Below are 230,686 nucleotides of genomic sequence, written 5' to 3' on the forward strand. Positions count from 1 at the left end.
AGCAAGGAGGTAAAGACGCGGAAGGGATTACGCCGCAGCGCACTGTCGCTGACAGGACGAAAAGCCGTAGAGTGAACCGGCACACCCGCCTGGGACAGATCGTAATACCCCACCGGTTCCATACCCATTACAGCAAACATCTGCCGTAGCATACTGAGTTCAGCAGCCGTTCCCACACGAATCGCACCATGGCGTTCAACGCTTAGACGGGTCAGTTCATCGGCGGCTGCCAGGCGGTTTTTTAAGGCGGGATTGGCTTCCAGCGTGCGTTCATTCACGGCGGTGACCAGTTGCGTCAGCGTGCCATACTGAGGCACTTCTTGCTGATACATACTGGACATGGCCTGGGAGAACAGCGTGCGAATGGCATCGCTGGTGAGAAAGTTTTCCATGGTCATCACCTCGGGCTAAAGGATTGTTGCTAATGTAGATCAACCCTTTAACGCCGTGGGAGAATTTCGTCGAACTGTGATCGCCCTGTCACTCAAGCCGCTCGGCCTGGTCACCAAAACGACACTTCAACGCCAGCATGATGGTGGTCAAAACGGCCGGGATTGCCAGCAACAGGAAAATCTGGCTGAAGGACCAGCCGAGAGAAAGCAACTCTGCGCCTACAAACGCGCTCATAATTGCCCCCACGCGCCCAACGCCGTGCATCCAACTGGACCCGGTGGCACGTGCATGCGTAGGATAATAGCTGGCGGATAAGGCATTCATGCCGGTATTGGCCCCGTTGAAACAGAAGCCACTGAAGAAGGCAATCGCGCTCATTAAGCCCACCTCAGCCGGTGAGAAGCCCAGCGCGACTATCGCAATACCCCCACAGAAATAGATCACTGCCAGAGCGATATTGGCATTGATGCGGTCCATCAGCCAACCGGCAAACAGCGAACCCACGGTACCGCCCGCCTGATACATGGCGGTGACAATAGCCGCTTCCGTGACGGACATGCCCAAAGTATTAATGAGTGATGGCATCCAACTGCCGATCAGATACACCAGGAACAAGCCCATAAAGTAGCCGCCCCACAGCATCAGGCTGCCAAACAAGTAGCGCGATGACACCACCGTGGCCACCGCACCTCGACGCACGGCGACATGTTCACTGGATTGATAATGGCTTTCAGGCTGGACCGCGCCAGGCAACATACGTTCAAGAATGGCGTGGATGCGTGCAGCAGGCGCACGGCGACTGATGAGAAACCGCACCGACTCAGGTAAACCGCGCAACAAGAATGGCAGCACAACCAAGGGCAACACGCCGCCCATCAGCATCACCGAATGCCAGTCATAGCGAGGTAGCAACCAGGAGGCGGCAAATCCACCGGAGGCAGCACCAAAGGTAAAGCCACAAAACACCACGGTAATGATGAAAGAGCGGCGGCGCTCAGGTGCATATTCCGCCACCAGCGTCCCGACATTCGGCATCGCCGCGCCCAGCCCCAGGCCGGTAAGAAAACGGAACAGCATCATCTGTTCCACGTTTTGCGCCATGGCAGTTGCCAGCGTCCACAAACCAAAGAAGCCGACGCTGAGTAATATCATGACCCGACGACCATAGCGATCGGCTAAGGGCCCGGCGACCATTGCGCCTAACGCCAGCCCGATCAGCGCTGCACTGATCACCATGCCGAGTTGATGGTTGGTTACGCCCCAACTGACTTTCAATGTCGGGGCAATAAAGCCCATCAGCGCAATGTCCATACCATCCAATGCCACAACGATGAAGCACAGTGCAATCAGGCGCTTTTGCCAGCGACTGAGCGCACTCTGATTAATGAGCTGGCGAACATCTACGGCTTCAACGCTGGTCACGGATTAACTCCTGCACTTTCATCGTCTGTACCCGTCATACTTCGAACCGCAGTTGCGTTGGCTGCGCGTGCTCACCCTACTCACTTAAGATGTAAGCAACCGGGGATTCACCCACTTGCCGCGTGATTCGGCCTGCGGGCCAGCGCAAGCGCTTTTGTGCTGAAATTCGAATTATTTAGGGTATATCATCAGTTTTGGTAAAAAAAACGGCGCTAATGATAGCTCATCGTTAACAATAACGGGCAGGATTTTTGAGTGTAACTGAGAATTATTCAAATTTTGCGAGATTAAGCAGTTGATATTACAACAGGTGATAGTTTTGCCCTGAAATGCGTTTTCAATTTATCAAATGATTACAATGCGTTAGTCAAACCGGTACGGATTGCCGATTTTGTTAATATAATTTTGCAGTGAAGTTAACATAATTCCCCTTTTTCAGTTGCCGCCACCCGCTAAAACTCATTATGTTGAGGGTTATGGACAAAAATATCCTTTTCAATCAGCGCATTCGCTTGCGCCATTTACACACCTTTGTGGCTGTCGCACAACAAGGGACCTTGGGGCGCGCGGCTGAAACCCTGAATCTCAGCCAACCTGCGCTTTCCAAAACGCTCAACGAGCTGGAAGAGCTGGCAGGAGCACGGCTGTTTGAACGCGGTCGCCTCGGCGCGCAACTCACCACGCTGGGCGAGCAATTTCTGGTCCATGCGGTGAAAGTGCTGGATGCACTCAATCATGCGGGCCAAAGTTTCAACGCCCCTCAGCCCGGTCGTCCTGTGGTGATCCGCTTGGGTGCCCTGACCACCGCGGCGATGGGGATGCTGCCGCAGATTCTTGACCGGTTCCATGAGCAACAGCCCAATACCACAGTGCAGGTTGCAACCTTGCACAACAACGTGCTGCTGGCGGGTCTGCGTGCCGGAGAATTTGATATCGGCATCGGTCGTATGGCGGACAGTGAAATGATGGCAGGACTCACTTATGAGTTGCTGTTCCTGGAGTCACTTAAGCTGGTTGTACGACCTGAACACCCTCTTTTAAGTGACAACGTCACGCTGTCGCGCGCCATGCAATGGCCGGTGGTGATTTCGCCAGAAGGCACCGCGCCGCGCCGTATCGCGCAGCATATGCTGGACGAACAGGGTTGTTCTCTTCCCGCCAACTGCGTGGAAACGTCATCGACTTCCCTCGCCCGTCAACTGGCACTGCGCTATGACTATGTATGGTTTGTGCCTTCTGGTGCCATTAAAGAAGATTTGAGCCATCAGGCCGTCGCGGCACTTCCGATTAACTCACCGGGACCGGGAGAACCGGTCGGGATCATTACGCGAAGCGCGAGTAGCCTTAGCCTCAGTGCCGAAGTGCTGATGGCGACCATTCGTAAATTCCACACCTGACTAACGGCTGCGCTTGGCGTGGCGCTCACGGTTATCCTGGCGTGCCTGTTCGGTTTTACGTAAGCCGACGTAGAGTGCGCCACCACCACCATGCTGCGGCTGAGCGATGCAAAAACTTTGCACCTCTTCGAATTCAGGTAGCCAGCGCGCCAGATAGCTACGCACGATATTGGCATGTGATTCATCGTCACGGCCTTTGCCATGGATAATCAGCAGATTACGCAACCCTTGTTTCTGAGCTTGTCGCATAAAACTAAACAACGACTGACGGCAAGTTTCCACTGGCTGCCGCAGCAGATTCAGACTGGCATCCAGCGGGTATTTCCCCTGTCGCATTTTATCCAGTACGCCCTGCTGAACCCCTTCTGTTTTATATTCCAGCGGCGTCGTCAGTGGAATAATGTCGAGAAAGCCTCGGGTCAGGAAATTTTCATCTTCATCACTCAATTGCGCAGCGCGCGGTTCTTTGGTCGAGGGTGCGCGCAGCCATTGGGTGTTAGCGCAATCTTTCAGTGGTGTCACATCGCCCATGGCATCCCGGAAAAGGTCTTCATCGTCAAGGTTCATGGTTTCGTCTCACGCCTGGTGGTTTGCTGAACGCAACATGCCGCTCAAAAGCAAAATAGTAGCAAAGGATTTTTAGCATCACATCTGTCACGTTTTGTCTGATGACAAGCTGTGAACAGATGTAAACATGGAAAGAAAACGTGCCAGATCAATAAATGCGTTGGCATCCAGGTTGCGTAAATGCAGGAATACCCGCCTTTAGTGGGGTTTTTAGGATTATTACTGCTCGGATGAGTTCCCTTAACCAATAAAAATGTTAAAATTGACGGCAGTCAATAATCACCGAGCGAACCTATATGATCCAGGAAAAACGCAGCATTCGACGTATTCAGTCAGGCGGTTGTGCCATCCATTGTCAGGATTGCAGCATTAGCCAATTGTGTATTCCCTTCACGCTGAACGAACACGAACTTGATCAGCTGGATAATATCATCGAACGCAAAAAGCCGATTCAGAAAGGCCAGACGCTGTTCAAAGCCGGTGATGAACTGAAATCGCTTTACGCTATCCGCTCCGGAACCATTAAAAGCTACACCATTACTGAACAGGGTGACGAACAAATTACTGGTTTCCATCTTGCCGGAGATCTGGTCGGCTTTGATGCCATTGTCGGCGCGCATCACCCCAGCTTCGCCCAAGCGCTTGAAACGGCTATGGTGTGTGAAATTCCTTTTGAAACCCTCGACGACCTTTCCGGTAAAATGCCCGCACTGCGCCAGCAGATGATGCGTCTGATGAGTGGCGAGATTAAAGGCGATCAGGACATGATCCTGTTGCTATCGAAAAAGAATGCGGAAGAGCGCCTGGCTGCTTTTGTCTGGAACCTGTCGCGCCGTTTCGGTCAGCGTGGTTTCTCACAGCGTGAGTTCCGTTTGACCATGACACGCGGCGACATTGGTAACTATCTGGGACTAACGGTAGAAACCATCAGCCGTTTGCTGGGCCGCTTCCAGAAAAGCGGTATGCTGGCAGTAAAAGGCAAATACATCACCATTGAAAATCATGCATTGTTAGCAGAACTGGCTGGACAGACTGAACAAGCCGCCTGATTCTGTGCCGGGTCGATAAATGTTATTTTATTGATCCGGCAACAACTTTTCCCCTTCTGCCCTGCGCCAACTTAGGCTATCTTTAATCCAACTTGCTTTGGTTTGAGGAGATTGCCTTATGTCCCGGTACCAAAATATTCTGGTTGTGATTGACGCCCAGCAGGATGACCAACCCGCGCTGCGCCGTGCGGTGTATCTCAATCAACGTATCGGCGGAAAAATCAAAGCTTTCCTGCCTATCTACGACTTTTCCTATGAAATGACCACCTTGTTGTCGCCTGATGAGCGGTCCAACATGCGTAAAGGGGTGATCAGCCAACGTACCGAGTGGATTCGCCAACAGGCCCATGCCTATCTGGATGCTGGCGTTGACATCGAAATCGCCGTGGTGTGGCACAACCGACCTTACGAAGCGATTATTCAGGAAGTGATGGCGCATCAGCATGACTTAGTGCTGAAAATGGCCCACCAGCATGATCGCTTGGAAGCGGTGATTTTTACCCCTACCGACTGGCATCTGTTGCGTAAATGCCCTTGCCCAGTGTGGATGGTAAAAGATCAGCCCTGGCCGGAAGGCGGTAAAGCAGTGGTGGCGGTCAATTTGGCGAGCGAAGAACCCCATCATGATGAGCTTAATCAGAAATTGATCCGCGAAACCGCGCTGTTGGCCGACATGGTCAACCACACGGAAGTTCACCTGGTCGGCGCCTATCCGATCACCCCTATCAACATCGCTATCGAGTTGCCAGACTTCGACCCTAGCGTTTATAACGACGCGATCCGCGGCCAGCATCTGGTGGCCATGAAAGCCTTACGGCAGAAATTCTCCATCGGGGAAGAATTTACCCACGTGGCGAAAGGTTTACCCGAGGAAGTCATTCCGGATATCGCTTCACATCTGGAGGCCGGGATTGTGGTGCTGGGCACCATTGGGCGTACCGGCTTATCCGCAGCGTTTTTGGGAAATACCGCGGAACAGGTGATTGACCACCTGCGCTGTGATTTGTTGGCGATCAAACCTGACGATTTTAAATCGCCGATTGATTACGACGACGAAGAAGACGAAGACGATTAAAACAACAAGGGCGACCCTCGGGTCGCCCTTCTTCTTACTACTCGGTTTACAACGCGCGCAAAATACCTTCTACGCTGGCTTTGGCATCGCCAAACAGCATCTGGGTATTGTCTTTGAAGAACAGTGGATTCTGCACACCCGCGTAGCCGGTGTTCATCGAGCGCTTGAACACAATCACGTTCTGCGCTTTCCACACTTCCAGCACCGGCATGCCCGCGATAGGACTACGCGGATCTTCCTGCGCTGCCGGGTTAACAGTGTCATTGGCACCGATGACCAGTACGGTGTCGGTGTCGCTGAAGTCATCGTTAATCTCGTCCATTTCCAGCACCACGTCATATGGTACCTTCGCTTCCGCCAACAACACGTTCATGTGGCCTGGCAAACGACCGGCAACCGGGTGGATACCGAAACGCACTTTGATTCCGCGCGCACGCAGTTTATCGGTGATTTCCGCCACCGGATACTGTGCCTGCGCCACCGCCATGCCGTAGCCAGGGGTGATGATCACCGATGAAGAGCCTTTCAGCAGCTCTGCGGTCTCTTCGGCCGTGATTTCACGATGCTCACCCTCTTCTTCGCTTTCCCCACCGACACTCACGTCCGTGCCAAAACCGCCGGCAATCACGCTAATGAACGAGCGGTTCATCGCTTTACACATAATGTAAGAGAGGATGGCACCGGAAGAACCGACCAGCGCACCGGTCACGATCAGCAGGTCGTTGCTCAACATGAAACCTGCAGCCGCTGCGGCCCAACCGGAGTAGGAGTTCAGCATTGAGACCACCACGGGCATATCCGCACCGCCAATCGAGGCCACCAAATGCCAACCGAACACCAGCGCAATCACGGTCATCAACAGCACCGCAACCACTTGCGAAGCGGTGCTGTCCGTCTGAACAAACCACAGCATCAGCAGGAAGGAAACCACCAGCGCCGCCAGATTCATTTTATGGCGATGCGGCAGCATCAACGCTTTTGAGGAGATCTTGCCGCGCAGTTTGCCAAATGCCACCAGGGAACCAGTGAAGGTTACTGCACCAATAAAGATGCCGAGGAACACTTCCGTCAGATGGATATTCTCCATCACCGGTGCCAGACCCGGTGCATGGTCCAGGTAGCTGTTGAAGCCCACCAGTACCGCAGCCAGACCCACGAAGCTGTGCAGAATCGCCACCAGCTCTGGCATTTCTGTCATTTCGACTTTCTTCGCCAGACGCACGCCTATTGCACCACCGATCACCATCGCCAAGAGGATCCACGCAACGTTACCGCTGTTAGGACCGAAGATGGTGGCCAGCAGGGCAATCGCCATGCCGCTCATACCAAAAATATTACCCTGCTTGGAGGTCTCATGCTTTGAGAGACCCGCAAGGCTGAAAATAAACAGAATTGCGGCAACAATGTATGCTGCAGTCACTAATCCGCCAGACATATTGTTACCCCTTAATTCTTACGAAACATTTTCAGCATGCGCTGGGTGACGGTGAAACCACCGAAGATATTGATGCTGGCAATCAGTACGGCAACGAAAGCCAGGAACGTCACCCAGCCACCGTGACCCATCTGCAATACCGCACCCACGACAATGATGCCGGATATGGCGTTAGTGACAGACATCAGCGGGGTATGCAAAGCATGACTGACGTTCCAGACCACGTAATAACCGACTACGCAGGCGAGCGCAAAGACGGTGAAGTGAGACAGGAACTCTGCCGGTGCCACGTTGGCCAGACAGGCGAACAGCACAATCGCCAAGGCCAGCAGCAAATACTTGCGCCAAGGCGAAACCGGTTTAGCTTCCAATTTAGCTTTCGGCTCAACGGCGGCTTGCGCAGCTTTAGGTGCGGCTGAAACCTGAATTGGCGGTGCAGGCCAGGTCACTTCGCCTTCGCGGACTACAGTGACGCCACGGACCACGACGTCTTCGAAGTCGACGGTGATTTCGCCGTTCTTCTCTTTACACAGCAGTTTCAGCAGGTTGACCAGGTTGGTGCCATACAGCTGAGAAGACTGCGTCGCCAGACGGCTTGGCAGATCGGTATAACCAATGATCTTCACGCCGTTGCTGGTCAGGGTAACCTGATCGGCGACGGTGAGATCACAGTTACCACCGGTGGCAGCCGCTAAATCGACGATCACACTGCCAGGCTTCATGCTGGCAACCATTTCTGCAGTGATCAGTTTCGGGGCCGGTTTACCAGGAATCAGGGCGGTAGTCACGATGATGTCGACTTCTTTCGCCTGGGCGGCAAACAGTTCCATCTCTGCCTTAATAAAGGCTTCGGACATCACTTTTGCATAGCCATCGCCACTACCGGCTTCTTCTTCGAAGTCCAGCTCCAGGAACTCGGCGCCCATACTCTGCACCTGCTCTTTAACTTCTGGACGGGTGTCGAAGGCACGGACAATCGCCCCCAGGCTCCCTGCTGCACCGATAGCAGCCAGACCCGCAACGCCCGCACCGATGATCATCACTTTCGCTGGCGGCACTTTGCCTGCTGCGGTGATTTGTCCGGTGAAGAAGCGTCCGAACTCGTGAGCAGCTTCGACGATCGCACGATAACCGGCGATATTCGCCATGGAACTCAGTGCATCCAGAGCCTGCGCGCGTGAAATACGCGGCACAGAATCCATCGCCATCACGGTGACCTGACGGGCAGCCAGTTTCTCCAGCAATGCCGGATTTTGTGCTGGCCAGATAAAACTCACCAGCGTGCTGCCGGCACGCGTCAGCTCAATTTCTTGATCATCAGGCGCGTTCACTTTTAACACAATGTCAGACTGCCAGACATCAGCGGTACTGCTGACAGTGGCACCAGCGGCGATAAAGCTTTCATCGTCGAAGCTGGCACGCATTCCCGCGCCCTGTTCGACAGTTACGCTGAATCCCAGCTTGATCAGTTGCTCAACGGTCTTAGGCGTCGCGGCGACGCGTGACTCGTTGGCTAACCTTTCTTTGGGTATCCCAATTAACATACTGTTTCCTTTCAACAATTAAAGGATGAGGTTCTGTAAGTGGCACAAGCCCATAAGGCTGAAACAGCGTTTCAGCTTTTTATGAGCAAAATGCGCAATGTAACAAAGTCTTTATAACCTACTGAAAATGTGAAAAGTGATCCACAGCGATAACGCACACTTATGACATTCACTCAAATATTCAGATGCAAAGATTGAATGCCACGTTTTGCCACTAGTTTTAAGACGTAATAAAAAATAATCTGCTGCGCAAAATCGTGTCATGTCGAATTAAGTGTTTTTAAAAACCTTTATTTAACAATACTTTAACCATTATGGCACTATGCGTTACCAGAATTAGTGGTAACCTGGTTAAAAAAAAGCCATAGCATAGGCAAATGACATGTCGATGAATAATTTGCGGTGATTGTCAATCTTATGCGCATAAATTGGCTGAGACAGGCTGATTATTACATGCAATAATCAGCGGCTAATCTGTTATACATCAAGAGTCCAGCACGTTTTCGTACTCATTTTGCGTAAGGCGAAGGATCATTTTTATGAAGCTGAAGAACACCATTCTGGCGTCCACCTTGTTATCTCTGCTGGCAGCAAATGCATTTGCTGCCAAAGAGTTGACGCCAGAACAAGCGGCCGCGTTGAAGCCATTCGAACGTATTAATATCAACGGCCGTTTTAATGCCATCGGTGATGCCACTGATGCCATCTCTAAAGCCGCCGATGAGAAAGGCGCTGACTCTTTCTATGTGCAAGGTATCAACGACACCAATGGCAACGGCGGCAACTGGCGTGTTACGGCAGACCTTTACAAAGCCAACGCACCCAAAGCGGACCAGTCAACAAAGTATCGTATGTTTAATGGCGTGAAGGAGTTACCAAAAGCAGAAGCGTATCGTTTAGAGCCATTCGATACCGTTTCCGTCAGTGGTTTCTTCTCCAGCCAGCCGGACGTAAATGAAGCTATTGCTAAACAAGCGAAAGATAAAGGCGCAGCCTCTTTCTTTATTGTGCGTCAGGTTGATGCAAACAACGGCGGCAACCAGTACGTGACTGCTTACGTCTATAAAGCTGATGCAGCTGAGCGTAAGGTACAGAGCGTCTCTGACTCTATCCCTGCCGATTCCGAGGCCGGTAAAGCAGCGCTGGCAGCAGGCGGCGCAGAAGCCAAAAAAGTCGCCATTCCAGGCGTGGCATCTTCCGATTCCCCAAGCCGCAGTGTAGGACGTTTCTTCGAAACCCAGAGTTCTACCGGTGAGCGCTATACTGTGAAGCTGGCTGATGGCCGCAGCGTGCAGGAAGTGAATGCCATCACTGCAGCGCAAATGCAGCCGTTTGATACCATTACTTTCTCAGATCATTTCGGTACACCGACAGAAATCTCTGAAGCTGTGGCTAAACGTGCCGCCGATAAGGGCGCGAAGTATTATCACGTCACCCGCCAGTGGTCGAATCAAAGCGGCGGTAACCTGACGGTGACTGCCGATCTGTTCAAGTAATACCGATGCAGGGCGGCAATTGTCGCCCTGCGTTTCTGTTTGCATAGTCTGTGCGCAAATTTGCATAATCCTGCATTGCCTTCCCCATTCGCTCTCCGTAAAATCCTTCGCCTGTTTTTAGGTTATTCCGTTTCAATCCCGGCTGATTGCCACGTTACTCTCCGGCGGAATAGTCACTACCCAGCATACTCTGCTGCTCAGGAATGGCGTTTTGGATAAAAAATTAGGTCTTGGTGCACTCACCGCGCTGGTACTCAGTTCAATGTTGGGCGCAGGGGTGTTTAGCCTGCCGCAAAATATGGCCGCCGTAGCGGGACCCGCCGCCTTGCTGATTGGTTGGTTGATTACGGGCGTGGGGATCATTTTTCTTGCGCTGGCCATGCTGTTGCTGACACGTCTGAAACCCGAGCTGGATGGCGGAATCTTTGCTTACGCACGCGCAGGTTTTGGCGAGCTAATGGGCTTTTGCTCCGCGTGGGGCTACTGGTTATGCGCGGTGATCGCGAACGTCTCCTATCTGGTCATCGTCTTCTCAGCACTGAGTTTCTTCACCGACACACCGGATCACGTAGTCTTGGGTGATGGCAATACCTGGCAAGCGATGCTGGGTGCCTCGGTGTTGCTGTGGTTGGTGCATTTCCTGGTATTGCGCGGCGTACAAACCGCAGCCAGCATTAATTTGCTGGCCACCTTGGGCAAACTGGTGCCGTTGCTGTTGTTTGTGGTGCTGGCGCTGTTGGCCTTCAACTACGATCGTTTCAGCGTGGATTTCAGTGGGCTGACGCTCGGGCAGCCGCTGTGGCAGCAGGTCAAACAAACCATGCTGATCACGCTTTGGGTCTTTATCGGCGTTGAAGGCGCCGTGGTGGTCTCTGCACGCGCGCGTTATAAGAAAGATGTTGGACGCGCTACCATGCTCGCAGTGATCGCAGCGCTGCTGGTTTATCTTCTGGTGACGCTACTGTCATTAGGTGTGGTACCGCGCGCTGAATTGGCACAGATGCGTAACCCTTCCATGGCAGGATTAATGCAGCAATTAATGGGGCATTGGGGTAATGCGGTGATCGCCGTAGGCTTGATCATTTCCGTGTGCGGTGCGTATCTGAGCTGGACCATTATGGCAGCCGAAGTGCCCTTCCTCGCCGCGCAGCAAGGCGCTTTTCCGCGTATTATTGCACGCCAGAACCGCCACAACTCGCCCGCCGCCTCATTATGGCTCACTAATGGCAGCGTGCAGCTGTGTCTGATCCTGATCGCCATCACCGGTGCCGACTACAACACCTTGCTGACCATTGCTTCAGAGATGATTCTGGTGCCCTATCTGCTGGTCGGGTTATATCTGATTAAAGTGGTGCGCGGGCAGAACAAACCGTTGGCGATGATCACCGGCATCGGTGCCAGCGCCTATGGGGTGTGGTTGCTGTATGCTTCTGGCCCGCTGCATCTGCTACTTTCCGTGGTGTTGTATGCGCCGGGATTACTGCTGTTCCTCTATGCGCGACGCGGCGGTCGCAGTGACAAGGTGTTATCACAACTGGAGCGCATTGCGATTGTCTTGCTGATGGCGGCTTCACTGCCTGCGGTATGGCAGCTCACGCAGTAATTAGTGGGGTTGTACCGGAATAGAAACACACAGCAGGTCATCCTGCTGTGTCAGATTGAGCGCTTTACGGTATTCCTGATGGATAGCGTCAAGCTGCTCCGCTGACAAAGGATAAGGTAACTGGATATCGAAACGACTGATGTGTTGCTGTTCAGCTAAGGTGATGAGTCGAGCGATGTTTATCTCGTCACTGACCTGGGTTGAAATGATTTGTAATGCTAATTCTTTGAGGTGATCGTCACTGGCCGCTAAGCCATGCGCAGATTTACGCGTCACCATGCCAAAGATGGGCATCACGCCGTAAATGGCATCGACAAAACTCCAGCGTTTTTTGCAGGAAGCGGAGAGAAAATCACTGTAATTGAAGCAGATGCGGTCACTGTATCCGGCTGAAGCCAGCTCTTTATCAGACACCCTCGCACTCCTCCTGGTTTTTATTGCGGTTCCGAACCTTGCGCTACAACGCGCCGCTAATAATGGCACATTTCCCTGGGAACATACCAGTCAGAGAGGGATATTTCGTGCGATAGCGTAGAGCTCAGGACCAGGAAAAGTTATGCTGCTGTCATTCTCATCACGCGCAGAGAAATATGAACAGAATTGTCTATGTGGAAGATGAGCCAGAAGTGGGCGAACTGATCGCCGCTTACCTTGGCCGCCACGATATTGAAGTCACGGTTGAAACCCGCGGTGACCGTGCAGAAGCCACCATTCTTGAGGTCGACCCCGATCTGGTTTTGCTGGATATTATGCTTCCCGGCAAAGATGGCATGACGGTGTGCCGCGATCTTCGCGCCCACTGGCAAGGCCCGATCGTGTTATTGACCTCACTCGATAGCGATATGAACCACATCCTCGCTTTGGAAATGGGTGCCAACGATTACATTCTGAAAACCACGCCGCCTGCCGTACTGCTGGCGCGTCTGCGTTTGCACCTGCGCCAGGCGCAAGGTGTGCAGCCGGAAGTGGCGCCCGCCGTGCAGAGCTCACAGCGCGTGCTGCGCTTTGGTTCATTGACGATAGATTCACTGAATCGTCAGGTGACGCTGTTCGAGGAAAATATCACACTGTCTACAGCTGATTTCGATTTGCTGTGGGAGCTGGCAACCCATGCTGGGCAGATATTGAATCGTGATGCCCTGCTGAAAACGTTACGTGGCGTGACCTATGACGGCATGGATCGCAGTATTGATGTGGCGATCTCGCGCCTGCGTAAGAAGCTTTATGACAGCGCCACCGAACCGTTCCGCATCAAAACTATCCGTAATAAAGGTTATCTGTTCGCACCACAGGCCTGGGATACTCGCTCCGCATGAGAAAGCTCTTCATTCAGTTCTATTTGCTGCTGTTTGTCTGTTTTCTGGTGATGACGCTGCTGGTCGGTCTGGTGTACAAGTTCACCGCCGAACGCGCCGGTCGTCAGTCGATGAACGACTTGATGGCCAGCTCGCTGTTTTTGATGCGCAGCGAACTGCGCGAGATCCCGCCGCGTGACTGGAATAAAACCATCCGCAATCTCGATCTCGATCTGTCGTTTGAGCTACATATCGAACCGATGAGCAAGTATCAGCTGGATGAAGCCGACATGCGTCGTCTGCGCGCAGGTGAGATTGTCGCGCAGGACGATCAGTACACCTTCCTGCAGCATATTCCGCGCAGCCATTATGTGCTCTCTGTCGGCCCGATTCCGTACCTGTTCTATCTGCACCAAATGCGCATCCTCGATATCGCCTTACTGGCCTTTATCGGAATGTCACTGGCGCTGCCGGTGTTTATCTGGCTGCGGCCGCACTGGCAGGAGATGCAACGCCTGGAGAAAGCGGCACAACGCTTTGGTCGCGGTGAACTGGATGTGCGTACCCATTTTGAAAGCACATCCAGCCTGCACAGCCTGGGCGTCGCGTTTAACCAAATGGCGGATAACATCAATACGCTGGTCGCCAGTAAGAAACAGTTGATTGATGGCATCGCGCACGAGCTGCGTACGCCGTTGGTGCGATTACGTTATCGCTTAGAAATGAGCGATAACCTGAGTGAAGCGGAGTCCGCCGCGCTAAACCGCGATGTGGGCCAGTTAGAGAGCCTGATCGAAGAATTACTCACCTACGCTCGCCTGGATCGCCCGCGTGTTGACCTCAATTTGCAGTCATTCGACCTTGCCCAATGGTTGCGGCTGCATATCGAAGATGTGCAAACCATGAATCCGCAGGCGCAGATCGCGCTGGATATCCCGCAACTGGAAAATGTCGGTGCAGCGGATACTCGCCTGATGGAACGCGTGCTGGATAATCTGGTCAATAATGCCCTGCGCTATGCCCAACAGCGATTGCGCGTCAGCCTGTGGTTTGACGGCGCGATGGCTAATTTACAGGTAGAAGATGATGGTCCCGGCATTCCTCTGGAAGAGCGTGCACGCGTGTTTGAACCGTTCGTGCGTCTTGATCCCAGTCGCGACCGCGCCACGGGCGGCTGTGGTTTAGGCCTGGCGATTGTTCACTCTATCGCGCAAGCGCTGCAGGGACAGGTCAGTATTGAGAGCAGCCCGTTAGGCGGTGCCTGCGTTCGCTTCTGCTGGCCGATTGATCTACCCTTTCGAGACATTCCGCCCCGTTTACCGTCATAAGGAGCTTCAACTGTGACATCCGCTTATCAGCAACTTAGCCGTACATTCCAGCGCTTATCGCGCTTCGGTCACCTGGGCGCTATCGCTGGCGTCGATATGCAAACCACCATGCCACCGGGCGGCAGTCAGGCACGTGGCGAAGCCATGGCCGAATTGAGTGTCTTCATGCATGAACTGTTGACCGATAAGCGTCTCGGCGGTTTGTTCGATGCTGCACAGCAGGAATCTCTGAACGACGTTGAGCAGGCCAACCTCAGTGAAATGCAACGTGCGTGGCAGCAGGCGACAATCCTGCCCGCAGCGCTGGTGGAAGCGAAATCGCTGGCGGGCTCACGTTGTGAGCATGCATGGCGTCAGCAGCGCCCGGCCAATGACTGGGCTGGCTTCTCTGCCAACTTAAAAGAAGTGGTCAAACTCAGCCGTGAAGAAGCCCAGTTGCGTGCAGATGCATCCGGTGTTTCCCGCTATGATGCCTTGCTGGATGTGTTCGAGCCCGGCATGACCAGCGCCCAACTCGATAGCACCTTTGGCGAGTTAAAAAGCTGGTTGCCAGACCTGCTGCAAAAAGCCGTAGCAAAACAGCAGAAAACCCCTATCGCGGCTCCTGTTGGTCCTTTTGCCATTGAAGCGCAGAAACAACTGGGTCTCAGTGTGATGAAAACGCTCGGCTTCGACTTCAATCATGGTCGTCTTGACGTCAGCGCCCACCCCTTCTGCGGCGGCGTGCCAGAAGATGTGCGCATTACCACGCGTTACAATGAGAACGATTTTCTCAGTGCCATGATGGGCGTGATCCATGAAACGGGCCACGCTCGCTACGAGCAGAACTTGCCGCAGCAGTGGCGGGGACAGCCAGTCGCTCATGCGCGCTCCACGGCGATGCACGAGTCACAAAGCCTGTTTATGGAGATGCAGTTGGGGCGCAGCAACGGCTTCCTGCAACACATTCACCCGCAGGTGGTGGCTTTGATGGGGGATCAGCCCGCACTGGAAGTCAGCAACTTCATTCGCCAGACCCAGCGTGTCAAACCCGGTTTTATTCGCGTTGATGCAGATGAACTGAGTTATCCGGCGCATGTGATCCTGCGTTACGAGATTGAACGCGCGCTGATTGAAGGTGACATTGAGGTTGAAGATATCCCTGCGCTGTGGGACGAAAAGATGCAGCAATCGCTCGGCATTGACACCCGTGGCAATTACCGTGACGGCTGTATGCAGGATATTCACTGGACCGACGGTGCCTTTGGTTACTTCCCGACATATACCTTGGGCGCCATGTATGCCGCTCAGCTGTTCCAGGCGGTGAAGCGGGCGATTCCGCAGGTGGATGAACTGATCCTCGACGGCGAGTTGCAGCCAGTCTTTGACTGGTTACAGCAGAACATCTGGCAACACGGCAGCCGCTTCCCTACGCAGCAGTTGCTGATCAATGCGACAGGGGAAGCGCTGAATCCGCACTATTTCCGCCAGCACCTTGAACAACGCTACCTCTCTGAGTAAACTGCGCGGCGGCCAGTCAGGCCGCCCTTTTCACATCCTTTACCCAGCTTTGTACATTCCGTTACACGCCGATACCAATGCCTCACGGAAAGACCGAATTGTTTTTCATATAGTTCTTTCACCGGCCCCGCAGTGGGCTACACATGAAAAAATAGTTCGAGGATTTTGCGATGAAAAAATTAGTTGCACTGGTGATCGCCGCTGCTATGGGTATGTCTTCTGTTGCTTTCGCTGCTGAGACAACTGCTGCTCCGGCTGCCGCCGCTACTACTACCGCAGCACCGGTTAAGCATAAAGCTGTTCACCATAAAAAAGTTGCCCAGAAAGCGCAGGCAGCTAAGAAACACAAAAAAGTAGCTAAGAAAGCCCCAGCTGCACAGAAAGCTCAGGCTGCTAAAAAGCACCACAAAAAAGCAACCAAGCCAGCTGCACAGAAAGCTCAGGCTGCTAAAAAGCACCACAAGAAAGCAACCAAGCCAGCTGCACAGAAAGCCCAGGCTGCTAAAAAGCACCACAAAAAAGCAACCAAGCCAGCTGCACAGAAAGCTCAGGCTGCTAAAAAGCACCACAAAAAAGTAACTAAACCAGCTCAGAAAGCTCAGGCTGCTAAAAAGCATCACAAAGTGAAAAAAGCGGCTAAATAAGTTCGGCTCTTAGCGCCAACACCGCATTAATATTTAAAAAACACCCGGTTATGCCGGGTGTTTATTTACTGGAGTAGCGAAAAATGGTGCGTCGCTATCGCTTCGAAATTATCCTGATTGTGATGATACTGTGTGGCATCGTTGCAGCCAGTTTTTTTATCTAGTCGTTGTAGCGTGCTGATTACTCCAATATTTCTCCCTTTTTTCCCGCTCTCCGACTATAGTTACCGCTCACGCGTGATGACAATAACCTCTTTTTATTCTCGCCATTGAGAGAACTATGCGCCTGGCTATCCTGTTTCTAGTTGGTATTTTCAGTTTCAACCTCGCAGCACATGCCGATGATGAAGATGGGCCAAGCCCGGAAGACATCAAGACACTCTTTTTTGGCAAAGATCACCGCAAAGCGATCACCGATGTTAGCGCCGCACCCTGGGACGCCATTGGTCAGTTAGAGACCGAAAGCGGCAACCTGTGCACCGCCACCCTGATTTCTGCACATCTGGCTTTAACCGCAGGACACTGCCTGTTGGCCCCGCCAGGAAAATTCGATAAGCCAGTCGCGCTGCGTTTTATGGCGGGATCTAAGGGCTGGCGTTACGAGATTCATGATATTGACGCGCGCGTCGAGCCCTCTTTAGCCCGTAAATTACAGGCAGATGGTGAAGGCTGGATCGTGCCGCCGGGTGCCGCCCCTTACGACTATGGATTGGTGATACTGCATAACCCGCCATCGGGCATTGTACCGATTCCGCTGTTTGACGGTTCACGCAGTGATTTGACCGATGCGCTCAAAACCACCGAGCGCAAAGTGACGCAGGCTGGCTATCCGGCGGATCACCTGGATACGCTCTATTCGCACAGTGATTGTTTGATTACCGGTTGGGCACAGCGCGCGGTGCTGTCGCACCAGTGTGATACCCTGCCGGGCGACAGCGGATCGCCGCTGCTGTTGAAAACCGCTGATGGCTGGCAGTTGATTGCCGTGCAAAGTTCGGCACCAGCGCCCGCTGACCGCTACCGCGCGGATAACCGAGCGATTGCAGTGACCTCGTTTAAAGACCGCCTCGAAGAGTTAGCCAAATAACCGCCTGACGGTCGCCATAAATGGCGACCCTACAAAAATCGATGCCGTATTTTGTAGGGTGCGCATTTATGCGCACCGGCATACGTATTAACCTATCTGCTCCATCGCCTGCAAAATACGTTTTTCGGAGATCGGGAACGGTGTACCCAACTGCTGCGCGAAATGGCTCACCCTCAACTCTTCAATCATCCAGCGAATAGCCTGTACATCGGCATCATCCTGACGTTGCGGCGGTAACTTGTTACGCCATGTCTGCCACGCTTGTTCCACCGCCTGCACTTTCAGCATCCGCGCACGATCGCTGTGCGGGTCAACCGGCAGTTTCTCCAGACGGCGCTCAATACCCTGCAGGTAACGCAACGTATCAGCTAGTCGTTGATAGCCATTGCCCGTCACAAAGCCGCGATACACCAAGCCACTCATTTGCGTTTTGATATCAGACAGCGCCAAAGCCAGTGACATATCCACGCGGCCTTTGAGGAACTTATTGATATTAAACACCGACGTCAGGATCTGCTCGACCTGTTTGGCGATGGTCACCACCGTCTCATTGAGTTCTGCACGCACTTTGTCACGCAGTTGTTCGAAGTTTTCTTGTTGCCACGCCGGACCGCCCGCCGCCGCCATCAGCTTGTCGACGCCACAGGCGATACAATCATCGATCAGATCCAGCACTTTGCCGTAGGGATTGAAGTACAATCCGAGTTTGGCTTTATTCGGTAGCTTCTCGTGCAGATACTTGATTGGCGACGGAATATTCAACAGCAACAGGCGACGCTGTCCGCGCCACATCATTTTTTGCTGCTCTAACTCATTATCGAACAGACGAATAGCGACACTGTCTTTCTCATCGACCAGCGCCGGCCAGGCTTTTACCTGATAGCTGCCGCGCTTCTGTTCATAGCTTTGTGGCAAAGTGCCAAAGCTCCAGATATGCAGCCCGCTCTGCTCAAGTCCGTCGTCGGCCACTTTTGACAACGTCTCCTGCACTTTACCCTTCAGCACTTGTTTAAGCTGATGCAGATCTTTGCCTTCCTGCAACTTGCGGTTGTGCTCATCAACAATACGGAAGGTCATTTTGAGGTGATCGGGCACCTGATCCCATTGCCAGGCTTCACGGTCGATGGTGACGCCGGTAATGCGGCGGAATTCGCGCTCCAGTGCATCTAACAGCGGCAGTTCCATAGCTTTAACCCGCCCCAGAAACGCTTCTGCATAGTTGGGTGCTGGCACCAGATTACGACGTGTTGGTTTGGGCAGTGATTTGATCAGGGCGATCACCAATTCTCGGCGCACACCGGGAATTTGCCATTCAAAACCGCTCTCTTCGACCTGGTTTAATAACGGTAATGGGATATGCACGGTGACCCCATCCGCATCACCGCCCGGCTCAAACTGGTAGCTCAGTTTGAGCTTCAGGTTGCCCTGCTGCCAGAAGTTCGGATAATCAAGCTGGCTGACTTTATCGGCACCCTCTTTGATCAGCATCTGCTTATCAAAGCTGAGCAAATCGGGATTCGCTTTGCTCGCTTGTTTCCACCAGCTATCAAAATGACGCGCTGAGACCACTTCGCTGCCGATGCGTCGATCGTAGAAGGCAAACAGTGTTTCGTCGTCAACGAGGATGTCGCGACGGCGCGATTTGTGTTCCAAATCTTCAACTTCACTGCGCAATTTAAGGTTGTTGCGCAGGAATGCGTGACGCGTTTGCCAGTCTCCTTCCACCAGGGCATGACGGATAAACAGTTCGCGGCTGAGTTGCGGATCGATACGGCTATAGTTGACCTTGCGCGCCTGCACAATTGCCAGTCCGTACAGGGTAACTTTTTCCGTTGCCATCACCGCGCCCTGGGCTTTTTCCCAGTGCGGTTCGCTGTAGCTGCGTTTAATCAGGTGTTGTGCCAGCGGCTCAATCCATTCCGGATCGATACGCGCCGCCACACGTCCCCACAGGCGGCTGGTTTCCACCAGCTCTGCCACCATGGTCCACTTCGGTGGCTTCTTAAACAGGCCCGAACCGGGGAAGATGGAGAAACGCGCATTACGCGCCCCGGTAAACTCCTGCTTCTCGTTATCTTTTTGCCCGATATGCGACAGCAATCCAGTCAGCAACGCGCAGTGCACTTCACGATAGGGTGTCGGTTCGCTGTTGACTGGCATGCCCTGTTCACGCACCACCTGGCGCAATTGGGTGTAAATATCCTGCCATTCACGGACGCGTAAATAGTTGAGGAAATCAGCCTTACACTGGCGGCGGAAATGATTGCCAGACAGCGCTTTTTGCTGCTCTTGCAGGTAATTCCACAGATTCACAAAGCTGAGGAAATCAGACTCTTTATCGGCAAAACGACGATGTTTCTCATCAGATGCCTGCTGTTTTTCACTGGGACGCTCACGCGGGTCTTGAATGGATAACGCCGCCGTGATGATCATCGCTTCACGCACACAACCAAATTTCTGCGCTTCCAGTACCATACGCGCCAGACGCGGATCGACCGGCAACTGCGCCAACTGGCGGCCTGACGAGGTTAACTTATAGGTTTCATCTTCGCTCAACGTAATCGCGCCCAACTCTTCCAGCAGACGTACACCGTCCTGGATGTTGCGCTTGTCTGGCGCTTCGACGAACGGGAATGCACCGATATCGCCGAGGCCCAGTGCCGTCATCTGCAGAATGACCGATGCCAGGTTGGTGCGCAGAATTTCTGGGTCGGTAAACGCCGGGCGGCTGAGGAAATCGTCTTCTGAGTAGAGACGAATACAGATCCCTTCCGATACGCGACCGCAACGCCCCTTACGCTGATTGGCAGAGGCTTGCGAAACCGGTTCAATCGGCAGGCGCTGCACCTTGGTGCGATAGCTATAGCGGCTGATACGTGCCGTACCGGGATCGATAACGTATTTAATGCCCGGCACCGTCAGGGAGGTTTCCGCCACGTTGGTCGCCAGCACGATACGGCGTCCACTGTGTGACTGGAACACGCGGTTCTGTTCGGCGTTGGAGAGACGCGCATAAAGCGGCAGGATTTCCGTGTGTGGAATCTCCCGCTTCATCAGCGCATCGGCGGTATCACGGATCTCGCGTTCACCGCTCATAAAGATCAGGATGTCGCCACGGCTCTCGTGCCCCAACTCATCCACCGCATCAAAAATCGCCTGAAGCTGGTCACGGTCAGTGTCGTCAGCATCTTCCACTATCGGGCGATAACGCACCTCCACCGGATAGGTGCGACCAGAGACTTCAATCACCGGTGCGTTGTTAAAATGACGCGAGAAACGCTGTGGATCGATGGTAGCCGAGGTGATGATGACTTTCAGGTCGGGACGACGCGGCAACAGTTCGCGCAAATATCCCAGCAGGAAATCGATGTTCAGACTGCGCTCGTGCGCCTCATCGATAATGATGGTGTCGTATTGCAACAGTTGACGGTCCTGCTGGATTTCCGCCAGCAAAATACCGTCGGTCATCAGCTTCACCTGGGTGGTGTCACTGACCTGATCGTTAAAACGCACTTTATAACCAATGGTGCCACCCAGTGAGATTTCCAGCTCATCGGCAATACGGTTCGCCACGGTGCGTGCTGCCAGACGACGCGGCTGAGTATGACCAATCAGCCCCTTCACGCCCCTTCCGAGCGCCAGACAGATTTTGGGTAACTGCGTGGTTTTCCCTGAGCCGGTCTCACCTGCCACGATCACGACCTGATGGTCGCGGATGGCTTCGGCAATTTCCTGCTGTTTCTGACTGACCGGCAGGTTTTCCGGGAAGGTAATGCGCGGAGTGGCAGCGGTACGCTGGGCAATGCGCTGTTCAGCCGCAGCAAATTCAGGCTCCAGTTCAGCAGCAATGCCCTGCTGTGCCGCAGGATTTTTCACCTTCGCCGCGCCATGCAGACGGCGCTGCAAACGCTGGCGATCGCGCAGCATGAGATTATCGAGCCGCGTCCAAAGTGGGGCCAAAGGGGAAGTGACGGTTGATGACATAGTGATGTGTTACCTGTTGTCGCGGCGAGCCTGACAAAGTGCGCTCGTTGCCGGCAAAAATACCCGGCGGATTCAATCAATTATTGCCCGGCATAATAGCACACTCTGGACAACCTCACCTGACCGGACATGCGACCTTATTCAATAATTTCGAACATAGGTCTCGAAATATTGCGCTTTTACCTCGCGGAGGAACTCCGTAGAGTGTAACGCATTGAGCGGTAAGCCAACCGCGTAACGCACAGGAAAATACCATGAGCAAAGTTTTAGTTCTGAAATCAAGCATCCTCGCTGGTTACTCTCAGTCAAACCAACTGGCTGACTTCTACGCTGAAGAAGCGCGCGCAAAAGGTAACGAAGTTACCGTACGCGATTTGGCTGCACAGCCGATTCCAGTCCTGGATGGTGAGCTGGTTGGCGCACTGCGTCCTTCTGATGCTCCACTGTCTCCACGTCAGCAGGAAGCACTGGCGCTGTCCGACGAATTGATTGCTGAACTGCAAGCGCATGACACTGTGGTTATTGCTGCACCCATGTACAACTTCAACATCCCCACTCAGCTGAAGAACTACTTCGATCTGATTGCTCGCGCTGGCGTGACCTTCCGCTACACCGAAGCAGGCCCAGAAGGTCTGGTAACCGGTAAACGCGCAGTGATCCTGTCCAGCCGTGGCGGTATCCACAAAGATACCCCAACCGATCTGCTGACCCCATACGTGAAATTGTTCCTGGGCTTCATCGGCATCACCGACGTGAACTTCGTGTTCGCAGAAGGTATTGCTTATGGTCCAGAAGTCGCGACCAAAGCGGCTAACGACGCTAAAGACGCTATCAAACAAATTGTTGCTGCGTAATCATTGAGAACGTGATGAATACCCGAGAATAATGGGTATGATGCCATCTTTGCCGGGCCTGAGTGCCCGGCTTTTTTGTGCCTGTTGTTAGCCATAAATGGCATATATGTGTCAGTTGAGCGATTTTCGGTCGTCATAAATGGCCACCCTACGACGATCGGGCGTGGTTATCGTAGGGTGCGCATTTATGCGCACATGAACTTTAAGACACTTATTTACGTAACCACTGCCCGTTGATTCCGCGCACATACTCACCGCTGCCCGCGCGGTTCACCAGCTTCTCGCCAGCGATGCGCGCCACTTCGCTGGTGGTCAGATTATTCTGCTGCGCCACACGCTGATATTGCTGGGTGCGACCATCGTTGATGCGCTTCACCAGCGCCAGGGTCTCATCATCCTGCTGGCGTGCCGCGATAAAACCGCTCAGCGTCTCGCCCACGCGCCCCTGTTGCCGCGCCTCATCAAGCGTTAACGCCCACGCGGAAGGGATCATCAGTAGCGCCAGAAACAGCGCGGCCCATTTGCGTTTCATCATGCCGCTCCTTAAAACAGACCGCTTTGATTTTTCAACAACGCTTCCACGTCTTTATCGACCTTAATATGGATCTCATGCTCGATCTTGACGTTCATATTGATGGTGATGGGCTCTTTCGGTGCCGCGACTTCAATGCGCGGTACGCATCCCATTAGTGGCAGCCCAGCGGCTAAAACCAGTAGTGCCCTCAGGCTCATGGTTGGGGATCCTTTTTCGATGGCAGGGTGGCGTTTTGCTCCACCCAGGATTGCAAATTATCGCCAAAGCGCAGACTGCGCCACAGCTGGAACAGATTTTCCTGATGCCGGTAGTTAAGATTGATCGACTGGCGGCGATTACTGAACTGGCTGGTGCCTTTGACTTCCGACTGCATGGTGAGATTGCCGAAATTATCCAGATCCAGCGTCGCCCACGAACGGGAGATCTCCATATAGCGCAACCAGTCCATGGCCGCCCCCGCCGCAAAGTTATTGCTGACGATGGCATCGGCCATATCTTTATCCATGCGGAACGTCAGCGGGCCGCTATTGGCAATCCATCCTTTCTCAATCAGCCATTGCGGATTATTGACCCACAGCGGTAACTCGCCGTTGACCTTACCCGACATGGCGAACTGCTTGGGCTTGATGGCGGTAATCAGCTTGCTGAGATTGATTTCCCGCAGTGAGACGCGCGCGGGTTGATGCTGCGGCATGCGCAGTTCAGGCATGCTGACATGACCACCCAGCAGATCGAGATTCACATTGCTGAGTGTCAACGGCTGGCGCTCCTGCCATGGGTAGTGACCCTGTAAATCGGCGGTAATGTTCTGCAGGGCGAACTGATTTTTCACCTCGGCAATGCGCAGCGAAACCGGCCCACGGCGGCCAAGCTGCCACTGATGATCTTTCAGACGGAACGGCAGCGTGAAGTCGATGCCATTAATCTCACTGTCTGGCATCCACACGCTGCCATTTTTCACCGCCCAGTGACCGCCGGCTTCAAACCCTTGGTCATTCGCGGCGGAGAAAGCGATTTGGGCGCGTAACTCACCCGATTGAATGCGCATCTTCAAATCGCTGCTGAGCAATGGCTGAAACACCGTCAGCGATTGGGCTGGCCACCAGGCTTCACCGCGTAAACGTTCACCGTCCCAACGCCCATGCACGCGCACAGGGCCAATATCTTCCGCGGTGAGCTGTCCACGCCAGACAAACCGGCTGGGATCGCTGCCCTTGGCTTCAAAATTTAATTCAGACGGCGGCAGCCAGCCACCATAGCTGAACTGCGTCTGGCCGGATTTCAGCGTGAACCCGCCGTTAAACGCAGGATGATTGATGTCACGTTGCCAACGCACGGGTGCTGTGAGGGTTAAGCGCGGTTTGTCGACCTGCACCATGCCATAGGAGAGTTGGTCAAAACCGGTATTAAGCGTGTCGAGACTGATCAACGTATCTTGCCAACTGCCCGTGCCCTTCACGTCCCATTTGGCATTAAGCGGTGCCATCTCGCCATCGCCCCAGTAACGCCAGTTCCAGCGCCCGCTGTCAGGCCAGAAATCACTGGCTCGTCCATCAAGGTGCAGGGTAAAACGGCCAAAACTGGGATCGTGCGCTTTCAGGATCGCTTGCAGGCGTCCATTGATACCGCGAGAAGCGACGGTGACCCCGGCCAGCGGCCAACGTGCTTCATCCACTTCTAACGTCGAGAGTATACGACCGCGCAAACGTAGCAACGATCCTTGTTTCAGGCTGATTTGCGGATCGGTAAGCATGCCGTGCAACACGCCAGGCATAGTGCCGAAGAGTTGCAAGTCGGCAAACTTGCTCTCTCCCGTTAACTGGAATGGCAAGTGGCTATCGGTGAGACTTAAGTTGCCGGGTCCAACACTCAGCACCAGGTTGCCTTTCCCCCCGCGCCCTTGTGTTAACAGATTAAAGCGGCCGCTGATCAGCGTATTCTCTAATCCCTGCTGCCAGTTTTCCAGCGTCAACGCCATGCCGCCTGACAACGGTTGGTCAGCTTGTGGCCAGCGCCACTGGCCCTGGGAGATGCGGATTTGTTGCGCGTCAACTTGCCACGGCAGCTGCAACAATGGCTGATCGTCACCCTGCTGATTAACGGTCAATGTGCCTTGCTGTTGCTGCCAGTTGAGCGCCACTGACAGCGGTTGCGGCCACTGAGCCAGATTGACATCGCCGTTCAACTCGCCCGCCACGGGTAAGCCATCAGCGAATGCAGGCAGGGTCAGATCACCGTGCAGATCGAGCGGTTTGGGTAACAGCGGATGGGTGAACTGGAGTTGTGTGATATGCAGTTGCTGCCCTTGCAGATTTGCATCCACGCTGAGGTTATCGCCTTGGTAATGCAGCTGTTGCGCGTTCTTATCTAATGTCAGGTCAAAGCGACCGGCATATTGTTGCCACGGCAGAATACTCAGCTGTTCAAGATGAATATCGGCACCCGGCAACATCTGCTGCCATTCGGCCAGGCTTCGCGGCGCAGCGCTGTTGCTGCCCTGCGGCAATGCTTGTAGACAATCGGTGTTAAGCTGGACGCTGTGTGCATTCAGCTGCCAGCGCTGGCTGTGCCGACCCAGCGCCACGTCTTCGACCTTCGCCAGTTCGCAATCTCCCGCCAGGTAACGTACTTCAGGAAAATGCAGACCGCCCTGATGCCAGCGCGGTGCACCGTTTAGTTCAACACGGGTATTTTCTGGCAGCCAGATGCCCGCCAGCCGGGGTAACCATTGCGTTAACGTCAGCAATAACCCCAACAGCAGCAGTATCAGCGCCAGCAGCGCAGCAAGTGTTCGACGAAGGCCCCGCGTCATGGCAGTTAACTTTCCTGTTCTTTACGCAATCCTGACAGTGATGATGTCATGTTATGCCCGGCAAATGAAGGTGTTAGCTTAATAGCCTGGCTGAAGAACAGCAAAGTGACGCGGAAAACGTTATCCTGTTGTGATACCGACAGTGCATTTTTCAGGAGCGAAACAATGAAAGTTGCGGTTTACAGCACCAAACACTACGACCAGAAATACCTTGAACACGTCAATGCTCGCTATGGATTTGAGCTGGAGTTTTTCGATTTCCTGCTCAGCGAGGCGACGGCAAAAAACGCAGCGGGCTGCGATGCGGTGTGCATTTTTGTCAATGATGATGGCAGTAAAGCGGTGCTGGAAGAGCTGGCCGCATTGGGCGTGAAATATATCGCGCTGCGCTGTGCGGGTTTCAATAACGTCGATCTTGCAGTGGCGGCTGCGCTGGGTCTTCAGGTGGTTCGCGTGCCAGCCTATTCCCCGGAAGCGGTAGCAGAACATGCTGTCGGGCTGATGATGACGCTCAACCGACGTATCCATCGCGCTTATCAACGCACGCGTGATGCCAACTTCTCACTGGATGGTTTAACCGGTTTCAATATGCATGGCAAAACCGCAGGAGTAGTAGGCACCGGCAAAATCGGTGTGGCGGCCATGCGCATATTGAAAGGGTTTGGTATGCGGCTGCTGGCGTTCGATCCCTATCCCAGCGACACTGCCCTGGAGTTGGGTGCGGAGTATGTGGATTTGAAAACGCTGTTTGCGCAATCCGATGTGATTACGCTGCACTGCCCACTGACACCCGAGAATCATCATCTGCTCAATGCGCAGGCATTCAGTCAAATGAAAGATGGCGTGATGATCATCAATACCAGCCGCGGCGGCCTGATTGACTCCCAAGCGGCTATTGATGCATTGAAACAGCAAAAGATCGGTTCACTCGGGATGGATGTGTATGAAAACGAGCGCGACTTGTTCTTTGAGGACAAGTCGAATGATGTGATTCAGGACGACATCTTCCGCCGTTTGTCAGCCTGTCATAACGTGTTATTCACCGGGCATCAGGCGTTCCTGACCGCCGAAGCGTTGACGGCAATTTCAGAAACCACGCTCAGCAATCTGCAACAGCTTGAACGCGGTGAGACCAGCCCGAATCAAGTTAAAGCTTAATCGTCTTGCGCCTGCGTTAGCGGGCGCAACGTCCACCCATCAGCGCCTGTTCGTCGCAGCGACGCCCATTCGCCAGTTGGCACATACCAATACGCGAACCATCTAACTGACGTGAGAAGGCCAGCGATCCCCCGGCATTACTGCAATTCACTTCAGCCAGAGAAGCCATGACCACATGGGATGGCACGTGTGCAGCGGTCGCCTGTTGCGGTGGTTCGTTATCACTGTTGCTGCTACAGGCAGAAAGTAACAGCGCTGCACCGGCCAGCAGTAAGGTAGCGGCTTTCATCGGTCGGGCTCCGGGGAGTTGGGCGTAAAAGAGCCACCAGCATATGTCAGGTCCCATCAGGGGTCGATAGGCGACACAGCTTTTTACAAAATTTTTTATCACCCTTTGCAAGCAGAATTATCCTGATTGAACGCAATTATCCTTTTCGCGACAAAAGATCGCGATTTATCAACAGCCAGGAGGAACCATGTTAACGGACATGCTTATCCGTATCGCCCTCGCCGGGATTCTCGGTGGGTTGATTGGCCTGGAGCGCCAGATGCGCGCCAAAGAAGCCGGGCTGCGCACCCATATTCTGGTCGGTATTGGCAGCGCGATGTTTATGCTGGTCTCCAAATACGGCTTCTCTGACATGCTCAACAGCGACCATGTGGCACTCGATCCCAGCCGTATTGCCGCGCAGGTGGTGAGCGGGATGGGCTTCCTCGGTGCAGGTACCATCATCATCCAAAAACAGATCGTCAAAGGTTTAACCACTGCCGCCGGATTATGGGTCACCGCCGCGATTGGCCTGGTGATTGGTAGCGGAATGTACGAAATCGGTATCTACGGCACGGTGCTGGCGCTGGTGGTGCTAGAAACCTTCCGCCGCATCAGTCACTGGTTGATTGGCCGCCATCACACGCTGTTGGTTCACCTTAAACCGAAAAGTGTGCCACTGGTGCTGCTGGTGATGCAGCGCGAAAACCTGCGCTATGGCCATATCGCGGTGGTCAATCGGGATGAAGAGAACGGTCTCTGTGAACTGAGCGTCGAGGTGACATTGTCACGCAATGCACCGATCCATACCATTTATGACAAAGTGATGGAAATCAAAGGCGTTCAGTCACTTGAAATGATGTAAAAAACAGCAACCTTAGGTGTCTGTGCGTTCATCCTCAGACACCACACAGATGAAAAAGTCCCGCCCCTGCGCTTTGCTAAACTGAATCATTACCCCCGTAAATTTTATGGGTTTCCAGGCTCAGCAAAGGACGTTTTATGATTACCGTCGACGGCAATGGCGCAGTGGCTTCGGTCGCTTTCCGCACCAGTGAAGTGATCGCCATCTATCCCATCACCCCCAGTTCCACCATGGCGGAACTGGCAGACAGCTGGTCAGGCGAAGGGCGCCGCAACATCTGGGGCGATGTCCCGCGCGTGGTCGAGATGCAATCCGAAGGTGGCGCAATTGCTACCGTCCATGGTGCCTTACAAACCGGCGCACTCTCCACCACCTTTACCTCCTCGCAAGGTTTGCTGTTGATGATCCCCACACTGTACAAGCTGGCGGGTCAACTGACGCCGTTTGTCTTGCACGTGGCGGCGCGTACTGTGGCCACCCACGCACTCTCTATTTTTGGCGATCACTCTGATGTGATGGCAGTACGCCAGACCGGTTGTGCCCAACTGTGCGCTTCCAGCGTGCAGGAAGCGCAAGACTTCGCGCTGATTTCCCAGATGGCGTCGCTCAATAGCCGCGTGCCCTTTATTCACTTCTTTGACGGTTTCCGTACCTCGCACGAGATCAACAAAATTGTCCCGATCAGCGATGAAACCCTACAAGCGCTGATGCCTGCCGAAGCGATTGCTGGCCACCGTGCGCGTGCGTTAACGCCCGACCATCCTTCAATACGCGGTACCTCCGCGAATCCGGATACCTATTTCCAGTCTCGCGAAGCCACCAACCGCTGGTATGACGCCTGTACCGGCCATGTTGAAACAGCAATGGTCGCCTTTGGCGCGGAAACCGGCCGCCACTATCAGCCTTTCGAGTACTACGGTCACCCACAAGCTGACCGCGTGATCGTGATGATGGGCTCTGGCTGCGGCACTGCCGAAGAAGCGATTGATACCCTTCTGCAACGCGGTGACAAGGTGGGTCTGGTGAAGGTTCGCCTCTATCGCCCATTCTCTGCTGCGCATCTAATCAAAACCTTGCCTGCTTCAGTTCAGCGCCTGGCTGTACTGGACCGAACCAAGGAGCCTGGCGCCCTCGGTGAGCCGCTGTTTCTCGATGTGATGACAGCGTTGGCAGAAGCCTTCAGTTGTGGCGAGCGCCCGACGCTGCCCAAAGTGATTGGTGGGCGTTATGGGTTGTCGTCAAAAGAATTTGCGCCTGATGCAGTGCTAGCCGTGTTCCGCGCCCTGCAGCGCGATAAGCCGCCATCCCGTTTTACCGTCGGGATTTACGATGATGTCACCCATCTTTCTTTACCGATGGAAAGCAACATCGTGCCCAACCGCGCGCGGCTGCAGGCCCTCTTCTATGGGTTAGGTAGCGATGGCAGCGTCAGCGCCAGTAAAAATAACCTGAAGATCATCGGCAACGCGACGCCATGGCATGTTCAGGGCTATTTCGTCTACGATTCGAAAAAAGCCGGCGGTCTGACGGTTTCGCATTTACGCGTCAGTGAACACCCGATTCAGTCAGCTTATCTGGTGCAGCAGGCTGATTTCATCGGCTGTCATCAGCTGCAATTTATCGATAAGTATTCGATGCTCGATCAGCTCAAACCCGGCGGGATTTTCCTGCTCAACACGCCTTATGCCGCGGATGAAGTCTGGTCACGTTTGCCGCAAGAGGTGCAAAGCCAGCTCAATGAAAAACAGGCGCGCTTGTATGTGATCAATGCCGCCCGCATTGCGCGTGAATGCCAGTTAGGCGCGCGCATCAATACCGTGATGCAAATGGCCTTCTTCCAGCTGACCCAAATTCTGCCCGGCGACAGCGCGCTGACCGAACTGCAAAATGCCATCGCACGCAGTTACAGCAGCAAAGGCGAAGCGTTAGTACAACGCAACTGGCAGGCACTGGCGATGGCACAACAAGCGCTGGAGGCCGTGCCGCTGCAGCCCGTCGACAGCCGCAGCCCGCATCGTCCACCGGTGGTTTCCGACAGCGCGCCCGATTTCGTCAAAACGGTCACCGCCGCCATGCTGGCTGGCCTGGGTGACAAGCTGCCGGTGTCGGCCCTGCCGCCAGACGGCACCTGGCCGGTGGGCACCACGCAATGGGAAAAGCGCAATATCGCGGAAGCGATTCCCATCTGGCAGCCCGATCTCTGCACTCAATGTAACCATTGCGTGGCCGCCTGCCCGCATTCGGCGATCCGTGCCAAAGTGGTGGTACCAGAAGCGTTAGCGTCAACGCCAGACACACTCGCCTCACTGGATGTGAAATCACGCGATATGCGCGGGCAAAAATATGTCCTGCAGGTCGCGCCTGAAGATTGTACCGGCTGCAACCTGTGTGTGGAGGTGTGTCCCGCCAGCGACCGACAGCATCCCGAAATCAAAGCCATCAATATGCAGTCGCGTCTTGAGCATGTCGAAGTCGAGAAAGTGAATTACGATGCGTTTCTCGCCTTGCCGGAGATCACCGCTGAGCAGCTGGAGCGCATTGATATCCGCACCTCGCAGTTGATCACGCCTTTGTTCGAGTATTCCGGAGCCTGTTCCGGTTGCGGAGAAACGCCCTATATTAAGTTGCTGACCCAGCTGTATGGCGATCGCTTACTGATCGCCAACGCCACTGGCTGTTCATCCATTTATGGCGGAAATCTGCCTTCAACGCCTTATACCACGAATGCCGAAGGGCGCGGTCCAGCGTGGGCAAATTCGCTGTTTGAAGATAACGCTGAGTTCGGCCTCGGCTTCCGCCTGAGTGTGGATCAACAAAAACAACGCGCGCTGCGCCTGCTGGAACAGTGCGTACCGCAATTATCTGCGCCTCTGGTGGAGGAGTTAAAAGGTGACAATGTCACGACATCTGTGCGCCGTGAACAGATTGACCAGCTGCGAGCACAGCTGAAACTTTTGCCCTCACCTGAAGCGGGCGAATTGCGAGAGATTGCGGATGCCTTGGTTGAGAAATCGGTGTGGTTAATTGGAGGCGATGGCTGGGCGTATGACATCGGCTTTGGCGGGCTGGATCATGTGATGAGCCTGAATGAGAACGTCAATGTTTTGGTGCTCGATACGCAGTGCTACTCCAACACTGGTGGGCAAGCATCCAAAGCCACGCCGCTCGGTGCCGTCACCAAGTTTGGTGAGCAAGGTAAACGCAAAGCGCGCAAAGACCTGGGGATGTCTACGCTGTTGTACGGGCATGTGTATGTGGCGCAGATTTCACTCGGTGCGCAGCTCAACCAAACGGTGAAAGCGATTCAGGAAGCGGAAGCCTGGCCAGGCCCTTCCTTGATCATCGCCTACAGTCCCTGTGAGGAGCACGGCTACGATCTGGCTTACAGTCATGAACAGATGCGTCTGTTGACCACCAGCGGATTCTGGCCACTGTATCGTTACGATCCTCGGCGCGCCGAACAAGGAAAAGCCGCACTGTCGCTGGATTCGCGTCCACCGACATCGGAACTGGAGCAGGCGCTGATGAATGAACAGCGCTTCCGTCAGTTGCAAACCCGAGATCCCGAAGCCGCCACGCAGCTGTGGCATGATGCCACCGAAGCCGCCAGTCAGCGTTATCAACGACTGGCGGAAATGGCCGGTAAAGCGGAGAAAAGTGAGTAGCTAAAGCCATTGACCAAAGGGGCGTGCCTTAGCTCGCCCCCCACACATCAACACGGATTCAGTTGGATAATCGCCATCTCTACTGCGCGATTAGGTGAACCGGTCAACTCACGGTAGCGCAGTTGCAGGTTACGCAACTCGGTCGCTACCACCTCTTTTTCTGTTGCGGATCCGCGCTGAGCCAGCTCCAGATAGCACTGCCCGACTAACCGGCACGCTTCTTCAAATACCATGTCGTACGTTTGCATTTGCCTCTCCTCACCTTTAGAAACTAAAAAAACTCTGCATCCATCCTGTCAGGCGCGAAGGTGTCTAATCTTTACCCAGATCAATAAATGGGCAGATTGTTCTGGCAAAGTGTGCGCTTTTATCGCAAGCATCAGATGCGGCGGCGTAAAAAGAGATCACATCAGATCTGGCATTCGCGCCCGCAATCCGTACCATACGCACTCATGTTAGAGGGGTTTATTGCCGCTGAAGCTTTTTCAGCCGCTAACGGCCCTTACCTTCACTCTCAAGCGTGAAAATAATGTCAGAAAATCAAGAAGTAACCAAAAAAGAACAATACAACCTGAACAAGCTTCAGAAGCGCCTGCGTCGTAACGTGGGTGAAGCCATTGCCGATTTCAACATGATTGAAGAAGGCGATCGCATCATGGTTTGCCTGTCTGGTGGGAAAGACAGCTACACCATGCTGGAAATTCTGCGTAATTTGCAGCAGAGCGCACCGGTGAACTTTTCACTGGTGGCGGTGAATCTCGATCAGAAACAGCCCGGCTTCCCGGCGCACATTCTGCCCGCGTATCTGGATGAGTTAGGCGTTGAGTACCAGATCGTTAACGAAGACACCTACTCCATCGTTAAAGAGAAGATTCCAGAAGGCAAAACCACCTGTTCACTCTGCTCACGTCTACGTCGCGGTATTCTTTACCGCACCGCTACCGAGCTGGGTTGTACCAAGATAGCGCTCGGCCATCATCGCGACGATATTTTGCAGACGCTGTTCCTGAACATGTTCTACGGCGGAAAAATGAAAGGCATGCCGCCGAAGCTGATGAGCGATGATGGCAAGCATATTGTGATCCGCCCGCTGGCGTACTGCCGCGAGAAAGACATCATCCGCTTTGCCGAAGCGCGCCAGTATCCGATTATCCCGTGCAACCTGTGTGGTTCACAGCCTAACCTGCAACGTCAGGTAGTGGCCGATATGCTGCGTGACTGGGATAAGCGTTATCCTGGCCGTATTGAGACCATGTTTAGCGCGATGCAGAACATCGTGCCTTCGCATATGGCCGACATCAATCTGTTCGACTTCAAAGGCATTAAACACGGTGATGAAGTGGTGAACGGCGGCGATATTGGTTTTGACCGGGAAACCCTGCCAACACAACCGACTGGCTGGCAGCCAGATGACGAAGACTCTGCCGAACTCAGCGTACGACTGGATGTATTAGAGATTAAGTAACCGTATTCCGGTCATGAAAAGGCGCAGCGCTCTGGCTCTGCGCCTTTTTTATTAACGATGGGGAGGCGGATCGATAATCGGTGGAAACTCAGGGTCGTACGGCGGATCCGGTTGCGGAATCGGCTGGGGATGAGGGATCGGTTCGGGAATCGGCGGTGGATCGGTTGGGATAGGTTCGCTGGCAATCAGTTCTCGCATGCCCTGCTCCTTGTCGCGGAATGAATTTAAAGCTTAGGAAAGGAAACGCAGAGAAGCCAAGCGGCAAAAAAAAAGCCGGCGGATAGCCGGCGTCGTACGAATTATATGTGCTATGCAATAATTCAAAAAAGGAAGTAAGACAATATGGAGCGCAACGCCCATCGCTTGACGTTGCATTCACCTGCGAGAGAGAGTTTGCCCCTGTTAGGTGATCCCGTTATTGATTTCGATCAGGTTTTCTTCGCTTTCTGAATTGGGCTGGCTTATTTAACAATGAGTTACCCTGAGGCAACTCAATATTAACATCACAGCCATTTGCGACGTTTGAGCCAAACCGCCACGCCCACCACCATCACCAGCAGTAATACACAAAATGCGGTGAAGCCTAACGGCCAACTTCCGCCCGGAATACCGCCGAGGTTGACACCAAACAGGCCGGTCAGGAATGTTGCGGGCAGAAAAATCATTGCCATCAGTGACATGGTGTAGGTACGGCGGTTCATCGATTCCGCCAGTAACGATGCCACTTCATCGGCCAGAATGCCGGTACGCGCCACGCCTGCATTAAGATCGTCTAAACCGCGCCCCAGACGATCGGCTACGTCCTGCATGCGACGGCGATCGTCATCGTTCATCCACGGCAACTTCTCACTGGCCAGACGCGCATACACATCTCGCTGCGGCGCCATATAACGCCGCATCACGATCAATTGCTTGCGCAGCAGCGCTAGCTCACCGCGAGCCGGCACCTGCTGATCCATCAAGGCATCTTCCAGCTCAATGATTTTATCGTGCATCTCCTCGATAAATTCACTGGCGTGATCGGTCAGCGCGTCACACACATCCACTAACCAACTGCCACCGTCCACCGGACCGTTACCATGTTGCAGATCGCTGAGAACCGTATCGATGGCGTAAACCTTGCGACGGCGTGTAGAGACAATCAGTTTGTCATTGATAAATACCCGCATCGCGACGAGCTGATCAGGGCGAGAATCGGCGTTATGGTTGACGCTGCGCAGCACGATCATAAAGCCATCGCCCAGTCGTGTGACGCGCGGACGCATACTGTCGCCAGCCAGTGCATCGCGTACTGAATCGGGGATCAATGGGGTATTTTGCAGCCATTCGGCGCTTTGGCGCTGAGTGTAGTTCAGGTGCAGCCAGCAATGACGCTCACAGTTGATGACATCTTTGTCTTCGATGGCAATCACGCCACCTTTGCCATCAAGCTGGCAAGAGATGATGGCATCCGAAACTTTTAACGCTTTTCCTTCAATGACGTTCACGTACTCGCCTCACTATCAAAATCAATACGATACAGTCTAGCGTGGCGCAGACGAGTTGCAATCATCAGGCTGTGAGCAAAGATGACAGGCGGGAAAGAACAATCAATCCTGGTGCGCAAAAATGCGCACCCTACAAAAAAACCACATCCATTCTTGTAGGGTCGCCAATCATGGCGACCGTCTGGCGCTTAACAGACAAGCATTAACCCATTCATGGCGGCCCGCACTTTAATGCTTCTCAATCCACAGTTCGCGGCTGTAGGCCACGTCTTCTGGATTGGTGATGGGATAACCCTTCACCCAGGGTTTGATCAATCGCCCATTCGTGTATTGATAGATCGGGGCGATCGGTGCCTGATCGGCGATGATCTGCTCGGCTTTGTTGTAATCGGTGTTGCGCGCTACCACGCTGGTTTCCATGCTGGCTTTGGTCAGCGCGGCATCATAGTCTGCACTGTGGAAACGCGCGATATTGCCGCTGTGGGTCGAGGTCAACAGGCTCAGGAAGGTTGAAGGTTCGTTGTAATCCCCCACCCAAGAGGCGCGGATCACATCAAAACTTCCGCTATTACGGCTGTCGATGTAGGTTTTCCACTCCTGGTTCTGCAACGTAACATCCACGCCGAGGTTCTTTTTCCACATTGAGGCCACCGCAATAGCAATCTTCTGATGACTCTCAGAGGTGTTGTACAACAGCGTCAGGTGCAATGGTTTGCCAGGGCCGTAACCCGCTGCGGTTAACAACGCCTTCGCTTGAGCGTTTAACTCTTGCTGGCTGTGCTGTTGCAAATAGCTTTGTTGCGGGGTAAAGCCTGCGGTGACGTCTGGCGTGAAATGCCAGGCCGGTTTTTCACCCGTGCCCAGCACTTTCTCAGCGATGATGCGGCGATCAATGCTCCAGGAAAGCGCTTTGCGAACCCGCACGTCGGCGGTTGGCCCTTTCTCGGTATTGAACGCGTAGTAGTAAGTACCCAACTGATCCGGCGTGTAAACCTGGCCAGGCAACTCTTTTTTCAGCAGCGCGTACATATTTTTCGGGAAGGATTCGGTGATATCAATGTCACCGGCACGATAGCGCTTGGTGGCGCTCGACTCTTCATTGATCGGGATAAAGGTCACTTTGGTCAGCACGGAGTGGCTGTCATCCCAGTAATGCGGATTGCGCACCAGCACAATCTTCTCGTTCACAACTCTATCCTGCAGCTGATAGGCACCATTCCCGACCAGTTTACCAGGTGACGTCCAGCCATCACCGTTTTGCTCAATCACTTTTTGTGGCACCGGATACATCGCCGCATTGGCCACCATGCTGGGGAACCACGGCACTGGTCGTGACAATGTCACTTTAAGATGTGTGGCATCCGTTGCTGTCACGCCCAGTTTATCGGCGCTCATCTGCCCTTTGGTAATGGCCTCCGCATTTTCTATGCCGCTAAGCGCGGCAAACCAGGCAAACGGCGAACTGTTTTTGGGATCCACTAAACGTTGCCAGCTATAGACAAAATCCTGCGCGGTAACCGGATCGCCATTCGACCAGCGTGCATCTTTGCGCAAGGTGAAAATCCAGGTTTTGTTGTCGTTGCTGCTCCAGCTCAACGCCACACCCGGCACAATTTTACCGTGAGCATCCTGGTTGGTGAGCCCTTCAAACAGATCGCGCATCACCTGGATTTCCGGCAGGCCCACGGCCTTCATTGGATCGAGCGAGGCGGGTTCATCTTTAATATGGCGGACAATTTCCTGCGTGCCGGCCAACTGTGCGCCCGGCGGCACGTCAGCAGCAAAAACGGGTGTGAATGCGCCAGCAATCAAAACAGCAGCCAGCGTCTTGCGGAAAGTCAGTTTCATCACCACTCCTTAACCCAAAAAATGGCGACCGCGAAGAAGTTTGTGTCGCCAGCAACTTTTGGCACTTTATCGCAAATCGCTGATTGATATATAGCTATTTCCCCGCGCGCTGATTACCGTTATGTTGAGGCTGATTTCCCGGTCACACTTTTCATCTTGAACGCCAGCCACATCCAGGCTGCATTGCACGTTTTCAGAGAGGAATGTCATGTCGTCACACCATCCCCGTCCGCTGCGCGGCAAGCTCGATGCCGCATGGCAACAATATGGTCAGTCGGTGCTGGGTGCACCGCTGTTGTGGTTTCCTGCTCCCGCGGCGGATGCTGAGAGTGGATTAATTATTGCCGGCACGCACGGCGATGAGAATGCCGCCGTAGCAACCCTTTCAGGCGCGATGCGCACCTTGCCGGAAGCGTTGCGTCGCCATCATGTGGTGCTGGCGGTCAATCCGGATGGATGCCAGCTTGGGCTACGTGCTAATGCTAATGGCGTGGATCTGAATCGCAACTTCCCGGCGGCAAACTGGCAAACTGGCGACACCGTGTATCGCTGGAACAGCGCTGCCGATGAGCGCGATGTGGTGCTCTCCACCGGAAGCCGCCCGGCCTCGGAACCGGAAACCCAGGCGCTGTGCCAGTTGATTCACCAGATTAAACCGAGCTGGGTGGTCACCTGGCACGAACCGCTGGCTTGTATCGATGATCCACATCACAGCACTTTAGCGCAGTGGCTGGCGGAACAAACGCAGTTGCCGGTGGTGAGCAGCGTGGGTTACGCCACGCCAGGCTCATTTGGCAGTTGGTGCGACGATCTCGGCTTATTGTGCATTACTGCCGAGATGCCGCCGATTTCGGTCGATGAAGCCACCGAAGTCTATCTGGAAGCGATGATTAATCTGCTGCGTTGGCAACTGCGAGATTAAGCACACCCTGTGAGAAGTGCAGTGACGGCTCAACATCGGCGGCCAGCCAGGTTGGGCCGTCAAGATCGGCGAATTTTGCTATTGGCGTTAACGGCAGTGCCGCCCGAATGGCGCGCGAGGTACAGAGCATACAACCCAGCATCACCGCAAAGCCCTGCTGCCGGGCTTCTTTCGCCAGCGCCAGTGCCTCTGTTAACCCCCCGGTTTTATCCAGCTTGATGTTGATCATTTGGTAGCGACCCTGCAGTTGTGCCAGTTGTTCACGCGTATGGCAGCTTTCGTCGGCACAAATCGGTAAAGGGTGAATAAAGTTGGCCAGCGCGGCGTCTTCAGCGGCAGGCAGCGGTTGTTCCAGCATGGCAACGTTCAAATCCGCCAGCAACTGGCAACGCGCCGCCAGCCCTTCAGCATGCCAGGATTCGTTAGCATCAACGATTAACGTGGCTTCCGGCACCGCCGTGCGAATCGCCACCAGCCGTTCACTGATCAGGTGATTATCGAGTTTGATCTTCAACAGTCGCGCACCATGCTGCCACAGCGCCAGCGCGCTGCTGGCCATCGCCTCGGGCGTGTCTATGCTGACGGTATGCGCGGTATCTACGCTATCGGCCAGTTGGACTTCACACAGTGCTTGTAGCGTTTTACCCTGCTGCTGACGCTCAAGATCCCATAAGGCACAGTCAAGGGCGTTACGGGCAGCCCCTGCAGGCAATGCCTGTTGCAGCGCTGCACGCGTCATGCCGTTTTGTATCGCAGGCAGCTGCGAGGCAATTTGTTGCAGCACCGACTCTTCACTCTCGCCATAACGCGCATAAGGCGTAGCTTCACCGATACCTTTTATGCCGTCCTGTTCGATTTCCACCACCACCACATGCGCTTCTGTCCGGCTTTCGCGTGAAATCACAAACGGCGAATGCAACGGCCAGGCTTCCGGATAACTCTTCACTGTTCTCATTCATTCTCCTTAAATCTGCCACTTAATTGCGAACCGGCTCGGTCTTCACCACGAAATGCACTCGTAAACCCTTCAAAATTATGTCATAAACAAACGCTATATCTGCTCTGGTAGGTTAATGCCAGATTAATTCTTCGTTTAAAAGGAAATCGTATGTCTCAGAATGTTCACTTCCAGGGTAACCCAGTCCCCGTTGCAGGTCACTTCCCGCAGGCAGGCGAACAAGCTAAACCTTTCAGCCTGGTGGCTAAAGATCTTAGTGACGTATCCCTTTCTAAGTATGCAGGTAAACGCAAAGTTCTGAACATTTTCCCAAGTATTGATACCGGCGTGTGCGCCACTTCAGTGCGCAAGTTTAATGAACGTTCTGCTGAAGCGGACAATACCGTGGTGGTGTGCATTTCAGCAGACCTGCCGTTTGCTCAGTCTCGCTTCTGCGGCGCGGAAAACATCAGCAATGTCGTGACGCTGTCAGCACTGCGTGGTGCCGAGTTCAAAGAAGATTACGGTGTGGCGATTGCTGATGGCCCACTGAAAGGTTTGACTGCACGTGCCGTTGTCGTACTGGATGAGAACGATAAAGTGGTTTACAGCGAACTGGTGAACGAAATCACCGAAGAGCCAAACTACGATGCTGCGCTGGCATCACTGAAGTAATTATACCGGACTGAAATACCGCCGTTGAGGCGAAACAGAAAGCACCGAATGATTAATTTTTCGGTGCTTTTTTTTATGGCGATGGCTGCACAGACCTTTTTTAAGCTATTGATTAATCTTGATACGCAGCATTCCCCCCGCCACGTTGTGCTTTTCCTGTTATTCTTGTTACCCGTATCACATTAATAAAAAAACATAAATCCCGTAACAAATCCCGCAATTGTTTGCATCCCCTTCGCTACCTATAACTAACCGTCAATTGCCCTTCAGCGATTCAAAGACAGGCGGGAGTCTTCATGCAAGCAAGCTTATCCTTTAAAGAAAAAATCAGTTACGGTCTTGGCGACATGGCTAGCCATATCGCCATTGATAACGTCATCATCTTTCTCACCTTTTATTACACCGATGTGGTGGGCCTACCCGCGATTTTTGTCGGCACGCTTTTTCTGCTGGCGCGCGTCGCCGATGCGGTTATCGATCCGGCGATGGGGATGGTCGCTGACCGAACTCGTTCCCGCTGGGGAAAATTCCGCCCTTGGCTATTGATGCTGGCGGTGCCATTTGGCGCCAGTTGTATGCTGATATATGCGGTGCCAGAAAGCCTGTCGCTCACCGGAAAAATGATATACGCCGCTGTGACCTACAGCCTGATGATGCTGATGTACACCGCCATCAATATTCCTTACTGCTCAATGGGCGCGATTATCACCGCCGATGATAATCAGCGTATCTCCCTGCAATCATGGCGCTTTTTCCTGGCTACGCTGGGTGGCGCGATGTCCACTTTCCTGATGATCCCGCTCGCAACCTGGCTCGGCGGCGGTAACAAACTGGAGGGTTACTTCGCAGCCATGTCGATTATGGCAACGGTGGCAACCCTGCTGTTTTTTATCTGCTTTCTTAACACCCGCGAACGTATCAATGCTCCCGCTAACCACGGCAACTTTCTTGCCGATCTTCGCGATTTGCTGCGTAACGATCAGTGGCGTGTGGTCGCGTTGTTGGTGTTCTGCAATATCTCGTTCGGTGTGGTGCGGCTTGGCGCGATGATGTACTACGTCACCTATTTTCTGGGAAATGCCAGTCTCTTCATGTGGCTACTGGCCGCGCATATTGTCGGGAAAAGCGTGGGTAGCGTGCTGGCTAAACTGCTGACGCGTCGCCTGAACAAAATCACCGCCTTTACACTCAGCGCCATCACTGCTGGCGTGTTAAGTATCAGTATCGTGTTCCTGCCCGGATCGCTGGCGCTACTGGTCGGCATGACGTTCATCGTCTCCAGCTTCTATCAGGTTACCACCACGTTGATGTGGGTGATGATGGCCGACGTGGTGGATTACGGTGAATATCGTCAGGGTAAGCGTCTTGATGGCACCGTCTTCTCCACTCTGCTCGCTGTATTGAAAATGGGCATGGCCATTAGCGGCGCGATTGTTGGCTGGACGCTAGGCCTGAGCGGTTATGTTGCACAGGCACCGCATCAGCAGCCCGCCGCCATGATGGCCATCGTGGCGCTGTTTTCAGTAGTTCCCGGCCTGCTCTCACTGTTAAGCGCATTCGCAATGCGCGGCTACAAACTTAACGATGCCACCATGCGCACCATCAATCAGAACAAAGTGTCAGCCCAACCGGCTGCAACTGCTTCCCCCCTTTTACAATCACAGGAGTTGTCATGAGCGAGTTACGCGCCGAATCCCAGCGTATTATCTGGACATTTGACCGTCAGACACTAGTTATCGAACCCTGGGGTGCGCATAGCCTGCGAGTTCGAGCCACCTGTCAGCCAGAACTGATCGACCATGACTGGGCGTTGTTATCACCTGCTGCTTGTGAGGTGGAAATCCAGCGCGAGCACGAATCTCTGAGCCTGCGTAACGGCAATATCACCGTCACGCTGAATATTCGCGGCCAGCTGGCATTTTACAATAAGCACGGAGAACTGCTTCTGGAAGAGTTCTGGCGTCAGCGCAGCACCGTAGGCATTGGAGCCAGCGAGAAGAGCCAGGACAAATACATTAGCGCCCTGAAACTGGATGCGCGCACCTTTAGACCGATTCCAGGAGGGAAATATCAACTGAGCGTGCGCTTTGAAGCCCGTGCGGAAGAGAAAATCTATGGCATGGGTCAGTATCAGCAAGATTGCCTCGACCTGAAAGGCTGCACGCTGGAGCTGGCACAGCGCAACTCACAGGCCAGCGTGCCGTTTATGGTGTCGAGTTTGGGCTATGGCTTACTGTGGCATAACCCGGCCATCGGTGAAGTGACCTTTGGTAAAAACGGCACGCGCTGGCAGGCCGAAGTGACGGATCAAATGGATTACTGGATCACCGCAGGTGACACACCGGCTGAGATCGTGCGCCAATATGGCCGCGCCACCGGAACAGCACCGATGATGCCCAGCTTCGCTACCGGTTTCTGGCAATGCAAATTGCGTTATCGCACCCAGCAGGAAGTGCTGGAGGTCGCGCGTGAATATCGTCGCCTGCAGCTACCGCTCTCAGTCATAGTCATCGACTTTTTCCACTGGCCAAATCAGGGAACCTGGTGTTTCGATGCGCGCGATTGGCCTGACCCGCGTGCCATGGTTCAAGAACTGAAAACGATGGGCATTGAAACGATGGTGTCGGTATGGCCCACAGTTGACAGCCGCAGTGATAACTATCGTCTGATGAAATCCAAAGGCTGGCTGGTAAACAGTGAACGCGGCGTATCCGTTAACCTCGATTTTATGGGCAACACCACCTTTTTTGACGCCACGCATCCTGCCGCACGGGATTTCGTCTGGCAGGAGGTTAAGCGTAACTACTATGATCATGGCATCCGCACCTTCTGGCTCGATGAAGCGGAGCCGGAGTACCGAGCCTACGATTTTGATAACTACCGCTATCATCTTGGTCCGGTACAGGAAGTGGGCAACATTTATCCGCAGCTGTTTGCCCGCGGATTTTACGAAGGACTGCAACAACAGGGAGAGAGCGAGATTGTCAACCTGGTGCGCTGCGCGTGGGCGGGCAGTCAGCGCTATGGCGTGCTTGCGTGGTCTGGCGACGTTCACTCCTCGTTCCATGCGCTACGCAACCAGTTTACAGCCGGTTTAAACATGGCGATGGCGGGTATTCCGTGGTGGACCACCGACATCGGTGGCTTCCAGGGCGGGAACATTGATGACCCGGCGTTTCATGAGCTGTTAATCCGATGGTTCCAGTGGGCGGTATTCTGTCCGGTGATGCGTTTGCACGGTTATCGCGAGCCACAAATTGCCCCTGATGATGCCTGGCGCGACGGAATTGCACAATGCAACAGCGGCTCACCCAATGAGGTTTGGAGTTACGGCGAGGAGAATTATGCGCTGATGAAGAGCTGCCTGCTGCAACGTGAGCAGATTCGCTCCTACATAGATGGCCTAATGCGCGAAGCTCATGAACTCGGTGATCCGGTGATGCGCCCGCTGTTCTATCACTACCCGCAGCAGCCTGAGAGCTGGCAAGTGGAAGATCAGTATCTGCTGGGCAGCGACCTTCTGGTCGCGCCAGTGCTGTACGCCGGGCAGCGAGAACGTGATGTATGGCTGCCTGCAGGCGAGCAATGGGTTGCCCGTAACGGTGAGTGCTATTATGGCGGTCAATGCATTTGCGTCTCCGCGCCGTTGAGTGAGATTCCGGTATTTATGAGGAAAGGAAGTCAGGTAGACATCCGAACACCTGAGTAGATTAACATTGTCGAACCAGGTCGCCATGAATGGCGACCTGGCATAGCGAAATCTACGCGCCCGATTAGTCGCTTTCGTTACGCTTCTGCCCTAACCCATATTCACGCAGTTTATTGGCAATCGCGGTATGGGAAACCCCAAGGCGCTTCGCCAGTTTACGTGTGCTGGGATAGGACAGATAAAGACGCGTCAACACTGAACGCTCAAAGCGGCTGGTGATCTCATCCAGCGACCCTTCCATCGCTTCTTCTCCCAGTGAGACATCCAGTGCCTGTTCAGGCAACACAATATCTTGTGGACGAAGTTCATAGCCTTCCAACTGGGTCAACGCACGGTACAGCGCGTTTTTTAACTGACGTACGTTACCCGGCCAGTTGTAGCGGGTCAGGAACGGTGCCAGCTGCGGTGACAAACGTGGGCGAGGTAAACCCTGCTCATCGGCGAAACGGGCGACAAACATCTCCGTCAGCGGCAGGATATCCAGTGGACGTTCGCGCAGCGGCGGCAGGTTGAGCGTCAGGACATTAAGCCGATAGAACAGATCTTCACGGAACTCACCCCGTTGTACCAGCTCAATCAAGTTCTTCTGTGTCGCACAAATCACGCGCACATCAACATGCACTTCATGCTCTTCACCGACACGGCGGAAGGTACCATCGTTGAGGAATCGCAGCAGTTTGGTCTGCATACGCGGTGACATCTCGCCGATTTCATCCAGCAACACCGAGCCACCGTTGGCCTGCTCAAAGAACCCTTTTTTGCCTTCCAGCGCGTTCGGGTATGCGCCCGCGGCATGGCCAAACAGTTCGCTCTCTGCCACATCATCCGGCAGCGATGCGCAGTTCAGCGCCAGGAACGGTTTTTTACCGCGCGCACTGCGAAGATGACACGCGCGCGCCAGCATATCTTTACCGGTGCCGGTATCCCCCACAATCAGTAACGGGGCATCGTGCATCGCCAGTTTACGCGCCTGATCGATGACCTGGCGCATCTTCGGCGTCACGGCAACAATATGGTCAAACTCGGACTCATCGTTTACGGTGAGATTCTGCAACTGGCGGCCCATGCGCGCGGTGGATTTCAGGGTAATCATCGCGCCCACCGGCTGGTCGCTCTGCCCCTCTTCCTCAGCCATGTAAATCGGTCGGGCTTCCATCAGGAAATCACGCCCCTGAATCACCACATGCTGTGCCTGGGCTTCAACGCGCTCGTTTTCAATCCAACGCTGGAAGTTAAAGCCAGTAATCAGCGTGGCCGCATTTTGATTGCGCAACTTTTGCTCGTCGAGGTTAAACAGGCTCTGCGCCGCCGGGTTGGCCAGCTCTACCTTGCATTTGAGGTCGATAGAGAACACCGGTTCCGGCATCGCAATCAACAATGCGCTCAAGGCACGATGCTCGCGTTCCGAAGGCATGTAGCTGACGGTGCGCACATCTGTCACGCCAGGTGTACGGCGGATTTCCGCCATCAGATTGCTGAACGGCTCAAATTCCAGTGCGGAAAAATTGAGGTAGATGCGACCAAATGGCGCAATTTCGATACCGCGCAAGTCGATGTTGCGCGCAACCAGCAGGTCGAGTAGCTCGCGCGCCAGACCGATGCGGTCCTGGCAGAAAACTTCCAAACGCATTGCGATGAGCCTTAGTCAGGTTTTGATTTTAGAGATAATACGCTAACTTGCAGCGCCTCAGAAGGGGGCTGTCATGAAAAGTTGACAGTTCGAGGCAGGTGACGCGAAGAAGTGTAGCGGAACGCCCAGCATTAATCCCGCCGAATATCACATTTAACACAGATAATTTCACCTTTCACACCTTTCGCAGCGTGAAAGGTGAGCGAAGAGTGATTATTTAGCAGGCTTATCTGCTTTATCCCCACCTTTTACCAGGGATTCTTTTAACTGCCCCAGCAGTTCGCGGCGGAAGTCACCCAGTCGCGGTTTATCGTCCTCTAACCAGGGTAACGGACGGCATAATTCCATCGCTTTAATGCCGAGGCGCGCAGTCAGCAAGCCAGCTCCAATGCCCTGTGCTGCGCGCGCTGAGAGCCGAGCCGCAATATCCTGCGACATCCAGTCCATGCCCACTTCACGTACCAACTCAGATGCCCCCGCGAACGCCATATTCAGCAGCACCAAACGAAAAAGCCGGATACGGCTGAAATAACCCAGTTCAATGCCATATATCGCGGCAATGCGGTTCACCAGACGCAGGTTGCGCCAGGCGATAAACGCCATATCCACTAATGCCAACGGGCTTACTGCGATCATCAAGGTGGATTCCGCGGCATGGCGGCTGATTTCACGATGTGCCTGACGGTCTAACACCGGTTGCACCAGTTGCGCGTACAGCATCACGATTTCGCGGTCATTGTGGGTTTCATGCAGTGCCGCATGCCAACGCTGTAACGCGGGATGCGCCTGATCGAGTTGCGCCTGCTGCGCCAGCTTCTCGCAAAACGCACGTCCCTTGCCAATGCCGTGGCTATTCAGCAGTTCACGCCCAACATCGCGCTCTTCTGCACGCTGGCGTAAGCGATAGAGACGTCGCCATTCGCCGATCACTGCGCCTGCGCCCGCCACCACAATCAGACCACCCGCAACACCGGTGCCAAGAGAGAACCAGTCACGCGTGATCCAGGCATCATGCAACCACTGTACGCCCTGAGCGACCACGCTCACGCCAAATATCGTCAGCCCCGCGCCAACCATTTTGCGCCACAAACTGCGTTTTGGCCGCAGCGCTGCTTCGACCACCTTTTCGCCTGCGCCCTCTTCCAGCACCTCTGTTTCGGTGGTGGCAAGAAAGGCACTTTCAGCGTCTGCGCTAAACGTTTGTGCCGCGCGCAAGGGTTTCTCCGCTTCCGCTTCCAGCGGTCGGGCAAAATCAATGCGCGGTTTTAAAGGGGTTTCGTCGCTCATCGCAATTTATCTCCTAAAAGAAATTCCAGCGCGGCATCCATGCGAATGTGCGGTAGCGGCCGATCGACATCGAGCTGCTGCGGCCGGAACTGTTCAAACTGAAAGCCCTGTTGTTGCCAGAACTGATGCCCCGGCAAGCGCGGCGGAACTTCGCCAGGGTAGAAGGTCAAGGCTTCCCCATCATTGAGACGATGACCTCGCAAGGCAGGTAACTTTTCGCCACGATGATCCACCAGTCCACTCTCGGTAGCCTGCACCGATGCCAGCCCAAGGCAATCCATACTGATGCCTTCAAACGCCGCATTTTGCCAGGCATCCTGCACCAATTGCTGTAACAGCGACACCATATTGGCATGCTGATCGGCGGTGACATGGTCAGCCTTGGTAGCGGCAAACAACAGTTTATCGATCACCGGTGAAAACAGCCGACGGAACAAGGTGCGTTGACCGTAATGAAAACTCTGCATCAGTTGGGTCAGCGCCAGACGCATGTCATTGAACGCTTGCGGACCGCTATTGAGGGGTTGCAGGCAATCCACCAGCACGATCTGACGATCAAAGCGCAGGAAATGGTTTTTGTAGAAGCCTTTAACCACATGCTGGCAGTAGTAATTAAAGCGTTGCTGCAGCATGGCAAAATGACTGCCTGCAGGTGCCTGTAACAGCTTGCTGGCGTGCATCTCATCCACCTGCGGCCACGGGAAGAATTGCAATGCAGGTGCGCCGGCCATATCCCCCGGCAACACGAACCGTCCGGGTTGGATAAAGTGCAGCCCTTCGCTTTTGCACTGGTGCAGATAGTCGGTCCAGGCTGCTGCAATCGCAGCCAGACGGTTTTCATCGGCGGGAGCAAAGGGATCGAGATCCTCGCACAAGCTTCTCCAGCGCGCGGCCCACTGCTGCCTATCCCCCTGTAACAGCCCCATCATCTGCCGCGACCAGCTCAGGTAATCCTGTGCCAGCATGGGTAAATCCAACAGCCATTCACCGGGGTAATCAACGATTTCGAGATAGAGAGTTGCGGTATCTTTGAAGTGGCGCAGCAGCGACTGCTCGGGGCGATAACGCAGCGCGAGCCGCATTTCGCTCACACCGCGTGTCGGCGTGGGCCAGACGGGCGGTGTGCCATACAGCTGCGCTAACCCTTCGTCATAGGTAAAACGCGGCGTGCCGAGTTCGCGTTGGGGTACGCGCTTAACGCCCAACAGGCGCTCTTCGCGCACCACCGAGAACAGCGGCAAACGTGCACCACTGTGTACATTAAGCAGTTGGTTAACCAGCGAAGTGATAAATGCCGTTTTGCCGCTACGGCTTAAACCGGTTACCGCAAGACGCAGATGGCGGTCAACACCGCGGTTCATCAACGCCGCGAATTCATTTTGCAGTCTTTTCATCGTTCTCCCTGACGAAACGCGCTGACAGGCGATTGAACACCTTACTCAGCAACGGTTCCAGGGCGGCCGCCAGTAACAGGCGCAACGGGCGACGCGCCACCGATTTTACTGCCCAGCCAGCCAGGCCGCCGGGCGCATAGGTTACTGCACTGATGATGATGAATTTCCCCGCCGACTTCAACGCAGGCGTTGCGCGACGGCGCAGAGCAGTAAAACGCTGATTGTGCATGTCCACCTCTTAAGGATAAACCGGAAAGCGGACCCGCTGCCGGGCCCGGGGAAGAAAATCAGATTTGACGGAAACGACTGCGCACACTGAAGGTTTCAGAGGTGACGTAGCGTTCAATATCCCGCACGTTGCGCTCGTCACGGTGTAAGCTGGTCTCTAATTCATCCAGCATGTCACGCGCCGTGGGCGTACGTTGGTCGGGCGCATCCTCCGGCTTCTCATCCAGGACAAAGCCAAGAATGAAATAGGCCACCACCGTGAACATGAACAGCCCGAAAAACAGCGACAACACCACAATCACGCGCAGCAGACGCACCGGAATATCGAGATACTCCGCCAGCCCCGCGCACACACCGCGGATTTTTCCCTGCTGCGGGATGCGCCACAGCTTGCGGCCATTCATCATGGTTGCCTCCAGTTCGGATGCTCTGCATCGAGAATCGCTTCCAGGGCTTCAACACGTTCGCGCATACGGCGCGCATCTTGCGTCAGCTGTTGCAGACGCTGCATATCGCCAGATGACAGTTCCGCGCCACCGTTGCGTTTGTTGCTGTAATGCAGCCATAACCAGATCGGTGCCACAAACAGCACGAAGATCGTTAAGGGGATGGCCAGGAATAGTGCGCTCATTGATTTTCCTTTTTCAGGTACACCTTTATCCACGGGCCCGCTAACAGGCCCGTCTTGATCACTCGCTGCGGTTCATTTTGGCTTTCAGCGCAGCCAACTGCTGGCTGATCTCATCATCCGCTTTCAGCTCGGCGAATTCCTGATCCAAGCCTTTAGGCTTGCCGAAACGCTGGCTTTCCGCCTCTGCTTCCATGTGATCGATACGGCGTTCAAACGATTCGAAGCGAGCCATGGCATCATCCAGCTTGCCGCTGTCGAGCTGACGACGTACGTCACGCGATGAAGAAGCCGCCTGATGACGCAGCGTCAATGCCTGCTGACGGGCACGGGTTTCAGTGAGTTTTTTCTCCAGCTCACCGATTTCACCCTTCATGCGTTCGAGAGTTTCTTCAACCTGAACGGCTTCCTGCTGCAATGAGGCAATCAGGTCGGTCAGTTTCTGTTTTTCGATCAAGGCAGCACGCGCGAGATCTTCTTTGCCTTTATTGATGGCCAGTTCGGCTTTTTCCTGCCATTCAGCCTGCTGAATTTCAGCCTGCTCAATGCGACGTGAAAGCTGTTTCTTTTCTGCCAGCGCGCGTGCAGAGGTGGAGCGAACTTCCACCAGCGTGTCTTCCATTTCCTGAATCATCAGGCGTACCAGTTTCTGCGGATCTTCGGCGCGCTCCAGCAGGGAATTGATGTTGGCGTTCACGATGTCGGCGAAACGAGAAAAAATACCCATAATGATGTTCCTCAATGTGTCGTGTGATTGTTTCGTACAGGGTTTCCTAATACAAAGTGCGTGCCAACTTTTAACTTATTGATTTAACGTAGTTTGCATATTTTACATCTGTCTGGTCATCGATTAAGGTAGTGAAATTGATTAACGTGTGGCGAAATTCATCATGGCAAATGGCAACGATAACCTGTTGGGCGAATCAAACAATTTTCTGGAAGTGCTTGAGCAGGTCTCTCGTTTGGCACCGCTGGAAAAACCGGTGCTGGTGATTGGCGAACGCGGCACCGGTAAAGAGCTGATTGCCAGCCGTCTGCACTACCTTTCCGATCGCTGGCAAGGCCCGTTCATCTCTCTTAACTGCGCCGCCTTGAATGAAAATCTGTTGGATTCCGAACTGTTTGGGCATGAGGCGGGCGCGTTTACCGGGGCACAAAAACGGCATTTGGGCCGCTTTGAACGTGCCGATGCGGGTACCCTGTTTCTCGATGAGCTCGCCACCGCCCCGATGCTGGTGCAAGAGAAGCTATTGCGCGTGATCGAATACGGGCAGCTGGAACGCGTCGGCGGGAATCAATCCTTGCAGGTGAATGTGCGTCTGGTGTGCGCCACCAACGAAGATTTGCCCGCGCTGGCCGCTGCCGGAAAATTCCGTGCTGACCTGCTGGACCGTTTGGCTTTTGACGTGGTGCAGCTACCGCCCTTACGCGAACGCCGTAGCGATATATTGGTGATGGCCGAGCATTTTGCCATTCAGATGTGCCGGGAACTTGGCCTGCCGCTGTTCCCCGGATTCAGCGAAGCCGCGCAGCAGACGCTGCTTAATCACAGTTGGCCAGGTAATGTGCGTGAGTTAAAGAATGTGGTCGAGCGTTCGGTGTATCGCCATCACAGCGTTGATGAGCAGTTGGATAACATCATCATTAACCCCTTTGCCCCACGCAGCGCGCCGCCGGAAAGCATTGCAGTCCCGGTTGCCAGCACATTACCCGCCCTGCCACTCGATTTACGTCAATGGCAAAACCAGCAGGAGCGTGAGTTAGTGGAAGCCAGTTTGCAGCAGGCGAAATTCAACCAGCGCCGCGCCGCCGAGCTATTACGGGTGACCTATCATCAGTTGCGCGCCATGATGAAGAAGCATGGGATTCAGGCCAGAGATGAGGTTTAAAAGCAAAAGCGCGCGATTATGTGGTAGGAGCACGCCCGGCGACGGGCGGCCTGAACACCAAACCCACAAGCCACAAGCCACAAACCACAAGCCACAAGCCACAAGCCACAAGCCACAAATTAAGGTTTAACCAACCGCACAGGTGTGTGGCGTTTTTCCCTATAGCTTTTATGCGGATGCAAGGCGGCAAGTGCGCCAATCCCCAGGAGCATACACCAGTATGTGACTGGGGTTGGCGTGCGCAGCCAACGCAGCAGCCGAATAAAAGATGACGGGAAAAACGTCACACAAAAAAAAGCCCGCACTATAAAGTACGGGCAACTTAATACTGGAAGCAATGTGAGCAATGTCGTGCTCTTCTTCGGTAGAGCCACCGTCGAAGCGCAGAAGAATAATAATCATTCTTATTATCATCTGTAAAGCCCTAATTGAGAATTTTTCTCATTTCCACACTAACGGTGTGATTATCTCGTGCTCATCTTGGCGAAAAAGAGCGCAGTTGCATCGTGAATTTGGGGAGTGCGTGACGTTTGCGATACACTCACGCTATTGCCTCAGAATCGTTGAGTTCTATGCCAAAATTATTGTCTTCGCTGCTGCTCAGTCTCAGCGTAATGAGTGCGTCTGCGCTGGCTGCGCCAACCGATAACATCCGCAACAGCGGCTTTGTTTATTGCGTTAACGGCACCGTGAATACCTTTAATCCGCAGATGGTCAGCAGTGGCCTGGTGGTCGATACGCTGGCTGCCCAACTCTATGATCGGCTGCTGGATGTTGATCCCTACACCTATCGCTTAATTCCCGACCTGGCGCAGAGCTGGGAAGTGCGCGATAACGGCGCGACCTACCGTTTCCACCTGCGTAAAGACGTGTCATTCCAGCACACCAACTGGTTTAAACCCACGCGTAAAATGAATGCCGACGATGTGGTGTTCAGTTTTGCACGCATGTTCGATCGCCAGCACCCGTGGCACAACGTTAACGGCGGCAGCTATCCCTATTTCGACAGTTTGCAGTTTTCCGACTCGGTGCAGAGTGTGAAAAAGCTGGATAACGATACCGTTGAAATCCGATTAAACAGCCCTGATGCCTCTTTCCTGTGGCACATCGCGACGCATTACGCCCCGATATTGTCACAAGAGTATGCTGACAAACTCACGGCCAAAGGCCAGCAGGAGCAGTTGGATCGTGAACCGGTCGGCACCGGCCCGTTCCAGTTAAGCGAATATCGTACCGGGCAATACTTGCGGCTGGCGCGTAATCCACAGTACTGGAAAGGCGTCCCGCGCTTGCAGCAAGTGGTAATCGATCTGGGCGTTGGTGGCACCGGACGTCTGTCGAAACTGTTAACCGGTGAATGCGACGTGCTGGCTTATCCCGCCGCCAGCCAGCTGTCGATTTTGCGCGACGATCCGCGTTTGCGCATGACCTTACGCCCCGGTATGAACATTGCTTATCTGGCGTTTAACACCCGTAAACCGCCACTGGATCGCCCCGAAGTGCGTCACGCGCTGGCGTTGGCCATCAACAATGAACGTTTGATGGAATCGATCTATTACGGCACGGCAGAAACCGCCGCATCGATTTTACCGCGTGCTTCCTGGGCCTATGACAACGATGCACGCGTTACCGAGTACAATCCCGCCAAAGCCCGTGAAGAGCTGAAGGCCCTTGGCTTGGAAGATCTGCATTTGCGCTTAGTGGTGCCCACCACCTCGCAATCCTGGAACCCCAGCCCGCTGAAAACGGCTGAACTGCTTCAGGCGGATTTGGCGCAGGTTGGCGTGCGAGTCACCATTGCGCCCGTCGAGGGTCGCTTCCAGGAGGCGCAGTTGATGGCGATGAACCATGACTTAACCCTGACCGGCTGGGCCACCGACAGTAACGATCCGGACAGCTTCTTCCGCCCGCTGTTGAGCTGTGCAGCCATCCGTTCACAAACAAACTATGCACACTGGTGCTCACCCGCCTTTGATGAGGCGCTGCAACATGCGTTGTTATCGCAACAGCTCTCCGCGCGTATTGACAGTTACGACCAGGCGCAACAGATTCTCGCGCAGGAGTTACCGGTCTTGCCGCTGGCGTCATCGCTGCGCTTACAAGCCTATCGCCACGACATTAAGGGGTTAGTGCTGAGTCCATTTGGTAACGCCTCCTTTGCTGGGGTTTACCGTGATGAGAGCAGCGAGGAGTAAGCATGATTATCTACGTATTGCGTCGTTTACTGTTGCTGCTGATAACGCTATTTCTGCTGTCGCTGGTGAGCTTTAGCCTGAGCTATTTCACCCCCAATGCCCCGCTGGAGGGCGCATCGCTATTTGATGCCTGGTGGTTCTGGTTTAAAGGATTGCTGCAATTCGATTTCGGCGTCTCCAGCACCAACGGTCAGCCGATTGATGTGCAATTGCGCGAAGTCTTCCCTGCGACGCTGGAGCTGTGCGTGCTGGCCTTTATGCTGGCGTTGCTGGTGGGCATTCCCCTTGGCATTTGCGCCGGGGTGATGCGTAAAAAATGGCAGGACAAAGCCATCAGCGCATTAGCCCTGCTCGGTTTTTCCATGCCGATTTTCTGGCTGGCGCTGCTGTTTACCCTGTTCTTCTCCCTGACGCTGGGTTGGCTGCCGGTTTCCGGGCGCTTTGACCTGCTCTATCCGGTGCAGAACATCACCGGCTTTGCGCTGATCGATGCCTGGTTAAGCCCGTCGCCATGGCGCCATGAAATGTTGATGAGTGCCTTAACGCACATGATTTTGCCCGTCATCGTGCTGGCAGTTGCACCCACCACCGAAGTTATTCGACTGCTGCGCAGCAGTACCAGTGAAGTGATGGATAAAAACTATGTGAAAGCAGCAGCGACGCGAGGACTTTCGCGCTTCACGGTGATCCGCCGACATGTGCTGCACAATGCGCTGCCGCCGGTGATCCCGCGTCTCGGTTTGCAGTTCTCCACCATGTTGACGCTGGCGATGATTACCGAAGTGGTATTCAACTGGCCGGGTATTGGCCGCTGGTTGATTAACGCGATTCGCCAGCAAGATTATGCCGCTATTTCGGCCGGGGTGATGGTGGTCGGCGGTTTAGTGATTCTGGTTAGCGTCCTGTCCGATATTCTCGGTGCGGCACTCAATCCGTTGAAACACAAGGAATGGTATGCCCTTAGATAACATCTACGCTGAAGAGCGCCTGCCCAGCCCATTCCGTCTTTTCTGGCAGCACTTATACCGCGACACCAGCGGCATGATCGGGCTATACGGTTTCGGTATCCTGCTGTTCCTGTGCCTGTTTGGTGGCTTACTGGCACCTTATGGCATCGACCAGCAGTTCCTTGGTTATCAGCTGCTGCCGCCCTCTTGGTCACGCTACGGCGATGTGTCTTTCTTCCTTGGCACCGATGACCTGGGTCGTGATGTGCTGAGCCGCTTGTTAAGCGGCGTCGCGCCAACCGTCGGCTCCGCCATTTTAGTGACGGTGCTGGCTGCGGTATGTGCGCTGGTATTGGGTGTGCTGGCCGGTATTACGCACGGCCTGCGCTCGGCGGTAATGAACCACGTGCTGGATACCCTGCTCTCGATTCCTTCTCTGCTGCTGGCGATTATCGTGGTGGCCTTTCTTGGGCCCCGCCTGGAACACGCGATGCTGGCGGTGTTTCTGGCGATTATCCCGCGTCTGGTGCGCGAGATTTACACTGCCGTCCATAATGAAATGGAGAAAGAGTATGTGGTGGCACTGCGTCTTGATGGCGCGCGTAATCTGAATATTCTGTGGAACGCAGTGCTGCCGAATGTGTTACCGCTGCTGGTCAGCGAATTTACCCGTTCGCTGTCGATGGCGATTTTGGATATCGCAGCGCTCGGTTTTCTCGATCTGGGTGCACAACTGCCCTCGCCCGAATGGGGCGCGATGTTGGGTGACGCCCTGGAGCTGATTTATGTCGCCCCCTGGACAGTGATGCTGCCCGGTGTAGCGCTGATGGTCAGTGTATTAATCGTTAACCTGCTGGGCGATGGCGTCCGTCGTGCCGTAGAAGCGGGAGCTGAATAATGCCGTTACTTGATATTCGTAACCTCACCATCGAATTCATGACCTCCGAAGGCCCGGTGAAAGCGGTGGATCGCATCAATCTCACGCTCAGCGAGGGGGAAGTCCGCGGGCTGGTGGGTGAGTCGGGTTCGGGCAAGAGTCTGATTGCGAAAGCCATTTGCGGCGTGACCAAAGATAACTGGCGCGTCACTGCAGACCGCATGGTGTTTGACGATATCGACTTGCTGCGATTATCGCCACGCGAACGTCGCCGCATTGTCGGGCACAACGTGTCGATGATTTTTCAGGAGCCGCAGTCTTGTCTGGATCCTTCAGAGAGCATTGGTCGTCAGTTAATGCAGGCAATACCGCGCTGGACCTTCAAAGGCCATTGGTATCAGCGTTTGTGGTTCTGGCGCAAAGCGCGTGCTATCGAACTGCTGCATCGCGTGGGGATCAAAGATCACAAAGACATCATGCGCAGTTTCCCGTACGAACTGACCGAAGGCGAATGCCAGAAGGTAATGATCGCTATCGCGCTGGCCAATCAGCCTCGCTTGTTGATCGCCGATGAACCGACCAATGCCATGGAGCCGACCACGCAAGCACAAATTTTCCGCTTGCTGAGCCGCCTGAATCAGAACAACAACACCACCATTTTGCTGATCAGCCACGATCTGCGCACCATGAGCCAATGGGCAGATCGCATTAATGTGATGTATTGCGGTCAGACCGTGGAAACCGCGCAAAGCGAAGACTTAATGGATACACCACACCATCCTTACACCCAGGCGCTGATCCGCGCGATGCCCGATTTTGGCAGCGCCTTACCGCATAAAAGTCGACTTAATACGCTGTCCGGCGCCATTCCGTCACTGGAACACTTGCCGATTGGCTGCCGTCTTGGTCCGCGCTGCCCCTATGCGCAGCGCAAATGTATCGAGACACCGCGCCTGAGCGGCAATAAAGCGCATCTGTTCGCTTGCCACTTCCCGTTAAATATCGAGGGTCAGTAAGTATGGAAACCCTGCTGGAAGTGCGTAACCTGAGCAAAACCTATCGCTACCGTACCGGGCTGTTTCGTCGCCAACATGTTGAAGCGGTAAAAGGGGTGAGTTTTACCCTGCGTGAGAAGCAGACGCTGGCGGTGATTGGCGAGAATGGCTCGGGCAAATCTACGCTGGCTAAGATGCTGAGCGGCATGATCGAACCCACGGATGGCGAGATGCTGATCGACGACCATCCGCTGGAGTACGGTGATTACGGCTATCGCAGCCAACGCATCCGCATGATTTTTCAGGACCCGTCTACGTCACTGAATCCGCGTCAGCGCGTCAGCCAGATCCTCGATTTCCCGCTGCGCCTCAACACCGAGTTAGATGATGAGGAGCGCGAAAAACGCATTATCGCCACGTTACGTCAGGTGGGTTTGTTGCGCGATCATGCCGGTTACTATCCGCACATGCTGGCCCCCGGTCAGAAACAGCGTCTGGCACTGGCGCGTGCGTTGATTTTACAGCCGAAAGTCATCGTGGCGGATGAGGCCCTCGCCTCGCTGGATATGACCATGCGATCACAACTGGTGAATCTGATGCTGGAACTGCAGGAGAAGCATGGCATCGCCTATATTTATGTGACGCAGCATCTCGGCATGATGAAGCACATCAGCGATCAGGTGCTGGTGATGCATCAGGGTGAAGTGGTGGAACGTGGCGGCACGGCCGATGTGTTGGCTTCCCCGTTGCACGACCTCACCAAACGTCTTATTACCAGCCATTTTGGTGAAGCACTGACCGCTGAAGCCTGGCGCAAAGTACGCTGATTGTTCAGCGCATCGCGGAAAACGCGGTGCGGTTTACCGCAATTGACAGAGACGTGCTAGAATCCGCACGTCGATTAACGTCGGTCGCCCACCTTTTAACCATTGCGACCGCCAACAACAATGACCATAAGGATTACAGCTATGGGTTTTCTTTCCGGTAAGCGCATTCTGATTACTGGCGTTGCCAGTAAACTCTCCATCGCCTACGGTATTGCACAGGCGATGCACAAACAGGGCGCAGAACTGGCTTTCACCTACCAGAACGACAAATTGAAAAGTCGTGTGGAAGAGTTCGCTAAAGATTTGGGTTCTGACATTGTTTTGCCATGCGATGTGGCAGAAGACGAGAGCATCACTGCGCTGTTCACCGAACTGGCAAAAACCTGGCCAAAATTTGACGGTTTCGTTCACTCAATTGGTTTCGCCCCTGGCGACCAGTTAGATGGTGACTACGTGAACGCCGTGACCCGTGAAGGCTTCAAAATCGCTCACGACATCTCTGCCTACAGCTTTGTTGCGATGGCGAAAGAGTGCCGTGCGATGCTGAACCCGAATTCAGCCCTGCTGACCCTGTCTTACCTGGGTGCAGAGCGCGCTATCCCGAACTACAACGTAATGGGTCTGGCGAAAGCGTCTCTGGAGGCAAACGTGCGCTACATGGCGAACGCAATGGGTCCTGAAGGTACGCGTGTCAACGCCGTGTCTGCGGGTCCAATCCGTACCCTAGCAGCCTCTGGCATCAAAGATTTCCGTAAGATGCTGGCTCACTGTGAAGCGGTTACGCCAATTCGCCGTACTGTCACCATCGAAGACGTGGGTAACTCTGCGGCCTTCCTGTGTTCAGACCTGGCGGGTGGTATCACCGGTGAAGTGGTACACGTTGATGGCGGCTTCAGCATTGCCGCAATGAACGAGCTGGAACTGAAATAATGTAGAAGCCCACGACTGTGGGCTTTTGGGCGGCCTGATGGTCGCCCCTGCAACCCTCTCCTTATATCAAGCCGCTATTTGTTATTCCCCTTCATTCTTTTGCCACAGACAGTGCTTCAGCGACGATAAGCTAGCCCTTTGGTGGCGATGCGCTTTTCAGAATTGCTCGTCGTTAACCAAGTCCGTTTTTTGCGCAAGGAATGACCATGGAACAACGCCGTTCTCCCGGCCATGACCACTGGTTTTATGAAAGCCAGACTCGCCCACCATCCCACGCCACTGCGCCCCTGGTGCCCGAGGCCGCTTACATCGAGGATCGTTTTTTATTGGGGCTGCAGCAAGAAGCCAGCGCGTTACAGCCGCTGCTGAGCCGCTTCCAGCCTGCCTTACTGGCCGCGCGCGATCTCAGCCAAATTCTGTTTCCTGACACCCTGAACACCTCGCTGACGCACACCCTAACGCTTTACGATCGTCTCAGCACCGCGCTAACCGTAGCGCAGGTGGCAGGCGTGCAGCGGCTATGCAATCACTACTCGGCACGCTTGAATCCCTTACCCGGCCCCGACTCCTCACGGGAGAGCAATAATCGCCTGACGCAGATAACCCAGTACGCGCGCCAACTGGCGATGCAACCGGCCTTGATTAATGCCAATAGCATCAGCGCTCTGGATGCGGTCGGGTTGACCGAGCCGGACATTGTCACGCTCAATCAGTTGGTCGGATTTGTCAGCTATCAGGCGCGCGTGGTGGCCGCCTTGCAGGCAATGATGGGATTGCCAGTGCGCTGGATCCCTGGCGTTTCACCGCCGCCTGATGCCGACCCTGTGCTGTTTTCTTCTTCTTCGACGTGGCAACACGCGTTGAAACCGGTCGAACTGCGTTACGCCAGTGCGGAACAGTTAGCTGCTGTCACCTTCTGTCAGGGCATAGCGGATTTAGAGGATGCCGTCTGGTTGTTGGTACAGGATGCGCAGGTTCTGTACGGCTGGGCCACCCTGCAACAGCGCCTGGGCGACCATTTTGGCGAAGAGGCGTCTCTGGCGCAGGCGGTGAGTGCACGTGTCCTCGGGTGCCGTCGTTTGTTTGCACAACGAGTCCACCATCACCGCGATCTGCTGTTACAGGACGTCGATAAAGCGGGAGAAACGACCCCACTGATTCACGTCAGTGCGCAGTTGGTCCGTTTGCCAGAGCGCTTCAGTGCCGCGCATCTGCAGCCCTTGTTGAATGCTGGATGGGGCAGCGAACGCATTTTTACCCTGCTGCTGGCGGTGGCCTTCGCCAGTTGGCAAGATCGTGTATTTATGGCGCTGGGTGAAGTACGTTAATCTGGCAGATGTCGACGCGCTTCATCAAAGAAATGCTGGGCCAGCGGCGATGCCCTGCCCGGCTCGGCAATCACCAATGCGGCCTGGCGTCCCATGGGAGCCATTTCAATCGGGCGGCGCGCCAGATTCTGCAACATCTCCGGCAATAAGTGATCGCACGGCGACACCATCACGCCCAGCCCCACCTGCGCACTCTGCAGCAACTGCATAATCGAGGCACTCTCGACAATCACACGCGGTAAGATCCCGGTTTCTCGCAGCTGTCCATCCAGGTAGCGGCGAAAATAGCGCGTGGGTTCGGCAAGGCACAGAGGTTGCGCCGCCAGTGTCTTCAGTGAAAGGGTCTGCTGTTCCAGCAGCGTCGGGAAATGCTCAGGGTTAAAAATCGCTTCGACGCCGCGATCCTTCAACAGTGCGGTCTGGAAATGCAGTTCACGCAGTGACGTCAGTTCAAAGAATCCGATACCGCCATCGACGGTGTGACTGTTTAATGCCTCCAGTAGTTGGTCGGCACTCATCGCCGCCACGCGATAATCCAGCTGCGGATAACGCGCCTCGACGGCTTTTAACAGTGCGGGCAGTGCCACACTGCACTGCGGCATCACACCCAGACGCAGCGTACCGTTAACACCGTGCTTCAGTGATTCCACTTCCAGTTTCAGGCCCTGATACACCGACACAATCTCGCGCGCCCAAGTCAGCACCCGTTCGCCTTCCGGCGTGAAACCGTCGAAATTATTGCTGCGATTGATCAGCGACAGGCCCAGCTCGCGCTCAAGATTTTTTAGCCGCATCGATAACGTCGGTTGGCTGACAAAACTGGCTTCTGCCGCGCGGCCAAAATGGCGTTCACGCTCTAAATTACAGAGGTAAATCAATTGCTTGATGTCGATTTTTTCATCCACCCTGAAGACACGATCGCGCTATGGTAGCAAACTCAGGCGCTAAAAAGCACAAAGGCCGCCGGGAGGCAGCCTTGGAATAAATTATTGCCCCACCCGGCGCTTATCTCCGGCACTCGCAATGGCTTAGCTCTTGAAGGGGCGAAGCCATTTTCGCAAATTTCCGCCATAGAGATTTAACAATGATTGCGAATTTTATTATTAGCGTGGTAACTAAATATTTATGCCACGCCTAAGGCACTTTTTACCTCGCTGGCAATCTTTTCCACCTGCGGGCCATAGATCACCTGCACATCATGTTCGCTCACGCGATTAACGCCGTTAGCCCCGGTAGTCAGCAGCGTCTGATCAACCACTTCATTCATCTGCTTTACCCGCACACGCAATCGGGTAAAGCAGCAATCGACGTCCTCTATATTGCCCTGCCCGCCTAACCCACTGATGATCACTTTAGTGCGCTCATCTGCCGTGACCTGAGCGGTTTGTGGCTCTTCATCCGACTCACGCCCCGGCGTTTCCACTCGCATCTTTGTAATGACAAAACGGAAACCGTAGTAATAGATCGGCGCATAAATCACACCCAATACCACCGTCCACCACCAGTGCGTTTTGCTACCGCCCAGCATGCCAAATACCACCAAATCGATGGCACCGCCCTGCACGTTGCCAATCATCAGATGCAGCATCGACATCAACATAAATGATAAGCCGGTGAGCAGTGCGTGCAGGATGTAAAGCACAGGGGAAACGAAGATAAAGCAGAACTCCAGCGGCTCGGTGATCCCGGTGGTAAATGATGTCAGCGCGCCTGCCAACACCAGCGCTTTGACGCGCTGTTTATGTTCTGGCCGCGCCGTGTGGTAAATCGCCAGGGCTGCGGCGGGCAAGCCAAACATCATCACCGGAATTTTACCCTGTGCAAGAAACTGGGTGGCACTGCGGACAGTGTCATCGGGGATGGCGCCAGGATGGGTTAAGGAACTATTGAAGATATTGAGCGCACCCACAATGGTTTGCCCGTCCACCGTTGCCATGCCGCCAATCGGCGTGAAGCGCACGGTTTCATTGAGGATATGGTGCAACCCCGTGGGGATCAGCAGTCGCTCACCGGTGCCCAACAGAAATGCACCGTACTGGCCACTCTTGCCAATCATCTGCCCTACCCACGCAATCCCAGCGCCAAGGGTGGGCCAGATCAGCGCCAGTAACACGCCAATCAGCGGTAACACGATAATGGTGACGATGGGCACAAACCGCCTCCCGCCAAAAAAGCTGATCGCGGTAGGCAGTTGCTGAGTATAGAAACGGTTATGCAACAGCACGGTGATCAGCCCGGCAATCACGCCGCCCAGCACGCTCATGTTATAGGTGAATATCCCCAGCATGTCGATGTACTCGGCGGAAGTCATCATGGCCGTGGTCTGGTCCATACCCGCTTGCTGCAGCGCTTCCGGTGTGGTGGTGGCGGCAGTCAACCCTTTAGCGGCCAGTGTGGCATTGATACCCACATTCATCGCGATATAGCCAATCACGCTGGCAAAGGCCGCCGTGGGTTTTTCTGCTTTGGCTAAGCCAATCGCGCTGGCGACGGCAAAGAAAACCGGCAGATTGGCAAACAACGCAGCGGCCACTTTACGAATAAAGCCGATGATCAACTGAGGTACATGCAAGTTTGCAAACGCATCGCCGGTGACAACCGGGTTTTGCATGGCGGCTGCCAGCCCGAGAAAGATCCCTGCGGCGGCAATAACGGAAATCGGCATCATTAAGGCTTTACCGAAGGCATGGATTTGGCTGGCCAGATTCTTCATGGTGCGCGCCCTTTCTTCGATTGAAAGAGCAATTATTAGTCAGTTATCAATATTTCACGTCACAGCGGCCGGCTGTCAGCCTGAAGAATTTGAACTGCATCACGCTTTAATGCCTGGTAACGCGATAAACCGCCTCTATCGCACCATTAAACCAATCAATTAGACAACTTTTGCTGTCAGTCGCACACTTCTTTCCAACAGAAGTCATATTCTGATAACAATTCATAAACAATAAGCCTGCGACGACCATGAAATTTAAACGTAAAATTCAGCCTTATCGTGCCGCTGCTGGCGGTTGGGGCTCTTTGGAAGCAACCACTCGTTTTGTCCTTGATAGTAAAGCTGCCCTGAAAAACATGCGTAACCTGATGCGCATGAACAAAGCGCGTGGCTTTGACTGCCCAGGTTGTGCATGGGGCGACGACAACAAAAGCACCTTTAGCTTTTGTGAAAACGGGGCCAAAGCGGTCACATGGGAAGCCACGCGTCGCGTGGTGGAGCCCGAATTTTTTGCTCAGCACAGTGTCAGCACCCTGTACCAGCAAAGCGACTACTTCCTTGAGTATCAGGGCCGCCTCACTCACCCAATGCGCTATAACAGCGAAACCGATCACTATGAACCGATCGGTTGGGATGATGCGTTCGCGTTGATTGCCAAACACCTCAACGCGATGGATCACCCCGATCAGATGGAGCTGTACACCTCTGGTCGCGCCAGCAATGAAGCCTCATGGCTCTATCAACTGTTCGGCCGCGTGATGGGCACCAACAACTTCCCGGACTGCTCAAACATGTGCCACGAAGCGAGCGGCACCGGCCTGAAGCGCAGTATTGGCGTGGGTAAAGGCACCATCCGCCTGGACGATTTTGATCACGCTAATGCGATTTTTGTCTTCGGGCAGAACCCGGGCACTAACCATCCGCGTATGTTGCACAGCCTGCGTCATGCGGCCGATCACGGTGCCAAAATCGTCACCTTTAACACTCTGCGTGAGCGTGGACTGGAGCGTTTTGCCGATCCGCAAAAGCCACTGGAAGTGGTCACCTCAATGGCAGGCACGATTAGTTCTGCCTATTACCAGCCCAATCTGGGTGGTGACATGGCGGCGATTCGCGGCATGGTGAAAACGCTGCTGGAAGTACAACGTGAGCGCCTGGCGGCAGGTGAGCCGGGTATCTTTGATCAGGCCTTTATTGATGCCAATACCCACGGCATTGAGCATTATCTTGCGGCGGTGGATAACACGCGCTGGGATGACATTGTGCGTCAATCTGGCCTGAGTGAAGCGCAGATCCGCGAAGCAGCGGCGATTTATCAGAGTGCTGAACGCGTGATCATCACCTGGGCGATGGGCATCACCCAGCATAAACACTCGGTGGATACAGTACGCGAAATTACCAACCTGCAACTGCTGTTTGGTCAGTTGGGCAAAAAAGGCGCCGGTCTGTGCCCGGTTCGTGGTCACAGTAATGTGCAGGGTAACCGCACCATGGGCATCGATGAGAAGCCCAACAAACCTTTCCTTGATGCATTGGGCGCACATTTCGATTTCGAACCCCCACGTGAACACGGCCACAACACCGTTGAAGCCCTGAACGCGATGCTGCGTGATGAAGTCAAAGTGCTGATTGCACTGGGCGGTAATCTTGCTGCGGCGGCGCCGGACTCTCCGGTGACAGAAGAAGCGCTACAGCATTGCGGCCTGACCGTGCACATCAGCACCAAACTGAACCGAAGCCATTTAGTACCGGGCCACGAAGGTTTGATTCTGCCGACGCTGGGCCGTACTGAACGCGATCGTCAGGCCAGCGGCAACCAGTTTATTACCGTTGAAGACTCCTTCAGCATGGTGCATGCATCTGAGGGTGTCGGGATTCCACTGGCCGATACACAGCGTTCTGAAACCGCGATTGTGGCCGGCATTGCACATGCCACGCTGGGCAGCGACAAGATTGACTGGTTAGGCATGGCGGATAACTATGATGTGATCCGCGACCATATCGGTGCCACCATTCCGGGCTTCGCGGATTTCAATAACAAGTGTGATATTCCGGGTGGTTTCTATCTGGGAAGCGCCGCGGCTGAGATGCGATTCAACACGCCAACTAAGCTGGCAGAGTTTAGCGCGGCAGCCCTACCGACCTCGTTGTTCCCGCAATTGGGCAACGATGTGGAAGTCCCGTTCACGCTGCAAACACTGCGCTCGCATGACCAGTACAACACCACCATTTACGGCCTGGATGACCGTTATCGTGGGGTGTACGGTCAACGTGAAGTGGTGTTTATCCATCCGGACGATATGGCGTCCCTGGGCTTCAGCGAAGGTCAGTTGGTGGACATTGAAACCCTGTGGAACGATGGCCTGACACGCCGGGTGAGCGGCTTCAAGCTGGTGCCGTATAACATTCCGCGTGGCAACCTGGCGGCCTATTATCCGGAAACCAATCCGCTGGTGCCCCTTTCCAGCTATGGTGACGGCAGCGGTACACCGACCTCCAAATCGGTGCCGGTGAAACTGGCGTTAACGGCCGCTGTACCTACGCAGCGTATCGCCTGAGTCATCAGCGTTATCAGAAGGTAAAAAGCCGCGCAAAGCGGCTTTTTAGCCTGTTTTGGCCTTGCCGCGCGCCCCTGATTCGCGTAAAACTGTCCACCGCTCTTAGGCCACGAAACTAAATACATTATGTTCCAGGATAACCCGCTGCTCGCGCAGCTGAAAGAGAAGCTTCACGCGCAAACTCCGCGCGCCGAAGGTGTTGTGAAAGGCACGGAAAAAGGGTTTGGCTTCCTTGAAGTCGATGCCCAAAAAAGCTACTTCATTCCTCCTCCGCAGATGAAAAAAGTGATGCACGGTGACCGTATTTCAGCGGTGATCCACACTGATAAAGATCGCGAGAGTGCCGAGCCGGAAACCCTGATCGAGCCGTTCCTGTCCCGCTTTGTCGGTCGCGTCCAGAAGAAGGATGACCGCCTGTCGATTGTCCCTGACCATCCTCTGTTGAAAGATGCGATTCAATGCCGCGCGGCGCGCGATGTCACGCATGAATTCCAGAACGGTGACTGGGCTGTGGCAGAAATGCGTCGCCACCCGCTGAAAGGCGATCGCGGTTTTTATGCTGAACTGACTGAATTCATTGTCACTGCGGACGATCACCTTGCGCCGTGGTGGGTCACCCTGTCGCGCCATAATCTGGAGCGCGAAGCGCCGAAAGTGGCCTTCGGTGAGATGCTCGACGAACATTTACAGCGTGAAGATCTGACCGCACTGAACTTCGTGACCATCGACAGCGCCAGCACCGAAGATATGGATGATGCGCTGTATGTCGAAACCACCGCCGACGGCAACGTGTCACTGACCATCGCCATCGCCGATCCTACTGCCTATGTGGCAGAAGGCAGTGAGCTGGATAAACTCGCGTCTAAGCGTGCCTTTACCAACTACTTGCCGGGCTTCAACATCCCAATGCTGCCGCGTGAACTGTCTGACAATGTCTGTTCACTGCGTCCTGACGTGCGTCGCCCAGCGTTGGCCTGCCGAGTCACCGTGCTGCCAGACGGCAGCCTGGCTGACGATGTGCACTTCTTCGCGGCCTGGATCGAATCTAAAGCCAAACTGGTTTATGACGAAGTCTCCGACTGGCTGGAAAATACCGGCAGCTGGCAGCCTGAAAATGACGCCATTGCTGAGCAGATCCGTCTGCTGCATCGTGTGTGCCTGGCCCGCAGCGAGTGGCGTCAAACCCATGCGCTGGTGTTCAAAGATCGCCCTGACTACCGCTTCGTGCTGGGTGAGAAAGGCGAAGTGCTGGATATCATCTCTGAGCCACGTCGCATCGCTAACCGCATTGTAGAAGAGGCGATGATTCTGGCTAACGTCTGTGCAGCAAAAACGCTGCAAGAGAAGTTGGGCTTCGGTATTTACAACCTGCACACCGGTTTTGACCTGGCGAATGCCGAGCAAGCCGCTGGCGTGTTGGCCGGTCACGGTATTACCGTTGACCCTCAGGCGATCACTACGCTGGACGGTTTCCGCCAGCTGCGCCGTGAACTGGATGCACAGCCAACGCAATACCTCGACAGCCGTATCCGTCGTTTCCAGAGCTTTGCCGAAGTCGGCACCGAGCCGGGCCCACACTTTGGCCTTGGCCTCGAAGCCTACGCGACCTGGACTTCGCCAATTCGTAAGTACGGCGACATGATCAACCATCGCCTGCTAAAAGCTATCGTACGTGGCGAGAGCATTGCGCGTCCTAACGATGACGTCACCACCATTATGAGTGAGCGTCGTCGTCTGAACCGCATGGCTGAGCGTGATGTCGGTGACTGGCTGTATGCGCGTTTCCTTGCGCCGTCTGCTGGCACTGACCGCAAGTTCAGCGCGGAGATTATCGACGTTTCTCGTGGTGGCATGCGTGTGCGTCTGCTGGAAAATGGTGCCGTTGCCTTTATCCCTGCCCCGTTCATTCACGCGGTGCGTGATGAGCTGGTGTGCTCGCAAGAGAGTGGCACCGTGCAGATCAAAGGCGAAGTGGCCTACCGCGTGACCGACATTATCGATGTGACCATCGCCGAAGTGCGTATGGAAACCCGCAGTGTCGTGGCGCGTCCAGCTGCCTAAACCCAAAATAATTCGAATTACAGCAATGCTGGCGGGATAACATCTGCTATCCCGCATTTTCCTTCCTCCGTTTTATCTGAAGTTAAATTTGCCTCCCGCTTCACACTTCTGATTCGACTACCTTTCGTTAACAATTCATTACATTACTTTTAACTTGTTGTATCCGATCGCTTATTTTCCCGGTCCCTACAAGGAGTTAACACATGAACAACGTCAAAACCGGATTGATCTGGTTAGCGGTGGCGTTAATTGGTGCTGGTGCGTTTGCCATGCTGGCACTCAGCCGCGGCGAGCACGTCAATGCCGTCTGGCTGGTTATTGCCTCCGTGGCCTGCTACAGCATTGCCTATCGCTTTTACAGCCTGTTTATTGCTGAACGTATTTTCGAACTGGATGACCGTCGCCGCACCCCTGCGGAGCGCCTGAATGACGGCCTCGACTATGTGCCCACCAACAAATGGGTGCTGTTTGGTCACCACTTCGCGGCGATCGCCGGTGCTGGCCCGCTGGTTGGCCCGATCCTCGCGGCGCAAATGGGGTTCTTGCCTGGCACAATCTGGATTCTGGTCGGTGTGATGCTGGCCGGTGCGGTGCAAGACTTCCTGATTCTGTTTATCTCTACCCGCCGTGATGGCCGTTCATTAGGTGAAATGGCGCGTCAGGAACTGGGATCTTTTGCTGGTGTAGTCACCATGCTGGGGGCGCTCGGCGTGATGATTATCATCCTGTCCGCGCTGGCGCTGGTGGTGGTGAAAGCGCTGGCCAACAGCCCATGGGGACTGTTTACCATCGCAGCAACCATTCCGATTGCCCTGTTTATGGGCGTCTATATGCGTTATCTGCGCCCTGGCAAAATCGCTGAAGTCTCGATCATTGGCTTTGTGCTGATGATGGCAGCGATCATTTACGGTGGTGATGTGGCGGCCGATCCCTACTGGGGACCGCTGTTCACCCTGAAAGGGACCGAACTGACGTGGGTGCTGGTGATCTACGGCTTCGTCGCCTCTTCCCTGCCGGTGTGGCTGCTGCTGGCACCGCGTGACTACCTCTCGACCTTCCTGAAAATCGGCGTGATCATTGGTCTGGCTGTGGGCATTTTGTTTGCCATGCCAGAACTGAAAATGCCGGCGGTAACCAAATTTATTGATGGCAGCGGCCCGGTGTTCTCTGGCGCGCTGTTCCCGTTCCTGTTTATCACCATCGCCTGTGGAGCCATCTCCGGCTTCCATGCGCTGGTCTCCAGCGGCACGACACCGAAACTGGTGGAACGCGAAAGTCATATCCGTTTTATCGGCTATGGCGCGATGCTGATGGAGTCGTTCGTAGCCATTATGGCGTTGATTTGCGCCTCAGTGCTCGATCCAGGCGTTTACTTCGCCATGAACGCCCCTGCCGCGCTGATTGGCACCACCGTGGAGAGTGCTTCTCAGGTGATTAACGGCTGGGGCTTTGTGGTGACACCTGAAATGCTGAGTGGTATTGCCCGTGATGTTGGGGAATCCACCGTGTTGTCCCGTGCAGGTGGCGCACCCACCTTTGCCGTAGGCATGGCGCACATCATCACCGAAGTTTTTAACAGCCGCGTGATGATGGCCTTCTGGTATCACTTCGCCATCCTGTTTGAGGCGCTGTTTATCCTGACGGCGGTGGATGCCGGCACGCGTGCCTGCCGCTTTATGGTGCAGGATCTGGTGGGTACCGTGGTGCCTTCTATGGCTAACAACCGCTCCTGGCTGGGTAATATGGCGGGCACCACCGTTGCCGTGGCGGGCTGGGGTTTCTTTGTTTATCAGGGTGTGGTCGATCCGCTGGGCGGCATCAACACGCTGTGGCCACTGTTTGGCATTGGCAACCAGATGCTGGCCTCGATGGCATTGATTCTGGGTACAGTGGTGCTGTTCAAAATGAAGAAACAGCGTTACGCGTGGGTGACGATTCTGCCAACCGCGTGGCTGTTTGTGACCTCAATGACGGCAGGCTGGCAGAAGATCTTCCATGAGAAGCCGTCCATTGGTTTCCTTGCCCAAGCCAACAAGTTCCGTAAGGGCATTGATGAAGGTGTGATCATCGCGCCGGCAAAAACCGTGGCCGACATGCAAACCATCGTGTTTAGTAATCAGATTAACGCGGCCCTGTGCGGGTTCTTTATGCTGGTGGCCGTCACCATGCTAATTGCCGCCTTCTTTGTCATCCGCCGGGCGTTGCGCAGCCACCTGCCTACCACCCACGAATCTGAAATCTCACTGCGTAAAGAGGTGCGAAATGTCTGAGTCCATTTTTCGCTGGAGAAAACCGGTCGGTGTCTGGCATATCAAGCACTGCTTACCGATCGCAACCGAGACGGCTGGGCAAACTCTTAATCGCTGGCAACGGATCTGGCAGGGACTACAACAAAGTTTTCGCTTAATGGTTGGCGTTCATGACTATCAAACTTATCTGAAGCATATGCGCCAACATCATCCTGGGCAGACGCCAATGGATGAACGCGCCTTCCATCGCTATTGCCTTGAGGCGCGTTTTCCCAGCCAGGCTGGCAAGCTGGGCAAGTGTCCTTGCTGACAAATCTGAGCCCCGATTTTCGGGGCTTTTTCGTGCCATTCTTTAGTGAAAACAAAAATATATTTGGTTTGCATCTTGTGCTGATGCTGGAGGTTGAATACTGTTGCTAAAATAATGAGATACCGACCGCTGAGCATTTCCCCGGAGGAAGTTTCCATGACCGATGAACAAGGGCAAACGCTGCTATACACCTTGTTTGGCACAACCAGCCCTCATTGGCGTTTAACTTCAGATAGCGATGCTCTGCATTTTGCCGAAGACGAGAACGCGCGCACCAATCTGGCGATTGCCCTGACGCCTGCACAGGCAAGCCTGTTACGCGCGATGACGGTTATCACCTCCAGTATCAACCTCACGCTCTCTTTGCATGGATCGCCCGTGCCAATGCACTTTGTGGGGCGCAAAGTGAATCAATCCACCTGGGCCGGCACCTCTTCCGCCTGGGGAGACACCTCTTCCGTGGCCCGTGATTTAACGCTGGGCTTATCTTTCGCTGAGCAAGTGGTTTCTGAAGCTAACTCGGTAATTGTGATCCTTGATCAACGCGGTAATATCCAGCGTTTCAACCGCTTAAGCGAAGAGTATACCGGTCTGAAAGAGCAGGAAGTGATCGGCCGCAACGTGTTTCAGCTATTTATGACTAAGCAGGAAGCACAGGCTTCGCGTCGTAACATCGCCGGCTTCTTCCGCGATGGTAATTCTTACGAAGTAGAACGCTGGATTAAAACCAAAAAGGGTCAACGACTGTTTCTGTTTCGTAATAAGTTCGTTCACAGTGGTAGCGGGAAAAATGAAATTTTCCTCATCTGTTCTGGAACCGACATCACAGAAGAGCGACGTGCCCAGGAACGCCTGCGCGTGCTCGCCAATACCGATACCGTGACCGGTTTGCCGAACCGTAATGCCATCCATCAACAGATAAGTCTGGCACTGGAACTGGCTAACGGCAGTCAAACCGGCGTGGTTTACCTCGATTTAGACAATTTTAAGAAGGTTAACGACGCTTACGGCCATATGTTTGGCGACCAGCTCCTGCAGGCCGTGTCGTTAGCCATTCTGAGCTGCCTTGGCAAAGATCAGACTCTCGCGCGCCTGGGCGGTGATGAGTTTGTGGTGCTGGCCGAACACACCAGCCAGGCGGCGCTGGAAGCGATGGCATCGCGCATTCTTGAGCGCCTGCGCCAGCCGTTCCGCGTCGGCCTGATTGAGGTCTACAGCGGCTGCTCAATTGGTATCGCCCTCGCCCCTTTGCATGGCGAAGATCGCGAAAGCCTGATTCGCAACGCCGATACCGCGATGTATCACGCGAAAGAGAATGGTCGCGGCAAGTTCTGCGTGTTCGCCAACGAGATGAACCAGCGTGTTTTCGAGTATTTATGGCTTGATACCAACCTGCGTAAAGCGCTGGAGCTGGAGCATTTGGTGGTTTACTACCAGCCTAAACTGGACCGCGATGGCGAAGTGCGCAGCGCTGAAGCGCTGGTGCGCTGGAACTCGCCTGAACGCGGTTTGGTGCCGCCTGGAGATTTCATCTCCTATGCCGAAGAGTCCGGCCTGATTGTGCCACTTGGCCGCTGGGTGATGCTTAACGTGTTGCAACAAATCATTCAGTGGCGCAGTGAAGGCATCTACTTAAGAGTTGCGGTTAATGTTTCAGCTAAGCAACTGATTGATCAAAGTATTTACAGCGATTTGAAGCAGGCTTTGAGTGAGGCGGGCCTCAACGATTGTCCGATTGATATCGAATTGACCGAAAGCTGCCTGATCGAAAATGAAGCGGGCGCGCTGTCGTTGATGAAACAGTTTCAGGAGCTGGGTGCTCAGGTTCATCTCGATGATTTTGGTACTGGCTACTCCTCGCTTTCACAGCTGGCTCGCGTACCCATTGATGCGATTAAGCTTGATCAAAGCTTTGTGCGGAACATCAATAAACAGCCGGTTGCGCAGTCGCTGGTACGCGCCATTGTTGCTGTGGCTAAAGCCCTTGAGCTGCAGGTGATCGCTGAAGGTATTGAAACTAAAGCCGAAGAAAAGTTCGTGTTAACCAACGGTGTCGATGGACGTCAGGGCTATTATTATGCAAAACCAATGCCCGCAGAACAGCTCGGGCATTGGCTGGCTAAGCATCCTGCCCGCGTTTAACGCTGGTCTTGGTTATCCGGCTTTGCGCAGGGATGCGCTATGACGGTTCTGTAGCTGTACCAGTCGTTCCATGTAAGCAATGTCTTTTGGCTCCAGTGTAAAAGCATAATCCACCCAATCTTCCGTGATATCCATTAACTCCGCTCGCGAGAGTTGCAGCACGCGCTGACGCGCTTTCAGCATCGCACGTACACCATTGAGTTTCGGACGTAAGGTATCGATAAAGGTGCGCGTAGTGCGGTATGCGTCGCCTGGCTGGAACACTTTATCCACCAGACCTCGCGTTTCGTACCACTCTGCACTGTGCGATTCCCCTTCACATATCAGCTCTTCGGCCAGCTTCATGCCAGAACGACGCGCCACTAATGAATACCCGCCCATGCCTGGGAACAGGTTGAAAGCAATCTCTGGGAAGCCCATTCTTGCGCTGTTCTGCGCCAGAATGAAGTGATGCGCCAGTGCGGCTTCAAAACCACCACCTAACGCGCTGCCTTCGATCATCGCCAGCGTCACCGCGCCCGTATCAAACCCACGCGCGGCTGAATGGATGCAATCCACACAGGCACGTGCATAAGCCCTGAGCGCTTCACGACGGTTATTACGAATGCACTCCACAAAGAAACGCAAATCTCCCCCGGCATTGAACATCTGTGGCACTAATGAGCCCGTTACCCAGAAATCAATGGGCAGGCCAGAACGCTGGGCGGCATAGCTCAGGTTCATGATCTCCTCAATTAATTCGTGGTTGAAACTGGGGCGCGGTTGCGCACGCAGCATCATCCACATGGTGTGTCGCCCCTCTTCATAGTAGGCCGCCAGTTGGGTGGTTTGTCCGACTTCGGTAAACAATCTGCAAGTTGGTTGGTTAATTACTGTCATAGTCTCATCCTCTAGTTATGTGATGCGTTAAACGCCACATCAGCGTAATCCAGAGTGAGGCCAGACCAAATGAGAGATTGATTTATAAAGTAAAATCCAGAGATATCCCCGACCGAGGGGCCGGGGAAAGATTAGTATGCTTACTTGATGGCGGCACGCTGCCCGACGGCAACATGAGATTGCTTAACGCGTCGTGAATAGACGGCGGTGATGATCGGCACTAATACAGAAGTCACGATAACCGATGTGGCCACCAGTGCAGTGGCAGCTGGCGCGACCGGTTTAAACTGCGGTAGCATCTCGGCGATGAGTACCGGAGTTGCCACCGCTGCGCCTGCGGTACTCGACGCCGCAATGCCCGCCGTACCATCGCCTCCGCCAATAAGTCGGTCAGCCAGAATCAGCGGGATGCCCGTCACAATGATAACCGCAACGCCCAGTAACACGCCGAGCAGGCCGGTTTGCGCGATGACCGCCAGATCAATGGTATTGCCTAGCGCAAAGGCAAAGAAGGGAATCAGTGTGTGTACGGCTTTGCCAAAGAACTCGCGTAATTCTGGGTCGAGATTACCCAGTGCAAAGCCCACCAGGAAGGGCAATACCGCGCCGACGAAGACATGAGGCTCAAAGGATGCGATTCCCGCTGTGCCCAGAATCACCATGGTCATCAACGGGCCCGATTCCAGTGACATCAGCACAAAGGCCCCCGCCTCCTCCTTTGAACCGTATTGCTGCATGATAGAGGCATACAACCCGCCGTTGGTCATATCCATCGCTGCGACCAGCGCCAGCGTCGACAATCCGGCAAACATACCGACTTCGACCCCGTTTTCAGGCATAACACGCGAAGCAATCGCAGCCACGACCCACGCCACCGCGATTTTAGTCAACACAAGAGTGCCTGATTTGCGCAGTACTGTGCCGGTGGCACTGAGTTTGATTGACGCACCCATACAGAAGAACCACACCGCCAAAATCGGTACCGTGCCGGTCATTAATCCGTTGGAAAAAGATCCCAAATACTTACCTGCGCCAGGGGAAAACGTGTGGCAAAGTGCGCCCAGAAACAGCGGAATCAGCATCATGCCGCCTGGAATTTTATCGATTGCACGTTTGATATGCATAATTGTGTCACCTTAACTGAGCCAGAAGGAGGTGCGTTATGATTTGCCGGATGGCATGGCAGGCAACATAACCTTTGGCCAGGGAGAAAAAAGTGATCGCAAGTCTATTTATGAAACGTTGTTTTATTTTTAATGAATGATCATTTTATTTTATGACGCGCATCGCCATACTAGTTTAAGCAGGGAAAAAATTAAGGCGCCCACAGGCGCCTTAAAGAGGTAATGAAGGTTACTCCTGCCCGTACCATGCGTTTTTACCGTGCTTACGCAAATAGTGCAGGTCTAGCAAGTTTTGCGATATGGGCGAGATTTCCTCACGTAATCGCTCTGTGTGCATCGCCATATAGGCGACTTCTTCTAGCACGACCGCACTGTGCACCGCCGCATGCGCGTCTTTACCCCACGCAAAAGGACCGTGTGAATTGATCAACGCGGCAGGGACATCCTGAGGCTGGATACGACGCTGCGCAAATGTCTCAATGATCACTTGCCCGGTGTTCCACTCATACTCTTGCTGAATCTCCTCACGCTTCATCGCACGCGTACAGGGAATGGTGCCGTAAAAGTCATCTGCATGGGTAGTGCCCAGCGCAATGATATCGCGCCCAGCCTGAGCCCAGATGGTGGCATGCCGCGAATGGGTATGAACAATCCCCCCAATCTGTGGCCAGGCAAGATAGAGTGCACGATGGGTGGCAGTATCGGATGAGGGACGCAGTGCCCCTTCCACCACTTTTCCGCTCTCTAAGTCGATAACAACCATATCCTCTTGCTTCATGTTTTCGTACTTCACGCCCGATGGCTTGATCACCAGTAGCCCTCGCTCGCGGTCTACCGCGCTGACGTTGCCCCAGGTAAAGGTGACGAGGTTATAACGTGGTAAATCGAGATTGGCTTCCAGCACCTGCTGCTTGAGGGATTCCAGCATGATTTTTCTCCTGCGAACGGTAATCGCTAAATTGTGCTGATCGACCAGAGAAAATGTTATGGAGCGGATCGCTGTAAAAGCAGCGGAAAGTCGCTGAGCAGACAAAAGTGTGGCTCAGGGCTCCAGGATTAAGACCATTTGACACTGCAGGATGAAGTGCTTTGTTGCGCAACATCTATACTTATGAGGTTGCCTCTGTGCAAACAACAAAGGAGAAAGTCATGACAATAACAATGAAACGTTTCACCGCAGCTGTACTGGCGACCACGTTGGTCATCGGATTGAGCGGTTGTTCAAATTGGTCTAAACGCGACCGTAACACCGCGATTGGTGCTGGTGCTGGCGCCATTGGTGGTTCGGTACTGACCAACGGCAGTGCATTAGGAACCGTAGGTGGCGCAGCCGTGGGCGGCATCATCGGCCATCAGGTTTCTAAATAAAAAAGAATGCTTCAGGCTACGCAGCGCATCTACTTAATCACGGGCCACATCCAATGTGGCCCGCTCTTATCTTAGCCACCGGCTAATTTGACTTTCATGCCTTTGGCTTCGAGCAGGGTTTTGAGCAAATCACGTTTATCCCCTTGAATCTCGATCACGCCATCTTTTAATGCGCCGCCACAGCCGCATTTTTTCTTCAACTCTGCGGCCAGTTTGTTCAAGGCGTCATCGTCGAGATCGATACCGGTGATCAGGCACACGCCTTTACCCTTGCGGCCGCTGGTCTGGCGCTGAATGCGCACGATACCATCCCCTTTTGGACGCGGTGCCTTTGCTTCTTCTAGCGTGATTCTCCCGGTTTCCGTGGAGTAAACCAGGCGGTTATCGTCAGCCATTAGGCCTCCTGTAAACTTTGCAGGATCGCGTGCAGTGTGGCGGCGGGATCGTTGGATTGGGTGATCGGACGTCCAATCACCATATAATCCACACCCGCCTGCTTAGCCTGTTGCGGCGTCATGATACGTCGTTGATCGCCCGCATCGCTGCCTTCAGGACGAATACCCGGCGTTACCAGCGCGAAATCCTGGCCAATCACTTGCTTGAAGTGTGCAGCTTCCTGCGCGGAGCAGACCACACCATGCAGGCCGCAATCGCGGGTCAAACGCGCCAGGCGCTCTGCCTGTTCTGCCGGTGAAAGCGTAATGCCGAGCCCTTTAAGATCCTCTGCATCCATGCTCGTTAGTACGGTGACGGCAATCAGTAACGGCGCATCTTTACCAAATGGCACCAAGGCCTCGCGTGCGGCATTCATCATGCGCGCCCCACCGCTGGCGTGGACGTTCACCATCCATACCCCGAGATCGGCTGCGGCTGCCACGGCATGCGCCGTAGTATTCGGGATGTCATGAAACTTTAAGTCGAGAAAAACGTCGAATCCACGTTCCTGCAATGTTTTGACCAGCGAAGGACCAAACAGCGTGAACATCTCTTTGCCCACTTTCAAACGGCACTGGCTCGGGTCGATGCGGTCAACAAATTGCAGTGCACTGTTGAGATCATGATAGTCGAGTGCCACCAGAATCGGTGAAGGGGTAACAGGCATAACGTTTCCTCAGAAGCGGGCACCCGCAGGCGCGATGGACAAACGGCAAGCATTCTACCCGCGCACACCGGACAGGACAATCGCACGGCGAAGATTAGACGTTGATTAACGGAAATGGGCACAATGTCTAAGTTGTAATTGGCAGTCTTGAGTTTGTAGTATGTTGTAACTACATCGCGCTTAAACAAGTCAATAAAGCGCGGCCATTACTGGCCGTCGAGCCCGCGGATCGGTTTCACCGAAGACCACGCACGGCATGATGGGCAGTGCCAGTAAAGCGCATGCGCGGTGAAGCCGCACTTCTGGCAGCGATAGCGCGGCTTAGTACGAATTTGCTCACCTACCATGTCGCGCAGCACCATCAGGCTCTCTTTAGCACGCCCGTCCTCTGCTTCATGCAGGTGGAAGTCCATTAAACGATGGAACACACGCATGGTGGGATGGCGTTGCAACTGACGATTGATATATAGCTGTGCCGCTTCCGGGCCCTGCTGCTGTTCCAGGATATCCGCTGCATATAGCTCCGCAGCGGCGCCGGTATTCTCTTCAACACAGCGTTGCAGAAAATGTGCCCAGCCTTCTGGCTGATTCAGACGTTGGTAGCAGGTCTCCAGCATCGGTAAGGTTTCGCTCACCAATTCCTTATCCTGCTCCAGCACGCGCTCCAGATGCACTACGGCTTTTGCATACTCGCCCTTTTCCATAAAGATGCGCCCCATCATGATGGAAACGCGGGCACTTTGATGATCGGCGGATTCACCCTTCTTCAGCAAGTTCATGGCGCGATCAAGGTCATCGCTGCTCATCGCCTGGAGTGCAAGCTCACAGTAAAAGTGGGCGATTTCGCCCTTCTGCTTATCTTTGCCGAGCTTCACCAGTCTTTCGGCGACTTCAATCGCTTTCTGCCAGTCACTGGTGGCCTGATGAATCAGCAACAACTGTTGCAACGCACCGATACGGAAATCCGTTTCATCAATCAACTGGCCGAACATGTCTTCAGCGCGGTCGTACAGCCCTGCCGCCATGTAATCACGGCCCAGTTGCTGAATCGCTAATAAACGTTGTTCATAGCTGAGTGATGCGCTTTCCATTAAGGACTGGTGAATGCGAATTGCGCGGTCAACTTCTCCGCGTGAGCGGAACAGGTTACCGAGCGTCAGGTGTGCTTCGACGGTACCGCTATCCTCTTTTAACATATCCAGAAAGAGGTCTACGGCTTTGTCCTGTTGGTTAGATAGCAGGAAGTTGACGCCAGCAACGTATTCACGCGACAGGCGGTTAGCTTCCTGTTGCTTATCCTGATAGGCACTGCGGCGGCCCATGTACCAGCCATACGCCGCAGCAACAGGAAGAAGCAAAAACAGCAATTCAAGCATCGAAACTTAATCCCGACGACCAGCAGTAGAAGAGGTTGTCACAGCCGTTGATTGTTCGATCTGTGCCTGCATACGTTTCAGCTTGCGCTGCGCATTGGCCAGAGACACACGAATCCGTAACCAGAAAAGACCGCAAATAGCCCATCCGAGCAGGAATCCAGCGCCAAACAGGCAAGCCAGTAAAGTGGAGATGCGGAATTCGCCCTGCGCCAGCAGATAATTAAAGGTGACGATTTGATCATTGTGCGCTCCGAGGGTGACGGAGATGATAAAAATGACCAATACCACGAGAAAAATCAGCAAATATTTCACATTGCGTCCTGTCGAGAGGTTATCCGTTAGAAGTATGCCAAAAAAGCGGCGCTGATGCTGCTTATCCGCGCATCAGTTAGCGCATTTTCTGTAAGGTTGATCGATCATATGGGGGCGCGATCAGAAATTACAATACATCATCACGTTGCGCGATCTCTTGCTGCTCTTCGTGCGGTAACGTGAGTGGTCCACAGAAGCGCTGTGCCAGCCAGGTGGCCAGTGTCACCAACAACCAAGAGATGATAGTGGCCACCACAAGATCGCGCGGCCAGTGCATCCCCAACAGCAAACGGCTGCCCATCACCAGGGTTGCCCAGGCAAACACCACCACCACGGTGACTCTGTAACGACGTGGCCACAGCAAGCCAATCACCATCAACGACCAACTGGCGGCAAACATGGTGTGTCCAGAGGGAAACGCAAACCCGGTTTCAAACGCCCAGTGCTGCTTTAGCCATTGCGGCAATTGGGTGTCATTTGCCAACAAGTTCGAAACCATCTGGCTGCGGCCCTGTCGATTGAGCTGGTAAAATTCTGCTTCATTAATGCCGTGGCTTTTTTCCAGCCACACCACATAGGGGCGCGGCTCCTGCACCTGTTCCTTGATAAAGGATTTCGTGTACTGACCGGCAAGAATGGCACCATTCATGATCAGTATTAACAGGATGGCGGGTTTAAGCCGAAAGCGCAGGCACCATAATGCCCAGGCACTGAGGATGAGACTGGTCAGCGTGCCCCACGGGCTCGTAACCGTTTCTGTTACCCAAAATAATACGCGCAAAAACAGCCCACTTTCACCGGGCTGCCACTTCCAGCCGGATAGCCAGACGCCAAGCGGCATGATCAATAACAGCAACATTCCAAGGGTGGTTCGTTGAGCGATTTTTAACATCCTGTTCCTTTTCGATCCGCCTGATTTAGCAGGCCGTGCATAACTTTAGCTGAAAAAAGAATAACATACCCGTTGCAGCTTGGATAATTGTGCTTTATCACTACAATCACTCTGACTGATTAACGGCTAAAGTTCATGTTGTGGCACAATATTGTCAGTTTTGTCGGGCCAATCGGGCCCGTGCGTTATCATGATGATAGCGCATCCTCTGAAGGTTCTGGAGAGTCACATGCAGCTTAAACGGGTAGCAGAAGCCAAACTGCCCACGCCATGGGGAGATTTCCTGATGGTTGGTTTTGAAGAACTGGCAACCGGCCAGGATCATGTCGCGCTGGTTTACGGTGATGTTAGCGATCACAATCCGGTGCTGGCGCGCGTCCACTCTGAGTGTCTGACTGGCGATGCGCTGTTCAGCCTGCGCTGCGACTGCGGTTTTCAGCTTGAAGCCGCGCTGAACGCCATCGCTGAAGAAGGTCGTGGTGTGCTGTTATATCACCGCCAGGAAGGTCGTAACATTGGTTTGCTGAACAAAATTCGCGCCTATGCCCTGCAGGATAAAGGCTACGATACAGTGGAAGCTAACCATCAACTGGGCTTTGCAGCGGATGAGCGTGATTTCACGCTGTGTGCGGATATGTTCAAACTTCTTGGCGTGAATGAGGTCCGTCTGCTGACCAATAACCCGCGTAAAGTCGAAATCCTCAGCGAAGCAGGCATCAACATTGTTGAGCGCGTACCTCTGGTGGTAGGGCGTAACCCTAAGAACGCGCACTATCTGGATACAAAAGCGGAAAAAATGGGGCATTTGCTGCCTAAGTCTTAAAGCAGAAAGGAAAAGCCGGGAAATATCCCGGCTTTCTTTTAGTTAAGCATGTTACGAATCACGTAGTGCAAAATGCCATCGTTTTGGTAATAAGTCAGTTCATTACCGGTATCGATTCGGCAGCGTGTTTCGAGGGTTTCCTTGGTGCCATCGGCACGCGTCAGCGTCACTTTCACCGTACAACCAGGTTTAAGCTGGGCAAGGTCGGCCACATCAATAAACTCCTCACCGGTCAACCCCAAGGTTTTGCGCGTCACCCCTGCCGGAAACTCCAGCGGCAGAATGCCCATACCAATCAGGTTAGAGCGATGTATACGTTCAAACGATTCGGAGATAACCACGCGAACACCTTGTAAACGAGGCCCTTTCGCGGCCCAGTCACGACTTGAGCCGGATCCGTATTCTTTCCCGGCGATGACCGCCAAGGGCACGCCCTCTTCCTGATACTTCATCGCCGCATCATAGATAGCCAGTTGCTCATTGCTCGGGAAGTGTTTGGTATAGCCCCCTTCAACGCCAGGCACCATTTCATTGCGAATACGGATATTGGCGAACGTACCGCGCATCATCACTTCATGGTTACCACGACGTGAACCGTAGGAGTTAAAGTCGGTACGCTCTACCCCATGCGACAACAAATAGCGCCCTGCGGGACTTTCCGCTTTGATATTCCCCGCCGGGGAAATGTGGTCAGTGGTGACTGAATCACCCAGCATCGCCAGAATACGCGCCCCCTTGATATCCTGAACCGGTTTCGGCGTTTCCTCCATATCATCAAAGAACGGTGACAGACGAATATAGGTGGACCCTTCATCCCAGTCATAAGTCGCGGCTTCACTGACTTTGATCTGTTGCCACTCTGGCGTGCCATCAAACACTTCCGCGTACTCCTTGTGGAACATGTCACTGGTCACTTTCTGCACCGCAGCGGCAATTTCCTCCGGAGAGGGCCAGATATCCTTGAGGAATACGTCTTTGCCCTGATGATCCTGACCAATGGGGTCACGCTGCAGATTCAGTTTCATGTTACCGGCCAGCGCATAGGCAACCACCAGCGGTGGAGAGGCCAGCCAGTTGGTTTTCACCAGTGGATGAATACGTCCCTCAAAATTGCGGTTACCCGACAACACTGCACCGACCGTCAGATCCCCTTCTTTGATGGCACTTTCAATTACATCCGGTAACGGACCAGAGTTACCGATGCAGGTAGTACAGCCATATCCCACCAGGTTGAAGCCCAGTTCGTCCAGATACGGCGTGAGCTGCGCCACGGCGAGATAATCTGACACCACTTTTGAGCCTGGAGCCAGTGAGGCCTTAACCCAGGGTTTGCGCATTAAGCCACGCTCAACGGCGTTTTTCGCTAAAAGGCCTGCAGCCATTAATACGCTGGGATTGGAGGTATTGGTACAGGACGTAATCGCAGAAATCACCACCGCGCCGTCATCAAGTTGATAACTTTCGCCGGTTTCACTGTCGCGATAGCTGACCGTCTTGTGCGCTTTCTGCGCATGATTCACTTCCAGTTCATTGCTGGCGTCGAATGCGGCGGGAACATCACCCAGCGATACACGATCTTGTGGGCGTTTAGGTCCGGCGAGGCTCGATTCCACTTCGGCCATATCCAGCGCCAGCGTGCTGGTGAACACCGGTTCATCACCAGGGTGACGCCACATGCCCTGCTGTTTCGCATACGCCTCGACCAATGCCACCTGTTCAGGCTCACGGCCGGTGAGCGCCATATAACTCAGGGTGACTTCATCAATCGGGAAGAAACCACAGGTTGCACCATATTCTGGCGCCATATTGGCAATGGTCGCGCGGTCGGCGAGCGGCAAATCAGCTAATCCATCACCGTAAAACTCAACAAATTTCCCCACCACGCCGTGTTTGCGCAGCATCTGCGTGACGGTCAATACCAGGTCAGTGGCGGTTATGCCCGGGCGAAGTTTTCCGGTCAGTTTGAAGCCGACAACATCGGGGATCAGCATGGATACCGGTTGGCCTAACATAGCGGCTTCTGCTTCGATACCGCCCACGCCCCAACCAAGCACGCCAAGCGCGTTTATCATTGTAGTATGGGAGTCGGTACCCACCAGCGTATCGGGGTAGGCCACTTCTTTGCCGTCCTGGGTTTCATGCCAGACCGATTTGCCCAGATACTCCAGATTGACCTGATGGCAAATCCCAGTGCCAGGCGGCACCACGCGGAAACGGTTGAACGCTTTTTGTCCCCAACGTAGAAACACGTAGCGCTCGTGGTTACGCTCCATTTCGAGGCGCACATTCTCTTCGAAGGCTTCATCGTCGCCGAAGTGGTCAACCGTAACAGAATGGTCAATGACAAGGTCGACAGGGGAAAGCGGGTTCACTTTGGCAACATCGCCTCCAAGGCGCTTTACCGCTTCGCGCATGGCGGCTAAATCAACCACCGCCGGTACACCGGTAAAGTCCTGCATCAGTACACGTGCCGGGCGATAGGCAATCTCCCGATCGGCATGAGCATCTTTCTGCCAGTCCACCAGCGCCTGAATATCTTCCGCAGTCACAGAATCGCCATCCTGCCAGCGCAGCAGATTTTCCAGCAGGACTTTCATCGATTTGGGTAAGCGATCAATATTGCCCAGTTGCTGGGCGGCTTTTGGCAGGCTGTAGTAATGATATTTTTCTGCCCGAACGTCCAGCGTATCCTGGCTGTGCTCGCGTAAGGTTAACGACATAACTCCTCCTTTAATGGGCCTTTCTTTAAACCTCAAAAACCGCAAGGTTTAGGTTAAAGATAGACCACATTGTCGTTAACGATTTGATAACAACACGAAATGACACATAAATGCCCAAAGAAAAATGCCCCGACGATTGTCAGGGCATGAATAACGGGACGAATAATTTGAGTTATTGAATTACATCATTGCCCACACGGCAGCTGCCCAAAATGCAAATGAAAAGGCATAAACGCTAAACCATGAAAAAGTTGTTGTATTCATTGAGTCACTCCCTCCCGGATTCCGGGCAAAAAAAGTCCACCGTCTTCAGCGTTGTACTGATGACACCGTTTTTTTTAATGCTGAGTGTTAAAGAGACGGGCTTTTAAAATGCCCACCGGATAATCCGGTAAAATGAGGGACGAACATCTATATAAAGAACAGAACGCAGACTGCGTTATTTCGACTTCGGATCCATGAAAGATTCGATAAAGCTACGCTGTTTCTCACTCAGTTCCCACGACGCAGGAATCGCCGCTGGTTGTTCAGCGCTCTTGACTTCTTTCGCTTTGCACGCTGACGTGTTCGGCTGACGCGCAGAAACCGGAGACTTACGGCTGAGTGTATTTGCCCACATGGCTTAACCCCACATACGCCAAATCATTAAAGCCACCACTACCCAGAACAGTGCTGAAGCAGCGAAGACAGTCAACCAAGCTTTGCGACGGGTGTTGCCAGTGCGCTCAACTTTGGTGCTTTTGGTCCGGAAGTCCGGCTGTACAGTTAATCTAGTATTCATAGTTTTTGATAATCACTCTCAATAAAACGATTGTTGACAACGATTAAGATTTAGGACGAATCCTAAACTTGTTAAGACCGAAAATCCAGTTATTTTTATTGAGCACAACGATTAATGCTATTTATCAAAACTCAAAAAATAGATGAGATAAACTTAATCACGAAGCTAACTATTAATTAAAACATCACATTGTAAATTTGAGTTAAAACTAATTTAGATCCAATCTAAATTAGAGTCTTATTTAAAGAGCCGCTGAAAAAGCCCTTCTTCATCAGCTCTTAACTGGAGTATGGGAATATTCCTGGCGGTCCGCAAAGTAGCAACGTAAAAATTGTGTACTGATTCGCATTTAAGAACTAACAATGAAAAAACATGTGACCTATGTTTCATTTACAAAAAAATAATGAAATTTTTTGAGATTCTTGTGGCGCTAACGGAGGCGGGATTTGCAAGGTGCCAGCAAGACACCTTGACAAAATAATGACTTAAGGAACTATTTGAAAGGTAACTTGATATCGCGGAACATCGCTTCGATGTCCTCATTGGAGCGTAATGCTACCGCTGCATCCACCACATCTCGTGTCAGATGAGGTGCAAAACGTTGAATAAAATCATACATATAGCTACGCAGGAAGGTGCTGCGTCTAAAGCCAATTTTGGTTGTGCTATTGGTAAATATCTCTGAAGCTTCTATCCGCACTAAATCAGGATCTGAAACCGGGTCCACCGCCATGCTGGCAATCACGCCCACGCCAAGCCCTAAGCGCACGTAGGTCTTAATCACGTCTGCATCGGTTGCCGTAAACACAATTCGCGGTGTTAATCCTGCGCGATTAAACGCCGTGTCCAGCTCAGAGCGGCCGGTAAAGCCAAAGGTGTAAGTGACGAGCGGGAAGTCAGCCAACTCTTCAATAGTGACGTTAGATTTGCCCGCCAGTGGATGGTCCGGCGTGACCACAATTGCCCGGTTCCAGTGATAGCATGGCAGCATAATGAGATCGTCATAGAGATGCAGTGCTTCCGTGGCTATAGCAAAGTCTGCATTGCCTTTCGAAACGGCTTCTGCAATTTGTGTAGGCGATCCCTGATGCATATGCAGCGAAACACGAGGATAGCGCTCGATAAAGCCTTTAATCACGCCAGGCAGCGCATAACGCGCTTGTGTATGCGTGGTGGCCACGTACAGAGAACCTTTGTCAGGCCAGGTATGCTCCCCCGCTACCGACTTAATCGCATCCACTTTGGACAACACTTCCCGCGCGATACGGATGATCTCTTCACCGGCTGGCGTCACTTGGGTCAGGTGTTTGCCACTGCGCGCAAATATCTGTACACCGAGTTCATCTTCAAGCATACGAACCTGCTTACTGATGCCGGGTTGTGAGGTGTAAAGCCCTTCGGCGGTCGATGAGACATTTAGATTGTGATTGACCACTTCGACGATGTAGCGCAACTGCTGCAATTTCATAGTTATATCTTCCCGGTAGCGACAGAGGGGCAATCCCAGCAGGCGTGTTTCCGCCCTATGAAGGTATGGCGAGGGAAAGCGAGTCAGCGAAACGAAAAAAGCTATAACTACTATATCAGTTAAAGAAGGAATGTAGAACGATTAGCTATAAGGATGGTGAAAAGGCCAGCAGATGCTGGCCTTGAGGGGAATTACTTCTTCGCTTCCTGCCACTTACCATCGATATAGAACATCGACCAGCCCGTTGCCTTACCTTCTTTTTCCGAGGAGACATACTGCTGTTTGGTTTTACGGCTGAACCGCACCAGGGTTTTATTGCCTTCTGGGTCAGCGGCCGGCGCCTCTGCAAGGTACTTCAGCTTTTCAGGTAAACGGTCAGCAAAACGCTGCAGCTCTTCCACCAGCGGTGCACGAGTCTCACGTGATTTAGGGAATGTGTTAGCCGCCAGGAATACCCCTGCCGCACCGTCACGCAGAACGAAATAGGCATCTGATTTCTCACATGCCAATTCTGGTAACGGAACCGGATCTTCTTTTGGCGGCGCAACGTCGCCATTACGCAGAATCTTACGGGTGTTTTTACATTCGTCGTTGGTACACGCCATGTACTTACCAAAACGCCCCATTTTCAGGTGCATTTCAGAACCACATTTTTCGCATTCAACGATCGGGCCATCATAACCTTTGATGCGGAATTCGCCCTGCTCGATTTCGTAGCCATCACACTCTGGGTTGTTACCACAGACATGCAATTTACGTTGATTATCGATCAGGTAACTGTCCATCGCCGTGCCACATTTCTGGCAACGACGACGCGCACGCAACGCATTGGTTTCGGCATCATCGCCTTCCAGCACGTTAAGCACTTCGTTTTCCGGAATCAGGTTGATGGTTTGTTTGCAGCGCTCTTTCGGCGGCAAAGCATACCCGGAACAGCCCAGGAATACGCCGGTGCTGGCGGTGCGAATGCCCATTTGACGGCTACAAGTCGGACAGTCAATCGAGGTCAGTACCATCTGGTTCGGCTGCATGCCGCCCTCTTCCGGTTCTTTCTCGGCCTGTCCTAACTGCTGGCTAAAATCGCTAAAGAACGAATCCAGCACCGCCTTCCACTGCGCTTCGTTGTTGGCGACCTGGTCAAGGCTGTTTTCCATGCGTGCGGTGAAGTCATAATTCATCAACTCACGGAAGTTCTCTTCCAGGCGGTCAGTCACAATCTCGCCCATTTTTTCAGCGTAGAAGCGGCGGTTCTCTACACGCACGTAACCACGGTCCTGAATAGTCGAGATAATTGATGCGTAGGTCGACGGACGTCCGATACCGCGTTTTTCCAGCTCGCGCACCAGGGACGCTTCACTGAAACGGGCTGGCGGCTTGGTGAAGTGCTGGCTTGGCATCAGCTCTTTGAGATCAAGCATATCGCCGACGTTGACTGGCGGCAGCGTCAGATCGTCATCGTTCTTACGCAGAGCAGGCATCACTTTCGTCCAGCCATCAAAGCGCAGCGTACGGCCTTTGGCCTTCAGTTTGAAGTCTGCCGCGCCTACGGTCAGCGTGGTGGAATCATACTGGGCAGGCACCATCTGGCAGGCGACAAACTGACGCCAGATAAGCTGATAGAGCTTCTGCGCATCAGCTTCCATATCTTTTAACTGTTCCGCAGCGATGTTGACATCAGAAGGACGAATCGCTTCGTGCGCTTCCTGCGAGTTCTCTTTATTGGTGTAGGTAATCGGTGAGTCCGGCAGGTATTTCTTACCGAAGCTCTTCTCAACGTAACCGCGGGCCATCGCCACCGCATCCTGACTCAGGTTGGTGGAGTCGGTACGCATATAGGTGATATGACCGGCCTCGTAGAGACGCTGTGCCATCATCATGGTTTTTTTCACGCCAAAGCCCAGGCGCGTACTCGCTGCCTGTTGCAGCGTTGAGGTAATAAAGGGAGCAGAAGGTTTACTGCTGGTCGGTTTATCTTCACGATCCAGCACTTCAAAACGTGCTTTCTGCAAAATGGCGACAGCGGCTTGTGTTTGCTCGCGGTTAACCGGACGGAAGGCTTTGTCACCCTGATGCGTGACCTGCATGGCCAAATCATCACCCTTCGGCGTGGTGAAATCCGCATCAATATCCCAGTACTCTTCCGGCACAAAGGCTTTGATTTCATGCTCGCGTTCCACCACCAAACGCACGGCAACGGACTGCACACGACCGGCAGAGAGGCCACGGGCGATCTTCTTCCACAGCAGCGGAGAAACCATATAACCCACGACGCGGTCCATAAAGCGGCGCGCTTGCTGCGCATTGACGCGCTCAATATTCAGTTCACCCGGCTTCTCAAACGCCTGACGAATCGCATTCTTGGTAATTTCGTTAAACACCACACGGCTAAAACGCGTGTCATCGCCACCGATCACTTCCCGCAGGTGCCATGCAATGGCCTCCCCTTCGCGGTCAAGGTCCGTTGCGAGATAGATGTGGTCGGCATCAGCAGCAAGATTTTTCAGCTCGGCAACGACTTTCTCTTTGCCTGGCAGGATTTGATAATCCGCTTCCCAGCCATTCCAGGGATCAACACCCATACGGCTAACCAGCGCGACTTTCTCATCTTTCTTAACCTTTTTACCGCTTTTGGCTTTTTCCCCGTCGGCACTTTTACGGGCAGTTGAACCACTGGTCGGCAAATCACGGATATGACCCACGCTGGATTTCACCACGTAGTCATTGCCGAGGTATTTATTGATTGTTTTGGCCTTTGCCGGGGACTCAACGATGACGAGTGACTTACCCATATGTACCTTTACCTAAATTGAAACGTCCTGATAACGGGAGAGGATTCGAAGCCCCAAAACCCAACGGGTTGAATATTGCTGCCAGCTTTTCACTTTTCAAGGCAGCGGGGATAATCTCAGGTCAGATTGCATCGACTTATGCAACTTTATGATTAGAAGCGAGTTTTCCGTCTGACAGTATCACACATCCGGGTGTGATCTCCCTGAAAGCTGAATCGCCCACACTCTACCTGATAAAATCCGTTACGCAACTTAATTAGCATTCTGTTTAATTTTGCGCCAGTTTTGCTTGCCTTTGTTGATTTGCTGAACATGCCAACTCGCAAGTAATATAGAAGGAGAACAATCGCTGTCAAAAAAGGAGAGCAAAATGTCAGCAGAAACGGAATCTATTTCACACCAGGCGTTACTGGAAATTGCCAATCAAATGATCAAACAGCATGACGATTATTTGGCGGGCATGGAAGCCAATGACGTGATTCAGCAAGGTGAAGTTTTAGTGTTTCGCGGCCCCTATTTTCTTGATGACGAGGGCTTGCCCACGGCCAAAACCACCGCAGTTTTTAATGTCTTTAAACACCTCGCTGTGGTGCTCTCCGCGCAATATCATCTGGCATAAAAAAGCCCGGCATTTGCCGGGCTGGTTTATAACAACGGCTTATCGCCACGCTGCCATATTTTCAGAATTAACCGCTCTGCCGCCATGCTGGCGCTATGAGTGAAGCGGTCCATCATTTTCTTCTTACGTGCAAAATGCACCCCGAGCACAGCAAAACGATCCATCTGTTTGATAATTAGCGCATCGCTGGTGCCGATCTCATCGACCAAGCCTAAATCCAGCGCCTGACGACCGTACCAGTGTTCACCCGTTGCCACTTTATCCAGCTCCAGTGACGGACGCATCTGCTGCACAAAGTCTTTGAACAGCTGATGGGTTTCATTGAGGTCTTCCTGAAACTTCTCACGACCCTCATCGGTATTTTCGCCAAACAGGGTCAACGTGCGTTTGTACTGTCCTGCGGTGTGCAGTTCCACATCAATATCATTGCGTTTCAGCAGACGGTTGAAGTTAGGAATCTGCGCGACCACGCCAATGGAACCAATAATAGAGAAAGGCGCAGCCACAATGCGATCGGCGACGCAGGCCATCATATAGCCGCCGCTGGCAGCCACTTTATCCACCACGGCGGTGAGATGCAGACCGGCATCACGCAGGCGCTGCAACTGAGAGGCCGCCAGGCCGTAACCGTGCACCACACCACCCGGACTTTCCAGACGAAGTAATACTTCATCACCGGGCTGCGCAACAGCTAACACAGCGGAGATCTCTTCGCGTAATGAGCTGACTTCACCCGCATCCATACTGCCTTTAAATTCCAGCACGTAGAGCGTGGGTTTCGCGGTTTCACTTACACCGGCTTTCGCGTTACGTTTCTCAGACTTGGCTTTGAGTTTTTCTTCTTTTTTATGCTGTTTGAGCCATACTTTTTGTGCCTGCGGCTTCATCTTCGCTAACTGCAGATCTTCTTTCATCTCACGGTATTCGTCATCGAGATGAGTTAAACGCAGCTGCCCGCCGCTGTGACGTTTACGCAGCGCGGCATTGAGCACAATCAGAACAATAGCTGCGATCGCCACCACCACGGTGACGGCCTTGGCCAGAAATAATCCATAGCTGGAGAGTAAATCCATTCTGCCGCCTTATTAAACAGTGAATTACAAACAGTGGCTGAGTGTACCCGCTTTGCAGGCATTCGTCGCCTGAAATGCCCGCAGGCGGCACAGATTGCGAGGTTCAGCGATTGCACCTTGCGGAAAATTGAGGCATAAAGCCCCAAACCCTCACCTGCCAAAGGACATCGCTGTGCATTATCAACCGAAAAGCGATCTGCTGGAAAATCGTATTATCCTGGTGACCGGCGCTTCAGACGGCATTGGCCGTGAAGCTGCCCTCACCTATGCGCGCTACGGCGCACGCGTTATTTTGCTGGGCCGCAATGCCGAGACGCTGCAGCAAACGGAACTGGCGATTAACCAGTTGAACAAGCAACAAGCCTCTTCACTACTGCTCGATCTGTCAGTGGCTACACCTGAAAGCTGTCACCAACTGGCGCAACAAGTGGCTGATTTGGTACCGCGGCTGGATGGTGTGCTGCATAATGCTGGCATCCTTGGCGAAATCATCCCGCTGGCTGAGCTTAATCCCGCCGTCTGGCGCGAAGTGATGCAAATTAATCTTGATGCCACCTTCTATCTCACCCAAGCGTTGTTGCCACTTCTGCTGAAATCCGATGCGGGCTCACTGGTGTTCACCACATCAAGCGTCGGTCGTACCGGGCGTTCAGGCTGGGGCGCTTATGCCGTATCAAAATTTGCCACCGAAGGCATGATGCAAGTTTTGGCCGATGAGTATAAAAATCGCCATCTCCGGGTTAACTGCATCAATCCAGGCGGAACACGTACCAAAATGCGCGCCAGTGCTTTTCCGGACGAGAACGCCAACCTGCTGAAAACCCCTGCTGATTTGATGCCGCTCTATCTCTACTTGATGGGAGATGACAGTCGCCGCAAAACCGGTATCAGTTTTGATGCGCAACCAGGACGCAAACCAGGGCCGGCCAGCGCATGAGCGATCGTCACCAGCAACGACAACAGCGTTTAAAAGAGCAGGTGGATGCCCGTATTGCCGCCGCAACGGAAACACGCGGCATTTTGATGGTGTTCACCGGCAATGGGAAAGGCAAAACCACCGCCGCTTTTGGTACCGCCCTGCGTGCCTGTGGACATGGTAAGACGGTTGCTGCAGTTCAGTTTATCAAGGGTGAGTGGCCGAACGGTGAGCGTAATCTGCTGGAACAACATGGGGTTGAGTTTCAGGTGATGTCCACCGGCTTTACCTGGGATACGCAAAACCGTGAAACCGACACCCTGGCCTGTCAGCAGGTGTGGCAGCAGGCGCGACGCATGCTGGCGGATCCACAACTCGACTTAGTGATTCTCGATGAAATCACCTACATGGTCAGTATGGATTATCTGGATCTGGAGGAGTTGGTGGTGGCATTAAGCCAGCGTCCGGCGCAGCAAAGCGTGATCATCACGGGTCGCGGCTGCCATCGCACATTGCTGGAAATGGCCGATACAGTGACGGAGATGCGTCCGGTGAAACATGCTTTTGATGCGGGAATTCAGGCACAGCAAGGAATTGACTGGTAAAGCAGTGACGCCGCACACCGCGGCGTCACTATAGCATCAGGCACCGCGTTTTTTGTTGCCGCTGGTACGACTGCTGCTGCTGCCGCCACGACGCGGGTTACCGCTCACATTGCTGTGGCGTTTCACCGCACGACGGATCTGGTTGGCTTTGGTGCGACGGCGATCTTTTTCCACCGCCACTTTGGTGACAGTTTCTTCCGGCATTTGCACCAGCGTGCGCAAATAGTTAACTGCCGACAGTTCCATCTCCATCCAGCCGCCACGTGGCAAACCTTTAGGCAACTGAATATCACCGTAGCGTACACGCATCAGACGGCTCACCTGGACACCCACTGCTTCCCACAAACGACGCACTTCACGGTTACGACCTTCGGTCAGCGTGACATTGTACCACTGGTTAATGCCTTCGCCGCCCGCAAACTTAATGGTTTTGAACGATGCAGGACCATCCTCCAGTTGCACACCTTTACTTAACTGGCGAATTTTATCGTCATCCACTTCGCCGAATACGCGCACAGCATATTCGCGCTCGACTTCATGGCTTGGGTGCATCAGGCGATTCGCCAACTCACCGTCGGTGGTGAATAACATCAGACCGCAAGTGTTAACATCCAGACGGCCGACAGCAATCCAGCGTGAACCCAGCAGACGCGGCAAGCGGTCAAACACCGTTGGACGGCCTTCCGGGTCATTACGGGTGCACAGCTCACCTTCTGGTTTGTAGTAGGCCAGCACGCGGCACACTTCCGTCGCAGATTCAGCAATCGAAACCAGATGGCCATCGATACGGATCTTCAAGGATTTATCACTTTCGATGCGATCGCCCAGCGTCGCCAGTTTGCCATCGACGCTGACGCGTCCGGCTGAAATCATGGTTTCGATTTCGCGGCGCGAACCGTGACCGGCGCGCGCTAATACTTTCTGTAGTTTCTCGCTCATGGAGCTGCCTCGTTGTCGCCTTCCCAGGCGTCGTGGTAAGAAGAGGTAGGATACAGGGATTACCAATTCCCATATCAGAATCTGTTACCGCTGCGCATTGCTGCTGCAATCTCAGGCGGCCCGCGATTCTACACTAACGCAAGTTTCGTTAACACCTTTTACTTTGCTGCCGATAATAAAGGCCAAAGGCTGCGTCGAACGATCAGGACCAATGATTGATATATTTACGTCGCTGATAGATAGACCAGTAAATCGCTTCTGCGCTCTTCGCCAAGTCACTGAATTTTTACTCTTTGCCTGCGTCATCTTCAACCTGGTGATTATTTCCACTTTAGCTGCGTGATACATTAGCGCTTTTCAAGGCTACATAGGTAGCATTGCGAACCGCGCTTAAGGATAATCCCAAACATAAAATCTAAAGCCAAATCGCAAAACAGGATAAAACTCTATTCAACCGGGATAAATAAGGCTCATCATGCCAGTAAATTTAAATTGTTAGTTAATTGGCTCTGCAGGTTGGATTAAGTCTGTATTTTCGCATTATTTGATTCAGATTAAATATGATGAATTGTTCTGATGAGAAATGTGTGTAAAATTTAACTCTGAAATCCAGTGTGCCGTATTAATAAAAACGTAATTTTTACTATTTACACTCGATTACCTAACAAGCCATTAACGATCACAGTGTTGTTTCGTTGATAATATAAACCGGCGCACGCGGAAACGATGCGTTAATTCATTCACGGAATGAATTTAATTTGCATGTCGAAAGTCTTCACCAGGGATTTTACTGACATGCATGAAATGAAGGCAATACAACATGAGAACCTCCCTGCTTTGGCCTGCGCTCGCCGCGCTGGCACTGAGCGGTTGTTCCGTGGGCCACACTGAGTACAGTCGTGCGGCGCTTGAACACGTTGATATGAGCGTGACAGGCATCCCGACGGTACTGGGTTTGGGTATCCTCGGCACCACCATTCCACTGACACCAGAATACAGTCTGACGGCTGCACACGTGGCAACCACGGCTGTCCAGCGTGTGAAGGCTTATCACCCCTATTGTGATGTTGCCATTATCTACCATAAAAATAGCCCTGAAACGCTGGCGAAATTCCGCACCAGTAAAGTAGGCGAGCCCATTAAGATGTACGGTTACAGCTTTATTTCTGCCATGCCAGTGGAATCGAGCGGCGTTAATTTAGCGCGCACCGCGATTACCAATAAATGGAATAAAAAACCGTGCATGGCAATGGCATCAAATGCTGGAGTTGTGCAGGGAATGTCAGGCGGCGCAGTATATAATGCTGACCAGACTATTGGTGGTGTGATTGTGGGTTATAGCCATGAAATATCCAATGTGCGTAGTAAGCAAGTCATCCTGAAAGATGTCTCACTGTATATTCCGTACGGCGATTTCAAACATTGGCTGGAACAAAATATTGGCCAGACGACCTTATCGACGCCTGACCACGCGTGATTAAAGGAACGGACGCGTATCGCCTACCCCTTCACGCACCACGATCGGTGAATCGCTGGTGAGATCGATAACGGTGGTTGGCTGTTGCCCAAGGGTGCCGCCATCAATAATCAGATCCACCAGCTTACCGATGCTGTACTGAATCTCTTCAGGGTCGGATTCGGTAAAGTCATTGCCTGGCAACATCAGTGAAGTCGACATCATCGGCTCATTCAGACGCTCCAGCAGCGCCAATGCTACTGGATTGGACGGCACGCGAAGACCGATGGTTTTGCGTTTATCATTCATCAAACGGCGTGGCACTTCTTTGGTCGCTTTGAGAATGAAGGTGTAGTTACCTGGCGTATTGTTTTTCAGAATACGAAACGCGGTGTTATCCACCTGCGAATAGGTCGACAACTCAGACAGATCACGACACATCAAAGTAAAGTTGTGATTACCGTCCAACTGACGAATGCGGCAGATACGCTCCATGGCATTCTTCTCTTCCAGTCGGCAACCTAACGCGTAACCCGAATCAGTGGGATAGACGATAACGGACCCTTTATTCAGATAATCAACCGCCTGATTAATCAAGCGTGGCTGCGGATTGTCGGGATGAATGTGAAAAAGTTGACTCATAAAAACCTCATATCACCTGTCAGCAACAGCCACTGCGGGCGCCAGCTCAGGAAAGCGTTCCCAAATGGGTACAACACCACCCGGCAACCACAATTTGCGCCCCAGTTCTATCCACGGACAAGGTAAGTGAAAATCTGACCCCTGCGATGCCGCCAGCTTATTATCGCGCGCATATGTCGCAAGCTGGGTGCGTTCGTTGGGTGCCTGCTGACACTGCGCGACTTCCATTGCATCCCCACCCGCTTCTGCGAAATGGGCAATCAGCCTTTTTAGCCATTTGGCAGACAAGCCATAACGACCTGGATGTGCGAGTACGGCAACGCCGCCAGAATGATGAATGGCATCAATAGCTTGTTTAATTGTACACCATTGCGGTGGCACGTAGCCGGTTTTCCCACGCGCAAGATAACTCTTAAACACCTGCGCCATATTGTTCGCTTTGCCGATCTCAACCAGGTAACGCGCAAAATGGCCTCGGGTAATTACCCCGCCCTGTGCCAGACGCTGTGCGCCGGCCAGCGCATCAGGGATGCGCGCCCGCTCCAGTCGCTCAGCAATCTGTAGCGCGCGATCCACACGGCATTGATGCTGTTGGGCAAGAAATTCGCTGAGTACCGGGTGCTGGCAATCGATGTTCAAACCCACAATATGAATTTCGTGGTTCTCCCATAGCGTCGATGCTTCTAACCCCGCCAGGACACGAATGGGCAGATCGTGTTGCAGCACGGCGTCTTGTGCTTCCGCCACACCGGCAACCGTGTCGTGATCGGTAATCGCGAGCACACCAACCTTCATCTCAACGGCACGCTGCACCAGCGCAGTGGGTGTCAGTAAACCATCAGATGCTTGTGTATGGCTGTGTAAATCATATAGAGGAAAACGGGCGATATCCGACAAGGTCACTCCAGCAACTGCATAAACCGGCGGGCATGATAACGATTTTGACCGTGACTGAAAAAGGGTATTGACATTTTTCGCCTGAACCAGTTAACTAGTACACAAGTTCACACGTAACGGGTATTTAATCATGGCATTTTTCGGTACGCATGCAAAAGGTTGGTGGCGCGATGATCCCTTGAATGGGCGACGTCGTCGTGCACAATTTGCGTAACCGCTGTGCAGATACCTGAGCCCGCCACCGAGCGGGCTTTTTTTTGAGCGAAATTCAGAGAATCCAATAATGGCTAATGCGAAACCTACAGTGAAGTTGATTACCGGTACCGCGCCCTACCGCGAAGATCCGGCCGCAGTGTTCCATCAAATTTGCGGCGCACGTCCAGCAACGTTGCTGCTCGAATCCGCCGATATCGACAGCAAACAGAATCTGAAAAGCTTGCTGATTGTCGACAGCGCCCTGCGCATCAGCGCAATGGGCAATATCGTCACGCTGCAAGCCCTGTCCGAAAACGGTCGCGCCATCCTGCCGCTGCTGGATGAGGCACTGCCAGCCGACGTGCGAATTGAAGCGCGCCCAGATGGACGCGAGCTGCACTTCCCGCAACCGCAGGGTTTGCATGATGAAGATTCGCGCCTGAAAGCGTTGTCAGTGTTTGATGCACTCCGCCTGATTCCGCAGCTGGTAAATAGCCCGGCTGAAGAACGCGAAGCGATGTTCCTGGGTGGTCTGTTCGCTTACGACCTGGTCGCGGGCTTCGAAGACCTGCCTGCATTACGTAATGAACAGAGCTGCCCAGACTACTGCTTCTATCTGGCCGAAACTTTACTGGTGATTGACCACCAGACGCGCAGCGCCCGCTTGCAGGCAAGCCTGTTTAGCCCTTCAACCAGTGAATTCCAGCGTCTGCAAAGCCGCATCGAGCAGCTGCGTGGTCAAATGGCGCAACCTGCCACCGCGTTGCCGGTGCAGCGCGTTGAGCACATGACGCTGAGCACGAACCAAAGCGACGAAGAGTATTGCAGCGTTGTGCGTGAGATGCAGGAAGCGATTCGCATCGGTGAAATTTTCCAGGTGGTGCCTTCGCGTCGCTTCTCACTGCCGTGCCCTTCACCACTGGCGGCTTATGACACGCTGAAGCACAGCAACCCCAGCCCATACATGTTCTTTATGCAGGACCAGGATTTCGCGCTGTTTGGTGCTTCACCCGAAAGCTCACTGAAATATGACGCCACCTCGCGTCAGATTGAGATCTACCCGATTGCGGGCACACGTCCACGCGGACGTCATGCTGATGGCTCGCTGGATCGTGACCTCGACAGCCGTATCGAGCTGGAAATGCGCACCGACCACAAAGAGATGGCTGAACACCTGATGCTGGTGGACCTCGCCCGTAACGATCTGGCGCGCATCTGTGTACCGGGCAGCCGCTATGTCGCCGACCTGACGAAAGTAGACCGCTACTCGTTTGTGATGCATCTGGTCTCTCGTGTCGTCGGCTCGCTGCGTAACGACCTTGATGTCCTGCACGCCTACCGCGCCTGCATGAATATGGGCACATTGAGCGGTGCACCTAAGGTACGCGCCATGCAATTGATCGCTGAGAAAGAAGGCACGCGTCGCGGCAGCTACGGCGGTGCAGTGGGTTACTTCACGGCCCACGGCGACCTCGACACCTGCATCGTGATTCGCTCCGCGTGGGTGGAAGACGGTGTAGCAACCGTGCAGGCTGGTGCCGGCGTGGTGCTGGACTCACAACCTCAAGCCGAAGCGGATGAAAGCCGCAATAAAGCGCGCGCGGTATTGCGTGCCATCGCCACTGCCCATCATTGCAAGGAGATTTTCTGATGGCCGACATCCTGCTGCTCGATAATATCGACTCCTTTACTTACAACCTCGTTGATCAGCTGCGCACCTTTGGCCACAACGTGGTGATCTACCGTAATAACGTACCGGCTGAAGTGCTGATTGAGCGCCTGCAGCAGATGGAGAATCCGGTGTTGATGCTGTCGCCGGGCCCGGGTGCACCGAAGGATGCCGGTTGCATGCCGGCGCTACTACAAGCGCTGCGCGGGCGTCTACCCATCATCGGTATTTGCCTCGGCCATCAGGCGATTGTCGAAGCTTACGGCGGCCATGTTGGCCAGGCAGGCGAGATCCTGCACGGTAAAGCCTCTTCGATTAATCACGATGGCGAAGCGATGTTCACCGGCCTGAGCAATCCGTTGCCTGTTGCGCGTTACCACTCGCTGGTGGGCAGCAACACCCCTGCCGAATTAACCGTGAACGCCAGCTACAACGGCATGGTGATGGCCGTGCGCCACGATGCTGACCGTGTATGTGGCTTCCAGTTCCACCCCGAATCCATTCTCACCACCCAGGGTGCGCGTCTGTTAGAGCAAACGCTGGCCTGGGCGCTGGCGAAATAATAGGGAGATTATGATGCAAACTATTCTGGAAAAACTGTATCAGGCAGAGACCCTGAGCCAGGCTGAAAGCCACCAGTTGTTCAGCGCCATTATTAAAGGCCAGCTTGAACCGACCCAACTCGCCGCCGCGCTGATCGCCATGAAAGTCCGTGGCGAGCGTCCGGAAGAGATCGCCGGTGCGGCCACGGCCCTGTTAGAAGACGCGAAACCGTTCCCGCGTCCCGACTACACCTTTGCGGATATCGTCGGCACCGGCGGTGACGGCAGCAACAGCATTAACATCTCAACGGCCAGTGCCTTTGTCGCCGCCACCTGTGGTTTGAAAGTCGCTAAGCATGGCAACCGCAGCGTTTCCAGCAAATCCGGATCTTCCGACTTGCTGGCGGCGTTCGGTATTGACCTGGATATGCCCGCGGAGAAAGCACGCAAGGCGCTGGACGACCTCAACGTTTGCTTCCTGTTTGCACCGCAGTATCACACTGGTTTCCGCCACGCGATGCCGGTTCGCCAGCAGTTGAAAACCCGCACACTGTTCAATGTGTTGGGGCCGCTGATCAACCCCGCTCGCCCACCACTGGCGGTGATTGGGGTGTACAGCCCGGAGCTGGTGTTACCGATTGCACAAACCCTTAAGGTGTTGGGATATCAGCGTGCTGCCGTGGTACATGGTGGCGGCATGGACGAAGTGGCGCTGCACAGCCCAACGCAGGTTGCTGAGCTGCGCGACGGTGAAATTACCGGTTATCAGCTAACGCCGGAAGACTTTGGTTTCAGCTTCCATGATAAAGAAGCGCTGGCAGGCGGCACGCCGGAAGAAAACCGTGACATTCTGGCGCGTTTACTCCAGGGTAAAGGCCAGCCGGCCCATGAGCAGGCCGTTGCGGTCAACGTCGCAATGTTGCTGAAAGTATTCGGAAATGAAGATTTGCGTGACAATGCGCAGCGTGCCATCACTGCAATTCGCAGCGGACAGGCTTACGAACGCGTTGTTGCTCTGGCAGCGAGAGGATGAGATGAGCATTAAGGGCACTGTTTTAGAGAAAATTGTTCAGGACAAAGCCGTTTGGGTAGAAGCACGTAAGGCGCAGCAGCCGCTGGCCACCTTCCAGAGCAGCTTGCAGCCGGCGGGACGTCACTTTTACGATGCCTTGCGCGGCACACGCACAGTATTCATCCTTGAATGCAAAAAGGCGTCTCCGTCAAAGGGTCTGATTCGCGAAGATTTTGATCCTGCAACCATTGCCGGCGTGTATCGCCATTATGCCTCCGCCGTTTCTGTGTTAACGGATGAAAAATATTTCCAGGGCGACTTTGAGTTCCTGCCGATTGTCAGTGCGGCGATTACGCAACCGGTGCTGTGCAAAGACTTTATCATCGATCCTTACCAGATTTACCTCGCTCGCCATTATCAGGCTGACGCCATCCTACTGATGCTGTCGGTGCTGGATGATGAGCAGTATCAGCAACTCGCGGCCGTCGCCCACAGCCTGAAGATGGGCGTGCTGACAGAAGTGAGTAATGAAGAAGAGCTGGAGCGCGCTATTGGGCTGGAAGCGAAAGTGGTGGGCATCAATAACCGCGATCTGCGTGATTTGTCTATCGACCTGAATCGCACCCGCCAACTGGCACCGCGCTTGGGCCACGGTGTGACGGTGATCAGCGAGTCCGGTATTCACAACTACGCCCAGGTGCGTGAGCTGACCCACTTCGCCAACGGCTTCTTGATTGGTTCTGCACTGATGGAAGAAGCCGATCTGAACGCTGGCGTACGCCGTGTTCTGATGGGTGACAACAAAGTGTGCGGTCTGACCCGCCCTGAAGATGCGCGCAGTGCGCACGAAGCCGGTGCCATCTATGGTGGCGTGATCTTTGCTGAAGGTTCGCCGCGCAAAGTCACTACCACACAAGCACAAACTCTGATTGCGGCTGCGCCCCTGAAGTACGTTGGCGTATTCCGCAATAACAGCATCAGTGACATTGTCTCTCAGGCGACGTCACTGCATCTTGCTGCCGTGCAACTTCACGGTGATGAAGATCAAGCGTTTGTCGCAGAGTTGCGCAGCGCACTGCCTGAAGAGGTGAAAATTTGGAAGGCGCTGAGCATCAGCAACAGCCTTCCAGCACGCGATTGGCCGCACGTTGACCGTTACGTGTTTGATAATGGCCAAGGCGGTACAGGACAGCGTTTTGACTGGTCATTGCTGCAGGGTGAAGACCTGAGCAATGTGCTGCTGGCAGGTGGGTTAAGTGCCGACAACTGCGTTGAAGCCGCACAACTCGGCTGCGCCGGTCTGGACTTCAACTCCGGCGTGGAATCCGCGCCAGGCATCAAAGATGCCAGTAAAGTCGCGGCGGTATTCCGCACGCTGCGCGCCTATTAATTTCGCGAGTCCGCCTTTGCGCGGACCGAATAAGGAAGATGAAAAGATGACCACGTTATTGAATCCCTATTTTGGCGAGTTTGGCGGTCAATATGTTCCGCAAATTCTGATGCCAGCTCTGCGTCAGTTAGAAAATGCATTTGTGGAAGCCCAGCGCGATCCTGAGTTCCAGGCGGAATTCACCGACCTGCTGAAAAACTATGCCGGTCGTCCGACCGCACTGACCTTGTGCAGTAACCTGACCAAAGGCACCAAAACCCGCCTCTACCTCAAGCGAGAAGACTTACTGCACGGCGGTGCGCACAAGACCAACCAGGTATTGGGTCAGGCGCTGCTCGCTAAGCGTATGGGCAAGAATGAGATCATTGCTGAGACGGGCGCTGGCCAGCACGGTGTCGCTTCTGCACTGGCGTGCGCCCTGCTGGGCATGAAGTGCCGTATTTATATGGGTGCAAAAGACGTTGAGCGCCAGTCACCGAACGTGTTCCGTATGCGCCTGATGGGTGCGGAAGTGATCCCGGTGCACAGTGGCTCCGCGACGCTGAAAGATGCCTGTAACGAAGCACTGCGTGACTGGTCTGGCAGTTATGAAACGGCGCACTACATGCTTGGCACGGCGGCAGGTCCGCACCCCTTCCCAACCATCGTACGTGAATTCCAACGCATGATTGGTGAGGAAACCAAAGCACAGATTCTTGAGCGCGAAGGACGTTTACCTGACGCCGTGCTGGCCTGTGTCGGCGGCGGTTCAAATGCTATCGGTATGTTTGCCGACTTTATCGATGAAACCAGCGTTGGCTTGATCGGCGTTGAACCGGCAGGTCACGGTATCGAAACCGGTGAGCACGGTGCGCCATTGAAACACGGTCGCGTGGGCATCTACTTCGGAATGAAAGCCCCGATGATGCAAACGGAAGAGGGACAGATTGAGGAGTCTTATTCGATTTCTGCTGGTCTTGATTTCCCTTCAGTGGGGCCGCAGCACGCACATCTGAACAGCATTGGTCGTGCTGAGTACGTGTCGATTACCGATGACGAAGCGCTGTCTGCTTTTAAAGAACTGTGCCGCGCTGAAGGGATCATTCCCGCGCTGGAGTCCTCACACGCACTGGCACACGCCCTGAAAATGATCCGCGAAAACCCAGAAAAAGAGCAGTTGCTGGTGGTTAACCTGTCTGGCCGCGGCGACAAAGACATCTTCACCGTTCACGATATTTTGAAAGCTAAGGGAGAGATCTGATGGAGCGTTATAATCAGCTGTTTCAACGCCTGTCGGCGAAGAAAGAAGGGGCATTTGTACCTTTCGTCACGATCGGTGATCCCTCTCCGGAATTGTCGCTGAAAATTATTGATACCTTGGTTGAAGGCGGTGCAGATGCGTTAGAACTGGGTATTCCGTTCTCCGACCCGTTGGCTGACGGCCCTACCATTCAAAGCGCGACCTTACGTGCATTCGCCTCTGGCACCACCGTCGCGCAATGCTTCGAGATTCTGGCCGCTGTACGCCAGAAATACCCTGAGCTACCGATTGGTTTGCTGATGTATGCCAACCTGGTGTTTAGCAAAGGCATCGACAACTTCTATGCGCAATGTGAAGCAGTGGGCGTCGATTCTGTTTTAGTTGCCGATGTACCGATCGAAGAGTCCGCCCCGTTCCGTCAGGCGGCGATACGTCATAACGTCGCACCGATCTTCATCTGCCCGCCAAACGCGGATGATGACTTGCTGCGTGAGATTGCCTCACACGGCCGTGGTTACACTTACCTGCTGTCACGTGCTGGTGTAACAGGGGCTGAGAATCGCGCCAGCCAGCCACTGCATCACCTGATCGCGAAATTGAGCGAATACCATGCAGCCCCGCCGTTGCAGGGCTTTGGTATCTCAGAAGCGAGCCAGGTCAAAGAAGCGATTGCCGCAGGCGCAGCGGGTGCGATTTCCGGTTCTGCTATCGTCAAAATCATCGAACGCAACCAGAACGATCCTACGACGCTGCTTGCAGAACTGAAAGCCTTTGTCAGCAATCTGAAAGCCGGCACTCGCTAAGCTTTATAGGCCTTGTCAGCATTCGCAGATGAGGCCTTTCTCCACACTCCCCCTTCGTTACGTTTTTTAAACTTTTTCACACTCCGCGATTTGCTGATTCGTCCAGGTCAGACCACAATTAATTGCACCGTCTCGTTGCGGTGAAACACCATCTAAGACAGGGAGATAACCAATGAATTTTTTCAAAGTCGTTGCAGGATTTTTGATGGCTGCAGTTATGGCGCTGACACTCAGCGCTTGTGCGCCAACCGCTACACAGGAAGGGACCGGGGGTTACATTGATGACACGGTGATTACCACCAAAGTCAAAGCCCAGTTGCTGAATGACGATTCCCTGAAATCGACAGAGATCAACGTCGAAACCTTTAAGGGCAAAGTGCAGTTGAGTGGTTTTGTTAGCTCACCGCAGATGGCGAACCGTGCAGTGACGGTGACCCGCAGCGTGCAAGGGGTGAAATCTGTCGTCAACAATATGCAGATTAAGTAACCGTTAAGTGATGAAAACACGGGCGGCCCTTGGGTCGCCCGTTTTGCTTCTGACACAGGTTAGAAGCGGTAACCGACACCAAAGAAGAACACCCACGGATCGATACGCGTATTGATGTTCTGCTGCTCACCATTGGCTTTGAACTTCACCTCGGTATCAATATCCATGTACCACAGTGAGGCGTTCAGCATCCAGTCGCGGTTGATTTGATAATCCATCCCCACCTGACCGGCGATACCCCATGAGTCTTTAACGCTTAAGTCGCTTAAGCCTGCATCCTGGCCGGTCTGATTGAATTTGGCATCGTAGAAGGTGGTGTAGTTGATACCCACGCCCACGTAAGGACGCACCTGGCTTTTACTGTCAAAGAAGTAATACTGTGCCATCAGCGTAGGCGGCAACTGACGCACGGTCGCCAGGTTACCGGTTGCCCCTAATCCCACCTTATGGCGGAACGGTGTAGCAGCCAGCAGCTCTACGCCGATGTTGTCTGTCGCCATGTAGGTGAAGGTTAAGCCAAGCTGTGTATCGTTGCTGACGTTAAAGCCGCCCATACCCAGCACATTATCAGAGCCTTCGGTTGGACGGACGGTCGCGCTACCGGCGCGCATAAAGAAATCACCCGCTTCATGAGCCAGTGCCAGTTGAGGAATCGCCAGTGCCATCAGCAGCGCGCATTTTGCCAGTTTCATTTTCACTCCTTTGCCGAAAAGTAGGGTCTTAATGGGGTTGCGGCACAAGATCTAACCCTTTTTCAGTAAAAGATCATCTGTATCAATTCAAATTAATCACTTAAAAAACAATGAATTGATTCAGATCAATTTTGGCTTTGCGCGAGAATTAAAAAACCTGAAAATGCCGCCTGATACCGCCGTTTCCCATGCAGGTGCATTCAGGGCTTTCCCGACTTTTTCACCCTTCTTTACCTGTAATGACAGAAAGTTATGGGTTTGCGGGTGCCAGCCAGCCTGTAGAACATGTACAATCGCCAGGTTAATTAACCCGGTTCCATCAAGGAGAGTACATGTCTATCACGGCAAGCTCGTTATACCGTGACACAGGAAATTTTCTGCGCCATCAGCTGGTTACTATTGTGCTGATGGCATTGCTGACGTCATTTATTACGGTGATCGTCGGTCATGCATTAACGCCAGGTGAAGATCAGTTATCGCTGCTCAGCCAGGCCGATGACAGCGCAACCTCACTGTTTGAGCTGGTGCAGAATATGTCGCCGGATCAACAGCGCATCCTGCTACGCGCTTCGGCTGCTGGCACCTTTGCCGCCTTGATTGGCAATACCCTGCTGCTCGGTGGCATGTTGTGCCTGATCCCGTTGGTCTCTAACGGCCAGCGTGTCAGCGCCCTGCGTGCCATTGGCGCCTCAGCCCCCCTGCTGCCGAAGCTGCTGCTGCAGACCTTCCTCATTACGTTGCTGGTGCAAATCGGCTTTATGGTACTCATGGTGCCGGGCGTGATTTTGGCCATTTTGCTCTCACTGGCGCCAGTCATGCTGGTGAGTGAGAAAATGGGTGTGATTGGTGCCATGCGCGCCAGCATGAAGCTGGCGTGGAAAAACATGAAAGTCATCGCCCCCGCCATCGTGTTGTGGTTATTGGCTAAAATTGTGTTGATGTTCCTGGTCTCGTCACTCACCGTATTGCCGGTCAATATCGCTTCGGTGGTGATGAATGCGCTGGGTAACCTGGTGTCAGCCATTCTGATTATTTATTTGTATCGACTGTATATGTTGTTACGTTAACCACTCTGGCGCTCCCCGGAGCGCCTTAGCTGAACGATCCCGTCCTCACTGGAAACACTATGAAGCAGTTACTCGATTTTCTTCCCTTGGTGGTTTTCTTTATCTTCTACAAGCTGTACGACATCTTTGTCGCCTCTGGTGCATTGATCGTTGCCACTGGCCTTGCCTTGGTCGTGAGCTGGGTGCTGTACCGTAAGCTGGAAAAAATGACCATCTTCACCTTTGTGCTGGTGGCTGTTTTCGGTACGTTGACGCTGGTGTTCCACAACGATGAATTCATCAAATGGAAAGTCACCGTGATCTACTCCCTGTTCGCGCTGGCATTGCTGTATAGCCAGTGGTTTATGAAGCAGCCGCTGATTCAAACCATGCTGGGTAAAGAGCTCCAGCTGCCAGGCGCAGTGTGGCGTCGGCTGAATGTGGCATGGGCGATCTTTTTCCTCGCCTGCGGTGTGGTAAATATCTACGTAGCATTTTGGTTATCACAAGAGTTTTGGGTTAACTTTAAAGTGTTCGGTCTGACCGGCCTGACCCTACTGTTTACTCTGTTAAGCGGCGTGTACATCTGGCGACAGATGCCGCAACAAGAACAAAAATAAGCCATCCTGCCCGACACTGTCGGGCTTCTCTTCACCTGCAGAAGAATTGAGCAATGGACGAAAAACATAAATTGCCGCAAGGCGAGATGGTGTCGCGCACCCTGGCGATGCCAGCGGATACCAATGCCAATGGCGATATCTTTGGCGGCTGGTTGATGTCACAGATGGATATGGGCGGTGCCATCATGGCCAAGGAGATTGCAGAAGGCCGTGTGGTGACCGTTCGTGTTGATGGGATGTCGTTCCTGAAGCCGGTGGCTGTGGGAGATGTTGTGAGCTGCTATGCCCGCTGCATCCGCACCGGCAACAGTTCGATGACCATCAACGTCGAAGTGTGGATCAAAAAAGTGTCGTCTGAACCGATTGGTCAAACCTACTGTGCCACCGAAGCGGTATTCGTGTACGTCGCGGTTGATCACTCAGGTAAATCGCGACCATTACCGTCGGAAAAAGCGAACCTCGCTGAATAAATGCCATTAAAAAAGCGGTCATTGACCGCTTTTTTCTTCGTCCGCTTGCGACATTATTCGATGTTTGCGCCGCCGTTGATACGGAACACGATATTCATCGTCAATCCTTTACCTGGTCGACCCGGCTGATAACGCCACTTCTTCATCGCTTGCTTCACTTCACGCTCGAACATGTTGCGCGGCTCGGCTGAGAGAATTTCCACATTATCGACGCGCCCATCACTGTCTACATCAAATTGAACGCGCACGCGGCCTTCAACGCGCAGTGCGAATGCGCGGGCCGGATAGGCAGGCTTACTGACATTCATCGCTTTCGGGCCGTCAGAGACCGTTTGTGTCGGCGCAGGGTTGGCTTTCGGCGCTGTGGTCGGACGCGTCTGCGTCGTCGGAATATCCTGCTTGACCGGATTCTCCTGCGGTTTCACTTCTTTGCGCGGCTTCGGCTCGACCTTCTTCTCTACCTTTGGTTTCGGTTTAGGTTTTGGCTTCGGCTCAGGCTTGGGAATCGGCACCGGTTCCACTTTCGGCGGTTCTGGCGCGACTTCAGGTTCCGGCTCAGGCTCCGGTGGTGGCGGAGTGACCACGGCCGGTGCGGGCTCCGGCTGCACTTCGGGTGCCACCATGGTCACGCTGATCGGCTGGGATGCTTTCGGAACCTCAATGGTCTGATGAAACGATGCATAGAGAATGCCCGCGATAACCGAACCGTGAAGAACCACGGATAAAATCATAGCCACGGGGGTACGAGCAGGAAGAGGCGTAGTCAACGTCGTCATATCAGTCATATTCATTGAGTGAAGGGCAGATTTTAAATGCAAATAGCAATCAGTTTCAATAAGCGATGTGCAACCGATGACCAGAAAGTCTTTTTTTAACCCAAATGGCGCTCTGAGCCAGTGTCATTATCTTTCATTTGCACTCTGATTAACGATCACTTAACGTGTCTCGCAATTTCGGCAAGTCTAACGGGAGTACCCCATCGTGCTTTACGTCATTTATGCGGAAGATACCGCAGATTCACTGGAAAAACGCAACTCCGTACGCCCTGCGCATCTCGCGCGCTTGCAGTTACTGCAGGATGAAGGTCGTCTGATCGCTGCTGGCCCCTTGCCTGCTGTCGACAGCAACGATCCCGGCCCTGCTGGTTTTACCGGTTCAGTGATTATTGCTGAGTTTTCGTCTCTGGAAACGGCGCAATCCTGGGCCAATGACGACCCTTACATTGCCGCTGGCGTGTACGAGAAAGTAGCGGTGAAACCGTTCAAACGCGTATTCTAAAAGATGTGGCAGTCGGTTTTACTGTTGATCGCCGTGTTTGCGCTGATTGGCAGAGCAGTGTGGGTCTGGCGTCGACAGGGTTGGCGCCAGGCAAGACAGCACATCGTGATGCTGGTGGTGCTGGCCGCAGCTCTACAGATTGTTAACGTATCCCTGGTGTTACGCGGCGCTTAATGGCCGCGTAAGCCTTTCACATATTCTGGTTGATGAACAGAATAGAGCGGCGATGTTCCTGCGCCACCTGATGACGGATGGTATGGATACGTTTGTAGCGACGTGACTGCCCTTCCAGCCAGCGAGCACGACGGCGGTGTACCTGACGTAACATTCTCCAGCGTGCCACTTCATTTCTGCTTCGTTTCATCACATCCTCTCAGACAGGCTAAACTCGCCGGGCATTATAAAGATTTGATTGAAAATGCCAAATCGAAAGCTTCATTGAACTGTCATTCACGATTAAAGGTTTCACTAGTGCGGATCAGCACGTAAACTTTGCTCATCAAAGCGCGAACGGGATGTCCACTTAATGACCACATTTTATACCCTTCTCAGTTGGTTGCTGCTGTTTGGCTACTGGTTGCTGATTGCGGGTGTCACACTGCGTATTCTGATGAAACGCCGTGCCGTGACCTCTGCAATGGCCTGGTTGCTGATCATCTACATTCTGCCGCTGGTGGGTATCATCGCGTATCTGTCTTTTGGTGAGTTACACCTCGGTAAACGCCGTGCGGAACGCGCTCGCACCATGTGGCCTTCCACCGCCAAATGGCTTAACGACCTCAAACAATGTCGCCATATCTTTGCCACAGAGCACAGTGATGTTGCACGCTCGCTGTTTGATCTGTGCCGCCATCGGCAAGGCATTGCGGGCGTAAAAGGCAACCAGCTGCAACTCCTGACCAGTTCAGATGACGTAATGCACGCCCTAATCCGCGACATCCAGCTGGCACGTCATAATATCGAGATGGTGTTTTATATCTGGCAACCAGGTGGCCTGGCAGATGAGGTGGCCGAATCATTGATGGCCGCCTCGCGTCGTGGGGTACATTGTCGCCTGATGCTGGATTCCGCAGGCAGTGTGGCGTTCTTCCGCAGTCCGTGGGCCAACATGATGCGTAATGCAGGCATTGATGTTGTTGAAGCCTTACAAGTCAGCTTGCTGCGCGTCTTCTTGCGTCGTATGGACTTACGTCAACATCGCAAAGTGGTATTGATCGATAACTACATCGCCTACACCGGTAGCATGAATCTGGTCGACCCGCGCTTCTTTAAACAGGATGCGGGCGTGGGCCAGTGGATTGATCTAATGGCCCGCATGGAGGGCCCTGTCGCCACCACCATGGGGATTGTTTACGCCTGTGACTGGGAGATCGAAACCGGCAAGCGCATTCTCCCCCCGGCTCCTGATGCCAACATCATGCCGTTTGAGCAGGAAAGCGGTCATATCATTCAGGTTATCGCTTCTGGCCCCGGTTTCCCTGAAGACATGATTCATCAGGCGTTGCTGACAGCGGTCTATTCCGCGCGTGAACAGCTGATTATGACCACGCCCTACTTCGTGCCGAGCGACGACCTGCTGCATGCCATTTGCACCGCTGCGCTGCGAGGGGTTGAAGTCAGCATTGTGGTGCCTCGCCACAACGACTCCTTGTTAGTCGGATGGGCCAGCCGCGCCTTCTTCACTGAACTGCTCGAAGCGGGCGTGAAAATTTACCAGTTCGAAGATGGTTTACTGCATACCAAGAGCGTGCTGGTCGATGGCCAGCTCAGTCTGGTCGGGACCGTTAATCTCGATATGCGCAGCCTGTGGCTCAATTTTGAAATCACTCTTGTGGTCGATGATGATGGCTTTGGCAGCGATTTGGCTACCGTCCAGGATGATTACATCGCCCGTTCACGCTTGCTGGAGGGTGCGCGCTGGGCGAAACGTGCGTGGTGGCAGCGGATCGTTGAACGACTGTTTTACTTCTTTAGTCCTTTACTGTAAAACGAGCGAAAATATTACCGCCTCAGGCAAGCAGGAATGACTATGGATTTAAATAATCGCCTTACCGAAGATGAAACGCTGGAACAGGCTTACGACATTTTTCTCGAGCTGGCTGGCGATAATCTTGATCCCGCTGACATCATTCTGTTCAATCTGCAGTTTGAAGAACGCGGCGGCGCAGAGCTGTTTGATCCCGCGGAAGACTGGCAGGAACATGTCGATTTCGATCTCAACCCAGATTTCTTCGCGGAAGTGGTGATTGGTTTGGGTGAAGCAGACGGTGAACCGATTACGGATGTGTTTGCCCGCGTGTTGCTGTGCCGCGAGAAAGACCACAAGCTGTGCCACATTCTGTGGCGTGAATGATCTGCAGCCAAAGATAAAATAACGCCGGGCATCTGCCCGGCGTTTTTATTTCCAGCTTAAAGCGGATCGACCTTCAAACAGGATACCGCATGGCGGAAACTGCCCTCCAGCAACGGACGCGTTTTGGCACATTCCGGCCCGGCAATCGGACAACGCGTGCGGAACACGCAGCCCGACGGTGGATTGATGGGCGAAGGCAACTCCCCTTCCAGCAACTGGATCTGCTTATTCTTCTCCAGATCGGGATCTGGGATCGGCACCGCCGACATCAGCGCACGGGTATACGGATGTTGCGGGTTATTGTACACCGAGTCGTACGTGCCCAGCTCCACCGCATGGCCAAGATACATCACCAACACGCGATCGGAGATGTGCTTCACCACCGCCAGGTCGTGCGCGATGAAGATCAGTGATAATCCCATCTCACGCTGCAACTTTTGCAGCAGGTTAACCACCTGCGCCTGAATCGACACATCCAGCGCCGATACTGGCTCATCACAGATAATCAGTTTAGGCTCCAGGATCAGTGCACGCGCAATACCAATACGCTGACACTGTCCACCGGAAAACTCATGCGGATAACGGTTGATGAGGTTAGGCAACAGACCCACCTTCATCATCATATTCTTCACCTTATCCTTCACTTCCTGTTTAGGCATCTTCGGATAATAAGTGCGCAGCGGTTCCGCGATGATGTCACCGATGGTCATGCGTGGGTTTAACGAGGCCAGCGGGTCCTGGAAGATCATCTGGATATCGCTGCGCGCCTGACGCCACTCATCCTGACTTTGCCCCAGTAAATCGCGCCCCAGCCAGGCTACACGACCGTCAGTAGCTTTCACCAGACCGATAATGGCACGTGCCAGCGTCGATTTACCGCAGCCCGACTCACCCACCACGCCCAGGGTTTCACCCTCGTAAAGACGCAGGCTAACGCCATCCACCGCTTTAAGGGTTTTAGCTGGCTGCCAGAACCACTGCTTGCCGTCTTTAATCTCAAAATGCACCTTAAGATCGGCAATTTCCAGTAAGACTTTCTTCTCTTCGATGATGGTGCTCATACCAATTCCTCCACCGGTTTGAAGCAGGCACGCAGTCGACCTTCAGCAAAAGGTTCCAGCGGCGGCGATTTCGCGCATACGTCCATAGCATAGGCACAGCGCGGCTGGAACGGGCAGCCCTGCGGCAAGCGCAGCAGGTTCGGCGGGTTGCCAGGAATGGTGGTCAGTGACTCCCCTTCTTCCGCATCCAGACGCGGCACGGCGCTCAGCAGGCCGATGGAATAAGGATGCGCTGGTTGATAGAACACATCGCGCGCGCGACCGTATTCCATGGTCCGACCGGCGTACATCACCAGCACTTTGTCACAGATGCCAGCAACCACACCGAGGTCGTGGGTGATCATGATGATGGCAGTATTGAATTCGCGTTTCAGCTCGTTCAGTAATGTCATGATCTGCGCCTGCACCGTCACATCCAGCGCCGTCGTGGGCTCATCCGCAATCAGCAACTTAGGACGGCACAGCAACGCCATGGCGATCATCACGCGCTGACGCATACCGCCAGAAAACTCATGCGGGAACATCTTCATGCGTTTACGCGCTTCCGGCATTTTTACCGCATCCAGCATGCGTACTGACTCTTCAAACGCCTGTGCACTGTTCATGCCTTTATGCAGTTTGAGCACTTCCATCAACTGCTCGCCCACGCGCATATACGGGTTAAGCGAGGTCATCGGATCCTGGAAAATCATCGCAATCTGCTCGGCACGCAGTTTGTTCAGTTTGTTCTCCGGCAGGTTAAGGATCTCTTCGCCGTTGAACTTTGCCGAGCCGCCAATACGGCCGTTTTTCGCCAGTAAGCCCATCAAAGCAAACGCGGTTTGCGATTTACCCGAACCTGACTCACCGACAATGCCCAGGGTTTCCCCTGCGCGCAGTGAGAAGTTAAGATCGTTGACTGCGGTCACATCACCATCGTGCGTGCCAAAGGTCACGCGCAGGTCTTTGACGTCCAGCAACAGGTTACTGTTTCCCGCACGCGCAGCCATGGCTGGCTGAAATTCATGAATAGTCATCGGGAAACTCCTTAACGATCTTTCGGGTCGAGGGCATCACGCAGGCCATCGCCGATAAAGTTAAAACAGAACAGCGTAACCACGAGGAAACCCGCCGGGAACATCAGCAACCATGGCGATACTTCCATGGAGTTGGCGCCATCACTCAGTAGCGCGCCCCAACTGCTCAGGGGTTCTTGCGTACCCAACCCCAGGAAGCTGAGGAAGGATTCAAACAGAATCATGCTCGGTACCAGCAGCGAGGCATATACCACCACCACGCCTAACACGTTCGGCACAATATGACGCAGTACAATGTTGAAGGTGGAAACGCCACCCACTTGCGCCGCTTCAATAAACTCTTTGCGCTTCAGGCCCAGTGTTTGTCCGCGCACAATACGCGCCATATCCAGCCACGACACCATGCCGATGGCGACGAAAATCAGCAGGATATTACGGCCAAAGAAGGTCACCAGCAGGATCACGAAGAACATAAACGGGAAGGAGTTGAGGATCTCCAGGATACGCATCATCACGGAGTCGATCTTGCCACCGAGATAACCCGCCAGCGAGCCGTAAAGCGTGCCGACCAGCACCGCGATCAGGGCTGAGGCAATCCCGACCATGAGTGAGATACGTCCGCCAATCGCCACACGCACCAGCAGATCGCGTCCTGAAGAATCCGTGCCAAACCAATGGCCAGATACCGTATCCGGAGCAGCGGACATCATGCCCCAGTCGGTGTCATCATATTTGAACTGTGACAATACCGGTGCAAAGACCACAAACAGTGTGATCACTAACAGCACCAGCAAACTGATCAGCGCGGCGCGGTTATGGATGAAGCGACGACGCGCATCCTGCCACAGGCTGCGCCCTTCGACTTCCAGTTTTTCACTGAAGGCATCCAGAGCTTCGCTGTTTTTCTTACTTAACATCATGGGCGAACTCCACCATCAGTAACGGATTTTTGGATCGATCACGGCGTACAGCACATCAACGATCGCATTAAACAGAATGGTCAGCACACCGACCAAAATGGTCAGACTCATCACCAGCGAGTAGTCACGGTTTAACGCGCCGTTAACGAACAGCTGGCCAATGCCCGGCAGACCGTAAATGGATTCGATCACCATCGAACCGGTGATGATGCCGACAAATGCCGGTCCCATATAGGAGAGCACAGGGAGCATGGCGGGCTTGAGGGCGTGGCGTAAAACAATACGACGCAGCGGCAGCCCTTTGGCGCGCGCGGTGCGGATAAAGTTAGAGTGCATCACTTCAATCATCGAGCCACGCGTAATACGCGCGATGCTGGCGATGTAGGCCAGTGACAATGCCACCATCGGCAACAACATATAATTCCACTGACCGCCGTTCCAGCCGCCGCCGGGCAACCAGCGCAGGGTGATGGCGAAGACCAACACCAGCAACGGCGCGACGACAAAGCTGGGTATCACCACGCCCGTCATGGCCACCCCCATCACCGCATAGTCCCACAGGCTATTCTGCTTGAGCGCGGCAATCACGCCAGCGGTTACCCCCAGCACCACCGCCAGGAAAAACGCGGCCAGGCCCAGTTTGGCTGAAACCGGGAAGGCATGGCCGACCAAATAGTTGACTGAGTAGTCTTTGTATTTAAACGATGGGCCAAAATCGCCATGTGCCAGCTGTACCAGATAACTGACATACTGCTTACCGATGGGATCGTTGAGATGATATTTGGCTTCGATATTCGCCATCACTTCAGGCGACAGCGTACGCTCGCCGGTAAACGGACTGCCGGGTGCCAGTCGCATCATAAAGAAGGAGATGGTGATCAAGATAAAGAGCGTCGGGATCGCTTCCAGAAGCCGACGCAGGATGAATTTTAACATTGCCGTACCTACCAGGCTGTTGCTTCACAAAGTCAAAAAGGCGGTGCCGCAGCACCGCCACTGTCGATAGCCTGAGTGCTATTAATGTTTAATGATATACAGGTTTTTATCGAGGGTTTTATCCAGCGGATCGTTGCCGGTGTAACCACCCACATACGGTTTCACCAGACGCGCGTTCACGTAGTAGTAAACAGGCACGATGGTGCTGTCTTTATCCAGGATCTGCTCAGCTTTCTGGTAATCCGCAACACGGGCTTTATCGTCTACCGCTTTCACCGCATCGTGGATCACTTTATCGAAGTCTGCGCTCTTATAATGTGAGGTGTTACTGCTGCTGTCAGACAGCATGATGTTCAGGAACGACGTCGGTTCGTTATAGTCTGCGCACCAGGCGGCACGGGACACATCGAAGTTGCCCTGATGACGGGTGTCCAGGAAGGTCTTCCACTCCTGGTTTTCCAGCTTGATGTTCACGCCAATGTTTTTCTTCCAGATAGAAGAGGCGGCAATGGCTAACTTCTTGTGCAGATCGGAGGTGTTGTACAGCAGGTTGAAGGTCAGTGGCTTATCTGCGGTATAACCCGCTTCGGCCAGCAGTTTCTTCGCTTCTTCATTACGCTTGTTCTGATCCCACTTGAACCAGTCTGGTGGCAACAGTTCCATGCCATCGGTAGCCGGAGGCGTGAAGCTGTAAGCAGGCAGTTGGCCTTGCGCCAGTACCTTGTTAACCATGATGTCACGATCCAGACCCAGTTTCAGTGCGGTACGCACGCGTGGATCGGTGAACGGCGCTTTCTGGTTGTTGATTTCATAGTAATAGGTGCAGAGGTATGGCTTCACCATCAACTCTTTGCCGTTGTCACGCTGCAGCTTTTTGAACAGCTCAATCGGCATGTTGTTATAGGTGATGTCGCTGCCGTTCTCAGAGAAGTAGCGGTTGACGTCACTGACTTCGGAGTTGATTGGCAGGAAGGTCACTTTGTTCAGCACAGTATGCGCGTTGTCCCAGTACTCTGGGTTACGCACGATGGTCACGCGCTCGTTAATTACGTGAGATTCCAGCTTAAATGCGCCGTTGCCCACCCAGTTCTGTGGCTGCGTCCACTGGTCGCCAAACTTATCAATAGCAGGCTTATACACTGGAGACATCACTGAGTTGATCAGCAGCTTATAGAAGTAAGGGACTGGCTCACTCAGGGTCACTTGCAGAGTGTGATCGTCGAGCGCTTTCACGCCCAAATCAGTGACAGGTTTTTTACCCGCGATGATGTCGTCAACGTTCTCGATATGGCCGTACTGCGGATAGCTGGCGTAAGGAGAGGCCGTTTTCGGATCGACCAGACGCTGCCAGCTGTACACGAAATCTTGTGCGGTGACAGGCTCACCGTTAGACCATTTGGCGTTCTTACGCAGGTGGAAAGTCCAGACTTTGAAATCTTTGTTTTCCCAGCTTTCCGCCACGCCCGGAATCGGCTTGCCATCGCTGTCGCTGATGATCAGACCTTCGTACAGGTCACGGGCGATGTTATCTTCCGGCACACCTTCAATTTTATGCGGGTCCAGTGACTGAACTTCGTCACCATTGCCCCGTACCAGTTCCTGTTTTGCTGCCAATTCAACGCCTGCTGGTACTGTCGCTGCCAGCGCGGCATTCCCTGCCAGCGCGCCGATTGCTGCAAGAACGCCAGCGGCAATCAGGCTTTTTTTCGTGATGTTGTTCATTATTACGCTCCAGTTTTATTATCGTCACCGGGTCGGTCAACCGCCCAGCGTACCCCGTTTCCGGGAGATCTCTGCCTGTCTGAACAGAGATCACTACCACCCTTCAGGGTTTACTTCAGTAACGTGCCGCCCGACTGTAGCGCCGGATCGGCTCATTACTCAATGTTTCTTTATGTAATAGTATTTCAATGCCAGCATATCCTGCGGATCTTTACCGGTGTAACCCCCTACCCAAGGCTTCACCAGACGCACGCTCACCCGGTAATAAACCGGAATGATGGCGGAATCTTTATCCAACTGGGCTTCAGCTTGCTGATACAAGGCCGCACGCTGAGCGTCATCGGTTACGGTCAGGGTTTGCGCCATCAATCTGTCAAACGTATCGCTATGATAAAACGCGGTATTGATCGATGACCCACTCAACAGCATATTGAGGAATGTGGAGGGTTCGTTGTAATCCGAACACCAGGTTGCGCGCACCACGTCGTACTGTGCCTGGCGGCGCGTTTCCAGCAGCGTTTTCCACTCCTGATTCTGTAACGTGACCTTGGCGCCGAGGTTTTTCTGCCACATCGAAGCCGCGGCAATCGCCTGCCGTTTATTCTGCTCCGAAGTGTTATACAACAGCGTGAATTGCAGTGGGTGCTGCGGCGTGAATCCCGCTTCAGCCAGCAATTGCTTCGCACTGGCATTGCGCTCCGCTTGCTTCTGCTTCGACCATGCTGGCGCCTCAGGCGTGATCCCGTGCGTGAACGGCGGCGTCAGGACATATGCTGGGATCTGCCCCTGCCCCATGATTTTGTCGGCGATGATGTCACGGTCGAGGGTTAGCTTGAGTGCGGTTCTCACACGGGCATCAGTGAACGGCGCTTTTTTATTGTTGATTTCGTAATAGAAGGTGCAAAGCAGTGGGCTGACTTTTACCTGCTCACCCAGATCTTGCTGTAATTTCTTAAACAAGTCTGGTGGCACAACGCTATTGGTCATATCCGAGCCGCCACTGCGGTAGCGATTAATATCGCTATTTTCAGACGTGAGCGGCAGTAATATGCCCTCATCAATTACCGTGTGAGGGTTGTCCCAGTAACGTGGATTACGCTTGAGAACGATTTTCTCATTGACCACCCAATCAGCCAGCGTATAGGCACCATTCCCTACATAGTGTTGAGGCTGAGTCCACTGCTCACCCCATTTCTCAATGGCAGTACGGTACACCGGCTTCATCGCGGTGTGGGCCAGCATGTCGATAAAATAGGGAACGGGTTCTGAGAGAGTGACCTGAAGATGATGGTCATCCAGCGCCTTGACGCCCAGTTCAGTGGGAGAGGCTTGACCGGCCAGAATAGAATCAATATTGGCGATATGGGCGGCTTGCAGGTAACTGGCATAAGGTGATGCCGTTTTCGGGTCGGCCAGGCGCTGCCAGCTGTAAACGAAATCTTGCGCAGTCACAGGCTCGCCGTTGCTCCACTGAGCATTGTCACGCAAAGTAAACGTCCAGATACGGCCATGATCGTTGCGCCAGGAAGAGGCCACACCCGGAACAATTTGCCCGTTATTATCCGTCTCTACCAATCCTTCCAGTAAATTTCGAATCACATTGGACTCGGGCACACCTTCGGTTTTTTGCGGATCTAACGAGGCGACTTCGCTGCCATTGTTAATCACAATGCGCTGTGTTTCTGCCAATGGCACGCCCGCTGAAACTTCTGCTGCCTGACTGTGTGCAATTATCCCCGACAAGCAGAGCGCCAGGAGAGAAGGCGCCGCTTTTTTCGCTGCCATGCTTTTCATCAACAAATATCAACCTTAAAACATTAACCCGCTAGCGAGTAAGCAAGAAGCGTACTCATTTGACACCAGCGGATAAAAAATTTGCGATGTGCCGAAAATTATCAGAACAAATGCCCGCACGCCAAAGCCAAACAGCAAAAATGTTAGCTGATTCTCTTTTATCACGGACATGCCCACAGTAAAAGTGTTAATTTTTACACTAAAAAATCAAATAACTTAATGATATTTATAAGTAAAATGCATTTTTTGCGGGAGTTTTGTACAAGGGCAATTTTCAAGAGTACAAAATCGAAATTCATCTGTATTAGCAATCTTTAACGACACAATAAATTGATTATGGCGATTAAAGCCTTATATAAATTTCGTGAAAAACAGGCGTTAAAGAAAAAAACACTGTGACAATTATCACAAAGATAAGTGATAAAAGTGGCGGTGAGAGAAGTAATAGTAGCAAAAGTGATGCTGGAGAGGCTCTATTAAGCGAGATGAATATTTTCACCCTATTGGTGCAAATAATTCACAGATTGCACCAATATGGATCAAGGCAGGGTTATTGAAGAAAAATAACCTTTCCTTTAATTGAGCAAGCCTGGGAAAATGGCTTTCATTCCGGTGACCACAAATTCAATTCCCAACGCCATCAATAGCAAACCCATTATACGGGTAATAACGTTAATGCCGGTTTGCCCTAACACGCGCACCATTAATGGCGCTGCACGGAACAGCAACCAACAACAAAATGCAAAAATGGCAATGGCAATGGTAAAACCGATCAAATTCGGCCAACTGTGATAGCGCGTGCTCCAAACGATAGTAGAGCTGATAGCACCGGGCCCCGCCATCAAGGGTAACGCTAATGGAACCACACCAATGCTCTCACGTATCGCCGTCTCTGACTTCTCCTGCTTGTTCTGCTTGTCCTCGCCCAGCTTGCCACTGATCATCGACATCGCAATGGTCACTACCAGAATGCCACCAGCAATACGGAATGAGTCGATAGAGATACCAAACAGATGCAGGATTGCATCCCCCAGGAACAGTGACGTCCAGAGAATGATCGCCACAGCCAGATTCGCCGTGAAGTTGGTTTTATTTCGCTCAGCAGCGGCTTGATAGCTGGTCATGCTGATGAACACCGGGATGATGCCCACGGGATTGACCAAGGCAAACAGACCGACAAAAAATTTAATATAGCCGGAAAAATCAAGTAGCACAGGATTCAAAGTGAGCTCCGGAAAATGTGTGTTTAAAAAAACGCGCTTAATGTAGTGCAAAAGCCCGATGAAAAACCAGTGGGTCAGGCAGAAATTTATGCTGCCATTTTTGCCAGAATCCAGTTTATTTATCTGCGGTTAGCGTCCAGTGCACACCCTTCATCAAATCCGTCCCGGCCAGAAGCCTCGCGAAAGTTACTTTAGTTGCGAAAGTCAGTGCTGAATGGTGTCAGCTTGGATGCCAATTGATCTGCATCAAAATTCAGCTACCTCATCGGGGGTAATCTTACCGCATCGAAACTTGTTACAGAGACACAGGCTTCTTGACCAGGAAACCCTTTTAGTAAGCAACGGCAAATCACCGCCATCCTGAGCAACGTATAAGCATAGCGCGACTATACTTCTGAACTCAGGCTTGTTTACTAAAAGAGTTTAACTTCCTTCAGGAGAGTACTATGGCCGTTACTAATGTTGCCGAGCTTAATGCACTGGTTGAGCGTGTTAAAAAGGCACAGCGTGAATTCGCCAATTTTAGCCAAGAACAAGTTGATACCATTTTCCGCGCTGCTGCACTTGCCGCCGCTGATGCCCGCATCCCCCTCGCTAAGATGGCTGTTGCCGAATCCGGTATGGGCATTGTTGAAGATAAAGTGATCAAGAACCACTTCGCTTCAGAGTACATCTACAACGCCTATAAAGATGAGAAAACCTGCGGTGTGTTAGACACCGATGACACTTTCGGCACCATCACTATCGCCGAGCCGATTGGCCTGATCTGCGGTATTGTGCCGACCACTAACCCAACCTCTACCGCTATCTTTAAAGCACTCATCAGCCTGAAAACGCGTAACGGCATTATCTTCTCACCGCATCCACGCGCCAAAGACGCCACCAACAAAGCAGCGGATATCGTGCTGCAGGCGGCCATTGCTGCCGGTGCGCCGAAGGATATTATTGGCTGGATTGACGCGCCTTCTGTCGAGCTGTCTAACCAACTGATGCACCATCCAGACATCAACCTGATTCTGGCCACCGGTGGCCCAGGCATGGTGAAAGCCGCCTACAGTTCAGGTAAACCAGCAATTGGTGTGGGTGCCGGTAACACGCCAGTGGTGATCGATGAGACCGCGGATATCAAACGTGCAGTTGCTTCAATTCTGATGTCCAAAACTTTCGATAACGGCGTTATCTGTGCGTCTGAACAGTCCGTCATTGTGGTTGATTCTGTCTACGATGCCGTTCGCGAACGCTTCGCCACCCATGGCGGATATCTGCTGCAAGGTAAAGAACTGAAAGCGATTCAGGACATCATCCTGAAAAATGGCGCACTTAACGCCGCCATTGTGGGTCAACCTGCTTATAAGATTGCTGAACTGGCCGGCATTAGCGTGCCCGCCTCGACCAAAATTCTGATTGGTGAAGTGAAGCTGGTTGATGAATCTGAGCCTTTTGCGCATGAAAAACTGTCACCGACGCTGGCCATGTACCGTGCGAAGGATTACCACGATGCGGTAGATAAAGCAGAGAAACTGGTTGCCATGGGCGGTATCGGTCACACCTCTTGTCTGTACACTGACCAGGATAACCAGCACGAGCGCGTGCACTACTTCGGCGACAAGATGAAGACGGCACGTATCTTGATTAATACCCCGGCTTCACAAGGCGGTATCGGTGACCTGTACAACTTCAAACTTGCGCCATCATTAACGCTGGGCTGTGGTTCATGGGGTGGTAACTCCATTTCTGAAAACGTGGGACCTAAACATCTCATCAACAAGAAAACCGTGGCCAAGCGAGCTGAAAATATGTTGTGGCATAAACTTCCGAAGTCAATTTACTTCCGTCGTGGCTCACTGCCAATTGCACTTGAAGAGGTCGCCACTGACGGTGCAAAACGCGCCTTTATCGTGACTGACCGCTTCTTGTTCAACAATGGCTATGCGGATCAGGTCACTCGCGTACTGAAATCCCACGGTATCGAAACCGAAGTCTTCTTTGAAGTGGAAGCTGACCCAACCCTGAGCATCGTGCGTAAAGGTGCGGAGCAGATGAACAGCTTCAAACCGGATGTGATTATCGCCTTGGGTGGTGGTTCACCGATGGATGCCGCGAAAATTATGTGGGTGATGTACGAACATCCAGAAACCCATTTCGAAGAACTGGCACTGCGCTTTATGGATATCCGTAAACGCATCTACAAGTTCCCGAAAATGGGCGTAAAAGCGCGCATGGTGGCGATTACCACCACGTCCGGCACGGGTTCAGAAGTGACTCCGTTTGCGGTGGTCACAGACGATGCGACCGGTCAGAAATATCCATTAGCGGATTATGCCCTGACGCCTGACATGGCGATTGTCGATGCTAACTTAGTCATGGATATGCCGCGTTCCCTCTGTGCATTTGGAGGTCTGGATGCCGTAACCCACTCACTGGAAGCCTATGTCTCAGTACTGGCCAACGAGTACTCTGACGGACAAGCCCTGCAAGCGTTGAAACTGCTGAAAGAGAACCTGCCAGCCAGCTATCGCGAAGGTGCCAAAAACCCCGTTGCGCGTGAGCGTGTGCACAATGCGGCCACCATTGCCGGTATCGCCTTTGCTAACGCCTTCCTGGGCGTGTGTCACTCAATGGCGCATAAATTGGGCTCAGAGTTCCATATCCCACATGGCCTGGCTAACGCCCTGCTGATTTGTAACGTCATCCGTTATAACGCGAATGATAACCCAACTAAGCAGACGGCATTCAGCCAGTATGACCGTCCACAGGCTCGCCGTCGTTATGCGGAAATTGCCGACCACTTGGGCCTGAGCGCCGAAGGTGACCGCACCGCACAGAAAATTGAAAAACTGCTGGCATGGCTGGAAGAGATGAAAACCCAGTTGGGTATTCCAACATCCATTCGTGAAGCGGGCGTACAGGAAGCGGACTTCCTGGCGAAAGTCGATAAACTGGCAGACGATGCCTTTGATGACCAGTGTACCGGTGCTAACCCGCGCTACCCACTGATCGCTGAACTGAAACAAATCATGCTGGATACCTTCTACGGCCGTGAATTCTCAGAGTCAGAGAGCGCTACTGCTGAACTCGTCGATGAGAAAGCGGTGAAAGTTGAGAAGAAAACCAAGAAAGCATAAGTTGTCATAAATAAAAAACCCGCTGCGGCGGGTTTTTTTATGTTGGCATGATCAAACCGGAGAGGAGTGTGAGCCGTAAATGGCTTTCAACGAACCTTCATCTATCGCTTGCTTATAGTGTTTACGGCACACCGAAATATAGCGTTCGTTGCCACCAATAACCACCTGCTCACCTTCGCTGAAAGGTTTTCCATTGGCATCCAGGCGCAACACCATACTGGCTTTGCGACCACAATGGCAGATGGTTTTTAGCTCAACCAGTTTATCCGCCCACGCCAGCAAATATTGGCTCCCCACGAAGAGTTCTCCGCGAAAATCGGTGCGTAGTCCATAACACAATACCGGAATATCCATATTGTCGACCACATCAGACAAGGATCTTACTTGTTCACGCGTCAGGAACTGGCTTTCATCAACCAGAACGCAATGAACCGGTTGCTTCGCGTGTTCATCCGCTATTTGCTGGTCTAGTTTCGTTTGAGCGTTATATAAAAAGGCGGGAGACGAAAGACCAATACGTGAACTAACCTTACCCGCACCAAAGCGGTCATCTATCTCGGCGGTATACACTAATGTCCGCATGCCACGCTCCTGGTAGTTATAGGAAGACTGTAGCAAAGCCGTTGATTTCCCCGCGTTCATTGCGGAGTAATAAAAATAAAGTTGAGCCATGTGCAAAATCTCATCGCAGCGCAATTCAGATGTCGCGCAGTCTACCATAAACGCGCGATCCTGTAGCGATGCATTATTTTTATCGTTTGTTCAAATTAACGCCATTAATGACTGAGTGATTCAGTCTCAGCCTTAAACCGCACGTTTTGACAAAGAAGGTCGTGTGCTGACATTTTATTCAACTTTATTACCGCTAAGTGTAAGGATTCGGGCATTGCACTGTTATGAAGCAGGAAAAATCAAGGTGGTAAAAAAACAGAGAAAGTTAAATATATTTTGCAGGTCGCTTTAAAATGGCATTCCTGACTTTTACTTTACGTTTTACATTTTAATCTGGCTATTGCAGTTATTTTTTCGCCCCACTATTATGAGTCGGCAGAACAATTCCCATTTATTATATTTTGAGATTAGGACAATGAGCGAAGCACTTAAAATTCTTAATAATATCCGTACATTGCGCGCGCAAGCTCGGGAATGCTCTCTGGAAACACTGGAAGAGATGCTGGAAAAACTCGAAGTTGTGGTGAATGAGCGTCGTGAAGAAGAGACGCATGCACAGGCGGAAAATGCAGAACGTAGTCGCAAGCTGGAACAATACCGTGAAATGCTGATTGCTGATGGTATCGATCCAAACGAATTGCTGCAGGCGCTGTCAGAGACCAAAGCACCAGGAAAAGCCAAGCGTGCTGCGCGTCCAGCGAAATATTCCTATGTTGATGAAAACGGTGAAAACCGTACCTGGACTGGTCAGGGCCGCACGCCAGCAGTGATTAAAAAAGCCATCGAAGAACAAGGCAAACAACTGGACGATTTCCTGCTGTAATCACGCCAGAGCTTCGCATTGTGAAAGGCAATAACGCTGTTTCACTTTACACCGGGTAAGAAAAAGGAAGCCACTGGCTTCCTTTTTTATGCTGCGCTGTTACTGGTAAAAATCGCGATACCAATCCACAAAGTTTTGTACGCCAATCTCTACACCCGTTTGCGGGCGGAAATTAATCGCCTCATACAACGGCTGCGTATCGGCGCTGGTGCCAGGCACATCACCCGGTTGCATAGGCAGCATGTTTTTGTTCGCCTCAATACCCAACGCTTTCTCCAGTGATTCGATATAGGTCATCAGGCTGGTTGGCTGGCTATTTCCGATATTGTAGACGCGATAAGGTGCAGAACTTGATGCAGGAGAGCCCTGTTCTACGGTCCAGCTTTCGTCGGCCTGCGGAATAACGTTTTGCAGGCGCACAATCGCTTCAGCGATATCATCAATGTAGGTAAAGTCACGCGTCATTTGCCCGCGGTTATATACATCAATTTGCTCACCAGCCAGCATGGCACGCGTGAACTTAAATAGCGCCATATCGGGACGGCCCCATGGACCATAAACAGTGAAGAAGCGTAAACCGGTAGTAGGTAACTGATACAAATGTGAATAGGTATGCGACATCAATTCATTAGCTTTTTTGGTGGCCGCATACAATGAAATAGGATGGTCAACTGAGTCATCAGTTGAAAAAGGCATTTTACGATTCAGTCCATACACGGAACTGGATGAGGCATAAAGCAGGTGGCCAATTTTATGGTGACGACAGCCTTCCAGAATATTCAGATGGCCAATTAAATTGGCATCCGCATAGGCGTGAGGGTTTTCAATGGAATAACGCACCCCTGCCTGGGCACCCAAATGAATAACGCGCTCAAAGCCGTGCTGGGTAAACAGAGAAGAAATGGCCTGGCGGTCTGCCAGGTCCATTTTGATGAAAATAAATTCAGGGTGCTGAAGGATCTGATCCAGGCGAGCCTGTTTAAGGCTGACGTCATAATAGTCATTCAGGTTGTCTATACCGACAACCTGGTGACCGGCGGCCAGCAAACGCTGACTTACATGAAATCCAATAAACCCTGCCGCGCCGGTGACCAGAAACTTCATACTTCCCTCATTTATTCTACGATTTGGATTGACGCTCCGCGGCCAATTGCATAATAAGTAAAGCCGCGTTTGCTGATACGTTCCGGATCATACAGGTTACGACCATCAAAAATCACGGGTTGTTTTAACGCGGTTTTGATAACGTCGAAATCTGGTGCACGGAAATTCTGCCATTCAGTACAGATTACTAAGCCATCTGCGCCCTGAAGTGCAGCTTCTTTCGTGCCCGTCAGCTTCAGGTCGTCACGATGACCATAGATGCGTTGGGCTTCTTCCATCGCTTCTGGGTCAAATGCCTGAATAGTCGCACCCGCTTCCCACAGCGTTTCCATCAGCACACGGCTGGAGGCTTCACGCATGTCGTCCGTATTGGGTTTGAAGGCCAGTCCCCACAGTGCAAACGTCTTGCCGCGCAAATCGTCGCCAAAATGGCGCTTGATAAAGCTTGGCAGTTTGTTTTTCTGCGAGTCGTTCACATCTTCTACCGCCTGTAACAGGCGCGGCGTGTAACCAATAGACTCAGCAGTACGAATCAGCGCCTGCACGTCTTTCGGGAAGCACGAACCACCGTAGCCACAGCCAGGGTAGATGAAGTGGTAACCAATGCGTGAATCCGATCCAATCCCCTGACGCACTTTCTCAACGTCGGCTCCCAGACGTTCTGCCAGGTTTGAGATCTCGTTCATAAAGCTGATTTTGGTGGCCAGCATGCAGTTTGCCGCGTACTTGGTCAGCTCTGCACTGCGGATATCCATCAAAATCATACGGTCGTGATTACGATTAAACGGCTCGTAGAGTTCACGCAGCAGTTCAACCACATCATCGTTATCGGTACCCACGACAATACGCTCAGGACGCATACAATCGTTTACTGCAGCCCCTTCCTTGAGGAATTCAGGGTTAGAAACCACATCAAACGGGATGTTAACATCACGTTTTTGCAATGTTTCTGTCATCACTGCACGCACGCGATCCGCCGTCCCGACAGGCACTGTGGATTTGTCGATAACGACTTTATGATCGCTCATGTGCGCGGCAATGGTGCGCGCAACTGCAGTCACATATTTCAGATCGGCAGAACCGTCTTCATCCGGCGGGGTTCCCACTGCAATAAATTGCATCACGCCGTGGTTAACACCCTCTTCTGCATTGGTGCTGAACTTCAGGCGGCCCGCTTCATAGTTAGACATCACCAGCGGCGTCAAACCCGGTTCGAAAATCGGAATATGGCCTTTTTTCAGGTTTTCGACTTTCTTTTCATCGACATCAATACAGAGAACGTCATGTCCGACTTCAGCTAACACTGCAGCCTGAACCAGACCGACATAGCCGATACCAAATACAGTGACTTTCATTGAATTATCCTGTGTTTAATGAATTACTTTTTGTTGCCTACCGCGCCTTCAAGCCATTGAGTAAAGTCTTTACCCAGCACCGGATGACGTACACCGTACTCAACAAAAGCTTGCATATAACCCAGTTTGTTACCGCAGTCATGGCTCACACCGGTCAGGTGGTAAGCTTCTACGGTCTCTTTTTCCATCAGCATGGCGATGGAGTCAGTCAGCTGAACTTCGCCACCTGCGCCCGGAGGGGTTTTTGCCAACAGCGGCCAGATATCCGCTGACAGCACATAGCGACCGACAACCGCGAGGTTGGAAGGTGCTTCAGACGCTTTCGGCTTCTCAACGACACCCACCATTGGCGCGCTCTGGCCTGGGGCAAGGTCGGCACCTTTGCAGTCAACTACACCGTAAGCGGTCACGTCGGCTACTGGCTCAACCATGATTTGACTACGACCGCTTTCTTCATAACGCGCCAGCATTTCTGCCAGGTTGTCTTTAGTAGGATCGGATTCGTATTCATCAATAATCACATCCGGCAGGATGACCGCAACTGGCTCATCACCCACCAGTGGATGTGCACACATCACTGCGTGGCCCAGGCCTTTTGCAATACCCTGACGAACCTGCATGATGGTGACGTGTGGTGGGCAGATAGACTGGATTTCATCCAGCAACTGACGCTTAACGCGTTTTTCCAGCATAGATTCCAGTTCGAAACTGGTATCAAAATGGTTTTCGATGGCGTTTTTAGATGAGTGGGTGACCAGCACAATCTCATTAATGCCCGCAGCAATACACTCATTCACGACATATTGGATCAGCGGCTTATCGACCAGCGGTAACATCTCTTTTGGAATAGCTTTGGTAGCAGGCAGCATACGCGTACCCAGACCCGCAACCGGGATTACCGCTTTTTTTACTTTAGACTTATAGGCAGACATCTAAATACCTCTCTTCATAGGCCGTTCAAGTTAATACTTGATATGTCGGTTTAAAAACGAAATGAGTATATCAGTTACTATCAGACGGATTTATCCTGGATGGAGTTAATCCGCGGAATTTAAGACTATTACCCAAGTGTAAAGCTTACCCTTGGCCCTGTCTCCAACCCGCGAAAAATATAAATCCAACCGCTTATTCTTCAGCCGAAAGCATCAGGCGAAGCCTGCCGCCCGCGCCCCACACATGGCATTGCCAGGCATCGGCACGTTGGCTGATTTGATTGAGGTGCGTGCTGCCCATAGTACCAAGCGGCACGCCATTACTGAGTTGAATCTGGTGGGTGTTGATGTGCAACGTTGCGTTAAGTCCAGCGGAGACCAGAATCAGATTTTTCAGCTGACGATGGTAGTAACCGACCAGTAATGGGAACTGCCCACTGAGATTGGCCTGACGCAGCAGCATGTTGACCTGCCTGAGCAAGCCGTTCAGTTCTGGCAGACGTTGATTCTGCCCAGAAAGTTGTTCCTGTAACAATCCATTGAACAATGCGCGCAACAACAATGCCGCCAGTACGCCGTTATCACCCGCGCGGGTGACGTCCAGGCAGTAGAAGGCGAGATCCTTGTCCGATAGCGCAGCAATATCCAGCACCAGACCCGGCTGCTCCGCCATCGTCAGTTGACGATAATTAATCCGGCAGTTGGCAATGGTTTGTTGCACTGGAGGCTGCAACTGTTTGAGCAGTTTAGACGCGGCTAGCGGATCGCGGACCAGCGCGTCCCAGTCCTGGAACAACTGTTCATCTTCTTCAACTTTTGAGGTGAACATCGAAGGATAAAGACATTCATAAACCGCTTCACGGAAACGTTCGAGGTCTTTAAGAGGTTTAAGCAACACATCCTGCACGCCAAGCCGCAGCACATGCGCAATGTCGGCCATATTCTGCGTGGCGGAAATGATCAAGATAGGGACGCTATTGCCGCGACTGCGGATGCGCTCAACAAACTGAATGCCGCCCATACGCGGCATTTCCAAATCGCAAATCACCAGATCCACCGCCTGCGCTGACAGCAGCGTTAAGCCATCCAGGCCATCGCCGGCTTCCAGCGTACTGGCGCCCAGACCCGCCAGCATGTTGTCCAGTAATGAACGGAAAACGACCTCATCTTCGACAATGAGTATTTTTTTGCCGATTAGTGGCTTTTCCATTCTCTCCCCCTGTGTACCAGATATTTCAATAGTGGTTCATAAAACGCAGTTGCGCCTTTCAGAATTGACTGAAGTCGCAAAAGCTGTGAATGAACAACCTGATTATCTGCCACGGACCAGCGGTAATAGTTCATCCATTTTTTTCTCAACAGCGGCTTTACCTGCCGCGATGGCTTCTTCTGCACGATGAAAATCCAATGTGGATATCTGCGGACAAAACGGTTGGATCAGGACATCCGGCGGATCCCCTGCCATGCGATTACGCTTCAAACGGTTTTCCAGTATCTGGATCGAGGTTGACATAATCTCCATCGCACCCGGCGTTTGATTGGCCCGGCGATGCGTCAATCCCAGAATGCGCTGGCGCAGTTTCTTGCCCCAACTGAGGGCTTCAGCGGCGGCTTCTTCTTCACCGCTTTGTGGCGTGACCGACAACAGATCCTGCTGCATCAAATGCGCGTCATGTTGTAGATCAACCGCGATAACAATGTCAGCGCCGAGTGCACGCGTGAGCGAAATCGGCACCGGATTCACCACCGCACCATCCACCAGCCAGTAACCATTGTAGCTAACCGGAGGTAACAGGCCTGGCATGCTGCATGACGCGCGAACCGCCTGGTGGAGATCACCCTCCGTTAACCATAGCTCACGCCCGGTACTTAAATTTGACGCGACAACACCAAAAGGTTTGTCGCACCCTTCGATAAATTCATTGGGAATCAACTGGCGAATATGGCTAAACACGCGGTCGCCGCGTAACAATCCTCCGCGCTGCCAGGAGAGATCCATTAAGCGGATGACGTCCCAATAACGGAATGCACTGACCCATTTCTCCATCAGACCGAGTCGGCCATTCACGTAAGCTGATCCCACTAAAGCACCGACAGAACAGCCAGCAACCACGTCAACTTCAATCCCGGCGCGCTCTAAAGCATTGATAACACCTATATGCGCCCAGCCTTTGGCAGCACCTGAACCCAGAGCCAGCCCAATTCTTACCTTTCTCATCGCACCTCGTGATTCATCTGGTACGTAGCATCACACTCAGCAGTCGGCTACCATAGCGCACACGTTAATTTAGTTTAATCACTCACAGGAGATGACGTGTCCGAAAAGTGCCCCTGCTGCAGCGGAAAGCAGTATAGCTCATGTTGCCAACCCTTTCTGAGTGGCCATGATATCCCCACCAGCGCTGAACAATTGATGCGGTCACGTTATACCGCCTATGTTGAGAAAAATGCCGCCTATCTGGCATCGACCTGGCACTCCAGTCAGCGCGTGGCTGACCTTGAGACGCTATTATCCGAAAGTTTTTCCAACACCGAATGGCTGGGTCTGAATGTAACCCGTTGTATTAATGGAAACCATGTTAATGAAGCCTTTGTGACCTTTTTTGCGCGTTACCGCGAAAAAGAGCGGACTTCAGCCATCTATGAATGTTCACGCTTTCTTCGTGAGGATCAACGCTGGTACTATGTAGACGGTACAACGCCGGAATTAGGGCGTAACGATCGCTGTCCTTGTGGCTCCGATAAAAAATACAAAAAATGTTGTGGCTAATCTGGACAGATGCACAACGGCTTTACCATTCATCGCTTTGACAGGACTCTGATCGAGATGCAAGCGCCAAACACGCAACGAAAAGTTTTACGAACCATTTGCCCTGATGCAAAAGGGCTGATCGCTAAGATCACCAACATTTGCTACAAGCACGAACTGAACATTGTGCAGAACAATGAGTTTGTCGATCACCGTACCGGGCGCTTTTTCATGCGCACAGAGCTTGAAGGGATTTTCAACGACAACACCTTGCTGGCCGATCTCGACAGCGCGCTGCCAGCTGGCTCGGTGCGTGAACTGCAGAGCGCAGGACGCCGCCGCGTGGTAATTCTGGTCACCAAAGAAGCGCACTGCCTGGGTGATTTACTGATGAAAAGCGCCTTTGGGGGTCTCGATATGGAGATCGCCGCGGTCATCGGTAACCATGAAACCTTGCGTTCACTGGTCGAGCGTTTCGATATTCCGTTCGTGCTGGTGAGCCACGAAGGATTAACCCGTGAAGAGCACGACAATCGCATGGGTGACGAAATCGATCGTTACCAACCGGATTACGTCGTGTTAGCGAAATATATGCGTGTGCTGACGCCGGCCTTTGTGCAGCGTTACCCGAATCAGATCATCAATATTCACCACTCGTTCCTGCCCGCGTTCATCGGCGCTCGTCCTTACCACCAGGCGTATGAGCGCGGCGTGAAGATCATTGGCGCAACGGCACACTATGTGAATGATAACCTTGATGAAGGTCCAATCATTATGCAGGACGTCATCAATGTCGATCACAGCTATACCGCAGAAGAGATGATGCGTGCCGGACGTGATGTTGAGAAGAATGTATTGAGCCGTGCACTGTATAAAGTGCTGGGTCAGCGGGTGTTCGTTTACGGCAACCGCACCATCATTCTTTAATCTGTGCGGCGCTGAATTGTGCAACTCTTCAGCGCCACGCGTGAAAAGTGGTCAAACGATTCATAATTTCGTTTTCAGCGCTTTACAGTCAGAGCGCATTTGGTATGATGCGCCCCGCTTTCAGGCACTTTAATTCAGGCCAGTGGCGGGATTCCCGAGCGGCCAAAGGGAGCAGACTGTAAATCTGCCGTCATCGACTTCGAAGGTTCGAATCCTTCTCCCGCCACCATCTGAATTAACTCCTTGCCTGAATCGTTAAGAGCTTTATATCCCAGGCGGGATTCCCGAGCGGCCAAAGGGAGCAGACTGTAAATCTGCCGTCATCGACTTCGAAGGTTCGAATCCTTCTCCCGCCACCATCCAATATTCTCCCATTCCTAATCAGCTACAAACTCTCACATAAAGCACTTGAGAAGGATGAGAAGCTTCGACCGAAGGTTCGAGTCGAACGCAGTGAGACTACCTTCCGATCCAATCCATGACTTTTAAGCGAAAACTCGTTACCATCCCGGCATACTTTTGCGGAAAAAAATGGCAGCGAAATGAAATTCATCTCTTTCAACATCAACGGCTTGCGCGCTCGCCCTCATCAGCTTGAAGCGCTGGTTGAGCAGCATCAGCCGGACGTTATCGGCCTGCAAGAAACCAAAGTTCATGACGACATGTTCCCGCTCGAAGATGTCAGCAAACTGGGTTACAACGTCTTTTATCACGGCCAGAAAGGCCATTACGGTGTGGCGTTGCTCACTAAGCAGCAACCTGTCTCTGTACGCCGTGGTTTTCCCGGTGATGATGAGGATTCACAACGCCGCTTAATCATGGCGGAAATCCCGAGTCCAATCGGCGACATTACCGTGATTAACGGCTATTTCCCGCAAGGTGAGAGCCGCGACCACCCGACCAAATTCCCGGCGAAAGAGAAGTTTTATCGCGATCTACAAGATTATCTTGAGCAGCAGCTGGCCGTCGATAAACCGGTGCTGATCATGGGTGATATGAACATCAGCAGCACCGATCTGGATATTGGCATTGGCGAAGACAACCGCAAACGCTGGTTGCGCACCGGTAAATGTTCATTCCTGCCAGAAGAGCGTGAGTGGATGGATCGCCTGATGAACTGGGGCTTGGTTGATACCTGGCGTGACAAATACCCCGATACCAACGATCGCTTCTCGTGGTTCGATTACCGTTCTAAAGGATTCGATGACAACCGCGGTCTGCGTATCGATCTGCTGCTGGCCAGCCAGCCGCTGGCCTCGCGTTGCATTGAGAGTGGGATCGATTACGACATCCGCAGCATGGAAAAACCGTCAGATCACGCGCCAGTGTGGTCAACATTTAAACTGTGATGAAGCTGCGTGGCGCCTAACGCCACGCGCTTTTATTTGATGATTTTCCAGATCAGCGGGTTGGTTCCCAGTACTTTCTCATCGCGCCCGCATTGCAACAGCACACCTTCTGCTTTTACCACTGCACCTTCCGAATAACTGCGGTTTTCATAAGTACAGCACTGCATGCAGTTGCTCTGCTGAGTGTTCTGTCCCTGCGTCCAGACTTCCGGTGGCATATCCACCACCACATCAGTATTTCCCATGCTTCTTTCCGGCTGGCGGTTGGCTTGTGCAGCCGTGCTGCACATCACCATCAGGCTCAGCACTACGAGAGCATAACGCATCACTCTGTCTCCTTGGTTTTACGCCGGGTCGATTTCGGTTTCGCTTTACGCTTGCCTGCCGGTGCGGCAATGCCTCTAAACGACTGTAATGACGGTCGCTGGCGCGCTTCGCCAATCAACCCAATCAAGGTGCTGACCAGCGGCTGCATAAACTCATCGTAACGGCAGGCTTTCTCACTGATACGAGTCAATGTCGATTCCCAATGCGCTGTCATGTCCGGTCGCGCCGCCATTTCAGGTAAGGCATGAATCAACGCCCTTCCCGCTTCCGTTGAATGAATATAGCGGCCTTTTTTGACCAGAAATGTTCGACGGAACAACAATTCGATAATGCCCGCGCGCGTCGCTTCCGTTCCTAAACCATCGGTCGCACGCAGCACTTTCTTTAATTCTTTATCCTGTACAAAACGCGCGATGCCGGTCATCGCGGATAACAGCGTGGCATCCGTGAAGGGGCGCGGCGGCTGTGTCTGCTTTGCCAACACTTCACCGCGCTCGCACAACAGCTCATCGCCTTTACTCACTACCGGCAGCGGCGTTCCGTCATTCTCTTCATCCCGCTCTTTGCTGCCCAGCAAAGCGCGCCATCCGGCTTCAGCCAGAAAACGGGCTTTGGCGATAAACTTACCGCCGCCAATATCGAGGTCAATGACGCATTTACGGAATATCGCATCAGGGCAAAACTGCATCAGATACTGACGCGCGACTAAACCGTAAATGTTAGCTTCGTTTTCCGTCAGATTGACTTTACTGGCACGCGCCGTGGGAATGATGGCGTGGTGAGCATCGACTTTTTTATCGTCCCAGCAGCGATTTTTCTGATCGGGATTGAAGTCCGCTGGCGGCGTCAGGTTGGGTTGATGCGCCTGAATGGCGTTCAGCACCGCGTGGCGGCCCGCAAAGTGTTCATCCGGTAAATAGCGGCTGTCAGAACGGGGATAGGTAATCAGCTTGTGGGTTTCATACAAACGCTGACAGCAATCCAGCACGTTCTGCGCACTCAAACCAAAGCGCTTAGCCGCCTCGATTTGCAGGCTGGAGAGTGAAAACGGCAGCGGCGCCGTATCCGACTCGCGTTTATCGTTGTAGCCAGTCACCAGCGCCGGCTTGCCATTGATGCGCTCTAATACGTGATCGGCCAATGGGCGATGCAGCAGGCGGCCTTCATCATCCTGCCAGGGTTCACAGGCATCACTGGGCACCCAGGTGGCAATAAAGCGCTCATCTTTCGGCGTGACGATGTGCGCCTTCACTTCAAAATAATCTTTCGGGATAAAGTTCTCGATCTCTTCATCACGACGCACTACCAGCCCCAGCACGGGTGTCTGCACGCGCCCCACCGATAAGACACCATCGTAACCGGCATTACGCCCTAGCAGTGTCCAGGCACGCGTCATATTGATGCCATAGAGCCAGTCCGCGCGGGCACGGGCCAGCGCAGAGACACACAGCGGGATGAACTCACGGTTTTCACGCAGACGCCCTACCGCACGCTCCACTGCTGCCGGGTTAAGATCGTTTATCAGGCAGCGTTGAACTTTTTGCCGTTTTTCCGGCGGCAACTGCAAATAATCCAGCACTTCATCCACCAGCAACTGGCCTTCACGGTCCGGGTCACCGGCGTGGACCACTTCAGTTGCCTGTTGCAGCAAGCCTTCAATCACCTTGAGCTGCTTCGCCACCGAGGGGCGCGGCTGCAGGCGCCACTTTTCCGGGATGATCGGCAGATCAGCCAGATTCCAGCGGGCATAACGGCTGTCGTAGCTTTCTGGCTGCGCCTGTTCAAGCAGATGACCCACACACCAGGTCACCATCTGGTCATTACCACAGGCAATAAAACCATCACCGCGACGATGCGGTTTTGGCAGGACATCAGCAATGGCGCGCGCCAGACTGGGTTTTTCGGCAATAAACAAACGCATGTGTGGCGTCGATCCTTTAACGTCAGTTCACGACTATAATGAGTGGATGAGCATGATCAGCAGCAAACAGCGCACCTATTGCTGTCGCCTGCACGCCGGCTAATGCAGCACAACGCTGGAAAGCGTCCACCTCGCTGGGTTGCACCGCCACCAGCAGTCCACCTGAAGTTTGTGGGTCACACAGTAATGCACGCGTGGCCTGATCCATTGGGGAAATATGCGCACCATAGCTGGCGAAATTGCGCTCAGTACCGCCAGGCACCGCGCCTAACACGATGTAATCATCCACGCCAGGTAACCGCGGAACCTGCGCGACCACCACTTCCGCTCGTAAGCCAGAACCCTGGCAAATTTCATTCAGGTGGCCCAGCAAACCAAAACCGGTGACGTCCGTCATGGCACTGACGCCGGCCAGTTTCGCAAACTCTGCGCCAGCGCTATTCAGCTGACACATCACCTCTGCCGCCAGCGTCTGATGCTCAGGACGCAGCAGCCCTTTTTTCTCCGCGGTGGTCAGGATACCAATGCCCAGTGGCTTGGTCAGGAAAAGCTGACAACCCGCCAATGCCGCGCTGTTCTTCTTCACGCGCGCCACATCAACGATCCCGGTGACAGCCAGACCAAAGATCGGTTCTGGCGCATCAATAGAGTGCCCACCCGCCAGCGCAATACCTGCCGCCTGGCACGCCGCTCGTCCACCTTCAATCACCTGTTGCGCCACCTCAGGGCTGAGGACGTTTATCGGCCATCCGAGGATCGCAATCGCCATGATCGGTTTACCGCCCATGGCATAGATATCACTGATGGCATTGGTGGCCGCGATACGGCCAAACGTGTAAGGATCGTCCACGATAGGCATGAAGAAATCGGTGGTGCTGACCACCGCCGTACCGTTACCCAGATCGTAGACGGCGGCATCATCACGGGTTTCATTGCCCACTAGCAGTTGTGGATCGTGAAAAGGCGTCAGCTCACTGCGTAGAATGGTTTCCAGCACCTGCGGAGATATTTTGCAGCCGCAGCCAGCCCCATGGCTGTATTGCGTCAAACGAAGCGGTTCACTCATGGCGGGTTCCTTATGCGCTGTACAGAAGGCGTTATGTTAGCCTGGCTGCCAGCCGGTGGTAAGTGTTGCGCGACCTAACCTCGATCTTTCGCACACGCGGTGTGCAATCTTTGCAACCGCGCTCACCCTGCAGCAGAAACCCGCTGTTGTCTGTCAGAAATAACTGACAAATTGTGCCGTATCGGGTGCCACCACGGTGGTGTTGGCTTTAAGCTGTGGCGTGCCGAGGTAAAGGAAACCCACAATCGCGTCTTGCTCACGGCAGCCAAAGGCTTCACGAACAGCCACATTATCGGTCCAGGGGCCGCTGCGCCAGATACCGTTAAAGCCCTGCGCTACTGCCGCCATCTGCATCGCCATCACCGCGCAGCCCGCTGACACCAACTGTTCCCAGTGCGGCACCTTGGCATGTTCTTCACAGCGCGCCACCACAGTAATGATCATCGGTGCTCTGAATGGGGCCGATGCCGCCTTTTCGATGGCTTTATCATCCTGATGAGTGTCGCGCGCTGCCTGCTCCAGCAGCTTAGCGAAACGTTCACGACCCTCATTCTCAACAATGATGAAACGCCAGGGCTGCAGTGTGCCGTGATCTGGCGCGCGTAATCCTGCATGCAAAATGTTTTGCAGCGCCTCACCTGCGGGTGCCGGTTCTGCAAGGCGTGATGCTGAACGACGGTTAACTAATAAATCCAATGCATCCATGATTATTCTCCCGTGAATAAAAAGCGTCGGCTAATCCTGGCACAGCGCGATCTTTTGTAACAGTCTGGCGCGATTTCCTGCTGACATTTCGCACGCCGCTCTTTAGGATGAAGCCAACATCGGGGCAGAGCGCGTGGCGACTGCCCTGTTACGTGAATATGGAGAGTTTATGCGCACATTGTGGCGAATTATTGCCGGTCTGTTCCGCTGGAGCTGGCGGGTGTTAAATTTCATTCGGGAATTTATTCTTAATTTATTCCTTATTGTTCTGATTCTGGCTGGCGTTGGCATCTGGTTACAGCTTTCCAGCGCCAGCAGCAGTGAGCCCGTGCAACAAGGTGCGCTGAAAGTTGATTTAAGCGGTGTACTGGTGGATAAGCCTTCCGTCAGCAATCGTCTGAGCCGCATCAGTCGTCAGCTGTTGGGTGCCAGCAGCGACCGCTTGCAGGAAAACTCTTTGTTCGATGTGGTGGATGCGATTCGTCAGGCGAAGACCGACAAGAACATTACCGGCATCGTGCTGGACTTGCGTGACTTCGCCGGGGGCGATCAACCGTCGCTGCAGTATGTGGGCAAAGCACTGCGTGAATTCCGCGATACGGGCAAACCCATCTATGCGATTGGTGATAGCTACAGCCAGGCGCAATATTACATCGCCAGCTATGCGACCAAAATCTACCTGTCACCGCAAGGTACGGTTGATCTGCACGGCTTCGCCACCAACGGCCTGTATTACAAATCCTTACTGGAGAAGTTAAAGGTCAACTCACACGTCTTCCGCGTCGGGACCTATAAATCCGCCGTTGAGCCCTTCCTGCGTGATGATATGTCACCCGAAGCCCGTGATGCCGATGGTCGTTGGATAGGTCAGCTGTGGCAGAACTACCTGAACACCGTTGCCGCCAACCGCCAGATCACGCCAGACCAACTCTTCCCTGGCGCAGCAGGCATCATTAGCGGCTTGCAGGCTGTCGATGGTGATACCGCCAAGTATGCACTGAACAATAAACTGGTTGATGTACTGGATAGCCGTGCTGCCGCAGACCAGGAGTTGGTGAAAACCTTCGGTTGGGATAAGGCCAATAACGATTATCGCAACGTCAGCATTTATGATTACACCGTGAAACAGCCGCAGCAGGATCAGGATGGCAATATTGCCGTGATCTTCGCCAGCGGCGCCATCATGGATGGAGAAGAGACGGCGGGCAACGTGGGCGGCGATACCACCGCGTCACAGATTCGTGATGCACGCCTCGATCCGAAAATCAAAGCCATTGTCCTGCGCGTGAACAGCCCAGGCGGCAGCGTTTCCGCCTCAGAAGCGATTCGTGAAGAGCTGGCCGCCGCGCATGATGCCGGCAAACCGGTGGTGGTTTCCATGGGCGGTATGGCGGCTTCAGGCGGCTATTGGATCTCAACGCCAGCGGATTACATCGTGGCAGCACCGAGCACGCTCACCGGATCGATCGGCATTTTCGGGGTGATCAACACCGTCGAGAACAGCCTGAGCAGCATTGGTGTGCACACCGACGGCGTCGCCACTTCCCCGCTGGCTGACGTGGCGACCACCAAAGCCTTGCCGACTGAAGTGCAGCAATTGATGCAACTGACCATTGAGAACGGTTATCGCAACTTTGTTGGCCTGGTGGCGACATCGCGCCATAAGACACCTGAGCAGATCAATGCTATCGCGCAAGGTCACGTCTGGACGGGTAGCGATGCGAAAGCCAATGGTTTAGTCGATGCACTGGGTGATTTTGACGACGCCGTGGCGAAAGCCGCCGAGTTGGCAAAAGTCGCTAAGCCACAACTGAGCTGGTATCAGGATGATCCAGGCATGATCGATTTGCTGCTCAATCAGATGAACGCGTCGGCTCAAGCCATGCTGCCTGCTGCACTCAAAGTGTGGCTGCCTGCGCCAATGCTGGATGTGATGAGCGCAGTGAAAGATCAGCCAGGTTTGATGAATAACCTTAACGATCCACAAAATCGTTACGCGTTCTGCCTGAATTGCGGCAACGTACGTTAATCTTTACAGCCCGGCCGCTGGTCGGGCTGCTTTTCGCTGTTAATCCCCTTATACTGCGCGTTTTACGGCAAGTCTGAGTTCCTCATGCAAAAGAAAAACATCTACGTAGCCTACACGGGCGGTACTATCGGTATGCAACGCTCTGCTCAGGGCTACATTCCGGTTTCCGGTCATCTGCAGCAGCAACTGGCGAACATGCCAGAGTTCCATCGGCCTGAGATGCCGAATTTTACCATCCACGAATATCATCCTTTGATGGACTCGTCAGACATGACGCCAGCGGATTGGCAATCGATTGCTGACGATATCAAGCAGAACTATGACCAGTATGATGGCTTCGTGATCCTGCATGGCACCGATACCATGGCGTTTACCGCCTCGGCGTTATCTTTCATGCTGGAAAATCTGTCCAAACCCGTCATCGTTACCGGTTCACAGATTCCATTGGCTGAGTTGCGCTCAGATGGCCAACAGAACCTGCTCAATTCGTTGTATGTCGCGGCGAATTATCCCATTAGTGAAGTCGCGCTGTTCTTTAACAACACGCTGTTCCGCGGCAACCGAACCACCAAAGCCCACGCCGATGGCTTTAATGCATTTGCTTCACCTAACCTGTCACCGCTGCTGGAAGCCGGCATTCACATTCGCAAGCTGAATACCCCTGCGGCACCGCAAGGCAAAGGCGACCTGATCGTGCATCCCATTACGCCGCAGCCCATCGGTGTGGTCACCATTTATCCGGGCATCTCCGCGGATGTGGTGCGCAATTTCCTGCGCCAGCCGGTGAAAGCATTGATTCTTCGCTCCTATGGCGTGGGAAATGCGCCGCAAAACGCCGAGTTTTTGGCTGAGCTTCATCAGGCCAGCGATCGCGGCATTGTGGTAGTGAACCTCACGCAGTGCATGTCCGGCAAAGTGAATATGGGCGGCTACGCCACCGGTAACGCACTTGAGCATGCAGGCGTCATCAGTGGTTTTGACCTCACTGTTGAGGCTACGTTAACAAAACTGCACTTTTTGTTGAGCCAAAATCTCACCAGCACTGAAATTCGTGCCAAAATGCAACAGAATTTACGCGGCGAATTGACCGACGACTGATACGGAGCGAGATGTAATGAAGCGGGCATTGATAATCATCGATATTCAGAACGATTTTTGCCCCGGCGGCCCTATGGCGGTGCGTGAAGGTGATCAAACGGTTGCCGTTGCCAATCGTTACGCACGTGAATTCCGTGATCGGGGTGAATGCGTTGTGGCATTACAGGACTGGCACCCAGCCAATCATGGCAGCTTCGCCTCAGTATCAGGCGAACCGGTTTACACCTTGGGTGAGTTAAACGGTCTGGCACAGATCTGGTGGCCCGATCATGGGGTTGAAAACTCTGTCGGTGCCGATTTTCATCCCGAGCTGGACCGTAGCCTGATTGACGCGGTGTTCCACAAAGGCGGTGACGTCGAGGTGGACAGTTACAGCGCATTCTTTGACAACGGCCATCGCCGTAAAACTGAGCTGGACAGCTGGCTACGTGAACGGAACATCAGCGACCTGGTGGTGCTGGGTCTTGCCACCGATTACTGCGTGAAGTACAGCGTGCTGGATGCGCTGGAATTGGGTTACAACGTTGAAGTGGTAAAAGAGGGTTGCCGTGGCGTGAACCTCAATCCAGATGACAGTGAAATTGCCATCGCCCAAATGGAAGCACAGGGTGCGGTAATAATCTGAAAAATGGGCTGGTGAAAACCAGCCCATTTGCCTGTCAGTGCAGGTTGATGCGTGTCACTTCCGATTCAATGCCGAAATCTTCCTTCAACTGCTTTTTCGACTTCATCACCATTTCACCACCCTTGCCGATGGTCATATGCTGTGGATCGTCGTTATGACGCGCCTGCCACAGCATCACCAGCTGCAGACAGTTTTCACGTTGTTCCGGCGTTAACGCCACACCATCCGGCCATTTGCCAGTTTCCACGGCACTGGCCAAACGCTCGTAAACTTCCGGCGTCATCGCTGCCAGCATCGCTTCCAGTTCTTGTTTCATGCTCAGCCCTCTTGCTGATTGCCCTGCTCATCGCTAAAGCTTAGCGATGCGGAGTTAACGCAATAACGCTCACCGGTAGGCTGTGGGCCATCCGGGAAGACATGGCCGAGATGTGCATCGCAATTGCCACAACGAATTTCCACACGGTGCATGCCATGCGAATCATCTTCCAGATAACGGATAGCATCATCACTGTAAGGCTGATAGAAGCTTGGCCAGCCACAGCCTGAATCGTATTTGGAGTCGGAGAGAAACAGAGGTGAGTTGCACACTAAGCAGTGGTAAATGCCTTCCTGCTTGTTATGCAGCAGTGCGCCACTGAAAGGCGGTTCCGTGCCGCGATGCTGAGTGACATAACGCTGCATCTCTGAAAGCTGCGCGATTTTTGCCTCGGGTGCGGTGTCTTTAGCCATTTTGAGTTCCGGAGTGTCATTCTGTAAAAATCGACTAGTATTCTAACAAACGAACAACATCTTCATGGTCTTTTTTCGTGCGAACCCATTCGACACGACTGCCACAGCGCAAAATTGTGACGTCGATCACCCTTTGCAAAAGTCATCCCTTTTCGGTCGGTATTCGGCGTAACATAGGCGCGCAATAAGGGTGCTGCGTAAGCGATTGCGCAACGAATTATTCCTGGCGTTGGAATTGACCTGTCGCAACAATTGACACGATTCCGCTTGACGCCTGGTAAGGTTTTTGTAATTTTACAGCCAACCTTTTATTCACTAACAAATAGCTGGTGGAATATATGACTATCAAAGTAGGTATCAACGGTTTTGGCCGTATCGGTCGCATCGTTTTCCGTGCTGCACAGCAGCGTTCTGACATCGAAATCGTTGCAATCAACGACCTGCTCGACGCGGATTACATGGCTTATATGCTGAAGTATGACTCTACGCACGGTCGTTTCGACGGCACCGTAGAAGTTAAAGACGGCGCGCTGATTGTTAACGGCAAGAAAATCCGTGTTACCGCTGAGAAAGACCCGGCTAACCTGAAATGGGATGAAGTGGGTGTTGACGTTGTTGCTGAAGCAACCGGTATCTTCCTGACCGACGAAACCGCTCGTAAACACATTCAGGCTGGCGCGAAGAAAGTTGTTCTGACTGGTCCATCTAAAGATGCGACCCCAATGTTTGTTCGCGGTGCAAACTTCGACAAATACCAAGGCCAGGATATCGTTTCTAACGCATCTTGCACCACTAACTGCCTGGCTCCACTGGCTAAAGTTATCAACGATCACTTCGGTATCGTTGAAGGCCTGATGACCACCGTTCACGCAACTACCGCAACGCAGAAAACTGTTGATGGCCCGTCTCACAAAGACTGGCGCGGCGGCCGTGGCGCAGCTCAGAACATCATCCCTTCATCTACCGGTGCTGCGAAAGCAGTTGGCGTGGTTCTGCCAGAGCTGAACGGTAAACTGACTGGTATGGCGTTCCGCGTTCCTACCCCGAACGTGTCTGTTGTTGACCTGACTGTTCGTCTGGAAAAACCAGCAACTTACAAAGAAATCTGTGCCGTTATCAAAGCTGAATCTGAAGGCAAGATGAAAGGCGTTCTGGGTTACATCGAAGACGACGTCGTATCTACCGACTTCAACGGCGAAACCCTGACTTCAGTATTCGATGCTAAAGCCGGTATCGCACTGAACGACAACTTCGTGAAACTGGTTTCATGGTACGACAACGAAACTGGCTACTCACACAAAGTTCTGGATCTGATTGCACTGGTTGCTGCTAAGTAAGCAACTAGCGAAACAGACAAGGGGTGACTTCGGTCGCCCCTTTTTTTTCATTTGGAAGAAGAGAAGGTCTGACGATGCAAGATAAAATTTATGCTTTGCCGGTGGTGAATCAGATCACCCCTTACCTGTCACAGCGCCAACTGGGTGACTTGCCGATTGTGGTGATCAGCCATCCTAAGGTGCGTGCCGCCATCGCACTGCAAGGCGCTCATCTGCTCTCCTGGCAACCGAGTGGGCAGCAACCGGTAATCTGGCTCAGTGAGAAGACGCCCTTCACTACGGGCAAGGCAATTCGCGGTGGCGTACCTGTCTGCTGGCCGTGGTTTGGCCCGGCTGGCGAACCTGCGCATGGCTTTGCACGTAATCAGCCATGGACACTCACCGCGCACGATGAGAACGAAGATGCGGTGATGCTGACCTTCACGCTGGAGAGTAATGCCCAGACCAAAAAGCTCTGGCCGCACGATTTCACCCTGCTCGCCCGCTTCCGTATCGCCGAACACTGCGAAATAGAGCTTGAAGCCTGGGGCGATTATGAAGCCACCGCCGCGCTGCATACCTACTTCCAGATTGCTGACATCGCGCAGGTTGAAGTGAGTGGCTTAGGCAATAGTTACATTGATAAAGTGAACGCAAATACCTTGGGCAGTTCAGCGGATGGTAAACAAACCTATCCCGACCGCGTGGATCGTATTCACACCGCTGCAGAAGATTGCAGCGTGATCCACGATAAAGGCGGCAAGCGTCAAATCGAAGTGTATCATCACTATCAAAGTGACGTTGTCACCTGGAATCCGGGCCCGGAACTGTCATGCAGCATGGCGGATATGCCGAACGAAGGCTACAAAACCATGGTTTGCGTGGAGACGGCGCGCATTAATAAGCCGATGAAAAGCGCCGGTGAATCCCCTGCACGTCTCGGTACCACGCTGCGCGTGCGTAACAAATAAGTCTTTGCGGCGCACTCGCGCCGCTACACCACATCCAATCCGGTCCTGTGCTGCGGTGCCGGAAACGCCCGGTCGATAATCGTCAACTCCTCTGCCGTTAACGTAACGTTCAGGGCGGCGGCATTTTCCGTCACATGCTTGATGCTGCTGGCTTTAGGAATCGCGATAATACCCTGGTCGCGAATAACCCATGCCAACAGCAATTGCGCCACACTGATGCCCCTCTGTTGTGCAATCTGCTGGAGATGCGGCTCATCAAACAGGGACTGGCGTAAGCGTCCCGCTTGTGCCAGCGGGCAATAGGCCATAATCGGCACGCTGCGTTGCTGACAAGTTGGTAACAGATCATATTCAATGCCACGAGATGCCAGATGATAAAGCACCTGATTGGTTAAGCAGCCCTCTCCGCCCGCTTCACCCCACAACTCTTGCATATCTTCGGTATCGAAGTTCGACACGCCCCAATGGCGAATTTTACCCTGCTGTTGCAGCATCTCCATGGCCCGCACCGTCTCTTCCAGCGGCACATTGCCGCGCCAGTGCAGCAGGTAGAGATCAAGGTAATCGGTCTGCAAGCGCCGCAAACTGCGTTCACAGGCGTCAATGGCATCGATTTCACCTGCGTTCCACGGATAGACCTTTGACACCAACCAGGCTTGCTCGCGGCGCCCGCGCAATGCCTCACCCACAACCTCCTCTGCGCCGCCTTCTGCGTACATCTCGGCGGTATCAATCAGTTTGAGGCCAAGATCCAAACCCGCCTGCAGTGCGCCGACTTCGGCATTGCGTTGCGCCGCATTTTCGCCCATGTACCAGGTGCCTTGTCCAATAGCAGGTAAAGGTGATTCATCACGAAACTGAATGGTTTTCATTACGCCTCCGGTTGCGCCATTTGTGGGCGCTGTATTGGTGCAATGTAAAAAAAACGCCTCTTGGCGAGGCGTTTATTCAAATCATCAGAAGCTGTAGCTAATGCCGGTCCAGACCGTGAACTGCCCGCTTTTGTCGACCATTGGGCTGTCTTTGATTTCACTGTCAAATCGGGTATAGCGCCCCGAGAAACTGGCGTTCCAGCTATCACTGATCTGATAGCTGGCATTCATTTCAACATAAGGCGACCAACTGTCATCGGGTTGATACTGCGCAATGCCCGTTCTGGCGCTCTCATGCGATGAAACACCATAGTAATAACGGTTCTGATTGGCGCTGTTCCACATCGCACCGATACCCGGCGTCAGGCTAAATGCGCCAAAATCGAAGCGATACAGATAGGTAAGATCCCAAATCATCCCATTGCTGTTATTCAACACATCACCGAGCAATGCGGTGCGCACGATGCCCCAGTCAGCAACATGACGATAACTGGCACCCGCCATCAGGGTCATGCGGCGCTTGTCCAGCGCTTTCATATCGCCCAGATCGTTGTCTTTCGGATCGTACTGCTGCGGTGAGCCCAGCACTGTTAGAGACAGCTGGTTCTGCGGGTCTTTCCACAGGTAGTAACCGCCTTGCAGACTGCGGAACCAGAAGTTTTCGCCCTCGTAGTTGATGACAGGAATCGGCAGATAACGGTCTTGTCCTCCACGGTAAGGCGATTGGGCATAAATAACCGAGGCACCAAGAGATAAGGGTTCTGCATGAGTGCTGAACGCCGCAAAATAACAAGGAACAGCGAGAGCAAGCGCTTTAAGTTTGAAATGGTTCACAATTTACTCAGTCCATAAATATAACAATCACACGCAGAGTCTAACCAATTTTTTGCTTTGGGTTAATGTTAAATCAGGGATGTTTATCACCCCAGCGGAATTGTCTGAGGCATTTCATCAGCCAGCACGTACCAACGGATTGCCTTAGCGCTTATGAGACTTTGTTATTGATATATCGCTAAATAAGGTGAAAAGTGGCTGCAGGTTTTCTGAATGCCTTCTACAGTTAAAAGTAAGACGAGACTTTTAGTTCGAGCAGAGTAACCATAAGAATTGTGTATCCCGATAAAAAAACGTCAGGTTGGCATAAGGGTTGCTGTACTCAATAAAGAATATCTTCCGGGAGCTGCAAACGTATCTAATTTCGCTCCTTTACCTGTGCTAAAAACGAAAGGACGGGCATCGCTATGAATATATTCGATCACTATCGTCAGCGCTATGAAGCTGCCAAGGACGAAGAGTTCACACTGCAGGAGTTCCTTGCTGTCTGTAAGCAGGATCGCAGTGCATACGCCAACGCTGCAGAACGACTATTGATGGCTATCGGTGAGCCAGTAATGGTTGATACGGCGCAAGAGCCACGCCTTTCCAGAATCTTCTCTAACCGCGTCATGGGGCGTTATCCCGCCTTCGAAGAGTTTTATGGTATGGAGGAAGCGATTGAACAGATCGTCTCTTACCTGAAACATGCTGCGCAAGGCCTGGAAGAGAAGAAACAAATCCTCTATTTACTGGGACCGGTCGGTGGCGGTAAGTCGTCCCTCGCCGAGCGCTTGAAAGCGTTAATGCAGCGCGTTCCGATTTACGTGCTGAGTGCCGAAGGCGAACGTAGCCCGGTGAATGACCACCCACTTTGCCTGTTCAACCCGCAGGAAGATGCCAATATTCTGGAAAAAGAGTATGGCGTACCGCGGCGTTACCTGGGCACCATCATGTCTCCGTGGGCCGCGAAACGCCTGCATGACTTTGGTGGCGATATCACCCGTTTCAAAGTGGTGAAGGTCTGGCCTTCTATTCTGGAACAGGTCGCCATTGCCAAAACGGAACCGGGTGATGAGAACAACCAGGATATCTCTGCGCTGGTCGGTAAAGTCGACATCCGTAAACTGGAAAACCACGCGCAAAACGATCCGGATGCTTACGGCTACTCTGGCGCACTGTGCCGGGCAAACCAAGGCATCATGGAATTTGTTGAGATGTTCAAAGCACCGATTAAAGTGCTGCATCCGCTGCTGACCGCCACTCAGGAAGGTAACTATAACGGTACTGAGGGCATCTCTGCCCTACCGTTTAATGGCATCATCCTGGCGCACTCCAACGAATCTGAGTGGGTGACGTTCCGCAACAACAAGAACAATGAAGCCTTCCTTGACCGCGTATACATCGTCAAAGTGCCGTACTGCTTACGTGTGTCGGAAGAGATCAAAATTTATGACAAGCTGCTTAATCACAGTGAGTTGACCACCGCACCTTGCGCCCCAGGCACGCTGGAAACCCTGGCACGCTTCTCGATCCTGTCACGCCTGAAAGATCCGGAAAACTCCAGCATCTATTCCAAAATGCGGGTGTATGACGGTGAGAGCCTGAAAGATACCGACCCGAAAGCGAAATCCTGGCAGGAGTATCATGACTACGCGGGGGTGGATGAGGGTATGAACGGTCTGTCGACCCGTTTTGCCTTTAAGATTCTGTCGCGCGTCTTTAACTTTGACCACGCTGAAGTGGCCGCCAACCCGGTACACCTGTTCTACGTGCTGGAGCAACAGATTGAGCGTGAGCAGTTCCCGCAGGATCTGGCTGAGAAGTACCTTGAGCACCTGAAAGGCTATCTGATCCCGAAATATGCCGAGTTTATTGGTAAAGAGATTCAGACGGCTTATCTGGAATCTTACTCTGAATATGGTCAGAACATCTTTGACCGCTATGTCACCTACGCTGATTTCTGGATTCAGGATCAAGAGTATCGCGATCCCGATACCGGACAGCTGTTTGACCGCGAATCACTGAACGCCGAGCTGGAAAAGATCGAGAAACCTGCCGGGATCAGTAACCCGAAAGATTTCCGTAACGAGATCGTCAACTTTGTGCTGCGTGCTCGTGCGCAGAATAGTGGACGTAATCCCAACTGGACCAGTTACGAAAAACTGCGCACGGTCATTGAGAAGAAAATGTTCTCAAATACCGAAGAGCTGCTGCCGGTGATTTCGTTCAATACCAAGACCTCAACGGACGAACAGAAAAAACACGATGATTTTGTCGACCGCATGATGGAGAAAGGCTATACCCGCAAGCAGGTGCGCCTGCTGTGTGAATGGTATCTGCGCGTGCGTAAATCGTCATAATCGTTACCTGTAAGCTATGCGGCGCTGCGGCGCCGTAACAGGAGGCCGGAATATTCCGGCCTGGCTTGCGCTGTAGTTTGGGGGAGTTTTATGGCCTATTTCATCGATCGGCGTCTGAACGGTAAAAACAAAAGCGCCGTCAATCGGCAGCGCTTTCTGCGCCGTTACAAGTCGCAAATCAAGCAGTCGATCTCCGAGGCCATCAACAAGCGTTCGGTCACCGACGTGGAGAGCGGCGAATCGGTCTCGATTCCTATTGATGACATCAATGAGCCGATTTTCCACCAGGGGCGCGGCGGCAGTCGCCATCGTGTTCACCCTGGGAACGACCATTTTGTGCAGAATGACCGCATTGAACGTCCTCAAGGTGGCGGTGGCGGTGGAGGCAGTGGTCAAGGCAATGCCAGCCAGGATGGTGAAGGCCAGGACGAATTTGTCTTCCAGATATCGAAAGATGAGTATCTTGACCTGCTGTTTGAAGACCTGGCCCTGCCGAATCTGAAGAAAAATCAGCATCGGCAGCTGAATGAATACAAAACACACCGTGCTGGCTTCACCTCGAATGGAGTACCCGCCAACATCAGTGTGGTGCGCTCACTGCAAAACTCACTGGCACGCCGCACGGCGATGACCGCCGGTAAGCGTCGTATGCTGCATGAGCTGGAAGCCACGTTGACTGAAGTAGAAAACAGTGAGCCGGCGCAATTGCTGGAAGAAGAGCGACTGCGCAAAGAAATTGCCGAGTTGCGTGCGCGTATTGAGCGGGTGCCGTTTATTGACACCTTTGATCTGCGCTACAAAAACTTTGAAAAACGGCCGGAACCCTCCAGCCAGGCAGTCATGTTCTGCCTGATGGACGTATCCGGGTCGATGGACCAAGCCACCAAAGACATGGCCAAGCGTTTTTATATTCTGCTCTATCTGTTCCTGAGCCGAACCTATAAAAATGTCGAGGTGGTTTACATCCGTCACCACACGCAGGCGAAAGAGGTGGATGAGCAAGAGTTCTTCTACTCGCAGGAAACCGGCGGCACCATCGTGTCCAGTGCGCTGAAGCTGATGGATGAGGTGGTGAAAGAGCGCTATGACCCAGCACAGTGGAATATTTACGCGGCGCAGGCGTCGGATGGCGATAACTGGGCGGACGATTCTCCCCTGTGCCACGAGATCCTCGCCAAGCATATTTTGCCGGTAGTACGTTATTACAGCTATATCGAGATCACCCGCCGTGCGCATCAAACGCTATGGCGTGAGTATGAACATCTGCAGGCGATGTTCGATAACTTCGCGATTCAGCACATCCGTGAGCCTGAAGACATCTATCCGGTATTTAGAGAACTTTTCCACAAACAGGTTGCTGAAGCCTGATATCCGAGCCGGTCACTGACCGGCTTTTTCTTTTCCGCGCCCCCTCTCATTTACCTGAAACTCCCGCTGATTTTTCACACAAACTTAACCATCTATGGGATAGTGCTCGTTAGATTGAAAAAATGTTCAATTAAGCGCTGACAAGCTATTGATAAGGCATTATCTTTTCAGCTTGTCTGTGTGATTATCCCCGCAGTTTGTTTTATCCGTCCGTTAGCGCAGGAGAACGCCGTTGAATGCCAGCATGATTTACAGTTTGTTCATTATTGGTTCCGTGCTGGTTGCAGCAAGTATTCTTCTGAGTTCGTTCTCATCTCGCCTTGGCATCCCGATTTTGGTGATATTCCTCGCGCTTGGCATGCTGGCGGGTGTTGACGGTATCGGCGGCATCGCCTTTGATAATTATCCCGTGGCCTACCTGGTCTCCAACCTTGCGCTGGCCATCATTCTGTTGGATGGCGGCATGCGGACCAAAGCCAGTTCGTTCAAGGTCGCTCTGGGTCCAGCGTTGTCATTAGCCACCGTTGGCGTGATGATTACCGCGGGCTTAACCGGTGTGGCGGCTGCCTGGCTGTTCAAGCTCGATTTGATGCAAGGCTTCCTGATTGGCGCGATTATTGGCTCTACCGACGCCGCAGCCGTATTTTCGCTGCTGGGTGATAAAGGGCTTAATGAGCGTGTCAGCTCAACGCTGGAAATTGAATCAGGCAGTAACGATCCGATGGCGGTGTTCCTCACCATCACACTGATCGACATGATTCAGCAGGGCCAGACCGGTTTAAGCTGGATGTTTGTGGTGCACCTGGTGCAGCAGTTTGGTCTTGGCATTGTGCTGGGATTGGGCGGCGGCTGGGCACTGCAGCAGTTAATTAACCGCATTAATCTGGCACAGGGTTTATATCCTCTGCTGGCCGTCAGCGGCGGCATCATTGTATTTGCATTGACCACGGTGATGGAAGGCAGCGGCATTCTGGCTGTTTACCTTTGTGGCTTCCTGTTAGGCAACAGTCCCATTCGTAACCGTCACGGCATTCTGCAAACCTTCGATGGAATGGCATGGCTTAGTCAGATTGGCATGTTTATCGTGCTCGGTTTGTTGGTCACCCCTTCTGATTTGTGGCACATCGCGCTGCCCGCGATGATTCTGTCACTGTGGCTGATTCTGGTGGCGCGCCCGCTTTCCATTCTGGTCGGTCTGCTGCCATTCAAAGGGTTTACCGGACGTGAGCGTATCTTCATCAGTTGGGTGGGGTTACGCGGCGCGGTGCCGATCATCCTTGCGGTGTTCCCGATGATGGCGGGCATGGAAAATTCCAAGCTCTACTTCAACATCGCTTTCTTCGTGGTGTTAGTGTCATTGATGCTGCAGGGCACGTCACTCGGTTATGCCGCTAAACGCGCCAAAGTCGTGGTGCCCCCTACCGCTTCGCCGATTAGCCGTGTGGGGCTGGATATTCACCCGGAAAACCCGTGGGAGCAGTTTGTCTATCAGCTTGGTGCAGACAAGTGGTGTGTCGGTGCAGCACTGCGTGACCTGCAGATGCCACGTGAGACGCGCATCGCTGCGCTGTTCCGTGACAATGCACTGATGCATCCGAATGGCAGCACTCGTCTCAAAGAGGGCGACGTATTGTGTGTTATTGGTCGCGAGCGTGATTTACCCGCATTAGGTAAAATGTTTAGCCAGTCACCGCCTGTAGCCCTCGACCAACGCTTCTTCGGGGACTTCATTCTCGATGCCGAGGCACGATTGCGCGATGTGGCGCAGATTTACGGTTTAGAGTTAGACGAAGAGACCAACGATCAGCAGTCACTCGGCCAACTCGTTATGGGGTTACTTGGCAGCACGCCGGTGGTGGGTGACCAGGTGGAGTGGAATCAACTGACCTGGACCGTCGCCGAAAAAGAAGATAACCAAATCGTCAAAATTGGTGTGCGCGTCATGGAAGACAAAGAGTAATCCGAAGCGCTTTAACCCCCAAACTGCGCGTGAGCGACTATGATCACTATTCCACCCAGCATAAACGGGAGAATAGGATGGGACACGTGGTAAAGATTGGTCGTTACGAGATCGTTGATGCAGAACTGAATGCTGAAAATTTAGAGACCGTCAGCATTCCCTGCAATACCAACCCCGGCCTGAGTTACCAACTCGACGGCTGGGATCATGACACCAGTGTGCCGGCGTGGATTGATGGCGAACCCATCGATCTGGCGATCGGACACTATGACAAGCAGCAAGACCGCTGGGTATTAAAAAAACCTGCCTGATTTTTCCATACCGCCATCCGCTTCGTATGGCGGTCATTCCTAAAAGCAGTCTTAAAATGAAGCGTTCTATCGTCGGATTTTTTACTTTTAACCTTATAATTCAATTCGCTAGCTCATAATTTCTTTAGTCATTTATTTCCTTTTCAGACTATTTCCATATTAACTCTGTCAAATAACTCCTGCATACTCTTAAACGTTGCTGCAGCTTTTTGTGACGCAATTCACGTCTCAAACGGTCCTTTCGGTGCAGCGCTTGTGGCAGTTTTGATTCATATCGCGCTGAAAAATAAATTCTTTCCTGTTTCAGCGGACCACACCTGAGCGCGTACTTGATTCTGGTCAGGCCATCTTTTACTTAAGAAAAGAGAGCAGGTTTTATGGCAAGTACATTGGTAATGAATAATGCAACCCGCTCATGGAGCGGACTGCGTAAAAATCTCATCGCGAAAGTCGCTTTAAGTTTCTCAGATTTAATTGCATTAAATTTGGCATTGTTCTTATCTGCGGCCACCGTTCAGGGTATTTGGGGAGAACTGGACACCTTTATTCCGCCGCAGCAAATCGAATACCGCTTTATCGCACAACTCGGGCTATCGGTTCTTTGCACCGCCTGGTTCTGGGTGCGTATGCGTCATTACACTTATCGCAAACCCTTCTGGTTCGAGTTGAAAGAAATTGTTAAAACCCTGTTCGTGTTCTCACTGCTGGATTTGGCACTGATCGCCTTCTCCAAATGGGATTTCTCGCGCATGGTGTGGGTGTTTAGCTGGACTTACGCTCTGTTGCTGTTGCCGCTAATGCGTGCCGTGGTGAAACGCGCCATAAACCGCGCGGGTCAATGGCAGAAAGAAACCATCATTATCGGTTCGGGTAAAAATGCCATGGAAGCTTACGCTGCGTTGCAGAGTGAAGAGATCCTTGGCTATAACGTGCAGGCGTTCATTTCACTGGAAGATGAAAACCGTCCTGACAATGTTAACGGCGTGCCGGTGATTACCTGGAAAGATATCAACTGGCAGACCATGGATCGTGACAACACGCAATTTATTGTCGCTACTGAATTTGAACAGCAAGTGGTGCGCGATAAATGGCTGAAGTTCCTTTCCAAAATGAAATGCCGTTCAATTTCCGTTATCCCTACTCTGCGCGGCGTGCCCCTGTACGGCACGGATATGTCCTTCATCTTTAGCCATGAAGTGATGATACTGCGCGTCAGCAACAACCTGGCAAAGCGCTCATCTCGTTTCCTCAAGCGTGCCTTCGATATTGTGGTGGCATCCCTGTTGCTGCTGTTCCTGGCTCCGGTGTTCGGCCTGCTGTGCGCCATGGTGAAACGCGATGGGGGAAATGCGATTTATGGTCACGAACGTGTTGGACAGGATGGCGAGAAATTTAAATGCCTGAAATTCCGCTCGATGGTCACCAACTCACAAGAAGTGCTGCAAAATCTGCTGGCGACCAGCGAGGAAGCACGTGCGGAATGGGATCGGGATTTCAAACTGAAGAACGACCCACGCATCACCAAAATTGGCGGCTTCTTACGTAAAACCAGCATGGATGAACTGCCGCAACTGTGGAATGTGATTCGCGGCGAAATGAGTCTGGTCGGTCCGCGTCCGGTGATTGAAGCTGAACTGGAACGCTATGCAGGTGATGTGGATTATTACCTGATGGCAAAACCGGGCATGACCGGCCTGTGGCAGGTTAGTGGACGTAACGATATTGACTACGATACCCGCGTCTATTTCGACTCCTGGTATGTGAAAAACTGGGCACTGTGGACTGATATCGCCATTCTGTTTAAAACGGCTGGCGTAGTATTGCGTCGCGACGGCGCTTACTAATCCCCTAAAGGCGATGTCTGTGCGCGACCGGCAGACATCGTTTTTTTATTCCTTCCCTTTTCTCTGCTAACTCTTTACCCTTCCCGCTTGTTTAACAGGTTGTTTCTGGTTCGTAATGCAAAAATTTACCCTGCTACTTTTAAGCCTGGTGCTGCTGGCGCCGCTTGGCATTGATCTTTATCTCCCTACACTTCCACAAATTGCTGAAGGCCTTAACAGCCCGGTCAGTTTGATTCAGACCACCATTCCCCTGTTTTTGCTGGTGATGGGCATTGGTCAGTTGGTGACGGGTCCTTTGGTCGATAATTATGGACGTAAGCCGATCGCATTAATTGGGCTGGCGCTCTATATCATCGGCAGCGCCATTGCGGCGACGGCTACCGCCTGGCCCATCTTCTTCCTGGCCCGACTCATTCAGGGATGTGCCGTATGTTGCAGTGCGGTCGTGGCCTTCAGTGGGGTACGCGACCGTTTAAGCGGCGATGAAGCCGCGCGCGCCTATGGCTTTCTCAATGGCGCGTTAAATATTGTTCCGGCGCTTGCTCCGCTTCTCGGCGGCATCCTTGCCGAAGCCTACGGCTGGCGTGCACCGTTCTGGTTCCTGTGCAGTTATGCCGCGGTGATTGGCGTGATAGTGGTGCTCTTCCTGCCGGAAACACGCCCTGCGGATACCCTGCGAGTTAAAGGTTTGCCGCTGGCACAGTATGCCGCGATTGCGCGCGAACCGCGCTTCCTCGCGTTTGCCTTTGCGAATGCCGGTGCACTGGGCATGGTGCTGACGTATGTTTCGCTCGCGCCGCATGTTTTGATGACCGAAGGTGGCCTCACGCCGCTGCAGTTCTCGTTTGCCTTTGGTGCCAACGGTTTTTGGATCATGTTGGTCAGTGCGTTTGTGAATAAAACCATCCGTAAAGCCGGGCGGCCCTTCTGTCTGGCGATGGGCTTTTTCACCATGTTAGTGGGCGCCATCTTACTGGTGGCTGGAATGCATCTATTCCCTGCTGCATGGCAGACTCACTGGGCGTTATACATGATTCCGGTAGCCGTCTCGGTAGCGGGCTTAGCCTTTACGGTCGGACCTGCCACCAGCTATGCGCTGGAGCCGTATCAACAGCAGGCCGGTGTGGCAGCCGCTTTACAGGGCTTTATTCAGATGGCATGTGGAGCAGGCGGCAGTCTAATCATTGTCGCATTACCGGTCGCGGAGAAATCGGCACTGGCATTGATGATGCTATTAGGTGCAGCGCTGGCACTGATGGCCTGGCGCTGCAGTAAGAAAATGCACGGCAGTGTGACCGCGCTTAAATAACGCTAACCGGCACGCGGGGCGCGAGCGCGCACATCAGCTCGTAGCCCACCGTTCCCGCGGCTTTCGCGACTTCATCGATTTTCACCTGATTGCCCCATAGCTCCACTTTCGAGCCGATTCCCGCCTGCGGACAAGGTTCAAGATCAATCATCATCATATCCATGGAAATCGCGCCCAGCGTTTGGGTGCGAATACCCTCAACAGACACGGGCGTGCCCGTTGGCGCATGTCGCGGATAGCCATCAGCGTAGCCACAGGCAACAATACCAATACGCTGCGAAGCTGAGGCATGGTAACGATAGCCGTAGCCCACCCCGTCACCGGCAGTGAGTTGCTGTACGCCAATAATCTCACTGCTCAGCGTCATCACTGGTTGCAAGCCGGTGCTGGCAATATCCTGCCAGTCACCGCTTGGGGAAGCACCATACAGAATGATGCCGGGCCGTACCCAGTCAAAATGTGCTTCCGGATGCCACAACGTTGCTGCCGAGTTGGAAAGAGAACGTGGGCAGTTGAGTCCTTCTGCTGCCAGCTCTACCCGCTTCATTGGCTCAATCAAACCCTCTGGATTTTCCGCATCGGCGAAGTGCGCCATCAGCGTCATCTCACCGACATTAGGCAGTTCACGCAGTTTTTGCCACGCCGCATGGGCCTGCTCAGGTCGGAAGCCCAGGCGGTTCATGCCGCTGTTGATCTTCAGATAGATATCAATCGGTGCAGAGAGCGTGGCTTTCGCCAGCGCCTGGATTTGCCAGTTACTGTGCACGCTGGTGGTCAGACGGTAGCGATCAATCAGCGTTAGATCTTCCGCATGGAAAAATCCTTCCAGCAGCAGGATCGGCTTTTTCCAGCCCTGCTCGCGCAGCAGAATCGCTTCTTCCATGTTCAGCAACGCGAAACCATCAGTCTGCGCCAGGCTCTGCCAAACGCGGCTGATTCCGTGTCCGTAAGCGTTGGCTTTCACCACCGACCAGATACGCGACTGCGGTGCCGCCTGACGAACAATCGCCAGATTGTGGCTCAGCGCCTGTTGATTGATGGTGGCGCCAATAGGACGTGACATGCGTGTGCTCTCCCTGAGGTCTCAACGTGCCGCGTTAGCGTTGCGCAACGGCGACGAATGGGCTTCGAAACCTGGCAAATAGCGCAGCACGGAGAGATCGTCTGCAGCAATTGCCGGTTTCTGACCAGAAATCAAATCGGCCAACAGCTGACCGGAACCACAGGCCATGGTCCATCCCAGCGTACCGTGACCGGTATTGAGATAGAGATTGGAGAGTGGCGTGCGCCCAACAATCGGCGTACCGTCTGGCGTCATAGGGCGCAATCCGGTCCAGAACGTGGCCTGTTCAACAAAACCGCCTTCAGGATAGAGATCGCTGACCACCATCTCCAGCGTTTCACGTCGTGCTGGCGTCAGTTTGGTGTTAAAACCAACAATTTCCGCCATACCACCGACGCGGATACGATCGTCAAAGCGCGTTACCGCCACTTTGTAGGTCTCATCGAGAATTGTGGAAACCGGTGCGGCCTCAGGATTCTTAATCGGGATGGTGAGTGAGTAGCCTTTAAGCGGATAAACCGGGATGGCGATAATATCTTTGAGCAGCGCGGTCGAATAGGAACCAAAGGCCACCACGTAGGCATCGGCTTTAATCACTTCGTCGCCACACTTCACGCCGTAGATCCGATTACCTTCGCGCAGCAACTGATCCACTTCCATGTTGTAGCGGAAGGTCACGCCAGCGGCGGCGGCCATATCCGCTAAGCGTTGGGTAAAGAGTTGGCAGTCACCGGTTTCATCATTCGGCAGACGCAAACCGCCAGTGAGTTTGTGGGCGGTGGCCGCTAACGCCGGTTCAACACTGTGAAGCTGGTGTGCTTCCAGCAGCTCGTAAGGCACGCCAGCGTCTTTCAACACGGCGATATCTTTGCTGGCACTGTCGAACTGCTGCTGCGTGCGGAAGAGCTGTAGCGTTCCGCCTTGTCGACCTTCATAGGCAATGCCAGTGGTGGCACGCAGGGTTTTCAGGCAATCACGGCTGTATTCCGCAATCCGCACCATGCGGCCTTTGTTCTCTTGATAGTGGCGCATGTCGCAATTGCGCAGCATATTCCACATCCACTCCAGCTGGAATTTACTGCCATCGAGGCGAACCGCCAGAGGCGCGTGGCGCTGGAACATCCATTTAACAGCCTTCAAGGGCACACCCGGTGCCGCCCAAGGCGCAGCATAGCCGGGGGAGATCTGCCCGGCGTTACCGGCACTGGTCTCCAGAGCGGCAGAGGGCTGGCGATCGATCACCGTGACTTCATGCCCCGCCTGTGCCAGATACCAGGCACTTGCCACCCCGACAACCCCACTTCCAAGAATCACTACGCGCATAAGCCCCTCGTCGCGGCACAAAGCATAATCAACTATGAATGCCGCCTGCATTAGCATAACCAGACGACTGATTTAATCTTACATTCGACAGATACATTTCACATGTTTTTCACGTTCCTGCACACAGAAATCATGAGGCAGTGCAAAAATCAGGATTTTTTATGCCATAAAACCATTAGCCAGCGATTTATTATGCGGAAGGCAGTGCTTTTATCTTTTTTCAGGACAAAGCGCCACAGTCATATAATGCACTTATAAACAGCATTTTATCCTGCCATAAAAAATAAAACCCGCATTTGTCATTAGCAAAACCTTAAGCAGCGAATTTTGAATGATTTTGTGCCAAAAGAATTCGTTTGAGTTCCGGTTTCGGATAAGCGACAGTGGACTATCATTGAAGTGTTCGCTCAGTTTTTTTGGGCCGTCTTTCTCAGGATGAAGCCTTAAACGATCGTGACAGGTGACAATCCGTTGCCTGCCGCTTGCAAAACAGAGGTGCGCTATGACGACAATCTTTGACGAGCCAACCCGGAGCAGTAAACGACTCAGTGATGGGCCAGACTGGACATTCGAATTGCTTGATGTCTATCTGGCAGAGATCGATCGCGTGGCGAAAAGCTACGGGCTTGATACCTATCCGCATCAAATCGAAGTCATCACCTCCGAACAAATGATGGATGCCTACTCCAGCGTGGGGATGCCAATCAACTATGCACACTGGTCGTTCGGGAAGAAATTCATTGAAACCGAACAACGCTATAAGCATGGTCAGCAGGGGCTGGCTTACGAAATAGTGATCAATTCCAACCCGTGTATCGCCTATTTGATGGAAGAGAACACCATGACCATGCAGGCGCTGGTCATGGCGCACGCCTGTTACGGCCACAACTCTTTCTTCAAAAATAATTATTTATTCCGCAGTTGGACCGATGCCAGCTCCATTGTCGATTACCTGCTGTTTGCACGTAATTACATCTCCGACTGCGAAGAGCGATTCGGCGTCGAGGAGGTCGAACGTCTGCTCGACTCCTGCCATGCGTTGATGAACTACGGCGTGGATCGCTATAAACGCCCGCAAAAAATCTCACTGCAGGAAGAGAAGGCGCGACAGAAAAGCCGTGAAGAGTATCTGCAAAGCCAGGTGAATACCCTGTGGCGTACCCTGCCGCGTAAAGAGAAGGAGTCGGTGCACGTTGAGGCCTCACGTTACCCGTCTGAGCCGCAGGAAAACTTGCTGTACTTTATGGAAAAGAATGCCCCGTTGCTCGAGTCCTGGCAGCGTGAAGTGCTGCGTATTGTACGCAAGGTCAGCCAGTATTTTTACCCGCAAAAACAGACCCAGGTGATGAACGAAGGGTGGGCAACCTTCTGGCATTACACCATCCTGAATCACCTGTATGACGAAGGTAAGGTGTCGGAACGCTTTATGATGGAGTTCCTGCACAGTCACACTAATGTGGTGTATCAACCGCCGTATAACAGCCAGTGGTACAACGGCATCAACCCGTACGCACTTGGCTTTGCGATGTTCCAGGACATCAAGCGTATCTGCCAGTCACCGACAGAGGAAGATCGTTACTGGTTCCCAGACATCGCGGGTTCTGACTGGTTGAAAACGCTGCACTTTGCCATGCGTGAATTCAAGGACGAGAGCTTTATTAGTCAGTTCCTGTCGCCGAAAGTGATGCGTGATTTCCGTTTGTTTACGGTGATGGATGACGATCGCAATAATTTCCTGGAAATTGCCGCGATTCATGATGAAGCCGGTTACCGCGCGATACGACAGCAGTTGTCGGCGCAGTACAACCTCAGCAATCTTGAACCGAACATTCAGGTGTACAACGTCGATCTGCGTGGTGACCGTTCGCTGACGCTGCGCTATGTGCCACAACAGCGTGCACCACTCGACAAAAGCCGCAAGGAAGTGCTCAAGCATGTGAATCGCTTGTGGGGCTTCGATGTCATTCTGGAACAGCAGAATGAGGATGGGAGCGTCGAACTGCTTGATCGCGCGCCGACACGCGGCCCCGCCTTGTAAGGCATAAAAAAACCGGACTGATGAGGTCCGGTTTTTTTTATCGCTTGCTGGCTAAATCGTCCGGCATGCTCTTCTGCATACTGTGCCAAATCTCGCCACTGCGACGTCCATAATCGCGCACGCAATCCACAATCTGATCCTGCGTCGGATTAACGCTGCACAAGTCTGCCAGTTGGCGGTAGAAATTGCGTGCCTGCTGACGCGCCTCTGGGTTGGAGAAATAGTGGCGTCCAACGCGGGTATACAGCCCTTTCAGCCCATTAAGGATCAAACCATAAATGGGGTTGCCCGAGGCAAACGCTAAACCACGAAACACACGATAATCCAGTTCGGTGTAGGCTTCTGCCTTATCCTCTTCCGCTAACGCGCTTTCTAACACTTCACGCGCTTTATCAGGATGGTGGCGCAGTGCGCGGCTGATAAAGATCGACGCGATATTGGTTCGCACTGACAGCAGGTTATCAATCAACTGGGGCACGCTATCGTGATCAAGGCGGGCCAGAGTTTCCAGGATGTTTAAACCTGAGGTTTCCCAGAAATCATTCACGCGCGTCGGTTTACCATGTTGAATGGTCAGCCAACCATCACGTGCCAGACGCTGTAACACTTCTCGTAGCGTGGTACGGGTGACGCCAATCAGTTCAGAAAGCTCACGTTCGGCAGGTAGGATCGACCCCGGCGGAAAACGACTGTTCCAGATGCTTTCAATAATATACTCTTCAGCAAATCCTGCGGGGCTTTGCGCCTTAATCACCATAGCATTTATTTCTCATTGCTTTCTTTGTCGTAATGGCACTCATCATACCAGAGGGCCTATAGCGTAAATAGCCTGACAACTGATTAAAAGCGCGCGCTGGCGCAAAAATTCAGTCTTGTCATCCTCGTGGTGACGGTAAAAACGCACTCGTTTACGTTGTGCTGTCCGCGTGTCACTCCTTATCCAGGAAGAAAATGCCATTATTTTTGGCCTGGATCAGGCTTAAGTCATTTTTGTACATGATTTTTTCCCCTTACCTGGCTGGCACGGTTACGCTTTTGGTTTACACTGCGAAGCATTAACGGTTACAGGATAAGCAATATGTTGCGATATTTAAATCAATGCTCACGAGGTCGCGGAGCATGGTTATTGTTGGCTCTTACAGCTCTGGCTTTTGAACTCACCGCACTGTTTTTTCAACACGTCATGGGGCTAAAACCCTGTGTGATGTGCATTTATGAACGTTGTGCCTTATTTGGCGTGATGGGCGCAGGCATTGTCGGCGCGTTTGCCCCTAAAAGCTTGCCCGTGCGTTGGGCAGCGATCCTGATTTGGCTCTACAGTGCCTACAAAGGTTTGATGCTTTCCATTGAGCACACCAACATTCAGCTTCATCCTAATCCGTTTGTGACCTGTGATTTCGCCGCCCGTTTCCCAAGCTGGCTGCCACTGGATAAGTGGTTGCCGTCAGTGTTTGTGGCGAGTGGCGATTGCGCTGAACGTAGCTGGACCTTCCTGACATGGAGCATGCCGCAGTGGATGATTGTGATCTTCGCGGCTTACCTGCTGGTGGGTGCATTGGTATTAATCGCACAACCGTTCAAACCTAAACGTCGCGATCTTTTCGGTCGTTAAGCCCAAATGAAACAGGCAGCCAAGGCTGCCTGTTTTTCTTATCCGTTACGATCGGGTCGATCGATAATGTGGTCTTCCCAGTCGCGCACTTCACTTTCCCGCACCGCTATATAGCGCACAGAAATACGCTGCGCATGCATCGCCTTCTTCGAACCCGCCACCAGAGGATGCCAAGCCGGCAGTGTGCCACCCTCGCCTAACAGACGGTAGGCACAGGTACGCGGCAGCCAGTTAAAGGTGGTGAGGTTTTCCCGCGTCAGCTTGATGCAATCTTCTTCATACTCAAAGCGGCGCTCGTAATTACGGCACTGACAGGTTTTGATGTTCAGTTGATTGCAGGCAACGTTGGTAAAGTAAATTTCGTCGGTGTCCGCATCCTGCAACTTGTTCAGGCAGCACTGGCCGCAGCCGTCACACAGCGATTCCCACTCTGCGTCGTCCATTTGGTCAAGGCGTTTTGTTTGCCAGAAAGGTTGTTCAGTCATAATGGCGGTCCGGGTTGTGCAACAAGACCGCACCTTATAAAGGTTCAGGTGCGGTGATGCAAGTTTTACAGTACGCGCGTGGTAATACCGTGACCTGCCAGCGAGATTTCAAGTTTATCGCCAGAACGCATTGGGCCCACGCCTTCAGGGGTGCCAGTCAGCACCACATCGCCTGCGCGCAGCGTGAAATACTGGCTCATGTAGGCAATAAGCGGCAGAATTTTGTGGATCATATCGGCGGTGGAACCGTGCTGACGCACTTCGCCATTGACCACCAGTTTCAACTCAGTATCTTGCGGATCGCCACTGAATTCGGCCACCGGGATAAAGCCTGACAGCGGGCATGAGTTATCGAAGCCTTTGGATTTTTCCCACGGCTGGCCCGCTTTCTTTAAGCCTGCTTGTACATCACGTAGCGTTAAGTCCAGCGCCACGCCATAGCCGGCAATCGCTTTTGCCACATGCTCTTCGGTCGCCTGCTTCAACGTCGAACCAATTAACACCGCCAGTTCAACTTCGTGATGCACTTCACCGAAGTTATCCGGAATGGAGAGTGGCTGGCGTAAATCACACACGGCGGTTTCTGGTTTGATAAAGACGACTGGCTCTGTTGGCGTTGCACTGCCCATTTCCTTGATATGCTTCGCATAGTTGCTGCCCACGCAAACCACTTTGCTGACGGGATAATCTAACAAAGCGCCTTGCCAGTTACGATGCTGATACATGCTATTCCCCTGCTTGTGTTGTGTTTGATGCCAGCTGTGCTGGCGGATGAGTCAGGTTCAGTGCCGGAACGCGGCAGGCTGAGGAGGATTATATTAGCGGTTTTATCGCGTCAGGCGTGGCGGAAATTGTCAAAAGTCGTTAATTGTTCACCAGAAACGGCGAAGACATGTAGGATTAAATGCCCGCAATTAAGCTTTTGCGCGGGCAATTAATTAATGCAAATAACACTGAGGATATTTACAGGATATATTTACAGATGAATCCGAATTAATCTTTTTTACCCAGTTCGCGATGAATGTTGAGCAGATTTTCGACCGGCGGTGGGATCTGTAAATAATAGCCGTTATCGCTCAATCCTTGCTTAACTTTATTGATATCAGCATTAGCCAGTTTGTCGCGTTTGTCCAGCGACAGCACCATCGCCAGCTTGGGTTTACCAAAGCCACGCAACAACTCTTCAGGAACGCGCGAAAAATCGTCTTTTTTTTCAACATAAAGATAAGTCTGGTCGCGTTGCGGGCTTCTATAGATCACACAAAACATATTTTTACTCGAATTAACCGATGGCGTCACTTGCCTGAATATAGCAGTAACTATAACATGCTTGCAGAACTTCGAATATTGACCGTTTGATGTTAATGACGATTTTATCGCTGGACATCATAGGGTCGTAAAACAGGACTGAGTCAGGACAGATGTCGCAAACGCCAATCGAATTCAAGGGAAGCAGTTTTACCCTGTCAGTCGTTCATCTGCACCATTCGCAACCCGAGGTGATTCGTCAGGCACTGCAGGACAAAATCGATCAGGCCCCTGCTTTTTTGCAGAATGCCCCGGTGGTGCTTAATGTCTCTGCTTTGAACGGCGACATTAACTGGAAACAGATGCAGCAAGCCGTCATCGCGACAGGTTTGCGCATTGTTGGTGTCAGCGGTTGCAAAGATGAAGCCCTGAAAAAAATGATTGCACGCGCCGGTTTGCCCGTGCTGTCAGAAGGCAAAGAGAATCGTAAACGCGCAGAAGCGCCCGTGGCAGAAACCGCGTTACCGGTTGCTGCTCCTGTGGTTGAAGGTGCCGGCAAAACCCGCATCATCAACACACCGGTACGTTCCGGTCAGCAGATTTACGCACGCAATGCTGACCTTATCGTCACCAACAGCGTCAGTGCCGGTGCCGAACTGGTAGCCGACGGCAACATTCATATTTACGGCATGATGCGTGGCCGTGCGCTGGCCGGAGCCAGCGGCGCACGTGACAGCCAAATTTTTTGCACCAACCTCGCAGCCGAGTTGGTTTCTATTGCCGGTGAATACTGGATCATGGATCAAATCCCGGCGGAATTCTTTGGTAAAGCCGCGCGCCTGTGTCTTAAAGAAGGCGCGCTCACCATCCAGACACTTTATTAGGCCCCTTTTCTTTCGTTAAGGAAATCAACATTTATGGCACGCATCATTGTAGTTACATCGGGTAAAGGGGGCGTTGGCAAGACCACGTCAAGCGCGGCCATCGCCACAGGGTTAGCGCAAAAGGGCAAAAAGACTGTTGTGATCGATTTTGATATCGGTCTGCGTAACCTTGACTTGATCATGGGCTGTGAACGCCGTGTGGTCTATGATTTCGTCAACGTCATTCAGGGTGACGCCACGCTGAACCAGGCGCTGATTCGTGATAAGCGCACTGAGCAGCTCTACATTCTGCCCGCTTCACAAACCCGCGACAAAGATGCACTGACCCGCGAAGGCGTGGAAAAAGTGCTGAACGATTTGGCCGCGATGGAGTTTGATTTCATCGTTTGCGATTCGCCAGCAGGTATCGAAACCGGCGCGCTGATGGCTCTGTACTTCGCCGACGAAGCAATCATTACCACTAACCCGGAAGTCTCTTCCGTACGTGACTCAGACCGTATTCTCGGCATTATTTCGTCAAAATCACGTCGTGCAGAAAACAGCCAGGACCCGGTGAAAGAGCACCTGCTTCTGACCCGTTACAACCCGGGCCGCGTCACCCGTGGCGACATGCTGAGCATGGAAGACGTACTGGAAATCTTGCGTATTCCACTGGTTGGTGTGATCCCAGAAGATCAGTCTGTGCTGCGTGCCTCTAACCAAGGTGAGCCGGTGATCCTCGACGCTAACTCTGACGCCGGTAAAGCTTACGCTGATACCGTAGATCGCCTGCTTGGCGAAGAACGCCCCTTCCGCTTTATTGAAGAAGAGAAGAAGGGTTTCCTGAAACGCCTGTTCGGGGGATAACCAATGGCATTACTTGATTTCTTTTTATCCCGTAAGAAGAACACAGCCAATATAGCCAAGGAAAGGCTGCAGATTATCGTGGCCGAGCGCAGAAGGGGCGACAGTGAGCCCCATTACCTGCCGCAGCTCAAGCGCGATATTTTGGAAGTGATCTGTAAGTACGTGAAAATAGACCCGGATATGGTGACCGTTCAGTTGGATCAGAAAGGGGACGATATCTCCATCCTGGAGCTGAACGTCACGTTGCCGGAGACGGAAGACGTTCCTAAATGACAGCAGCAGGTTCCTGATTTTCCCCTGCGTCGTGCGCAGGGGAAAATGCAGCGCTTACAGCGCCTGTAGGATCTCGTCGATACGTGCCTGAAGTAACTCACCTCGCCAGCCGGTCAGCAGTTCCGGTGTGCGGCAGCCACTCTTTAAGCCCCAATACACGCTCAGCACCTGATTGATCTGACGACGCGAAGCCAGTAACTCCTGACTAAAACCGGTCTCTTCACTGACCTGCACCACCAAGGCTTTAATTGCCTTAAACGCCTGTTTGTAATGCGGATGGTCGATCAGATTAGGCAGCGGTGGCGGTAATGTTGCTTCATCCTGCGCTTGTGCTTCAGCCACCAGAGCAACCATTGCTTTGCCATGGAAACGAATTTCGTGACCGTTAAGACCCAGATGATCCAGTTCGCCTAAACTTCCCGGCATAAAGCGGGCCACTTTCCACAGATTCTCTTCGCGCACCACAAAGTTTACTGCCATGTCTTTTTGACGGGCAATGGTCAAACGCCACGCGGCCAGGCGCTGTAACGCCGCCAGCTGACGCGGGCGCAGTTGCCATGCATTGGTGATGTCGCGCCACGCATCTTCGGGTTTCAGCACATCCAGGCGACGCTGGCACAGGTTATCGCACTCACTCAGTGCCGCCGCCATATTGCCAGCAGCTTCAGTTTGCTCCACCAGTTGATGCGCAATTGGCAGTAAATACGCCACATCCGCCGCCGCATACGTACATTGACGCTCTGTCAGCGGACGCGCCAACCAGTCGGTTCGGGCTTCACTTTTATCCAGCTCGATTTGATTAAAGTGATTCACCATCGAGGCAAAACCCCATGACAGCGGTTGCCCGGCAAAGGCTGCCAGGATCTGGGTATCCACCATCGGGTCAGGCAGGCAGTTAAAACGGTGCAGGAACACTTCGAGATCTTCGCCACCCGCATGCAGGAACTTGGTCACCTGCTTGTTTTGCAACAGCGCGATAAACGGCGTCCAGTTGTTGATATTCAGTGGATCGATAAGAACCAGTTGTTCACCATCAAACAGTTGGATTAGGCCCAACTGTGGATAGTAAGTGCGGGTACGCACAAACTCAGTATCCAGCGCTACCGCATCATGCTTAAGCGCCTGTTCGCACACGGCCGCCATCTGACTGTCTTGGTCGATCAAAGTGTAATTCACGTATTCATTCTCGCTGCGACACACTTCGCGCAGCGCTCCATGTTAAAAGCAATAAAAACGCCGGACTGAGCCGGCGTTAACCTAAGGAGAAAAGCAGATTACTGCCCTTCTCGCTTCGCCTCGTCCCGCAGTTCGCGGCGCAAAATTTTGCCCACGTTGGTCTTTGGCAGCTCGTCACGAAACTCGATAATCTTCGGCACTTTATAGCCGGTGAGCTGGCGACGGCAATGATCCAGCACCTCTTCTTTCGACAGCGAAGGATCCTTTTTGACGATGCACACTTTCACGGCTTCGCCTGAGAGATCGCTGGGTACCCCAATCGCCGCGGCTTCTCGGACTTTGGGATGCTGCATCAGGACATCTTCGATTTCGTTAGGATACACGTTAAAGCCCGACACCAGAATCATGTCTTTCTTACGGTCAACGATGCGAATGAAGCCTTCGCTATCAACGGTAACAACATCACCGGTATGCAGCCAGCCATTTTTTAGCACTTCTTCCGTCGCATCCGGCCGCTGCCAGTAGCCCACCATCACTTGTGGCCCACGAATACAGAGTTCACCGGGTTCGCCTGGCGCCACATCGTTATCTTCATCATCAACAATGCGTACGTCCGTAGAAGGCACTGGCAGGCCGATACTGCCGGTGTGACAGGTAATGTCATAAGGGTTAACGGAAACCAGCGGAGAACACTCAGTCAAGCCGTAGCCTTCCAGCAGATAATGCCCGGTGAGTTTTTCCCAACGCTCGGCCACCGCTTTCTGCACCGCCATGCCCCCGCCTGCAGATAACCGCAGTGTGGAGAAATCCAGCTTGTTGAAATTGTCATCATTCAGCAACGCATTAAACAGCGTATTCACGCCGGTAATGGCCGTGAAGGGGAACTTACTCAGCTCTTTAACAAATCCGGGGATGTCGCGCGGGTTGGTGATCAACAGATTCGTCCCCCCGAGGTCGAGGAACAGCAAGCCGTTAACCGTCAGCGCAAAAATGTGGTAAAGCGGCAGCGCCGTTACCACATTTTCTTTACCCGCCCGTAGCAATTTGCCGTACGTGGCTTTGGTCTGCTCCAGATTGGCCTGCATGTTGCCATGGGTGAGCATGGCCCCTTTCGCCACACCGGTGGTGCCGCCGGTATATTGCAGGAAGGCCAAATCGTTATTGGTCACGGTTGGACGCTGGTAGCGCATCTGCGCACCCTGCTGCAATGCGTGACGGAACGGAACCGCCCCAGGCAGATGGTATTTTGGCACCAGCTTCTTCACGTATTTCACCACGAAGTTAACCAGCGTGGCTTTCACCGGGGCGAGTTGGTCGCCCATGCGCGTCAGCATCACGTGCTTGATCGGCGTCTCCGCGACCACTTTTTCCAGGGTATGGGCAAAGTTAGAGACAATCACAATGGCACTGGCACCGCTGTCATTTAGCTGATGTTTGAGTTCGCGCGGCGTATAAAGTGGATTAACATTCACCACCACCATGCCGGCACGTAATACACCAAACAGCGCCACTGGATACTGCAGCAGGTTCGGCATCATCAGTGCCACTCGATCGCCCTGTTTAAGCCCTAAACCTTGCTGTAGCCAGGCGGCAAAATCGCGGCTCTGCTTATCCAGCTGACGATAGGTCATCGGCTGGCCCATATTGACGAACGCCGTTTTATCGGCGTACTGCAATGCTGCGTGCTCGAAAAGCTCGACCAAAGAGGTATAACGGTCCGCATTAATTTCCGCAGGTACGTCTGCCGGATAGCGTTTGAGCCAAACCTTATTCAAAGAGTCACCCCGATATTCTTGTTGCGTAGCCATCGCCGCCTCTGCAATCAGTGTTGTTAACAATATTTTAACTGATTGTACCAGTTTGCCTGTTTCGGCATTTTCAGGTTGCGAAGCCCATCACTAAATTTCGCGCATCGGTTGCGCTGCCAATAAAAAAGCCCGGTCGCGAGCGCCGCGACCGGGCCGTTATCTAATAATAATGGGTTATTCGGTAAGGATGGTTTGCACCTGCGCTGGGCCGGTGTTCATGTTCATCCCCCAATAGGGGTTAGGCCCCCAGTAACCTGGGTGACGACGCGTCGGACCATACCAAATCCATGGATCTATCGGTTGAGGCGGTGTCATCACTTGCTGTGTTAAGTGCCAACGTTGATAGCCACGCACATCCACCACCACAAAGTTGTAACTGGCTTTGCCAATTTCACCTTTTTCAACGCCTTTAATATTTCCCAGCACCGTGACGTATTGGTTGTTCAGGTCAACGGGATCGACAAATCCACGGATGTCGGCAAATATCCGGCCAACGGAAGCGGCACCTAATTGAGGACGCGCGCTGTCATCCAGCGGCTGAGTGGCAATCTCCAGGCGGGTTAAACCGGTCAGATTCGTCACTTTTACCACTTTCCCACCAAAACGCGACTCCTGCCCGACATACAACTGTGGAGCATTCATCACACGTAATAAATCTTGCTGTGGAAGCTGAGAACTCCCTTTAATGGAATCTGGCACCGAAACGCAACCGCTCAGCAGTAACGCGCAGGCTAACAGAGCGCCAGACATCCCTTTACGACTCATTGGCATAGCACTTCTCCTGTTATTTCTCAGTTAGACTGAGCGGTGACGGAATAGTTGCGTATCGCTTAGCGGCCAGGCAACTTTTTCCATGCCACTTCATTACGCAAATAAACCGGTTCCGCATGCTCTACCGCGACAGTTTCACCGCGCTGTAAGGCACACTGCGCCAGCGGCAACATGTCTTCCGCCGCAGGCAGTGTGACGTCGGTGGTCATTAACTTAGCCACCGAGCCATTCAGCAGATGGGGATAAGCCTGCCAGCCAGTGCCGACTGTTGCCCATTCACCGCTCAACTGCGCGATGCGTGCCTCTGCCGCTTCGGGCTTGAGCACGGCTTCAGTTTCTGCACCCAGCCATTCGCCATTTTCATCACGCTGATATTCTGCCCAATACACTTCTCCCATGCGCGCATCAATAGCTGCCAACACGCGCGTGGCGCCCGTCAAGCGCCATGCGCCTTGCGCCATGGTGGCGAGTGAGGAGACGCCAATCATCGGCAAGTTCGCACCTAATGCCAGCCCTTGGGCAATACCAATGCCAATACGCACGCCAGTAAAGCTGCCCGGACCGCGTCCAAACGCTAACGCGTCAAGCGCCGTCAGGTCCAGTTGCTGTAACTGCAACAGCTCCTGCACCAAGGGTAATATGCGTTGGGTATGATCGCGCGGGGCGATTTCGAAACGGGCATCGATCTGCTGCTGGTTGAGCAGCGCGGCAGAACAGGCTTCTGTCGCCGTGTCCAGGGCTAAAATTCGGGCGGACATAACAACCTCTGAGAGTCAAAATGGCGCGCATCTTAACATAGCCTGGCACAAATTACTGATTCTCTGCCCGACGAACAAATTCAATAGCGCGGAGGAGATCACGGGTACGCGGCGTAGGTGGCAAGCTGTTGAGAAACAATCCGCCATAGGGACGAGAAACCAGACGCTGATCGCAAATCACCAATACGCCGCGATCTTCGGTATCACGAATTAAACGGCCCACCCCCTGTTTCAGCGTGATCACCGCGTCCGGCAGTTGCACATCATTGAACGGATCGCCGCCGCGTACCCGGCAATCTTCCATGCGTGCTTTTAATAAGGGATCCTCGGGTGAGGTAAACGGTAGCTTATCGATGATCACTAATGACAGTGCATCACCGCGCACATCAACGCCCTCCCAGAAACTGCTGGTTGCCACCAGCAGCGCATTCCCCGCCTCAAGGAATTGCTTCAGCAGTTGCCCTTTGCTGGTTTCACCTTGCAGCAAAACCGGCAAGGTCATGGAAGCGCGAAATTCTGCGGCCAGCTCTCGCATCATTTTGTGTGAGGTACACAGGAAGAAACAGCGGCCTTTATTGGCATCGATCAGGGGTTTCATCATGCGCGCAAGCTGACGTGCACCTCCGGGCTGATTAGGTTCAGGCATATTACGCGGCACGCACAACAACGCCTGCTGTGCATAATCGAATGGGCTATCGAGGATCAGCGTTTTCGCTTTATCGACGCCAAGACGACTGGAGAAGTGGCTCATTTGCTCATTGACGGCGAGTGTAGCGGAGGTAAATACCCAGGCCGCTTTGCGGTTATCCATCACTTCACGAAAACGTTCCGCGACGGATAGCGGGGTCAGTGCCAACGTGAAATGGCGACTGGTACATTCATACCAGTAACTGAAACCGGGTTCATCAATGGCACGCAGCCGTTTCAGACGTGTGCGATACAGCGCAGCGCGCTCAAAGGCCGCATCCAACAGCGCCGAGCGCCCTAAAGATAATTTGATGACGTCGTAACACAGCTCCAGCGCATCATCCAGCAACGTAAACATGCGCATGATGTTGTTATCACTGAGCAGATCGCGCAGGTTGCCACGAAAACCGGGTTCACCTAAGGTAAGACGAAAATCCTGAGCGCACTGTGCGAGGCGGTCAGCCGATTTCTGCAACTGCTGCACATCACGCACTTCGGTGCGGTAGGCAATGATGATGTCTTTGGCGAGATCCTGAAGCTGGCGGCTGGAAAGCTGTTGGCCAAAATACTGGCTGGCGATATCGGGCAACTGATGGGCTTCATCGAAGATCATCACATCGGCTTCCGGGATTAACTCACCGAAACCGCCCTCTTTCACCACTAAATCGGCCAGGAACAGATGGTGATTCACCACCACCACATCCGCATCCATGGCCTTTTTACGGGCTTTCACCACAAAACAATCTTTGTACAACGGACAGTCACTGCCGAGACAGTTATCGTTGGTGCTGGTGACAAAAGGCCAGATGGGGCTGTCTTCCGCCACGTCGGTGCAACTGCTGACATCGCCATCAACGGTTTGCGATGACCAACTGCGCACGTTGATCAGATCGCCCAGCGCCTGCACGGTAAGATCGCCACCCGTTTGATTTTGCTGTTCAAGGCGCTCAAGACATAAATAATTTGAGCGCCCTTTCAGTAACGCGGTTTTGCCGCTGAATTTGAGTGCCCGCGCAATGGTCGGCAGGTCACGATTGTAGAGCTGGTCCTGTAACGCTTTGGAGCCGGTAGAGACGATGACCTTTTTCTTCGCGCGCAATGCGGGTGCCAGATAGGCATAGGTTTTCCCGGTACCGGTGCCGGCTTCAACCACCAGCTCTCCGCCATTGCCCACCGCTTCCATGACGGCCTGCGCCATTTCACGCTGTGCTGCTCGAGGTTTAAATCCCGGAATCGCCTGCGCTAGCGCACCATCAGTTGCAAAATCGTCTGCCACACATCCTCACCGATTGCCCAAAAACACTGTAATTATGTCAGGATTCCCGTGAGGCGACCACAACAGATGACAGCGGCCCATGGGTTATGGCAGGCTAGCGCAGCGAATTTACAGGAGAACACCATGACCATTACGCGTATCGATCCCGAACATCGTATGTCCGAAGCCGTCGTACATAACGAAACCGTGTATTACACCAGCGTGCCAGAGAATCTGGATGAAGATGCGGAAGCGCAAACCGCCAACGCGCTGGCGGTGATTGACGCGATTTTGACTCGCGTCGGATCAGATAAGAGCAAAATCCTCGATGCCACCATTTTTCTGGTCGACAAAGCGGATTTCCCGGCGATGAATCGTGCATGGGATGCCTGGGTATCACCGGGTAATGCACCGGTACGCTGCACCGTGCAGGCGGGCCTGATGAACCCGAAATATAAAGTCGAAATCAAGATCATCGCCGCATTATAAAGTGTTCGGGCGTTACTCGTCGGCCTCTTCTTCTGACTCATCGTCTTCGAAAAGCGCCCGAATACCTTCACCTTGATAAGTTTGGCGGATCTCCTGCGCCACCTGCGCAATCGCCTGACCACTCGCCATACCGCCTGCCATCAATTCCTGGATACGTTCAACCGCTTGTTGCTGCTGTTCATGAGATAAAGCCGGAAGACCTGTAAACATGATTCACTCCTGGTGCGAAAAGGGGCGCATTATTCCATGCGGAACAAACAGGTGCCAGCCACAAAAAAATATGCCAGGCTACGCACTTGCTTGCTGGATTAATTTGCCCGATGACCGTACACACGCTTAGCCTGAAGTATACCCCGGATACGATATTGCACCGTTTTTCTGCCCTGGCCCATCGTCCATGGGCGATGTTGCTCACTTCCGGTCATGCCGAACATGCAGATAATCGCTTTGATATTCTGACCGCCGATCCACGCGCTACCCTGACCACGCGTGGCGACATCACTGAGATCGACTGTGACGGTAAAGTGCTGCTCTCTGCCGACGACCCGCTGCAGCTGGTACAGCAGCAGTGTGATGAGCTGGGCATTAAACCTGAAAGTCACCCCGAGCTGCCTTTCCAGGGCGGTGCACTGGGCCTGTTTGGCTATGATCTCGGACGACGTTTTGAAACGCTGCCACAGCGTGCCGAGCAGGATCTCACTACGCCGGATATGGCTGTGGGCATTTATGACTGGGCACTGATTGCTGACCATCAACTGCGCACCCTAACCCTTATTTCACTGGTGAATGCCGAACAACGCTGGCGTTGGCTACAAGCGCAAGCCGTACCGCAGCCCAAAACCTTTGCACTAACCAGTGACTGGCAGTCAAACCTGACTTTTGAACAGTACGCGGATCGTTTTCAGGCGGTGCAGGATTACATTCAGGCGGGTGACTGCTATCAGGTGAATCTGGCGCAACGTTTTCAGGCGCGCTATCAGGGTGACGAATGGCAGGCCTTTCTGAGTTTGAATCGTGATAATCGCGCGCCATTCAGTGCGTTTATTCGTTTGCCAAAAAGCGTACTGATGAGCTTGTCGCCGGAACGTTTTCTCTCACTAGAGCAGCAAGAGATTGAAACCCGTCCGATTAAAGGCACGTTGCCGCGCCTTGCGGATCCTGACGCCGATCGGTTGCAGGCAGAGAAACTCGCCCATTCCGAGAAGGACCGTGCCGAAAACTTGATGATTGTTGATTTGCTGCGCAATGATATTGGCCGCGTTGCGGAACCAGGCAGTGTCAGCGTGCCGGAGCTGTTTGTGGTGGAGCCTTTCCCCGCTGTTCACCACCTGGTCAGCACCATTCGCGCCCGATTGCCGCAACATCTCACGGCCACGGACCTTCTGCGTGCCTGCTTCCCTGGTGGCTCCATCACCGGCGCGCCAAAGATCCGCGCCATGGAGATCATTGAAGAGTTAGAGCCGCAGCGCCGTAACGCCTGGTGTGGCAGCATCGGTTACATCAGTTTATGCGGCCGTATGGACACCAGCATCACGATCCGCACCCTGATTGCCGAGAACCAGCAGCTTTATTGTGCTGCCGGTGGGGGGCTCGTGGCGGACAGCGATGTTGAACTGGAATATCAGGAGACCTTTCACAAGGTTAACCGCATCCTCCCCTGCCTGAGCGGCGAGGTCTAAATGAGTCTGACCCTGGAGCAGTTCCTGAACCGTTTTGTCATGCAACCCCCGCTCACCGTGCCTAAAAGCGCGATAAGTGGGCGGCGGGCGGCGGTGCTGGTCCCGGTGATCGATGGGCCAGAACCCGGTTTGCTGCTGACGCGTCGTTCATCGCATTTACGCAAGCACGCAGGCCAGGTGGCCTTCCCGGGCGGCATGCAGGACGCCACCGATGATTCACTGGTTTTTACCGCACTGCGTGAAGCGGAAGAGGAAGTGGGCATACAGCCAAAACACGTCAGGGTCGTTGGCGTGTTGCCGCCGGTGACCAGCAGTACGGGCTTTGCCGTGACACCGGTGGTAGGTGTTATCCCCGCTGGATTGCCGCTGAACATCAATCCAGATGAAGTAGAAAGTACCTTTGCCATGCCCTTAGCCGAAGCGTTGCGCATCAGTCGTTACAGTGGCATGACGCTGCGTCGCGGACATCGCCAGCATCAGGTGTGGCTATCGTGGTATGAAGATTATTTTATCTGGGGCATGACCGCAGGTATTATCCGCGCCCTCGGCCAGCAAATCGCCCTCTCCTGATTTTCCCGTCTCGTTCACCTTACTCGACCCATTCGCTCTCTTTCACCATGGTGATAATGGATAACTATTTCTGTGGTTTATAATTAGTTTATTTCATGCGAAAAGCTGTTCGTTGCGGCACGCAGGCGATTACTATTAGCCGCATAAACGGCTCTGGCCGTGCAAAATAAGATTTGTGAGGAGTGTCACCGGTGATTAGTGTTTTCGACATGTTCAAAGTGGGTATTGGCCCATCCAGTTCACATACTGTCGGTCCGATGAAAGCGGGCAAGCAGTTTGTTGATCTGTTGGTCGAACAAGGCAAACTGCAGGACGTCACGCGCGTTTCAGTCGACGTGTACGGCTCATTGTCGCTGACGGGCAAAGGTCACCATACCGATATCGCCATTATTATGGGGCTGGCCGGCTTCGAACCCGCTACGGTCGATATCGATAGCATTCCTGCCTTTATTAAAGACGTTGAACAGCGTGAACGGTTATTGCTGGCAAAAGGGGCTCACGAAGTCGATTTCCCGCGCGAAGGGGGCATGGTGTTCCGCAGTGAAAACCTGTCGCTGCACGAAAACGGCATGACAGTGTTTGCCTTCGCGGGTGATTTGCTGATCCTCAGTAAAACCTACTATTCCATTGGCGGTGGCTTTATCGTCGATGAAGAGCATTTTGGCCAATCGGTACTGGATGAAGTTTCTGTACCGTACGCATTTAACTCCGCTAAGGAATTACTCAGCCACTGCCGTGAAACCGGCCTGTCCCTTTCCGGCCTGGTGATGAAGAACGAGCTGGCCTTGCATACACGTGACGAAATCAACGATTACTTCGGCAACGTGTGGCAGACCATGCAAGCCTGTATCGATCGGGGTCTGAATACCGAAGGGGTATTGCCAGGCCCATTGCGCGTGCCACGCCGTGCGGCATCACTGCGCCGTTTACTGGTCTCCTCGACCAAGCACTCCAACGATCCGATGAACGTTATCGACTGGATCAACATGTTTGCGCTGGCAGTGAACGAAGAGAACGCTGCAGGCGGACGTGTGGTGACCGCGCCGACGAATGGTGCCTGTGGCATTGTTCCGGCAGTGCTCGCCTACTACGATCACTTTATTGAAACGGTTACCCCGGACATTTTCGTCCGTTACTTCCTCGCCTCAGGTGCGATAGGCGTGCTGTATAAAATGAATGCTTCCATTTCCGGTGCGGAAGTCGGCTGTCAGGGTGAAGTCGGCGTGGCCTGTTCTATGGCAGCGGCCGGTCTGGCCGAGTTGCTGGGTGCCAGCCCAGAGCAGGTGTGTGTGGCGGCAGAAATCGGTATGGAACATAACCTGGGTCTGACGTGTGATCCGGTAGCGGGACAGGTGCAGGTGCCCTGCATTGAACGCAACGCCATTGCTTCAGTGAAGGCGATCAACGCCGCACGCATGGCGCTGCGCCGCACCAGCGAACCCCGCGTTTCACTGGATAAGGTGATCGAGACCATGTATGAGACAGGCAAAGATATGAATGCAAAATATCGTGAGACTTCACGTGGTGGACTGGCAATTAAGGTGCAGTGCGATTGACCGTTAACGATGAAAAAAGCGCCAATTGAACTTTTTTCTGCATCCTGCTCTACCTCAGAGTGAGTAAACCATATACATTGATTTGAGCGCGGCCCTTAGTGGCCGCGCTGTTTTTTAGTGCCGAATTATTTATTAAGGCACGCTAAACCTGGCCGCCTCTATGCCGATAACCTACACGTTAATTTGGCTTCAATCTTTGTTTTGCAAGGTGGTTACTGATGCTCATTCCCCAGCAATTTGTCGGTCAATTTCGCCGTAAGCGCCTGCTTATTGCGTTAGTGATCGCAGCGCTGGTTCTGATTCTTACGCTGACTTTTCGCTATATCGAAGAGAAGTCGCGTATTGAGCAGCAGTCATTAAATTTCGCCTCGCGCGCCATTGAGCGCTTTGACCGCATGTTCTCGCCACTTGATGTGTCAGCCAACAACACCCTTGGGTTGGTTGGCGTGCCCTGTGCGCAAGTGCGCTATCCGCTGATTGAGAAAATCTCGGCGTTGCAGACCGTTCGCACTATCCTGCTGGTGCAGGACGACAGCATTTACTGCTCCAGCATTTATGGCCCACGCAATATTTCCTTTAGCCAGACTTACCCTGAGCTGGCGATTAATAACCAACGCATGATGCTCACCACAGATAACTATCTGTTGAAGGGCTCTCCAGTGCTGCTGCTGTGGACGCCTAAGTCGCTGGATAACCGCGATGGTCTGCTGCAGGTGATTAACGTTGAGTTGATGACCAACTACCTGCTGGAGCCACAGTTGCCGTGGGTTGAACGTGCCATTTTCAATGTGGGCGGTCAAAGCCTGGAGTACGGTAATCCACTGATTGAACACACGGTGCCATCGGAAGATGAGGTGGCTTACGATCAGTCATCGCTGCGTTATCCGTTTAGCATTACGTTGTATGGACCTTCTCCGGCTCGTCTGGCGTTGAATACGCTTCCCTCTCAGCTGCCTCTTGCCGTGCTGCTGAGTTTGCTCATCGGTTACATCGTTTGGCTGGCTACTGCGAATCGCATGAGCCTGAGCTGGCAGATCAGTTACGGCATCACAGCAAACGAATTTATGGTGTATTGCCAGCCGCTGATTAATGCAAAAAGTGGCGAATGTGATGGCTTTGAACTGCTGTTGCGCTGGCATAACCCTCGTCAAGGTTGGATTGCCCCCGATGTGTTTATCCCCTTGGCTGAGCGTCAAAATCTGATTGCACCCTTGACCCGTTTTGTTCTGGCAAAAGTCGTGGATGAGTTGCCAAATTTGCCGCAGTGTCCATCTTTCCATATTGCCATTAACGTCGCTGCCAGCCATTTCCGCGACCGCGCGATAGTAGAAGACTTACAGAGTATTTGGTGGCCGGCAAACCCTCTACCGAAACTGGTGGTGGAACTAACCGAACGCGATGCCTTACCGGTGATTGATCAGTCTGTGGTGTCACAACTGCATGAAATTGGCGTGCGTTTGGCGATTGACGATTTCGGCACCGGCCACAGTTCCCTTGCCTACCTTAAGGATCTGAAGCCAGACGTGCTGAAGATTGACAAGATTTTTACCGCAGCGATTGGCACCGATGCCATTAACGCTACAGTCACGGATATGGTGATTTCCCTGGCACAGCGTTTGAATATTGCGCTGGTCGCCGAAGGTGTCGAAACCGCTGAGCAGGCGCACTATCTGCGTGAACGCGGTGTCGACCATTTGCAGGGTTACTACTATGCCCGCCCGATGCCAATTGAGGATTTCCCGGTGTGGCTGGAGCAGCATTTGGCGCATTTGAGTGCGTAAGATGTAGGTGGAGATTTCTGCAGGGCCCGCGTGTAACAGCCAGTAAAGGGGATGTTCCGTAAAGTCGGCGTAAATACCTCCCTGTAGCCTCGACCGCCGCATCCTTGCGGCGGACGCTTTACTCCTCATTCCCCTTTACCGGCTTTATCAAGCATCATGCGCGTTGTATAGGGTAATCAAAGGCGGCAGCGGTTTAATCTTCCAAAAACAAAAAAGCCGTCTTTCGACGGCCTTACTTGTAGCGATATTATCTTAATATCTACGCTTCATGTTCTTCATCATCATGCGGCTTGTCTTTGGTTACACGCACCAGATCGATGCGGTAGTCCGTAGCCTCAATGATTTGGAAATGCAGCGGTGGCAAGTCAATGACTTCACCTGGCTGTGGCAGTTGGCCCTTCTGGGCGATCAGTAAACCGGCCAGCGAAGCATGGTCCTCTTCCGGGTTCACCAGCTCATGATAATCCAGCAACTGCTGCAGTGAATGCAGATCGGTTCCGCCTTTCACTAACCAGCCATCACCATCGGCAATCACGTCTGGGGTTTCATCTTCATCCGGGAATTCACCGGCAATGGCTTCCAGTACGTCCAGCGGGGTGATCAAACCTTGCACCACACCAAACTCGTTAGTGACAATGACAAAGCTACCTTTAGCGCGGCGCAAGACGCCCAACAGGTTGATCGGATCCAGCGTTTCCGGCACCACGATTGCCGGCGTATTGGCGGCAAAGGTCGCAACATCCATACCGTGCTCCAGCGCCACGAGCAGCTCTTTCGCGCGCACTACACCGATGATTTCATCCAACTCACCCCGACATACCGGGAACAGGCTGTGTGGCGTATCCAGCAACTGAATACGAATCTCATCCAGTGGGCGCGAAACGTCGACCCACGAGATGTTGCCGCGCGGCGTCATGATGCTGCGAATAGAGCGCTGAGAAAGCGTTAACACACCGTTAATCATGTAACGCTCTTCGTCTTTAAATGCTTCCTGCGGCATCGCTTGCGTCAAAGCGGCTTCTTCGGTGGTGACCGGCTGATGACTCTGGCGGCGGCCACCCATCAGACGCAGAATGGCTTCGGCGGTGCGCTCGCGCATCGGGCGATGTTCCTGATGACGAATAAAGTTACGGCGCGCAATCTGGTTGAACAACTCAATGACGATAGAGAAGCCAATCGCGGCGTACAGATAACCTTTCGGAATGTGGAAGCCAAAGCCTTCTGCCACCAGTGACAAACCGATCATCAACAGGAAACTCAGACACAACACCACCACCGTTGGGTGCTCATTCACAAAACGCGTCAACGGTTTAGAAGCCAACAGCATCACACCCATGGCGATCACTACGGCGGTCATCATCACCGGCAGATGGTTCACCATACCCACGGCGGTGATCACCGCATCGAGTGAGAACACGGCGTCCAGCACCACGATCTGAATCACCACTGCCCAGAAACTGGCATACCCTTTATTGCCCTGATGATCCATGCCCCGGCTTTCCAGCCGCTCATGCAGTTCCATGGTTCCTTTGAATAACAGGAACAAGCCACCGAACAACAGAATTAAATCTCGCCCGGAAAAACTGAAATCGCCTACGCTGAATAGGGGCCGTGTCAATGTCACGATCCACGAAATCAACGACAGTAAGCCCAGTCGCATCACTAATGCGAGGGAAAGGCCGATCAGACGCGCTTTATCGCGCTGCTTCGGCGGCAATTTATCCGCCAGGATAGCGATAAAGACCAGGTTATCGATACCGAGAACGATTTCGAGCACGATTAGCGTCAGTAAACCCGCCCAAATTGAGGGGTCGAAGAGAATTTCCATCAATGACTCCTTACAACACAAATGGGCGAACGAAACTGAGCCTGCGCCAGAGGGCGAGACGGAAGATCGTTAGCAATTGAGGTCACGCTGAAGAGCGTTGAAGCATGCGCCAGAAAGCGCTGAGCACAAGTTGAGCGACGTCGGTGACGGTCCATAAAGGTGAGCTGAAGCCCGGTACTCCTGAATATTAAACAGATCGCTAATGTATCAGTTACATCAACTACGTCAAAAAATTTTATTACATTTACAAACAATTGCGCTAACGCATGAATCACGCAGTTAAATGCAATTTTGCAGGGTTACGCTCGAAATAGCTGACAAACATCACATAAATTATTTTTTCGCACACTAAAATAAATCGCGACCTTATCGCTGTGCAGCGGACAGTTTCGGATTATTTATTGATGCGTTTCTTCATCTTAGACCAAAACGATCCACCTGAAACAACAACGGTAATTCTCAATGATTCCCGGCGAAGCCAGAGAATCTCTCATGCGAACGGAGGTAGCAAGTGACCATTGCTATTGTAATTGGTACACATGGCTGGGCGGCAGAACAGCTGCTTAAAACAGCAGAAATGTTGTTGGGTGAGCAGGAAAATGTCGGATGGATTGATTTCGTGCCCGGCGAAAATGCAGAAACGCTAATTGAAAAGTATCAGGCGCGACTGGCCGATCTCGACACGTCCAAGGGCGTGCTGTTCCTGGTCGATACCTGGGGTGGCAGTCCTTTCAACGCGGCCAGCCGCATTGTGGTGGACAAGCCGGGTTACGATGTCATCGCCGGGGTGAACATCCCGATGCTGGTTGAAACCCTGATGGGCCGTGATGACAACCCGTCACTGGAGGAACTGATTCACATTGCGGTGGAAGCCGGTCGGGAAGGCGTAAAAGCCTTGAAGACCGAAACCCCTGCCCAAGCCGCACCAGCCCCTGTCGCGGCAAAAGCCCCTGCCCAACCGCAAAAACCACTCGGCCCAGATGAACATATGAAGATCGGGCTTGCCCGTATCGATGACCGTCTGATTCACGGCCAGGTGGCCACTCGCTGGACCAAAGAGACCAACGTCACACGCATCATTGTCGTCAGCGATGAAGTCGCCAACGACACCGTGCGTAAGACATTGCTGACCCAAGTGGCACCGCCGGGAGTCACCGCGCACGTTGTGGACATCGATAAGATGATTCGCGTGTGGAATAACCCGAAATATGGCCGCGATCGCGTGATGCTTCTGTTCACCAATCCTACCGATGTGGAACGGATCGTTGAACAAGGCGTTGACATCAAGTCGGTCAATATCGGCGGTATGGCATTCAAGCAGGGTAAAACCCAGGTCAACAATGCGGTTTCCGTCGATGAGAAAGATATCGTTGCCTTCCGCAAGCTGAATGAACGTGGCATCGAACTGGAAGTGCGTAAAGTCTCGAACGACCCGAGGCTGAAAATGATGGACCTGATCGCGAAGGTCAATCAGTAGTTCGCTTTTGCCTGCGCTGGCGGGCGAATACTTGAGACCTTGCTGAGGAGAAAAGCAATGGAAATAACCACGCTACAAATCATCCTGATATTTATTGTGGCTTGTATTGCCGGGATGGGTTCAATTCTTGATGAGTTCCAGTTCCACCGTCCACTGGTGGCTTGTACCCTGATTGGTGCAGTCCTGGGTGACATGAAAACCGGTATCATCATCGGTGGTACCCTTGAAATGATCGCACTGGGCTGGATGAACATCGGTGCAGCGGTTGCACCCGATGCGGCTCTGGCGTCCATCATCTCTACCATTCTGGTTATTGCCGGTGGACAGAGCGTCGGTGCCGGTATTGCCCTGGCCATCCCACTGGCTGCTGCCGGTCAGGTTCTGACCATTATCGTACGTACCATTACCGTCGCCTTCCAACACGCTGCCGATAAGGCCGCGGAGAAAGGTAACCTGAGCGCCATCAGCTGGATCCACGTTTCAGCCCTGGTGTTGCAGGCAATGCGTATCGCCATCCCTGCGTTGATTGTCGCGATTTCAGTCGGCACCAGCGTGGTACAGGAACTGCTGAACTCTATTCCTGAAGTGGTCACCAATGGTCTGAATATCGCCGGTGGTATGATCGTCGTCGTCGGTTATGCGATGGTCATCAACATGATGCGTGCAGGCTACCTGATGCCGTTCTTCTATCTGGGTTTTGTTACCGCGGCCTTCACCAACTTCAACCTGGTTGCACTGGGCGTGATTGGCGTGGTTATGGCGATTCTCTATATCCAGCTGGCGCCAAAATATAATCGCACAGCGGGCGCTGCTGCGGCCGGTCCTGCGCACAACGACCTCGACAACGAACTCGACTAGGAACAGGTGAAATCATGGTTGATACAACTAACACTGAAAAGAAACTCACCCCGAGCGACGTCCGTGGTGTGTTCATCCGCTCTAACCTGTTTCAGGGTTCCTGGAACTTTGAACGTATGCAGGCGCTGGGTTTCTGCTTCTCAATGGTACCGGTGATCCGTCGCCTTTACCCTGAGAACAATGATGACCGTAAACAGGCAATCAAACGTCACCTGGAGTTCTTCAACACCCACCCTTACGTGGCGGCACCGGTATTGGGTGTCACCATGGCGATGGAAGAACAGCGCGCTAACGGCGCCGCCATTGATGATGCCGCGATTAACGGTATCAAAGTCGGTCTGATGGGGCCGCTGGCGGGTGTGGGTGACCCGATCTTCTGGGGTACCGTGCGTCCGGTATTCGCCGCGCTGGGTGCCGGTATCGCGATGAGCGGTAGCCTGTTGGGTCCACTGCTGTTCTTCATTCTGTTTAACGCGGTGCGTATGCTGACGCGTTACTACGGCGTGGCTTATGGCTATCGTAAAGGTGTGGATATCGTTAGCGATATGGGCGGCGGTTTCCTGCAGAAACTTACGGAGGGGGCGTCGATTCTCGGCCTGTTTGTTATGGGGGCCTTGGTCAACAAGTGGACACATGTGAACGTGCCGCTTGTGGTGTCGCGCATTACCGATCACACCGGCAAAACCACCGTCACCACCGTACAGTCGATTCTCGATCAGTTGATGCCGGGGTTAATTCCGCTGTTGCTGACCTTCGGCTGCATGTGGTTACTGCGCCGCAAAGTTAACGCACTGTGGATTATCGTCGGCTTCTTTGCCTTGGGTATCTTCGGTTACTGGATCGGCTTGCTCGGTCTGTAAAAAATCTGCCGGGAGTTAACGCTCCCGGCTGTTTTCCAGCGGCGTTACCTGAGCGTCAACGTTGAGGTAAATTCGGTTGAGGAAGAAATATTTTTATGTCACTGACTGACGCGCTGATCGCCCTGCTTATCTTCGCTTTCGCTCTGTTTGCCATCTATGATGATGCGATTCTACCGCGTCGTCATGGCCCCACTAAATTGCGTGTCGCGCTGCGCCGCCGCCATAAGATCGACAGTGGGATCTTTATCGTTTTACTGTTGATTCTTCTCTGGAATAACGTTAGCAATCACGGACCACAACTCACAACTACGCTGCTGATGGTGCTGTGTTTCATGGCCATCTGGCTGTTCTGGCTGCGCACGCCAAAACTGTTGATGAAAAATGAAGGGTTATTTTTCGGCAGCGTGTGGATCGATTATCGCCGTATTCAGAGTATGAACTTGTCTGAAGACGGCATTTTGGTGATGCAACTGGAGCAGCGTCGTTTACTGATTGCTGTGAAACAGCTCGACGACCTGGAGCGCATTTACAATACGCTGGTTGAAGCGCGTTGAACGCGCTGCCAGAGTGTCAGAATAAAATCGGCGTCGCAGTTGAAGTTGTCAGCTGCCGCCAGTTCTTGCCATACCGCTTCGCGCGCACGCCACGCAAACGGCGTCATCTGCAGCAAGCTCACCGCCTCGGCACCGCTTAAAGTCATTTCATATCGCAGGTTGTGTTGGTGAACCCGAGTAAAGCCCTCATAGGACTTCTCTTCCGCAGCGTGCAATTGTACTTCTCTGTAGATCAGCGCTTTAAACTGCTGCAAGTGATGCGGTCCCGGTGTGACAGTGAGCAAGTACCCTCCCGCTTTCACCACACGACTCAACTCCGCTTCGTTGCATGGGGCATAAATGCGCACGATGCCGTCTAGTGATGCATCTGCAAAGGGTAAGCGCTGGCTGGAGGCCACACAGAACTTCACCTGACGATAACGCCTGGCGGCCATGCGAATCGCGGCTTTGGCCACATCCAGCCCAAATAGCTGCGCTTGTGGCAATGCCTCAGCCATAGCGGCAGTGTAATAGCCTTCGCCACAGCCAATATCCAGTAGCTGTGTCGTTTGCCCGCTCAGATGTTGCGCCAGAGTCTGCGCGACGGCATCGCGTAACGGCTGATAGTGTCCTGCATCAAGAAACGCCCGACGCGCCAACAGCATTTCGGCGCTATCACCCGGTTCACGCGAGCCTTTATGCTGAACCGGCAGCAGATTGACATACCCTTCTTTCGCCTGATCGAATTGATGGCCAGCATCACAGCGAAAACTGTTCGCCTGCTGCTGCAAGGATTGATGGCAAAGGGGGCAAATCAAAGACATAGATAACTCCGGGTTAGCGATTCGCGCGCAGTTTACCCTGATCATCTGGCAACAGAAAGGATAAAGAAAAGCCCCGGTCTGAGACCGGGGCTTTAAATTCGTGTCAGTGGCGCATGGCACCAAGTCTGAGAACGAAATCAGATAGCAGTAACGTTTACTGCTGCTGGACCTTTCTGGCCGTCCTGAATTTCGAACTCAACAGCCTGGCCTTCAGCCAGAGTTTTGAAGCCGTTACCCTGGATTGCAGAGAAGTGTACGAACACATCTTTGCTGCCATCAGCAGGAGTAATGAAACCAAAACCTTTAGACTCGTTGAACCACTTAACCTGACCTTTAATCTTTGCCATTTTTGCAAATTCCTTTGATTGTTTATATTGCCCGAAGGCAGTCTTACAGAGAAACCAGAGACATTACTGAATGAGGCACTAATTTAAGGTTCGGCAAGGAAGCAGTATTCAACGTCAACGTCTTTACTCGTAACTTCTTTACTGAAGATGCCATACATAAACAGAACTGTACCTCGTTTGACCCACGAGTCGTTATCACATATTCGCAAATTAATGGCAAGCCATTTTTAAACGGTGATCGACACAACGCACATAATTGGCTGAAAAGCCGCACAGCAGACCAGTTGTCATATTGACAGCGACACATTCATATGAGCAAAAAAGGGTTATGCTTCAGAGTAGTTAGCGCCAGTAAGTACATTAGTCAAGCGTAGCGGGTTACCAAAAACCAGCACAATTAAAGCGGTTTAGATTATGCGAAAAATATTGCACTAATATGGCATGAATAAAATATTCCGGCAAAATGTTCGCACTTAATGCAACAATCGTGCATTGCGCAAAACTTGTACAGCTGTCGGTATTAGGTACAACTCATAAATAGTTTTGCACCAAAATCAGGAAAATAAACTGAGGATTGCCCCAAATATATGCATAACGAACTTGGCGGTTATCTTAATTTTAACTATCCAGACAACAAATAAATGTTAAAAAAATGCACCGCATTGCTTGATTTAACAAAATGCGCTTAGGATTAATCCGAATCGATATTTTGCAGAGTGCGGCTCTCACCTATTCTCCAGGGCGCGAAGCGCCTTTTATCTTCGCCTGCAGCATCCATTGCCTGTGCCAGCACCACTGGGGGTTCATCTAACGGATCATCTGCCAGTTCAAACACGCCCCAGTGAATAGGCAGCGTGAGGGGGCGGCCAATAGCTTGCCACAATGCTACCGCCTGATCGGGATCCATATGCTGTCCCCGCATGAACCATTTTGGTGCATAGGCGCCAATCGGCAATGCCGCAAGATTGAATGGGCCCAAACGCTTACCAATTTCCAGCAAATTATCGCTGTAACCACTGTCACCCGAAAACCAAAAATTCAGATTCTGGTTATGCATCACCCAACCACACCAGAGAGATCGGTTACGGTCCCAGAAGGTGCGCATACTCCAGTGCCGGGCCGGCACTGCGGTAAATGTTAGTCCTGCAACGTCCCTGGACTGCCACCAATCAAATTCGCTGATATTGCGCACCCCACGTTTGCGACACCATTCCCCCATGCCCAGTGGCACCAAAAATTGTGCAGCAGGAAAATGACGTGCAATACGTTTGATGGTCGGGCGATCCAAATGATCATAGTGATTATGCGAAATCAGGACGAAATCGAGATGCGGCAACTGCGCGATACTGAGTGGCGCTGGGGTTTTACGCTGCGGTCCAGCAAACGGCAGGGGTGACGCGCGTGATGAGAGTGCCGGGTCAATCAGGATGTAACGTTGATTGAGGCGCAGCAGCAATGCTGCATGGCCCAGCCACCAGATGCGGTCATCATCGCCACTTAAATCTGTGGTCTGGCACCAGCGATCAATAAAGGCGGGATATCCGGCTTGCGGCGGGCGTGGCAGGTTGTCGGCCTTTCGCTCGCGTCGCCAGCGTTGCAAATCCCCTGGTTGGCGCAACTCCTCTTCCGGGTTGCGGAAGCCTTCTGGCGTGTGATGTGCCAGCGATGCGTCATACCAGGGGTTTTGCCAGGCCATTACTGCTCCGTGTGTTTAACGTTCTGGAATCATGCGGATGAAGTCGCGCTGCTCTATGGCATCTTCCTCTTCCTGCTGTTTTGCTGTGGCTGGCTGAGCATCCGCGAGGCGGCGCAGCAGCGCATTTTGTTTTCTCTGCTCTTCTAACAGCGCTTCCAGTAAACGGATCTGTTCACTGGCACGTACGCTGGCCCGGTTGACGAAGAACCAGGCGATAAAGGCCACAACAATAATGATGGCCAGTACGCCATAGCTCAACAGCGGACTGGTATTTGCGGCTAACTCGTTCATAACTGCCTCTATTGTCATACATAAAACACTTACACCGCCGCTGATTCTACTCGTTGTGTGCGGAAAAGATAATGGTTGCCGGCGGAAAGCAGATTATCCCGCATCTGTATGGCTTTCAGTTATCTCTGATCGATTTCATCGGCAGGACGCGGCATGCTGCTACTATAGAAATGGCAGCGACTTCAGGACAGCTGCGTTGTGTATCACAAGGAGATAAAATGAAACTTTTCATTCGAGCGATTATCGTGGTGGGCGTGATTTGGCTGGCCATGTTGTTTACCGGTTATGGCGTACTAACAGGCAGCAATAAAAATGCGGCCGGTCTGGGTTTGCAGTGTAGCTATCTGACAGCGCGAGGTGTGATCACCGCGCAATACTTGCATACGGACAGTGGCATTGTGGGTGTTACAGATTGCCCATTGCTGAAGAAAAGCGGTGAAGTGGTAGACAATTAATCATGAAAACGGGCTGGAAACAGCCCGTTAATCTGTATCAGAAAGGATACTGGTGATAGCCCATTTGATCGGAAATATTACGTGCCGCACGGTGCAGCATCGCGACATACTCCGCTTTACCCTCTTCCGAGAAACGAATTGTCGGGAACGAGATACTCAGCCCAGCAATCACCACACCAAAGCGATCGAAGACCGGCACCGCGATGCAGCGTAAACCCTCTTCCTGCTCCTCGTTATCCTCACCGAAGCCCTGTACTTTGACTTGATCCAGCACATCCAGCAGAGCATCCGCCGAGACGATGGTATTGGCGGTACTGCGGCGAAACTCCACTTCACTCAGAATCTCTTGCACTTCATTGCGATCGCGCCAGGCCAGCAGCACTTTACCAATCGCGGTAGTGTGCAATGGATTTCGCCGACCAATGCGCGAATACATGCGCAGGTTATACAGTGAATCGATTTTGTGGATGTAGACAATGCTGTCTTCTTCCAGCGCACCGAGGTGGATGGTTTCTTTGGTCAGGCGCGATAACTCACGCATCTCCACATCTGCACTGCGAATCAAATCCACGTTTTGCAGGGCTTTCGCCCCCAGCTCGAACAGTTTGAGCGTCAGCGAGTATTTTTCGCTTTCGCCTTCCTGCGCCACATAACCCAGCGATTTCATGGTTTGCAGAAAGCGATATACCGTGCTTTTCGACATCATCACACGCTGCGACAACTCGGTGATGCCGTGGTCGCGATCTTCTCCGAGCGCCTGCAGTATGCCGAATACTTTCATCACGGATGAAACGGAATCTGGCTGTTTATCGTTATCGCTGCTCGCCATTGCGCGTATCCTTTTTTGACTGTGTTTCAAAAAAAACGGAACAGAAACGTCAGTATATGCGTTTCAGCCCAGTGGCGGCAACGAATCGCATTGTAAGACACATTCCTTCGTAATTTTTTGTCAATGAATTCGGTGCTTTCCATCACATAATTGATTAGCATGATGATATTCACTGACTTCACTTATTCCTTTTTATGTCCCCTACACTTTCTCAGGATGGATTGCCCGTTCCGCAGCGCTATGGTGCCATTATCACTATTGCGTTGGGCATCATGATGGCCGTGTTAGACGGCGCTATCGCCAATGTGGCGCTGCCCACCATTGCACGTGAGCTGAATGCCAGCCCCGCGGAATCAATCTGGATTGTTAACGCCTACCAAATCGCCATTGTGATTTCACTGCTGTCACTCTCTTTCCTGGGTGACATGCTGGGTTACCGACGTGTTTATCAGGTGGGTCTGGCACTGTTTATCGCGACCTCCTTGTTTTGCGCCCTCTCCTCTTCACTAAATATGCTGACCGTGGCGCGCATCCTGCAGGGGTTTGGCGGTGCTGCGTTGATGAGCGTGAATACGGCGCTGATTCGCATCATCTATCCGCAGCGTTTCCTTGGACGCGGCATGGCGATTAACTCGCTGATCGTGGCGGTATCGAGTGCCGCCGGGCCGACCGTTGCCGCAGCAATCCTTTCTATCGCCAGCTGGAAGTGGCTTTTCCTGATTAACATTCCGATTGGTGTTCTGGCGCTGTGGCTGGCGTTGCGCTTCCTGCCGGATAACACGCAGAAAGCCACCCAACAGAAATTTGATGTGCCAAGTGCAATCATGAACGCCCTGTTCTTCGGCTTGTTGATCTCAGCATTAAGTGGCTTTGCACAAGGCCAGAATCGCGGATTAATTCTGGGCGAGGTGGTGGCACTGGTGGTGGTTGGCGTGGTGTTTATTCGCCGTCAGCTCTCCATGACCGTGCCGTTACTGCCCGTGGACCTGCTGCGCATCCCGATTTTTGCCATGTCGATGTGCACGTCGGTTTGCTCCTTCTGTGCGCAGATGCTGGCGATGGTGTCTCTGCCCTTTTTCATGCAGAACGTGTTGGGCCGTGATGAAGTGGCGACAGGGCTGTTACTCACGCCATGGCCGCTGGCAACCAGCGTGATGGCACCGATTGCAGGCCGACTGATTGGACGCGTCCATGCGGGGTTACTCGGCGGATTAGGGCTGGCGATCTTTGCGTCCGGTTTATTCCTGCTGGCGCTCTTACCGTCACAGCCAACGGATGCGGATATTATCTGGCGCATGATTTTATGCGGTGCCGGTTTTGGCTTATTCCAGTCTCCCAATAACCACACCATTGTCTCTTCCGCGCCGCGTAACCGAAGCGGTGGAGCCAGCGGTATGCTCGGTACTGCACGCTTAGTGGGTCAAAGCATGGGGGCAGCCCTGGTCGCCTTGATGCTGAACCTCTTCAATGATGGCGGCACCCACGCGTCGTTAGTGTTGGCAGGCATCTTTGCCAGCGTTGCTGCTGTGGTCAGCATGGCGCGCATGTCACAATCGCGTGCCGTGACAGACGCTTAAAAACAACAAGGGCGCCATCAGGCGCCCTTGTTCATTCAACTATCGATTACTTCAAATAGTCGCCATTACGCAGCGCTTCGATGCGCTTGTCTAATGGCGGGTGCGACATAAACAGCTCGCTCAACGATTTGCTTTTACCGTTAATACAGAACGCCATCATGCTGCTGGGCTCCTGCGGCTCATAGCTGGTTTTCAGGCGCTGCAGGGCGGCAATCATCTTCTCACGTCCGACTAATTTGGCAGAACCGGCATCGGCGTGGAATTCACGGTGACGTGAGAACCACATGGTGATAATGCTGGCCAGAATACCAAACACCAGTTCCAGTACGGTAGCAACGGCAAAATAGACCAGTGGGTTACCGTTGCTGCTCTCTTCGCCATCGCGGTTACCCGACAGGAAGCCAGAAGCCACCTGCGCAATAATACGTGAAATAAAGATCACGAAGGTGTTCACCACACCCTGGATCAGCGTCATGGTGATCATGTCACCATTGGCGATGTGTGCCACTTCGTGCGCCAACACCGCTTCCGCTTCATCACGGCTCATGTTTTGCAGTAAACCGGTCGAGACCGCCACCAATGAGGCGTCACGACGCGCACCGGTCGCAAAGGCGTTGATATCTGGCGCGTGGTAAATCGCCACCTGCGGCATCGCAATGCCGGACTGTTGAGCCTGGCGGCTGATGGTGTCCATCAACCAGCGTTCTGTCTCGTTACGGGGTTGTTCAATCACTTCACCGCCAACGGATCGTAACGCCATCCACTTGGACATCAGCAGTGAAACAAACGCACCGCCAAAGCCAAACAGACCTGCCATAATCATCAGACCCTGAACACTGCTTGACTGGATTCCTGTCAGACTCAGAATCAGTCCGAATACCAACATCACCGCCAGGTTGGTGACCAGGAAAAGCGCAATACGCATCATAAACGTTAATCTTCCTCAGTTGTGCTCGCGCTCATGCGCGGATATATATCCTATGTTCATTGCGCAGCATTTCAAGCAACCTTAATCTTTAAGTGTCTAAAAAGACATAACTTTACATTTGGTAATGGTGTGCCTGAATCTGCCCATTAGCCACGATAAACAATGATCTTAGCGCAAAAAAAAGCACCGCCTGAGCGGTGCTTCTGACGACGCTGAAGATTACTTCGCGCTAGTAGCAGGCTGGGATTTCTCCAGCTGAGCCATGTCATTGGCGATGTTAACCGTTTCATCCAGGTACGGATCCGGCTCTTTGTAATCTTTTGGCAAATCATCCAGGCTCTTCAGCGGTGCTTTGCCTTCGGCCTGATAGCGGGCGTTGATACGCTCCAGACGCAGTGCATCATCTTCGTGGTTCTCTTTCTCACGCTGGGCAAGATTGAGTGACACGATGTTGCGCTTGTCCTTCATAGCATCAAAGCGCGCAATGTCTTTCAGGATGTACTGGAACTCGCGGTCTTTGGCGATACGATCGGCATGCTCTTTGGTCAACTGCGGCACCAGCGCGGTGATATCACCGGTTTTGGTGTAAGTCGCCGCATTCACGCTATCCCATGGCAGCGCGTTGTCCTCGAACTTCTCACCTGTCTCTGCCGCTTCCACGCCGGTTGGCATCAGCAGATCTGGCGTAACGCCTTTACGCTGAGTACTGCCGCCGTTGATACGGTAGAACTTCTGGATGGTGTACTGCACAGAACCCAGCGCTGGCCACTCTGGACGCAGCATTTGATCGTAGATGCGGTTCAGCGAACGATACTGCTGGACGGTGCCTTTACCAAAGGTCGGCTCACCGACAATCAACGCACGACCGTAGTCTTGCATGGCTGCGGCGAAGATTTCAGACGCTGAGGCACTGAAACGATCGACCAATACCACCAACGGACCTTTGTAATACACGATGCCGTCGTTATCGCTGTCCTGACGTACGCGACCGTTATTGTCACGCACCTGCACCACTGGGCCGCTTGGAATAAACAGACCAGAGAGCGATACCGCTTCGGTCAATGCACCACCGCCATTGGTACGCAGGTCGATGACGATGCTGTCGACGTTTTGCTTCTGCAGTTTTTGCAGCTGCACTTTCACATCGTCAGTCAGGCCGACATAGAAGCCAGGAATGTCGAGCACGCCGACTTTTTCTTTGCCCACATTGTGAACCGTACCTTTAACGGCACGATCTTCCAGACGGATCTTCTCACGCGTCAGGGTCACAGTACGGGTTTTAGTGCCTTTACCGGCTGGCAGGATTTCCAGGCGCACTTTACTGCCCTTCGGTCCTTTAATTTTGGAGACCACATCATCCAGACGCCAGCCAATCACATCTTCCATCGGCTTGCCCGGTTGGCCCACGCCGACAATGCGGTCGCCCACACTAATGGATTTGCTCTTCGCCGCTGGACCGCCCGCCACCATAGAGTTAATGACCGTGTAGTCATCATCCATTTGCAGCACAGCACCGATGCCTTCCAGTGACAGGCTCATTTCGGTGTTGAACTGTTCGGTATTGCGTGGTGACAGGTAGTTGGTGTGCGGGTCGATTTCATGCGCGAACGCGGTCATCGCCAGCTGGAACACGTCTTCACTGTTGCTCTGCGCCAGACGACGAATGGCAAAGTTGTAACGCTTGGTCAGCGTTTCGCGGATCTCTTTGTCATCTTTGCCCGCCAGTTTCAGGCTCAGCTCATCATATTTAACTTTGGCATCCCACAGCGCGTTCAGCTCATCTGTGCTCTTTGGCCATGGCGATTTTGAACGGTCAATGTCAATGGTGTCATTGCCGGTGAAATTCATCGGGCGGTTCAACACGCTCAGCGCATATTGATAGCGTTCAAAGCGGCGTTTCTGCGCCAGATTGTAGAGATCGTAAAATACATCCAGCTTACCGCTGCGCAGTTCATCACCGATGGTGGTTTTCTTATCGGCGAATTGAGCAACGTCAGAGGCCAGCAGCACATTATGGTTGTAGTCGAGCAGATTCAGGTAGCGATCAAAAATTTTCGCAGAGAAATCCTGATTGAGATCGAACTGACGGTAATGAGAGCGGGTAAAACGCGATGTGACGCGTTCGCTGACGGTAGGATGCTGTGGATCTTCATGTAACTGGGGAATCTGGTCGGCGCGGGTAATGTTGTCTGCGCCAAAGGTGGGGCCTGCTAACAGCAGGCCCGCGATCATACCGATCTTTAAAATGTTGTTCATGCCAGGGTCAGCCTCCGTTTCAGAACTGCAAGTGTTCTGCGCGCACAATCATTGCCATGCCGGAAGCGAGCTGTACCCGAACGCCATCCTTGGTGATTTCAAGAATGGTGGCGTCCATTGCACTTTTGCCTGCTTTAACTTTGATGTTCTGGCCGAGCTGCAAAGTTGAGGTGTCAGTGACAGGTATTGCTCGCGGCGGGCGTGGTGCAGCCTGGCGTTCAGTCGACGCCGCACGCGGAGCCTGTGGACGAGGCTTACGTGGTGCAGCTTCGCCGCCTTCAGCCGCTTTACGCGGTGCGGGCTTGCGCGGGCGACGCTCAGCGGTCTCTTCACCGGCTTCACGCTTCTTCGCACGCTGCTGATCGCGTTGCGCCTGAACGCGCGCTTTAGCTTCTTCTAATTGCTTGCGCGCGTGCTCCACGTGTTGCTCATCCAGCACGCCACAGGCGTTGCCGTCGAGATCGACACGGGTCGCACCGGCTTTAATGCCGTAAAGATAACGCCAGCTAGAGGTATAGAGACGTAAGGCCGAACGCAGTTGCGTCTTGCTCAGGCTGTTTTCACCCTGAACGCGCTCAACCAGATCCTGGAAGATACCGATCTTGAGCGGACGCGCTTCGCCATCGGCGCTAAAGCATTGCGGAAAACGCTCCGCCAAAAAGGCGATAACTTCTTTACTGCTATTCAACTTAGGTTGATTTTCCATGAAATTTCCTGATTACTACGGGTTTGCCGACCAGAGCAGGCATGAACAGGCGACATTATAATGACAACATCGCCAAATGCTATGTGATCCAGTCGATTAGCTGCGCGTCAGCTGAATAAATTTTACGATGTCGCTGCCCGCCAGCACTTCACAAAGCCCGTCGGTAAGGGCCACCAGCCCCGTTTCATCCTCACTATCAAAGCGAGAATAAACCGTACTATCAATGTCTAACACACCCACAACGGTGCCATTCACTTTCAGAGGAATCACGATTTCTGCGTTGCTGGCAGCATCACAAGCGATATGTCCCGGGAATGCGTGCACGTCTTCAACTAACTGCACTTTATCCTCTGCAATCGCTGTGCCACATACTCCTTTGCCCACCGGAATACGCACACACGCGATTTTGCCCTGGAATGGGCCCAATACCAGCGTGTTCGGTTCAGTCAGCAAATAGAATCCCGCCCAGTTCACACCTTCCAGACGCTCAAACAACAGCGCACTGCAATTGCCCAGTGCCGCAAGGAAAGAGGTTTCGCCCGCTAACAGTGCACGGACATCGCGATTTAAATCCTCATAAAAGGCTTTTTTGTTCATTGTTTAACCATAACTCGTCACTGTCGTGACCTTGTTGTCACTCAGTTGTTAAAATAAGCACTAATAATCCAGCCCCACAAGGTGAATCATTGTGTTAGTTACTATACCCTTAGCAGTCGGTGGTTAAGAATTTTCTCGGACCACAGAATGTTGCAGACAGATTGCTCTGCTCAGCATGCCGGTAACTGTAACGAACGATGGGCCATTTGCGTCACCTATGAAAATTCACGCTATCAGCCAGACGTTGCCCCACGCACGTTATCAGCGTTGTCCGCAATGCGATACCCTTTTTTCCTTACCGGATGTGAAATCGCATCAGGCTGCGCACTGTCCGCGTTGCCATGCAAAGATTCAAAACGGCCGCGACTGGTCAATGACGCGCCTCACGGTGATGGCCGTGACCATGATCGTGCTGATGCCCTTCGCCTTTAGCCTGCCGTTGGTAGATATTCGCTTACTTGGCATGCGCATCAACGCCAGCCTGGTGGAAGGTGTGATCCAGATGGCGCAACAGGGCAACGTCCTGACTGCCTCCATGGTGGCGTTCTGCACCATTGGTGCCCCTATGACCTTAGTCGCGGGCATCTGCTACTTATGGATTGGCCACGCCCTCGGTATGAACCTGCGCCCGGTATTGCTGATGCTGGAGAAGCTAAAAGAGTGGGTGATGCTGGATATCTATCTGGTCGGTGTGGCAGTCGCTTCTATAAAGGTGCAGGATTATGCCGCGCTGGAAGTGGGCTACGGTCTGGTGGCCTATATCGCGCTGACGGTACTGAGCCTGCTCACGCTGATTCACCTTAACGTTGAGGAGCTGTGGGAACACTATTATCCGCAGGCTGTGCCAACCTCTCCTCCTGAACAGTGGCAGGTCTGCCTGAACTGTCATCAAACCGGCGTGCCGGACGATCGCGGGCGCTGTATGCGTTGTCACACCCCGCTCGATTTCCGTCGTCGCCACAGTTTGCAGAAATCCTGGGCCGCGCTGATTGCTTCGATTGTGCTACTGATCCCCGCTAACCTGCTGCCGATTTCAGTGGTTTACGTCAACGGTGCGCGCCGCGAAGATACCATTTTCTCCGGTATTCTGGGGCTGGCTTCCGGCAACGTGCCCGTCGCGGCGGTGGTGTTTATCGCCAGTATTCTGGTGCCGTTTACCAAAGTGTTAGTGATGCTGACCTTACTGCTCAGCATCCATTTTAAATGCGAACAGGGCATCAAAACCCGTATTCGATTGCTGCGTGCCATCACCTGGGTGGGACGTTGGTCGATGCTGGATCTGTTCGTGATTGCGGTCACCATGTCGTTGGTGAATCGCGATCAACTGCTGGCTTTTACCATGGGACCTGCCGCGCTCTATTTTGGCGCGGCAGTCATCCTGACCATTATGGCTGTAGAGTGGCTTGATAGCCGCCTGATCTGGGATGCACATGCAACAGGAAACGCCGACTACACCGACTAGCGCCAATCTGCGTAATAAACGCAAGATTTCGCCGTTCTGGTTATTGCCCATTATTGCCCTGCTGATTGCGGGTTGGCTGCTATGGACCAATTACCAGGAGCGCGGTACCACTATTACCATTAACTTCCAGACCGCAGACGGCATCGTGCCGGGACGCACGCCCATTCGTTATCAAGGTGTGGAAGTGGGTACGGTGCAGGGTATCGTGCTGAGCGATGACTATCACAGCATCCAGATCAAGGCCAGTATCAAGAGTGACATGCGCGATGCGCTGAAAGACAACACTCAATTCTGGCTGGTGACACCGAAAGCCTCACTGGCTGGAGTTTCTGGCCTGGACGCCCTGGTCGGCGGTAACTATATCGGCATGATGCCCGGTGGCGGTAATCCACGTGAGCATTTCACCGCGTTAGATACGCAACCGAAATACCGCGTCAATACCGGTGAACTGCTAATCCACCTGCACTCACCCGATTTGGGTTCGTTGAATACAGGTTCCCTGGTCTATTACCGTAAAATCCCGGTGGGCCGCGTCTATGACTACAGCATCAACAGCAACACCGATGGCGTGACCGTCGACGTACTGATTGAGCGCCGCTTCGTCAACCTGGTGAAAAAGCAGAGTCGCTTCTGGAATGTGTCCGGTGTCGATGCCGATGTCAGCCTAAGTGGTGCCAAGGTCAAACTAGAGAGTCTGGCCGCTTTGGTCAATGGTGCCATTGCCTTTGACTCCCCGAATGACGGCCAGCAGGCAAACAGCGATGAAAACTATCAGCTGTATCCTGACCTGGCACGCAGCCAACGTGGCGTGCAAATCAGCCTTGATTTGCCGAATGGCGATAACCTGAAAGCGGACAGTACACCCTTAATGTATCAAGGGTTGGAAGTCGGTACGCTCACCAAACTAAACCTGCTGCCTGGTGGCAAAGTCACGGGCGAATTGACTGTCGACCCATCGGTTACCAGTCTAATGCGCAGCGGCACGCGTATTGAGATGCGCGCACCAAAACTAAGCCTGACCGATACCAATCTCAGCAGCCTGCTCACCGGCAACACTTTTGAACTGGTGCCCGGTGAAGGCGAGCCGCAGGATCATTTCACGGTATTACCCGCCAGCGAAACTCTGCTGCAAAAACCCGATGTGCTCACGGTTAAACTGAGTGCGCCAGAAACCTACGGCATCGATGAGGGCCAACCCGTGATGCTGTATGGCATGAAGATCGGTCAGATTATTTCTCGCCAGTTGGATGAGAACGGCATTAGCTTCGCGGTGGCGATCAATCCAGAATTCCGTCATCTGGTGCACGCTGACAGCAAGTTTATCGTTAACAGCCGTCTCGATGTGAAGTTTGGTCTCGATGGGATGCAGGTGTTGGGTGCCAGCGCCCGTGAATGGGTCGATGGTGGTATTCGCCTGGTACCGGGTGCGAAAGGCGATCCTTCCTCGCGTTATCCTTTATATGCCGACGCCGAACGTGCGCAGGAAGGCATCGTTGGCGATCAGCCGCCAACTACCTTGAAACTGACCGCAGAAAGTTTGCCAGACGTACAGGCCGGTTCTGTGGTGCTGTATCGTAAATTCCAGGTGGGTGAAGTGGTAGACGTAGTACCGCGTGCCGATGCCTTTGAGATCTCCATTCACATCGAGCCGCAGTATCGCAAATTGCTCACCAGTGAAAGTGTGTTCTGGGCCGAAGGCGGTGCGAAAGTCCAGCTCAACGGCAGCGGCTTAACGGTGCAGGCTTCGCCATTGAATCGTGCGCTGAAAGGCGCTATCAGCTTCGATAACCTGACTGGCGCTCAAGCGGCAAAAGGCGTGAAGCGCGTTCTTTATTCGTCTGAAACCGCCGCGCGTGCCGTGGGTAGCCAAATCACCCTGCACACCTTTGACGCCAGCAAACTGGCAGCCGGTATGCCGATTCGCTATCTCGGTATCAATGTTGGTCAGGTCGAATCACTGGCACTGAGTAAAGATAACAACCAGGTGGTGGCAAAAGCCGTGTTGTATCCTGAATATGTACAGGACTTCGCGCGCGTCGGCAGTCGCTTCTCGGTCGTATCACCGGAAATTTCGGCCGCAGGCGTCAACCATCTGGAAACGCTGCTCCAGCCCTATCTCAACGTCGATCCGGGTAAAGGTGCTCAGGCCCGCGTGTTTGAGTTGCAGGAGAGCACCATTACCGATTCGCGCTACCTCAACGGTCTTAACATCTATGTGGATGCCACCGAAGCCGGTTCGCTGTCGCTGGGCACCCCTGTGCTGTTCCGTGGGGTTGAAGTGGGTACCGTAACCGGCACCTCATTGGGCAACATGGCAGATCGCGTGCAGATCGCCCTGCGCATCAGCAAGAAATATCAGCATCTGGTGCGTAACAACTCAGTGTTCTGGCTGGCCTCCGGCTATAACCTCGACTTCGGTCTGATTGGCGGCGTGGTGAAAACCGGCACCTTCCAGCAATTTATCCGTGGCGGCATTCAGTTTGCCACCCCGCCGACGGTGCCACTGGCACCACAGGCCGGAGCCGATAAGCACTTCCTGCTGCAAGATGAAGCGCCGAAAGAGTGGCGCAACTGGGGAACAGCGATTCCGGACCCCAATTAAGCAATCGGGCAGCCTGCGGGCTGCCCGTTTTGTTTGCACGTGTTACACTTCGCGCTTCATTTGATGCCCCGGTATATGTCTGTGTCCGATCGCTTTCCCGAAGATTTCCTTGCGCTGATGCGCGCCAGCCTCGCTGATGAAAATGAACTGCAGCTTTTTCTGGCGATCAGTCAACAACCGCTGCGCCGCAGCCTGCGCGTCAACACGCTAAAAATCAGCGTTGAGGCGTTTCTGGCGCACACCGCGCACTACAACTGGCGTCTGACGCCGATTCCCTGGTGTCCGGAAGGTTTCTGGATTGAGCGAGACGACGAGTCACTTCCGCTCGGCAGCGTCGCCGAACATTTGAGTGGTTTGTTCTATATTCAGGAAGCCAGCTCGATGTTGCCAGTAACGGCACTGTTTGATGCCGCACCCGATGCGCGTCAGGTGATGGATGTAGCCGCTGCGCCGGGATCCAAAACCACGCAAATGGCCGCGTTGATGCGCAATCAGGGTGCCATCCTCGCCAATGAGTATTCGGCCAGCCGCGTGAAAGTGCTGCACGCCAATATCAGCCGTTGCGGCGTCAGTAACGTGGCGTTGACCCACTTTGATGGCCGCGTGTTTGGCGCTGCACTCCCTGAACAGTTTGACGCCATCCTGCTGGACGCCCCCTGCTCCGGCGAAGGCGTGGTACGCAAAGACGCCGATGCGCTGCGTAACTGGACCCTTGCCAGCACCGAAGAGATTGCCGCCACACAACGCGATCTTATCGACAGTGCCTTTCATGCCCTGCAACCGGGCGGCACGCTGATTTACTCCACTTGCACCCTGAACCAGATTGAGAATCAGCAGGTGATTGCCTGGCTGCAACAGCGTTATCCAGACGCTGTGGAAATCGTGCCGCTGGACGGCTTGTTTGCGGGGGCAGAGCAAGCGCTGACACCTGAAGGATTTTTACACGTGTTCCCGCAGATCTTCGATAGCGAAGGCTTTTTCGTTGCACGCCTGCGCAAAACCGCCCGTATCCCGGCACTGCCTGCGCCGACCTATAAAGTGGGCAAACTGCCCTTCTCACCGGCCAGCCGTAAACTCTCTGCCGAAGTGCAGCAAGCGGCAGCGAAAGTGGGTATCCAGTGGGATGAGAATCATACCTTGTGGCAACGCGACAAAGAGTTGTGGCTATTCCCTGCCGCGCTGGAAAGTTGGTTGGGCAGAGTGCGCTTCTCGCGCATCGGCGTGAAGCTGGCAGAGACCTTTCCTAAAGGCTATCGCTGGCAGCATGAAGCGGTGATCTCCTTTACCCAGCCGGGCAGCGCGTTAGATTTTGAACTCACCATTGACGAAGCGGAAAGCTGGTACCGTGGCCAGGATATCCGTCCTGAGACGTTACCTACGCAGGATGAAGTCATCGTCACTTATCAGCAGCAACCGCTGGGATTAGCCAAGAAAGTCAGCAATCGCATCAAAAACAGCTATCCCCGCGAGCTGGTGCGTGATGGTCGTCTGTTCCGTTAATCCTTACTGCAGTTGAACCAGCGTTAATCGATTACCAAACACCGCACCGGTATCGATATAATGCTGGTTCGCCACATTGAGTGGCTGCTCCAATGGCGTGTGACCGAAATAGAAATCGCTGGCACCGTCGATGCTGGTGGATGTCCCGCGATGATGGCGCCCCAGGCGATCACGGCTCCACACCACCTGATGCCAGTCAACGTCTTGTCCCAGCTGATAATGGCTGGCGGGATAGTCGGCATGGGCGATAACCACCACGCGATCCGCTAACTCGATATGTAAAATCAACGGTAAATCGGCGCAGCGTTTCAATGCATGGCGCGCTGCAATTAAATCCGCGCCTTTTAACTGCCAAAACCAGTCACCGCCGTTCATCATCCACAACATAGGGTCATGCCCATCCAGCGCTGATAGCGCCATTTGTTCATGGTTACCACGCACGCAGCGGAACCAAGGCTCTTGCAGCAGCTGTAAACAGCCGGGGCTATCGGGTCCGCGATCGATCAGATCACCCACTGACAGCAATAAATCCTGCTGTTTATCGAAGTCATGCAGGATCAGTTGCGAATCCAATTGGGCGCGGCAACCATGTAAATCACCAACAACCCATATGTTACGCCACGTTTTGGCACTCACCGTTTGGTAAAACATGTAATCTTTCCCGGTTGACTGGAAGTTTAGTGAACCCGGCTTAAAGTATAGTCCGGTGAGATGGAGCCAAGGGAGGGAACAGCGTGAGCAGCCGTAAACAATTTATTGGCGTATTGGTGTTTATATTTCTGGGCAGCCTGCTGCTACTGGAATCGCTTGCGCGCTTGGTGCATCTGCTGTTTGTGGGGTGAGCGTTTCACTCGCTTGTGAAGTTTCAACACAGGCTGCGTCCTGCAGCCCTGATGAAAGTCCCGTCCGGCGCTTATCTCCGGCGCTCATTAAAGGCGTTAGCTCTGTGCGGGACGGCGAAGACTTTACCAACTAAGACAATTCCGAACAAGTTAAATGATATTAACTATCATTCTCACTATTGATTTTTACGCTTCGCTTACATAAGTGATGCTCATTCAACCATCCTGCTGGCACTTGTAGTCACAACGCGCTAAAGCCTTTTGCTACGCTTAGAACAGTATTCACAGCAAGGAGTGAGCAATGAAAGACTATTACAAAATCGATCTGGAGCTTTTCATGCATAATAACGCGGATTTGATTCGCGATATTAAAAGCCGAGCGCCGGTTTATGCAGATGATTATGGACTAGAGGTGGTGCAATATATTAACCGTGAAGTGAAACAAGCCCACCTGAATTATATTGAAATCCTTGGCGTGCACGATCCCTATGAATATTATATTTCTCAGCATGAGGAAGACCGCTACATGGCTGATAAGCTGATCGCTCAGCATCGCGCCGCGTTAAACCACACCGCTTAATGTATTGATTTGCCACACAAACCGTGTGGCAAATAGCTCCCTTAATGGGAAAGAAAGAAGATCGCCAGCAGGAAAAACACCCACAATCCGGCAAAGGTAGCAAAGCCGACACGAGGCGTTTTTGTCCGACCGACCACGACTCCAATAAAGATACTCAGCAGTGTTAAGGTGCCAATCATTACCCAGAGAAGATATTGCGCATTTGCCATGAAGAGTCCTTATTAACCGGCAATAAAAAATGATGCGCACCCTTATACCATTTTTCACACTCACTGGCTGCTGATAAATGTCCGCAACTTTAGTGCTGGCTTGATTCTCTACGCCGTTGGATGACCGCAACGCACCGTTTTTAGCTGCTCCAACTCGTTTAACCGCGCCGTTGCGTGCTTGTTAGCGCTGGCCTTTGCGATGCCGTTGCCGATACCAAAATCACCTAAGAAGCCGATCACCGTTAAAGCATCAAACTCACCGGTTTTGTCAATCTGCTGCTGCACGCTATGGGTCTTGGCGATCTCCTGATCGAGCGTCGCACAATTGTAGGTTTGCGCTTCTTCATCACTGACTTTGGGTGATTGCGGGTATTGCTTGAGCGCGCAGCCGCTGAGCAGCAACAGCGTGGTGAACAGGATGGCAGGTTTTAACATCGAACGACTCTCGTTGTGGTTGGTATTGTTGGCTAATGGCATCAGGGGAATTTAACACGGTGGGATTGGTTTGATTCAGAGAATAACTGGGGAGATCGTGCACTTTATGAACGTTATGAGGAGTGTTTTAATCCACAAAAAAAGACCCAATACGATTCCTGTATCGGGTCCAGGGAAATGGCTCTTTGAGAGCCGTGCGCTAAAAGTTGGCATTTTTGAAGGCGATGTCGCCTTGCCTTTTAAAGGTAGTCGAGGATTGATTAATTTCCAGCCAACCGCGCCGCTGCGGTGAGGAAGCTGCCAACTCTGTGATCGTGCTGGCACATCGAGGAAACAAGCGTAGCGGCAAAACTGTGCGCTACGCCCGTATTTTGAAAGGATTACTTACCGCATAACTGCTGAGTGCGCTCGATGATCGGCTGCAGGCTCATTTTCTGGCCTGGATGCGCTTTATCTTCCGCCACGATGGTATCGATTGATTGCTGAGTGCCTTTACCCGCATCAGCGCGCGCCTGGGCTTTATCGTTCAGCGGGTATTGCAGCAAGGTGCTCGGGTTGATGGCGAACAGCGCGCCGTCTTTCTCACAGGTCAGCATCACCTCTTCACGGGTGAAAGGCCACTTATCTTTACCAATCTCAAAACGGCTGACGGTAATAATTTGCGCGGCCATCGCCTGGCTGCACAGTGCCATCAGAATGCAGGCTGGAATCAATTTCTTCAGCAAAATATCGACCTCATTTTTCATTCATTACTCTTCAGGCCGGTGACAGCGTAGCAAACACGCTGACCAATCCGACTACGACCATGGCCAGCAGCAGCTCAAGCTGCGTCAGGCGAATAAATTGTTGTGACGCCTGGTTACCCGCGACACGAAATTGTGGCACCAGAATATAACGATTGATCAGCGCAATGCCCACCATCATCATCACCAGCATCACTTTGACCACCAGCATCGCACTCCACAGCGTGGTCCCCCAGTTGAGCGGCGTACCGCCAATCAACAGGCTGTTAATCAGCCCGGTGATCAGCGCCAGTGCAACAGCCAGATGCCCGTAGCGCGAAAAGCGCATCATGCAGCGAATCGCATCGGTGCGAAACGCAATCTGACGGGCTTCACGCATCAGCAATAACAGGGGCAATAAACCACCGGTCCAGAACGCGGCGGCAATCAAGTGCAATGCGTGATTACTCTGTTGCAATAAGCCCGGAACACCATCTCGCATGGCGGCATGCCCGACGCCAGCCAACGCCATCAACTGCAACAAACCACTCACTAGTAATAGCTGCTGACGCAGTGTGCCACGTAACAGCAAGGCCAGCGTGCTGAGCAGTGCGAAGCCTAGCTCCCAGCGCCATACGCTGCCAAAGCGGGTCGCGAGCACAGCCTGCCAGGTTTCGACATCGCTGACGTTGCGCCAGTCGCCGCTCATCAAGCCGGTTTGTGTTGCCAGCATCAGCAACGCACTCAGAAAACTCAATATCGCGGTAGTGACAAATATCCGGTGCAGACGCTGTGCCAGCACCGCTCGATAACGCCGCGGTGCCAGAAGAGCGGTATAGAACGCGCTGCCAGCCAGCAAGAACACCGCAATAAAATGCAGTGCGCGCAGGCAAATCCACAACGTGCTCAGACTCATCGGTTACTTAACGCTAAACGCGTAACTTCCCTTGGTTTTATGACCATCGACTGACAACACATGCCAGTTCACCTGGTAATCACCTGCGGGCAGCGGCTTGCTGATCGGCACGATCAGTTGATCATGCTGTTTGTCATTGAGTTTGGCCTTCTCCACTGGCATCGGTTGTTGCTGCGCATTCAGCACTTCGACAACGCTGAAAGCGGCTTCAACATCTTCAGTGAAGGTCAAGGTCAGATTCTGTGGAGAACTGTCGACCACCGCTTTGTCGGCAGGAACCGGGGTTTTCAGATGGGCATGTGCCAGTGCAAACTGACTGAAAGTTAACGTAGATGACGCCAGCAACAGCGCCACAAGCGGGTTTAACGCAGTTTTCTTCATCACTTCATCCCTTTTCAATGCAGCCATCTGCTGCAAACGTGGCAGCAGGATACGCCGCTGGTTAAAGCGTGTCGAGACCTGCGGTGCGATCCAATTTCCTTGATCCGTAAAGGGGAAACCATTACTTTTGCCCCTGTTTATCAGGAGAAAAGCATGAGCCAAAACCTTGCCCTGCTGTCGCAGGAAGAGAAAGACAAAGTGAATGTCGATCTGGCCGCCGCTGGCGTGGCCTTTAAAGAGCGCTACAACATGCCCGTGGTAGCTGAAATGGTCGAACGTGAACAGCCAGAAGCGCTGCGTGACTGGTTCCGCCAACGCTTGATGAGCTATCGTCAGGCCTCGCTCACCCTTTCCCGCCTGCCCTATGAACCCAAGCAGAAGTAATTAATTTATGTTACGCGTTATCGATACCGAAACCTGTGGTTTGCAAGGCGGCGTCGTCGAAGTCGCATCCGTGGATGTGATTGATGGTCAGATCGTTAATCCGATGAGCGATTTGATCTGCCCGGACCGGCCAATCAGCCGTCAGGCGATGGCGGTACATCGTATTACCGAAGCGATGGTGGCTGACAAACCCACCATAGAAGAAGCGATTGGTCGCTATCACGGCAGTCCACATTATGTTGCGCATAACGCCAGTTTTGATCGCCGCATGCTGCCCACTATGCCGGGTGAATGGATCTGCACTATGACGCTGGCACGCCAACTGTGGCCCGGCATTAAATACGGCAATCAGGCACTGCGCCATAGTCTGAAGCTAGATGTGACCCCGCCGAGCGAACTGCATGCGCACCGTGCGCTGTATGATTGCTATGTCACCGCCGCGCTGTTGATCCGTATTATGGAAACCTCAGGCTGGAACACCAGTGAGATGGTCAGCCGTTGCCAGCCAGCAGAAGTGAGTGGTGATGTGTTCCCGTTCGGCAAATATCGCGGACAGAGCATTGGCAGCATTGCACGTAAAGATCCGGGCTATCTGCGCTGGGTGCTGGAAAATGTGCGTGATTTGCGCCCACCGTTAAGGCAGGCGCTACGCAAGTACGTCAAGAGCGATCAGTAATCGACGCGGTCTGGCAAACTGCCCTGCGCCAGGCCAATCAGGAAGGTGAACTCCTGCGCCACCCCTTCGTAAGCCTTAAAGCGTCCAGATTTGCCGCCATGCCCCGAATCCATCTCGGTACACAGCAGCAGCAGCGTGTCATTGGTTTTTAACTCACGCAGTTTTGCCACCCACTTCGCCGGTTCCCAGTACTGCACCTGGGAATCGTGCAGGCCGGTTGTCACCAGCAAATGCGGATAGGCTTTGGCTTCGATGTTGTCATACGGACTGTATTGCCGAATGATGTGGTAATACTCTTCCTGCTCGGGATTGCCCCACTCATCGTATTCGCCGGTGGTGAGCGGTATTGAGGGGTCCAGCATGGTGGTTACCACATCCACAAACGGCACCTGCGCCACCACGCCGTGGAACAACGCCGGTGCAAGGTTAATGACGCCGCCCATCAATAAACCACCCGCGCTACCGCCCATGGCATAGAGCTGCTGCGGATTACCGTATCCTTTCGCCACCAACGCCTCGGTGACATCAATGAAGTCGGTGAAGCTGTTCATCTTGTGCTTGAGTCGACCATCGTCGTACCACTGCTGCCCTAACTCACCGCCGCCGCGCACGTGGATAATCGCGTAGACAAACCCGCGTTCCAGCAAACTGATCCGGCTGGTGCCGAAGCTGGCATCCATGCTGCTGCCATAAGCGCCATAGCCGTAAGCCAGTAACGGATTGCTGCCTGGTTTGAAGTGTTTACGATGATAAACCAGCGAAACCGGCACCTCAGTGCCATCGCGCACGGTGATCCAGTGGTGCTCGCTTTTATAGTCGTCAGAGTTGAAACCCGGAACCGGCGTCTGTTTCAGTACCCGCCGCTCGCCACTTTCCATGTTGAGCTCAAACAGCGTGGTTGGCGTGGTCATGGAAGAGTAGCCATAGCGCAAAGTGTCGCTCTCTGGCGAGGGGTTGTAAGCCAACCAAGTGACATACGCGGGGTCGTCAAAAGCAATTCCAATGCTTTCCTGTGTTTCCCAGTTGATTTGTCGTAACGTGTTCACGCCGCGCTGGCGCTCTTCAACTACCAGCCAGTGGCGGAACAGCTGGAAATCTTCCAGTACCACGTTATCACGCGCTGGAATGATGGCTTGCCAGCGGTTTTCCGCCAGCCATGCGCTGCGATACAAACCGAAGTTTTTGCCATCACGATTGGAGCGGATATAGAACTGATGATTGTAGTGATCGAGGCTGTATTCGTGATCGCGACGGCGTGGGCAAAATACCTGTGGCTGCGCATCGGGATATTCGGCATCAATCAGCTGGATTTCACTGGTGGTGGTGCTGTAGAGCGCAATCAGGATGAAATGCTCGGAGGTGGTTTTGTGCACGCTGAGATGGAAACTTTCATCCTGCTCTTCATACACCAGTTGGTCGTCTGATTGTGGATGACCCAGTTCATGGCGCCATACCTGGTAGGCAAGCAAGGTTTTCGGATGCTTGCGCACGTAGTAGAGCGTGCGTGAATCATTCGCCCACGCCACGCTTGAAGATGCCTCACTCAGCACTTCGGGATACCAGCTACCACTTTGCAGATTGCGAAAGCGTATGCCGTACTGACGGCGTGACAGGAAATCCTCGGCTAACGCCATGACTTCATTGTCTGGCGTGATCGCCAGCGCTCCCATGGTGTAAAAATCGCTATGCGAGGCACGCTGATTACCGTCAATCAGCAGTTGCCAGGGTTCATCGGCTGGCGCATCTAAGGCCTGGCGAAAATAGAGTGGATATTCGTTGCCCACTTCATAACGACTTTGGTAGCGATAACCGTTTTTCACATAGGGCACTGAGTGATCCTGCTGTGGAATACGATCAACGATCTCCTTCAACACCCGCTCTTGCAGGTTGTTTTGTGAAGCCATCATCGCCTTGCCGTAGGCATTTTCGGCATGCAGATGGTCCAGCACTTCAGGATTTTCACGATCGTCATCACGCAACCAATAGTAGTTATCGGTACGCATTTCACCGTGCAGGTTCATCACATGGGGGATTTTTTTCGCTTGTGGCTGGTGCATCTTGGCTCCTTTCCCTGAATAACAGCATCCAGCAAGCGTGGCACTTATCACTCAGGAAGCCAAGCATCAGCGCACAGGAAGTACAACAACTGGCGGTCACGCCGTCTGGAGCCGCATCGGAGCTGGCGGTCCTCGTGCCCCGATGCGGCCCCAGCCTGCTCATCAACCTGGGAGTGTGTTGCTCAAAGGGCAAATTTTCTTTGGCCCTACCGCCTCACGCGGCTTTTTCTGCCTCAATATCGCGCTGAATGCCTTCGCGTACATCTTGTGGGATCTTCAGCGCATCACCCAGCGCGGAGAGATAGCTACGCTCCATAAAGTGGTCGACATCAATGGCGGCGCAACTCAGGAAGTACAGTTCCAGCGCTTCTTCTTCGTTTTTCACATCAGCAGCCAGCCATTGGGGATCGAGCGGGCGATTCATCGCCTGTTGAATTAACGCTTCCGCCTGCGCGCCATAGCCCGCCTGATGGATATTCTGTTCGATGGCCGCGCGTTCACGGTCATCAATATGCCCATCGCTTTTGGCCGCGAACACCAGGGCCGTCACCAGCCGCTCTGCGCGTTGATCAACTGGCGTCTGCAACTGACCAAATCCCGGTTCATCCTGATGTGTCTCCCGCACGCGCTGTTTGTATTTGTTCCACAGCACCGCACCCGCCGCCGCGCCGCCGCCCACCAGCAACGCTTTACCACCGTATTTGGTCAGCAGCTTACGGGTCGATTTGCTGGCCACTAACAATCCCGCCAGGCCGCCCAGCGCACCGGGTGCCAACATATCGCTTAAACCACCGGATTTTCCCTCGCCGCCTTTTTTCGCCAGCACCGATTGGATCTGCTGCAACCAATTGCTCATCGTTTAACTCCCGTTTAAGTTTCCGGTTTCTATGCTGCCGCAGCTTGTGTCAGTTAACGTCAGAGCGAGAAAAGTATGGCAAACCTGAATGAGGCGAATGCGTGAGTACGCAAACGTTTTCGTATATACTGCGCGCGCATTTTGACTGCTAAGGTGAAATTATGACGACTCTAGGAACCGCGCTGCGCCCTGCCGCAACGCGCGTGATGCTGTTAGGTTCAGGCGAATTGGGCAAAGAAGTGGCGCTGGAGTGTCAGCGTCTGGGTGTGGAAGTGATCGCCGTGGATCGTTATGCCGATGCCCCTGCGATGCACGTTGCTCACCGCAGCCATGTGATCAATATGCTGGATGGCGATGCGCTGGCAGCATTAATCGCGCTGGAGAAGCCGCACTTCGTGGTGCCAGAAATCGAAGCCATCGCAACTGAAAAGCTGCTGGAACTGGAAGCACAGGGCCAGAAAGTGGTGCCTACCGCACGCGCTGCGCGTTTGACCATGAACCGCGAAGGCATTCGTCGTCTGGCCGCCGAAGAGTTGTCCCTGCCGACTTCAACTTATCAGTTTGCCGATAGCAAAGAGAACTTTGTCGCTGCTGCTCACGACATCGGCTTCCCGTGCATCGCTAAGCCTGTTATGAGCTCATCTGGCAAAGGCCAGAGCTTCATCCGTGAAGCCAGCCAGCTGGAGAAAGCCTGGGATTACGCGCAACAAGGTGGTCGTGCGGGTGCGGGTCGCGTGATTGTTGAAGGTGTGGTGAAATTTGATTTTGAAATCACTCTGCTGACCATCAGCGCAGTGGATGGTATCCACTTCTGCGCACCGATTGGGCATCGTCAGGAAGATGGCGATTACCGTGAATCCTGGCAGCCGCAGCAGATGACCGAGCTGGCACTGCAACGCGCTCAGGATATTGCTGCGAAGGTGGTCAAGGCATTAGGCGGTTACGGCCTGTTTGGCGTCGAGCTGTTTGTCTGTGGTGACGAGGTGGTGTTCAGCGAAGTCTCGCCACGTCCACACGATACCGGCATGGTGACCCTGATATCCCAGGATCTGTCAGAGTTTGCGCTGCATGTGCGTGCGTTCCTCGGATTGCCTATCGGCGGGATTCGCCAGTATGGCCCAGCGGCATCGGCGGTGATCCTGCCACAGCTAGACAGCCAGAACGTGCAGTTCGTGAATATCGAAGCGGCATTAGGTGCGGGTCTACAGCTGCGCCTGTTCGGTAAACCGGAAATTGCGGGTCAGCGCCGTCTGGGTGTGGCTCTGGCGACCGGTGACAATACCGATGACGCCATTGCCCGCGCGATAGCCAGCGCGGCTGCTGTGAAGGTCGAAGGTTAATCATTGCGGGGGCGGCACTCAGGCCACCCCCGCAACGCCATTATTTTGCCCCTTCAACCGCTTCGCGCGCCAGACGCGTAATACGATCCCAGTCACCACTTTCCAGTGCATCATTTGGCACCAGCCAAGACCCACCAATGCAGAGCACGCTTTTTAGTGCCAGGTAATCACGATAGTTAGCGGGAGAGATGCCGCCGGTTGGGCAGAAGCGCACCTGCGGGAACGGACCACCAATCGCTGACAAGGCTTTTACCCCGCCATTGGCTTCGGCCGGGAAGAATTTAAACTCGCGCAGGCCATAATCCATGCCCAGCATCAGCTCAGACACGGTGCTGATACCAGGGATCAGCGGCACAGGGCCCTCAACGGCGGCTTTTAACAAGGGTTCGGTTAAACCAGGGCTGATAACGAACTGCGCACCGGCATCAGTGACTTCTTTCAACTGCTGGGTGTTGATCACCGTGCCCGCACCGACAATCGCTTCCGGCACTTCTTTGATCATGGCACGCAGTGCGTCCATGGCCACGGGGGTACGCAGCGTCACTTCCAGCACACGTACACCACCGGCCACCAGCGCTTTAGCCATCGGCACCGCGTGTTCCAGTTTGTTGACCACAATCACCGGCACAACCGGGCCAGTTGTCATGATCTGTTCAGCACTTGTTTTCCAGTTCTTCATCACGTTTCCTTAGTGGCATCAGCGCGGCTTACGCCACGCTGTCAATAATTTGGCTCTACCATACAAGATTGGCTGGAGTGGCGTCTATCGGATATCAAAATTTTTTGAAACTCTGGTTCAATTTTAAGAAGAATGAATTTTGGGTACAAAAAAGCCCGCACTGAGCGGGCTTCATTTTTAACGATTACTCAAACTCATTCCAGGAACGACCATCGCGGGTGATCATCGCGACAGAGGCCACAGGGCCCCAGGTTCCAGCCTGATAAGGTTTAGGCGCATCAGCATCGGCGTTCCACGCATCAATGATCGAATCCACCCAGCCCCACGCCGCTTCCACTTCATCACGGCGCACAAACAGTGCCTGAATGCCGCGCATGGTTTCCAGCAGCAGGCGCTCGTAAGCATCCGCCAGATGTGACTGGTTGAAGGTTTCGGAGTAGCTCAGATCCAGCTTGGTGGTCTGCAGTTTGTGTTTGTGATCCAGACCCGGCACTTTGTTCAGGATCTCGATATCTACGCCTTCGTCCGGCTGCAGACGAATCGTCAGCTTGTTCTGTGGCAGTTCAGCGTAGGAGTCTTTGAACAGATTCATCTCTGGGTTTTTGAAGTAAACCACAACCTCAGAGCATTTGGTCGGCAAACGCTTACCGGTACGCAGGTAGAACGGCACGCCCGCCCAACGCCAGTTGTCGATATCCACACGGATAGCCACGAAGCTCTCAGTGGCGCTCTGCTTGTTCGCACCCTCTTCTTCCAGATAACCCGGCACTTTTTTGCCTTGCACAAAGCCGGCGGTGTACTGACCGCGCACGGTTTTGTCACGCACGTTGGTCTGGTCGATGCGGCGCAGTGAACGCAACACTTTCACTTTCTCATCACGGATCGCATCCGCGCTGAGGTCGGATGGCGGTGACATGGCGATCATGGTCAGGATCTGCAACAGGTGGTTCTGAATCATGTCGCGCATCTGGCCCGCTTTATCGAAGTAACCCCAACGGCCTTCGATACCCACCTCTTCTGCCACGGTAATCTGCACGTGGTCGATGGTGCGGTTATCCCAGTTATTTACGAAGATAGAGTTGGCGAAACGCAGTGCCAGCAGGTTCAGAACCGTCTCTTTACCCAGATAGTGGTCAATACGGAACACCTGGCTCTCTTCGAAATACTTACCGACGCTGTCGTTGATCTCTTGTGAGGTTTCCAGTGAGGTACCGAGCGGCTTTTCCATTACCACGCGCGCTGGTTTGGCATTCAGCTTGGCCGCGCCCAGACCATCACAAATCGCGCCGAAGGTGCTTGGCGGCATGGCGAAGTAGTTGATGGTGACACGCTCTTTCTGGTCAAGCATCTTGCCCAGTTTGGTGAAATGGGAAGTGTCGTTAACGTCGAGGTTGCAGAAGTCGAGACGGCTGCTGAGTTTGTCCCACAGCGCTTCGTCGATCTTCTCTTTCATGAAGGTTTCCAGCGCCTCACGTACCACTTTGGTGTACGCGTCTTTGTCCCACTCCGCACGCCCCACGCCAATAATGCGTGTGGTGTCGTGAATCTGACCCGCTTTCTCCAGCTGATACAGTGAAGGCAACAGTTTCCGGCGTGCAAGATCGCCTTTGGCACCGAAAATAACCAGATCGCATGCCTGGGCTGTTTGTGTTACCGCCATTTTCCTCTCCTCGTTGCAGGATATACCCGGTTTGAGCGTCCTCATCATCCCAGGTCCTTATTGTAATTTTCTTACAGCACAATGTACTTTTTTCCCCGCATCGTAACAACCCAGACGCGGTGTGGCATTAGCCATTACTTTGAACATGATGGCGAACAAAGATGTGTTGTCGTGTGCGCTTTAGGCTTTTTTTCTGTTTCGATGTTTGTCGGGAAAAACCCGGCAACGATCAAAGTATGACAAAAAAATCGCGCTTACATTTGTCCGCTGCTGCGTGCGAGCCGGTATTACACGGTATATTCTTGAGAATTGGCAGCGATTTCATCATTTAATGAAAGTGATTGAGGAGCATCAGGTTAACGACATGCTGGAACACATACAGGCGCAACTTGAGGCGCTGAGCAAATCAGAGCGCAAAGTGGCGGAACAGATCCTTGCCGCTCCGCAACAGGCAATGCACTCCAGTATTGCCACGCTGGCGCGGGCTGCCGAGGTCAGCGAACCGACCGTTAACCGCTTTTGTCACCGCATGGGCACGCGCGGCTTTCCCGATTTCAAATTACGTCTGGCCCAGAGTCTGGCAAAAGGCCCAAGCTGGGTCAGCCGCGATGTGGAAGAAAATGACAGCGTAGAGAGTTATAGCCACAAGATTTTTGATTCTGCGCTCGCCGGGCTGAGCCAGGTACGACAACAGCTGGATTTACAGGCGATCGATAAAGCCATTCTGGCGTTAACACAGGCCAATAAAATTGCCTTTTTTGGCCTTGGTGCCTCCGCCGTGGTGGCGCATGATGCGACCAATAAATTTCTGCGCTTTAATCTGCCGGTCATCTGGTCAGAGGATATTGTGATCCAGCGCATGAGTTGCATAAATAGTGGACCAAATGACGTTTTTGTTCTCATATCACATACTGGCCGCACCAAAAATATGATAGAACTGGCTCGCCTGGCGCGTGTAAACGCTTCCACAGTTCTGGCTATCACCTCTCCGGGTTCACCCTTAGCGGCAGAAGCATCCCTCGCCCTGACGCTTGATGTACCTGAAGATACGGATATCTACCTGCCGATGGTCTCCCGCCTGGCGCAATTAACCGTGATTGATGTTCTGGCGACAGGATTTACGCTTCAGCGCGGCGCTGTTTTCCGCGAAAATCTGAAACGAGTGAAAGAAGCACTGAAAGATTCGCGCGTGGAAAAACACGTGCAGGAAAAATAATTAACATCACATTCACAATGTGAGTCGAATCACAGCCCATCGATCATATAGAATAGATGACCACACCGTGTCCTACGAAAGTGGCACGAACCTTTGTTAACGGAGTCCTTCATGTCAAGACGTCTCAGAAGAACCAAGATCGTTACCACCCTCGGTCCAGCTACCGATCGCGACAATAACCTCGAAAAAATCATCGCGGCGGGCGCTAACGTTGTGCGACTAAACTTCTCTCACGGTACGGCTGAAGACCATCAGCTACGCGCCAACAAAGTGCGAGAGATTGCCGCTAAACTTGGCCGTCACGTGGCGATTCTGGGTGACCTGCAAGGTCCTAAAATTCGTGTATCAACCTTCAAAGAAGGCAAAGTCTTCCTTAACGTGGGCGATCGTTTCCTGCTGGATGCAGACCTGAGCAAAGGCGAAGGCGACAAAGAAAAAGTCGGTATCGACTATAAAGGCCTGCCAGAAGACGTGGTGCCTGGCGACATCCTGTTGCTGGATGATGGCCGCGTGCAGTTGAAAGTGTTGGAAGTTCAGGGCGTCAAAGTGTTCACCGAAGTCACCGTCGGCGGCCCACTCTCCAACAATAAAGGGATTAACAAACTCGGCGGCGGTCTCTCTGCAGAAGCGCTGACAGAGAAAGATAAAGTGGATATCATCACTGCCGCGAAAATCGGCGTGGATTACCTGGCCGTCTCTTTCCCGCGCAATGGCGAAGATATGAATTACGCTCGCCGCCTGGCGCGCGACGCCGGTTGTGATGCCAAACTGGTAGCCAAAGTGGAACGAGCTGAAGCGGTGGCCACTCAGGAAGCCATGGATGACATCATCCTCGCCTCTGACGTGGTGATGGTGGCGCGTGGCGATTTGGGTGTTGAAATTGGCGACCCAGAACTGGTCGGTATCCAGAAAGCGCTGATCCGTCGTGCCCGTCAGTTGAACCGTACCATCATTACCGCTACCCAGATGATGGAATCGATGATCACCAACCCGATGCCCACCCGTGCGGAAGTCATGGACGTGGCTAACGCCGTGTTGGATGGTACCGATGCGGTGATGCTGTCTGCCGAAACCGCAGCAGGCCAGTATCCGGCTGAAACGGTGTCAGCGATGGCAAAAGTGTGCCTCGGCGCGGAAAAGATCCCGAGCGTGAACGTCTCCAAGCACCGCCTGGAAGTGCAGTTTGACAACGTGGAAGAAGCGATTGCCATGTCTGCCATGTATGCCGCAAACCACCTGCAAGGGGTTTCCGCCATCATCACCATGACTGAATCTGGCCGTACCGCCTTGATGACTTCACGTATCACTTCTGGACTGCCGATCTTCGCGATGTCACGTCACGAACGTACCCTGAATCTGACGGCGCTGTTCCGTGGTGTAACGCCCGTCTATTTCGACAGCAACAACGATGGTGTTGCCGCCGCGCATGATGCAGTGAACCTGTTGCGCGACAAAGGTTTCCTCGTTTCTGGCGACCTGGTGATTGTCACCCAGGGCGACGTGATGGCGACCACCGGCACCACCAATACCAGCCGTGTCCTGCGCGTAGACTAAACGCTCACGCACCACCGACAGCGGCTGTAACAACATGGACAAACGCGACTGCCTGGCAGTCGCGTTTTTATTTTTGCTCTGACAAGGAGGCCAGATGGCCCGCTTTCAACCGATTACGCAACTGACCGGACGCGTGCTGCTGTTTCCGCTCGCGCTGGTGCTGTTTGAGTTTGCGACTTACATCGCCCACGACATGATTCAGCCCGGCATGTTGCTGGTGACCTCTGAATTTGACGTTGGTCCGGAATGGGTTTCCACGTCGTTGACAGCCTATCTGATGGGCGGCGTGGTGCTGCAATGGCTGCTTGGCCCACTCTCCGATAAATATGGCCGGCGTCCGGTGCTGCTGTTTGGCATTCTGTTCTTTGCGGCGGCCTGCATCCTGACCACCTGGGTCAGCAACATCGAGCAGTTTGTCACGCTGCGCTTTATCCAGGGCATTAGCCTGTGCTTTATCGGCGCAGTCAGCTACGCCGCCGTGCAGGAGGCTTTTGCAGAAGCACTGGCGGTGCGCATGATGGCGCTGATGGCCAACGTGGCACTGCTGGCACCGCTGGCGGGTCCGCTGGCTGGAGCAGCCTGGCTGACGGTCGGTGAATGGCGCAGTATGTTCTGGCTGTTCGCAATCTGTAGCCTGGTGGCCTTTGTGGTGCTGTGGCGCATCATGCCGGAAACCGCTGGCGACCGTAGCCACTCTATCGCCCTTCCCAATCTGGCGCGCACCTATGGCCGCCTGGCACGCGATCGTCAGGTGGTATACGGATCCTTCGCCATCGGTTTGGTGTTTATCCCGATTCTGACTTGGGTCGCGCTGTCACCGGTGATTCTGATGCACGATGAAGGCTTGTCGCGTATGGAGTACGCGCTGCTGCAACTGCCGGTGTTCCTGGCGATGATCGCTGGCAATCTGACACTGGGAAAACTGGCAGGCCGTGTGCCTATCGAACAACCGGTTAAATTCGCCGCCTGGCCGATATTAATTGGGTTAAGCACAGCCTTGCTGGCCAATCTGCTCGACAGCCACACCTATCTGCTGCTCACCGCCGGATTAAGCCTGTATGCTTTCGGTGCAGGCATGGTCAATGCGGGTCTCTATCGCCTGACGCTTTATTCCAGCAATGAAGGCAAAGGCAGCATTGCCGCCATGCTCGGAATGATCAGCATTCTGACGCTGGCCATCGGCATTGAGTTAGCGAAAAGCGGTTACTTCAGTGGCGGCACCCCGTGGTTCAGTGGGATTAACTTTGCGGCAGGTGTGCTGTGGTTTGGCCTGGTGACGTTGTTCCTGCGTGAACGTAAGCGTCGCAGTCACGTTGAAGCAGTAGAATGATGCGAGATTGAACTCGCCGCTATGGATCGTGAAAATTGCACATTCCGTAGCGGCACAATTCATTGCGCAAAAAACTATTTGCGCGGATACAGGTCTTTACGCGCATAGGGCTCGATATCACCCTCTTTACGCGTCTTAAGCAATTTCAAAATCCAGGTGTACTGCTCCGGGTGCGGACGCACAAACACCTCAACCTCTTCGTTCATTCGACGCGCCAGCGTGTTGTCATCTGCATCCAGCAAGTCATCCATTGGCGGACGAACGTAGATTTCCAGCCGATGCGTCTCGCTGTTATAAACCGGGAACAACGGAACAACGCGTGCGCGGCACACTTTCATCAAACGACCTACGGCAGGCAGCGTAGCCTTGTACGTGGCAAAGAAATCCACAAACTCACTGTGCTCTGGGCCGTGATCCTGATCCGGCAGATAGTAGCCGTAATAACCCTGACGCACCGATGCGATAAAAGGTTTGATGCCGTCATTGCGGGCATGCATGCGGCCACCAAAGCGACGACGTACCCGATTCCACACGTAATCCAATAGCGGATCGCTCTGGTTGTGGAACATCGCCGCCATCATCTGGCCTTCCGATGCCAGCAACATCGCCGGAATATCTACGCCCCAGCCGTGCGGCACCAGGAAAATAACGTTTTCTTTGTTGGCCTGCAGTTGTTCAATAATTTCGCGTCCGTGCCAGTCCACGCGTTGTCGTACGCGCGCAGGATCGCGCATCCCCAACTCAGCCATCATCACCATCGCCTGTGGCGCGGTGGCAAACATACGATCAGCAATCTCTTCGCGCTGCGCTTCACTCAATTCCGGCAGGCAATAGTAGAGATTGATCAGCGCACGGCGGCGCGCACTTTTAGCCAGCTTGCCAGCAAATCGACCTAATCCGCCCAGAATCGGATCGCGCACTTTGGCAGGCAGCATTGCCATACCGGCCAGCGCACCAATCGCCAACCAGTTGCCCCAGTATTTCGGTTTTAAAAAAGAACGTTGAAAAACGGGAATAAACTCACTGTTATTTTTCTTTCGGGTTTCCATGCACTCGCCTCTGACAATGACGGGACAATGATAGTGACGGTGGTTAATTTTGCAATCATCCTGCGTCAGATAGCAAAAAACCGACGAATATTTCGTCGGTTTTTTTAATATTAGCGGCTGTGGTGCGTTATTTCAGCGCTAACTGCGGAAGATACGTCTTCACATCTGCCAGGTAGTTGCTGCGGTCTTTACCGGTCAGACCTTCCATGCGCGGCAGCTTAGCCGTTAATGGATTGACCGCCTGATTGTTGATCCACACTTCATAGTGCAAATGTGGACCGGTAGAGCGTCCGGTATTACCCGACAGCGCAATGCGATCTCCCCGCTTCACTTTCTGTCCAGGTTTCACCAGCACTTTGCTCAGGTGCATATAACGGGTCATATACTGACGACCATGGCGAATGGCCACATAGTTCCCAGCAGCACCGCCATTTTTAGCCATCACCACTTCACCGTCGCCCACGGCCAGCACCGGAGTACCAATTGGCAGAGCAAAATCGACACCTTTGTGTGGTGCAATACGCCCCGTCACCGGGTTAAGTCGGCGTGGGTTGAAATTGGATGAGACGCGATACTGCTTCACGGTAGGGAAACGCATAAAGCCACGAGCAAGGCCGGAGCCGTTACGATCGTAGAATTTGCCGTCTTCCGCGCGGAAGGCGTAATAATCTTTGCCGCCAGTGCGCAGGCGCACACCCAGCAACTGGCTCTGCGCGCTTTTACCATCCAGCATTTCGCGTGACATCAGCACGCTAAAATCATCACCGGCACGCAGTTTGCGGAAATCCATCTGCCACTGCATGGCTTTGATAACGTTGCTGGTTTCGGCGCTGGTCAATCCGGCACGCTGCGCGCTGGCACCAAAACTGCCACGCACTTCGCCTTTCAACACGCTGTTTTGCCATTCACCCTTTTGCATCTCCTGCTGCATCTTAAAGCTGCCATTCGGCTGGCGCGTATAGATGCGGGTTTCACGACGGTCCACTTCCCAGGTAAAGTCTTGCAGCTGTCCATCTGCATTCAGCGTCCAGCTCAGTTGCTGGCCGACACGCAGATTACGGAAGTCTTTGTCACTGCTCACCAGCGCATTGATATCACCGAGATCGATACCATACTGATTGAGCGCGCTGCTTAACGTATCACCTGATGAAACGGTGTAATCGTGTTGATTCGGGTTATCTGGCACATCTTTATCGATGTCATCCGAGGGGATGTCTTCTTCCGGCTCTGCCGTGGTTTGATCAATCGGCTCACTGGATTCAGGCAGTAACGTACGCAGTTCGTTTTTGTCCAGCGTGATGTCTTTCACGATGGGCGCAACGTCATGGGGATGATAAACATAGGGCCGCCAGACAGCGACGGCCAATGTCACAACAGTTAATGTACCCAACATAACGCGGTGGGGACGCGGCAAATTATTAAATGCGAGGGCGACAGAGCGGGCTATCTGCTGCACTTTTACCTATTCCTCTATGCTCCATTCAGGCAGCTCGCATACTGGCTCGACAACTGTGAGAGGAATTTCACATAGCTGTCTTTGGTTAAGCTGATTCCCATGCCCAGCGGATCAAGGGTGCCTTTACGCACGTTGGTTCCGCGAGACACGGCATCGATGACGGCCGGCCTGAATTGTGGTTCAGCGAAAACGCATACGGCTTTCTGCTCAACCAACTGTGTTCGTATTTGATGTAAACGCTGGGCGCCGGGTTGGATCTCAGGGTTGACGGTAAAATGTCCGGTGGGGGACAAACCGTAGTGTTTTTCAAAGTAGCTGTAAGCATCGTGAAAAACGAAATAACCTTTGTTCTTAACCGGGGCAAGCTGCGCGCCAATGTGCTTGTCAGCATCCGCTAATCCTGCCTCAAATTGCTGCAGGTTCGCGTCAAGTTTGGCTCTGCTTTGCGGCATAAGTTCCAATAATTTTCCATGGATTGCAACCGCAGATTGCCTCGCTATCTCTGGGGACATCCACAGGTGCATATTAAACTCCCCGTGGTGGTGATGATCATCAGACGCGTCTTGGTCTTCAGACTTTTCTGCACCCTGGTCATGATCGTGACCATGCTCATGTTCTTCCTCCTCTTCCCCCCCCCGGATCAGCAGCGGTTTCACCCCGGGCATCGCGGCAATTTCCAGGTTTTTAGCCGCCGGTAACTCAGCCGCAGACTTGGTGAGAAACGCCTCCATTTCAGGACCAACCCAGACGACTAAGTCCGCGTTTTTAATACGTTTTACATCCGAAGGACGTAAGGCATAATCATGCTCTGAAGCACCATCTGGCAGCAACACTTCAACCGGTGTGACGCCATCCGCAATGGCGGCGGCAATAAACCCCAGAGGTTTAATCGAAGCGACGACAGCAGAGTGTGCTGGCAGTGCAAAAGCGGCAACCATTGCCGCAGCAGGAAGAGTAAAAACAAGGCGCTGCTTAATGTGTAACATAATGCGTCATTCCATCGTGACCCGTAGATGGAATGTGATATTATAACATCCGAAATTCAATGCAACCCGTAAATACTATGTCGTCACTTGTTACACTTGAAAACATTTCAGTGAAGTTCTCTCAGCGTCCCGTGCTGGCAGGCATTAGCCTGTCACTGGAACCGGGAAAAATCCTCACGCTGCTTGGGCCAAATGGCGCAGGTAAATCGACGCTGGTGCGCACGGTACTGGGTTTGCTGACCCCCACCAGCGGTACAGTTAAACGTACGCCGGGTTTACGCATCGGCTATGTGCCACAGAAACTGCATATCGACCCCACTCTGCCGATCACCGTTGAGCGTTTTATGCGCCTGACACGAGGCAGCCAGCGTGATGCCATTCTGCCTGCGTTAAAACGCGTTCAGGCGGGTCATCTGTTGCAGGCCCCCCTGCAAAAGCTTTCTGGTGGTGAAACACAGCGCGTGTTGCTGGCCCGTGCCCTGCTCAACCAGCCGCAACTCCTGGTGTTGGATGAGCCCACACAGGGCGTTGACGTCAACGGTCAGGTTGCACTCTACGATTTAATCGATCAGCTTCGTGGTGAACTCAACTGCGGCGTGCTGATGGTCTCACATGACCTGCATCTGGTGATGGCGAAAACGGATGAAGTGTTGTGCCTCAACCATCACATCTGCTGTTCCGGCACGCCAGAAGCGGTGTCGCAGCATCCCGAGTTTATTGCCATGTTCGGCCCACGCGGCGCGCAGCAGTTGGCTATCTATCGCCATAACCACAATCACCGTCACGATCTACAAGGACGTATTGTTCTGCGAAAAGGAAAGGGTTCCTGATGATTGAACTGTTATTACCCGGCTGGCTCGGTGGTGTTTTGCTGGCGCTGGCGGCGGGTCCGTTAGGCTCATTCGTGGTCTGGCGTCGCATGTCCTATTTCGGCGATACCCTGGCGCATGCCTCACTGCTGGGTGTGGCGTTTGGGCTACTGCTGAATGTGAATCCCTATTACGCCGTCATTCTGGTGACCGTTTGCCTGGCGTTGGGTCTGGTATGGCTGGAGCGGCGTCCGCATCTGGCCATTGACACCCTGCTCGGCATCATGGCGCACAGCGCGCTGTCGCTGGGCCTGGTGGTAGTCAGCCTGATGCAAGGCGTGCGCGTCGATTTGATGGCGTATCTGTTTGGCGATTTACTGGCTGTCACGCCAGATGATTTGTGGATGATGGGGGGCGGCGTAGCGATTGTGTTGACGGTGATGGCTTGGCAGTGGCGTTCGCTGTTATCCATGACCATCAGCCCCGAACTGGCGCAGGTTGATGGTGTGAATATTCAACGCACGCGCTTGATGCTGATGCTGGTAACGGCGTTGACCATTGGTGTGGCGATGAAATTTGTCGGTGCGCTGATCATCACCTCACTACTGATTATTCCCGCCGCTACCGCGCGCCGTTTTTCACGTTCACCCGAGCAGATGGCGGGCTTTGCAGTGCTGATTGGCATTTTGGCTGTGACGGGGGGATTAACTTTCTCCGCCACCTATGACACGCCTGCAGGCCCGTCGGTGGTGCTGTGTGCCGCCGTGCTGTTCATCCTGAGCATGGCAAAAAAACCGGCGGCATAGCGAGGTGCGCAGTGATGCGCACCTGTAAAACCAGCCTGACGCGAATTACTCTTCGCGACTGATACCGAAATGCTTGTAAGCATGCTGCGTGGCCAGACGGCCGCGCGGTGTGCGCTGAATGAATCCCTGCTGGATCAGGAAGGGTTCAATGACATCCTCAATGGTTTCCCGCTCTTCACCAATCGCCGCTGCCAGGTTATCCAACCCCACCGGCCCACCGGAGAATTTGTCGATAATGGCCAATAACAGTTTGCGGTCCATGTAATCAAAGCCCTGATTATCGACATTCAGCATATCGAGCGCACTCGCGGAGACTTCCCCACTCATGTTGCCGTTGGCGCGCACTTCCGCATAGTCACGTACACGCCGCAACAGACGGTTTGCAATACGTGGTGTGCCACGCGCACGACGCGCCACTTCCAGTGCCCCTTCTTCACTTAACGACAGGCCCAGGCAAGCCGCGCTACGGCTGACGATGTGTTGCAAATCTGGCACGTTATAGAACTCAAGACGCTGCACAATGCCGAAGCGGTCACGCAGCGGCGAAGTCAGTGAACCGGCACGCGTGGTCGCGCCAATCAAGGTAAACGGCGGCAGATCGAGTTTGATGGAACGCGCCGCTGGACCTTCACCGATCATGATGTCCAGCTGATAATCTTCCATCGCTGGGTAAAGCACCTCTTCCACCACTGGCGACAGACGGTGAATCTCATCGATAAACAGTACGTCGTGCGGCTCAAGGTTGGTCAGCATGGCCGCCAGATCGCCCGCCTTCTCCAACACCGGCCCAGAGGTGGTGCGCAGGTTAACCCCCATCTCGTTGGCGACAATGTTTGCCAGCGTGGTTTTACCCAGCCCAGGTGGGCCGAAAATCAACAGATGGTCAAGGGCATCACCACGCAGTTTCGCCGCCTGGATGAAAATCTCCATCTGCTCACGCACCTGCGGCTGGCCGACATATTCCGCCAGCAGTTTAGGGCGAATTGCGCGGTCGAGACTCTCTTCTTCGTTTAAAGGGACACCCGAAACCAGGCGATCGGCTTCAATCATGCATTACCTCAAATAGCTGCGCGCAGGGCTTCACGAATCAGGGTTTCACAGTCCGCATCAGGTTTGCCTACTTTGCTGATCATGCGGCTGGCTTCCTGCGGTTTATAGCCCAGTGCCACCAGTGCTGCAACTGCTTCAGCTTCCGCATCATTGCTCTGTGGCGCTTCGGATGGGGTGGTCAACGTAAAGGTTGAGTCACTGCCGAACAGATCGCCGTGCATGCCTTTAAAGCGATCTTTCATCTCAACTACCAGGCGCTCGGCGGTTTTCTTGCCCACGCCCGGCAGCTTGATCAGTGATGCAATCTCTTCACGCTCAACGGCGGTGACAAACTGCTGTGCGGACATCCCGGACAGGATAGCCAGCGCCAGCTTCGGCCCGACGCCGTTCACTTTCACTAATTCACGGAACAGTGCACGCTCCTGCTTATTGTTGAAACCAAACAGCAGTTGCGCATCTTCTCGCACCACAAACTGGGTGAAGATAATCGCTTCCTGGTTGATGTCCGGCAGCTCATAGAAGCAGGTCATTGGCATATGTACTTCATAACCGACACCGTGCGCCTCAATTAACACCAGCGGCGGCTGTTTTTCCAGAATGTTGCCTCGTAGACGACCAATCACCTGAGCAGTTCCTTATAAAAGTCGATTCATACTCTAAATATTTACCCTGACAGCACCGCGGCAACCGAGAGAACCCCGACTTGCTTACTGTGTTAAGCGATTCGGATGAACGAGGGCAGACAACGCATCAGTCAGTGCAACATGACGGGTATTTATAACATAAAAAAGGCTGGATCAATATCCAGCCTTCATCTCTGTCGCCTTTATCAACCCGACCGTAATCGACCGCGCGTCATCACCAGTTTTGTATCACTCAACCGCGACGCATTCTGACTGAGATGGCAATGGGTAATCGCGATGGCCAACGCATCAGCGGCATCCGCTTGCGGATTAGCAGGGAGTTTCAGCAAAGTACGCACCATATGCTGCACCTGACTTTTTTCCGCGCCGCCGGTACCGGTGACCGTTTGCTTGACTTGCCTTGCGGCATATTCAAAAACCGGCAGATCGAGGTTCACAGCGGCGACAATGGCAGCACCACGTGCCTGCCCCAGCTTCAACGCGGAGTCGGCATTCTTCGCCATGAAGACTTGCTCAATGGCGAAATAATCCGGTGAGAATTGGGTGATGATTTCACTTACCCCGGCGTAAATGAGCTTGAGGCGAGATGGCAGGTCGGTGACATTGGTACGGATGCAGCCGCTGCCCAGATAGCTGAGTTGGCGGCCCACCTGACGAATCACACCGTAACCGGTGACGCGCGAACCGGGGTCAATCCCGAGAATGATCGCCACTACGCGCCTCCGGCCGTTAGGTTAGTGGATAACGCCATTACAGCGTTTCCGCAACCTCATCAGAAATTTCACCGTTGTGGTAAACTTCCTGCACATCGTCGCAATCTTCCAGCATGTCGATCAGACGCAGCAGTTTCGGTGCAGTTTCGGCATCCATTTCTGCTTTGGTCGAAGGAATCATTGAGACTTCTGCGGTATCGGCTTTCAGGCCACCGGCTTCCAGTGCATCACGCACGGCACCCAGCTCTTCCCAGGCCGTAAAGACATCAATTGCGCCATCGTCGTAGCTGACCACGTCTTCTGCACCGGCTTCTAATGCCGCTTCCATCACTGCATCTTCATCCTGACCCGGCGCAAAAGAGATCACACCCTTTTTGCTGAACAGGTAAGAAACAGAACCATCGGTACCAAGATTTCCGCCGGTTTTGGTGAACGCGTGGCGTACTTCACCCACGGTACGGTTACGGTTGTCACTCAGGCACTCAATCATCACGGCTGAGCCGCCAGGACCGTAACCTTCATAGATGATGGTTTCCATGTTGGAATCATCTTCACCGCCCACACCGCGTGCAATCGCACGGTTCATGGTGTCACGCGTCATGTTGTTGGACAGGGCTTTGTCCATTGCTGCGCGCAGACGCGGGTTAGAGCCGGCATCGCCGCCGCCCAGTTTCGCTGCGGTCACCAGTTCACGAATGATTTTGGTGAAGATTTTGCCGCGCTTAGCATCCTGCGCCGCCTTGCGGTGCTTGGTGTTCGCCCACTTACTGTGTCCAGCCATCTTTACTGTTTCTCCGATCTTTAACAGGGTGCAGGCTATCTCACTTGCAATCTTGTTCCCCGGCAGTGCTCGCAATCCTCACGTACAAGAGTACGCTCCGGTTGCTGTGCGCTGGCGGTGAACAACCTTGCTGCGACGATAACGCCTGACTGTTCAATATTGGGGGCGTATAACTGACAATGTGTGTCGATTACGCCCATCTATTCAATTTAGCGGTGCGAGATGGATGTCTGGCACCGGATTTTAGTACGAAGGAAATACGCTTCGTCGAATTTGTGGAATCTACCTTAATCGCCGCCAAAAAAACGCGCGGCGGCGGGCATTCAGGTAAATTCTTCGATTGCCTGGCGGTTACTCCAGGACTTGGTTAAGGCTGCGGCAGCGGCGGGGTCCAGCCAGCGGGCGGCGAGGTGTTCGGTGAGCAGCAAATCGCGCTCCTGCGGCAGTGCCAGCCGGAACCAGTGTTCACGGTTATGGGTGGTGCCTGGCGCATAGCGATGGCGATAGTGCGGGAAGATTTCAAACTCAATGTGTTTGTGACAATCATCCAGCACCAACTGTTCACCGACAACGTCGATACCGAGCTCTTCTGTTACCTCTCGTTGTGCGGCCTGACGCGGGGTTTCACCCGCCTCAAGGCTGCCCGTGACGGATTGCCAAAAGCTGGCATCGTCACGTCGCTGCAGCATTAACACCCGGCCGGTATCTCGCGCAAAAATCACCACCAGCACCGAAACCGGGTATTTATAGCCCATTACTTGTTCTCTGACTTTTCTTTCTTCGGTGCCACCAAAATGCCCAAATCCAACAGCGCTGCCGGGTTGGCTTCACTTGGTGCTTCGGTCATCAGACACGCAGCTGCGGTGGTTTTCGGGAACGCGATAACATCACGGATGTTGTCGGTGCCGGTTAGCAACATAGTCAGACGATCCAGACCAAACGCCAGGCCCGCATGCGGTGGAGTACCGTACTTCAGTGCGTCCAGCAGGAAGCCAAACTTCTCGCGCTGCTCTTCTTCGGTGATGCCGAGGATGCTGAACACCGTCTGCTGCATTTTACCGTTATGGATACGCACTGAACCGCCACCCACTTCGTAACCGTTGATCACCATATCGTAGGCATTCGCTACCGCCTGCGTTGGATCTACCGCCAACTGCTCAGCCGTCAGTTCTTTTGGTGAAGTGAACGGATGGTGCATCGCCGCCAGACCGCCCTCTTCGTCCGCTTCGAACATCGGGAAGTCGATCACCCACAGCGGGGCCCACGCTTTCTCATCGGTGATTTGCAGATCGCGACCCACTTTCAGACGCAGTGCGCCCAGCGCATCCGCCACCACTTTGGCACGGTCAGCGCCGAAGAAGATCAGGTCACCATCTTGTGCAGCAGTGCGGCTCAGGATCGCTTCAACGATTTCCGGGGTAAGGAATTTCGCCACCGGGCTCTGTACACCCTCGAAGCCTTTCGCACGCTCGTTGATCTTCATCCACGCCAAACCTTTAGCGCCGTAGATCTCAACAAACTTGCCGTATTCATCAATCTGCTTACGGGTCAGCGCCGCGCCGCCTGGCACACGCAGGGCAGCAACACGGCCTTTAGGATCGTTAGCCGGGCCCGCGAACACCTGGAATTCGACGCTTTTCAACAGGTCAGCCACGTCCACCAGTTCCATTGGGTTACGCAGGTCTGGTTTGTCGGAGCCGTAACGGTTCATCGCTTCGGCGAAAGTCATCTGTGGGAAGTCACCGAGGTCCACGCCTTTCACATCAATCCACAGTTCGCGGATCAGACGCTCCATCTTTTCACGCACCTGCTCGGCGGTCATGAAAGAGGTTTCTACGTCGATCTGGGTGAATTCCGGCTGACGGTCAGCACGCAGGTCTTCGTCACGGAAGCACTTCACGATCTGGTAGTAGCGGTCAAAGCCGGACATCATCAACAACTGTTTAAACAGCTGTGGAGACTGCGGCAATGCGTAGAACTTACCTTTGTGCACACGGCTCGGCACCAGATAGTCACGTGCGCCTTCTGGCGTGGCTTTGGTCAGCATCGGCGTTTCGATATCGAGGAAGCCCTCGTTATCCATAAAGCGGCGCACGAAGCTGGTGATTTTCGCACGGGTTTTCAGACGCTGCGCCATTTCCGGACGACGCAGGTCCAGATAGCGATAGGTCAGGCGCGCTTCTTCGCTGTTGGTCTGGTTGGAGTCCAGCGGCAGGGGTTCAGCACGGTTAATAATGTTCAGTTCATGGGCGAAGACTTCAACATCACCGGTCGCCATGTCGCTGTTGCGGTTTTTTTCTTCACGTGCACGCACGGTGCCGGTGATCTGGATACAGAATTCGTTGCGCAGCTCAGATGCCAGCTGGAAAGCTTCCTGACGATCGGCGTCGAAGAATACCTGAGCGATACCTTCACGGTCGCGCATATCGATAAAAATCAGGCTGCCCAGATCGCGACGGCGATTAACCCAGCCGCAGAGAGTGACTTGCTGACCCACGTGGGACAGATTGAGCTGTCCGCAATATTCTGTACGCATAACGTATCCTTTTAACTTCGCCGCTGCTGCCAGACAACATCAGGCCGCGTAACCTTCTGAGATGCTGTCGCAAAAAAGGCGGCTATTATAATGGAAAAACCCAGGCAGGATAAGTAGAGCCAGATCAAAGCGAATAAATGATCGGCAATTATCGTCGCTGTTTTTCCTGCCAACAGAGAAACAGGTTACATTACGCCACACATTCCCGCACACAAAGGATTCAGGAGCACCGGTTTGACACTTCGTATTGGGTTACCGCAATGGCAGCATCCGCGCTGGAAAATGTTCGGGCTGGAAACGCTCGCCGATTACGCCCAGCTGTTTGACTGTGTTGAAGGCAACACCACGCTCTACGCTTTACCGACGCCAGAAGTGGTGATGCGTTGGCGCGACATGACGCACGATGATTTTCGCTTTTGCTTTAAATTTCCCAAAAGCATCAGCCATACCGCCGCGCTGCGAAACTGTGACGACCTGCTCAACGAGTTCTTCCGCTTGCTCGACCCGCTCAGCCAGCGTATTGGCCAGTACTGGCTGCAACTGCCCGCCACTTTTTCACCGGCCCAGTTGCCAGACTTATGGGGATTTTTAGACAGTTTGCCCCGCAACTTCCGTTACGGCGTGGAAGTGCGCCACGAGCAGTTTTTCGCCAAAGGCGATGCGGAACGCGCTTTCAATCGCGGCCTGCTGGAACGTGGCGTTAATCGCGTGATCCTCGATAGCCGCCCGGTGCACGCCTCCACCTCGCAAACCGCTGCCGCCGTAGATGCCCGGGCGAAAAAGCCGCGCGTGCCGCCTCACGCAGTGCGTAGCGGGTCGCAGCCGATGGTACGCTTTATCGGCAGCGACAGCGTTGAAGAGAGTCTGCCGTTGTTTGCGCCTTGGCGGAAAAAGCTGGCGGAGTGGCAGCATGACAGCGATCCCATGCTGTTTATTCATACGCCGGATATGGGCGAGGTGTTTCCGCTACTGCAGGCGCTGTGGCCACAGTTGCTGCAACTGGAACCCTCATTGCGCAATCTGCCTGACTGGCCGCAACAATCGAGTCTGTTCTAAACTCAAAGCGGGTGCAGCCTGCGGCAGTTTCTGCCAGAATAGCGCCCTTTCCGTTTTCTCTCCGGACCTTTCATTATGTCTGACCGCGATACGCTATTTTCCGCACCTATCGACAAGCTGGGTGACTGGACCTTTGACGAGCGCGTGGCTGAAGTCTTTCCCGATATGATTCAGCGCTCGGTGCCGGGCTATTCCAATATCATTTCGATGATTGGCATGCTGGCAGAACGCTTTGTGCAGCCCAACAGCCAGGTTTACGATTTGGGTTGCTCGTTGGGTGCAGCCACGCTCTCCGTCCGCCGCAACATTCATGTGCCGGGCTGCCAGATTATTGCCGTGGATAATTCACCGGCGATGGTTGAGCGTTGCCGCCGCCACATCGATGCCTTCCGCGCGGATACGCCGGTGCAGGTGATCGAAGCGGATATTCAGGATATCCATATCGAGAATGCTTCGATGGTAGTACTGAACTTCACGCTGCAATTCCTTGAGCCACCTGCCCGTCTTGAGCTGCTGAAGAAAATCGCGCAGGGCCTGAACCCCGGCGGCGCGCTGGTGTTGTCAGAAAAATTCAGCTTTGAAGATGCCGACGTTGGCGAACTGCTGTTTAACATGCATCACGACTTCAAACGTGCCAATGGTTATAGCGAATTAGAGATCAGCCAGAAGCGCAGCATGCTGGAAAACGTGATGTTGACGGACAGCGTCGAAGCCCATAAAGCGCGGCTGAAAACGGCCGGTTTCGCCCATGCTGAGTTGTGGTTCCAGTGCTTTAATTTTGGTTCTTTGGTAGCGTTGAAATGATTGATTTTGGCCGTTTTTATCAGCAAATCGCCACGGGGCCACTCGCCAGTTGGCTTGAAGTCCTGCCTGCACAAGTTGCGGCGTGGCAACGCGAAAACCTCCACGGGAAATTCCGTGACTGGGAGAAATCAGTTGAGTATTTACCTCTACTGACGCCGCAAAAGCTGGATTTGCTGAACAGCGTCAGTGCGCAAGCTGACAACCTCAGCGATCGTCAGCGTCTGGGTATTGAGAATCTGCTGCGCAATTTAATGCCTTGGCGCAAAGGGCCGTATTCCCTGTACGGCACTGACATCGATACCGAATGGCGCTCCGACTGGAAATGGGATCGCGTATTGCCGCACATCTCTCCCCTGACGCATCGTACCGTGTTGGATGTGGGTTGTGGCAGCGGCTATCACATGTGGCGCATGATCGGTGCAGGCGCAAAACTGGTGGTCGGCATCGACCCGATGCAACTGTTCCTGTGCCAGTTTGAAGCCGTGCGTAAACTGCTGGGCGACGATCGCCGCGCGCATCTGTTGCCCCTCGGCATTGAGCAACTGCCTGCACTGCAAGCTTTTGATACCGTGTTCTCGATGGGCGTGTTGTATCACCGCCGTTCACCGCTCGATCATCTGCTGCAGTTGAAAAATCAGTTGGTGAGTGACGGCGAACTGGTGCTGGAAACCCTGGTGGTTGAAGGGGACGAAAACACCGTGTTGGTGCCAGGTGAACGCTATGCGCAGATGCGTAACGTTTACTTCATCCCCTCTGCTGCCGCCTTAAAAGGCTGGCTGGAGAAGTGTGGTTTTGTTGATGTCCGCATCGCTGATTACGCTGTGACTTCAGTGGAAGAACAGCGCCGTACCCCTTGGATGACCAGCGAATCACTGGCCGAGTTCCTTGATCCTAATGACAGCAGCAAAACGGTAGAAGGCTATCCAGCACCACTGCGTGCGGTACTGGTGGCACGCAAGCCCTAGTGCTTATCGCCGCGACAGCGCCAGCTTCGCGGCGAAACCGATAAACACGCAGCCGGTCAAACGATCCATCACTTTCAATACCGCCGGACGGCGCAGGTGCGCGGCAAAATACTGGCTGCCGCCGATCAGCACTGCATTCCACACCAAGCCAATCGCCATATGCGTTAACGCCATCAAGGTACACCACAGCGGCACTGACGCACCGGCCGGAATAAACTGCGGCAGGAAGGTGACATAAAATACGCCGACTTTCGGATTCAGCAGGTTACCGAGTAATCCACGAGAGAAGCAGGCGACATAGCTTTGCTCTTTTGTTTGTACTCCCTGCCCCTCTTCGGCTTGGGTGCGCGGATTAAGCAGCAGTTTGACCCCGAGGTAGAGCAAATAAGCGGCACCCACCCACTTCAGCAGGTTATAGGCCATTTCAGATGCCAGCAGCAGCGCGCCTAAACCTAAGCCCACCGCCACGCCCCACACCAGACAACCCAGCGTCACGCCAAAAGCCGTCGCTGAAGCACGTTTCCAACCCTGGGCGGCGGCAGAACGCAGCACCAGTGCGGTGTCAAAACCCGGTGTCAGAGTCAGAATGGTGATCGCAAACAGAAAAGATAAAATCAGTGTCATGGCCTGCTCCTTGTTTATGCGCCGCTATCTTAACGCTCTCGTAACATATTGACGATAATTACCTTCCGTCAGTAATTGATAATAATTCTCAACTTGCCAGTTATGGTTAAATCTTCGTCATCTAACTGTGTCACCTTAGCAGCAACTGCTTTTCTCACATCAAGGAGTTGTCGCTATGAGTAAATTCATTTTTTCTTCTCCGCGTAAGTATGTTCAAGGCGCCGGTGTACTGGATGAGTTGGGAACCTATGTTGCTGAACTCGGGCAGCATGCGTTTCTGGTGGCTGACGATATCGTCTGGAATCTGATTGGTGAACGCACGCAGAAAACGTTGCAGGCGGCAGGGATTGAATTCAGCCGCCAGCCGTTTAACGGTGAAGCCTCCAGCAATGAGATCAACCGCTTAACGCAGCTGGCAAAATCACAGGGCAGCAATGTGGTGGTCGGCCTTGGCGGCGGTAAAACCCTGGACACCGTCAAAGCGATTGCCGATGAGCTGAAACAGCCGGTTGCGATTGTACCCACCGTGGCCTCAACCGATGCGCCTTGCAGCGCGTTGTCGGTGATCTACTCGGACAGTGGTGTGTTTGAAAGCTATCGTTTTTACAGTAAAAACCCTGACCTGGTGTTAGTTGATACCGCAGTCTGCGCATCTGCGCCTGCCCGCCTGTTTGCATCTGGCATTGCCGATGGTCTGGCAACCTGGGTGGAAGCACAAGCGGTGCTGCGCTCTCATGCCAAGTCGATGGTGAATGGTGATCCGACTATCGCCGGGACTGCCATTGCACGTGCCTGCGAAGAGACGCTGCTGACGTGGGGATTCAGCGCCTACACCGCAGTGAGCGAAAAGCGCGTCACGCCAGCGGTAGAAGCCGTGGTGGAAGCGAACACCCTGCTCTCTGGTTTAGGTTTTGAAAACGCCGGTCTGGCCGGTGCCCATGCGATTCACAATGGGTTTACCGCCATTGATGGCGATATCCATCATCTGACCCATGGCGAGAAAGTGGCATACGGCACGCTGACGCAGATGGTACTGGAACAGCGCCCTGACGAAGAGATTGCGCGTTACATTCGCTTCTATCGCGCGATCAAGATGCCGACCACGCTGAAGGAGCTGCACCTGGAGAATGAATCCTGGGAGAATCTGGTGCGTGTTGGGGCGCTGGCGAACAGTGAGGGCGATACCCTGAAAAACCTCAATCCAAACCTGTCAGCGGAAGATATTGCCAACGCGATTGTGGCGGTGGATGCATTTAGTCAAACCGTGAAATAACATCGCGCGATGATCGCGCCGCTACAAAGTATGCACGTCGTAGCGGCGCAATTTATTGCGCAATCTCTCCATCAGTCCCCGTCATCCGCCATCGCCGGTGGTCGATCCCAATACTGATACTTGTAAGCCGAACTCAAATGGCGCTCGATGGTGCCCTTGGCAAACACTTCGGTTTCATGCAGGTAACTCAGCGTGCAATTACCTACTTCGTCCCACAGTTGGCATTCATCAACCGAATGCAAAGTACTCACCGGGGTGGTCGATAAGCCATTGAGCCGCATTTCGCGCCATTGGTTATCGTAACTGTAAGTATCTTTGCTGCGCGCGCTGGAGGATGACGTCACCAGCCCTTGCGGGTTCCAGTGCCAGGTGTTTTCACCGTTAGTGGACGTATCACTGCCCCGCGCCACGCTTTTTTCCAGCCGGAAGTGTTTGTCATAACGGTAGGTGGTATCGCTAAATCCGTCTTTACCCATGCTAGTGAATTTGTCTGAAGAACTGACAATGTTGCCATGCTGCCCCATTTGCCAACTGATAGTGCCCTGACGGTTATCCACCACTTCCTCTTTGCCGGCTTTGATCACTTTCACCAGATAGGCATATTCAGCGACCCAACCACGCTGCACGCGGGCAATGTGCTGCTCCATGGTCAGCACCACATTGCCTTCGTTTTTATCGTAGGTAATGTCTGCTACCATCAAATCCCCACACTGGTCAAACTGCCCCAGCACCCGTTTTTGTGAATCAACGTCTTTGCCGAACTCACCTGCCACCACCTGACGCACCGCGCCTTTGGCATCACCGCCCAGCATGATCCAGTTATTGCTGCTGGTGATGTTTTTGCTGAATGGCGGACAGGCCGTACTCGCCGCCAGCGCAACGCCGGATACAGGAAACAGCAGCACTAAAACAGCACAAGAGAAGGATTTCATGAGGATTTATCCGTAGCAGCCATGAACTAATCAAAGCATCTTTTTGCGTAACGCGCTATCAACGGCCGAACGACAGATAAAAAGAACCCCAGCAAGAAGCTCTGGGGTTTGGTACTTGCAAACATCACGTCCTGGGTATGGCGTGCTGCGCGGCAAAAACGGTTTTTTAATCAGGCGACATGAACAGCGGTCATTTCCATCATGCTTTTCATCGCTTCAACCACATCGCCATCGACACACGTTCGACTAAATTCATCAGTTTCCGCTTCGGAGCACATTGAGACACCGGCTTTACGGTAGCGCATCGGTGAAGCGACTAAACGGCTGGCGGAGCTGTGGACTTCCTGCAGACCACTATCGATAAACTTCTGCAAATTGCTTAAACGGACGCCCGCACCGGCCATAATAATTGGACCCGTACTCAGTTCATTTAGTTCCCGCAATAATGCAATTCCTGTCTCGGCGCTTTGCTGCTGACCGGAGGTCAAGATCCGGGCAATGCCTAAATCAGCCAGCACTTCTAACGATTTTTTTGGGCTGTGGCACAAATCAAAAGCACGGTGGAACGTCACCGCCATACCGTCACACAGCGCCATAATTTGTCGCATACGCGCGATATCAACATGCGCATCTTCATCCAGCATGCCAATCACCACACCGGGAAATCCGAGTTCACGCATCAGCGCAACATCGGATTTCATCACCTCAAACTCCTGCGTGGTGTAACAAAAATCGCCGCCACGTGGGCGAACAATCGGGTGAACCGGTATCGTCAGTTCACGTTGTGCGGCTTCCAGCACGCCAGCCGACGGCGTCAACCCGCCTTCACGTGGTGCGCTACACAGCTCCACGCGATCGGCACCGGACTGCTGTGCAGTCATTGCACAGTCGATGCCGTAGCAACAAATTTCCAGTTTCGTCATACCTTGCTCCTTTTCATGACTTCTGGCTCGGGAGGATGGCTTCAGTTAGTCTGCTTAGTGGGATAGTTTACGTGGAAACCTCACTATGGCATTCGATTTTGATCAATGGATAGACCGTCGTCACAGCGATAGTTTGAAATGGCACAAATATGGCGATCGCGATGTACTGCCTTTATGGGTTGCCGATACCGATTTTCGCTCACCGCCGTGCATTATTGAGGCCATTAAAAAGCGCGCCGATCATGGTGTTTTCGGCTACGGTGCCACGCCAAGTGGTTTGATTGATATCACCGTTTCACGTTTAGCGCAGCGCTACAACTGGCATATTCAACCGGATTGGATTGTTATGCTACCCGGCGTGGTCAGCGGTCTTAACCTTTCGGTCCGCGCATTTACGGAAACTGGGCAGCGTACGGTGGCCCCCACGCCCATCTACCCCCCGTTTCGCGCGGCATCAAAGCTGGCCAACCGCGAGCAAATTAATTTGCCGATGCGGTTATTGAGTGGGCGCTGGGTCATGGACCTCGATGCTGCCGCTTTGCAAGGCGATGAACGACTGCTGATGCTGTGTAATCCGCAAAATCCTGGCGGCACCGTATATCGCCGGGATGAACTGGAGGCACAGCTAGTGTTTGCCCAACAACATGACCTCATCGTCTGCTCTGACGAAATCCACTGCGATTTGATCCTCTCGCCCGACGCACAGCACATTCCGTTCGCCGCCTTAAGTGAGGATGCGGCTCAGCGCAGCATCACGCTAATCTCACCGTCAAAAACCTTCAATATCGCCGGACTGGGTGCCTCAATGGCGATAATCCCTAACCCGGAGTTGCGTAAGCGCTTCAAACAGGTGCGTGAGGGCATTGTGCCAGGGGTGGATATTCTTGCCCTGGTGGCCGCTGAGGCGGCATGGCGTGAGGGCGATGAGTGGCTTAATGCACAAATCCACTATCTGCGCGCCAACCGCGACTGGCTGGTGAGCGAAATCAATGCCACGCCCGAGCTCACCATGAGCACACCCGAAGCAACCTATCTTGGCTGGATTGATGCCAGCCAGTTAAATGTTGCCAGCCCTGCGCTCTACTTCGAAAAACACGGTCTGGGCTTTTCACCCGGTCGCGATTTTGGCGATGACCACTTCGTACGCTTCAACTTTGGCTGCACGCGTGCGCTGCTGGAACAAGCGGTCGCGCGTTTACAGCAGGCGCTGAACGCACGTCGTTAATTTTGCTCACTGGCGACGATCTCTTCCAGTCGCCACGGGTGAAATTTAATCGTGGTTTGCCCATCCGTCACTGCCAGTGTCGGATTGGGTAAACGTTCATTGTCACCTTTCGGCGCGCTGGTTTTGAACGAAATGCCGGGTTGCGTCAGCGCATCATCGGACAGCAACGCCATCGCGCGCATACCCAAGGTTTCGGGTTCTCCGCGCAAGACGATCTCCACATGCTCCCAACCTTCGTGGCGATAAAGTTTCTCACCCGGCCAGGGTAATTCAATGACATCGATTTGCCATCCCGCCAGCGTCAAAGGTTGATGTAATTTGAATAAACAGATCGGGCGACCATTGATCATCGCCTCTGAAAACTGGCTACCGATTTGCAGTAATCCCGCCTTCCAGCGCTCGGCTGTCGCAAACTGGTGACAACGCACCGCAAGGTGATCGGCTTCGTGTTGCGTGAGTTCGAGCCCTAATCGCGCTGAAAATTGCTGTAACGCCTGTTCAAAACGCATTAAGTCTTGTTCTAAATCACTCAGTTCCGAAGGGAAAATCATCTTAATACTCCTAAAACGCCGATATTAGTTCAGTTATTTTAATCAATTATAAAATGGGGCCGCCAAAGATTACGCTTGACAAAATCGTCGGATTCCTCCGATTTCACTACGTAAATGGCCTAAAACCGCATAAATAGCCCACTCGATTAGGATTAATCGCCCAAACAGGTCCAGAAGTTACTTTATGAAAGTGGCTTAACCTCCTGTTAATATTAACGATAATTAATACAATGAGATAACTCTTATTTCAGTTGCAAACAATTGCAGCTTGATACCCTTTCTTATAAATTTGTGTTTCACAACTTCAAGGAATGGCTCTATGTCTATGCTCATTGTTGTCGCGGTCCTGATTGCATTGATGGGATTTGCAATTTCCCGCCACTGGAAGGTGCGTGAAGACAAAAGCGTTAAAAATCCTCGTCGTCACCCGCGCCGCCGTTAATCGGCGCGCGGGCTGATGTTGCCCGCCCTTGTGCATGCGAAAAGCTGACGCACCTTAACATTTCACGTATACTTCCCCTCTTATTTTTCCGTCCCGCCGTGTCGTTGCGGGATGAAGGCATCGGCTCACCGCACGTGGTGGGCCTTTTCAGCATATGAAGGTAACGCGGTGAATATTCAGGCTCTTCTTTCCGATAAAGTCGGTCAGGCAATGGTAGCGGCGGGTGCACCTGCTGATTGCGAACCCCAGGTTCGTCAGTCCGCGAAAGTGCAGTTCGGCGATTATCAGGCGAACGGTATCATGGCTGTGGCGAAAAAGCTCGGTCAGGCACCGCGCCAGCTGGCTGAACAGGTGATTCAGCATCTGGATCTCGCCGGCATCGCCAGCAAAGTCGAAATCGCCGGCCCCGGCTTCATCAATATTTTCCTCGATCGCCAATGGCTGGCGGCGCAAGCCGCGCAGGCACTACAATTGCCGCGCCTGGGTTTGAGCAGTCTCGAACCGCAAACCATCGTGATTGACTACTCGGCACCTAACGTGGCGAAGCAAATGCACGTTGGCCATGTCCGCTCAACCATCATTGGTGACGCAGCGGTGCGTACGCTGGAGTTCCTGGGTCACAAGGTGATCCGCGCTAACCACGTCGGTGACTGGGGTACCCAGTTCGGTATGCTGATTGCGTATCTGGAAAAGCAGCAAAACGAACATCATGAAGATATCGCCCTGGCTGATCTCGAAGAATTTTACCGCGAAGCCAAAGTGACCTATGACGCCGATGAGGCCTTCGCCGAACGTGCACGTGGATACGTGGTGAAGCTGCAAGGCGGCGACGAGTACTGCCGCAGCATGTGGAAGAAGCTGGTCGATATCACCATGAGTCAGAATCAGGAAGTCTATGACCGCCTGAACGTGACGCTGACCCGCAAAGACGTGATGGGTGAAAGCCTTTACAACGACATGCTGCCGGGCATCGTCAGTGACCTGCGTGAAAAAGGTCTGGCGGTGACCAGCGAAGGCGCAACCGTGGTGTTCCTTGATGAGTTTAAAAACAAGGAAGGCGAACCGATGGGCGTGATCATTCAGAAAAAGGATGGCGGCTATCTCTACACTACCACAGACATTGCCTGCGCCAAGTATCGCTATGAATCCCTGCATGCTGACCGCGTGCTCTACTAC

214 protein-coding genes, 2 tRNA genes, 2 pseudogenes and 1 other annotated feature (2 of these 219 running past the window's edge) are annotated in these 230,686 nt (G+C 53.3%); of the genes and pseudogenes, 106 read left to right on the forward strand and 112 right to left on the reverse strand.

Features of this window, described 5'->3' with window-relative positions:
• Together hglS and ACPUC8_RS00750 are read right to left on the reverse strand one after the other, a co-directional pair.
• Window positions 1-392, reverse strand: partial view of a 2-oxoadipate dioxygenase/decarboxylase HglS gene (gene hglS, locus ACPUC8_RS00745; protein WP_494925439.1) — the beginning only. It extends 946 nt beyond the left edge of the window; 392 of the gene's 1,338 nt are visible here — the first part of the coding sequence; the start codon lies at window positions 390-392; its stop codon lies beyond the left edge, outside the window.
• Between the two features lie 88 nt (window positions 393-480).
• Complete coding sequence (locus tag ACPUC8_RS00750; RefSeq protein ID WP_039334349.1) at window positions 481-1,815, reverse strand: MFS transporter; 1,335 nt, start codon at window positions 1,813-1,815, stop codon at window positions 481-483.
• Window positions 1,816-2,291: 476 nt separating this feature from the next.
• On the opposite strand from ACPUC8_RS00750, the gene ACPUC8_RS00755 reads away from it, so the two are divergent.
• The gene (locus ACPUC8_RS00755) at window positions 2,292-3,212 is read left to right on the forward strand and encodes a LysR substrate-binding domain-containing protein (RefSeq protein ID WP_039334347.1); all 921 of its coding nucleotides are present in this window, start codon (window positions 2,292-2,294) and stop codon (window positions 3,210-3,212) included.
• On the opposite strand, the gene smrA is transcribed toward ACPUC8_RS00755, so the two are convergent.
• Window positions 3,213-3,779 (reverse strand): DNA endonuclease SmrA, encoded by a 567-nt coding sequence (smrA, locus tag ACPUC8_RS00760; protein WP_039334345.1) that lies wholly within the window; start codon window positions 3,777-3,779, stop codon window positions 3,213-3,215. It lies immediately after the preceding gene.
• A 296-nt stretch (window positions 3,780-4,075) separates the two neighbouring features.
• Here smrA and fnr point away from each other — a divergent pair, with 296 nt between their 5' ends.
• Both fnr and uspE read left to right on the forward strand, forming a co-directional pair.
• Window positions 4,076-4,828 (forward strand): fumarate/nitrate reduction transcriptional regulator Fnr, encoded by a 753-nt coding sequence (gene fnr, locus ACPUC8_RS00765; RefSeq protein ID WP_039334343.1) that lies wholly within the window; start codon window positions 4,076-4,078, stop codon window positions 4,826-4,828.
• Window positions 4,829-4,946: 118 nt separating this feature from the next.
• Entirely contained in the window at window positions 4,947-5,903 is a 957-nt protein-coding gene (gene uspE, locus ACPUC8_RS00770) for a universal stress protein UspE (protein ID WP_039334341.1), read from the forward strand.
• Window positions 5,904-5,949: 46 nt separating this feature from the next.
• Here uspE and pntB read toward each other — a convergent pair whose 3' ends face one another.
• Both pntB and pntA read right to left on the reverse strand, forming a co-directional pair.
• Window positions 5,950-7,338, reverse strand: a complete 1,389-nt coding sequence (gene pntB, locus ACPUC8_RS00775) for a Re/Si-specific NAD(P)(+) transhydrogenase subunit beta (RefSeq protein WP_494925440.1) — start codon at window positions 7,336-7,338, stop codon at window positions 5,950-5,952.
• 11 nt (window positions 7,339-7,349) lie between these two features.
• A complete protein-coding gene (gene pntA, locus ACPUC8_RS00780) occupies window positions 7,350-8,882 on the reverse strand; it encodes a Re/Si-specific NAD(P)(+) transhydrogenase subunit alpha (RefSeq protein WP_494925441.1) in 1,533 nt (510 codons plus the stop codon).
• Between the two features lie 539 nt (window positions 8,883-9,421).
• On the opposite strand from pntA, the gene ydgH reads away from it, so the two are divergent.
• Together ydgH and ACPUC8_RS00790 are read left to right on the forward strand one after the other, a co-directional pair.
• Window positions 9,422-10,378 carry a DUF1471 family protein YdgH gene (gene ydgH / locus ACPUC8_RS00785; protein ID WP_039334336.1) on the forward strand — a complete coding sequence of 319 codons (957 nt, stop codon included), beginning with the start codon at window positions 9,422-9,424 and terminating at the stop codon, window positions 10,376-10,378.
• Between the two features lie 211 nt (window positions 10,379-10,589).
• Complete coding sequence (locus tag ACPUC8_RS00790; RefSeq protein ID WP_494925442.1) at window positions 10,590-11,981, forward strand: amino acid permease; 1,392 nt, start codon at window positions 10,590-10,592, stop codon at window positions 11,979-11,981.
• On the opposite strand, the gene ACPUC8_RS00795 is transcribed toward ACPUC8_RS00790, so the two are convergent.
• The gene (locus tag ACPUC8_RS00795) at window positions 11,982-12,395 is read right to left on the reverse strand and encodes a hypothetical protein (RefSeq protein ID WP_039334331.1); all 414 of its coding nucleotides are present in this window, start codon (window positions 12,393-12,395) and stop codon (window positions 11,982-11,984) included. It lies immediately after the preceding gene.
• A 176-nt stretch (window positions 12,396-12,571) separates the two neighbouring features.
• Between ACPUC8_RS00795 and rstA the strand changes: the two genes are divergently transcribed.
• The 6 genes from rstA (at window position 12,572) to ACPUC8_RS00825 (ending at window position 17,835) form a co-directional block, all read left to right on the forward strand.
• Entirely contained in the window at window positions 12,572-13,297 is a 726-nt protein-coding gene (gene rstA, locus ACPUC8_RS00800) for a two-component system response regulator RstA (RefSeq protein WP_039334329.1), read from the forward strand.
• Window positions 13,294-14,604 (forward strand): two-component system sensor histidine kinase RstB, encoded by a 1,311-nt coding sequence (gene rstB, locus ACPUC8_RS00805; protein ID WP_494925443.1) that lies wholly within the window; start codon window positions 13,294-13,296, stop codon window positions 14,602-14,604. Before rstA ends, rstB begins: the two co-directional genes overlap by 4 nt.
• Window positions 14,605-14,616: 12 nt before the next feature.
• On the forward strand, window positions 14,617-16,104 hold the full coding sequence (locus tag ACPUC8_RS00810; RefSeq protein WP_494925444.1) for a carboxypeptidase M32: 1,488 nt from the start codon (window positions 14,617-14,619) through the stop codon (window positions 16,102-16,104).
• A 170-nt stretch (window positions 16,105-16,274) separates the two neighbouring features.
• Window positions 16,275-16,748 (forward strand): acid resistance repetitive basic protein Asr, encoded by a 474-nt coding sequence (gene asr / locus ACPUC8_RS00815; RefSeq protein ID WP_039334324.1) that lies wholly within the window; start codon window positions 16,275-16,277, stop codon window positions 16,746-16,748.
• An 83-nt stretch (window positions 16,749-16,831) separates the two neighbouring features.
• Entirely contained in the window at window positions 16,832-16,912 is an 81-nt protein-coding gene (gene ydgU, locus ACPUC8_RS00820) for a small membrane protein YdgU (RefSeq protein ID WP_455843913.1), read from the forward strand.
• Between the two features lie 116 nt (window positions 16,913-17,028).
• A complete protein-coding gene (locus ACPUC8_RS00825; protein ID WP_039334322.1) occupies window positions 17,029-17,835 on the forward strand; it encodes a trypsin-like serine peptidase in 807 nt (268 codons plus the stop codon).
• 87 nt (window positions 17,836-17,922) lie between these two features.
• Here ACPUC8_RS00825 and hrpA read toward each other — a convergent pair whose 3' ends face one another.
• Window positions 17,923-21,819, reverse strand: coding sequence for an ATP-dependent RNA helicase HrpA (gene hrpA, locus ACPUC8_RS00830; RefSeq protein WP_494925445.1), 3,897 nt, complete (start codon window positions 21,817-21,819; stop codon window positions 17,923-17,925).
• 254 nt (window positions 21,820-22,073) lie between these two features.
• On the opposite strand from hrpA, the gene azoR reads away from it, so the two are divergent.
• Window positions 22,074-22,673: an FMN-dependent NADH-azoreductase gene (gene azoR / locus ACPUC8_RS00835; RefSeq protein WP_034821315.1), complete on the forward strand. Its 600-nt coding sequence runs from the start codon at window positions 22,074-22,076 to the stop codon at window positions 22,671-22,673.
• A gap of 211 nt (window positions 22,674-22,884) precedes the next feature.
• Here azoR and ACPUC8_RS00840 read toward each other — a convergent pair whose 3' ends face one another.
• The 3 genes from ACPUC8_RS00840 to ACPUC8_RS00850 are packed head-to-tail and all read right to left on the reverse strand — an operon-like array spanning window position 22,885 to window position 26,020.
• Window positions 22,885-23,205 carry a YdbL family probable chaperone protein gene (locus ACPUC8_RS00840; protein WP_039333457.1) on the reverse strand — a complete coding sequence of 107 codons (321 nt, stop codon included), beginning with the start codon at window positions 23,203-23,205 and terminating at the stop codon, window positions 22,885-22,887.
• Between the two features lie 11 nt (window positions 23,206-23,216).
• Window positions 23,217-23,405 carry a YnbE family lipoprotein gene (locus ACPUC8_RS00845; RefSeq protein ID WP_039333459.1) on the reverse strand — a complete coding sequence of 63 codons (189 nt, stop codon included), beginning with the start codon at window positions 23,403-23,405 and terminating at the stop codon, window positions 23,217-23,219.
• Window positions 23,402-26,020, reverse strand: a complete 2,619-nt coding sequence (locus tag ACPUC8_RS00850) for a YdbH family protein (protein ID WP_494925446.1) — start codon at window positions 26,018-26,020, stop codon at window positions 23,402-23,404. Before ACPUC8_RS00850 ends, ACPUC8_RS00845 begins: the two co-directional genes overlap by 4 nt.
• 165 nt (window positions 26,021-26,185) lie before the next feature.
• Here ACPUC8_RS00850 and ACPUC8_RS00855 point away from each other — a divergent pair, with 165 nt between their 5' ends.
• On the forward strand, window positions 26,186-27,178 hold the full coding sequence (locus ACPUC8_RS00855; RefSeq protein WP_494925447.1) for a 2-hydroxyacid dehydrogenase: 993 nt from the start codon (window positions 26,186-26,188) through the stop codon (window positions 27,176-27,178).
• Between the two features lie 16 nt (window positions 27,179-27,194).
• Here the strand turns inward: ACPUC8_RS00855 and ACPUC8_RS00860 are convergent, their stop codons facing one another.
• Window positions 27,195-27,467, reverse strand: a complete 273-nt coding sequence (locus ACPUC8_RS00860) for a putative hemolysin (protein ID WP_039333466.1) — start codon at window positions 27,465-27,467, stop codon at window positions 27,195-27,197.
• 187 nt (window positions 27,468-27,654) lie between these two features.
• Here ACPUC8_RS00860 and ACPUC8_RS00865 point away from each other — a divergent pair, with 187 nt between their 5' ends.
• Window positions 27,655-28,311: an MgtC/SapB family protein gene (locus tag ACPUC8_RS00865; RefSeq protein WP_039333468.1), complete on the forward strand. Its 657-nt coding sequence runs from the start codon at window positions 27,655-27,657 to the stop codon at window positions 28,309-28,311.
• A 137-nt stretch (window positions 28,312-28,448) separates the two neighbouring features.
• A complete protein-coding gene (gene nifJ, locus ACPUC8_RS00870) occupies window positions 28,449-31,976 on the forward strand; it encodes a pyruvate:ferredoxin (flavodoxin) oxidoreductase (protein ID WP_494925448.1) in 3,528 nt (1,175 codons plus the stop codon).
• Between the two features lie 47 nt (window positions 31,977-32,023).
• Here the strand turns inward: nifJ and ACPUC8_RS00875 are convergent, their stop codons facing one another.
• The gene (locus tag ACPUC8_RS00875; RefSeq protein ID WP_039333472.1) at window positions 32,024-32,224 is read right to left on the reverse strand and encodes a DUF2767 family protein; all 201 of its coding nucleotides are present in this window, start codon (window positions 32,222-32,224) and stop codon (window positions 32,024-32,026) included.
• A gap of 281 nt (window positions 32,225-32,505) precedes the next feature.
• Here ACPUC8_RS00875 and ttcA point away from each other — a divergent pair, with 281 nt between their 5' ends.
• Window positions 32,506-33,441 (forward strand): tRNA 2-thiocytidine(32) synthetase TtcA, encoded by a 936-nt coding sequence (gene ttcA, locus ACPUC8_RS00880; RefSeq protein ID WP_494925449.1) that lies wholly within the window; start codon window positions 32,506-32,508, stop codon window positions 33,439-33,441.
• A gap of 51 nt (window positions 33,442-33,492) precedes the next feature.
• Here the strand turns inward: ttcA and ACPUC8_RS00885 are convergent, their stop codons facing one another.
• From ACPUC8_RS00885 to ACPUC8_RS00895, 3 genes are all read right to left on the reverse strand, one after another.
• Entirely contained in the window at window positions 33,493-33,639 is a 147-nt protein-coding gene (locus ACPUC8_RS00885; RefSeq protein WP_167347659.1) for a hypothetical protein, read from the reverse strand.
• A gap of 305 nt (window positions 33,640-33,944) precedes the next feature.
• Window positions 33,945-34,928, reverse strand: a complete 984-nt coding sequence (gene zntB, locus ACPUC8_RS00890; protein WP_039333477.1) for a zinc transporter ZntB — start codon at window positions 34,926-34,928, stop codon at window positions 33,945-33,947.
• Window positions 34,929-35,156: 228 nt separating this feature from the next.
• A complete protein-coding gene (locus ACPUC8_RS00895) occupies window positions 35,157-36,776 on the reverse strand; it encodes a peptide ABC transporter substrate-binding protein (protein WP_494925450.1) in 1,620 nt (539 codons plus the stop codon).
• 208 nt (window positions 36,777-36,984) lie between these two features.
• On the opposite strand from ACPUC8_RS00895, the gene mpaA reads away from it, so the two are divergent.
• Entirely contained in the window at window positions 36,985-37,698 is a 714-nt protein-coding gene (mpaA, locus tag ACPUC8_RS00900) for a murein tripeptide amidase MpaA (RefSeq protein WP_494925451.1), read from the forward strand.
• On the opposite strand, the gene ycjG is transcribed toward mpaA, so the two are convergent.
• The gene (ycjG, locus tag ACPUC8_RS00905) at window positions 37,667-38,653 is read right to left on the reverse strand and encodes an L-Ala-D/L-Glu epimerase (RefSeq protein ID WP_494925452.1); all 987 of its coding nucleotides are present in this window, start codon (window positions 38,651-38,653) and stop codon (window positions 37,667-37,669) included. The two genes, mpaA and ycjG, sit on opposite strands and share 32 nt — an antisense overlap.
• 153 nt (window positions 38,654-38,806) lie before the next feature.
• On the opposite strand from ycjG, the gene tpx reads away from it, so the two are divergent.
• From tpx to ACPUC8_RS00920, 3 genes are all read left to right on the forward strand, one after another.
• Complete coding sequence (gene tpx, locus ACPUC8_RS00910; RefSeq protein WP_494925453.1) at window positions 38,807-39,310, forward strand: thiol peroxidase; 504 nt, start codon at window positions 38,807-38,809, stop codon at window positions 39,308-39,310.
• 296 nt (window positions 39,311-39,606) lie between these two features.
• Window positions 39,607-40,986, forward strand: coding sequence for a glycoside-pentoside-hexuronide (GPH):cation symporter (locus tag ACPUC8_RS00915; RefSeq protein ID WP_058969915.1), 1,380 nt, complete (start codon window positions 39,607-39,609; stop codon window positions 40,984-40,986).
• Window positions 40,983-43,019: a glycoside hydrolase family 31 protein gene (locus tag ACPUC8_RS00920; RefSeq protein WP_494925454.1), complete on the forward strand. Its 2,037-nt coding sequence runs from the start codon at window positions 40,983-40,985 to the stop codon at window positions 43,017-43,019. The genes ACPUC8_RS00915 and ACPUC8_RS00920 overlap by 4 nt, the downstream gene beginning before the upstream one ends.
• A gap of 64 nt (window positions 43,020-43,083) precedes the next feature.
• Here ACPUC8_RS00920 and tyrR read toward each other — a convergent pair whose 3' ends face one another.
• The 7 genes from tyrR to pspA all read right to left on the reverse strand — a co-directional run bounded on the left by tyrR (window position 43,084) and on the right by pspA (window position 48,913).
• Window positions 43,084-44,649, reverse strand: coding sequence for a transcriptional regulator TyrR (gene tyrR, locus ACPUC8_RS00925; protein ID WP_494925455.1), 1,566 nt, complete (start codon window positions 44,647-44,649; stop codon window positions 43,084-43,086).
• 213 nt (window positions 44,650-44,862) lie between these two features.
• Window positions 44,863-45,936 carry a YcjF family protein gene (locus tag ACPUC8_RS00930; protein WP_494925456.1) on the reverse strand — a complete coding sequence of 358 codons (1,074 nt, stop codon included), beginning with the start codon at window positions 45,934-45,936 and terminating at the stop codon, window positions 44,863-44,865.
• Window positions 45,933-47,330 (reverse strand): YcjX family GTP-binding protein, encoded by a 1,398-nt coding sequence (locus ACPUC8_RS00935; RefSeq protein ID WP_494925457.1) that lies wholly within the window; start codon window positions 47,328-47,330, stop codon window positions 45,933-45,935. The genes ACPUC8_RS00930 and ACPUC8_RS00935 overlap by 4 nt, the downstream gene beginning before the upstream one ends.
• Window positions 47,311-47,559 carry a phage shock protein PspD gene (gene pspD, locus ACPUC8_RS00940; protein ID WP_039333495.1) on the reverse strand — a complete coding sequence of 83 codons (249 nt, stop codon included), beginning with the start codon at window positions 47,557-47,559 and terminating at the stop codon, window positions 47,311-47,313. Before pspD ends, ACPUC8_RS00935 begins: the two co-directional genes overlap by 20 nt.
• A 58-nt stretch (window positions 47,560-47,617) precedes the next feature.
• Complete coding sequence (gene pspC, locus ACPUC8_RS00945) at window positions 47,618-47,965, reverse strand: envelope stress response membrane protein PspC (RefSeq protein ID WP_039333497.1); 348 nt, start codon at window positions 47,963-47,965, stop codon at window positions 47,618-47,620.
• Window positions 47,962-48,189: an envelope stress response membrane protein PspB gene (pspB, locus tag ACPUC8_RS00950; protein ID WP_034821383.1), complete on the reverse strand. Its 228-nt coding sequence runs from the start codon at window positions 48,187-48,189 to the stop codon at window positions 47,962-47,964. The genes pspC and pspB overlap by 4 nt, the downstream gene beginning before the upstream one ends.
• 58 nt (window positions 48,190-48,247) lie before the next feature.
• A complete protein-coding gene (gene pspA, locus ACPUC8_RS00955; RefSeq protein ID WP_039333501.1) occupies window positions 48,248-48,913 on the reverse strand; it encodes a phage shock protein PspA in 666 nt (221 codons plus the stop codon).
• 163 nt (window positions 48,914-49,076) lie between these two features.
• On the opposite strand from pspA, the gene pspF reads away from it, so the two are divergent.
• The 8 genes from pspF to ACPUC8_RS00995 all read left to right on the forward strand — a co-directional run bounded on the left by pspF (window position 49,077) and on the right by ACPUC8_RS00995 (window position 58,174).
• Entirely contained in the window at window positions 49,077-50,075 is a 999-nt protein-coding gene (gene pspF, locus ACPUC8_RS00960) for a phage shock protein operon transcriptional activator (RefSeq protein WP_058969948.1), read from the forward strand.
• 572 nt (window positions 50,076-50,647) lie between these two features.
• Entirely contained in the window at window positions 50,648-52,270 is a 1,623-nt protein-coding gene (gene sapA, locus ACPUC8_RS00965) for an ABC transporter substrate-binding protein SapA (RefSeq protein ID WP_059109786.1), read from the forward strand.
• A 2-nt stretch (window positions 52,271-52,272) separates the two neighbouring features.
• Window positions 52,273-53,238, forward strand: a complete 966-nt coding sequence (gene sapB / locus ACPUC8_RS00970; protein WP_039336682.1) for a putrescine export ABC transporter permease SapB — start codon at window positions 52,273-52,275, stop codon at window positions 53,236-53,238.
• Window positions 53,225-54,115, forward strand: coding sequence for a putrescine export ABC transporter permease SapC (gene sapC, locus ACPUC8_RS00975; protein WP_494925458.1), 891 nt, complete (start codon window positions 53,225-53,227; stop codon window positions 54,113-54,115). Before sapB ends, sapC begins: the two co-directional genes overlap by 14 nt.
• Complete coding sequence (gene sapD, locus ACPUC8_RS00980; protein ID WP_058969923.1) at window positions 54,115-55,110, forward strand: putrescine export ABC transporter ATP-binding protein SapD; 996 nt, start codon at window positions 54,115-54,117, stop codon at window positions 55,108-55,110. The genes sapC and sapD overlap by 1 nt, the downstream gene beginning before the upstream one ends.
• 2 nt (window positions 55,111-55,112) lie before the next feature.
• The gene (gene sapF, locus ACPUC8_RS00985; protein ID WP_039336688.1) at window positions 55,113-55,916 is read left to right on the forward strand and encodes a putrescine export ABC transporter ATP-binding protein SapF; all 804 of its coding nucleotides are present in this window, start codon (window positions 55,113-55,115) and stop codon (window positions 55,914-55,916) included.
• A gap of 141 nt (window positions 55,917-56,057) precedes the next feature.
• Window positions 56,058-56,846 (forward strand): enoyl-ACP reductase FabI, encoded by a 789-nt coding sequence (gene fabI, locus ACPUC8_RS00990; protein ID WP_007892455.1) that lies wholly within the window; start codon window positions 56,058-56,060, stop codon window positions 56,844-56,846.
• Between the two features lie 206 nt (window positions 56,847-57,052).
• Entirely contained in the window at window positions 57,053-58,174 is a 1,122-nt protein-coding gene (locus ACPUC8_RS00995; protein ID WP_039336690.1) for a CMD domain-containing protein, read from the forward strand.
• Here ACPUC8_RS00995 and ACPUC8_RS01000 read toward each other — a convergent pair.
• A complete protein-coding gene (locus tag ACPUC8_RS01000; protein ID WP_494925501.1) occupies window positions 58,171-59,067 on the reverse strand; it encodes a LysR family transcriptional regulator in 897 nt (298 codons plus the stop codon). The two genes, ACPUC8_RS00995 and ACPUC8_RS01000, sit on opposite strands and share 4 nt — an antisense overlap.
• Window positions 59,068-59,297: 230 nt before the next feature.
• Window positions 59,298-60,887, reverse strand: coding sequence for a PTS transporter subunit EIIC (locus ACPUC8_RS01005; protein WP_494925459.1), 1,590 nt, complete (start codon window positions 60,885-60,887; stop codon window positions 59,298-59,300).
• A 248-nt stretch (window positions 60,888-61,135) separates the two neighbouring features.
• On the opposite strand from ACPUC8_RS01005, the gene ACPUC8_RS01010 reads away from it, so the two are divergent.
• From ACPUC8_RS01010 to pdeR, 5 genes are all read left to right on the forward strand, one after another.
• Complete coding sequence (locus ACPUC8_RS01010) at window positions 61,136-63,445, forward strand: FdhF/YdeP family oxidoreductase (RefSeq protein WP_039336694.1); 2,310 nt, start codon at window positions 61,136-61,138, stop codon at window positions 63,443-63,445.
• A gap of 126 nt (window positions 63,446-63,571) precedes the next feature.
• Window positions 63,572-65,506, forward strand: a complete 1,935-nt coding sequence (locus ACPUC8_RS01015; RefSeq protein WP_039336695.1) for an exoribonuclease II — start codon at window positions 63,572-63,574, stop codon at window positions 65,504-65,506.
• A gap of 203 nt (window positions 65,507-65,709) precedes the next feature.
• Window positions 65,710-67,776 (forward strand): carbon starvation CstA family protein, encoded by a 2,067-nt coding sequence (locus tag ACPUC8_RS01020; RefSeq protein WP_039334732.1) that lies wholly within the window; start codon window positions 65,710-65,712, stop codon window positions 67,774-67,776.
• The gene (locus ACPUC8_RS01025; RefSeq protein WP_071885739.1) at window positions 67,769-68,065 is read left to right on the forward strand and encodes a YbdD/YjiX family protein; all 297 of its coding nucleotides are present in this window, start codon (window positions 67,769-67,771) and stop codon (window positions 68,063-68,065) included. Before ACPUC8_RS01020 ends, ACPUC8_RS01025 begins: the two co-directional genes overlap by 8 nt.
• Before the next feature lie 156 nt (window positions 68,066-68,221).
• A complete protein-coding gene (gene pdeR / locus ACPUC8_RS01030; protein WP_039334729.1) occupies window positions 68,222-70,207 on the forward strand; it encodes a cyclic di-GMP phosphodiesterase in 1,986 nt (661 codons plus the stop codon).
• Between the two features lie 12 nt (window positions 70,208-70,219).
• Here the strand turns inward: pdeR and ACPUC8_RS01035 are convergent, their stop codons facing one another.
• From ACPUC8_RS01035 to araD, 3 genes are all read right to left on the reverse strand, one after another.
• Window positions 70,220-71,086, reverse strand: a complete 867-nt coding sequence (locus tag ACPUC8_RS01035; RefSeq protein ID WP_034821448.1) for a crotonase/enoyl-CoA hydratase family protein — start codon at window positions 71,084-71,086, stop codon at window positions 70,220-70,222.
• Between the two features lie 140 nt (window positions 71,087-71,226).
• Complete coding sequence (gene kdgT / locus ACPUC8_RS01040) at window positions 71,227-72,210, reverse strand: 2-keto-3-deoxygluconate transporter (protein WP_039334721.1); 984 nt, start codon at window positions 72,208-72,210, stop codon at window positions 71,227-71,229.
• Between the two features lie 229 nt (window positions 72,211-72,439).
• Window positions 72,440-73,138 (reverse strand): L-ribulose-5-phosphate 4-epimerase, encoded by a 699-nt coding sequence (gene araD, locus ACPUC8_RS01045; protein ID WP_039334718.1) that lies wholly within the window; start codon window positions 73,136-73,138, stop codon window positions 72,440-72,442.
• Between the two features lie 221 nt (window positions 73,139-73,359).
• Between araD and osmB the strand changes: the two genes are divergently transcribed.
• Window positions 73,360-73,578, forward strand: coding sequence for an osmotically-inducible lipoprotein OsmB (gene osmB / locus ACPUC8_RS01050; RefSeq protein ID WP_039334706.1), 219 nt, complete (start codon window positions 73,360-73,362; stop codon window positions 73,576-73,578).
• Window positions 73,579-73,649: 71 nt separating this feature from the next.
• Here the strand turns inward: osmB and yciH are convergent, their stop codons facing one another.
• The 5 genes from yciH to pgpB all read right to left on the reverse strand — a co-directional run bounded on the left by yciH (window position 73,650) and on the right by pgpB (window position 77,260).
• Complete coding sequence (gene yciH, locus ACPUC8_RS01055; RefSeq protein WP_494925460.1) at window positions 73,650-73,973, reverse strand: stress response translation initiation inhibitor YciH; 324 nt, start codon at window positions 73,971-73,973, stop codon at window positions 73,650-73,652.
• Entirely contained in the window at window positions 73,973-74,680 is a 708-nt protein-coding gene (gene pyrF / locus ACPUC8_RS01060; protein WP_039334704.1) for an orotidine-5'-phosphate decarboxylase, read from the reverse strand. The genes yciH and pyrF overlap by 1 nt, the downstream gene beginning before the upstream one ends.
• 206 nt (window positions 74,681-74,886) lie before the next feature.
• Complete coding sequence (lapB, locus tag ACPUC8_RS01065) at window positions 74,887-76,056, reverse strand: lipopolysaccharide assembly protein LapB (protein WP_039334702.1); 1,170 nt, start codon at window positions 76,054-76,056, stop codon at window positions 74,887-74,889.
• A 6-nt stretch (window positions 76,057-76,062) separates the two neighbouring features.
• Window positions 76,063-76,368 (reverse strand): LapA family protein, encoded by a 306-nt coding sequence (locus ACPUC8_RS01070; RefSeq protein WP_039334698.1) that lies wholly within the window; start codon window positions 76,366-76,368, stop codon window positions 76,063-76,065.
• 127 nt (window positions 76,369-76,495) lie between these two features.
• The gene (gene pgpB, locus ACPUC8_RS01075; protein ID WP_494925461.1) at window positions 76,496-77,260 is read right to left on the reverse strand and encodes a phosphatidylglycerophosphatase B; all 765 of its coding nucleotides are present in this window, start codon (window positions 77,258-77,260) and stop codon (window positions 76,496-76,498) included.
• Window positions 77,261-77,489: 229 nt separating this feature from the next.
• On the opposite strand from pgpB, the gene ribA reads away from it, so the two are divergent.
• On the forward strand, window positions 77,490-78,083 hold the full coding sequence (ribA, locus tag ACPUC8_RS01080) for a GTP cyclohydrolase II (protein ID WP_039334688.1): 594 nt from the start codon (window positions 77,490-77,492) through the stop codon (window positions 78,081-78,083).
• A gap of 38 nt (window positions 78,084-78,121) precedes the next feature.
• On the opposite strand, the gene acnA is transcribed toward ribA, so the two are convergent.
• The 5 genes from acnA to topA all read right to left on the reverse strand — a co-directional run bounded on the left by acnA (window position 78,122) and on the right by topA (window position 85,841).
• Window positions 78,122-80,803, reverse strand: coding sequence for an aconitate hydratase AcnA (acnA, locus tag ACPUC8_RS01085; protein ID WP_494925462.1), 2,682 nt, complete (start codon window positions 80,801-80,803; stop codon window positions 78,122-78,124).
• Window positions 80,804-81,242: 439 nt separating this feature from the next.
• On the reverse strand, window positions 81,243-81,422 hold the full coding sequence (locus ACPUC8_RS01090) for a YciX family protein (protein ID WP_039334686.1): 180 nt from the start codon (window positions 81,420-81,422) through the stop codon (window positions 81,243-81,245).
• Between the two features lie 3 nt (window positions 81,423-81,425).
• Entirely contained in the window at window positions 81,426-81,584 is a 159-nt protein-coding gene (locus ACPUC8_RS01095) for a YmiA family putative membrane protein (RefSeq protein WP_071885738.1), read from the reverse strand.
• A gap of 493 nt (window positions 81,585-82,077) precedes the next feature.
• Window positions 82,078-83,052, reverse strand: a complete 975-nt coding sequence (gene cysB, locus ACPUC8_RS01100) for an HTH-type transcriptional regulator CysB (protein ID WP_034821485.1) — start codon at window positions 83,050-83,052, stop codon at window positions 82,078-82,080.
• Between the two features lie 191 nt (window positions 83,053-83,243).
• On the reverse strand, window positions 83,244-85,841 hold the full coding sequence (gene topA, locus ACPUC8_RS01105) for a type I DNA topoisomerase (protein ID WP_058969934.1): 2,598 nt from the start codon (window positions 85,839-85,841) through the stop codon (window positions 83,244-83,246).
• Between the two features lie 370 nt (window positions 85,842-86,211).
• Between topA and ACPUC8_RS01110 the strand changes: the two genes are divergently transcribed.
• Complete coding sequence (locus tag ACPUC8_RS01110) at window positions 86,212-86,460, forward strand: YciN family protein (protein ID WP_058969935.1); 249 nt, start codon at window positions 86,212-86,214, stop codon at window positions 86,458-86,460.
• A gap of 26 nt (window positions 86,461-86,486) precedes the next feature.
• Here the strand turns inward: ACPUC8_RS01110 and sohB are convergent, their stop codons facing one another.
• On the reverse strand, window positions 86,487-87,533 hold the full coding sequence (sohB, locus tag ACPUC8_RS01115; RefSeq protein ID WP_039334677.1) for a protease SohB: 1,047 nt from the start codon (window positions 87,531-87,533) through the stop codon (window positions 86,487-86,489).
• Window positions 87,534-87,705: 172 nt separating this feature from the next.
• Here sohB and ACPUC8_RS01120 point away from each other — a divergent pair, with 172 nt between their 5' ends.
• A complete protein-coding gene (locus tag ACPUC8_RS01120) occupies window positions 87,706-88,470 on the forward strand; it encodes a YciK family oxidoreductase (protein WP_039334674.1) in 765 nt (254 codons plus the stop codon).
• Complete coding sequence (cobO, locus tag ACPUC8_RS01125) at window positions 88,467-89,054, forward strand: cob(I)yrinic acid a,c-diamide adenosyltransferase (RefSeq protein WP_494925463.1); 588 nt, start codon at window positions 88,467-88,469, stop codon at window positions 89,052-89,054. The genes ACPUC8_RS01120 and cobO overlap by 4 nt, the downstream gene beginning before the upstream one ends.
• 36 nt (window positions 89,055-89,090) lie before the next feature.
• On the opposite strand, the gene rluB is transcribed toward cobO, so the two are convergent.
• A complete protein-coding gene (gene rluB / locus ACPUC8_RS01130; protein ID WP_039334668.1) occupies window positions 89,091-89,993 on the reverse strand; it encodes a 23S rRNA pseudouridine(2605) synthase RluB in 903 nt (300 codons plus the stop codon).
• An 820-nt stretch (window positions 89,994-90,813) separates the two neighbouring features.
• On the opposite strand from rluB, the gene ACPUC8_RS01135 reads away from it, so the two are divergent.
• Entirely contained in the window at window positions 90,814-91,470 is a 657-nt protein-coding gene (locus ACPUC8_RS01135; RefSeq protein ID WP_039334665.1) for a serine protease, read from the forward strand.
• On the opposite strand, the gene ACPUC8_RS01140 is transcribed toward ACPUC8_RS01135, so the two are convergent.
• Both ACPUC8_RS01140 and rnm read right to left on the reverse strand, forming a co-directional pair.
• Entirely contained in the window at window positions 91,471-92,091 is a 621-nt protein-coding gene (locus ACPUC8_RS01140) for an L-threonylcarbamoyladenylate synthase (RefSeq protein WP_039334662.1), read from the reverse strand.
• A gap of 12 nt (window positions 92,092-92,103) precedes the next feature.
• Window positions 92,104-92,988 (reverse strand): RNase RNM, encoded by an 885-nt coding sequence (gene rnm / locus ACPUC8_RS01145; protein WP_494925464.1) that lies wholly within the window; start codon window positions 92,986-92,988, stop codon window positions 92,104-92,106.
• 154 nt (window positions 92,989-93,142) lie between these two features.
• Window positions 93,143-93,247: a sequence feature (Trp leader region), on the forward strand.
• 24 nt (window positions 93,248-93,271) lie between these two features.
• Here rnm and ACPUC8_RS01150 point away from each other — a divergent pair.
• From ACPUC8_RS01150 to ACPUC8_RS01175, 6 genes and pseudogenes are all read left to right on the forward strand, one after another.
• The gene (locus ACPUC8_RS01150) at window positions 93,272-94,834 is read left to right on the forward strand and encodes an anthranilate synthase component 1 (RefSeq protein WP_494925465.1); all 1,563 of its coding nucleotides are present in this window, start codon (window positions 93,272-93,274) and stop codon (window positions 94,832-94,834) included.
• Window positions 94,834-96,427: pseudogene (gene trpD / locus ACPUC8_RS01155) on the forward strand (bifunctional anthranilate synthase glutamate amidotransferase component TrpG/anthranilate phosphoribosyltransferase TrpD). Before ACPUC8_RS01150 ends, trpD begins: the two are co-directional and overlap by 1 nt.
• A gap of 1 nt (window position 96,428) precedes the next feature.
• Window positions 96,429-97,796 (forward strand): bifunctional indole-3-glycerol-phosphate synthase TrpC/phosphoribosylanthranilate isomerase TrpF, encoded by a 1,368-nt coding sequence (trpCF, locus tag ACPUC8_RS01160; protein ID WP_494925466.1) that lies wholly within the window; start codon window positions 96,429-96,431, stop codon window positions 97,794-97,796.
• 46 nt (window positions 97,797-97,842) lie between these two features.
• Window positions 97,843-99,036 carry a tryptophan synthase subunit beta gene (trpB, locus tag ACPUC8_RS01165; RefSeq protein ID WP_039334646.1) on the forward strand — a complete coding sequence of 398 codons (1,194 nt, stop codon included), beginning with the start codon at window positions 97,843-97,845 and terminating at the stop codon, window positions 99,034-99,036.
• Window positions 99,036-99,839 (forward strand): tryptophan synthase subunit alpha, encoded by an 804-nt coding sequence (trpA, locus tag ACPUC8_RS01170; RefSeq protein WP_494925467.1) that lies wholly within the window; start codon window positions 99,036-99,038, stop codon window positions 99,837-99,839. Before trpB ends, trpA begins: the two co-directional genes overlap by 1 nt.
• Window positions 99,840-100,011: 172 nt before the next feature.
• Window positions 100,012-100,326, forward strand: coding sequence for a BON domain-containing protein (locus ACPUC8_RS01175; protein ID WP_039334640.1), 315 nt, complete (start codon window positions 100,012-100,014; stop codon window positions 100,324-100,326).
• 59 nt (window positions 100,327-100,385) lie between these two features.
• Here the strand turns inward: ACPUC8_RS01175 and ompW are convergent, their stop codons facing one another.
• A complete protein-coding gene (gene ompW, locus ACPUC8_RS01180) occupies window positions 100,386-101,018 on the reverse strand; it encodes an outer membrane protein OmpW (protein WP_494925468.1) in 633 nt (210 codons plus the stop codon).
• A gap of 203 nt (window positions 101,019-101,221) precedes the next feature.
• Here ompW and ACPUC8_RS01185 point away from each other — a divergent pair.
• The 4 genes and pseudogenes from ACPUC8_RS01185 to yciA all read left to right on the forward strand — a co-directional run.
• Window positions 101,222-101,323 (forward strand): annotated as a pseudogene (locus ACPUC8_RS01185) (YkgJ family cysteine cluster protein); the annotation flags it as partial.
• Window positions 101,324-101,350: 27 nt separating this feature from the next.
• Window positions 101,351-102,085: a YciC family protein gene (locus ACPUC8_RS01190; protein ID WP_039334634.1), complete on the forward strand. Its 735-nt coding sequence runs from the start codon at window positions 101,351-101,353 to the stop codon at window positions 102,083-102,085.
• A gap of 59 nt (window positions 102,086-102,144) precedes the next feature.
• A complete protein-coding gene (locus ACPUC8_RS01195; RefSeq protein ID WP_039334633.1) occupies window positions 102,145-102,684 on the forward strand; it encodes a septation protein A in 540 nt (179 codons plus the stop codon).
• A gap of 53 nt (window positions 102,685-102,737) precedes the next feature.
• On the forward strand, window positions 102,738-103,154 hold the full coding sequence (yciA, locus tag ACPUC8_RS01200) for an acyl-CoA thioester hydrolase YciA (RefSeq protein WP_039334631.1): 417 nt from the start codon (window positions 102,738-102,740) through the stop codon (window positions 103,152-103,154).
• A 53-nt stretch (window positions 103,155-103,207) separates the two neighbouring features.
• Here yciA and tonB read toward each other — a convergent pair whose 3' ends face one another.
• Window positions 103,208-103,930, reverse strand: coding sequence for a TonB system transport protein TonB (gene tonB / locus ACPUC8_RS01205; protein ID WP_197063358.1), 723 nt, complete (start codon window positions 103,928-103,930; stop codon window positions 103,208-103,210).
• Window positions 103,931-104,135: 205 nt separating this feature from the next.
• On the opposite strand from tonB, the gene ACPUC8_RS01210 reads away from it, so the two are divergent.
• On the forward strand, window positions 104,136-104,432 hold the full coding sequence (locus ACPUC8_RS01210) for a YciI family protein (protein ID WP_039334626.1): 297 nt from the start codon (window positions 104,136-104,138) through the stop codon (window positions 104,430-104,432).
• Window positions 104,433-104,435: 3 nt separating this feature from the next.
• The gene (locus tag ACPUC8_RS01215) at window positions 104,436-104,606 is read left to right on the forward strand and encodes a hypothetical protein (protein ID WP_167347660.1); all 171 of its coding nucleotides are present in this window, start codon (window positions 104,436-104,438) and stop codon (window positions 104,604-104,606) included.
• A gap of 16 nt (window positions 104,607-104,622) precedes the next feature.
• Here the strand turns inward: ACPUC8_RS01215 and ACPUC8_RS01220 are convergent, their stop codons facing one another.
• Complete coding sequence (locus tag ACPUC8_RS01220; RefSeq protein ID WP_153011410.1) at window positions 104,623-104,796, reverse strand: YciY family protein; 174 nt, start codon at window positions 104,794-104,796, stop codon at window positions 104,623-104,625.
• A 162-nt stretch (window positions 104,797-104,958) separates the two neighbouring features.
• On the opposite strand from ACPUC8_RS01220, the gene cls reads away from it, so the two are divergent.
• Together cls and ACPUC8_RS01230 are read left to right on the forward strand one after the other, a co-directional pair.
• Window positions 104,959-106,419 carry a cardiolipin synthase gene (gene cls / locus ACPUC8_RS01225; protein ID WP_494925469.1) on the forward strand — a complete coding sequence of 487 codons (1,461 nt, stop codon included), beginning with the start codon at window positions 104,959-104,961 and terminating at the stop codon, window positions 106,417-106,419.
• 36 nt (window positions 106,420-106,455) lie between these two features.
• Entirely contained in the window at window positions 106,456-106,785 is a 330-nt protein-coding gene (locus ACPUC8_RS01230; protein ID WP_196761379.1) for an HI1450 family dsDNA-mimic protein, read from the forward strand.
• 56 nt (window positions 106,786-106,841) lie between these two features.
• On the opposite strand, the gene oppF is transcribed toward ACPUC8_RS01230, so the two are convergent.
• The 7 genes from oppF to ACPUC8_RS01265 all read right to left on the reverse strand — a co-directional run bounded on the left by oppF (window position 106,842) and on the right by ACPUC8_RS01265 (window position 115,457).
• Window positions 106,842-107,846 (reverse strand): murein tripeptide/oligopeptide ABC transporter ATP binding protein OppF, encoded by a 1,005-nt coding sequence (gene oppF / locus ACPUC8_RS01235; protein WP_058969947.1) that lies wholly within the window; start codon window positions 107,844-107,846, stop codon window positions 106,842-106,844.
• Window positions 107,843-108,862, reverse strand: a complete 1,020-nt coding sequence (locus ACPUC8_RS01240) for an ABC transporter ATP-binding protein (protein WP_039334616.1) — start codon at window positions 108,860-108,862, stop codon at window positions 107,843-107,845. The genes oppF and ACPUC8_RS01240 overlap by 4 nt, the downstream gene beginning before the upstream one ends.
• Window positions 108,863-108,873: 11 nt before the next feature.
• The gene (gene oppC / locus ACPUC8_RS01245) at window positions 108,874-109,782 is read right to left on the reverse strand and encodes an oligopeptide ABC transporter permease OppC (protein ID WP_039334614.1); all 909 of its coding nucleotides are present in this window, start codon (window positions 109,780-109,782) and stop codon (window positions 108,874-108,876) included.
• A 15-nt stretch (window positions 109,783-109,797) separates the two neighbouring features.
• The gene (gene oppB / locus ACPUC8_RS01250) at window positions 109,798-110,718 is read right to left on the reverse strand and encodes an oligopeptide ABC transporter permease OppB (RefSeq protein ID WP_039334612.1); all 921 of its coding nucleotides are present in this window, start codon (window positions 110,716-110,718) and stop codon (window positions 109,798-109,800) included.
• Between the two features lie 81 nt (window positions 110,719-110,799).
• Window positions 110,800-112,440: an oligopeptide ABC transporter substrate-binding protein OppA gene (oppA, locus tag ACPUC8_RS01255; RefSeq protein ID WP_039334610.1), complete on the reverse strand. Its 1,641-nt coding sequence runs from the start codon at window positions 112,438-112,440 to the stop codon at window positions 110,800-110,802.
• Between the two features lie 159 nt (window positions 112,441-112,599).
• A complete protein-coding gene (locus ACPUC8_RS01260) occupies window positions 112,600-114,234 on the reverse strand; it encodes an ABC transporter substrate-binding protein (RefSeq protein ID WP_494925470.1) in 1,635 nt (544 codons plus the stop codon).
• Window positions 114,235-114,809: 575 nt separating this feature from the next.
• Window positions 114,810-115,457, reverse strand: coding sequence for a YchE family NAAT transporter (locus ACPUC8_RS01265; RefSeq protein WP_039334607.1), 648 nt, complete (start codon window positions 115,455-115,457; stop codon window positions 114,810-114,812).
• Between the two features lie 446 nt (window positions 115,458-115,903).
• On the opposite strand from ACPUC8_RS01265, the gene adhE reads away from it, so the two are divergent.
• On the forward strand, window positions 115,904-118,582 hold the full coding sequence (gene adhE, locus ACPUC8_RS01270) for a bifunctional acetaldehyde-CoA/alcohol dehydrogenase (protein WP_039334604.1): 2,679 nt from the start codon (window positions 115,904-115,906) through the stop codon (window positions 118,580-118,582).
• A gap of 51 nt (window positions 118,583-118,633) precedes the next feature.
• On the opposite strand, the gene tdk is transcribed toward adhE, so the two are convergent.
• A complete protein-coding gene (gene tdk, locus ACPUC8_RS01275; RefSeq protein WP_039334734.1) occupies window positions 118,634-119,254 on the reverse strand; it encodes a thymidine kinase in 621 nt (206 codons plus the stop codon).
• 415 nt (window positions 119,255-119,669) lie between these two features.
• Between tdk and hns the strand changes: the two genes are divergently transcribed.
• Complete coding sequence (gene hns / locus ACPUC8_RS01280) at window positions 119,670-120,077, forward strand: histone-like nucleoid-structuring protein H-NS (protein WP_039334602.1); 408 nt, start codon at window positions 119,670-119,672, stop codon at window positions 120,075-120,077.
• 99 nt (window positions 120,078-120,176) lie between these two features.
• On the opposite strand, the gene ACPUC8_RS01285 is transcribed toward hns, so the two are convergent.
• The 5 genes from ACPUC8_RS01285 to rssA form a co-directional block, all read right to left on the reverse strand.
• Complete coding sequence (locus ACPUC8_RS01285) at window positions 120,177-121,181, reverse strand: NAD-dependent epimerase (protein ID WP_494925471.1); 1,005 nt, start codon at window positions 121,179-121,181, stop codon at window positions 120,177-120,179.
• 11 nt (window positions 121,182-121,192) lie between these two features.
• On the reverse strand, window positions 121,193-122,536 hold the full coding sequence (locus ACPUC8_RS01290) for a UDP-glucose dehydrogenase family protein (RefSeq protein WP_058969515.1): 1,344 nt from the start codon (window positions 122,534-122,536) through the stop codon (window positions 121,193-121,195).
• A gap of 23 nt (window positions 122,537-122,559) precedes the next feature.
• A complete protein-coding gene (gene galU / locus ACPUC8_RS01295) occupies window positions 122,560-123,468 on the reverse strand; it encodes a UTP--glucose-1-phosphate uridylyltransferase GalU (RefSeq protein WP_034828817.1) in 909 nt (302 codons plus the stop codon).
• Window positions 123,469-123,661: 193 nt separating this feature from the next.
• Window positions 123,662-124,678 (reverse strand): two-component system response regulator RssB, encoded by a 1,017-nt coding sequence (gene rssB, locus ACPUC8_RS01300; RefSeq protein WP_039334596.1) that lies wholly within the window; start codon window positions 124,676-124,678, stop codon window positions 123,662-123,664.
• A gap of 102 nt (window positions 124,679-124,780) precedes the next feature.
• Window positions 124,781-125,686 (reverse strand): patatin-like phospholipase RssA, encoded by a 906-nt coding sequence (rssA, locus tag ACPUC8_RS01305; RefSeq protein ID WP_039334594.1) that lies wholly within the window; start codon window positions 125,684-125,686, stop codon window positions 124,781-124,783.
• A 96-nt stretch (window positions 125,687-125,782) separates the two neighbouring features.
• Between rssA and ACPUC8_RS01310 the strand changes: the two genes are divergently transcribed.
• The 5 genes from ACPUC8_RS01310 (at window position 125,783) to xthA (ending at window position 128,493) form a co-directional block, all read left to right on the forward strand.
• The gene (locus ACPUC8_RS01310; protein WP_494925472.1) at window positions 125,783-126,238 is read left to right on the forward strand and encodes a YchJ family protein; all 456 of its coding nucleotides are present in this window, start codon (window positions 125,783-125,785) and stop codon (window positions 126,236-126,238) included.
• A gap of 57 nt (window positions 126,239-126,295) precedes the next feature.
• Window positions 126,296-127,144 carry a formyltetrahydrofolate deformylase gene (gene purU, locus ACPUC8_RS01315; RefSeq protein WP_039334733.1) on the forward strand — a complete coding sequence of 283 codons (849 nt, stop codon included), beginning with the start codon at window positions 126,296-126,298 and terminating at the stop codon, window positions 127,142-127,144.
• 144 nt (window positions 127,145-127,288) lie between these two features.
• Window positions 127,289-127,373, forward strand: a tRNA-Tyr gene (locus tag ACPUC8_RS01320).
• Between the two features lie 45 nt (window positions 127,374-127,418).
• Window positions 127,419-127,503 (forward strand) — tRNA-Tyr (locus tag ACPUC8_RS01325).
• Between the two features lie 183 nt (window positions 127,504-127,686).
• The gene (gene xthA / locus ACPUC8_RS01330) at window positions 127,687-128,493 is read left to right on the forward strand and encodes an exodeoxyribonuclease III (RefSeq protein ID WP_039334589.1); all 807 of its coding nucleotides are present in this window, start codon (window positions 127,687-127,689) and stop codon (window positions 128,491-128,493) included.
• Between the two features lie 32 nt (window positions 128,494-128,525).
• Here xthA and ACPUC8_RS01335 read toward each other — a convergent pair whose 3' ends face one another.
• The 4 genes from ACPUC8_RS01335 to ACPUC8_RS01350 form a co-directional block, all read right to left on the reverse strand.
• Window positions 128,526-128,819, reverse strand: coding sequence for a YnjH family protein (locus tag ACPUC8_RS01335; RefSeq protein WP_039334587.1), 294 nt, complete (start codon window positions 128,817-128,819; stop codon window positions 128,526-128,528).
• Window positions 128,819-130,741: a DNA topoisomerase III gene (locus tag ACPUC8_RS01340; protein WP_039334584.1), complete on the reverse strand. Its 1,923-nt coding sequence runs from the start codon at window positions 130,739-130,741 to the stop codon at window positions 128,819-128,821. The genes ACPUC8_RS01335 and ACPUC8_RS01340 overlap by 1 nt, the downstream gene beginning before the upstream one ends.
• A 22-nt stretch (window positions 130,742-130,763) precedes the next feature.
• Window positions 130,764-131,807 carry a selenide, water dikinase SelD gene (selD, locus tag ACPUC8_RS01345; protein WP_494925473.1) on the reverse strand — a complete coding sequence of 348 codons (1,044 nt, stop codon included), beginning with the start codon at window positions 131,805-131,807 and terminating at the stop codon, window positions 130,764-130,766.
• A 153-nt stretch (window positions 131,808-131,960) separates the two neighbouring features.
• Window positions 131,961-132,512, reverse strand: a complete 552-nt coding sequence (locus ACPUC8_RS01350) for an NAD(P)H nitroreductase (RefSeq protein ID WP_039335485.1) — start codon at window positions 132,510-132,512, stop codon at window positions 131,961-131,963.
• Window positions 132,513-132,681: 169 nt separating this feature from the next.
• Here ACPUC8_RS01350 and sppA point away from each other — a divergent pair, with 169 nt between their 5' ends.
• The 3 genes from sppA to pncA all read left to right on the forward strand — a co-directional run bounded on the left by sppA (window position 132,682) and on the right by pncA (window position 136,264).
• Window positions 132,682-134,541 (forward strand): signal peptide peptidase SppA, encoded by a 1,860-nt coding sequence (gene sppA / locus ACPUC8_RS01355; protein ID WP_058969529.1) that lies wholly within the window; start codon window positions 132,682-132,684, stop codon window positions 134,539-134,541.
• 84 nt (window positions 134,542-134,625) lie between these two features.
• Window positions 134,626-135,639: an asparaginase gene (gene ansA, locus ACPUC8_RS01360; RefSeq protein WP_039335481.1), complete on the forward strand. Its 1,014-nt coding sequence runs from the start codon at window positions 134,626-134,628 to the stop codon at window positions 135,637-135,639.
• A gap of 16 nt (window positions 135,640-135,655) precedes the next feature.
• Window positions 135,656-136,264, forward strand: a complete 609-nt coding sequence (pncA, locus tag ACPUC8_RS01365) for a bifunctional nicotinamidase/pyrazinamidase (protein WP_058969531.1) — start codon at window positions 135,656-135,658, stop codon at window positions 136,262-136,264.
• 34 nt (window positions 136,265-136,298) lie between these two features.
• Here pncA and ACPUC8_RS01370 read toward each other — a convergent pair whose 3' ends face one another.
• Window positions 136,299-136,580 carry a YeaC family protein gene (locus ACPUC8_RS01370; protein ID WP_039335477.1) on the reverse strand — a complete coding sequence of 94 codons (282 nt, stop codon included), beginning with the start codon at window positions 136,578-136,580 and terminating at the stop codon, window positions 136,299-136,301.
• Between the two features lie 2 nt (window positions 136,581-136,582).
• Entirely contained in the window at window positions 136,583-136,993 is a 411-nt protein-coding gene (gene msrB / locus ACPUC8_RS01375; RefSeq protein ID WP_039335474.1) for a peptide-methionine (R)-S-oxide reductase MsrB, read from the reverse strand.
• Between the two features lie 338 nt (window positions 136,994-137,331).
• Between msrB and gapA the strand changes: the two genes are divergently transcribed.
• Together gapA and ACPUC8_RS01385 are read left to right on the forward strand one after the other, a co-directional pair.
• The gene (gene gapA / locus ACPUC8_RS01380; protein ID WP_039335472.1) at window positions 137,332-138,330 is read left to right on the forward strand and encodes a glyceraldehyde-3-phosphate dehydrogenase; all 999 of its coding nucleotides are present in this window, start codon (window positions 137,332-137,334) and stop codon (window positions 138,328-138,330) included.
• 74 nt (window positions 138,331-138,404) lie between these two features.
• Window positions 138,405-139,280: a D-hexose-6-phosphate mutarotase gene (locus ACPUC8_RS01385; RefSeq protein WP_058969533.1), complete on the forward strand. Its 876-nt coding sequence runs from the start codon at window positions 138,405-138,407 to the stop codon at window positions 139,278-139,280.
• A gap of 23 nt (window positions 139,281-139,303) precedes the next feature.
• Here ACPUC8_RS01385 and ACPUC8_RS01390 read toward each other — a convergent pair whose 3' ends face one another.
• Both ACPUC8_RS01390 and ACPUC8_RS01395 read right to left on the reverse strand, forming a co-directional pair.
• A complete protein-coding gene (locus ACPUC8_RS01390) occupies window positions 139,304-140,152 on the reverse strand; it encodes an aldo/keto reductase (RefSeq protein ID WP_039335468.1) in 849 nt (282 codons plus the stop codon).
• 84 nt (window positions 140,153-140,236) lie between these two features.
• The gene (locus ACPUC8_RS01395; protein ID WP_039335463.1) at window positions 140,237-140,986 is read right to left on the reverse strand and encodes a MipA/OmpV family protein; all 750 of its coding nucleotides are present in this window, start codon (window positions 140,984-140,986) and stop codon (window positions 140,237-140,239) included.
• 407 nt (window positions 140,987-141,393) lie between these two features.
• On the opposite strand from ACPUC8_RS01395, the gene yeaG reads away from it, so the two are divergent.
• The 6 genes from yeaG to ACPUC8_RS01425 all read left to right on the forward strand — a co-directional run bounded on the left by yeaG (window position 141,394) and on the right by ACPUC8_RS01425 (window position 150,120).
• Window positions 141,394-143,328, forward strand: a complete 1,935-nt coding sequence (yeaG, locus tag ACPUC8_RS01400; RefSeq protein ID WP_039335460.1) for a protein kinase YeaG — start codon at window positions 141,394-141,396, stop codon at window positions 143,326-143,328.
• A gap of 90 nt (window positions 143,329-143,418) precedes the next feature.
• A complete protein-coding gene (locus ACPUC8_RS01405; RefSeq protein ID WP_039335458.1) occupies window positions 143,419-144,696 on the forward strand; it encodes a YeaH/YhbH family protein in 1,278 nt (425 codons plus the stop codon).
• Window positions 144,697-144,928: 232 nt separating this feature from the next.
• Window positions 144,929-146,656 carry a potassium/proton antiporter gene (locus ACPUC8_RS01410; RefSeq protein WP_494925474.1) on the forward strand — a complete coding sequence of 576 codons (1,728 nt, stop codon included), beginning with the start codon at window positions 144,929-144,931 and terminating at the stop codon, window positions 146,654-146,656.
• Between the two features lie 77 nt (window positions 146,657-146,733).
• Window positions 146,734-146,967: a DUF1480 family protein gene (locus ACPUC8_RS01415; protein ID WP_058969540.1), complete on the forward strand. Its 234-nt coding sequence runs from the start codon at window positions 146,734-146,736 to the stop codon at window positions 146,965-146,967.
• A 377-nt stretch (window positions 146,968-147,344) separates the two neighbouring features.
• Window positions 147,345-148,811 (forward strand): undecaprenyl-phosphate galactose phosphotransferase WbaP, encoded by a 1,467-nt coding sequence (gene wbaP, locus ACPUC8_RS01420; RefSeq protein WP_283228242.1) that lies wholly within the window; start codon window positions 147,345-147,347, stop codon window positions 148,809-148,811.
• 115 nt (window positions 148,812-148,926) lie between these two features.
• Window positions 148,927-150,120: a multidrug effflux MFS transporter gene (locus tag ACPUC8_RS01425; protein WP_494925475.1), complete on the forward strand. Its 1,194-nt coding sequence runs from the start codon at window positions 148,927-148,929 to the stop codon at window positions 150,118-150,120.
• Here ACPUC8_RS01425 and dadX read toward each other — a convergent pair.
• Window positions 150,113-151,183 (reverse strand): catabolic alanine racemase DadX, encoded by a 1,071-nt coding sequence (dadX, locus tag ACPUC8_RS01430; protein ID WP_494925476.1) that lies wholly within the window; start codon window positions 151,181-151,183, stop codon window positions 150,113-150,115. The genes ACPUC8_RS01425 and dadX overlap by 8 nt on opposite strands.
• A gap of 21 nt (window positions 151,184-151,204) precedes the next feature.
• Window positions 151,205-152,506: a D-amino acid dehydrogenase gene (locus ACPUC8_RS01435; RefSeq protein WP_494925477.1), complete on the reverse strand. Its 1,302-nt coding sequence runs from the start codon at window positions 152,504-152,506 to the stop codon at window positions 151,205-151,207.
• A 502-nt stretch (window positions 152,507-153,008) separates the two neighbouring features.
• Between ACPUC8_RS01435 and ACPUC8_RS01440 the strand changes: the two genes are divergently transcribed.
• Window positions 153,009-154,544: a SpoVR family protein gene (locus ACPUC8_RS01440; RefSeq protein ID WP_039335446.1), complete on the forward strand. Its 1,536-nt coding sequence runs from the start codon at window positions 153,009-153,011 to the stop codon at window positions 154,542-154,544.
• Between the two features lie 37 nt (window positions 154,545-154,581).
• Here ACPUC8_RS01440 and fadR read toward each other — a convergent pair whose 3' ends face one another.
• Entirely contained in the window at window positions 154,582-155,301 is a 720-nt protein-coding gene (fadR, locus tag ACPUC8_RS01445; protein WP_039335444.1) for a fatty acid metabolism transcriptional regulator FadR, read from the reverse strand.
• Window positions 155,302-155,622: 321 nt separating this feature from the next.
• On the opposite strand from fadR, the gene dsbB reads away from it, so the two are divergent.
• Complete coding sequence (gene dsbB, locus ACPUC8_RS01450; protein ID WP_039335442.1) at window positions 155,623-156,156, forward strand: disulfide bond formation protein DsbB; 534 nt, start codon at window positions 155,623-155,625, stop codon at window positions 156,154-156,156.
• 38 nt (window positions 156,157-156,194) lie between these two features.
• Here dsbB and ycgN read toward each other — a convergent pair whose 3' ends face one another.
• From ycgN to ACPUC8_RS01465, 3 genes are all read right to left on the reverse strand, one after another.
• The gene (gene ycgN, locus ACPUC8_RS01455) at window positions 156,195-156,641 is read right to left on the reverse strand and encodes a cysteine cluster protein YcgN (protein WP_034828749.1); all 447 of its coding nucleotides are present in this window, start codon (window positions 156,639-156,641) and stop codon (window positions 156,195-156,197) included.
• 65 nt (window positions 156,642-156,706) lie between these two features.
• Window positions 156,707-157,366, reverse strand: a complete 660-nt coding sequence (locus ACPUC8_RS01460; RefSeq protein WP_039335439.1) for a fumarylacetoacetate hydrolase family protein — start codon at window positions 157,364-157,366, stop codon at window positions 156,707-156,709.
• Between the two features lie 268 nt (window positions 157,367-157,634).
• Window positions 157,635-157,910 carry a YcgL domain-containing protein gene (locus tag ACPUC8_RS01465; protein ID WP_039335438.1) on the reverse strand — a complete coding sequence of 92 codons (276 nt, stop codon included), beginning with the start codon at window positions 157,908-157,910 and terminating at the stop codon, window positions 157,635-157,637.
• A gap of 152 nt (window positions 157,911-158,062) precedes the next feature.
• Between ACPUC8_RS01465 and minC the strand changes: the two genes are divergently transcribed.
• From minC to minE, 3 genes are read left to right on the forward strand one after another with little or no spacing between them, the layout of a single operon-like run.
• Window positions 158,063-158,773 (forward strand): septum site-determining protein MinC, encoded by a 711-nt coding sequence (gene minC / locus ACPUC8_RS01470; RefSeq protein WP_039335435.1) that lies wholly within the window; start codon window positions 158,063-158,065, stop codon window positions 158,771-158,773.
• 33 nt (window positions 158,774-158,806) lie between these two features.
• Window positions 158,807-159,619 carry a septum site-determining protein MinD gene (gene minD, locus ACPUC8_RS01475; protein ID WP_034828743.1) on the forward strand — a complete coding sequence of 271 codons (813 nt, stop codon included), beginning with the start codon at window positions 158,807-158,809 and terminating at the stop codon, window positions 159,617-159,619.
• Between the two features lie 3 nt (window positions 159,620-159,622).
• Window positions 159,623-159,892: a cell division topological specificity factor MinE gene (gene minE / locus ACPUC8_RS01480; protein WP_010616394.1), complete on the forward strand. Its 270-nt coding sequence runs from the start codon at window positions 159,623-159,625 to the stop codon at window positions 159,890-159,892.
• A 54-nt stretch (window positions 159,893-159,946) separates the two neighbouring features.
• Here minE and rnd read toward each other — a convergent pair whose 3' ends face one another.
• The 5 genes from rnd to yoaA all read right to left on the reverse strand — a co-directional run bounded on the left by rnd (window position 159,947) and on the right by yoaA (window position 166,368).
• Window positions 159,947-161,068: a ribonuclease D gene (gene rnd / locus ACPUC8_RS01485; RefSeq protein WP_494925478.1), complete on the reverse strand. Its 1,122-nt coding sequence runs from the start codon at window positions 161,066-161,068 to the stop codon at window positions 159,947-159,949.
• Between the two features lie 98 nt (window positions 161,069-161,166).
• Window positions 161,167-162,843: a long-chain-fatty-acid--CoA ligase FadD gene (fadD, locus tag ACPUC8_RS01490; protein ID WP_153011404.1), complete on the reverse strand. Its 1,677-nt coding sequence runs from the start codon at window positions 162,841-162,843 to the stop codon at window positions 161,167-161,169.
• 207 nt (window positions 162,844-163,050) lie between these two features.
• Window positions 163,051-163,647: a Slp family lipoprotein gene (locus ACPUC8_RS01495; RefSeq protein WP_058969559.1), complete on the reverse strand. Its 597-nt coding sequence runs from the start codon at window positions 163,645-163,647 to the stop codon at window positions 163,051-163,053.
• A 59-nt stretch (window positions 163,648-163,706) separates the two neighbouring features.
• Window positions 163,707-164,405 carry a tRNA (adenosine(37)-N6)-threonylcarbamoyltransferase complex dimerization subunit type 1 TsaB gene (gene tsaB, locus ACPUC8_RS01500; protein WP_494925479.1) on the reverse strand — a complete coding sequence of 233 codons (699 nt, stop codon included), beginning with the start codon at window positions 164,403-164,405 and terminating at the stop codon, window positions 163,707-163,709.
• A 52-nt stretch (window positions 164,406-164,457) separates the two neighbouring features.
• Window positions 164,458-166,368: a DNA repair helicase YoaA gene (gene yoaA / locus ACPUC8_RS01505; RefSeq protein WP_494925480.1), complete on the reverse strand. Its 1,911-nt coding sequence runs from the start codon at window positions 166,366-166,368 to the stop codon at window positions 164,458-164,460.
• Window positions 166,369-166,491: 123 nt separating this feature from the next.
• Between yoaA and ACPUC8_RS01510 the strand changes: the two genes are divergently transcribed.
• The gene (locus ACPUC8_RS01510; RefSeq protein ID WP_039335429.1) at window positions 166,492-166,836 is read left to right on the forward strand and encodes a RidA family protein; all 345 of its coding nucleotides are present in this window, start codon (window positions 166,492-166,494) and stop codon (window positions 166,834-166,836) included.
• A gap of 12 nt (window positions 166,837-166,848) precedes the next feature.
• Here ACPUC8_RS01510 and ACPUC8_RS01515 read toward each other — a convergent pair whose 3' ends face one another.
• The gene (locus tag ACPUC8_RS01515) at window positions 166,849-167,046 is read right to left on the reverse strand and encodes a YoaH family protein (protein ID WP_039335427.1); all 198 of its coding nucleotides are present in this window, start codon (window positions 167,044-167,046) and stop codon (window positions 166,849-166,851) included.
• A 110-nt stretch (window positions 167,047-167,156) separates the two neighbouring features.
• On the opposite strand from ACPUC8_RS01515, the gene pabB reads away from it, so the two are divergent.
• From pabB to ACPUC8_RS01535, 4 genes are all read left to right on the forward strand, one after another.
• A complete protein-coding gene (pabB, locus tag ACPUC8_RS01520; protein ID WP_494925481.1) occupies window positions 167,157-168,515 on the forward strand; it encodes an aminodeoxychorismate synthase component 1 in 1,359 nt (452 codons plus the stop codon).
• On the forward strand, window positions 168,516-169,085 hold the full coding sequence (locus ACPUC8_RS01525) for a CoA pyrophosphatase (protein ID WP_058969566.1): 570 nt from the start codon (window positions 168,516-168,518) through the stop codon (window positions 169,083-169,085).
• Window positions 169,086-169,276: 191 nt separating this feature from the next.
• Window positions 169,277-170,641, forward strand: a complete 1,365-nt coding sequence (gene sdaA, locus ACPUC8_RS01530) for an L-serine ammonia-lyase (RefSeq protein WP_039335423.1) — start codon at window positions 169,277-169,279, stop codon at window positions 170,639-170,641.
• Between the two features lie 218 nt (window positions 170,642-170,859).
• A complete protein-coding gene (locus tag ACPUC8_RS01535) occupies window positions 170,860-172,422 on the forward strand; it encodes an EAL domain-containing protein (protein WP_039335422.1) in 1,563 nt (520 codons plus the stop codon).
• A gap of 259 nt (window positions 172,423-172,681) precedes the next feature.
• On the opposite strand, the gene ACPUC8_RS01540 is transcribed toward ACPUC8_RS01535, so the two are convergent.
• A complete protein-coding gene (locus tag ACPUC8_RS01540) occupies window positions 172,682-174,250 on the reverse strand; it encodes a TerC family protein (RefSeq protein WP_039335421.1) in 1,569 nt (522 codons plus the stop codon).
• A gap of 511 nt (window positions 174,251-174,761) precedes the next feature.
• Between ACPUC8_RS01540 and manX the strand changes: the two genes are divergently transcribed.
• The 4 genes from manX (at window position 174,762) to ACPUC8_RS01560 (ending at window position 177,999) form a co-directional block, all read left to right on the forward strand.
• Window positions 174,762-175,727: a PTS mannose transporter subunit IIAB gene (manX, locus tag ACPUC8_RS01545; protein WP_039335420.1), complete on the forward strand. Its 966-nt coding sequence runs from the start codon at window positions 174,762-174,764 to the stop codon at window positions 175,725-175,727.
• Between the two features lie 57 nt (window positions 175,728-175,784).
• Entirely contained in the window at window positions 175,785-176,585 is an 801-nt protein-coding gene (locus ACPUC8_RS01550; RefSeq protein ID WP_039335419.1) for a PTS mannose/fructose/sorbose transporter subunit IIC, read from the forward strand.
• Window positions 176,586-176,599: 14 nt separating this feature from the next.
• Window positions 176,600-177,445, forward strand: coding sequence for a PTS mannose transporter subunit IID (locus ACPUC8_RS01555; RefSeq protein WP_039335418.1), 846 nt, complete (start codon window positions 176,600-176,602; stop codon window positions 177,443-177,445).
• Between the two features lie 95 nt (window positions 177,446-177,540).
• The gene (locus ACPUC8_RS01560) at window positions 177,541-177,999 is read left to right on the forward strand and encodes a DUF986 family protein (RefSeq protein ID WP_039335416.1); all 459 of its coding nucleotides are present in this window, start codon (window positions 177,541-177,543) and stop codon (window positions 177,997-177,999) included.
• Here the strand turns inward: ACPUC8_RS01560 and rlmA are convergent.
• From rlmA to ACPUC8_RS01585, 5 genes are all read right to left on the reverse strand, one after another.
• Complete coding sequence (gene rlmA / locus ACPUC8_RS01565) at window positions 177,972-178,802, reverse strand: 23S rRNA (guanine(745)-N(1))-methyltransferase (protein WP_494925482.1); 831 nt, start codon at window positions 178,800-178,802, stop codon at window positions 177,972-177,974. The two genes, ACPUC8_RS01560 and rlmA, sit on opposite strands and share 28 nt — an antisense overlap.
• A 137-nt stretch (window positions 178,803-178,939) precedes the next feature.
• Window positions 178,940-179,149, reverse strand: coding sequence for a transcription antiterminator/RNA stability regulator CspE (gene cspE, locus ACPUC8_RS01570; protein ID WP_034828712.1), 210 nt, complete (start codon window positions 179,147-179,149; stop codon window positions 178,940-178,942).
• 83 nt (window positions 179,150-179,232) lie between these two features.
• Window positions 179,233-179,307, reverse strand: coding sequence for a DUF2627 domain-containing protein (locus tag ACPUC8_RS01575; RefSeq protein ID WP_153011405.1), 75 nt, complete (start codon window positions 179,305-179,307; stop codon window positions 179,233-179,235).
• A gap of 533 nt (window positions 179,308-179,840) precedes the next feature.
• Window positions 179,841-180,845 (reverse strand): MBL fold metallo-hydrolase, encoded by a 1,005-nt coding sequence (locus ACPUC8_RS01580; protein ID WP_039335414.1) that lies wholly within the window; start codon window positions 180,843-180,845, stop codon window positions 179,841-179,843.
• Window positions 180,846-180,860: 15 nt separating this feature from the next.
• Window positions 180,861-181,136 carry a YebO family protein gene (locus ACPUC8_RS01585; protein WP_039335412.1) on the reverse strand — a complete coding sequence of 92 codons (276 nt, stop codon included), beginning with the start codon at window positions 181,134-181,136 and terminating at the stop codon, window positions 180,861-180,863.
• A gap of 218 nt (window positions 181,137-181,354) precedes the next feature.
• Here ACPUC8_RS01585 and ACPUC8_RS01590 point away from each other — a divergent pair, with 218 nt between their 5' ends.
• Complete coding sequence (locus tag ACPUC8_RS01590; protein ID WP_039335515.1) at window positions 181,355-181,591, forward strand: YobH family protein; 237 nt, start codon at window positions 181,355-181,357, stop codon at window positions 181,589-181,591.
• 37 nt (window positions 181,592-181,628) lie between these two features.
• On the opposite strand, the gene kdgR is transcribed toward ACPUC8_RS01590, so the two are convergent.
• Complete coding sequence (gene kdgR / locus ACPUC8_RS01595; protein ID WP_039335410.1) at window positions 181,629-182,420, reverse strand: DNA-binding transcriptional regulator KdgR; 792 nt, start codon at window positions 182,418-182,420, stop codon at window positions 181,629-181,631.
• A 194-nt stretch (window positions 182,421-182,614) separates the two neighbouring features.
• Between kdgR and ACPUC8_RS01600 the strand changes: the two genes are divergently transcribed.
• Window positions 182,615-183,997: an MFS transporter gene (locus ACPUC8_RS01600; RefSeq protein WP_039335408.1), complete on the forward strand. Its 1,383-nt coding sequence runs from the start codon at window positions 182,615-182,617 to the stop codon at window positions 183,995-183,997.
• Window positions 183,998-184,043: 46 nt separating this feature from the next.
• On the opposite strand, the gene htpX is transcribed toward ACPUC8_RS01600, so the two are convergent.
• From htpX to ACPUC8_RS01620, 4 genes are all read right to left on the reverse strand, one after another.
• On the reverse strand, window positions 184,044-184,925 hold the full coding sequence (htpX, locus tag ACPUC8_RS01605; RefSeq protein WP_039335407.1) for a protease HtpX: 882 nt from the start codon (window positions 184,923-184,925) through the stop codon (window positions 184,044-184,046).
• Window positions 184,926-185,144: 219 nt separating this feature from the next.
• Window positions 185,145-187,181, reverse strand: a complete 2,037-nt coding sequence (prc, locus tag ACPUC8_RS01610) for a carboxy terminal-processing peptidase (protein ID WP_039335406.1) — start codon at window positions 187,179-187,181, stop codon at window positions 185,145-185,147.
• 19 nt (window positions 187,182-187,200) lie between these two features.
• Window positions 187,201-187,887 (reverse strand): RNA chaperone ProQ, encoded by a 687-nt coding sequence (gene proQ, locus ACPUC8_RS01615; RefSeq protein ID WP_039335405.1) that lies wholly within the window; start codon window positions 187,885-187,887, stop codon window positions 187,201-187,203.
• Window positions 187,888-187,983: 96 nt separating this feature from the next.
• Window positions 187,984-188,484, reverse strand: a complete 501-nt coding sequence (locus ACPUC8_RS01620) for a GAF domain-containing protein (protein ID WP_039335404.1) — start codon at window positions 188,482-188,484, stop codon at window positions 187,984-187,986.
• 217 nt (window positions 188,485-188,701) lie between these two features.
• Between ACPUC8_RS01620 and yebS the strand changes: the two genes are divergently transcribed.
• From yebS to rsmF, 3 genes are all read left to right on the forward strand, one after another.
• A complete protein-coding gene (yebS, locus tag ACPUC8_RS01625; protein WP_039335401.1) occupies window positions 188,702-189,946 on the forward strand; it encodes a membrane integrity lipid transport subunit YebS in 1,245 nt (414 codons plus the stop codon).
• The gene (locus ACPUC8_RS01630) at window positions 189,915-192,548 is read left to right on the forward strand and encodes a PqiB family protein (protein WP_039335399.1); all 2,634 of its coding nucleotides are present in this window, start codon (window positions 189,915-189,917) and stop codon (window positions 192,546-192,548) included. The genes yebS and ACPUC8_RS01630 overlap by 32 nt, the downstream gene beginning before the upstream one ends.
• 75 nt (window positions 192,549-192,623) lie before the next feature.
• Window positions 192,624-194,048 (forward strand): 16S rRNA (cytosine(1407)-C(5))-methyltransferase RsmF, encoded by a 1,425-nt coding sequence (gene rsmF, locus ACPUC8_RS01635; RefSeq protein ID WP_039335397.1) that lies wholly within the window; start codon window positions 192,624-192,626, stop codon window positions 194,046-194,048.
• A gap of 3 nt (window positions 194,049-194,051) precedes the next feature.
• On the opposite strand, the gene ACPUC8_RS01640 is transcribed toward rsmF, so the two are convergent.
• On the reverse strand, window positions 194,052-194,699 hold the full coding sequence (locus ACPUC8_RS01640) for a metallophosphoesterase (protein ID WP_039335395.1): 648 nt from the start codon (window positions 194,697-194,699) through the stop codon (window positions 194,052-194,054).
• Between the two features lie 492 nt (window positions 194,700-195,191).
• Between ACPUC8_RS01640 and ACPUC8_RS01645 the strand changes: the two genes are divergently transcribed.
• A complete protein-coding gene (locus ACPUC8_RS01645; protein ID WP_494925483.1) occupies window positions 195,192-195,470 on the forward strand; it encodes a hypothetical protein in 279 nt (92 codons plus the stop codon).
• A 41-nt stretch (window positions 195,471-195,511) separates the two neighbouring features.
• On the opposite strand, the gene ACPUC8_RS01650 is transcribed toward ACPUC8_RS01645, so the two are convergent.
• From ACPUC8_RS01650 to copC, 5 genes are all read right to left on the reverse strand, one after another.
• Window positions 195,512-195,679 carry a hypothetical protein gene (locus ACPUC8_RS01650; RefSeq protein WP_166932300.1) on the reverse strand — a complete coding sequence of 56 codons (168 nt, stop codon included), beginning with the start codon at window positions 195,677-195,679 and terminating at the stop codon, window positions 195,512-195,514.
• A gap of 108 nt (window positions 195,680-195,787) precedes the next feature.
• On the reverse strand, window positions 195,788-196,114 hold the full coding sequence (locus ACPUC8_RS01655) for a hypothetical protein (protein WP_039335391.1): 327 nt from the start codon (window positions 196,112-196,114) through the stop codon (window positions 195,788-195,790).
• A 380-nt stretch (window positions 196,115-196,494) separates the two neighbouring features.
• Window positions 196,495-196,842 (reverse strand): YebY family protein, encoded by a 348-nt coding sequence (locus ACPUC8_RS01660; protein WP_039335496.1) that lies wholly within the window; start codon window positions 196,840-196,842, stop codon window positions 196,495-196,497.
• Between the two features lie 28 nt (window positions 196,843-196,870).
• The gene (gene copD, locus ACPUC8_RS01665; RefSeq protein ID WP_039335348.1) at window positions 196,871-197,752 is read right to left on the reverse strand and encodes a copper homeostasis membrane protein CopD; all 882 of its coding nucleotides are present in this window, start codon (window positions 197,750-197,752) and stop codon (window positions 196,871-196,873) included.
• Window positions 197,753-197,755: 3 nt separating this feature from the next.
• Window positions 197,756-198,133 carry a copper homeostasis periplasmic binding protein CopC gene (gene copC, locus ACPUC8_RS01670; RefSeq protein ID WP_494925484.1) on the reverse strand — a complete coding sequence of 126 codons (378 nt, stop codon included), beginning with the start codon at window positions 198,131-198,133 and terminating at the stop codon, window positions 197,756-197,758.
• Between the two features lie 153 nt (window positions 198,134-198,286).
• Here copC and ACPUC8_RS01675 point away from each other — a divergent pair, with 153 nt between their 5' ends.
• Both ACPUC8_RS01675 and exoX read left to right on the forward strand, forming a co-directional pair.
• On the forward strand, window positions 198,287-198,517 hold the full coding sequence (locus ACPUC8_RS01675; protein ID WP_039335346.1) for a DNA polymerase III subunit theta: 231 nt from the start codon (window positions 198,287-198,289) through the stop codon (window positions 198,515-198,517).
• A gap of 7 nt (window positions 198,518-198,524) precedes the next feature.
• Window positions 198,525-199,193 (forward strand): exodeoxyribonuclease X, encoded by a 669-nt coding sequence (exoX, locus tag ACPUC8_RS01680; protein WP_039335344.1) that lies wholly within the window; start codon window positions 198,525-198,527, stop codon window positions 199,191-199,193.
• Here exoX and ACPUC8_RS01685 read toward each other — a convergent pair.
• Window positions 199,187-201,250, reverse strand: a complete 2,064-nt coding sequence (locus ACPUC8_RS01685; protein ID WP_039335341.1) for a prolyl oligopeptidase family serine peptidase — start codon at window positions 201,248-201,250, stop codon at window positions 199,187-199,189. The two genes, exoX and ACPUC8_RS01685, sit on opposite strands and share 7 nt — an antisense overlap.
• Before the next feature lie 214 nt (window positions 201,251-201,464).
• On the reverse strand, window positions 201,465-202,106 hold the full coding sequence (locus ACPUC8_RS01690) for a tellurite resistance TerB family protein (RefSeq protein ID WP_039335339.1): 642 nt from the start codon (window positions 202,104-202,106) through the stop codon (window positions 201,465-201,467).
• Window positions 202,107-202,267: 161 nt separating this feature from the next.
• On the opposite strand from ACPUC8_RS01690, the gene purT reads away from it, so the two are divergent.
• On the forward strand, window positions 202,268-203,446 hold the full coding sequence (purT, locus tag ACPUC8_RS01695; RefSeq protein ID WP_039335337.1) for a formate-dependent phosphoribosylglycinamide formyltransferase: 1,179 nt from the start codon (window positions 202,268-202,270) through the stop codon (window positions 203,444-203,446).
• Between the two features lie 40 nt (window positions 203,447-203,486).
• On the opposite strand, the gene ACPUC8_RS01700 is transcribed toward purT, so the two are convergent.
• Together ACPUC8_RS01700 and zwf are read right to left on the reverse strand one after the other, a co-directional pair.
• Window positions 203,487-204,125 carry a bifunctional 4-hydroxy-2-oxoglutarate aldolase/2-dehydro-3-deoxy-phosphogluconate aldolase gene (locus tag ACPUC8_RS01700; protein WP_039335335.1) on the reverse strand — a complete coding sequence of 213 codons (639 nt, stop codon included), beginning with the start codon at window positions 204,123-204,125 and terminating at the stop codon, window positions 203,487-203,489.
• 184 nt (window positions 204,126-204,309) lie between these two features.
• Window positions 204,310-205,785, reverse strand: a complete 1,476-nt coding sequence (gene zwf, locus ACPUC8_RS01705) for a glucose-6-phosphate dehydrogenase (RefSeq protein WP_039335333.1) — start codon at window positions 205,783-205,785, stop codon at window positions 204,310-204,312.
• A gap of 364 nt (window positions 205,786-206,149) precedes the next feature.
• Between zwf and ACPUC8_RS01710 the strand changes: the two genes are divergently transcribed.
• From ACPUC8_RS01710 to ACPUC8_RS01720, 3 genes are all read left to right on the forward strand, one after another.
• Window positions 206,150-207,001: a MurR/RpiR family transcriptional regulator gene (locus tag ACPUC8_RS01710; RefSeq protein WP_039335491.1), complete on the forward strand. Its 852-nt coding sequence runs from the start codon at window positions 206,150-206,152 to the stop codon at window positions 206,999-207,001.
• A gap of 111 nt (window positions 207,002-207,112) precedes the next feature.
• Window positions 207,113-208,555, forward strand: coding sequence for a pyruvate kinase (pyk, locus tag ACPUC8_RS01715; RefSeq protein ID WP_039335330.1), 1,443 nt, complete (start codon window positions 207,113-207,115; stop codon window positions 208,553-208,555).
• Between the two features lie 94 nt (window positions 208,556-208,649).
• Window positions 208,650-209,885: an MFS transporter gene (locus ACPUC8_RS01720; protein WP_039335328.1), complete on the forward strand. Its 1,236-nt coding sequence runs from the start codon at window positions 208,650-208,652 to the stop codon at window positions 209,883-209,885.
• Window positions 209,886-209,959: 74 nt separating this feature from the next.
• On the opposite strand, the gene lpxM is transcribed toward ACPUC8_RS01720, so the two are convergent.
• The 3 genes from lpxM to znuA all read right to left on the reverse strand — a co-directional run bounded on the left by lpxM (window position 209,960) and on the right by znuA (window position 213,376).
• Window positions 209,960-210,934, reverse strand: a complete 975-nt coding sequence (lpxM, locus tag ACPUC8_RS01725; protein ID WP_039335326.1) for a lauroyl-Kdo(2)-lipid IV(A) myristoyltransferase — start codon at window positions 210,932-210,934, stop codon at window positions 209,960-209,962.
• Window positions 210,935-211,061: 127 nt separating this feature from the next.
• On the reverse strand, window positions 211,062-212,390 hold the full coding sequence (gene mepM, locus ACPUC8_RS01730; RefSeq protein ID WP_494925485.1) for a murein DD-endopeptidase MepM: 1,329 nt from the start codon (window positions 212,388-212,390) through the stop codon (window positions 211,062-211,064).
• Between the two features lie 14 nt (window positions 212,391-212,404).
• On the reverse strand, window positions 212,405-213,376 hold the full coding sequence (gene znuA / locus ACPUC8_RS01735) for a zinc ABC transporter substrate-binding protein ZnuA (protein WP_494925486.1): 972 nt from the start codon (window positions 213,374-213,376) through the stop codon (window positions 212,405-212,407).
• A gap of 77 nt (window positions 213,377-213,453) precedes the next feature.
• Here znuA and znuC point away from each other — a divergent pair, with 77 nt between their 5' ends.
• Together znuC and znuB are read left to right on the forward strand one after the other, a co-directional pair.
• A complete protein-coding gene (gene znuC, locus ACPUC8_RS01740; protein ID WP_039335321.1) occupies window positions 213,454-214,206 on the forward strand; it encodes a zinc ABC transporter ATP-binding protein ZnuC in 753 nt (250 codons plus the stop codon).
• On the forward strand, window positions 214,206-214,991 hold the full coding sequence (gene znuB, locus ACPUC8_RS01745; protein ID WP_494925487.1) for a zinc ABC transporter permease subunit ZnuB: 786 nt from the start codon (window positions 214,206-214,208) through the stop codon (window positions 214,989-214,991). The genes znuC and znuB overlap by 1 nt, the downstream gene beginning before the upstream one ends.
• A 45-nt stretch (window positions 214,992-215,036) precedes the next feature.
• Here the strand turns inward: znuB and ruvB are convergent, their stop codons facing one another.
• From ruvB to aspS, 6 genes are all read right to left on the reverse strand, one after another.
• The gene (gene ruvB / locus ACPUC8_RS01750; protein WP_039335316.1) at window positions 215,037-216,041 is read right to left on the reverse strand and encodes a Holliday junction branch migration DNA helicase RuvB; all 1,005 of its coding nucleotides are present in this window, start codon (window positions 216,039-216,041) and stop codon (window positions 215,037-215,039) included.
• Window positions 216,042-216,049: 8 nt separating this feature from the next.
• Window positions 216,050-216,664 carry a Holliday junction branch migration protein RuvA gene (gene ruvA / locus ACPUC8_RS01755; RefSeq protein ID WP_058972514.1) on the reverse strand — a complete coding sequence of 205 codons (615 nt, stop codon included), beginning with the start codon at window positions 216,662-216,664 and terminating at the stop codon, window positions 216,050-216,052.
• Window positions 216,665-216,870: 206 nt separating this feature from the next.
• A complete protein-coding gene (gene ruvC / locus ACPUC8_RS01760; RefSeq protein ID WP_039335309.1) occupies window positions 216,871-217,398 on the reverse strand; it encodes a crossover junction endodeoxyribonuclease RuvC in 528 nt (175 codons plus the stop codon).
• Window positions 217,399-217,435: 37 nt separating this feature from the next.
• A complete protein-coding gene (locus ACPUC8_RS01765; protein WP_034828649.1) occupies window positions 217,436-218,179 on the reverse strand; it encodes a YebC/PmpR family DNA-binding transcriptional regulator in 744 nt (247 codons plus the stop codon).
• Between the two features lie 323 nt (window positions 218,180-218,502).
• On the reverse strand, window positions 218,503-218,934 hold the full coding sequence (nudB, locus tag ACPUC8_RS01770) for a dihydroneopterin triphosphate diphosphatase (protein ID WP_058972515.1): 432 nt from the start codon (window positions 218,932-218,934) through the stop codon (window positions 218,503-218,505).
• A complete protein-coding gene (gene aspS, locus ACPUC8_RS01775) occupies window positions 218,934-220,715 on the reverse strand; it encodes an aspartate--tRNA ligase (protein WP_494925488.1) in 1,782 nt (593 codons plus the stop codon). The genes nudB and aspS overlap by 1 nt, the downstream gene beginning before the upstream one ends.
• 234 nt (window positions 220,716-220,949) lie before the next feature.
• Between aspS and ACPUC8_RS01780 the strand changes: the two genes are divergently transcribed.
• The 3 genes from ACPUC8_RS01780 to cmoB all read left to right on the forward strand — a co-directional run bounded on the left by ACPUC8_RS01780 (window position 220,950) and on the right by cmoB (window position 223,540).
• Window positions 220,950-221,771, forward strand: a complete 822-nt coding sequence (locus tag ACPUC8_RS01780; RefSeq protein WP_039335303.1) for a DUF72 domain-containing protein — start codon at window positions 220,950-220,952, stop codon at window positions 221,769-221,771.
• Between the two features lie 75 nt (window positions 221,772-221,846).
• A complete protein-coding gene (gene cmoA, locus ACPUC8_RS01785) occupies window positions 221,847-222,575 on the forward strand; it encodes a carboxy-S-adenosyl-L-methionine synthase CmoA (protein WP_039335302.1) in 729 nt (242 codons plus the stop codon).
• Window positions 222,572-223,540 carry a tRNA 5-methoxyuridine(34)/uridine 5-oxyacetic acid(34) synthase CmoB gene (gene cmoB / locus ACPUC8_RS01790; RefSeq protein ID WP_494925489.1) on the forward strand — a complete coding sequence of 323 codons (969 nt, stop codon included), beginning with the start codon at window positions 222,572-222,574 and terminating at the stop codon, window positions 223,538-223,540. The genes cmoA and cmoB overlap by 4 nt, the downstream gene beginning before the upstream one ends.
• A 3-nt stretch (window positions 223,541-223,543) precedes the next feature.
• Here cmoB and ACPUC8_RS01795 read toward each other — a convergent pair whose 3' ends face one another.
• Window positions 223,544-224,164, reverse strand: coding sequence for a LysE family translocator (locus ACPUC8_RS01795; RefSeq protein ID WP_039335300.1), 621 nt, complete (start codon window positions 224,162-224,164; stop codon window positions 223,544-223,546).
• 175 nt (window positions 224,165-224,339) lie between these two features.
• Here ACPUC8_RS01795 and ACPUC8_RS01800 point away from each other — a divergent pair, with 175 nt between their 5' ends.
• A complete protein-coding gene (locus ACPUC8_RS01800) occupies window positions 224,340-225,437 on the forward strand; it encodes a glycerol dehydrogenase (RefSeq protein WP_039335299.1) in 1,098 nt (365 codons plus the stop codon).
• A gap of 71 nt (window positions 225,438-225,508) precedes the next feature.
• On the opposite strand, the gene ACPUC8_RS01805 is transcribed toward ACPUC8_RS01800, so the two are convergent.
• Both ACPUC8_RS01805 and cutC read right to left on the reverse strand, forming a co-directional pair.
• On the reverse strand, window positions 225,509-226,369 hold the full coding sequence (locus ACPUC8_RS01805; RefSeq protein ID WP_039335298.1) for a hypothetical protein: 861 nt from the start codon (window positions 226,367-226,369) through the stop codon (window positions 225,509-225,511).
• Window positions 226,370-226,539: 170 nt separating this feature from the next.
• A complete protein-coding gene (gene cutC / locus ACPUC8_RS01810; protein WP_494925490.1) occupies window positions 226,540-227,292 on the reverse strand; it encodes a copper homeostasis protein CutC in 753 nt (250 codons plus the stop codon).
• 85 nt (window positions 227,293-227,377) lie between these two features.
• Here cutC and ACPUC8_RS01815 point away from each other — a divergent pair, with 85 nt between their 5' ends.
• On the forward strand, window positions 227,378-228,517 hold the full coding sequence (locus ACPUC8_RS01815) for a MalY/PatB family protein (RefSeq protein ID WP_494925491.1): 1,140 nt from the start codon (window positions 227,378-227,380) through the stop codon (window positions 228,515-228,517).
• Here ACPUC8_RS01815 and ACPUC8_RS01820 read toward each other — a convergent pair.
• Window positions 228,514-229,074, reverse strand: a complete 561-nt coding sequence (locus ACPUC8_RS01820) for a VOC family protein (protein WP_102136008.1) — start codon at window positions 229,072-229,074, stop codon at window positions 228,514-228,516. The two genes, ACPUC8_RS01815 and ACPUC8_RS01820, sit on opposite strands and share 4 nt — an antisense overlap.
• 313 nt (window positions 229,075-229,387) lie before the next feature.
• On the opposite strand from ACPUC8_RS01820, the gene ACPUC8_RS01825 reads away from it, so the two are divergent.
• Both ACPUC8_RS01825 and argS read left to right on the forward strand, forming a co-directional pair.
• On the forward strand, window positions 229,388-229,510 hold the full coding sequence (locus tag ACPUC8_RS01825) for a hypothetical protein (RefSeq protein WP_007889544.1): 123 nt from the start codon (window positions 229,388-229,390) through the stop codon (window positions 229,508-229,510).
• A 168-nt stretch (window positions 229,511-229,678) separates the two neighbouring features.
• Window positions 229,679-230,686, forward strand: the 5' portion of a protein-coding gene (gene argS / locus ACPUC8_RS01830; RefSeq protein ID WP_494925492.1) for an arginine--tRNA ligase. The gene runs 723 nt beyond the window's last position; 1,008 of the gene's 1,731 nt are visible here — the first part of the coding sequence; the start codon lies at window positions 229,679-229,681; the stop codon falls past the right edge of the window.

The sequence above is a fragment of the Pantoea sp. CFCC18177 genome (assembly GCF_059412425.1).

Bases quoted from the DNA above. Each gene is read 5' to 3' on its own strand.
- ACPUC8_RS00755 (WP_039334347.1), top strand. From the start codon at position 2,292: ATGGACAAAAATATCCTTTTCAATCAGCGCATTCGCTTGCGCCATTTA.
- smrA (WP_039334345.1), bottom strand. From the start codon at position 3,779: ATGAACCTTGACGATGAAGACCTTTTCCGGGATGCCATGGGCGATGTG.
- fnr (WP_039334343.1), top strand. From the start codon at position 4,076: ATGATCCAGGAAAAACGCAGCATTCGACGTATTCAGTCAGGCGGTTGT.
- uspE (WP_039334341.1), top strand. From the start codon at position 4,947: ATGTCCCGGTACCAAAATATTCTGGTTGTGATTGACGCCCAGCAGGAT.
- pntB (WP_494925440.1), bottom strand. From the start codon at position 7,338: ATGTCTGGCGGATTAGTGACTGCAGCATACATTGTTGCCGCAATTCTG.
- pntA (WP_494925441.1), bottom strand. From the start codon at position 8,882: ATGTTAATTGGGATACCCAAAGAAAGGTTAGCCAACGAGTCACGCGTC.
- ydgH (WP_039334336.1), top strand. From the start codon at position 9,422: ATGAAGCTGAAGAACACCATTCTGGCGTCCACCTTGTTATCTCTGCTG.
- rstA (WP_039334329.1), top strand. From the start codon at position 12,572: ATGAACAGAATTGTCTATGTGGAAGATGAGCCAGAAGTGGGCGAACTG.
- rstB (WP_494925443.1), top strand. From the start codon at position 13,294: ATGAGAAAGCTCTTCATTCAGTTCTATTTGCTGCTGTTTGTCTGTTTT.
- asr (WP_039334324.1), top strand. From the start codon at position 16,275: ATGAAAAAATTAGTTGCACTGGTGATCGCCGCTGCTATGGGTATGTCT.
- ydgU (WP_455843913.1), top strand. From the start codon at position 16,832: ATGGTGCGTCGCTATCGCTTCGAAATTATCCTGATTGTGATGATACTG.
- ACPUC8_RS00825 (WP_039334322.1), top strand. From the start codon at position 17,029: ATGCGCCTGGCTATCCTGTTTCTAGTTGGTATTTTCAGTTTCAACCTC.
- hrpA (WP_494925445.1), bottom strand. From the start codon at position 21,819: ATGTCATCAACCGTCACTTCCCCTTTGGCCCCACTTTGGACGCGGCTC.
- azoR (WP_034821315.1), top strand. From the start codon at position 22,074: ATGAGCAAAGTTTTAGTTCTGAAATCAAGCATCCTCGCTGGTTACTCT.
- ACPUC8_RS00840 (WP_039333457.1), bottom strand. From the start codon at position 23,205: ATGAAACGCAAATGGGCCGCGCTGTTTCTGGCGCTACTGATGATCCCT.
- ACPUC8_RS00845 (WP_039333459.1), bottom strand. From the start codon at position 23,405: ATGAGCCTGAGGGCACTACTGGTTTTAGCCGCTGGGCTGCCACTAATG.
- ACPUC8_RS00850 (WP_494925446.1), bottom strand. From the start codon at position 26,020: ATGACGCGGGGCCTTCGTCGAACACTTGCTGCGCTGCTGGCGCTGATA.
- ACPUC8_RS00855 (WP_494925447.1), top strand. From the start codon at position 26,186: ATGAAAGTTGCGGTTTACAGCACCAAACACTACGACCAGAAATACCTT.
- ACPUC8_RS00860 (WP_039333466.1), bottom strand. From the start codon at position 27,467: ATGAAAGCCGCTACCTTACTGCTGGCCGGTGCAGCGCTGTTACTTTCT.
- ACPUC8_RS00865 (WP_039333468.1), top strand. From the start codon at position 27,655: ATGTTAACGGACATGCTTATCCGTATCGCCCTCGCCGGGATTCTCGGT.
- nifJ (WP_494925448.1), top strand. From the start codon at position 28,449: ATGATTACCGTCGACGGCAATGGCGCAGTGGCTTCGGTCGCTTTCCGC.
- ACPUC8_RS00875 (WP_039333472.1), bottom strand. From the start codon at position 32,224: ATGCAAACGTACGACATGGTATTTGAAGAAGCGTGCCGGTTAGTCGGG.
- ttcA (WP_494925449.1), top strand. From the start codon at position 32,506: ATGTCAGAAAATCAAGAAGTAACCAAAAAAGAACAATACAACCTGAAC.
- ACPUC8_RS00885 (WP_167347659.1), bottom strand. From the start codon at position 33,639: ATGCGAGAACTGATTGCCAGCGAACCTATCCCAACCGATCCACCGCCG.
- ACPUC8_RS00895 (WP_494925450.1), bottom strand. From the start codon at position 36,776: ATGAAACTGACTTTCCGCAAGACGCTGGCTGCTGTTTTGATTGCTGGC.
- mpaA (WP_494925451.1), top strand. From the start codon at position 36,985: ATGTCGTCACACCATCCCCGTCCGCTGCGCGGCAAGCTCGATGCCGCA.
- ycjG (WP_494925452.1), bottom strand. From the start codon at position 38,653: ATGAGAACAGTGAAGAGTTATCCGGAAGCCTGGCCGTTGCATTCGCCG.
- tpx (WP_494925453.1), top strand. From the start codon at position 38,807: ATGTCTCAGAATGTTCACTTCCAGGGTAACCCAGTCCCCGTTGCAGGT.
- ACPUC8_RS00915 (WP_058969915.1), top strand. From the start codon at position 39,607: ATGCAAGCAAGCTTATCCTTTAAAGAAAAAATCAGTTACGGTCTTGGC.
- ACPUC8_RS00920 (WP_494925454.1), top strand. From the start codon at position 40,983: ATGAGCGAGTTACGCGCCGAATCCCAGCGTATTATCTGGACATTTGAC.
- tyrR (WP_494925455.1), bottom strand. From the start codon at position 44,649: ATGCGTTTGGAAGTTTTCTGCCAGGACCGCATCGGTCTGGCGCGCGAG.
- ACPUC8_RS00930 (WP_494925456.1), bottom strand. From the start codon at position 45,936: ATGAGCGACGAAACCCCTTTAAAACCGCGCATTGATTTTGCCCGACCG.
- ACPUC8_RS00935 (WP_494925457.1), bottom strand. From the start codon at position 47,330: ATGAAAAGACTGCAAAATGAATTCGCGGCGTTGATGAACCGCGGTGTT.
- pspD (WP_039333495.1), bottom strand. From the start codon at position 47,559: ATGCACAATCAGCGTTTTACTGCTCTGCGCCGTCGCGCAACGCCTGCG.
- pspC (WP_039333497.1), bottom strand. From the start codon at position 47,965: ATGATGAATGGCCGCAAGCTGTGGCGCATCCCGCAGCAGGGAAAAATC.
- pspB (WP_034821383.1), bottom strand. From the start codon at position 48,189: ATGAGCGCACTATTCCTGGCCATCCCCTTAACGATCTTCGTGCTGTTT.
- pspA (WP_039333501.1), bottom strand. From the start codon at position 48,913: ATGGGTATTTTTTCTCGTTTCGCCGACATCGTGAACGCCAACATCAAT.
- pspF (WP_058969948.1), top strand. From the start codon at position 49,077: ATGGCAAATGGCAACGATAACCTGTTGGGCGAATCAAACAATTTTCTG.
- sapA (WP_059109786.1), top strand. From the start codon at position 50,648: ATGCCAAAATTATTGTCTTCGCTGCTGCTCAGTCTCAGCGTAATGAGT.
- sapB (WP_039336682.1), top strand. From the start codon at position 52,273: ATGATTATCTACGTATTGCGTCGTTTACTGTTGCTGCTGATAACGCTA.
- sapC (WP_494925458.1), top strand. From the start codon at position 53,225: ATGCCCTTAGATAACATCTACGCTGAAGAGCGCCTGCCCAGCCCATTC.
- sapD (WP_058969923.1), top strand. From the start codon at position 54,115: ATGCCGTTACTTGATATTCGTAACCTCACCATCGAATTCATGACCTCC.
- sapF (WP_039336688.1), top strand. From the start codon at position 55,113: ATGGAAACCCTGCTGGAAGTGCGTAACCTGAGCAAAACCTATCGCTAC.
- fabI (WP_007892455.1), top strand. From the start codon at position 56,058: ATGGGTTTTCTTTCCGGTAAGCGCATTCTGATTACTGGCGTTGCCAGT.
- ACPUC8_RS00995 (WP_039336690.1), top strand. From the start codon at position 57,053: ATGGAACAACGCCGTTCTCCCGGCCATGACCACTGGTTTTATGAAAGC.
- ACPUC8_RS01005 (WP_494925459.1), bottom strand. From the start codon at position 60,887: ATGAAGAATCTGGCCAGCCAAATCCATGCCTTCGGTAAAGCCTTAATG.
- ACPUC8_RS01010 (WP_039336694.1), top strand. From the start codon at position 61,136: ATGAAATTTAAACGTAAAATTCAGCCTTATCGTGCCGCTGCTGGCGGT.
- ACPUC8_RS01015 (WP_039336695.1), top strand. From the start codon at position 63,572: ATGTTCCAGGATAACCCGCTGCTCGCGCAGCTGAAAGAGAAGCTTCAC.
- ACPUC8_RS01020 (WP_039334732.1), top strand. From the start codon at position 65,710: ATGAACAACGTCAAAACCGGATTGATCTGGTTAGCGGTGGCGTTAATT.
- ACPUC8_RS01025 (WP_071885739.1), top strand. From the start codon at position 67,769: ATGTCTGAGTCCATTTTTCGCTGGAGAAAACCGGTCGGTGTCTGGCAT.
- pdeR (WP_039334729.1), top strand. From the start codon at position 68,222: ATGACCGATGAACAAGGGCAAACGCTGCTATACACCTTGTTTGGCACA.
- ACPUC8_RS01035 (WP_034821448.1), bottom strand. From the start codon at position 71,086: ATGACAGTAATTAACCAACCAACTTGCAGATTGTTTACCGAAGTCGGA.
- kdgT (WP_039334721.1), bottom strand. From the start codon at position 72,210: ATGCATATCAAACGTGCAATCGATAAAATTCCAGGCGGCATGATGCTG.
- araD (WP_039334718.1), bottom strand. From the start codon at position 73,138: ATGCTGGAATCCCTCAAGCAGCAGGTGCTGGAAGCCAATCTCGATTTA.
- osmB (WP_039334706.1), top strand. From the start codon at position 73,360: ATGACAATAACAATGAAACGTTTCACCGCAGCTGTACTGGCGACCACG.
- yciH (WP_494925460.1), bottom strand. From the start codon at position 73,973: ATGGCTGACGATAACCGCCTGGTTTACTCCACGGAAACCGGGAGAATC.
- pyrF (WP_039334704.1), bottom strand. From the start codon at position 74,680: ATGCCTGTTACCCCTTCACCGATTCTGGTGGCACTCGACTATCATGAT.
- lapB (WP_039334702.1), bottom strand. From the start codon at position 76,056: ATGCTTGAATTGCTGTTTTTGCTTCTTCCTGTTGCTGCGGCGTATGGC.
- pgpB (WP_494925461.1), bottom strand. From the start codon at position 77,260: ATGTTAAAAATCGCTCAACGAACCACCCTTGGAATGTTGCTGTTATTG.
- ribA (WP_039334688.1), top strand. From the start codon at position 77,490: ATGCAGCTTAAACGGGTAGCAGAAGCCAAACTGCCCACGCCATGGGGA.
- acnA (WP_494925462.1), bottom strand. From the start codon at position 80,803: ATGTCGTTAACCTTACGCGAGCACAGCCAGGATACGCTGGACGTTCGG.
- ACPUC8_RS01090 (WP_039334686.1), bottom strand. From the start codon at position 81,422: ATGTGGGCAAATACACTCAGCCGTAAGTCTCCGGTTTCTGCGCGTCAG.
- ACPUC8_RS01095 (WP_071885738.1), bottom strand. From the start codon at position 81,584: ATGAATACTAGATTAACTGTACAGCCGGACTTCCGGACCAAAAGCACC.
- cysB (WP_034821485.1), bottom strand. From the start codon at position 83,052: ATGAAATTGCAGCAGTTGCGCTACATCGTCGAAGTGGTCAATCACAAT.
- topA (WP_058969934.1), bottom strand. From the start codon at position 85,841: ATGGGTAAGTCACTCGTCATCGTTGAGTCCCCGGCAAAGGCCAAAACA.
- ACPUC8_RS01110 (WP_058969935.1), top strand. From the start codon at position 86,212: ATGTCAGCAGAAACGGAATCTATTTCACACCAGGCGTTACTGGAAATT.
- sohB (WP_039334677.1), bottom strand. From the start codon at position 87,533: ATGGATTTACTCTCCAGCTATGGATTATTTCTGGCCAAGGCCGTCACC.
- cobO (WP_494925463.1), top strand. From the start codon at position 88,467: ATGAGCGATCGTCACCAGCAACGACAACAGCGTTTAAAAGAGCAGGTG.
- rluB (WP_039334668.1), bottom strand. From the start codon at position 89,993: ATGAGCGAGAAACTACAGAAAGTATTAGCGCGCGCCGGTCACGGTTCG.
- ACPUC8_RS01135 (WP_039334665.1), top strand. From the start codon at position 90,814: ATGAGAACCTCCCTGCTTTGGCCTGCGCTCGCCGCGCTGGCACTGAGC.
- ACPUC8_RS01140 (WP_039334662.1), bottom strand. From the start codon at position 92,091: ATGAGTCAACTTTTTCACATTCATCCCGACAATCCGCAGCCACGCTTG.
- ACPUC8_RS01150 (WP_494925465.1), top strand. From the start codon at position 93,272: ATGGCTAATGCGAAACCTACAGTGAAGTTGATTACCGGTACCGCGCCC.
- trpCF (WP_494925466.1), top strand. From the start codon at position 96,429: ATGAGCATTAAGGGCACTGTTTTAGAGAAAATTGTTCAGGACAAAGCC.
- trpB (WP_039334646.1), top strand. From the start codon at position 97,843: ATGACCACGTTATTGAATCCCTATTTTGGCGAGTTTGGCGGTCAATAT.
- trpA (WP_494925467.1), top strand. From the start codon at position 99,036: ATGGAGCGTTATAATCAGCTGTTTCAACGCCTGTCGGCGAAGAAAGAA.
- ACPUC8_RS01175 (WP_039334640.1), top strand. From the start codon at position 100,012: ATGAATTTTTTCAAAGTCGTTGCAGGATTTTTGATGGCTGCAGTTATG.
- ompW (WP_494925468.1), bottom strand. From the start codon at position 101,018: ATGAAACTGGCAAAATGCGCGCTGCTGATGGCACTGGCGATTCCTCAA.
- ACPUC8_RS01190 (WP_039334634.1), top strand. From the start codon at position 101,351: ATGTCTATCACGGCAAGCTCGTTATACCGTGACACAGGAAATTTTCTG.
- ACPUC8_RS01195 (WP_039334633.1), top strand. From the start codon at position 102,145: ATGAAGCAGTTACTCGATTTTCTTCCCTTGGTGGTTTTCTTTATCTTC.
- yciA (WP_039334631.1), top strand. From the start codon at position 102,738: ATGGACGAAAAACATAAATTGCCGCAAGGCGAGATGGTGTCGCGCACC.
- tonB (WP_197063358.1), bottom strand. From the start codon at position 103,930: ATGACGACGTTGACTACGCCTCTTCCTGCTCGTACCCCCGTGGCTATG.
- ACPUC8_RS01215 (WP_167347660.1), top strand. From the start codon at position 104,436: ATGTGGCAGTCGGTTTTACTGTTGATCGCCGTGTTTGCGCTGATTGGC.
- ACPUC8_RS01220 (WP_153011410.1), bottom strand. From the start codon at position 104,796: ATGAAACGAAGCAGAAATGAAGTGGCACGCTGGAGAATGTTACGTCAG.
- cls (WP_494925469.1), top strand. From the start codon at position 104,959: ATGACCACATTTTATACCCTTCTCAGTTGGTTGCTGCTGTTTGGCTAC.
- ACPUC8_RS01230 (WP_196761379.1), top strand. From the start codon at position 106,456: ATGACTATGGATTTAAATAATCGCCTTACCGAAGATGAAACGCTGGAA.
- oppF (WP_058969947.1), bottom strand. From the start codon at position 107,846: ATGAGCACCATCATCGAAGAGAAGAAAGTCTTACTGGAAATTGCCGAT.
- ACPUC8_RS01240 (WP_039334616.1), bottom strand. From the start codon at position 108,862: ATGACTATTCATGAATTTCAGCCAGCCATGGCTGCGCGTGCGGGAAAC.
- oppC (WP_039334614.1), bottom strand. From the start codon at position 109,782: ATGATGTTAAGTAAGAAAAACAGCGAAGCTCTGGATGCCTTCAGTGAA.
- oppB (WP_039334612.1), bottom strand. From the start codon at position 110,718: ATGTTAAAATTCATCCTGCGTCGGCTTCTGGAAGCGATCCCGACGCTC.
- oppA (WP_039334610.1), bottom strand. From the start codon at position 112,440: ATGAACAACATCACGAAAAAAAGCCTGATTGCCGCTGGCGTTCTTGCA.
- ACPUC8_RS01260 (WP_494925470.1), bottom strand. From the start codon at position 114,234: ATGAAAAGCATGGCAGCGAAAAAAGCGGCGCCTTCTCTCCTGGCGCTC.
- adhE (WP_039334604.1), top strand. From the start codon at position 115,904: ATGGCCGTTACTAATGTTGCCGAGCTTAATGCACTGGTTGAGCGTGTT.
- tdk (WP_039334734.1), bottom strand. From the start codon at position 119,254: ATGGCTCAACTTTATTTTTATTACTCCGCAATGAACGCGGGGAAATCA.
- hns (WP_039334602.1), top strand. From the start codon at position 119,670: ATGAGCGAAGCACTTAAAATTCTTAATAATATCCGTACATTGCGCGCG.
- ACPUC8_RS01285 (WP_494925471.1), bottom strand. From the start codon at position 121,181: ATGAAGTTTCTGGTCACCGGCGCGGCAGGGTTTATTGGATTTCATGTA.
- ACPUC8_RS01290 (WP_058969515.1), bottom strand. From the start codon at position 122,536: ATGAAAGTCACTGTATTTGGTATCGGCTATGTCGGTCTGGTTCAGGCT.
- galU (WP_034828817.1), bottom strand. From the start codon at position 123,468: ATGTCTGCCTATAAGTCTAAAGTAAAAAAAGCGGTAATCCCGGTTGCG.
- rssB (WP_039334596.1), bottom strand. From the start codon at position 124,678: ATGGAAAAGCCACTAATCGGCAAAAAAATACTCATTGTCGAAGATGAG.
- rssA (WP_039334594.1), bottom strand. From the start codon at position 125,686: ATGAGAAAGGTAAGAATTGGGCTGGCTCTGGGTTCAGGTGCTGCCAAA.
- purU (WP_039334733.1), top strand. From the start codon at position 126,296: ATGCAAGCGCCAAACACGCAACGAAAAGTTTTACGAACCATTTGCCCT.
- xthA (WP_039334589.1), top strand. From the start codon at position 127,687: ATGAAATTCATCTCTTTCAACATCAACGGCTTGCGCGCTCGCCCTCAT.
- ACPUC8_RS01335 (WP_039334587.1), bottom strand. From the start codon at position 128,819: ATGCGTTATGCTCTCGTAGTGCTGAGCCTGATGGTGATGTGCAGCACG.
- ACPUC8_RS01340 (WP_039334584.1), bottom strand. From the start codon at position 130,741: ATGCGTTTGTTTATTGCCGAAAAACCCAGTCTGGCGCGCGCCATTGCT.
- selD (WP_494925473.1), bottom strand. From the start codon at position 131,807: ATGAGTGAACCGCTTCGTTTGACGCAATACAGCCATGGGGCTGGCTGC.
- ACPUC8_RS01350 (WP_039335485.1), bottom strand. From the start codon at position 132,512: ATGGATGCATTGGATTTATTAGTTAACCGTCGTTCAGCATCACGCCTT.
- sppA (WP_058969529.1), top strand. From the start codon at position 132,682: ATGCGCACATTGTGGCGAATTATTGCCGGTCTGTTCCGCTGGAGCTGG.
- ansA (WP_039335481.1), top strand. From the start codon at position 134,626: ATGCAAAAGAAAAACATCTACGTAGCCTACACGGGCGGTACTATCGGT.
- pncA (WP_058969531.1), top strand. From the start codon at position 135,656: ATGAAGCGGGCATTGATAATCATCGATATTCAGAACGATTTTTGCCCC.
- ACPUC8_RS01370 (WP_039335477.1), bottom strand. From the start codon at position 136,580: ATGAAACAAGAACTGGAAGCGATGCTGGCAGCGATGACGCCGGAAGTT.
- msrB (WP_039335474.1), bottom strand. From the start codon at position 136,993: ATGGCTAAAGACACCGCACCCGAGGCAAAAATCGCGCAGCTTTCAGAG.
- gapA (WP_039335472.1), top strand. From the start codon at position 137,332: ATGACTATCAAAGTAGGTATCAACGGTTTTGGCCGTATCGGTCGCATC.
- ACPUC8_RS01385 (WP_058969533.1), top strand. From the start codon at position 138,405: ATGCAAGATAAAATTTATGCTTTGCCGGTGGTGAATCAGATCACCCCT.
- ACPUC8_RS01390 (WP_039335468.1), bottom strand. From the start codon at position 140,152: ATGAAAACCATTCAGTTTCGTGATGAATCACCTTTACCTGCTATTGGA.
- yeaG (WP_039335460.1), top strand. From the start codon at position 141,394: ATGAATATATTCGATCACTATCGTCAGCGCTATGAAGCTGCCAAGGAC.
- ACPUC8_RS01405 (WP_039335458.1), top strand. From the start codon at position 143,419: ATGGCCTATTTCATCGATCGGCGTCTGAACGGTAAAAACAAAAGCGCC.
- ACPUC8_RS01415 (WP_058969540.1), top strand. From the start codon at position 146,734: ATGGGACACGTGGTAAAGATTGGTCGTTACGAGATCGTTGATGCAGAA.
- wbaP (WP_283228242.1), top strand. From the start codon at position 147,345: ATGGCAAGTACATTGGTAATGAATAATGCAACCCGCTCATGGAGCGGA.
- ACPUC8_RS01425 (WP_494925475.1), top strand. From the start codon at position 148,927: ATGCAAAAATTTACCCTGCTACTTTTAAGCCTGGTGCTGCTGGCGCCG.
- dadX (WP_494925476.1), bottom strand. From the start codon at position 151,183: ATGTCACGTCCTATTGGCGCCACCATCAATCAACAGGCGCTGAGCCAC.
- ACPUC8_RS01435 (WP_494925477.1), bottom strand. From the start codon at position 152,506: ATGCGCGTAGTGATTCTTGGAAGTGGGGTTGTCGGGGTGGCAAGTGCC.
- ACPUC8_RS01440 (WP_039335446.1), top strand. From the start codon at position 153,009: ATGACGACAATCTTTGACGAGCCAACCCGGAGCAGTAAACGACTCAGT.
- fadR (WP_039335444.1), bottom strand. From the start codon at position 155,301: ATGGTGATTAAGGCGCAAAGCCCCGCAGGATTTGCTGAAGAGTATATT.
- dsbB (WP_039335442.1), top strand. From the start codon at position 155,623: ATGTTGCGATATTTAAATCAATGCTCACGAGGTCGCGGAGCATGGTTA.
- ycgN (WP_034828749.1), bottom strand. From the start codon at position 156,641: ATGACTGAACAACCTTTCTGGCAAACAAAACGCCTTGACCAAATGGAC.
- ACPUC8_RS01460 (WP_039335439.1), bottom strand. From the start codon at position 157,366: ATGTATCAGCATCGTAACTGGCAAGGCGCTTTGTTAGATTATCCCGTC.
- ACPUC8_RS01465 (WP_039335438.1), bottom strand. From the start codon at position 157,910: ATGTTTTGTGTGATCTATAGAAGCCCGCAACGCGACCAGACTTATCTT.
- minC (WP_039335435.1), top strand. From the start codon at position 158,063: ATGTCGCAAACGCCAATCGAATTCAAGGGAAGCAGTTTTACCCTGTCA.
- minD (WP_034828743.1), top strand. From the start codon at position 158,807: ATGGCACGCATCATTGTAGTTACATCGGGTAAAGGGGGCGTTGGCAAG.
- minE (WP_010616394.1), top strand. From the start codon at position 159,623: ATGGCATTACTTGATTTCTTTTTATCCCGTAAGAAGAACACAGCCAAT.
- ACPUC8_RS01495 (WP_058969559.1), bottom strand. From the start codon at position 163,647: ATGCCAATGAGTCGTAAAGGGATGTCTGGCGCTCTGTTAGCCTGCGCG.
- tsaB (WP_494925479.1), bottom strand. From the start codon at position 164,405: ATGTCCGCCCGAATTTTAGCCCTGGACACGGCGACAGAAGCCTGTTCT.
- ACPUC8_RS01510 (WP_039335429.1), top strand. From the start codon at position 166,492: ATGACCATTACGCGTATCGATCCCGAACATCGTATGTCCGAAGCCGTC.
- ACPUC8_RS01515 (WP_039335427.1), bottom strand. From the start codon at position 167,046: ATGTTTACAGGTCTTCCGGCTTTATCTCATGAACAGCAGCAACAAGCG.
- pabB (WP_494925481.1), top strand. From the start codon at position 167,157: ATGACCGTACACACGCTTAGCCTGAAGTATACCCCGGATACGATATTG.
- ACPUC8_RS01525 (WP_058969566.1), top strand. From the start codon at position 168,516: ATGAGTCTGACCCTGGAGCAGTTCCTGAACCGTTTTGTCATGCAACCC.
- ACPUC8_RS01535 (WP_039335422.1), top strand. From the start codon at position 170,860: ATGCTCATTCCCCAGCAATTTGTCGGTCAATTTCGCCGTAAGCGCCTG.
- ACPUC8_RS01540 (WP_039335421.1), bottom strand. From the start codon at position 174,250: ATGGAAATTCTCTTCGACCCCTCAATTTGGGCGGGTTTACTGACGCTA.
- ACPUC8_RS01550 (WP_039335419.1), top strand. From the start codon at position 175,785: ATGGAAATAACCACGCTACAAATCATCCTGATATTTATTGTGGCTTGT.
- ACPUC8_RS01555 (WP_039335418.1), top strand. From the start codon at position 176,600: ATGGTTGATACAACTAACACTGAAAAGAAACTCACCCCGAGCGACGTC.
- ACPUC8_RS01560 (WP_039335416.1), top strand. From the start codon at position 177,541: ATGTCACTGACTGACGCGCTGATCGCCCTGCTTATCTTCGCTTTCGCT.
- rlmA (WP_494925482.1), bottom strand. From the start codon at position 178,802: ATGTCTTTGATTTGCCCCCTTTGCCATCAATCCTTGCAGCAGCAGGCG.
- cspE (WP_034828712.1), bottom strand. From the start codon at position 179,149: ATGGCAAAGATTAAAGGTCAGGTTAAGTGGTTCAACGAGTCTAAAGGT.
- ACPUC8_RS01580 (WP_039335414.1), bottom strand. From the start codon at position 180,845: ATGGCCTGGCAAAACCCCTGGTATGACGCATCGCTGGCACATCACACG.
- ACPUC8_RS01585 (WP_039335412.1), bottom strand. From the start codon at position 181,136: ATGAACGAGTTAGCCGCAAATACCAGTCCGCTGTTGAGCTATGGCGTA.
- ACPUC8_RS01590 (WP_039335515.1), top strand. From the start codon at position 181,355: ATGAAACTTTTCATTCGAGCGATTATCGTGGTGGGCGTGATTTGGCTG.
- kdgR (WP_039335410.1), bottom strand. From the start codon at position 182,420: ATGGCGAGCAGCGATAACGATAAACAGCCAGATTCCGTTTCATCCGTG.
- ACPUC8_RS01600 (WP_039335408.1), top strand. From the start codon at position 182,615: ATGTCCCCTACACTTTCTCAGGATGGATTGCCCGTTCCGCAGCGCTAT.
- htpX (WP_039335407.1), bottom strand. From the start codon at position 184,925: ATGATGCGTATTGCGCTTTTCCTGGTCACCAACCTGGCGGTGATGTTG.
- prc (WP_039335406.1), bottom strand. From the start codon at position 187,181: ATGAACAACATTTTAAAGATCGGTATGATCGCGGGCCTGCTGTTAGCA.
- proQ (WP_039335405.1), bottom strand. From the start codon at position 187,887: ATGGAAAATCAACCTAAGTTGAATAGCAGTAAAGAAGTTATCGCCTTT.
- ACPUC8_RS01620 (WP_039335404.1), bottom strand. From the start codon at position 188,484: ATGAACAAAAAAGCCTTTTATGAGGATTTAAATCGCGATGTCCGTGCA.
- yebS (WP_039335401.1), top strand. From the start codon at position 188,702: ATGAAAATTCACGCTATCAGCCAGACGTTGCCCCACGCACGTTATCAG.
- ACPUC8_RS01630 (WP_039335399.1), top strand. From the start codon at position 189,915: ATGCAACAGGAAACGCCGACTACACCGACTAGCGCCAATCTGCGTAAT.
- rsmF (WP_039335397.1), top strand. From the start codon at position 192,624: ATGTCTGTGTCCGATCGCTTTCCCGAAGATTTCCTTGCGCTGATGCGC.
- ACPUC8_RS01640 (WP_039335395.1), bottom strand. From the start codon at position 194,699: ATGTTTTACCAAACGGTGAGTGCCAAAACGTGGCGTAACATATGGGTT.
- ACPUC8_RS01645 (WP_494925483.1), top strand. From the start codon at position 195,192: ATGAAAGACTATTACAAAATCGATCTGGAGCTTTTCATGCATAATAAC.
- ACPUC8_RS01650 (WP_166932300.1), bottom strand. From the start codon at position 195,679: ATGGCAAATGCGCAATATCTTCTCTGGGTAATGATTGGCACCTTAACA.
- ACPUC8_RS01655 (WP_039335391.1), bottom strand. From the start codon at position 196,114: ATGTTAAAACCTGCCATCCTGTTCACCACGCTGTTGCTGCTCAGCGGC.
- copD (WP_039335348.1), bottom strand. From the start codon at position 197,752: ATGAGTCTGAGCACGTTGTGGATTTGCCTGCGCGCACTGCATTTTATT.
- copC (WP_494925484.1), bottom strand. From the start codon at position 198,133: ATGAAGAAAACTGCGTTAAACCCGCTTGTGGCGCTGTTGCTGGCGTCA.
- ACPUC8_RS01675 (WP_039335346.1), top strand. From the start codon at position 198,287: ATGAGCCAAAACCTTGCCCTGCTGTCGCAGGAAGAGAAAGACAAAGTG.
- exoX (WP_039335344.1), top strand. From the start codon at position 198,525: ATGTTACGCGTTATCGATACCGAAACCTGTGGTTTGCAAGGCGGCGTC.
- ACPUC8_RS01685 (WP_039335341.1), bottom strand. From the start codon at position 201,250: ATGCACCAGCCACAAGCGAAAAAAATCCCCCATGTGATGAACCTGCAC.
- ACPUC8_RS01690 (WP_039335339.1), bottom strand. From the start codon at position 202,106: ATGAGCAATTGGTTGCAGCAGATCCAATCGGTGCTGGCGAAAAAAGGC.
- purT (WP_039335337.1), top strand. From the start codon at position 202,268: ATGACGACTCTAGGAACCGCGCTGCGCCCTGCCGCAACGCGCGTGATG.
- ACPUC8_RS01700 (WP_039335335.1), bottom strand. From the start codon at position 204,125: ATGAAGAACTGGAAAACAAGTGCTGAACAGATCATGACAACTGGCCCG.
- zwf (WP_039335333.1), bottom strand. From the start codon at position 205,785: ATGGCGGTAACACAAACAGCCCAGGCATGCGATCTGGTTATTTTCGGT.
- ACPUC8_RS01710 (WP_039335491.1), top strand. From the start codon at position 206,150: ATGCTGGAACACATACAGGCGCAACTTGAGGCGCTGAGCAAATCAGAG.
- pyk (WP_039335330.1), top strand. From the start codon at position 207,113: ATGTCAAGACGTCTCAGAAGAACCAAGATCGTTACCACCCTCGGTCCA.
- ACPUC8_RS01720 (WP_039335328.1), top strand. From the start codon at position 208,650: ATGGCCCGCTTTCAACCGATTACGCAACTGACCGGACGCGTGCTGCTG.
- lpxM (WP_039335326.1), bottom strand. From the start codon at position 210,934: ATGGAAACCCGAAAGAAAAATAACAGTGAGTTTATTCCCGTTTTTCAA.
- znuA (WP_494925486.1), bottom strand. From the start codon at position 213,376: ATGTTACACATTAAGCAGCGCCTTGTTTTTACTCTTCCTGCTGCGGCA.
- znuC (WP_039335321.1), top strand. From the start codon at position 213,454: ATGTCGTCACTTGTTACACTTGAAAACATTTCAGTGAAGTTCTCTCAG.
- znuB (WP_494925487.1), top strand. From the start codon at position 214,206: ATGATTGAACTGTTATTACCCGGCTGGCTCGGTGGTGTTTTGCTGGCG.
- ruvB (WP_039335316.1), bottom strand. From the start codon at position 216,041: ATGATTGAAGCCGATCGCCTGGTTTCGGGTGTCCCTTTAAACGAAGAA.
- ACPUC8_RS01765 (WP_034828649.1), bottom strand. From the start codon at position 218,179: ATGGCTGGACACAGTAAGTGGGCGAACACCAAGCACCGCAAGGCGGCG.
- nudB (WP_058972515.1), bottom strand. From the start codon at position 218,934: ATGGGCTATAAATACCCGGTTTCGGTGCTGGTGGTGATTTTTGCGCGA.
- aspS (WP_494925488.1), bottom strand. From the start codon at position 220,715: ATGCGTACAGAATATTGCGGACAGCTCAATCTGTCCCACGTGGGTCAG.
- cmoA (WP_039335302.1), top strand. From the start codon at position 221,847: ATGTCTGACCGCGATACGCTATTTTCCGCACCTATCGACAAGCTGGGT.
- cmoB (WP_494925489.1), top strand. From the start codon at position 222,572: ATGATTGATTTTGGCCGTTTTTATCAGCAAATCGCCACGGGGCCACTC.
- ACPUC8_RS01795 (WP_039335300.1), bottom strand. From the start codon at position 224,164: ATGACACTGATTTTATCTTTTCTGTTTGCGATCACCATTCTGACTCTG.
- ACPUC8_RS01800 (WP_039335299.1), top strand. From the start codon at position 224,340: ATGAGTAAATTCATTTTTTCTTCTCCGCGTAAGTATGTTCAAGGCGCC.
- ACPUC8_RS01805 (WP_039335298.1), bottom strand. From the start codon at position 226,369: ATGAAATCCTTCTCTTGTGCTGTTTTAGTGCTGCTGTTTCCTGTATCC.
- cutC (WP_494925490.1), bottom strand. From the start codon at position 227,292: ATGACGAAACTGGAAATTTGTTGCTACGGCATCGACTGTGCAATGACT.
- ACPUC8_RS01815 (WP_494925491.1), top strand. From the start codon at position 227,378: ATGGCATTCGATTTTGATCAATGGATAGACCGTCGTCACAGCGATAGT.
- ACPUC8_RS01825 (WP_007889544.1), top strand. From the start codon at position 229,388: ATGTCTATGCTCATTGTTGTCGCGGTCCTGATTGCATTGATGGGATTT.